The following is a 226,687-nucleotide window of genomic DNA, read 5'->3' as shown; positions in this document are numbered from 1 at the left end:
CCCTTGGCGGGCCAGCGGGAGGCGCTGACCGCGTTCCAGGAGTCGCAGGCGCAGAATGCGGAAGGCCCCGGCGATCCGACGGATCCCGGGGCCCCGACTCAGTCGCGCTGACTCAGCGCAGGCCGTCCATCTCGGCCGCGAGGTTGTCCGCCTCCGGCCCGACGATGACCTGGACGATCCGACCGGAGCGCACCACGCCGAAGGCGCCGGTCTCCTTGAGGGCGGACTCGTCGACGCGCTGCGGGTCGGTGACCTCCACCCGCAGCCGGGTGATGCAGGGCTCCAGGTCGACGATGTTGCCGTTGCCGCCCAGCGCCGCCAGGATCTGCTCTGCCTTGCTCAACTCGGAACCCCCGAACCTGTCGTTCTCGATGCGACCCCCGACCGGCGAACACCGGTCCCTGCCCTCAGCCTAAGCCCGGCCGCTGGCGGTCGCCCCACCGTCCGGGTGCGAGACTCGACACCATGACCTCGATCGACCCTGCCACCTTCTACGCACAGATCGGTGGGCACCCTACCTTCGAGCGACTGGTCGACCTGTTCTACCAGGGCGTCGCCGCCGACCCGGTGCTCGCGCCGATGTACCCGGAGGAGGACCTGGGACCGGCCAAGCAGCGGTTGACGATGTTCTTGGAGCAGTACTGGGGTGGGCCCACTACCTACTCCGAGCAGCGCGGGCACCCTCGGCTGCGGATGCGGCACGCACCCTTCCGGGTGGACGTCGATGCCCGGGACCGCTGGCTGCGCCATATGCGCACCGCCGTAGACGCCCTGGAGTTGGCACCGCTGCACGAGGCCACCCTGTGGGACTACCTCGAACGCGCCGCGCATTCGCTGGTCAACACCGCGTCCATGCCATCCTGAACCGGTGAACGACGCGACGACCTCCCCCACCCCCGACGACACCCTGGCCGCACTGTTGGCTGTGCTGGATCTGGCCCCGGCCGGGGACAGCGGGCTCGACTTCACCGCGCACAGCCTGCCCAAGCCCGACGGTCGGGTGTTCGGCGGGCAGGTGATCGCACAGGCGCTGATCGCGGCGGGGCGGACGGTGCCGGACGGTCGACTGCCGCATTCGTTGCACGGGTACTTCCTGCGACCCGGCGATGTCGCCACACCCATCGACCTGTCGGTTGAGCAACTGCGCGACGGTCGGTCCTTCTCCGCCCGACGGGTGCACGCCGCACAGGAGGGGGCGGCGATCCTGTCGATGATCGCGTCCTTCCAGGAGCGGCAGGACGGCATCGAACTGACCGAGCCGATGCCGTCGGTGCCGGACCCGGAGGATGTCGAGTCCGCGATGGACCGGATGGGTCACATGGACCACCCGGTGGCGCGGTTCTGGACACATGAGAGCGCCTTCGACGTCCGGCATGTCGGCGGGTCGATCTACCTGGGCCCGGGCGAGCCGAATGCCGACGGCGGTCAGCAGGTCTGGATGCGCACCCGCGCGCCGCTGCCGGATGACCAGCTGGTGCACCGCGCCCTGCTCGCGCACGCCTGCGACCAGATCATGTTGGAACCGATCCTGCGCCGGGCCGGACTGTCCTGGCTGACCCCGGGACTCTCGGTGTCCAGCCTGGATCACGCGATGTGGTGGCACCGGGACCTGCGGGTTGACGACTGGCTGCTCTTCGACCAGCGCAGCCCCAGCGCGCAGGGCGGACGGGGACTGGGCGCCACCCGGGTATTCGACCGCAACGGTGTGCTGGTGGCTTCCATCGCCCAGGAGGGCATGATCCGGGTCCCGCAGGACTGAACACCAACGACACGGGCCGCCCTCCGGAATGGAGGGCGGCCCGTGCGATCCCCGCCGACAGGGGCACCAGCGGGGAGCTTGGAGGGCGGTCAGTCGCCGAAGGTGACCGCCTTGAAGGCCTCGGTCTGCTGTCGAATGGCGACCTCGGTGGGCAATCGCTCAATGGACGAGGCACCGAAGAACCCGACCACACCGGTGGTGCGAGCCAGCACGTACTGCGCATCGGTGGGCTCGGCGATCGGTCCGCCGTGGCACAGCACCAGGATGTCCGGGTTGACCTTCACCGCGGCGTCGCGCATCTGCTGGATCCGGTCGACGCACTCGTCCAGGGTCAGCGCGGTGCTGGCACCGATCGAACCCTTGGTGGTCAGCCCCATGTGCGGGACCAGGACATCGGCACCGGCCTCGGCCATCGCCACGGCCTGCTCGACATCAAAGACGTACGGGCTGGTCAGCAGATCCCGCTCGTGGGCCGCGGCGATCATCTCCACCTCGAGGTCGAAGCCCATCCCGGTCTCCTCCAGGTTCTGCCGGAAGACCCCGTCGATCAGCCCCACCGTGGGGAAGTTCTGCACCCCGGTGAACCCGGCCCGCTTCACGTCGTCCAGGAACCGGCCCATCACCCGGAACGGGTCCGTGCCGTTCACCCCGGCCAGCACCGGAGTGTCCTTGACCACGGGCAGCACCTCGTCGGCCATCTCCATCACGATGGCGTTCGCATCGCCGTAGGCCAGCAGCCCGGCCAGGGAGCCACGCCCGGCCATCCGGTACCGACCGGAGTTGTAGATGATCAGCAGATCGATGCCACCGGCCTCCGCCGATTTGGCCGAGATGCCGGTCCCGGCGCCGCCGCCGATGATTGGCCGTCCGGCGGCCACGGTCGAGCGCAGCCGCTCCAGTGCGCGTGTGCGGTCCATCAGTCCTCCTGAGTGCTCGTGGCGATCAGCTCGTGTAGCAGCCGGGCCGCCGCACGGCCGAAGCCGGGGTCGTTGATGTGCTGGTCGGACTCGACCAGGCGGATGTCACTGCCGGACAACCCGGTGCGCACCGCGTCGAACAGCGCGGCATCGGCCTCGGCGTCCGCGAAGGGGCCACCCTCGATGTCGATCCCGCTGACGCCACGCAGCGGCAGCACCACGGCACGGGGACCGTGGCCGGCACGGACCTTCTCGGTCAGGCGCTCGCCCAGCGTGCGCATCTCCTCCGCGGTGGTGCGCATCAGGGTCACAGTGGGGTTGTGCACCAGGAACCGGCGTCCGGCGAACCGTTCCGGCACGCTCGCCTCGGGGCCGAAGTTCACCATGTCCAGCGCCCCCACCCCGACCACTTGCGGCACCCCGGCCGCGCCCGCAGCGGTGAGCCGGTCGGGCCCCGCGGTGAGCACACCGCCGACGAGGTCGTCGGCCAGCTCGGTGGTGGTCAGATCCAGCACACCGGCCAGGAACCCGTCCGCGGCCAGACGCTCCATCGCCCGACCACCGCTGCCGGTGGCGTGGAAGACCACCGGCTCGTAACCCAGCGCGGTCAACTCCTCACGGGCCTCATCGCAGGCGGGGGTAGTCAAGCCGAACATGGTCAACGCCACCATCGGCCGGTGCGCACTGTCCGCGGGCCGTTCCCGTCGAGCGTGCGCCGCGCGGGCCATCCCGGCGATCGCCGCCACCGCATTGCCCAGCACCTGCTCGGACAGCGAGTTGATCCCGGCGATGTCCACCACCGAGTACATCAGCGTGACATCGGACTCCCCGACGTAGGGCGACACGTCACCGGAGGCCATCGTCGACACCAGCAGCTTCGGAGCCCCCACGGGCAGGGCCTGCATCGCCTGCGCCGCCACCGACGAGCCACCGGAGCCACCGACCGACAGCACCGCGTCGACCTCGCCACGGCGGTACAGGTCAACCAACACCGCCGCCGCGCCCCGTGCCATGGTGGTCAGCGCCGCACCACGATCACCGGCCTCGCGCAGCGCGGTCAGCGAGCTACCACCGGCCTCGGCCACCTGTGCCGCCGGGATGTCGGCAGCGGCATCGGACAGCGGACCGACGTCGATGGTCAACGCCCGCACATCCTCGCGGGCCAGACCGTCGGCCAGCCAGCGGTACTCCTCGCCCTTGGTGTCCAGGGTCCCGATCAGGGCCACCGTTGTCATCTCATGGACCTCCTCGTCCGCCTCGTGCCTCCAGTCTGGGGGCAGCCGGAGCCCGCGCGGTGGGCCATTCAGCGAGCAATGGTCCATCGACGCTGGCAGCGGCTACCGTCGATCCATGCCCCCTCGCATCGATCCCGCCGAACTGGTGCGCCTGCTCGGTCACTGGCAGGACCCGGATGCCGGGCAAGCCGAGCCGCTGCGCGCGGGGCTGGCCGACCTGATCCGGGACGGTGCACTGCCCGCCGGTGCCCGGATGCCCGCCCAGCGCGCGGTGGCCTCCGCGCTCGGCATCGCCCGCGGCACCGTCGACCGGGTCTACCAGGCGCTGGCCGCCGAGGGACTGGTGACCGCGCAGCAGGGGTCCGGCACCTATGTGCAGCGCCCAGCCCGACGCCACCAACCCCACGACGGCGGGCGGCTCAGCTCTTTCACCGCCGCCCCGGAACCGGTCGACCTGTCCAGCGGTGCCCTGCCCGCCGCACCCGGTGTCACCGAGGTCTTCGCGGAGGTTGCCGAGCTGTTGGCGCGCGGGCACGCACACCGGGACGGGTACTTCCCCGCGGGGCTGCCGGAGCTGCGCACCACGCTGGCGGAGAGTCTGACAGCGGACGGTGTTCCCACCACCCCGGAGCAACTGCTCATCACCGCGGGTTCCCAGCAGGCTGTCTGGCTGGTGGGTCAGACCGTGCTGGGTGCCGGGGACACGGTGGTCACCGAGGACCCGACGTACCGCGGAGCACTCGGCGTCTTCAGCGCGACCGGTGCCCGCATTCGTGCGGTTCCCACCGGAGCAGGCGGGGTCGACCTCGGCCTGTTGGGCAGCGCCCTGGTCCAGGGCCCCCGGCTGCTCTATCTCCAGACCGCACTGCACAACCCCACCGGCGTGCACACGGGCCGCCAGCGACGCACCGCCATCGGACAGCTGCTCGCCGGGACGGACACCCTCGTGCTCGATGACCAGTCCTGCGCGGACCTGCCCCGGACCCGGTCCGGCCGGCTCGGTGGCATGGACGGCCGCGTCGACCCGACCCGACTGATCACCGTGGGCACCACCTCCAAACTGTTCTGGGGCGGACTACGCATCGGATGGATTCGCGCCGATCCGTCCTGGATTCGCCGCCTGACCGCCACCCGCAGCGCCGTCGACCTGGGCTCAGCGGTGGCCGACCAGCTCGCGGTGTCGCTGTTGCTGCCCCGCACCGCCGAGCTGCGTGCCGACCGCCGCGACCTGCTGGAGCAGCAGTACCGCCTCACCGCGCAGGTGTTGGCCGCCGAGGCCCCCGACTGGAGCTGGTCCCCGCCGGACGGGGGCAGCGGACTGTGGGTGGAGACCGGGCAGGACGCTGTGCTGCTGGCCAGCCGAGCACAGAGTGTCGGGGTGCGTCTGGCACCCGGCCCGGCGTTCTCCGCATATGAGGGGCACCGGACCCGACTGCGTCTACCGCTGTGGCATGAGCCGGGTTTGCTGGCCGGTGCACTGCGCAGGATCGGCGCGGTGGACGAGGGCTGAGGTCGCGGCCCGGCTCACAGATTCCGGTGGCGGCGAGCTGGGCGGCGATGCAGGGTGTCGCCCGTGGTCAGACTGCGACGGGTGAGGATCGACTCCCCTGGATGGACCCGGCGGCGTGCCGGGCGAGGCTTCCTCTATCTGGACCTGGACCGCGTCCGGATCACCGAGGCGGAGCACCTGGACCGGATCACCGCCCTGGCGATCCCACCCGCTTGGCGGGACGTCTGGATCAGCCCGTGGCCGAATGGGCACATCCAGGCCGCCGGGCTGGACGACGCCCGACGCCGCCAGTACCTCTACCACGTGCAGTGGCGGGCGCGCCGTGACCGGCTCAAACACGACCACGTGCTCGACGTGGCGCGGCGGCTGCCCGCGGCCCGCCGTTCGGTGCGCCGGGACCTAGCGCTCCCCGGTTTCCCCCGTGCCAAAGCGCTGGCACTGGCCTTCCGGCTGCTCGACCTGGCTTACTTCCGGGCGGGCGGTGAGGGCTATGCGCAACGCAACGGCTCCTACGGCCTGGCCACCCTGCGCCGGGAGCACGTCGAGGTGCTGGACGACCGCCGCGTGCACTTCTGCTACCCCGCCAAGTCCGGGCAGACCCGCGATGTGGTGGTCGAGGACGCGCAGGTCGCCGAGCTGATCGGTGTGTTGCTGCGTCGTCGCGGCGGCGGCCCGGAGCTGCTGGCCTGGCGAGATGAGGACGGCTGGCACGACATCGTCTCCGCCGAGGTCGGCGCGGATGTGAAACGGTGCCTGGGCGACGACGCCTCACCCAAAGACTTCCGGACTTGGCATGCGACCGTCCTGGCCGCCCGGGCGCTGGCCAACGTCGGACCCGCGCCCCGCGCCGAGCGGGCCCGCCGCCGGGTGATCACCGCGATGGTCAAAGACGTTGCCACCGAGCTGGGTAACACCCCCGCCGTGTGCCGCGCTTCCTACATCGACCCGCGAGTGATCGACCTGTGGGAGCACGGCACCGCGATCGCCCCGACCCGATCCCAGGCGGTGGCGGAGAAGCGGACCCTGGAGCTGCTGGGCTGAAGCGCGGCCCATCGCGGGGCACGGCACCCCGCAGGGCCCGTCCTCGCGTGCCCTGCCACACCCTGCGCCGCGGGTCGTCCGGTGCGGGTCACCCGGTGCGGCTCGCCAGGCAGGTCGCCAGGCAGGTTGCCGGGCAGGTTGCCCGGCAAGGTCGTCCCAGGTGCGGGCCGCCCGGTCCCCACGCAGACTGCCGGGATGGCAGACCGCCCGCACCCCTCCACCGGCCACGACCCCCATCCGCTCTCCGCCGACGACCTGCACCCCGCGCCGGTCGCCGACAGCCTGACCGGTCTGGTGCCCGGACCGGGGCCGGACGACCGTCCCCGACCCGACGCCCCGCTGGTCGCGGTGACCGGCGTGACCGGCTACGTCGGCGGGCGGCTGGTGCCGGAGCTGCTGTCCGCCGGATACCGGGTGCGGGCCCTCGCCCGGCATCCGGAGCGGCTGCGCGGTCGACCGTGGTACGACGACGTCGAGGTGGTGCAGGCCGACGCCGCCGATCCCGAGCAGGCCCGTGCGGGGCTTGAGGGCGCGGCGGTGGCGTACTACCTGATCCACTCCCTGGGCACCGGCCGACAGTTCGAGGAGCGGGACCGCAGCACCGCCCGCGCTTTCGGCAAGGCGGCACGGGACGCCGGGGTGGGCCGGTTGATCTATCTGGGCGGGCTGGCCCCGGAGCACGAGGAGCTCTCCCCGCATCTGGCCTCCCGCACCGAGGTCGGCGAGATCCTGCTGGACAGCGGGGTGCCCACTGCAGTGCTGCGGGCGGCGGTGATCCTCGGCTCTGGGTCGGCGTCCTTCGAGATGATGCGTTATCTGACCGAGCGGCTGCCCGCGATGACGGTGCCGCGCTGGGTGGACAACCGGATTCAACCGATCGCGATCCGCGATGTGCTGCGCTACCTGGTCGGTGCGGCATCGCTGCCGCCCGAGGTGAACCGCACCTTCGACATCGGTGGCCCGCAGGTGCTCACCTACCGCGACATGATGCAGGGCTATGCCGCCGCCGCAGGGCTGCCGCGGCGGATCATCGTCAAGGTCCCGGTGCTGACCCCGGGACTGTCCAGCCTGTGGGTCGGCCTGGTGACACCGGTGCCCTCGGGGATCGCACGGCCACTGGTGGAGTCACTGGTGCACGAGGTGGTGTGCAAGGAGCACGACATCGCGCAGTACGTGCCCGACCCGCCCCACGGACTGATCGACTTCGATCGGGCGGTACGGCTCGCACTCACCCGGATTCAGGAGGCGGCGGTGACGACCCGGTGGTCGTCGGCCGGGGTGCCGGGTGCGCCCAGCGAGCCGCTGCCGAGCGATCCGGACTGGGCCGGTGGTTCGCTCTACGTCGACGAGCGCAGCATTCAGGTCGACGCCTCACCGGCCGCGCTGTGGCGGGTGCTGGAGGCGGTCGGGGGCGAGCGCGGGTGGTACTCCTGGTCGCTGGCCTGGCGGGTGCGGGGGCTGGCAGATCGGCTGGTCGGCGGGCCCGGACTGCGCCGCGGCCGTCGCGACCCCAGCCGACTGGTGGTGGACGATGCCGTCGACTTCTGGCGGGTGGAGGAGGTCGTCCCCGGTGAGCTGATCCGGCTGCGCGCCGAGATGCGAGTGCCCGGCCTGGCCTGGTTGGAGCTGCGGGTGCAACCGGTGTCCGGCGGCGACCACGGCGAGTGGACCCAAGCCCCCACGGTCTACGCCCAACGGGCGGTCTTCCATCCGCATGGCTTGGCCGGGCAGCTGTACTGGTGGTCGGTCTACCCGTTCCACGGGGTGGTCTTCGGTGGGATGCAGCGCAACATCGCCCGGGCGGCGGAGACAGCGGAGCGGGCCCGCCGCGACCGCTGAGCACACCCGAGGCCATGCACGCGATGGCCCCCGCGTTCAGCGTCCCCGGTGCCGGAACTCGACCGGAGCCTCCACATAGGGGCTCCACGCCGCGCGTTCCACCTCACCCAAGCGGCGCGGCCGCCCGGTGGCGGCGTCCACCAGCACGACCGTGGTCTCCGCCCGGGCGTAAACGGTGCCGTCCTCCCCCGGGTCCTTGACCTCGTAACAGACGTCCATGCTTGCCCCGCCCAGGTGACCCAACCACATCTCCACCAGCACCGGTGTGCGGCGGTACGCCAGGGGAACCAGGTACTCGATCTGCTGGCGTGCGACCAGGGTGGCAGTCTCGGCACCGGGTCCGGCGTCGATCACGGCGGTCGGCCACGGTTGCCGATCGGTGTCGTCCACCGAGGGCGGGCTGGCCCAGAAGACCTCGATCCGGGACTCCTCCAGGATGGTCAGCATCGCCACGTTGTTCACGTGGGCGTAGCCGTCCACATCGGACCAGCGCAGCTGCACCGGCACCCGCAATCGGGCCATCGTCGTCCCCTCTCGGACATGCCACCGGGCGCGTCCCGTGGTGGAACGCGCCCGGTGCGGGTGGATCAGTCGCGGGTCAGCTTGCGGTAGGTGACCCGGTGCGGGCGGGCCGCGTCGGCACCCAGCCGAGCGACCTTGTTCTCCTCATAGGAGGCGAAGTTGCCCTCGAACCAGTACCAAGCCGACGGGTTCTCCTCGGTGCCCTCGTAGGCCAGGATGTGCGTGGCCACCCGGTCCAGGAACCACCGGTCGTGGGAGACCACGACAGCGCAGCCGGGGAACTCAAGCAGGGCGTTCTCCAGCGAGCCCAGGGTCTCGACATCCAGGTCGTTGGTGGGCTCGTCGAGCAGCAGCAGGTTGCCGCCCTGCTTGAGGGTCAGCGCCAGGTTCAGTCGGTTGCGCTCACCGCCGGAGAGCACCCCCGCGGGCTTCTGCTGGTCCGGGCCCTTGAAGCCGAAGGACGCGACATAGGCACGGGACGGCATCTCCACATTGCCGACCTTGATGAAGTCGAGCCCGTCGGACACCACCTCCCACAGGGTCTTCTTCGGGTCGATGCCGCCACGGGACTGGTCCACGTAGCTGATCTGCACCGTCTCGCCCACCTTGAGCTGCCCGCCGTCCAGCGGCTCCAGCCCGACGATGGTCTTGAACAGCGTGGTCTTACCCACACCGTTCGGACCGATCACACCGACGATGCCGTTGCGCGGCAGCGTGAAGCTCAGTCCGTCGATCAGCGTGCGGTCCCCGAATCCCTTCTGCAGGTCGGTGGCCTCCAGCACGACGCTGCCCAGACGCGGGCCCGGCGGGATCTGGATCTCCTCGAAGTCCAACTTGCGGGTCCGGTCCGCCTCGGCGGCCATCTCCTCGTAGCGCTCCAGACGCGCCTTGGACTTGGTCTGGCGGCCCTTGGCGCTGGAGCGGACCCACTCCAGCTCGTCCTTCAGGCGCTTGGCCAGCTTCGCGTCCTTCTTGCCCTGCACCTCCAGGCGGGCCTGCTTCTTCTCCAGGTAGGTGGAGTAGTTGCCCTCGTAGGGGTACAGCCGCCCGCGGTCGACCTCGCAGATCCACTCCGCCACGTGGTCCAAGAAGTAGCGGTCGTGGGTGACCGCCAGGACGGCGCCGGGGTAGTTCGCCAGGTGCTGCTCCAACCAGAGCACGCTCTCCGCGTCCAGGTGGTTGGTGGGCTCGTCGAGCAGCAGCAGATCGGGCTGCTCCAGCAGCAGCTTGCACAGGGCGACCCGGCGACGCTCACCACCGGAGAGCACCTTGACGTCGGCGTCCGGCGGCGGGCAGCGCAGCGCGTCCATCGCCTGCTCCAGCTGGGCGTCCAGATCCCAGGCGTCGGCGGCGTCGATGGCCTCCTGCAGCTCGCCCATCTCCGCCATCAGCGCGTCGAAGTCGGCATCCGGCTCCGCCATCAGCCCAGAGATCTCGTTGAAGCGGTCGATCTTGCCCTTGATCTCGGCGACGCCCTCCTGGACGTTGCCGAGCACGGTCTTGTCCTCGTTGAGCGGCGGCTCCTGCTGCAGGATGCCCACCGTGTAGCCCGGGCTCAGCCGCGCCTCACCGTTGGACGGCTGGTCCAGGCCGGCCATGATCTTGAGAATCGTGGACTTCCCGGCACCGTTCGGGCCGACGACGCCGATCTTCGCGCCGGGCAGGAAGTTCAGCGAGACGTCGTCCAGGATGACCTTGTCGCCGTGCGCCTTCCGCGCCTTGTACATGGTGTAGATGAACTCAGCCAACGCTCTTCGTCCGCCTCGGTGCTCGTGGGATGCCGGATCGCGCCCGGTCTCGATCCGGCCATCGTCCCGCCGCCAAGGCAGCATGGACGACGCCCCGATCCGGGCCGCGATGACCCAGCCTAGGCGATGGGGGCGGCTGGGTCATCGGGGCCGTGGGCGCAGGCGTTCAGGCGCTGACGGCGTAGGGCAGCCGGGCGACGTCCACTGCGTCCTGGTCGTCCTGCTCCGTCTGCTGATCGGATTGCTCGGCGTGCAGGGCCAGCGCCTCGGCCACTCCGGTGTCCTCCTCGCCGGTCTCCGGCGCGGACTGCCGGACGGTCCGCACGAATCGGCTGGTGCCCCAGCGCAGATCGGTCCCGACGGCGTCGGCGACCACCACCGGGGTGCGCATCACCTGCTGGTCGGCGTTGGTCCACTCCTCGATCCGCAGCCGGCCGTGCACCACCACCGGTTCGCCCTGACGGATGCTCTCCGAGACGTTCTGCGCCAGATCCCGGAAGACTTTCACGGTGTACCAGCTGGTCGGCCCATCGGTGAGTTCACCGGTGTCCCGGTTCAGCACCCGGGTGGTCTGGCCCAGTCGGAACTGCGCGAAGGCCACCGGATTCTCCCCCTGACCCGGGTAGAGCTTGGGGGTGCTGCCGGCCCACCCGACCAAGGTGAGCTGCGGATCGCGGACTGACATGGTTCCTCCTCCTGCCCGCCGATCCCGTACGGACCGGCTCGGAGGCCCAGTTCAGCCCGATCACGCCACCAGGTCGGCTGACGGGGCGGCCAGCTGGGGACCACTGTCATCCCCCTCACCTTGTGGACAGGCCGACGCTCAGTCCCGTAGCGCCGCGGCAACGGCCTCGCGCACCCTCCGGTGCTCAGCCAGCACCGCCCGAGTGGGATCGGCCAACTGCTCCCCCGCCACCCGGCCCAGTGCGGTCCGCCCGTCCTGCCGCACTCGATCCGCCCGGCGCAGCGCGGCCCGTCGACGTGCCCGCACCCCCGCCAGCAGCAGCACCACCGCGAGCACCACCAGCACCGCGGTGGCCACCCCCTCTGGCAGCACCAGATCGGCCCAGCGCCCGCCACCGAGCACCTGACCGACCCCGATGGCGGCCATCGCCACGGCAGCCACTCCGCACAGCGCGGCGAGGATCGAACACAGGGCGGCGGCCCGCGAGCGCCGGACCACCACCGCCACCTGCGCCAGCGCGTCATCCGCGGCCTGACGGATCGCCGTCACCGAGCCCACCCGTTCCCGGACGGCACCCGCCCAGCGGGTGGGCATGCTGCCGACGGCGCGTTCGATCCAGTCCGCCCGCGACTGTTCCACCGTGGCCGCCTGGACCCGCACGAAGCTCGGCACCGGCACCTGGCCACCCCGGACCGCCGCGGCCACCGCATCCGCGATCGCGGGCAGGCCCGCCGCCTCTGCCAGCCGGTCAGCCACCGGGGCGACCTCCAGCGCGGTGTCGTTCGGCTCCGCGGCCGCCAGCTGCGCACTGACCAGCCGGGCGGCGTCGACCACCTCGGCCGCGCCCCGGCGTGCCGCCAACGACTGCCCGCGCACCACCTCGGCCAGCAGGTCGCGCAGCTCCGCGATCCCGGTGCCGGTCCGGGCGGACACCGGACGCACCGGCACCCCGGTCAGACCGTCCTGCTCGATCAACCGCTGGACGTCGGCGACCAGGGCGTCCTGTTGCTCGACCGGCACCAGGTCCACCTGGTTGAGCAGCACCACCATCGCGCCCTCGTGCCCGACCAGTTGGCGCAAGTACCCCGAGTGCAGCGCGTCGTCGGCGTACTTCTGCGGGTCGACCACCCACACCAGCAGGTCGGCCATCGGCAGCAACCGGTCCACAGTCTCCCGGTGTCGCTCATCCACCGAGTCGTGGTCCGGCAGGTCCAACAGCACCAGTCCACGCAGGGGTGCCTCAGTATCGCCGTCCAGGGCACTCTCCCGCTCGATGCGCCGGTCCGCGTCGACCTGCAACCAGTCGAGCAGCGCCTCACCTCGGGTGCCCCAAACACAGGCCGCTGCCCGTGAGGTGGTGGGCCGTCGCACCCCGACCTCGGCGAAGTCGAAGCCTGCGATCGCGTTGAACACACTGGATTTGCCGGACCCGGTTCCGCCCAGCAGCGCCACCACCGTGTGGTCGACCCCCAGTGCCAGGCGGTCGCGGACCTGGCTGTCGATCCGGTGCACGTGGTCGACCACCGCCGGGTCGATCCGGTCTCCGGCCAGGGTCAGCGCCTGCTCCAGCCGGGCCAGTCGCGCGGTCAGCCGACCGCTCGCGTCCTCGCTCATGTCAGTCCCTTGATCACGGCCAGGCGCATCCGCAGCGTGGCGGAGGCGTCCTCGGCCAGGTCCGGCACGTCCAGCGCAGCCAGCGCCGCTGCGCGCTCGGCATCCACCGCGTCAGCTCCGCAGCGTCCGAGCCCGTCACGCAGCTGGGCGACACCGCGACGTCCGGCCTCGCCCAGCAGCGCCCCGACGATCCGCTCGGCGTCCTCCACCCCGGCTGCCCCCGCCACCAGCACCGCGTGCACACCGTCGCTGCCGAGCGCCCGATACGCGGCGGCAACCCGTCGCGATTCCTGTGCGGCTCGGCGTCGGGTGCGGCGATCGGCACCCGAGGCAGCGGGCTCGGCCCGCACGTGCAGGTTCCGACCCGACTCGATCCAGCGCTCGGCGGCGCTGCGAGCCTCGATCGCACGCTGCTCGGCGCGTCGCTGCCCGTCCCAGGTCTGCGCCAGCCATGACCCGCCCGAGGGGCCGGAACGCAGCCACCCGCGCAGGTCGCGCTCCGCTCCTTGTCCGATCGCGGTCAGCACACCACAGACCGAGGTGGTCAACTCCCGGACCAGCGGCTGCACCGCGATGGCACGGTCCCGGCCTCGCGCGCGTGAGCGATCTGGCCGGTCCCCGGAGCGCAGCAGATCGTGCAGCGCCGCACCCGGACTGGTCAGCTCCGCCCACCGTGCCTGTGGTCCGCCGTGACCGGCCGCACCGCCGAGCAGGGTGGCGCGCGCCTCGTCGCCGGCCTCCTGCCCCGCCGTCGCCAGCCCGGTGCGCAACTCACTCGCCGCCTCGGCCTGGGCCTGCACCGCCTCCGCCAGCTCATCGACCCAGGGCCGTAGCGCCGCCAACGATCCACGCAGGGTCCGGGCGATCACGCTGCGCGCCCGATCCGGTCCGGCCACCATCGTCAACCATCGGCGCACCGGAGCGACCGCGGCGGGCTCCAGTGGACCGTCCAACGGCCCGGCGTCGGCGACGACGAACAGCGGCGAGCCCGCCATCTGGTGCTCGCGCAGCCGCTGCATCAGATCAGCGCGCACCGTCGGCAAGGAATCGGCCGGCACCCGGTTCAGCACCATCGCCACCGAGGCACCCCGCGCCACCGCCCCGTCCAGCACCCGCCACGGCAGCGCGTCGCCGTAGCGTGCGGCGGTCGTGACGAACAGCCACAGATCCGCGGCCTCCAGCAACCGCCCGGCCGCCCGCCGGTTCGCCTCCTCCACCGAGTCCAGATCCGGTGCGTCCAGCAGCGCGACCCCGCGCGGCACCTGATCGCTGACCTCGACCTGCACGGCACCGGTCACCGGGTGACCGGCCAGCAGATCGGTGTCCAGTGGGTGGTGCACCAACACCGGTCGCCGGGTGGTCGGCCGCAACACTCCGGCCGGGCTGACCTGCGCGCCGACTAGGGCGTTCACCAGCGTCGACTTCCCGGCACCGGTCGACCCCGCGACCACCACCACCGCCGGTGCGGTCAGGGTGCGCAGCCGGGGCACCAGGTGATCGGCGAGCTGATCGATCAACCGGGTGCGCGACTCCCGCGCCGCACCCACACCTGGGATGTCCAGCGGCAGCGCGGTGGCCCGCACATCCCGCAGCAGCTCCTCCATCGCATCGGCCAGCGACGCGGCAGAGCGCGGGCGGTCCAGGACGTCCCCGGCGGAGCCCTCTGCCTGCGTGTTCACAGGGGCATCCTCACTCGTCGGGCCTGTGAGGGCCAACCATGCGGCGCCCCCGGCAGGACTCGAACCTGCAACCTACGGATTAGAAGGCCGGTGCTCTATCCATTGAGCTACGGAGGCATGCGCGCCCCTGGGAGCGCCGGACCAGCCTACGCGGCCGCCGGTCAGCGCCCTCGCCCATGCGCCGGCTCGACATACGCCGGCAGGGGGACGAATCCCGTGGCCATCCCGCCCTCGTCCAGCAACCGCCCCATGATCTTGACCGTCCGAAACACCAGCGCCCGGTCCTCGATCACCACATCCGGCAGCATCTCCTCGATGGACAGCTCCAGGTGTTGGACGTCGGTGAGGCTGCGCATCCAGACCACCACGGCCAGGTCGGCGGTGCCGAGTGTCTGCATCACGGCGCGGACCTCGCGGAGCTGACTGAGCTGGCGACCCACCGCGTCCCGACGGCTGGGTGTCGAGCGGATCAGGTACCAGGAGCACACCGGCCACCCGGACAGTGGCCGAGCGATCTCGGTGCGGAATCGCAGCCGCCCGGAGGCGACCAGCCCGGCGATGGCGGCGCGGGCGGTCCGGGTGCTCAGCCCCAGATTGGCGGCGACCTCCCCGGCGGTGGCGCGGCCGTCACGGGCCAGCTCGCGGGCGATGGCGGCGGCCAGAGCCGGGTTGGGCACCGGACCATGTCGGTCGTCGTGGGGTGAACGCGCGCGCTCAGCCGAATGCAGACGCCACCCGGAGGCGTCCATCAGGGTGCGCGGCGCTGGGTGGGTGCGCACATGGGTGACACCGGGCATCGATTCGAGGGTGTTCACCAGGAAGTCCGCGAGGTCGTCCCCGTCCCCGGCGATCACGGTGAGCATCAGCGACCGGCCACCGGAGGTCATCTCCAGCGTGGCGATCTCCGGGCACTGCGCCAGCTCGGCGGCGGTGGTGTGCAGGGTGCCGGTGCGGACCTGCACCTCGACCAGGGCCATGCCCATCGCCAGCGAGCCGTACCCGGTCGACAAGTCGGGGGCGACCGTCATCCAGGCGGCCCCGGCCTCGCGTAGGCGGTCCCACCGTCGCGCCAGGGTGACCGCGCTGCTGCCGAGCAACGACCCGAGCGACGTCCATGACGCCCGGGGCCGAGCCTGAAGTGCGTCGATCAGGCGCAGATCGAGCTCATCGATGTCCAGATCCTTCATAGGACGTGACTATAGACGCTCTTTTCATCGCATCCCGCGACGAGTCGCGCCAGATTCGTACTCTCACCGGATGTCTGGTTGCCGACCCCTGTCCGGCACCGGTCACCCACGAGGCGACGTCCAGTCCCGACAACTCGCGTATCGACGCGGCAGAAGTCGAGTCTAGGCCATCAGTCCCAGATGGGCACGACCGGTGGATGCGCACAGTGAGAGACACCCGATGCTCAACCCAGCCGCATTCTCCCTCCGGTCGGAGGCGACCGATGCAGGATTCGACCCCTGCGCGACCACCTGCCGACAGATTCGACCCAGGAAAGCGATGACGCCCATGACAGCGGTCACCGAGGTCCTCGCCCCGCTCGCGGACACGCGGCAGTGGCAGGAAGAGCTCTACGTCCACCTCCACCAGCACCCCGAGCTCAGCTCGCACGAGACTGAGACGGCCGCGGAGATCCAGCGCCGTCTGACCTCGTTCGGCTACGACGTCACCCCCGTGGGCGGCGGCGTGGTCGGCGTGCTCAAGAACGGTGAGGGCCCGACGGTCCTCATGCGTGCCGACATCGACGGCCTGCCCGTCACCGAGCAGACCGGCCTGCCCTACGCCTCCACCGCCACCACCGTGGACGATGACGGCAACACCGTCGGCTTGATGCACGCCTGCGGCCACGACGTGCACATCACCACCCTGCTCGGTGCCGCCGAGTTGATGGCCAAGACCCGCGCCCCGTGGAGCGGCACCTTCATCGCGCTGTTCCAGCCGGCAGAGGAGACCGCCGCCGGTGCGCAGGCCATGTTGGACGCCGGCCTGACCGACGTGATCCCCCGCCCGGATGTGGCCTTCGGTCAGCACGTGCTCGGCCACGAGGCCGGTCGGATCGGCATCACGCCGGGCCCGGTCATGTCCTGCGCCGACTCGATCAAGATCACCCTGTACGGCGCCGGGTCGCACGGGTCCATGCCGCAGCTCGGCGTGGACCCGATCGTGCTGGCCTCCGCCGTGGTGCAGCGCCTGCAGGGCATTGTGGCCCGTGAACTCACCCCCGGTGAGCGCGCGGTAGTCACCGTCGGGGCCCTGAACGCCGGCACCAAGAGCAACATCATCCCGGACCGGGCCACCCTGCTGGTCAACACCCGGGTCTACTCGGACGAGGTCCGCGCCAAGGTGCTGGGCGCCATCGAGCGGATCGTCAAGGCCGAGTGCGAGGCATCCGACTCGCCGAAGCCGCCCACATTCGAGTACTACGACCAGTTCCCGCTGACGAGCAACGATCAGGCGACCTCGGAGAAGGTCCGCGCCGCCTTCGACGCTCACTTCGGCACCGACCGCGTCTTCACCATGGAGGCGATCGCCGCCAGCGAGGACTTCAGCCGCGTTCCCGATGCCTTCGGCACTCCCTACACCTACTGGGGTCTGGGCGGTTTCCCCGCCGGTGCCAAGGCAGCCCCCAACCACTCCCCCTTCTTCGCCCCGGTGCAGCAGCCCACCCTGACCGCCGGCACCGAGGCGGTCGTCGTGGCCGCCCTGGCCTATCTCTCCAAGGACGCGTGATGAGCTCCGCAACCACCCCTGCCCCCACTACGACCGGGTACCGCGGCAGCGCCAAGCTGCTCACCGGCATCGTGCTCGGTGTGCTCACCTTCTGGCTGTTCGCCGGATCGATGGGCACCGTGGCCCCGAATGTCCTCGAGGACATCAACTCCGGCACCGAGCACATCTCCAGCTCGGCGATGAACCTGGCGGTGTCGATCACCGCGCTGTTCTCCGGCCTGTTCATCGTGCTGATCGGCGGTCTGGCCGACAAGGTCGGGCGTCTGCGGGTCGCACTGATCGGTAACGGCCTCGGCATCGTCGGCTCGATCTTCGTGCTGGTCTCCGCCGGTGACCTCGCACTGCCGCTGATGCTCACCGGCCGGGTGATCCAGGGCCTGTCCGCCGCGTGCATCATGCCGTCGACGATGGCCCTGCTGCGCGCCTACTGGGACGGTGCCGAGCGCCAGCGTGCGGTGTCGATGTGGTCCATCGGCTCCTGGGGTGGCTCCGGTCTGTCCGCGCTGTGCGGCGGCATCATCGCCACCACGATGAACTGGCGCTTCATCTTCGTGCTGTCCATCGTCGTCTCGGTCATCGCCATCGTGCTGATGCTCGGTGCGCCGGAGAGCAAGGTCGAGCAGACCACCCGCAAGAAGTTCGACGTCCCGGGCCTGATCTCCTTCATGGTGATGACCCTGGCGTTCATGATCGTGATCATCTTCGGCCGCCAGATCGGCTGGGGCTCCCCGGTCATCTGGGTGCTGGCCGTCGTGGCCGTGGTCGCCGCCGTCGTGTTCGTCATGCTGGAGAAGCGCAACGACGAGAACCCGTTCATCGACTTCAAGCTGTTCCGGAACAAGACCTTCACCGGCGCGACCCTGTCGAACTTCCTGCTGAACTGCACCATCGGCATCCTGATGGTCTCCCAGCAGCTGTTCCAGATGTCCGGCAAGGGCTACACCCCGCTGAAGGCCTCGGTGCTGACCATCGGCTACGCCGTGTTCATCATCGGTCTGATCCGCGTCGGTGAGAAGCTGCTGCGCTCCTACGGTCCGCGCAAGCCGATGATCTGGGGAACGCTGATCGTGGCCCTGTGCGCGATCCTGCTGATCCCGACCAACCTGCTGGTCGGCCAGTACCAGATCCTGGCGATCATCGCGTACTGCCTGTTCGGCATCGGTCTGGCGTTCTACGCCACTCCGTCCACCGACGCGGCGCTGTCCAACCTGCCGGCTGACCAGACCGGTGCCGGGTCCGGCATCTACAAGATGGCGTCCTCGCTGGGTTCGGCCGTCGGTGCCGCCCTGTCGCTGACGATCTTCTCCTCGATGTCCGGCTCCGGAGCGAGCTGGTTGGGCGATGTCCTGGCTACCCAGGGCACGCTGGACAACGAGGGCGTCCGTCAGGCGGCCTCCGTGGCGATGATCTTCAACCTGGTGCTGACCCTGATCGCCCTGGCCTCGATCCTGATCTCGGTGCCGAAGGGCAAGAAGTACAACGACGACTGAGTCGTGTCAGCTGTACCGCGAGGGCGTCGGATCACTGCGATCCGGCGCCCTCCGGCGTGTGTGGACGTCCGGGCGCGACGGCCTCCTGGGTCGCCGTGCACCGCGCTTCCAGTCGACCATCGGGGTCCAAGGCGGTGAGCACCGCCAGCGCGATCTGGTCCAGCTGATCCACCTGCTCGGCGCTGAGCCGGTCGAACACCAACCGCCGGACCTGGGCCACGTGACCGGGGGCGGTCGCCTGGACGGTCCGCCATCCGGACTCGGTCAATGTAGCCAGCGTGGTACGTCGGTCCTCAGGGCTGCGGCGACGACCGAGCAGGCCACGGTCCTCCAGGCGTGCGGCCACATGGGACAGCCGGGGCAGTGACGCGTTGGTTGCCGCGGCGAGCTGGCTCATCGCGAGGGTGCGCCCCGGAGCCTCGGACAGCTTGGCCAGCACCAGGTAGTCGTAGTGCGAGAGCGAGGCGTCACGCTGTAGCTGCTGGTCCAACGCGACGGGGAGGAGCTCGGCAACCGCCTCGAGCCGGGTCCAGGCGCGCAGCTCCCCCGGGCTGAGCCATCGCGGGTCCTCGGCAGTCATCCCGCGATGATAGTTGATCTTTCAACAATGAGTGCTCGCTGAGTAAATCGTGTGACCGATGTCGGCGGTCGGTGGTCTCCTAGAACCACACCGCGGTGCGTCCCCGGGGTCCGGCCAGACCCCACGTGAGAACCAGCACAGGGAGACCACCCACCATGCACCCCACCAGCACCTTCGATCTGATCCTGCTCGATCACGCCGACCGGCTCGACGCCGTGCGCGCCCGCCGCGACGCCACACGCCCCGGACGTGACCCGCACCCCGATCGCCCACCCGAACCTCGCCCGAACTGGGCATGGTCCGTCGCACTGCTCCCGGCCACCCTCGTGGGTGCCGTGGCACGGTGAACCGCCGGATCAGGCCGGGGACGTCACCCCTGAACCACCCGACGTCCCCGGCCTTTTCCACGCCCGCAGACGGCTGGGACGTAGGCTGACCCCCGTGAGCACCGTCAACAACCAGCAGGGCAGCGCCGACCGCATCGTCTGGATCGACTGCGAGATGACCGGCCTGGACTCCGTCAATGACGCCCTGGTCGAGGTCGCCGCCGTCGTCACCGACTCCGAGCTGAACGTGCTCGGCGAGGGCGCGGACGTCGTGATCGCCCCGCCCGCCGAGGCCCTGACCGGAATGGGCGACTTCGTCCGGACGATGCACACCACCTCCGGCCTACTGACCGCACTCGCCGACGGCACGACCTTGGCCGACGCCGAGCAGCACGTCCTCGACTACATCCGCACCTGGGTGCCCGAGCCCGGCAAGGCACCGCTGGCCGGCAACTCGGTCGGCACCGACAAGGTCTTCCTCGAGCGCGACATGCCCACGCTGATGGAGCACCTGCACTACCGGGTGATCGACGTGTCCTCCATCAAGGAGCTCGCCCGCCGCTGGTACCCGCGGGTCTACTTCAACTCCCCCAAGAAGAACGGCGGACACCGCGCCCTGGCCGACATCCTGGAGAGCATCGACGAGCTGCGGTACTACCGCGCCGCCCTCCTGGTCGCCCAGCCCGGACCGGACTCCAAGACCGCCAAGGCCATCGCCGCCGAGGTCACCGCCACCTCCGTGGCCGCAGCACATCTGGCCCCCACGCGGCCGCAGTGACCGGGGCGACAGCTCCGGATTCCTCAGCAGGGCTGAGTACCCGCTACACTCGTCCAGGCCCGTAAGGGCGATGGTGGCTATAGCTCAGTAGGTAGAGCACCTGGTTGTGGTCCAGGGGGTCGCGGGTTCAAGTCCCGTTAGCCACCCCGATGAGAGCCCCGCACCTCTGTGGTGCGGGGCTCTCCGCATCACCAGAGGCTCGAGCCCCGCACGATCAGCCCTCGGCAACTCGGGCAAATTGTCGGAGAATCGAGGCTTTTTGGCGTTTCGTAACGCCATTTACAGAGCCTCTCGGAAGCCCTAGTGTGGCCCCGTCATTTTCTCGCACCACAAGGGGACGCAATGAATCGCACTAGAAGGAGGGTTGTCGGATCGCTGGCCGCTGCCACGTTGATCCTGACCCTCGGCTCTATCTCCGGGGCTCAAGCCACCGACGAGCTCCCTATCGATGGCGACGTCATCGTCGGCGACTTCGACTCAGGGGAGATCGTCGGCAGCGGCGAGCCGGGATTGCAGGCGCTCCTGGCACCCACCACCGGAGCTGGCTACGCGTACACAGCTACTTCGCCCACCATTAGCCGAAGCTACGGAGATTTCACCGTGCAACTGGTGAGTTCTTCTCGGGTCGACTCCCTGCGGGCAGCGCTGCAGGCATCGGCCAACGACATCAACGCCAACGGCGGCGCGTCCTTGTCCGTGTCAACGACCACGGTGAGCACCTGGCCTGCACGCCCAGCAGCCGGAACAATCTACCTGCGAGTGGATGGCCGAGACTCCTGCGGCGCTGCCGCGCCCGGCACGTGGGCCGGATGCGCCACCACCTGGATCGGCCGGGACGACAGCGGCCTCGGTGTCGTCCAGGCCGGCCAAATCTGGATCGCCTCCGTGGCAGTGGACTACACACAGGCGCAGCAACAGCACGTACTCACCCACGAACTGGGGCACACCCTTGGACTGGCCCACTACGAGCCGGCCTTCAACGGTGAGTATCAGGTCATGCACCCGAGCAAGTATGATGCCACCACCCTGCGTTCTGGTGACATCAATGGACTTCGTCCGCTTTATCAGAACTCGGTTTCCGTGCGGAGTCAGGTCCAAGCCATGTACTCCGGCCTCCTTGGTCGTTCCGCAGACGACAGCGGGATGGGCACATGGTCGGCCCAGATCGCACAACATGGCACCGCTGCGACTGCGCGTTCCATGATGTCGTCGACCGAGTACCGAACCCGAGTCATCAACAACGCCTACCAGAAGGCGCTGGGGCGTAGCGCCGACTCCGGCGGTTTGTCCACGCATCTCAGATCCATGGCGAACGGCTTGACCGAGCAGGAGCTGCACGTGACGCTCTGGTCCTCTGACGAAGCATGGCAGCAGGCGGGCAAGAACACCTCCACCTGGGTAACGCGCCTCTACCAGGGCGTCCTGGGACGCACCCCGTCAGCCGCTGAAGTGAACAACTGGGTCCCTCAGGTCAACCAACAAGGACGAGCCGCAGTCGCTCGCAACGTCCTGCGGAGCGTCGAGCACGCCGACCAGTACATCAACGCTCAGTACCAGCTCTTGTTCGCCCGCAACGCCGACGCCTCAGGCAAGGCCACCTGGCGGGGGCTAGTTCAGACCGGACAGCAGGCCGAGGTCACGGTGAGCCTGATGAACAGCGCCGAGTTCCGTCAGCGGGCCATCACACAGTTCGGCTGACAGAACGGTCGAGCTCGACCGTTCCGATGTTGAAGGGCGTCGCACCTCGGTGCGGCGCCCTTCGCGCGCGTGGGGTGCAGCCGGTCAGGGGTGCACGATGGTGTGTACCGCACCCCAGGTGATAGGGCTGTTGTCCGCACGACCCTGCGCGCGCCACCGATTCAGGCATGCCCGCTGCCACCGGTTGACCGCGGCCACCGGGTCCTGGTTCTCGTGCGCCTGATCCACCGCGAGCGCGAGGGCGGTCAACGGGTCGATACCGCTGGATGGGTGCAGGTCGGCATCGCGGAACCACTGTCCGGTAGGCAACGGCCAACGCGTGCCGGTGACGAGCCCTGCGCCATGCGCCAGCATGGTGTGGGCTACGCCATAAGCGTCCCGGGTCCGGGCGTCGTCCGCGCTGGCACAGGCGATCAGCGCGACACGCGGCGGATAGATCGACCCGGAGCGGGCCATGTCGCGAGCAGTGAACGGTCGGTGTCGACCGATCACCGCTGCGGTGCCGGACAGCTCCTCGGTGCAGCACAGGTGCAGGGCAGGTTCGGTGCCGCCGCTGTCGGCGGCGCGAACTGCCCCGGCATGTCCCAGGTAGAACAGTCGGGCGGGCCGCTGCGCGAGGCCGGCCTCCCACCAGCAGCGGTCTTGGTCCGCGCGTCCCACAGGTCGGTCACCGCCGAACCGCTCGGCCAGTGCCTGCCGAGCGGGTCCGGGCGTCGTGACCGGTCCCCATACGGAGTCGGCGAGCATGCCGGGGATCTGTGGGTCCAGCACCGCCAGCACTCCCGCGCTGCCGGACTCGGTCGGCAGTACCGGCAGGCCGTAGGGCGCGAGGCTGACCACGTCGACCAGGTCCAGCACGCGGGTGCTCCCCGTGGGTTCCACGGCCAGTAGTCCCCAGGGCGCCACCGCGAGGTCACCGTCCGCTCGTACCCGCAGCAGACGCGCCTCCCGCAGGTCCGTCACGAGGGCGGCTGGCAGCAGGGCACCGAGGTCGGTCATCAGCCCTGTCTCTTTCCCTGGGGTCAGGAGGACGGCGTCGTCGGGAGCATGGCGGGCAGCCTCGCTGACAGAGATGACGACCGCGAGCGACGGGGCAACCTCCGCCTGCGGACGGCGCGCACTGTGCAAGCCGGTGGGGCCCCGCCAGCACAGATACGTGTCCTGGCGGGTGACCGCGATCAGATCGACCACACCAGGCTGTTCCGGCAGCGCCGCGATCGTTCGGGACTCGTCCCGCAGCGCGTGACCATAGCGTCGCCGCGCGAGTCGGACGATGTCGGCCAGAGGGTCGGAGCCGTCGACAGTTACCCGTGGCGGGAGCATCAAGGCTGTGGCCTCTGGCAGTGTCGCGGCCAGGTGTGCGCTGATGGCGGCGACCAGGTCGGGACGGCGATGGTCGTGTGCCAGGTCGAGGGCGGTCGCGATGGTCTGGGCCCGGCCGGACAGCTGCCAGGCCTGACGGGGCACACCCCACGGCAGATCGATCCGCCAGGCATCCATCACCAGTGCGGCAGCGATGACCTCGGCCAGCGCCTCCGGTCGTTCACCGGTGACCAGATCGTGCAGACCGGTCTGGTAGTCGATCACCGCCCGGGTCTGGGGCGAAGCCTCCTGTGCCAGTTGACGAGCCCGCTCCCGGTCGGCACGGGCCTGCGCCGGATCAGACTCGGTCCAGGTGGTGGCGATCAGGGCTGCGCAGGTCGCTCGGGTCGCGGGGTCGGCCATCGTGTCAGCGGCTTCGGCGTACCACCGTCGAGCGAGGTCGGACTGTCCGGTGGCGTGGGCCGCCCATCCGACGGCGATGGCCGCCACGGAGAACAGGGGCGCGTCCCGGGTCTGCTGCGCGTGCTGGATGACCTCACGCAGCGCCGGCGCTCCGAGGGTGACGTCCTCATCCAGGGCGATGCGGGCCAGACCCATCCGGGCCGCGCCCTCCTCGGCAGCAGTGCGGTCAGGGTGGGTCAGCACCTGCGTGAAGAGTCCGCGGGCGCGGGCCGGATCACCGATCCGGGCGCAGGCCTCGGCCAGGTTCACCAGTGCGGTGGTGGCACCAGGCCCACCGTGCTCCTGGGCTAGCCCTGCCGCGACCTGCGCCCAGCGGAACCCGTTCCCGGCGCGGTCGAGGCCCAGCTCGATGGCGGTGCGGGCATTGGCCAGGGCGAGCATCACCGTCGGGCCGAGCCCGGACTGCCCGCGAGCCTCGACCTGATCGAGCCTGGCCTGCGCTGCGGGGTAGGCACCCGACCGGAGCAGCAGCACCGCGGCGTCGATCCCCGCCACGGCGGTCAGGTCGGTCAGTGCGTCGCGGGCGTGCGGGTCGGCCACGTCGGTGAGCAGCTGACTGCCGAGTCTCGCCGCGTGATCGAATGCCGCCACCGCCGCGCTCTCATCCGACCCCAGAGCGAGGGCACTGGCCCGCAGACTGGCCAACCAGACCCGGGTGACCGCCAGGTCGTCGCCGGGTGTGAGCTGGTCGAGGCAGCGGTCGAGGGTCGTCAGCGCCGTGGTGAGCGTTGCCGGGTCGGCTGGTGGTCGACCGGACTGTTCAAGCCCTCGCAGCTGCACCTCGATCCGGGTGAGCTCGTCACGGATCTGAGCGAGCGAGTGCTCAGCCGAGGCCATGACCGTGCTCCCGCATGGGTTCCGCCCGCCAAAGTGCCGCCGGTGTGACGGGGGGTGGGGCACCGCGGTCGATCCGATCGCGCGCGAACCGGCGGATCTGATCACGCCAGTGTGCGGTCTCCGTCGCCGAGGGACCGGCGTCGGGCACAGCTGGAGCCGCCGGATCGACAGGGCCAGCGCTGCCCCCGTCGCCACCGAAGCCCGGCAGGAACACCCGGGTCTGTGCTCCATCCGGTGCCGGTCCGACCCCGGCGGACTCCCCCGCCCAGCATGCACCGAGCTCGTCCCGGCCGGGCCGAAGCAGCAGGGAGACGGTGTCGGTAGAGGCGGCCAGCCACCCGGTCGCGGGCGGCTGCGGACCGGCGCTCACGCGGACCCGCAACGACCACCCGCCGAGGTCGGACACCCGGTGCCAGGACACGGCGGACTCCGAGGCATCCACCCAACCGGGCGGACAGTCGGTCCAGTCGGTGCCCCGGATGCCGCTGCGGACCTGGGCACCCAGCGCATCGGCGGGTCCGGCAAATCCACTCGCGGCGAGGGCGTAGCGGTCCCGTCGCGCGGCGGAGGCGGTGATGGGCACGCCAGGCTGGTCGGTAGCGTCGAGCAGCGGATCGAGCCGCGTCGCCAGCGGGGCGAGTTCGGTGGTGAGTGCCGCCAGGTCCAGTGCGGGGATGCCATCCAGCGTGGAGGCGGGCCACCAGACCGCGAGCCAGTGTCCGAAGGCGAAGCGCGCGGCGGTGGCCGCCAGCCACTGCCACCGGGGCTGCCATGCCACAGCGTCCGACTCGGGGAATGCGTCGAGGGCCAGCGCCGCCTCGGAGCCGTAGCACGCCCAGATCCAGTCCTGGGCCTGCTCCAGGTCGTCCAGGACAGCCACCGGTGCGCGCGTCAGGGTGGCGTCGGCGTCGATCCCGGTCGCCGGATCCACCACCCAGGGCCAGACCAGCTGACCGCCGCGCACCACGAGCGTCACCGGCGGAAGTCCCCCGTCCAGGGTCAGCGCGTCCAGGCTGGGCTCCGGCCCCAGCGCCAGGGCACCGTGCCAGTCGCGCAGGAGCAGCTCGGTCATCCTCGACCCTCCTGTCGGCGCAGCAGGGCAGCGCGGACCCGCGAGCGGCCATCCATCAGCACCGAGCGCGCCACCCCGATCAGCAGAGTGCGACCCTCCTGGGGGTCGGCGGGCACGGTGCCGCGATGCTCGGAGCCGTGCAGGCGGGTCCACAATCGCCGCAGATACGGGGCAACGGGGTCGGTGACATCGTCGGTGACGGTGTGCCCGGCCGGGGTGTCCGGTTGCCGTTGGGCTCGGGCCAACCAGGATTCGCGTCGACGCATCCCGGCCACGATCCGGTGCGCCTGGGTATCCGCGGGGGCCGCGCCGTCCAGGCCGAGGGCGAGCACGGTGCCGAGCACCATGACGACGCGGGTCGGCTCCACCCCGAGCTGCCAGGCCCCGGACGCACGGTCCACCTCATCGGCGAGCAGATCGTGCGCCGCGGGCAGCCCACTGCGGTCACTGGTGTGCTGGAGCATGACCAGCACACGCTCGACAATGCTGCGGTCCCAGGGGCGGGGAGCCGTAGTGCGCTCCGGAGTGTCCAGCGTGGGACAGGCCACCCGGATCTGCTCGGTGAGCCCCAGGCGTCGGGGACGCGCCACGGGTGCGGCCTCCTGTGGCCAGGTGTCGGCCCGGAGCGCCGCGCCGGTGTGGGTGCCAACACCGCCGTCGATCAGCGCCGACCATGCCTGCTCCGCGCGTTTGGTGGCCTCGGGGCGGGGCCGAGCGCCCCCGGGCACCCAGCCCTCCAGCACTGCGGATGCCCAGGCCTGCACCGCCGACTCCTCGACCGGGTCGGGTGTCGGGTGGTCCGACCAGCGTCGGTCCAGCGTCGCCGACAGTCGCGCGGCCTGGCGCGGGTCGGCTGCGACGGCGCGGACCGCAGCGGTGCTCACCGCGCCGCGTTCGGCCAGCAGGTCCATCAGCGCCTCCTGTGCAACCGGCTCCGCGGTGCTCGGGCGTGGCTCGCCGTGGGTCGTCGCGAGCGCGTAGGCCGTCGGGTAGCAGCGATCCCGGCCGACCTGCTCGGACTCCGGGCGGGCCAGCAGGGCGTCCAACCACCCCGCGGTGTGGATCAGCCGCTCCCGGTCCTGGCCGATCAGTTGTTCGATCAGCGCGGCCTGTGCCGGTCCGATCACTGCGGCGGCCAACTCGCGGCGGGCCGAGGGACGCAGCACCAGGGGCACCACCACGAGTTTCACCGTTCGACTCAGCGGCCCGCCGTCCTGTGTCGACAGGGATTCCACCCCGGGACCGAGGCGTCGCCAGGCACCGTCGATCACCTCGGCCCGGACCATGCGTTGCACCCCGTGAGGGTACCCAGCGGTCCGACCGGATCAGGCCGAGGCGAGCCCCGCGTAGGCGTAGCTGCCCGGCTGGGCGGGGTTGTCGATCAGCGCAACGGTGTCGCCGACCCGCGGGACCTGGAGCTTGGACACCACGGTCTGGAGCTGGAGCTGCTGACCGTCGGCGAACTGGAGGGTCAGCATCACCATCGGGTCGAAGTTCACCAGCTGCCCGGTGTCGACGATGCCGAGCACCGTTGCCGGAACGGTGGCCACGCCGGAGGACATCGCCATCGCCGCGGTCTCCGCCGAGCGAGCCGCCTGTGCCGCCGCGCCCACCTGTCCGGCGACCTCCGCGCCCATCAGACCGCGCAGCAGCTTGCCCTGCAGACCGCGGCCCGCGCCGATGTCCTCGGCCGCCTGGTACGCGGCCTCTTTGTCACGCTTGCCGAACAGTCCCATGATGCGTCCTCTCCTGAAGTGTCAGTTGTCAGTGCGATGCGGTGGGGGTAGCTGCCGCCAGTCCGAAGGTGACCTTGGTGTGGTCGACGGGGTCGTAAAACACCACCACCGGTTGCCCGGCCTGCAGCTGCTGACCGGGCATCGCCGGTCGTTGCGTGGTGACGTGGCGGGTCATCCCGGTGTGGTCGGTGAAGTCGACGGAGACGGTGAGCAGGCTGCCCTGGACCTCGGCGGCACCGCTGACCTGCGTGATCCGTCCGCTGGCCCGCAGTCCGCCGGTCACCGGGCTGGTGCGGCGCCGGGTCGAGCGGGCCGAGGCGATCCCGTACCCGATCCGGATCACGGCGATGAGCCCCAGCACCACCGGTGCCGCAACGGGCAGGGAGTAGAAGGCCCATCCTGTGGCATCCCAGGCCTCCCGCTGGCCGAACACCGGGTCCTCATCCCAGCCGACGGTGGTCGGTGCCGTCATCATCGAGGCGGCGAACAGGCAGACCACCAGCGCGCCCAGCGTCCCGAACGGGGTGACCCGCAGCACGGTGCCGACTCGACCCTCGACCGTGGCGACGGATCGGCTGACCACCCACCGCAGCACGACTGCGGCGACCAGGGCGACGATCATCAGTAACGCAGCACCGCCGGTCGGCCCCGGCACATCCCGGCGCTCGTCGAACACACCCATGGTGCTCATCACCCGGAACCGGTTGGCCACCGGAATGAACGCGTATGCGATCAGGGCACCGACCACTGCGCTGACCAGGGACAGCAGCACCGCCTTGGTCGTTGATCCTGTGGTCTGCGCCATGCGGCTGCCGCCCTTGATTCCGGTCGGATCGACGTCGGTCCGAGCGTCGATGCCCGGGCGGGTCCGGCGTCGGAACCGGCCCCCACCCGAGCAGCTGCGAGCGTAGGGAGCCGTGGACGGTTACCGATCCCACGGGACCAATCCCGCCGGTTCAGCCCGTCAGGGTGGCGGCGAGCAGCGCGGCATAGCGCCGCCCACCGGCGGGCCCCGGGTGGATGCCGTCACCGGCCAGTTCCTCCGGGTGTGTGGACACCGCCCGCGCCCAGTCCATCAACCGGATGTGGTCATCAGCGGCGGCGACCTCACGAAGTGTCCGGTCCGCCCCGGCGATCCACGACCGGTCGGCGCTGGGGGTCACGAGCACCAGCTCCCGCTCCGAGCCCACCGCGTCCAGCAGCGCGCGCATGCTGGTGGAGCCGATCGTGCCATTCGTGCCCATCCCGACCACCACCACCCGGCGCAGCTGGCCCGAGTCGGCCAGCCGGCGCACCGTGTCGGCGATCACCTCCGGCTGGCGGGAGATCTCGGCGTCGATGTGAATCCCGGGAAATCGGTCCAGCAGAGCGGGGGCGGCGGCGAGCATCACGGAGTCACCGACTGCGGTGATCTGGTTGCCGTCCCATGGGATCGCGGGGCGGCGCGCCGGGGCCGTGTAGCCCGGGGCGGGCACCGGTGCGCCGGCGATCCGGATCGGGGGCGCGGAGACCTCGGGGGTGGCCGGGGCGGAGGCGTTCGGGTGCGCGAGTGCGTCAATGCCCGCCTGCACCTGCGCCTGTGCACGGGACATCCGCGGGGCGTCCACCACCGCCGCCGAGGTCAGAGACAACGCCGCAGCCGCACCGACCGCCACGGCCGGCCGAATCCAGCGCTGCCGGACGGCCCGGTACTCGGACAGTGACCCGAGGAACCCGGCACGCTGGATCGGCTGTTCCACCCACCGGTACGACGCCGCTGCTAGGGCAACGGTCGCGGCCACTGCGGCCAGGTCCCACCCGAGCCCGGTCAGCCCCCGCGAGCGCAGCAACACCAGCACCGGCCAGTGCCACAGATAGAGCCCGTACGACCGCCTGCCGATCCACCCCCACGGCGGCGCATCCAGCAGTCGCCCGCTCACGCCGCCGACCTGGGTCAGCGCCCACAGCATGACCGCCGTGATCAGGGCAACGGCGGGGAGCCCGAGGATGATCGCCAGTCGCGAGCCGCCCGACAGCACCGCTGCGAGCACGACCAGCGCCACCAATCCGGCCGGAACGACGCCCCGCCCGGACCGACCACCGTTCAACCGGAACGGGCTCACGTCCGCACAGTGCATCGCCACCAACGCCCCGATCACCAGCCCGAAGCCGTGGGAGTCCGTCCCGAAGTACCCCCGGTCGATCCCGGAGACCATGACCTGGACGGCCAATGTCAGGACGCTGATCGCCGCGAGGGCCACCACCCACCCCATCCGGGCTTCCCGGCTGCGCACCCGGCGCAGCACCACGATCACGACAGGCCACAGCAGATAGAACTGCTCCTCGACCGCCAGCGACCACAGGTGCTGGAACACCGGCTGCGCCTGCGTCGCGAAGTACCCGTGCCCGCTACCGATCAGCACCCAGTTGGTGCTGAACGTGACCGCGGACAGCAGCTGACGTCCGAAGTCCACCGCAGGGTCGCCGCCGAGCACACGAACCGCGGCCCCGCACACGAGGAGCATCGGGATCAGTGCGGACAGGATTCGCCGAGCACGACGGGACCAGAACTGGCCCAGGGCGCGCACCGAGGGGGGTTCGATCAGCAGCCCTCGGGTGATCAAGAACCCCGAGATCACAAAGAAGACATCCACGCCGATGAAGCCACCGGGGACCGTGGCCGGTGCGAGGTGAAACGCGATCACGGCGAGGACCGCCAGTGCACGCAGACCATCAACGCCGGCGACCCGGGGGATGGCCTTCTCACGGGCGCGCGAGGGCACAGGGGCGGCTGCTGGCATGAACTCCATGCTGTGGCGGTCGGATCACAGCTTTCTCACGATCCGACACCGTGTGAGAAGTGTGTGAGGCGTGGGGGTCACTATGGCGTTATGCCCCGTTCTCTGCCCTCTCGCGCACCCCGCGTGATTGGCGGCATCCTGGCGATGGTCGCAGCGGTGATCGTCGTCTTCGGCATCAGCGTCGTAGTGCATACCGTCGCCGAGGTCGATGCGGGGATCGGGTCCGGGGTGCGCGTCCAGCCTGCCAACCCCGACGGATCGACCTTTGTGATCTCGTGTGACGGTGCCGCCGTGATCCAGCCGCCCGGATTTGTCCTGACCTGCGCAGATGCCGGTGCGCACCTGACCGATCTGGTCTGGGAGGAATGGGGGCCGGATGCCGCCTCCGGGGAGGGGGTCCTGCACGTGCGCCGCTGTGATCCGACCTGCGCTGCCGACGGCGGTGAGACCGATTCCTACCCCGTCCAGGTGATCGCGGACCAACCGGTGCATCGTGGTGCGGTGAGCGCCTACGACCGTCTACGTCTGACCTTCCCTGGGGTTGCGCCGTGGTGGGCCGAGGACAGCGGCATGGCGGAGTTCGATCTGAGGACGATCTCGGGATTCGTGGAGGAGTCATGAGCGCACACGTACTGGTGGTCGAGGACGACCCGGATGTCCGGGAGACGACCGCCCTGTTGCTCACCCAGGCCGGGTTCCACGTGCGGACCGCTGTCGACGGCATCGACGGGTTGAGCGTCGCGGCGGTCTGGGACCCCGATGTCGCCGTGGTGGACGTGAACATGCCCGGCCGTGACGGACTCTCCCTGACCCGGCACCTGCGCCAGCACGGCATCTGTCCGGTGATCGTGCTGACCGCCCGTGACCGACGTGAGGATGAGCTGGCCGGGTTCGACGCCGGAGCGGACGACTACATCACCAAGCCCTTCGACGGTGCGGTGCTGGTCGCCCGGGTCCAGGCCGTGCTGCGCCGCGCCGGCGACGGTGCCCAGCACGAGGAGGAGTCCGCGCTCACCCCCGTGCCCGGTCTGCAGTTGGAGCCGCAGCTGCTCGGCGCGACGTGGCGCGGGGTGCACGCCCGCCTGACCCAGGTGGAGTACACCCTGCTCGCGTTGCTGGCTGAGAACCCCGGCATGGTCCTGGACCGGCGCCGCATCCTCACCTCGGTCTGGGGCGAGAGCGGCCAGGGTGATGGTCATGTGGTCGACGTGAACGTCGCCCGGGTCCGACGCAAGCTGGGACGTGACGTCATCCGCACCGAACACGGGCTGGGCTACCGAGTCGGTGCCCCGTGACGGTCGCGGCTCCGCGCTGGCGTTCGCTACGACTGCGGACCGCCGCGGCGATGGCGCTCGGTGCCGTGCTTGTGGTGAGCGTCTTCGGGGCGCTTGTGTCTGCCGGGACGCTGATCTCCGCCCGTGACCAGCAGCGCGAGGCGGCCACCGCGATCCTGCGCAGCGGAACCGCGACCTATCTGTTCACGGGGCAGACCTCCCCCGCGGTGGAGGTCAACCCGCTGGGGCTGCCCCCCACCCTGGCCGAGCGGATCACCGATCAGGAGATCGTCACCTACGCCGACGGTGAGTCCACCTACGCGGCCTGGGAGCCCGAGGAGGGCATCGTCCTGGCGACTCGGCTGCCGACGGTGGGGCTGCGCGAACGCTGGCTGATGCTCACCCGCAATCTCATCCTCACCGGCCTGGTCACCGCCGCCGCGGCCAGTGTGGTCGGCTGGTGGACCGCCGATCGGTTGACCGCCCGGCTGCGCCAGATCACCCGGGCGGTGGCCACTGACCCGCCGGAGATCCCCGCCGTTCTGCTCACCGGTCAGGACGAGATCGCCGTGCTGGCCGGCACCATCGAGCGCAGCACCACCGCTCTGCTGGAGCGGGCGCAGCGGGAGAAGGACCTCACCGCTGATGCCGCCCACGAGCTACGCACCCCGCTGACCGCGTTGGTCAGCGCCACCGAGCTGCTGGACGACTCCGCCGAGTCCGCCCGCGTCCGCCGCCTGGTGACCCGGGTGCGAACCCTGGTCGACGACCTGCTCCTGCTCGCCCGGCTCGACGCCGAGGAGGGCCAGACCACCGTGACCGAGCCGATAGCGCCGAGCCAGATCGTCGAACGCGCACTCGCGGTCGCCGATCTGGACTGCGTGGTCGACATCCGCTCCGATCAGCCGGTGCGCACTGAGCCGGAGGTGGTCGCCCGCGCCGTCCGGAACCTGATCGCCAACGCGCACCGGCACGGTCGCGGCCCGGTCACCGTCGTGGTGGACAGCCCGGAACTGCGGATCGAGGACCATGGAGACGGCTTCCCCGAGCGATTGCTCGAGGCCGGACCCCGCCGCTTCGACACCGCCGGTCGTCGTACCGCGGGCAGCGGACTGGGGCTGGTGATCGCCGAACGCGGGCTCACCCGCTCCGGTGCGGTACTCCGGCTCGCCAACCTGCCCGAGGGTGGGGCCCGCGCGACGGTGCGGTTCGAGGGCTGAGCCTCAGAGCCGTCCCTCGATCACGTCCGCGAAGCGGGTAACCGCATCCGGTGCCTGGCCGAAGAACAGCGACGGCTCGATCAGCTCCAACTCCAGGATCACCGGGTTGCCCTCATCATCGGGAACCAGGTCGACCCGGGTGTACGCCAGCGGACGGTCCAGGCCGCGCAGGACGGTGGGCAGGGCGTCGATCACGCGCTGACCGACCTCAAGTTCAGCGGCGGAGGCCTCGCGCGGGCTCATGACCTCCTCCTTGTAGAGGACGCCGGACATCGACTCCCGCTCGTAGGGGCCGGTCAGCAGCGGGGCCTTGCGGACCGCGTGGGACAGCTGCCCGTCAAAGTAGACCAGCGCGGTCTCGCCCACCTCGTCGACCTGGCGCAGGTAACGCTGGACCATCACGTGGCGACCGGCATCGAGCAAGCGCTTGGCGTGCATGATCCCCTGCGCACGGGAATTGGTGACTCCGGCCGCGTACCGACCGGTGTCCCGGGCACCGGCACTCACGGTCGGCTTGATCACGAAGTCCCCGAACGCCGGGAACCGGGTGTGGATCGCCCGGGCGTTGAAGTTGCGCTCCGGGTCCAGCCAAATGGTGGGGATGATGGGCAGTCCGGCGGTGTCGAGGGCGCGCTGGTACTGCTTGTCGATGTTCCAGGTGATCACCGAGGCCGGGTTCAGCAGCGTGGAGCTGGACGACACCCGCTCCGCCCACCACCGGAAGTCCCGGGGGTGATCGGTGTAGTCCCATGCCGAGCGCACCACGACCAGGTCGAAGTCCGACCAGGTCACGGTGGGGTCATTCCAGACCACCGGGCGGACGTCGTGGCCGCGTCGGGCCAGCTCGTCCCGCAGCGGGTGGTCGTCCGGGTCGAGCTCCGGCAGGGCGGCGCAGGTGGCAAGGCCGATCGTCGTGGTCACGCGGGTCAGGCTACCCACGCGATCCGCGATCTGCCGTGCATCAGACCGCTGCGGGCTCCTCCGCGGCACCGTCCACAACGATCCGGCGCAGCGCGCGGAGCACCCCGTCAGCGTCTAGCACACCGACGGTCCGCTCCCCCTCGACCACCGGGACCACACCGGAGCGGGAGGCCGCCACCGCGGTGAACGCCTCCGCCAACGAGCCGCCGAGTCGCACCGGCTCAGCGGCGTGGGTGGGCAGGTCCTCCCCCAGTCCGATCTCCCGTAGGTCGTCGCGTTCCACCGTGCCCAGTCCCAGCAGTCTGGTCGCCGCATCCCGTCCGACCAGACCCGCCACCGCGGCGCTGGCCGGGGCGGTCAACACCCGCACCGGGTCATCCAGCTGCTCGAGGTGCCCGCCCCGGCTGAACACGGCGATCCGGTCGGCCAGCTGCACCGCCTCGTCAACATCGTGGGTGACCAGCATGACAGTGGTGCCGATCTCGGCGTGGATCCGGCGGAACTCGGCCTGCAAGCGTCGGCGACCGACCGGGTCGACCGCACCGAAGGGCTCGTCCATCAGCAGCACCGGTGGGTCGGTGGCCAGGCCTCGGGCGACGCCGACCCGCTGCCGCTCACCGCCGGAGAGCTCATGTGGGTAGCGCTTGGCGTACCGGGCGGGGTCCAGGCCCATCAGCTCCAACAGCTCACCCACCCGCCGCCGGGTCCGGGTGCGGTCCCAGCCGAGCAGTCGGGGCACGGTGGCCACGTTCTGCTCGACGGTGCGGTGCGGGAAGAGTCCGACGTTCTGGATCACGTAGCCGATCCGACGACGCAGCTGCACGGCGTCGGCATGGGTGACGTCCTCCCCGCCGAGCAGGATCCGCCCCGAGGTCGGTTCGACCAGGCGATTGGCCATCCGCAGCGTGGTCGACTTCCCGCAGCCCGAGGGACCGACCAAGGCCAGTAGCTCGTGCTCGCGCACCTCCAGGGACAGGTCGGCCACGGCCACCGTTCCGTCGGGGTACTCCTTGCGGACGTGCTCGAACGCGATCGCCGTCATGGCCGAAGACGCTACCTGCGCCCTCCCACATCCGCTCACGTTCCGATCACGATCACCCCCGTTCGACCGGCACGTGTCGGTGCCCTTGGGTAGCGTCCCTGCGGTGATGGTCCTGACCAGCGCACTTCTGGTGCCGACAGCCACGACGACCGCCGCCGACAGTGGTGCCGCGGCCAACCCCTGGCTGTCCTGGCAGTACGTGCAACGCAACTGGGACGACCTGGTCCACGCGCTCGGGCAGCACACCAGTCTGACCGTGCAGGCGGTGCTGATCGCGGTGGTGATTGCGGTGCCGCTGGGCATGCTGGCCCATCTGCGGCCTCGCCTGTCCGCGCCCATCGTGGGCACCTCCTCGGTGCTGTACACGATCCCGTCGCTGGCGCTGTTCACGGTGCTGGTGCCGTTCACCGGCATCGGCCGCACGCCGGTGCTGATCGGGTTGGTGGTGTACGCGCTGCTGGTGCTGGTACGCAATGTCATCGTCGGGCTGGAGGGCGTGGACGACAGCATCCGGGATGCCGCGCGAGGGCTGGGCTATGGGCGGATGCGGATGCTGCTCACGGTGGAGCTGCCGAATGCGCTACCCGCGGTGATCGCCGGGATCCGGTTGGCGACCGTCACCACGGTGGCGCTGGTCACCGTCGGGGTGGCGGTCGGCTACGGCGGGTTGGGCGAGCTGATCTTCCGGGGATTCCGCAACAACAAGTACCACGCGGAGATCCTGACCTCGACGCTGCTGTGTCTGGCCCTGGCCCTGCTGCTCGATCTGTTCTGGTGGCTGCTCGGCCGGGCCGTCACGCCCTGGGCCCGACGTGGACGGGAGGCCTGAGATGGATGTGCTGCGCGAGGCCTTCACCTGGCTGAACGACCCGCTGAACTGGTCGGGGCGCGATGGGGTGATCGCCCTGGCTGGGGAGCATCTGCGACTCAGCGTCATCGCGGTGCTGTTGGCCGCGGTGGTCGCCCTGCCGCTCGGGGTGTGGCTCGGGCATCGCCGGTCCGGCGGTGTGCTGACCGTGGTGCTGGCCAACACCTCCCGGGCGCTGCCCACCTTTGCCCTGCTGACGATCTTCGCGTCCACCGGTCTGTTCGGGGCGCGGGCGACGATCCTGGCGGTCGCGATCTTCGCGGTGCCGCCGATCCTGACCAATGCCTTCACCGGGCTGATGGAGGTGGACCCGGATGTGCGCGATGCCGCCCGGGGAATGGGGATGAGCGGGACCCGATCCCTGTTCCAGGCCGAGCTGCCGTTGGCGATGCCGCTGATCGGCGCCGGGCTGCGCACCGCGACAACCCAGGTGATCGCAACCATCCCGCTCGCCGCACTGGTGGGGGGCACGAGTCTGGGTTCGATCATCGTCACCGGGATGGCGGTGCAGCGGTACGGCCAGGTGGTCGCCGGTGCCGTGCTGGTCGCGGCGCTCTGCCTGCTGATCGAGCTGGTGCTGGCCGTGGTGCAGCGTCTGCTCACCCCGGAACCGATGCGGACCCGCCGCCGTCGCTCCGGGCGCAGCAGCAGCCCCCAACCCGATGACACCCCGCCGATCCCGGACGACCGTGATCGGACTGTGACCCCGGCCGCCGCCTGAGCGGTTGCCGAGCCCCGGACGGGCCGGTCGAATGGTCGACGCCCGCCCCCTGACGCCCTGCCCCACCACGGAAGAGGACACATGAAGGCACGTCGCACCACCCTTGTCGCCAGCGCCGCGGGGGTGCTCCTGCTGGTCGCCGCCTGCGGTGACCCCGGCTCCGGCGGCGGCTCCGCCGACCCGACCACCGACACGAATGCCAGCGGTGCGGTCTGTGAGCCGGTCGCCGGTGACCAGCTGGTCGTGCTGGAGGACGACAAGGGCCTGCAGAACGCGGACAACGTCATTCCCGCGGTGAACGCCGAGGCCGCCACCGCGGACCCGAACCTGATCCCGCTGCTGGACGAGGTCTCCGCCGCGCTGGACACGGACACACTGATCCAGCTGAACAAGGCCGTCGACATCGACCGCCAGACCTCCTCCGAGACTGCCGCCGCCTTTGTCGAGGAGCAGGGCCTGGCCTCCGACGACAGCAGCCTGGGTGCCGGCAAGTCCGTCGTCATCGGGGCCGCCAACTTCTCCGAGAGCGCCACGCTGTCCGAGATCTACTCCGCGGTGCTGAAGTCCGCCGGGTACAGCACCGAGGTGCAGACCATCGGCAACCGGGAGACCTACCTGCCCGCGCTGCAGTCCGGGCAGATCACCGTGACCCCGGAGTACGCGGCCACGCTGACCGAGTTCCTCAACACCGCCGCGAATGGGGCCGACGCCGAGCCGGTGGCCTCCGGTGATGTGGACGCCACGGTCGAGGCGCTGACCACCCTGGGCGCGGACGCCGGTCTGGCCTTCGGGCAGGTGTCGCAGGCGCAGGACCAGAACGCCTTCGCGGTCACCCAGGCATTCGCCGATGAGCACGACGTCAGCACGCTGTCCGACCTGGCCACCGCCTGCGAGGGCGGTGTCGCCCTGGCCGGACCGGCCGAGTGCCCCGAGCGCCCGTTCTGCCAGCCCGGTCTGGAGGGCACCTACGGGATCAAGATCAGCGACTTCACCAGCTACGACTTCGGTCTGATCGGCGACGCCGTGCGCAACGGTGAGTCGGCGATCGGTCTGGTGCTGTCCTCGGACGGTTCGCTGGCCAGCTGACCCGGCACATGACGAGGGGCCCGGGAGTGTGTGCTCCCGGGCCCCTCGTGTGTCGTCACAGCCCGGCGGTCTCCAGCAGGCGCAACCACACCTCGCTGACCGTCGGATACGCCGGCACCGCATGCCACAACCGACTCAACGGGATTCCCGCGACCACCGCCACCGTCGCGGTCTGCAACAGCTCGGCGGCATCCGGGCCGGTGAAGGTCGCCCCGAGAATGACCTGGGAGTCCCGGTCGATCACCAACTGCGCGGTGCCCCGGTAGCCGTCGGCGCTCACCGACGCCCCCGCCACCGAGCCGATCGCGTAGCTCACCGTCCGCACCGCGCGACCGGCCTCGGCGGCCTGCTGCTCGGTCTGCCCCACCCAGGCCACCTCTGGGCGGGAGAACACCACCTGGGGCACCGCCGCGTGGTCGGCGCTCGCCCGGAACCGGGTCCAGTCCCCCGCGTTCTGCTCGTCCGCCCGCAGTTGCTCGTCCGAGCCGAACCGGGCCGCCACCACGTCACCGGCCACCCGGGCGTCGTACTTGCCCTGGTGGGTGGTGGCGGTGCGACCGGTGACGTCGCCGACCGCGAACAGCCAGTCGTGCCCCGGTACCTGCATCGCGTCGTCCACAGTCAACCGCTCCACCCCGATGGTCTCCAGACCCAGATCGGTGCGCGGACGGCGACCGGTCGCCACCACCAGCTCCTCCGCGTCGATGGTGTCCTCTCCCTGCGGGCCGGTGACGCTCAGATGCACCCCCGAGGAGTCCCGCCGCACCGCAGTGGTCTCCGTACTGAATCGCAGGTGCACGCCCAGCTCACGCAGCCCGGCGGCAACCTCCTCCGCGGCGAAGGGCTCCGCCCCGTTCAACAGCCGGTCACCCCGGACGATCAACGTCACCTCGGCGCCCAGATCCCGGTACGCGGTGGCCATCTCCACCCCGACCACGCCGCCGCCCAAGATCGCCAGCCGGCCAGGAATCTCCTCCACCGCGGTCGCCTCACGCGAGGTCCACGGCACGGATTCCACCAGCCCCGGGATGTTCGGCATCACCGGCTCGCTGCCGCTGGCCACGATCACCGCATGCCGGGCGATCACGCGGGTGCTGGTGCCATCCTCCTCGTTGTCGACCACCAGCTCCTTCTCCCCGGTGAACCGGGCCGACCCGCGCAACAGCGCCAACCCGGCTGACTCCAACCAGGCCACCTGGCCGTGGTCGTCCCAGTGCGAGGTGAACTCATCGCGCCGGGCCAGCACCCGCGCCGGGTCCAGCTCACCGGTCACCAGCTCCGCCGCACCGGGCACCGCCCGCGCCTGCGCCAGCACCGCACCGGGTCGCAGCAGCGCCTTGGACGGCATACACGCCCAGTACGAGCACTCACCGCCGACCAGCTCGCGCTCCACCACCAGCACGGACAACCCGGTCCGAGCGGCCCGGTCGGCGGCGTTCTCCCCCACCGCCCCGCCACCGATCACGACCACGTCGTAGCTGACTGTCTCCATCGCCATGCTCCATTCCTCGGGTGTGCCCATCGTGGTCCCCGAGGCGCGGAACGGCAGGTCGAGCGCCCCGGTCCAGGCGGCCTGCCTCGCCCTCAGCATGTGAAGTCGGCTCGACCGGGAACCAGCCCGCTCCCAGGACGTCAGCCCCGTCGCGCGGCAATCACCACCTGCGGGTAGGGCTCCGACCAGAACCGCTGTTCGACCTCGGGCACCAACCCCGCGGCCCGCAGCAGCTCGCACAGCTGCTCCGGTTGCCACAGATGCGTCGTCCAACGCACCGGCACCCCGCGGTACGCCTCGGTGCGATGCAGCTCGCCATCACCCACATGGAAGCCCACCAGTGCCAGCCCACCGGGTGCCAACGCCCGGGCGTACGCGCCGAACACGTCAGGCAGAACGGTCCGAGGCAAGTGGAACAGCGACCACCAGCCGAGGATCCCGGCCAATGACCCGTCCTCCACCGGCAGCTGCGTCGCCGATCCCACATCGAACCGCAGGCCCGGGAACCGCCTCCGCGCCAACTCGACCATCCGCGGCGACAGGTCGATCCCCCGCACATCTACCCCGAGGTCCGCCAGGAACGCGGTCACCTGCCCCGGCCCGCAGCCGACATCCCACACTGGCCCACGCCCACGCACCTGCTCGGCGAACGCGGTCAGCGCCGCACGCAACCACGGCTCATCCGCCAGCTCACCGACGCCGAGGTCGACATAGCGGTCCGCCACCCGGTCGTAGTCGTCTCGCAGGGAATCCAGATCCATGCTCGCGGACGATACCGACCATGACCCACAGACGACGATGGCCCCTCACCCGCAGGTGAGAGGCCGTCGTGCTGGTGCGCCATCAGGGACTCGAACCCCGAACCCGCTGGTTTGGAGCTTCCGCCCCCGTAGTGCCCCTGTTCACCGGGGAGCGTGCGGCATGAGCATCATGCGCGCGTGGGTAGCCGAGTGTGACGAGTGCGCCACCATCGCGTCACCTGCGGACTGCGCAGCCGACGCACGAGAGCTAGCGGCCCTTGACGGGTGGAGAGTGACCGAGCGCGAGACCCTGTGCCCCGGGTGCCGAGGCTGGGCAGGACCCGAAGCATGAGCGGCGATCACGCGGAGTTCATGGCGTTCGCGCGGCGCATCCTGCGCGCGGCGTCGCGGCGGATGAGTGACGCCGACCCGGAGGACCTGGCAGACCTGGTGGCACTGCGGGCGACGGTGGACGAGGCCATCGACACCGCCGCGCGGGCGGTGCACGCTGGCGGCGCGTCGTGGACCCAGATTGGTGACGCGTTGGGCATCACCCGGCAAGCTGCACGGCAGAAGTGGCACATACCGCCGTCCGACAAGGCGGAGTTGTCGGCGGATGTGGCATCTGATCTGCCATGACATCTACCTGGGACTCCCTGATCTCAGAATGGGCCACGGCCCTCCGTGCTGCGCGCCGTTCCCCGCAGACCATCGACCTCCGCACCTACCACCTCCGGCGACTGTCCGACTGGGCAGGCGACCGCGGTCCGTGGGAGCTCACGCTGAGCGACCTACTGAACTGGACCGGCGCGCACGACTGGCAACGCGAAACAGCGCGGTCCGTCCGCAGTTCTCTCCGCCAGTTCTGGGCCTGGGGGGTCGGCACAGGTCGGATCACGGTGAACGTGGCCGATCAATTGCCCGTCATCCCACCGGCGCTGCCCCGTCCGAAGCCCGCTGCACCTGAGCTGGTCGCGTTCGCACTGCGAGACCCTGACAAGCGGGTCCGGCTCATGGTCCGGCTCGGCAACGACGTTGGCCTACGCCGGGGCGAGGTGGCAGCAGGCCACTCAGACGATCTGTTCCAGGACCTCGACGGCTGGTCGCTACGCGTACACGGCAAGGGGTCGCGGGAAGGAACGGTGCCTCTGCCGGACGATCTGGCGCGCGCGCTGCGTGCCCTCGGTCCCGGGTACTTCTTTCCGGGGCGTGACAACGGCCACTTGTCGGCCCGCTGGGTTGGAAAGCTGGTGAAGCGTGCGTTGGGCGGAGAGGCGACGATGCACCAACTTCGGCACCTGTGCGCCACTCAGCTTCACCAAGACACCAAGGACCTCCGCATGGTGCAGGAACTCCTGCGTCATGCGTCGTTGACCACTACTCAGCGCTATGTGGCGGTCCCGAACGGCGCGCTTCGGGCGGCCGTGTCGGCTCGCTCCGCTGACTGGTCCCAGCCGGACCGAGCCGCGTAGGGCAAACTCGGCCGCATGAGAGCTGCCCCGTTTCTGCTGGTCACACTGCTAGCGCTCGCCGGGTGCGCGCCGACGATCCAGGCGACCGAGCCAGCGGAGAGCCCCACCCCGACAGAGGTGGCGCTCTCCGCTGACGACGAGGACCGCGCGATGTGGCAGTGCATCACGTTCGAGTGGGGCTATCAGATCTTCCCCACGGCGGACGAGGCACGAGAACACTGCGAGTGGCTACGGGACAACAACCCCCGTGCGTTCGCTGAGCACCTCGATAGATGGTTGGAGAGCTACGGACGGCACGACCCTGAGCAGGTGCCGGACCCGGACACGGTCGGAGCCGATCAGGGCTGACCAAGCAAGAACACGACCCCAAGACCGGCAACAATGATGACGCCGAACACCGTGCGCAGGAGCCAGGTGTGCCACGCCTCAAGCGTGGTGATGCGAGCGTCGTGGTTCTCCAGCGTCGCACGCGCAGCGACGAGCCCGACGTTCGGATCGTTCAACGTCTGGCGGACCTCGCTGAGCAGGTCCAGGGCGTTGTCCAGGCGCTCACCGACAACGTCGAGAGTCACCGGGGCGTCAGGCATCGGCGCGGGTGGGCCGGTAGCCGAACGCCAGGGCCGAGCAGCCACCCGCGACCGCCGAGGCAATCCCCGCCTCGGCGGTGAGCCCGTAGGCGAGCAGGGCGGGAGCCACTACGACGCCCGCCACGATGCCGACGACGTAGGCCCAGGTGCGGACCCGGGCGGGCACCGTCGGGGTCTCGCCGGTCACCGGACCCCGCCCAGCGTGGCGGCCATGCGGCCGATAGCTTCCCGGGTCAGACCAGCCGTGGCCGGGTCGCCGGGGTTCTTGACCCCGAACCCCGCCTTGGCCCAGTCGCTCCACTGCTCGGGGGTCAGGTGGCGGGCCTGGGTGGCCGCGTCCGTCAACATGTAGTAGTTGCCAGCGTTGTCCTGCACGAAGACCATGTCGGTGTCGTCCTTTCGGGGTGCCGTCGCCTGGGTGGCGGCGGTGGGGATGGTCGGCGCGCCGGGGATGGCCGCGCCGTTGATGTCCTCGGTCCAGCCGAGGATCGAGTAGCCCCACCCGAGCCACGTGCTGACGTGGTGGGTGTGGATGAGGCCGGTCGCGGAGTTGGTGGTGCGGATCAGGCCGCCGCCGAGGTGGATCACGACGTGGCCGTGCACCGACCGGGGGTGGGACATGAACACCGGGACACCGCGCGGGATCGCGTTGATGTCCGAGGTGTGGTGCCGGTAGCGGGCGTTCTCCCACGCCGCCTTGGCGGAGCCGTAGCGGGGGCCGATGTCGTAGGCGGTGCGCACGAACGCCAGGCACTTGCCCGCGTACCCGCGCTGCTGGGCCAGTGCCCAGTCGATGGCCTGGTCAGGCGTGCGGGTCATCGAGGCTCACCCCCCTGGGGCGCGTCGGCGTCCTGGGTGCCGTCCACGGCATCCAGTGCGGGGTCCTGCGGGATATCCCCGGGGTCACACACGTGCTGAGTCATTCCGGTCTCCTTACTTGGTGGTGGAGTAGGGGGTGCCGACCGCGATCCAGTTCACGCGGCAGGCTCCCGTGATCGCCGCCCCGGCCGCGTTGGTGACGCGGACGTTGACGCCGGTGGTGCCGAGCGTCGACTGGAGAACCACGACGGTGGCCGGGGAGCTGGTGGTGTCGCCCGGGCATGCGATGACCACCGGCGCGGTGGCGAAGACACCCGCCCCCCACGAGATGTTCCGGTCTCCGGCGGCGGTGCCCGTCGAGACCGACGACCCGGCCAGAACACGTTTGCCGCCGATGAGGGCGGACAGGGCGGTGGTGGTCTCGGTGACGTCGAGGTCGATGGCCTCGGCGAGCTGCTGCATGTCGTAGGGCACGTCGGGGGCGACGCCGCCGAGGGGGTAGGGGTAGCCGCGGGTGGTCTGGGGCATGTCAGGCTCCGGTGTCGGGGGTGCGGGTGGTCAGGACCATCGATCCGGACACCAGCAGGTGCCGGACCGATGCGAGGAGGCAGGTCTCGGGGGTGCGTCCGGGTGGGTGGACGGTGATGGTGTCGCCGGGCCGCAGCCACAGCGCTCCGATGGCGGTAATGCCCCAGGACCGACCCCGGGTGACCGCCCGGCTGGCGATGGCCAGCGCCACATTGGTGGCGTTGGCGGGGCGGGTCACAGTGGTCCGGTCGACGGTGAGCACGACCCGTGGTGCCTGGCCGGTGCCGTACCTCCCGGAGGTGACCTCCGCGTAGCCGGTCGCGCCGTCCGCGTACTGGACGATGACAGCGTTGGCGAAGTCGGCGCGGTCGACGTCGGAGGTCAGGGCAGTGATGGTGCCGCTAAGTCCGGTGCGCAGCACGGCTGCCGGGCGGGTGTCGAGGGTGGGGCGTGGGGCGATGACCCACCGCAGCCCGTCGTCATAGACCCAGGCGTCGATACGGTCGGCCAGGTCGCGGATCGTCGGCCACCAGGTGTCCCCGGCGGCGACCGTCAGGCCCTCACCGAGCGAGGCGGTGGACACCCCGGGCATGGTCACGACCTGACGGCCCGGGGAGACCCGGGTGAGGATCGCGGCCAGCACGGTCGGGATCGGCTGAGTCCAGGGCCAGGACGGCGACTGACCAGGCAGCGGCCCAGAGGTCTGGGCCGCCAGCTCATCCCCAGTCAGATCGAGCGTGCAGGTGCCGTCGCCCCAGTCCTCCGCGCCGGAGGCGATCATGAGGTCCGCGATCTGGTGCACGTCGGTCCGCCCGGAGGCGTACACATACCCAGCGCGCAGCACGATGCGGGCCGGGCCGCGCGAGTCGAGCAGGCGAGAGGTGTCCTCGTCTGGCAGGCGCACGGTGACCTGGGCGCGCACCGCCGGTGCCCAGGCCTCGGACATGTCCAGGGTCGGCTCACGGTCCGGGTCGAGGTCCAGGACCACCGGGGTGGGCAGGTCCGGGTGGGTCAGGGTCACGGTCAGCACCCGGTGGTGCGCTCCACCGGCCATGACGGTCACGGCCTCATCGGTCCACGGTGCGGTCACGGCGCTCATGCGACCGGTCCCGCCGACAGCGCGGCATAGGTCGCATAGCCCCCGCGCACCTGGGCGTAGGTGCCACCGGTCGCCGCGAGCCGGTCATAGGTCCAGCTGATCGCGCCGCGCAGGTCATCGATGGGGCGGCGCACCTCCGTGTAGGGCACCTCGACCATCCACCGCACACCCGCCTCCGTCGCCGGAGAGCAAGTCACCGCGCCGGTGGCCACGTGATACATGTCCATGCCTCGGTACCAGGGCTGACGCAGAAGTACGACCTCAGCGGCCGCGTACACGGCCACCACCTCCTGGGCGGCGTCCCAGCTCTTGCAGAAGATGCGCAGGGTGCCGGTGCGGGTGCGCAGCGGGCCGAGAACCGGCACCGGGTCAGCGCGCCCGATCACCTGATGCACCGACACCGCAGGCTGACGGCCCGACTCATACCCGGTGATGAGGTCGAGGTCGGCGCGGGCATTGGGCAGCACGACGGCGGCCAGCCGGGGCGCGGTCAGAGTGACCGTGACCTCGGCGGTCACCGCACCGGCAGCGGTCGCCGCAGAGTAGGCCACCAGGCCGTGTGCGGCCTCGTAGTCACGCACCGAGATGTCATCGGTGATCGGGAACGCGTCCTCCTGCAAACGGACAGCGGCCGACCCGTTGGCGTCGGTGCGGGTGATCGACAGGACGGGGCTGGTCGGGTCCACACGCAGCAGCACGGCCGCGCGCTCGGGCTCCCAGGTAGCGGTGATCGTCGTCATGTCACACCGCCCGCTCGCCCATAGTGGCGGTTACCAGCAGCTTGCGCGGCTTGCCCGCCCACTCGGAGTACTGCCGCTCGGCGGTCGCGGAGTCGAACTCGCTCTGCACCTTCACCACCGGGGCACTGAGTCTCTTGGCCAGGCCGTCGACCGCGCCCTGCACTGTGGCCTGCTCCCCGGTCACGCCGGTAGCGATGGAGGACCCCATCGCGGTGCCGGTCGCTCCCGCGTGTGCCTGGATCGCGGCCTGTTGGGTGGCCGGGTCCGCCTGGGCGATCGTCGCGGCGACCGCACCAGCCACCTCCGGACCCTGCGCCTCCAGCTCGGCCGCCAGCGCGGTACCACCGGCCGCACCGATGATCGCCAGGTTGTCCTTGAACGCGGTCGCCTGTGCGGCCTGCTCATTCCACCGGGCGATCAGATCCTCAGTGGTGACGGTGACGTTGGCGGCGTAGTCCTCCCAAGAGTCCGAGCTGCTGGAGGTAGCGGCGGCGGTGGCCTCGGCGGTCTTCCGCTCGGCCTCCTCCTTCTCGGCCAGCAGCTCCCCGTATACGCCCACCGGGTCGGCAGCCGACTCCAGTGCGGCGGCGTAAGACTCAGTGGCAGCAGCGGATGCTTCGGCCGCCTCGACCGATGCTCGGTACTGCTCGACCGTCATGTTCTTCGCGCGCGCCAGTGCCTCCTCGATCTCGACCGCCTGCTCCTGCACCGAGATTTCGTCCTCGATGATTCCAACGGCGTCACGGGCGGCGTCGCCCCGCCGCTGGGCGGCAAAGGTCGCTTCTGTATCGAGGGTGGACAGGTCGGTGGTGGCAGAGGCCAGTTCCTCGGACGCGGCCTCACCGGCTGCGATGGAGTCGTTCAGCTCGTCCTGAGCCCGGCGAAGCGCATCCATTCGCTCGGTCGGATCGGTCGAAGACAGTGCCGTGGCGAGGTTGTCGGCCGACAACGCCGAGTTGTCGAGCGCGCCAGTGAGCACCTGGGCGTTGGTGACCGCACTGTCCTGCCAGACCTCCCACCAGGACTTCGCGTTGGCGATCTCGGTACCGAGCTCGGACCACCGGTCGGCCAGCGCCGAGACGGCACCAGCGCCCTCGTAGTCCTTGAGAGAGGTTGCCAGCTCGGCGGCCTCCTCGGTGAGTTCGTTCGCCTTCTCCGCCGACGACTCTAGGGCGGTGTAGACGAGGCCGACCCCAGCGGCAGCCATACCCAGCGCGACGCCGAGCGGCCCGCCGATCCCGGACGCGAGCCCACCGAGGGTGCCCTGCACCAGGTCGACCGCACCGGCCATGTCCCCGGAGAAGCTAGACGTGACCTCACTGAAGTTCTGGGTGGCCTCGTCCTTGAACTCGGCCACGTTCTCGGATGCCTCGTCGGTGCCCTGCTTGGTGGACTCCCCGAGTCCGTCACCGACCTTCTTAGAGTCCTTGCGCACCTCGTCGAACGCGTCGGACCACTTCTTCTTGACCTCGCTCGCGGCGTCGGTCGACTCGTCGGCGGCCTTGTCCATCGACTTGGTGACCGAGCGTCCGGCGTCGGTTCCGGCCGCGTCCAGGTCGTCCAGGGCGTCCTTCACGTTCTCGAATCCGTCAGCCAGGTTGCCGACGGCCTTCACCGCCGGGCCGACCTCCGCGACGATGGGAATCTGGATTCCCTTACCCACAGCTCACCCCTTCCCTTCGGCGGCGTCGTAGACCTTCTTCATGAACAGCTGCACCCACAGCGAGACCGCGTCAGGCAGGAAGTCCGCCAGCGCGGGGTAGACGGTGTAGCCGGAGCGCTTGCGGGGCCGCAGGTGCCGGTTGGTGTGGCGGGTGACCTTGTGCGTGCCAGACCCAGAGCGGTTGCGGCGCGTGTAGGTCGCCACGTGGCCCCGGTCACCGCCGAACTCCCAGGCGGCCCAGTCCTGCTGCGGCACCAGACGCTTGGTGCGCCCGACCGCGCGACGGGACTGGGCAGCCAGCAGCATGGGCGGGTTGCCGCCCTTGGCCCGCACGCCGGTGGCGAGCATGAGCCCGTCCATCCGGCGTGCGGCGTTGACCTGCACCAGCGCCTTCCACTTCGGCCCGAGGGTCGCGGTGGTGGCTCGGTTGATGTCGTTGCGCACTTCCCGGGCCACCAGCTTCATGCCGACGACCACGGCCGTCAGGGCGCGAGAGTCGGCGGCCCGGATCATCACGCGGCCGTCGCGGGGATCAGCTCCGGCTTGGTCGACCCGAGAGACACCGAGGTGGTGGCCCAGGAGTTCACCTGACCACCGATTGCACCGGAGACCACCGAGACCTCCGCCTGGAACGACGGGCCGGTGCCCGATCGCGGACGGAACTCGATCACGAAGGTCTGGCCCTCGTTCTCGTACAGGAACCGCGACAGGCTGACCGGGCTGTCCCAGTCCTGCACGTAGTCGAGCTGGCACACCCAGGTGGGCACCGAGGTGTCGGTGTGGGTGTTGCCACCGAGGCCGGACCAGGAGTTCTGCGACGAGGACGGGGTGAACACCACCCCGGACAGGTGCTTGCGAAAGTCGTCACCGACTCCGCCGACGGCCGCCTTGATGATGGCCTCGGTCTCCTTGAGGATGAGCGGCTTCACGTCGTGAGGGGTCATGCGTCGTACTCCTTCTTGGTCTGCGCGGTCACGGTGATGTTGAATCCCGGCCAGGTCCCGGCCAGGGCGTCGCGGCTGGCGGTGGTCCACACCGTCCAGTCGATGTCCTCCAGTGCGCCGGTCACGGTGTCCGCGTGGTCGTCCAGCAGGGAGTCCTTCGCGTCGGGCGCGACCAGCACCCACACCGCGAACGTCTGCTCGTAGTGCCCGACCGGTGCGGCGGGGAGCGGGGCGTAGGACTGCCGGTAGATCACGACCGTCGGGCGGGTGATCACGTCGGGCACCTTGTCCAGGTCGAGCACCGACCACCCGTCAGGCAGCTCGGCGCGCAAGGCGGCGGCGAGCTGCTGACGGGCGGTCTGGGTCTGGGTCACCGCAGGTACCGCCGGGCGCGCTTGGGGCGCAGGAGATTCTTGACCGTCCAGTCCATCGGGAACACGGTCACCCCGTCCTCACCGCCGAGCTGGTCGCCGGACCCGGCAGCCAGCGACCGGTACAGGGCGCGGGCCTGCATGATCTGGGCCAACTTGTGGCGGTCCAGCACCGGGTCCGGCTCACGGTCGTTGAGGAACGCCACGCACTGCTGATGGGCGGAGTTCAGGTGCAGGGCCAGATCCTCGGGATCGAGGTCGAGCGCGGTCGTCCAGTGCCGCTCCACCTCCTCCAACGTCACCCACCCGAACACCTCCACCTCATCGGGCTCAGCGACCTCGGTGGCGGCCTCGTCGGGTGCAGTGGCCTTGGCGGCGGGCATCACTCGGCCTCGTCCTGAACCAGGATCAGGGACTCGGAGTCGTGGCTGATCAGCCCGTAGTACCCGAACAGCGCCTCCTCCAGGTTGCCGTGAGAGATGTCCTCAGCGGACACCCGAAGCGGGGACGCGCCGCCCAGCTCGTGCAGGGTGCCGGTGCCCTTGATCCCGACCAGGGCGGTCCCGGTCGGCAGCGACACCGAGCCCTGAATGCTCCCGGCTCCGAAGCCCGAGGAGGAGTCCAGGCCGAAGGTGGCGGCGATGTAGGCCAGCTGCTCGTCGTGGCGGGTGAACGCGAACTCCTCGTACAGGTCGGCCGACAGCACGGCCCAGTCCGGGGTACCCCGGTCGGTGTTGACCAGCTGCAACCCGCCCTTGACGATCTTGTAGGCCGCCTCGCTGACCCCGGCCGCGACCGCACCGGCCGGGTCGACCGACAAGGTGGTGTGGTTGGCGGCGGCGGTGAGGAACGCGAGGACCTTGGCGTCGAGCTTGCGGGCGTAGTCCTCGTTGGCGGCGCGGAAGAACGCGTTCCAGAACTCAGGGTTGGGGAAGTCGCGGTGGATGCGGTCCACGGCCCAGCCACCGGCCAGACGCGCGGCGGTCTCCTCCACCAGCTCGGTCTCGACCGGACCGGTGGGGACCTCGGCACCGTTGCCGGCGTAGTCGCCCACGGTGGGCTTCTTGTCCTTCTTGAACCGCCAGCCGATGATCTTGGCGCTGGTCAGGTCGGCGTGGTTGAGCAGCGGGGCGTAGCGCTGCTTGTAGGTGACGCCGTTCCACAGCTCACCGATGTACTGCGGGACGTTCACCACGTCGAAGACGTTCGCCTGGGTGACCTGGTTCAGCGCGGCCAGCAGGTCGCTGGACGAGCCCGTGCGGGCAGCCTCGGCCAGGGACGCGTACAGCTCGGTACCGGTCGGCCCGAGCTTGGCCCCAGCACGGCGCGGCGCGCCACTGCGCGGGGCACGGGCCACCTGGGTGGCCGTCAACAGGTCCTTGTCATCGTCCACGTCGTCCTGCTCCTTCTGCTCCGCGTCGGCGGGCTGCTCGGTGGTGTCCTCCGTGGTGCCCACGGCGGTGGTCTGGGTGTCGTAGGTGACGGTCGTGGTGCGCTCGTACTCGGTGCCGTCCACGGTGATCTGCTCGGTGGTGACGGACTCGGTGTGCTCGTCCTCCTCCCCCACGTCGGAGGCCATCAAGGTGGCCGACGGGAACGCCCCCGCCGCGCACCCAGCCGCGCCGAACAACTTCCCGGAGACGGCCTTCCCGGCGCGGATGACGACCCCGGCGACCTCGGCCGACAGGGAGCGGCGGCGGCCGGACTCGACCTCCGACAGGTACGCGTCCCCCTCGGGTGTGGCCGCGATTCGGAAGGACGCGACGACCCCCGCGTCGGTCGCGGTCAGGGTGGTGGCCCGGCCCACCGGGGACCGGCGGTCGTGCTCGACGTTGAGGGTCACCACGGATGGGTCGGCGGGCAAGGTGATCGCGCCGGGCGGGACGGAGAACCGCCCGAGGTTGGTGCGGCCGACCTCCCCGTAGGGCAGCAGCAGGCCGGAGACGATCCGGTCCTGGCGGGACGCGGTGAGCGTCCCTGCCTCGATCTGGACGTTGGTCATGGGGTCAGTCCTCCGTAGCGGGAGCGGTGCCCGTGGCGGGCACCACGGTCAGGTTCGACAGGTCGAAGGCGGCGCGCTGACCGGCGGGCATGACGTCGTCCATCGACAGCCGGGCCTCAATCGGGCCGAGCCAGAACGCGGCCGACATGTCCAGGTAGTCGGAGCGCTTGCCCTCGGTGGTGGAGTAGGTCAGCGACGCGGTCGACATCGACGCGTCCAGCAGCGTGCCGGGGATGTTGGCGAACCGACCCACGTCCAACGTGACCGCGTTGCGCCCCTCCACGAACAGCTCGTGGCGCACGTCGCCCTTGGCTTCCAGGTCGTACCCGTAGGGCGCGAACGCCGCCGCGCCGTTGGGGTCGCGGCGCGCGTCGACGTACGCGCGCACCACCTCCTGACCCTCGTCAATCTCCTCGCCGGTCTCAGGGTCGATCTGGACTTCACCCAGCTCGTCATCGGAGACGGTCTGCTTGATCACAACCAGCGGGATCGGGGACTGCACCCGCTTGGCCCACGCCTCCTCCAAGTTGCGGGCGGCGCGGATCGTGCGGACCCCGGCCTCTAGCAGGCCCTCGTACGGGCCGGAGAACAGCACCACCCGGTCTGCCGGGGCGGGAGCACCCTCGACGTGGACGCGGCCGTCCACGTCGAAGTCCCACAGCTCGGGGGGCACACGCACCGCGTCGGCCAGCGACCCGTCCGGGGCGTTCTCACGCCACCACAGCGACCAGCCGCCGAAGAACAGATCATCGAGCGTCCAGGACATCCGGGTCTGCGGGGGCGTCTCGGAGTCAGTGCGGACCATCCACTGCGGGGACGGCAGCCGCGTCGCGCCCTCGTACGCGCACAACGGCTGGCGGCCAAGGCCCGTGACCAGGTGCCGGGCCTTCGCCACCGCCGGGACGCTCATCGCTTCCGTCCGGGTCATCGGCGCGCGGCCCTCTCCGAACACATCGGCCAGCGCCACCGACTCCAACGTGCTCACCGACCACGGCGAACTCAACCGCTGCGACCGGCGACCCGGCACACGCGACGGCGACGCCGACGACGGACGCCGCCACCCCAGACCACTCAGAATTCCCACGCCGCAGAACGTAGCCGAACCACAATTCTTGCGCAACGCACAAGCTACGCTGCGCGTGTCACGGCGGTGGAGCTGGTGGCGCGGGAGCGGCGGCGGCCGGTGGGTGTGGCCTTGTCGTAGGACCACAGGGCGAGCCCGGCGGCGGTGAGCGGGACGATGGGCTGGGCGGATGCCTTGTGTCCGAAGGCTCGGCCGGACTCTCCGACGTTGCGCCAGTTCGCGCCCTCGGCGGCCAGGGTCAGGTCCTTCTGGTCGAAGTGCCGCAGGGCGTGGTCACCGAGCAGGGAGACCACGCGCTGGGCTGCGCCCTGCACGTCCTTGAGTCCCATCGGGGCGAGCTTGACCACGGGCCGCTTGCGGTGGATCGCGTCGGCGGGGTTGGTGTTCGCACCGATCACGTCGTACGCCAGCGCGGCGCGGGCCTCCCGGGCGACGCGGTGGGCTTCGCCGGGCAGCCAGGACACCCCGGCGCGGAAGGCCAGCAGCTCGATGTACGCGGTGCCGTCCTCGTCTCGCCACGCGGCGGCCAGCGCGGCGCACGACCCGTCGGGGGCGACGTCGAAGGCGAGCCCGACCCGCTTGGGGCGGGGCACCATGTCGGTCCCCGCTTCCTTCCAGTGGGCTGGGTCGATGGCCGAGACCGACGCATCGGCGGGCCACTGGCCCAGGTACTCGCGTTGGAAGTCCAGCAGGGACAGGTCCTCGTAGTTCTCCGCGATGACCTCCAGGGTGGTCAGCGTCCCGATGCCGGGGTGCGCGGCCAGCCAGGTCGCGTGATCGGCGGGGTCGGCGTGCTCGGGTGCGGCGAACTCCAAAATGCCCCACGCCCCGGCGCGGCCCTTCTCCAACGCGCGCCACAGCAGCCCGGTGCGCATCTTCCCGGCGGTCCCGGCCACGATGAGTTGCGCGGTCGGCACGGTGTCCATCGTCGGGTTGATGCCACCCAGCAGCTCGTCGGCCTGCTCGTCGTCGGCCATCTCCTGGCCCTCGTCCAGGACGATCAGGTGGTACTCATCGCCTCGGTAGGACTCGGGGTCGGGCGGGTTGATGTCCAGGGTCGAGCCGTTGTCCCACTCGATGCGCTCACCGCCGTTGGAGCGGTAGACCCGGTAGTGGGTGTGCTCGCGCTGGCAGCCGGGCGAGGACCGCGACGGGCGCGGGCACGGGTCGTAGCGTTCCAGTTTCACGGCCATCGCCAGGAACCGCTTGCGGCCCATCTTCCCGGACTGGGCGCTGAACGCCGCGTGGTAGTCCTCGCGGGCTGAGCACCGGCCGATGATCAGACCCCACAGCCCTTCGGTCTTGCCCGAGCGGCGCGGCTCGGTCTTGGCGATGCGCCGATGCACCGGGCGACCATCGGCGCGGGTGGCCGATGCGATCTTGCCGAACCGCTCTTGGTGAACAGACGGGACGAATCCAATGCGCGCACACCCGTCCACATATTCCGCGATATCAACATCACCCGAAACAGGAGATGCAAAGAGCGGCTTGCATTTGCGTCGACCGAACGGGGATTTCAACGCGGGGATCGCTGGGCTGGACTCGCGCTCTCCCCCGTGGGGAGAGGATGGGAGTGGACGGCAAGCGTGGGCTTCCCCGGACACTTCAAAGAGTGCGGCCATCGCCTCGTTGTGAATGTCGATGCCGCGCCTCACCATCCTCTGATTCCCCGTTCGCGTTCCGATTCCAACCTCACGGTCGCCTTCTTGTTGCGCGCATTGGTCCGGGCCGCGCCGAGCTTGCCGCCGTGCGATTCATTGCACCGCCCGTGCGATACCCATTCGTTGTCACGGCCGAGGCGACCGCCGAGGGAGCGGGGCGTGATGTGCTCGACCTGCCAGCGCTGGCCCAGGTGGACCGGGCGGCGGCAGCGGTAGCACGGCAGCGGCCCGGCACCGAGCCTGCGCGTCCAGTAGCGGCGGGCCTCGCTGACCTTGCGCCCGCCCCAGTCACCGGCGCTGGACACCCAGCACCTCCGCCACGGTGCGCTTGGCGCGCATGAGGCTGGCCCACGCGGCCGACACGTCGTCCATCGCGACACACAGGTCCTCGCGCGCGGCGTCGTGGACCTCGAAGCGTAGATCGTCCAGGTCGGTCGCCAACTGGTCCACGGCGGCGGCGTACTCGGCCAGCGTGGTGTGCAGCTCAGGCAGCGTGGGCAGTTCGGGATCAGTGAACACGTCGGTCCTAGGCAGTAGGTGTCTGGTCGATGAGCCGTGCCGCACGGCGGCACTGCGCACACTTCGGTTGTCCGTTGGCCATGTGGCCTGCAAGGCCACCGTGGTGGCATGTCTCGGGGATGTAGTCGGTACCGGGACGGGACGTCCCGGTGGGTCCCTCCCCCGTAGGGGTGTGGAGGCTGGCACTGAGTGCCGGATGGTCTGACCTGCGAGAACGCGGCCCCGGTCGCTTCGACGGGCGGCGCAGTCGCAGCGCCTCGGCCAACCGGGCGCGAGTCTCGGCACGTCGTGCGCGGTCGGCCGCTTCCCGCACCGGGCGGGCGGCGTCGATCAAGGCCAGCACAGCGGCCTTCACGACCCGGATCGCGGACGGCACCGGGGTGCCCGCGACGACGCCGCCACGGGTCCACACGATGAGTCCGGCGTCCTCCAGCAGGGCCAGGCAGCGAGCCGTCCATCGCTCGGACAGGCAGGCGCGCTGAGCCACCTGCGGGATCGTGGTCGACCCTTCGGCCGACCGGTCCGGCAGCGAGTCCGCCAGAGCCCGCAGCACCGTGCGGACACCCTGGAACTCCCGACCACCCAACTCACCCCACCCAGCCCGGGCCAGAGCCCGCAGCAGCGAGGGCAGCGGAGCGTGCGCCGTCAACGTCGCCGCGCTCACCGCTCACCCCCAAGATCAAGGCCCGGCTGCTCGTGGCGCGGTCCCGGCCGATTCGCTGCAACCTCGTCCCAGAACCACGACGGCAACGGGACTCCACGGCCCGGGCGCACAGGGCGGCGGCGAGACGGGTCGTGCTCGGCCAGCACCCGGGCACGACAGAGCCCGCAGTAGCGCGGGTGTGTGCCGTGCTCGCACTCCAACGCATGCCGCTGGCCGCTCACGGCGTGAGCCGATCATCATGGGCGGCGAACCAATGCCGTTCGTGCTCGCCCTGGGTCATCCGACCGGCACCGGCCAGGAACTCCAATAGCTCGGGCGTCCCGTACGCGCGCACCCGGACCATCGGACCGAGGAGCAGCGACTCGGCGGTGATGCCCTTGGCCTGACCGCGAGCGTTGACCAGGTGACCCCGGCACGTGCGCTCCGCGTCGTCCAGCAGCGCGTCCAGATACTCGGCATAGTCCTGACGGCACTCACGCCACAGCTCAGCGGCAGCGGCGAAGATCGCACTACGCATCCCGATCACCCCGCACCGCGCGACGCACCCACACCGCACCCGGCACCACGATCAGCACCAAGCCCAGGAGCGTCCCCCCGGACAACGGCGGACAGCTGACACCAACCGCCACACCCGCGCCGACCCCGACCAGCGGAGCCAGCTCACGCACCCACGCCCGGATCACTCGGCACACTCCAGCTCCGCCAGCGCGGCGGCGAGATTGCGCGTAATCCGAGCGCAACGCAGCTCATCGCACGACAGACACCAGAACCGGCTGCCCGGGTGGGTCGGCGCACTGCCGCACTCGATGCACACCGCGCCACGCCCGGTCACCGGGTACGCTCCGCCGCCAGCGCCTCAACCTCGGCGCGGTCGAACAGGTACGCGCCCGTGACACCGGGCAACTTGAACGCGGGCGTCAGCGATCCGCGGTCGACCAACCGCCGAACCGTCTTGCGGTCAGTCCCTAGGCGGGTGCACACCTCAGCAGTCGTGAGCATGTCTTGTGGCATGCCCAAACATTGGGGCACGCGGCCTTGCTTTGGCAAGCCACACGAAACGTGTCGTTGCGCGAAAGGTGTAGATGCGTCAAACTTGGGGCATGACGATGGACCCAGTTGCAGGTTCGATCCCGGAGTTCGGCCTGCCGGACCGCCTCCGCAAGGCGCGCGAGCACGCGGGCTTCGGCTCCGGCGAGTTCGCCGACATGCTCGGGGTGTCCCGGAACACGGTCGGCAACTATGAGTCGGGCCGCATCGCACCCAAGAAGGCGATGCTCAGCGCCTGGTCACTGGCGACGGGCGTCCCTGTCTCCTGGCTCCAGACAGGCGAAAGCCCCCGCCCGGCTGGACCGGACGGGGGCTCTGTGGTGCGCCATCAGGGACTCGAACCCCGAACCCGCTGATTAAGAGTCAGCTGCTCTGCCAATTGAGCTAATGGCGCGCGAGGAAGAAGGTAGCACCACCCCGAGGCCGGACGCGAATCCGATCCGGGTCGCAGCCGGGCCTCGTGATGCAGGTCACGCAGGGTGCGTCTCGGGTGCCCCGTCGGCCCACCACTCGTCCGCGGGCAGCCCTTCGGCACGCAGAATCTCCCCTGACCGCGGCTCCGTGGTGGCCAGGTCCGCAAGCAGGGTCAGCGGCACATGCTCCGCGAGCAGGTCCATCACCGAGTGCGCCTCCTGCGGCGCGGTCTGATCGTCGCCCACGATCGTCCCCCTTTGTTCGCGGGACATCGCAGCATCGGTCGCAGCGGTGCGCAAGAGCTACAGGTACAGCCCGGTGCTCTGACCGTCGTCGCCGGGCTCGGCCACGGCGTGCACATCCTTCTCGCGCAGCAACAAGTAGGTCGCCCCGGACAGCTCCACCTCGCCGCGCTCGTCCGGGTCGAAGAGCACCCGGTCCCCGACCGACACCTGGCGGACGTGCTGCCCGGCGGCGACGACCGCGCCCCAGGCCAGCCGCTTGCCGACCACGGCGGTGGCAGGGATGACGATTCCGGCGCTGGACCGGCGCTCGGCGGCGTCGGCGTCGAGTTCGACCAGCAGGCGGTCGTTCAGCATCCGGATCGGCAGCTCGGGGCGGGAGGTCGCAGTCACGGCACAGACCGTACCGGGCCGGGGCTGATTACCCTGGGGCCGGGCGCACGAGGCGTCCGCGTGACCCGAGGAGCTGCCATGCCGCGCCTGTCCGTGGGCGACACCGCCCCCGACTTCACCCTGCCGACCGCCGACGGTGGATCACTGACGCTGTCCGATCTGCGCGGCGAGCATGTGGTGGTCTACTTCTACCCCGCGGCGGGCACGCCGGGCTGCACCAAGCAGGCCTGTGACTTCCGGGACAATCTGGCGTCGTTGCAGTCGCACGGGTACCGGGTGGTGGGGGTGTCCCCCGATTCCCCGGCGAAGCTGCAGAAGTTCGCCGAGGCGGAGGAGCTGACCTTCCCGCTGGTCTCTGACCCGGAGCACGCGGTGATGGAGCAGTGGGGTGCCTGGGGTGAGAAGACGCTGTACGGCAAGGTCGTCACCGGTGTGATCCGGTCCACCGTGGTGCTCGGTGTGGACGGCACCGTGGAGCTGGCCCAGTACAACGTGAAGGCCACCGGTCACGTGGCCAAGCTGCGTCGCGACCTCGGGATCGACGCCGCCTGAGCCAACAACCTGGCATCATCGTCAGGTCCGCGGGAGTGGTGGAACGGCAGACACGCCAGGTTTAGGTCCTGGTGCTCGATGAGCGTGCGGGTTCAAATCCCGTCTCCCGCACTCAGACGAAGACCCCCGCATCCGGTCCGGATGCGGGGGTCTTCGCACTCGATCAGTTCTGCGCGGTGGAGGCGGCGGCGATCTGCGCCCGCACGTCGTCCATATCCAGGCTCTTGACCGCGTCGACGACCTGCTCCAGTGCCGGGCCGGGCAGGGCACCGGCCTGGTTGAAGACCAGGATGCCCTCACGGAACGCCATCAGCGTGGGGATCGAGGTGATCTGTAGCTGAGCGGCCAGCGCCTGCTCCGCCTCGGTGTCCACCTTCGCGTGGACGATGTCCGGGTGCGTCTCCGACGACTGCTCGAAGATCGGTCCGAACCGCTTGCACGGGCCACACCAGTCGGCCCAGAAGTCCACCAGGACGATGTCGTTCTCATCGATCGTCTTCTGGATGGTCTCGGCCGTCAGCTCGGTCGTTGCCATCGTTACGCCTCCTGTTGCCATCTGTGAACGCCGGTAGAGCGTTCCCGCCGGTTCCAGTATTCCCATCTGCGCGTCGAGGGCGCCCGCTGAGAGCCGTACGGGGTAGAACATCCGGGTGACCGATACCGCAGATCTGCCACCGGAGCCCCACGAGTCCGACCGCCCCGCCGGGTGGTTGAGTCCGCAGGACATCGCCGCCGTCCGCCGCCAGCTGCCCGTGCTCTACGTCGACGCCGTGCCGGTGCGGGTGGACGATTCTGGCGATGTGGTCGCCGTCGGGCTGCTGCTTCGGGTCACCCCGGAAGGCGTGATGAGTCGAGCTCTGGTCTCCGGGCGGGTGATGTATCACGAGCGGGTCCGTGACGCCCTGCTGCGGCATATCGAGAAGGACCTGGGTCCGATGGCCCTGCCGCAGGTTCCGCCGTCGCCGCAGCCGTTCACGGTCGCCGAGTACTTCCCCACTCCCGGGGTCACCCCGTACCACGACCCCCGCCAGCACGCCGTGTCCTTGGCCTACGTGGTCCCGGTCACCGGTGACTGCCGTCCGCAGCAGGACGCGCTGGACCTGGCCTGGCTCACCCCGGAGGAGGCGTGCGGCGAGCAGATCCAGGTGGAGATGAACGGCGGTCAGGGACTGCTGCTCCGGCAGGCGATGGCCCACGTCGGCCGGATGCCGTGATGACCCGGCCGGCCCTCACCCGACTGCTGTACGGGCTGGTCGGGGTCGCGGCATTGACCGGGGTGCTGCTGGAGCTCGGGCGGGCGCTGACCGAGCATGCGGATGCCGAACGGCTGATCCGCCTGTTCAGCTATTTCACCATCCAGTCGAACCTGCTGGTGGTGCTGTCCGCCGCGCTGCATCTGTGGCGACCAACCGGTGGTGGCCGGTTCCAGGCGGTGGTGCGGTTGGACGCGCTGCTGTGTATCGCGGTGACCGGGGTGGTCTATCACGCGGTGCTGGCTGGGCTGTCCGCCGAGCTGACTCCGAGCGGGATGATCGCCAACGCGCTGCTGCACACGGTGGCTCCCCTCGGCACCGTGCTGGTCTGGCTGCTGGTCGGTCCCCGTCCGCACTGGACGTGGGCGACCGTCGGATGGTCGGTGGTGTACCCGCTGGCGTGGGTGGCCTACACCTTCATCCGCGGCGCGGCCGCGGACTGGTACCCGTACCCGTTCCTCGATGTCGGGGAGTTGGGCCTGGCGCTCGCCCTGCGGAACACCGGGTTCGTGGCGGTGGGGTTCTTGGCACTGGCGGTGCTGTTGCGCTGGCTGGAACAGGCGCTGCCCTCGACCACGGACACGACCGTCGCGGGCTGACCCATGCCCCGGCCAGGACCACGCAACGTTCCCGGGACCGCACTCAACCACCGTGGGTCAGCACCCCCACGCCCCTAGCCTCAGCGCATGGACACCGCCCCCGCACCGCGCTCGCTCACCGTCTCAGCTGACCTGCGCCGTCAGCTCGAGCGCGACACCGTGCGTGCGCTGCTCCTGCGTCCGCGCATGCTCGTGCTCCCGGTGCTGGTGCTCATCGTGGTGCTGTCCATCGCCGTGGGTGCCGTCGCCACGGGCACGAATGTGGCGAGCAACATCGCCATCGCCGTCGTGGCGGTAGCCGCGTTCGCCCTCATGGCATGGCAGCAACAGCGGCGGCTGGCACGGGTGATCGACGCGGCATTCCCGGTCGGTGCCGTGGTGACCATGCGACTGCGCCCGGACGGCCTCCAGCTGGGCAGCGCCAGCGGCACCAACGTGATCGCCTATGGCGCACTGCGCGGGGTGGAGCGGCACGGTGCGGTCCTGCTGCTGCGCCAGCACTCCAGCGGAATCCGGCTGATGCACCCGGCGGCGCTGTTCACCGAGGACGACCTGGCCGCGCTCCGGCAGCGGATCGGCTAGAGCTCCACCGCGGCCCAGTCCGCCAGGTCGGCCCGCATCGCCCGGTCGTGGGTGGCCACCACCACCGCCGCCGAGGTGACCCGCAGCGCGTCGGTTAGCTCGTCCACCACCCCGATGGACAGGTGGTTGGTCGGCTCATCCAGGATCAGCACCTGCGGGGCGGGCACCAGCGCCATCGCCAGCGCGAACCGGCGGCGCTGCCCCACAGACAGTTCCCCCAGCGGACGGTCCAGATCCGCCTCGTCCAGCAGGCCCAGCGCGGCCACCGGCACGATGTGCTCGGGGTCGAGCGCCCCAGTGCGCAACAGGTCCAATGCTCGGGCCGCCGCCGCCTCGAATCCGGTCATCCGGAGCTGGTCCGGGGTCGACTCGTCCTGGGCCAGCACCCCGAGCCGGAGCGCCCGGGCCGCGCTGCGGTGTCCGCGGTCCAGTGGAATCCGCCCGGCCAACGCGGCAAGCAGCGTCGATTTGCCCGCACCGTTCGGGCCGGTGACCAGCAGCCGCCCGGCTGGGGGCAGCTCGATCCGCACCCCGGGCAGGTCCAGTCGCCCGGCCACCCGGGGCGCGCGCAGTTCCAGCAGTGGGCCACCCCGGTAGGCATCCTCGACCCGGGCGGAGGTGGGCAGACTGGGTAGGTCCGGGAAGGCCAGTTCCAGCGGCGGCACGGGCACATCCACGGCCTCGGCCTCCAGCTGCTGCACCATCCGGTCGGCGGCCTTGACGTGGATGCGGGCCCGGGTGCCGCGCCGGTGCTTCTGTGAGCCTTTGGGCGGACGCCACTCGTCAGACAGCCCCTCGTACGACCGGTCGAGCCGGTACGCGAGCTGGGCCGCGCGTTTGCGTTCCTGGGTGTACCGGACCCGCCAGCGGCGCAGCGCTTGGTCCTTGGCGAATCGGTAGTCGGCATAGCGCGTCGCGCCGTACAACACCGGTCGGCCATCCATCGACGGGTCCAGGTCGAGGATCGCGGTCATCACATCGTCGAGCAGTCGCCGGTCGTGGGTGACGATCAGCACCACCCCGGGCCACTGTTGCAGCTGCGCGGTGAGGTAGTCGATGCCCCCGGCGTCCAGGTGGTTGGTCGGCTCGTCCAACAGCAACAGGTCGGCGCGCTCGGCGATGTGGCAGGCCAGGCGCGCCCGGTAGGCCTCACCGACGCTCAGCGACCCGAGGGTTCGTGCCGGGTCACGGGGCGCACCGAACCGGGTCAGCGCCTCATCCACGCGGCGGTCAATGTCCCAGGCCGCGAGGTGGTCGGCGGCGGCGATGGCCGCACTCAGCGCGGTCAGGTCACCGCGGTCGTGGTCGAAGTCCGCCACCACCCGGTCCAGGCGCTCGGCAGCGGCGCGCACCTGCCCGGCTGTCCGCGCGATCAGGTCACCGATGGTCGAGGCGGGCGGCAAGTCGAGCTCCTGGTGCACCACGGAGACGCTGCCGACAGTGCGTACCTGCCCCGCGGTCGGCGTCAGATCACCAGCCAGCAGCCGCAGCAGCGTGGTCTTGCCCGCACCGTTCTCCCCCACCACACCGACCCGATCACCGGCGGAGGCGGTCAGCACCACCTCGTCCAGCACGGGCCGACCGGGGTAGCCGAAGCTCACCCGGTCGGCCACCAGGTGCGACTCAGCCACGCAGAACCTGGACCACCGCGGGCACCAGGGCACGGAAGGCCTGGCCGCGGTGCGAGATCGCGTTCTTCTGTTCCGGGTCCAGCTCGGCGGCGGTGAGATCGCCACCCTCGACGATCAGGATCGGGTCATAGCCGAAGCCGTGCTGGCCACGGGGCGCGTGGGCCAGCCGCCCCTCCAGATAGCCCAGCTCCACGTGCTCGGTACCCTCCGGGGTGACCAGCGCCGCCGCACAGGTGAACCGGGCCGCGCGGTGCTCATCAGCGATGTCGCCGAGCTGAGCCAGCAGCAGATCCAGGTTCGCGCGGTCGTCACCGTGGGTGCCGGACCAGCGGGCGGAGAAGATCCCGGGTGCGCCACCCAGAACGTCCACCGACAGCCCGGAATCGTCGGCCACCGCGGGCAACCCGGTGAAGGCCGCGAGTGCACGGGCCTTGATCAGGGCGTTCTCCGCGAAGGTCACCCCGTCCTCCACCGGCTCCGGCGCACCGACATCCCGTGCCCCGACGACAGCCGCCGGGTCCAAGTCGGGCAACGCCGGGGTAAGGATGGCGCGCAGCTCCTCGATCTTGTGCTGATTGTGGGTGGCCAGCACCAGCCGCGGGGCGGTCATCCGCGCACCGGGACTCCACCCGGACCGGCGAGCGCCTCGGCCTGCACCCGGGCCAGCTGAGCGGTGCCGCCCAGTGCCAGGTCCAGCAGCTGATCCAGCTCGGCGCGCTTGAACGGTGCCGCCTCGGCGGTGCCCTGCACCTCGACGAACTCGCCGGAGCCGGTCACCACCACGTTCATATCCGTCTCAGCACGCACGTCCTCGACATAGGGCAGGTCCAACACCGGACGGCCGTCGACGATGCCCACGCTCACCGCGGAGACCGAGTCCTTCAGCACGGTGGCCTTGCCGTCGATGGCCCCCCGCTCGATCCCCCACGCCACCGCGTCGGCCAGTGCCACGTACGCGCCGGTCACCGAGGCGGTGCGGGTGCCACCGTCGGCCTGCAACACGTCGCAGTCCAGCACGATCGTGTTCTCGCCCAGCGCGGAGACGTCGATGATCGCGCGCAGCGAGCGGCCGATCAGCCGGGAGATCTCATGGGTGCGCCCGCCGACCTTGCCCCGGATCGACTCACGGTCCGATCGGGTGGTGGTCGAGCGGGGCAGCATCGCGTACTCGGCGGTGACCCACCCCTGGCCGGAGCCCTTGCGCCAGCGCGGCACGCCCTCGGTGAAGGACGCCACGCACAGCACCTTGGTGCCGCCGAACTCCACCAGCACACTGCCCTCACCGGCGTCCAGGTACCGGCGGGTGATCGTGATGGGGCGCAGCTGGTCCAGGGCACGCCCGTCAGGGCGGGGGATATCGGTCATACCGGCACCCTAACGGCGGGGACCCTCAGAGCTCGATCCGCAAACCGGGCCGGGCCAGCTGGGTCGGGCCGTCGTACTCGGCCACCGCCTCCGCCAGGGTGGCGGCGGGGTCGTTCCAGGCCACCAGGTGGGTGAGCACCAGCGACCGGCTGTGTCCGCGGGCGGCGGCACGTCCGGCGCGGGCACCGGTCAGGTGGATGCCGCGCGGGGTATGCGGGGTGCCCTCCAGGTACGCAGCCTCGGCCAGCAGGAGGTCGGTGTCCGCGGCCAGCCGGTCCAGGCCCTCGCACTCGTCGGTGTCGCCGGTGTAGGACAGCGTGACCGTCTCCCCCGGCCGCAGGTCGGACGGCCCGGTGATCCGCAATCCGAAGGCCGGCACCGGGTGCAGCACCGGGATCGGCTCGATGGTGAGCGGCCCGACCGTGACCGGTTCGCCGTCCCGCCAGGTCCCGAGTGCGACATGGCCGCCGGTGTCGGTGGCCGGGTCGTGACCGGTCAACTGAGACAGGCGTTCGCCCAGACCCTCCGGGCCGTACATCGGAAGCGGCTCGGTGCGCGGGCAGCCGGTCGGGGCGTAGCGCAGCATCACGCCCAGCACCGGGATGTCGGCGACATGATCGGCGTGGGTGTGGCTGATCGCGATGGCGTCCAGGCAACTCGGGTCGAGGTGCGTCTGCAGCGGACCGAGTGCGCCATTGCCGAGGTCCATCAGCAGGTTCCAGGTCCGGCCGGTCGCATCCTCTGCCTGGACCAGGTAGCTGGACGCGGCCGATTCCGGGCTGGGGAACGACCCCGCGCAGCCCACCACCACGAGCCTCATCGGACCTCCTGTCCGGCGGACCGTGCCCCCGTCGGACGGCCGCTCTGGCGCCATGATGCCGTGCTGCGCCGCATCGTGGTCGGTCGATAGGCCTAGATCACGCGTGGCGCTCGTCACGCCTGATCTGGCTCACACCAGGCGCAGGGCGTCCCGAGGCTCGACGGCGGTGACCTCCGGGCCGAGGAACCGGCGGGCCAGGCGCTGGAAGGGTTCGGGGTCACCGGTGGCCAGGAACCGGTGCTCCGGCGGACTCGCGGCGGGGTCGCGCTCCAGGTCATGGGCGACCAGGGTGCGGTACACATCCTTGGCGGTCTCTTCCGCCGAGGACACCAGCGTCACCCCCTCGCCCATCACGTACGAGATCACCCCGGTGAGCAGTGGGTAGTGCGTGCAGCCGAGCACCAGGGTGTCCACCCCGGCGTCCTTGACCGGGCGCAGGTAATCGTCGGCCACCGAGAGCAGCTCGGGCCCCGAGGTGATCCCGGCCTCGACGAACTCCACGAACCGCGGGCAGGCCTGGGTGGTCAGCTCAACGCCGGGTGCCACCGCGAAGGCGTCGTCATAGGAGCGGGACTCCACCGTGGTCGTGGTGGCGATCACCCCGATCTTCCCGTTCCGAGTGGCAGCCACCGCGCGCCGAGCGGCGGGCAGGATCACCTCCACCACCGGCAGCCCGCGACGCAGGGTGTACCGCTCACGGGCGTCACGCAGCACCGCCGAGGAGGCCGAGTTGCAGGCGATCACCAGCATCTTGACCCCGGCATCCACCAGGTCGTCCATCACTGCCAGCGCGTGGGCCCGCACCGCCGCCAACGGCTTGGGACCATAGGGCGAGTTCAGGGTGTCCCCGATGTAGAGGACGGACTCCTGGGGCATCTGGTCGAGGATCGCGCGGGCGTTGGTCAGGCCGCCCACTCCGGAGTCGAAGATGCCGATGGGAGCGTTGTTCACGACTCCGAGGGTAGTCCGGCCAGCAGACAGCCCATCAACGTCTCCTGCCACCAGCCGATGGCCAGGTACAGCGAGCCGAGATAGTGCCGCATCCGCGCGAACTCATCGGCGGGGTCGAGCTCACCGGTGACGATCAGCTCCTCCAACTCCGCGCTGGACTCCTCATCGACGATCTGCAACCGCTGGGCGAGCACCAGGCGCAGATCGGTCAGTGTGGCTGCCAGACGGTGCGCCTGCGCGCGTGGAATCCGGAACGGACCGTCCTCGTGCAGCGCGCGGTGGAAGGCGATCAGCCGCTCGGTCTTCTCCTGGCGCAGGTCGTCCTCGGTCAACCGGCGAAACTCGGAGGTCAGCTCCGGGTCATCCCGCGAGGCATCCGGGAGCAGCCGGTGCACCGCCGGGTCCTCTGGGGTGGGGATCGGGTCCAGCCGCAGGCGGAAGCCCACCGGCTCCGCGGTGTCCGCGAGCTGCTCATCGATCCGCCCGGCACCGAGCAGCTCGGCCACATCGGCCACGGTGGCGGCGAGCACGGCACGCTCCTGCGCGTCGACTTCTGCCACCAGGTCCGCGCCCTCGATCCGGAAACCGCGCATCAGTCCTCGCTCCGCTGGAGGGTCGCCCACAGGCCGAAGGAGTGCATCGCCTGCACGTCGACCTCCATTTTCTCCCGGTTGCCGGAGGAGACGGCCGACCGGCCCTGCTCGTGCACCTCCAACATCAGCGTGGCGGCCTTCTGCTCGGAGTAGCCGAAGTACGACCGGAAGACGTAGGTCACGTAGGACATCAGGTTCACCGGGTCGTTCCAGACGATCGTCACCCAGACGTCATCGAGGTCGGAGCGCGACTCGGTCGACTGCTCGGGGAGGGCTTCGACGGACACGCCTCCATGCTAGGTGCCCGGTGGTCGGCCTACGGTGTCCCCCATGACCGGCAGCACGCACACGTCGACCGCCCTGCTCACCGACCGCTACGAGCTGACCATGCTCCAAGCCGCACTGGCCGACGGCACCGCCGACCGACGCTGCGTCTTTGAGGTCTTCACCCGCCGACTGCCCGCAGGGCGACGCTACGGCGTGCTGGCCGGGACCGGCCGGGTGTTGGAGGCGCTCGCGGACTTCCGGTTCGCCGCGGCAGAACTGGACTGGTTGGCGGACCACCACGTGGTGGACGACCGCACCGTGCAGTGGCTCGCGGACTACCGCTTCACCGGATCGATCAGCGGTTACGCCGAGGGTGAGATGTTCTTCCCGCACTCCCCGGTGCTCACGGTGGAGGGCAGCTTCGCGGAGGCGGTGCTGTTGGAGACGGTGATCCTGTCGATCCTGAACTACGACTCCGCCATCGCCTCGGCGGCTTCCCGGATGACCAGTGCCGCCATCGGTCGCCCCTGTCTGGAGATGGGTGCCCGCCGAGCGCATGAGCAGGCCGCGGTGGCTGCCGCCCGTGCCGCCGCAGTGGCCGGATTCGCCGGAACCAGCAACCTGGAGGCCGGTCGCCGCTACGGCCTGGCCACCATCGGCACCGCCGCCCACGCCTTCACCCTGCTGCACGACGACGAGGAGCAGGCCTTCGCCGCGCAGGTCGCCGCCTCCGGGCCGGGAACGACGCTGCTGGTCGACACCTACGACGTGCGCCGTGGCGTCGAGCGTGCGGTGGCCGCCGCCGGTCCGCAGCTGGGTGCCGTCCGGTTGGACTCGGGTGACCTGGGCGTGCTGGCCCAGGAGGTGCGCGCGCAGTTGGACGCTCTGGGCAACCAGGACACCCGGATCACCGTGACCTCCGACCTGGACGAGTACGCCATCGCCGCACTGGCCGTCGCCCCGGTGGACTCCTACGGGGTGGGCACCTCGCTGGTCACCGGATCGGGCGCGCCGACCTGCGGCATGGTCTACAAGCTGGTCGCCAGAGAGGGCCGCTCCGGTGCGTTGGAGCCGGTGGCCAAGGCGTCGACCGCGAAGGCCTCCGTGGGCGGTCGTAAGACGGCGGCTCGGCGGCTGGACGCCAGCGGCCGTGCGGTGCAGGAGGTCGTGATCACCGGGACGGACGAGGCTGTGCGCACCTGGTCCCCCATCGAATCGGAGCTGCGGCCTCTGGTGCACCCGTTGGTGGTGGACGGGCAGGTGCGCGACGGCTGGACCGGCGCGGAGGGTGTCCGCCGCGCCACCGCCCGGCATGCCGCATCCCGGGACGAGCTGCCCCGCGGTGCCCGACGACTGTCCGCGGACGAGGCCGCACTGCCCACGGTCACCGTGTCGCTCTGAACGCACCAGAGGGCGGCACCCCAGGATCGGGATGCCGCCCTCCGCGTCGTACAGGCGGGACGACTAGACCGAGTTCTTGCCCCGGCGCAGCAGCCCCAGGATCAGGCTCACGACCAGGATCGCGACTCCCACGTAGAGCAGGAACTTCGCGGCCTCGATCGCCACTCCGAGCACCAGCAGTACGACACCGATGATGATGAGGATCAGCCAAGCGGGCATGGTGGCCTCCTTCGTCCGTCCGCCGCCCCGGCCGGGTTCGACCGGGGCCTGTCAACGGGCACGACGATGACACGCTCCACGGTGCTCGGCACGCCGAGACGGTCACCTTGCGGAACCGGGCAAGCCTGATATCGCAGCGCTCTGACCTGCGGTTCTACCGTTTACCGACGAACCAACCGCGCAGCATCGAGATCCGGCTGGTGAGCTGATCGGGATCGGCCAACGGCACCTCCGGGCCACCGCACCGGCGACGCAACTCGGCATGCACCTGCGCATGCGGCTGACCGCTCTTGCGCGACCAGGCACCGACCAGTTGGGCGAGCTCCTTGCGCAGCTCGGCCTGACGGCGGTGGTCCATCTGTGCCCGCTCCTCGGCGATCTCCGCCTGTGACCGGGACTTCTTGCGGCCCTTGATCTGATCCGCCTGGCGCTGCCGGAGCAGCGTGGTGACCTGGTCGGCATCCAGCAGACCGGGCAGCCCGAGAAAGTCCAGCTCCTCCTCCGAGCCGACGTCCGCGCCGGTGCCGAACTCGCCCCCGTCAAAGAGCACCCGGTCGAAGGACGCCTGGGCCTCCAACATCTCGAAGGAGCCCTGCAAGGCATCCGAGGCCTTCTCCTCACGGTTGGCCGCCGCGAGCAGATTGTCCTCCGGGTTGTAGCCCTCGCCGTTCTCCTCCGCGGTCTTCGGGCGGTCCAGCGCGTGGTCGCGCTCGACCTCCATCGCGTTGGCCAGGGTCAGCAGTGGGGTGACCGACGGCAGGAACACCGAGGCGGTCTCGCCCCGCTTGCGGGCCCGCACAAACCGGCCGATCGCCTGGGCGAAGAACAGCGGGGTCGACGCGCTGGTCGCGTACACCCCGACCGCGAGCCGGGGCACGTCGACGCCCTCGGAGACCATGCGCACGGCCACCAGCCAGCGGGAGTCCGAGGCGGAGAACTCGTCGATCTTCGCGTTCGCGCCCTCATCGTCGGAGAGCACCACCGTGGGCGATACCCCGGTGATCCGGGCCAGGTGACCGGCGTAGGCGCGGGCGTCGGTCTGGTCAGTGGCGATCACCATCGCCCCGGCATCCGGCACGCTACGACGGACCTCGGTCAACCGCCGGTCGGCGGCGGCCAACACCGAGGGGATCCACTCGCCATTCGGGTCCAGTGCGGTGCGCCAGGCCTGGGCGGTCATGTCCTTGGTCAGCGGTTCGCCGAGGGTGGCGGAGACCTCGTCACCGGCCTTGGTCCGCCAGCGCATCGACCCCGAGTACGTGAGGAACAGCACCGGGCGGACCACGTGATCGCGCAGCGCCTCGGCGTAACCGTAGGTGTAGTCCGCTTTGGACCGGCGGATGCCGTCCGCGTCCCGCTCGTACTGCACGAAGGGGATCGCCGCGGTGTCACTGCGGAACGGGGTACCGGTCAGCGCCAGCCGCCGGGTCGCCCCGTCGAAGGCCTCGTAGACCGCATCACCCCAGGACAACGCGTCACCGCCGTGATGCACCTCGTCCAGGATGACCAGCGTCGGTGCGGCGGAGGTCCGGGCGGCGTGCAGGGCGGGCTTGCTGGCGACCTGGGCGTAGGTCAGCGCCACCCCGTCGAATCCGTGCCCGTGGCGGCCCTGCGCGTTCTTGAAGTTCGGGTCCAGCGTGATGCCGACCCGGGCAGCGGCGTCAGCCCACTGGTGCTTGAGGTGCTCGGTGGGGGCAACCACCGTCACCCGGCGCACCACCCGGGCGGCCAGCAGCTCGGTGGCGATCCGCAGCGCGAAGGTCGTCTTGCCCGCACCGGGGGTCGCCACCGCGAGAAAGTCCCGCGGCGAGGTCGCCAGGTACTGCTCCAGGGCCTCGGCCTGCCAGGCGCGCAGCTTGCCCGCGGTCCCCCAGGGCGCACGCCCCGGGAACGCCGGCGGCAGATTCGATGCCGCGGACGTCGAGGCGTGCGAGTTGGGGACCGGGGCGCGGTCGGGGCTCACTTGCCGCCGGAGCCGTCGCCGGAACCCTTGCCCCGGCCAAAGCCCCATCGTCGGCCGCCGCCGCCCTTGCCGGAGTCGTCGCCGTCCTGCGGCTCGCGCAGCCCGTCGTAGATCTCCTGGCAGATCGGGCAGACCGGGAACTTCTTCGGGTCACGACCCGGCACCCAGACTTTCCCGCAGAGCGCGATCACCGGGGCGCCGGAGATCGCGGACTCCATGATCTTCTCCTTGCGCACGTAGTGCGCGAAGCGCTCGTGGTCACCGGGCTCGACCTGCTCGTTGACCTCGGTGCGCTCCAGCAGACCGGTAGAGGTGCCCCCGTCGGGGTCGGACGCACGGTCCGGGCCGGTGCTGGGATCGCTCGGCGGCAGGGGCTCACTCATGTCCCCGAGTCTACGTCGCCACCCCGACACCCGACCCCGGCCCCCTCGCGCTCCCACCCCAGCCCGCGCCCCCGCGTCCCGGCCCTCGCCCCCGCCGTCCCGGCGCTCGCTCCCGCGCCCGGCCCTCGCCGCGGCCCCGACTCCGACCGCCGGGAGCTCCCGGCCCGGCGAGTTCGGTGCTCCGATCACGACGTCGGGGGCGGCACATCCGTCCTCGACACTCAACCACCGAACTCGCCCCGGAGCGCACGTACTGCCCGGGCTGCCAGCGTGGGCGGAGAGCGCAGGTCGTCCCAGGTGACGCGTAGGAGCCGCCAGCCCGCTTCGGTCAGTGCGTCGTGGCGCTGCTTCTCGCGGAAGAGCGCATCGACCGAGTCGCCCGCCATCGCGCTGGTGTATTTGACCTTGCCGTCGAACTCGATGCCCACGCGCCAGTCCGGCCACCCAAGATCGATCCGGAACGTCCCGCGCCGAGTCCGCACCGCAATCTGCGTGGTCACTGCGGGTAGACCGGCATCAAGCAGTGCGGCCCTGGTCAGCGTCTCGCCCGGCGACTCGGCACCACCGTCCGCGCGCTGCCAGACGAGCCGGGCCATCGCGATCCCCCTGCGCCCCTGCCGACGGTCCAACAGCGCAGCGATCACCTCCCAGTCCACGCCGGAACGCAGCGCGGCATCCGCGACGACCAATCCCGCGCGGGCCGACATCGAGCACACACAGTCGACGACGGTCCGCTCCAGTGTGGTGATCCGCACCCCGTGCAGCGTCGTCTGTTCATCCGCCTCCAACGCCATGCGATGACGCACCACCGTCGGATCACGGTGTCCGCCGGGGCGTGACCTCTGGATCACATGCGTCCGAGTCGGCACCCCGAGCAGCGGAAGTCCCCACAACAGCGCCGCGGAGTCGTGACTCACTGTGACGGCATCCGACAGCTGGGCCGCGACGGCGTGGATGCGCGCCGACGCCTGTGCGGTCTTCTGCTCCAGAGGAGACCCCCGCGGGATGCGCGCATAGGCACCGCGCCGTACCCGCACGAGCTCACCGCGTCGCTCCCGACGCTCCAGCTCACGAGCGGCATGGTCAGCGGGGAACAGGATCGGCCAGCCGGGAATCTCGGACATGCGCCCACCCTCGTCCGCGCCCTTTCCTCGAGCCACCCCACCCACCGCCCCTGGGGACGCCCCACCCCACACGCCACCTGTGCACAACCAAACACCCCCATTCCCGTCGGCCGCCTGCCGCGGCGAGTTCGGTGCTCCGGTCACGAGATCGGATGCGGGGCTCACGACTTCGTGACCGGAGCACCGAACTCGGCCTGGGACCCTCCCAGCGGGCGGGCGAGCTGGCGGGTGTGGCACAGATGCCGGGCACACCGGAGCCCCGCCGCACCGAGTGCGACGGGGCTCCGGGCAGGCAGCTCAGGACTGCCAGGCGGGCTTGCCGCTGTAGGCCTCGCGGTAGTAGCTGGCCAGCTGCAACCGGCCAGCGGCCGCGTCGTCGACCAGGACGGTGACATGCGGGTGGTGCTGCAGGATCGTGGCCGGCCACATGGCGCTGACCGGGCCCTCGGTCAGCTGGTGCACCGCCTCGGCCTTGCCCTTGCCGGTGGCCAGCAGCACCAGGTGTCGGGCGGACATGATGGTCGCCAGGCCCTGGGTCAGGCAGTGCTCGGGCACCTGGTCGATGTCCCCCCCGAAGAACCGGGCGTTGTCCTCCCGGGTCTGTCGGGTAAGGGTCTTGATCCGGGTGCGGGAGGCCAGCGACGAGCCGGGCTCGTTGAAGGCGATGTGCCCGTCCGTGCCGATCCCGAGGATCTGCACATCCACGCCACCAGCGTCCACGATCGCCTGCTCATAGGCGGCGCAGGCGGCCGGGATGTCCTCGGCGAGGCCATCCGGTCCGTGCACATCCGCCGGGTCGATGTCGATCCGGGAGGCGATCTCCTTCTCGATCACGTTCCGGTACCGCTCCGGGTGATCGGCGGGCAGACCGACGTACTCGTCCAGCATGAAGGCCTGCACCCCGAGGAAGGACAGGCCCTCCTCGGTGTGCCGACGCACCAGCTCGTCGTAGACCGCCAGCGGGCTGGACCCGGTGGCCAGGCCGATCACCGGGCGCTCAGCACCCCGGACCACCCGCTCCACCGCATCCGCCGCGATCCGCGCCAACTCGGGCGCGGGGGCGATGATGACCTCCATCAGGACTCCTTCCGTCCGACCAGCGCAGCGCCGACCGCACCCACCGGTACACCATGCGGAGCGAGGTCGACCCGCTCCGCCATCCGCATCGAGGCCAGGAAGCCGGACTCCCGGGCCGAATGATCCAACCGCTCGCGGACCACCTGGAGCAAGGGTGCCCCGAGTTCGCTCACACCACCGCCAATGACCACGTGAGCTACGTCGGCGGTCAGCAGCAGCACCCGCACCGCTGCGGCCACGGCGTCGGCGAACTCCCGCTGCACGGCCAGCGCGGCCTCATCCCCGGCGGCCACCGCCTCGAACAACGCCACCGGTGCCGGGCGGTCACCAGGTCCAGGCCAAGCGAGCCGGAGCGACGTGCCGGAGGCGTACTGCTCCAAGCAGCCTCGCTGTCCGCAGGGGCAGGGTCGACCACCCGGTTGGTACACCAGATGACCGATCTCCCCCGCTGCGCCGCCGACACCGCGGTGCAGCCGCCCGTCCAGCACCAGACCGGCCGCCAACCCGGTGCCGAGTGCCAGGAACGCCAGGTCCCCGCCTCCTTCACCGCGCAGGTGGGCGGCACCGAGCGCCGCGGCATTCAGGTCGTTCTCCAACCGGACCGGCACCGGGCGGGAGCCGCCACGACCGTTCAGCCGGGCGGCCAGCGCACCGGAGACCTCCTCGGCCAGCGGGACGCCGGACTCGATGCCGAGGTTCACCGCGTGCTCCACCCGGCCGCCCACCGGGTCGACGATCCCGGGTAGGCCGATGCCGATCCCGGTCAGGTCGTCCGCGGTGAGGTCAGCGCGGGTGAGCAGTTGCGCGGCGGCGGTGGCCGCGGTGTCGACCACCGCCTCGGCACCGCGTTCGGTGGGCAGCCGCACCTGGCCGCTGGGGGTGCCGGAGGGATCGAGCAGCACCGCGAGGGTCTTAGTCCCTCCGATGTCGAGCCCGACGGACCACCCGGATTCTTGATGTTGCACAATCAGCCCTTCACTGCCCCGGACACCATGCCCGAGGTCATCCTGCCCTGCACAAAGAGGAAGAAGATCACCACGGGGATGGAGATGAGGGTCGAGCCCGCCATCACCGTCCCCCAGTCGGTGCCCTTCGTGGCCTCCTGCAGCGACCGCAGCCAGATCGGCAGCGTCTTATTGCCCTCCATGACCACCAGCGCGAGCACGAACTCGTTCCAGGCCTGGATGAAGGCGAAAACACCGGTGGAGATCAGACCCGGGGCCACCAGCGGGAAGGTCACCCGGATGAACGCGCCGATCTTGGAGCAGCCGTCGATCTGTGCGGCCTCCTCCAGTTCGGCGGGCACTCCAGCGACGAATCCGCGCAGCGTCCAGATCGTGAACGGCAGCACCGAGGCGGTGTAGATCAGACCGAGGCCGACCAACTGATCGAGCAGGTTCCAGTCCCGCAGCATCGAGTACAGCGAGATGATCATGGCCTCGCCGGGGATCATCTGGATGGCCAGGATGACCACGATGAACACCTTGCGTCCGCGCCAGCGGAACCGGGTGGCAGCCAGTGCGGCCAGGAACCCGAAGACCAGCGCGCAGACCAGCACCATCGCGGTGACGATCAGGCTGACCCGCAGGGCGGGCATGAAGTCGTAGTTGGTCTGACCGGTGAAGATCTTCCGGTAGTTCTCCAGCGTGCCATCGACCGGGAAGAACGTCGGCGTGGTCGCCCGGATCCGGTTGGTCGGCAGGAAGGAGCTGTTGACCATCCAGTAGACCGGGAACACCGAGAACAGGAAGACCACGATGGCCGAGACGGTCAGGAACACGCCCGGGCGTTCCCGCCGGGACCGGGAGTTCCGGTTGGTGCGACCGGCCTTGCGTGCCGCACCGGCGTCGGTGGCGGTCGACTGGCGGGTGCTGAGGGGGGCGGTGGTGTCGACGGTGCTCATCACACGTCCTCGTTTCGCAGCAGCGAGCGGATGTAGAAGAACGCGAGCCCGAGCATGATCACGGCGAAGATCACCGCGATCGCGCTGGCCTCGGAGTAGTTCCCCTGCGCCACTCCGTAGCGGTAGATGTAGGTGCCGATCACGTCGGTGTTGGCCGCGGCCGACGACTGGCGCAGCGCGTAGACCTGGGTGAACAGCCGCAGATCCCAGATGACTTGCAGCATGAGCACCACGGCGATCACCGGTTTGATGAAGGGCACGATCACCTGGCGGAAGCGCTGCACCGGTCCGGCACCGTCCAGCTCCGCGGCTTCCAGCACCTCCCCGGGCACCTGGGTCAGTCCGGCGAACAGTGTGAAGGCCACGAAGGGCACCGACTGCCAGGTCACCAGGAACACGACCACCATGAAGAAGGTGAACGGCTGGCTCAGCCAGGCGTAGCGGTCAAAGTCCAACCCGATCTGGGTCAGCACGTAGTTCACGACGCCGTAGGAGGTGTCGAACATCCACTGGAACAGCACGGTGCTGGTCAGCGCGGGCATCGCCCAGGCCAGCAGCAGACCGACGCTGACCAGCAGCTTCATCCACTTGCCAAGCCGGTTCATCAGCAGCGCGATCAGCATGCCGAGGGTCATGGTCAGCGTGACCAGGACGATCATCAGAGCGAAGGAGCGGCCCATCAGGGACCAGAACTCACCGTCGGTGAGCACCTTCTGGTACTGGTCGAATCCGACCCAGTTGGGGGCCTTGCCGGAGAACAGGTTGTTCTGCCGGGAGAAGTCCTGCACGGAGAAGATCAGCATCCGGGCCAGCGGGTAGCCGACAAAGACGCCGAGCACGGCGACGACCGGGAGCAGCAGGGTGATGGCCGGCCAGGAGATGCCCCGGTCGCGGCCGTCGCGGATCTTGCGCTTGCGCGGTGGCGCAGGCGGCGGCGCCTGGGTGGGCGCGGTGGAGACAGACATGGCGGTTCCTCGCAGGCGTCAGGCGGAGGGGGTGCGGGGTGTCGCGGGGGCCACCGTGCGGTGGCCCCCGCGACTGGGACCGATCAGCGGTTCAGTGCAGCCGTGATCTTGTCGTTGGCGGCGTCAGCCGCCTCCTGAGCGTCCTTACCCTGCGCCAACTCGGTGAACAGGGTCTCCATCACCAGGTCGGACTCGACGTTCGACCAGCCCGGGGCGACCGGGGTCAGCTTCACGTTCTCCGCCGCCTTGGCAGCCGCCTGGGCCACCGGGGTGTCACCCATCTCCGAGGCGAGCGAGACCTTGGCCGGGGTCAGGCCGTTGTGCGCCAGGATGGTCTGGTACTCGTCAGAGAGCATGATCTGCATCGCCTTGTAGGCCAGGTCCTGGTTGGCGGCCTGGGCCGGGATCGCGATGTTGGAGCCACCGAGGAACACCGGTGCGGTCTCCCCCTCGGTCTCACCCGGCAGGGCGTAGACGCCGATGTCGCTCTCAGAGTCCGGGCAACCGCCGTTGTCCTCGCCGATCAGCGAGCCGTAGACCCAGCCCGGAGCGGACAGCGTGGCGAGCTCACCGGCGCACCACGGGATCTGCGGGTCGGTCTCCTTGGCGTCCGGTGCCGCACCGTTCGCGTTGAGCATGATGTCCTGGACCTTCTCCAGACCGGCCACCGCCTCCGGGGAGTTGATCGCGCCGACCCACTCGCCGTCGTCGTTCTGCTCGGCGAGCTCACCGCCCTCGGACCAGATGAACGGCAGGCCGTTGCGCCAGTCCTGACCCGGGTACCAGATACCGGAATAGTTCGCGGTGGCGGCGTTGGCCTCCTTGAGGGTCTTGCCGTCCTCGATGTACTGGTCCAGCGTGGTCGGGGCCTCCAGACCGGCGGCCTCGTAGGCGGCCTTCGAGTAGAAGACCAGGCGCGAACCGGCGTAGTACGGCACCGCGAACAGAGTGTCGTCGTAGGTGCCGATCTCCACGAAGCCGGACAGCAGGTCGTCGCCGCCCAGCTCCTCGTACTTGTCGTCCAGCGGCATGAACGCGCCGGCCGAGGTGAAGGTGGTCGACTGGGTGTTACCGACCTCGACGATCTGCGGCGAGGTCTTCGGGTCGGTCATCGCCTGCGACAGCTTGTCGACCAGGCCGTCCCACTGCTGCTCCTCGATCACCAGGTCGGAGCCGGGGTTCTGCTCCTCGAAGGTGGTCTCCAGGTACTCGCGGGCCTCGTCGGGGGTGTCTGAGCCGACCAGCCACACCTTGACGGTGGCGCCGTCGCCACCGGAGCTGCTGTTGTCGTCGCTGCCGGAACCGTTGGACGAGCAAGCGGTCAGCGCAAGCGCCGCCGCCGCACCGACGGCCGCCATACGTAGGATCTTCACGTTGGTGTTCCTCCCAGATGCGAGGCGAGCGCCGGTTGGCGTCGCCGGGTTGAAACCAGCACTGCAGGCCGGCTCGGGGTGGTCACGTCACCCCGAGTTGGCCGTTCAGGACCAGGGCCGCGGCGCCGGAGAGCGCCCCGTCCTCGTCCAGGGAGCCCGTCCGGATCACCAGGTCCTGCCCGATCAGGGGCATGGTCCGTTCCCGGACGGTGGCCAGTGCCGCCTCCCGCAGAGGTCCGTCGAGCAGCTCCGGGGGGCCGGAGAGCAGGACCTCGGACAGGTTGAGCGCACTGACGACGGGGGCCAGGGCCACGCCCAGCTTCCGTCCCACCGACGCCAGCACGGCGTCGGAATTCTCGGTTCCCGCTGCGGTCGCCCGGCGCAGTGCCGGTAGGGAGAGCAGCGTCTCCAGACAGCCGTGCCGCCCGCAGGCGCACAGCAGAGGTTCGGGGTCGCCGGCCCGCAGGTCGCGGTCGTCGACCACGGTCACGTGGCCAATCTCCCCCGCGGCGCTATTCGGGCCGCGCACCAGCATGCCGTCCAGCACGATCCCGGCACCGACACCCTGGCCGACGGTGACCACCATCAGGCCGTCGCCGACCGCACCGCCGTAGGTGAACTCGCCCAGCGCGTGAGTGTTGGCGTCGTTGGCCACGTACACCGGCACACCCAGCGTCGCGGTGAGCCGCTGCGCCAGCGGGAGGTCGTACCAGCCGCGGTTCGGTGCGGAGATCACGGTGCCCTGCGGGTCGATCACGCCCGGCGATCCGATGCCGATCCCGATCACCGGTCGGGTGGAGGCGGCGGTCAGCAGGTCAGCGCACAGTTCCTCGAGCACCGCGACCGCGGCGGCCCCGGTGCGACCGTCCAAGCTGGCGGAGCGACGAGCCACCACGGCGCCGGTCAGGGTCATCACCGCACCGCGCAGCCGGGCGTCGTCGGCCAGGTCGACCGCCAGCACGTGGAAGTCCTCGGTCCGCATCCCGACCAGCGTGGCGGGTTTGCCGACCTTCCCCTCCGGGCGGATGCCGAGCTCGGCGACCAGCCCCTCGGAGATCAGCACCGACACCAAGTCGGAGATGGTCACCCGGGTCAAACCGGTGCTGCGTGCCAGGTCCGCCCGCGAGGACGGTCCGTTGTGGAAGAGGTGCTGCAGGACCAGCGAGCGGTTGTGCGCGCGGCCGTGCTCCGGGAGGAGCTTGCCGGTGGGTCGCATCGTCCGCCCTACTCCCCGAGGAGCAGGGCGGCCGGCCGACCGCGTCGCTGTGGTCATGTTTGTTAGTGAAGCTTCCTTACAAACTCCGACGCAAGCACTCCGGGCAACCGTGACCTAGTCGTGACCGCCCGTTCACCCAGGCGATATATCGCCAGAACCGCCCTGGAACCTGCGCGTTTGCGCAGGTCACAGCCTCACCGCCGTTCCAGGCGATTCGGACCAATTTGTCCTTCTCTGCCTCAGCGCGTCCCCCGGCGCGGCAGCCGAATCGCGATTGTGCACTGCACGACGACCTGGGCGATACCGGCGCTCTGTCCCCCAAGGTCGTCGCCAGGCCAGGGCCACCCCCTCAGCCGTCGATCCACCCCCGCGCCCCGGCGAACCCGACCGACCGGGTCGCAATCTCCGTCCCCACCCGCAGCGCCTCGGCGATCCCTCGCCCACGGGCCAGCTCTGCCGCGAGCGCCCCGTGCAGCACATCACCCGCCCCCAGGGTGTCCACCACCGTAGCGGCCTCCTGCACCGGCAGCCACGCGACGCTCCTCCCCCGCTCCCGCAGCTCCACCGGGCCCGCGCCCGCGCTGCGCGCCACCGAGCGCAGTGGCCATCGATCGAGCATCCACGCGAGGGCGTCACCTCCGACGGCATCGTGCGGCAGTGCGAAGTCCGCCGACAGCACCGCGTGATCCACCTGGGCCAGCAGGGCCTCCAGACCGGGCTTCCACGATCCGCCGTCCAGCACCACCGGGATGTCCCGGCCCCGGGCACCCTCCGCCAGCGACACCGCCGCATCCCGATGGTGCCCGTCGACCAGCACCGCGGACGCCCCCTCAAGCACCCCGAGGTCCGGCGGCGAGAGCTGTGGCATTCCGGTCGCATTCACGGAGGCCACCGCCCGCTGCCCGGTGGCGCGGGTGATCAACACCGTGGACACCGGTGGGCGGGCATCTGTGCCCGCGGCCAGATCCACGACCTCGACCTCCGCGCCGTGCAACTCCGCCCGGATCAGATCCGCAACCGGGCCGGAGCCGAGTGCGGTGACCAACCGCGCCGGGACCCCGAGCGCCACCGCTGTCGCAGCCGCATTCGCCGCAGGCCCGCCGAAGGTCACTGACAGCCGCTCGGCCACCACCTTCTGGTCCGGGCCGGGCACCGCCTCGACCACCTGACTCACGTCCAGCGTGGTCAGGCCCACGCACACCAGCTTCGCGTCCACCGGACCACCCTCTCGCGTCCGCCCCCGACCCCGCGCCAGGACGACTTCGGCGCGCTCGGCGGAATCGGGTGCCGCAGGCTCCGGGGAACGCTGCGGGTCCTGGGTGCGCGGGTCGCACGCGCGACTACCGTTACCCCCAACGCACTGTGCACTCGAGAGGGACAACTGTGAGCACACCCATCGACGCGACCTCGACCGGCGCGTGGACCGCACTGACCGCGCATCGCGACGGGCTGACCCCGGACCTGCGCGCCTGGTTCGCCGCCGACCCCGAGCGGGCCGCCCAGCTGAGCCGTCAGGTCGGTGACCTGCATGTCGACCTGTCCAAGAACCTGATCACCGACGAGACGCTGGAGCTGCTAACCCGGCTCGCCGACGAGGTGGACCTCTCCGGTCGCCTGGCCGCGATGTTCGCCGGTGAGCACATCAACGTGACCGAGGACCGCGCGGTGCTGCACACCGCGCTGCGCCGCCCGGCGGGGGTCTCGCCGGAGCTGGTCGTCGACGGTCAGCACGTCGACTCGGACGTCCAGGAGGTGCTGGCCAAGGTCTACGCCTTCGCCGACAAGGTGCGCTCCGGGCAGTGGACCGGTGTCACCGGCCAGCGGGTCGCCACCGTGGTGAACATCGGCATCGGCGGCTCGGACCTCGGCCCGGTGATGGCCTACGAGGCGCTGAAGCCCTACGTGCAGGACGGCCTGGAGCTGCGGTTCGTGTCGAACATCGACCCGACCGACCTGGCGGAGAAGGTCAAGGACCTGGACCCGACCACCACGCTGTTCATCGTCGCCTCCAAGACTTTCGGCACGCTCGAGACCCTGACCAACGCCCGGCTGGCCCGGGACTGGCTGTGGCGCGAGCTGATCGCCGCCGGTGCGATCGAGGACACCGAGGACGCCCGCACCGGTGCGGTGGCCAAGCACTTTGTCGCAGTGTCGACCGCGCTGGACAAGGTGGCCGCGTTCGGGATCGACCCGGAGAACGCCTTCGGGTTCTGGGACTGGGTCGGCGGGCGTTACTCGGTGGATTCCGCCATCGGCACCTCGCTGGCCATCGCGATCGGGCCGGAGGGCTTCGCGGACTTCCTGGCCGGCTTCCACACCGTCGACGAGCATGTCCGCACCACCCCGTTCGCGCAGAACGTGCCGGTGCTGATGGGCCTGCTGAACGTCTGGTACGTGAACTTCCTGGACGCGCACACCCACGCGGTGCTGCCCTACGCCCAGTACCTGCACCGATTCCCGGCGTACCTGCAGCAGCTGACCATGGAGTCGAACGGCAAGTCGGTCCGCTGGGACGGCAGCCCGGTCACCACCGAGACCGGTGAGGTGTTCTGGGGCGAGCCGGGCACCAACGGTCAGCACGCCTTCTACCAGCTGATCCACCAGGGCACCCGGCTGATCCCGGCGGACTTCATCGCGGTGGCCAACCCGGCGCACCCGCTGAAGGACGGCGACACCGACGTGCACGCGCTGTTCCTGGCGAACTACTTCGCGCAGACCAAGGCGCTGGCCTTCGGCAAGACCGCCGACGAGGTCCGGGCCGAGGGCACCGCGGAGGAGATCGTCCCGGCGCGGGTGTTCTCCGGCAACCGGCCAACCACCTCGATCCTGGCCCCGGCGCTCACCCCGTCGGTGCTGGGCCAGCTGATCGCGCTGTACGAGCACATCACCTTCGTGCAGGGCATCGTCTGGGGCATCGACTCCTTCGACCAGTGGGGTGTCGAGCTGGGCAAGAAGCTCGCACTGGAGATCGCCCCGGCGGTCGAGGGCGACGCCGGTGCGCTGGCCGGACAGGACCCGTCCACTCAAGCACTGATCGCCAAGTACCTGGAGCTGCGCGGCTGAGTCACGCACGTCGACGAAGGGCCCGGTCATCAGACCGGGCCCTTCGTGTGTGTCCGTTCGCAGGTGGCGCCCCTGCGGTCACCCGCGAACGGTGCTCAGCGGCCGAACGCGAGGGCGGTGAAGGACACCGCGGGCAGGTCCAAGGTGACGACCCCGTCGGCCAGCTTCACGTCCTCACGGCCCACCGGCACCACCCGGTCCGGGTCGTCGGCGCTGTTGCGGGCGTAGGGGTCCTCGGCGTGCAGCGTGCTGGCCGAGGTGATTCGGACCTCGCCGAACCGGGACAGGTCCACGCTCAGCTCGGTGGCCTGTTCCGGGTGCCGGTTGACCACCAGCACCGATCCGGTGCCGGTGGCCTCGTCCCAGGTGGCCACCGCGTCCACGGCGGCGATATCGCCGTGCTGCGCGGTCGGGAAGGTGATCGAGGTCGGGCGGATGTCCAGCACGTCACCCTTCGCCAGTGCGGCGATCTGCGCGAAGGGGTGGAAGATCGTCTGCTTCCACACCCGGCCGCCGGGCTCGGTCACGATCGGGGCGATCACGTTGACCAGCTGGGCCTGGCAGGCGGCGTGCACCCGGTCGTTGTGCCGCAGCAGGCTGATCAGCAGGTTGGCGACCACCACGGCGTCGGCGGCGGTGTACTTGTCCTCCAGCAGCGGCGGTGCGATCGGCCAGTCGTCGCCGGAGGGCACGATGGACTCCGCGCGGGACTGGTACCAGACGTTCCACTCATCGAAGGACAGCTTGATCCGCTTCTCCCGCTTGAGGGCGGCGCGGACCCCGTCAGCGGTGGCGATCACGTCTTCGATGAACGCATCCATATCCACCGCGGAGCCGAGGAAGCTGGCCAGGTCGCCGTCGGCCTCCTCGTAGTAGCGGTGGATGGAGATGTAGTCGACCTGGTCATAGCACTCGGTGAGCACCTGGCGCTCCCACTCACCGAAGGTGTCCATCAACGGTCCGGAGGAGCCGCAGGCCACCAACTCCAGTGTGGGGTCGACCTGGCGCATCGCCCGACCTGCCTCGGCGGCGATCCGGCCATACTCCTGAGCGGTCTTGTGGCCGGTCTGCCAGGGGCCGTCCATCTCGTTCCCGAGGCACCACATCCGCACGCCGTAGGGCTGCTCACCCCCGTTGACCCGACGTTGGTCGGCCAGCGCGGTCGGGGCAGTGCCGTTGCAGTAGTCGAGCAGATCGACCGCCTCCAGCACGCCGCGGGTGCCGAGATTGACCGCCATCATCGGCTCGACGCCGGCCTTGGCGGCCCAGCGCATGAACTCGTCGGTGCCGACCTGGTTGGGCTCCAGGGAGTGCCACGCCAGGTCGAGCCGGGCCGGACGGTCGCTCTTCGGGCCGACGCCGTCCTCCCAGCGATACCCGGAGACGAAGTTGCCGCCCGGGTAGCGGACGGTGGTCACCCCCAGCTCGCGGACCAGGTCGATGACGTCCTGGCGGAAGCCGTCGGCGTCGGCGCTGGGGTGGGCGGGGTCGTGGATGCCGGTGTAAACGCATCGACCCAGGTGCTCCACGAAGGAGCCGAAGGTGCGCGGGCGGACCGGGGAGACGATCAGGGCGGGGTCGACGGTGACACGTGCGGTGGGTGCGGACACGCGGGGTCCTTCCGTGGGGATGCCGGAAGGGACGGGCCGACCGGCGGCTGCGGTGATCGGTGTGGCCGTCCGGTGACCGCGCCGCGTCGCTGCGGGGCCGCACCGGAGTGTGCCGACACCTCACTGTGCCGCAGCTCTACATCGATGTAAAGAGGCAACGGACCCGCATCCCGGGGACGAGGATGCGGGTCCGAGGGCCGGCCAACGGTGCGCAGTGCCCGCCATCGACCGTCCAGCTCAGTCGGCCGGACCCTCCACCAAGGTCACGGTGGCGGTCTGGCTGGCACCGGTCGCGGTGGTCCAGGTCAGCGCCACCTGGTCACCGGGCGCGTGCTCGGCCAGTGCAGCACTCAGCTCCTCGCCGGAGGTCACCGCGGTGCCGTCCACCGCAGTGATGGTGTCCCCGGTGGTCAGCCCGGCCTCGGCGGCAGGGGTCCCCTCGATCGCACCCGCGATGACCGCACCGGAGCCAGTCACCCCCGGCAGGCCGCTGCTCGCGCTGGACAGCTGCACCCCGAGAAACGCGGGGTAGCCCAGAGTGATGTCCTCGGTGTCCTGCCCGGAAGCGATCTGTCGAGCCACGGTCAGGGCGTCCTCGATCGGGATCGCGTACCCGGTGATATTCGCCGAGCCGGAGGAGGCCGCCGTGGTGATGCCGACCACCTCCCCCTCACCGTCGATCAGCGCACCCCCGGAGTCCCCGGAGACCACGTCGGCGTCCACTTGAATCAGGTCGCTCAGCTGCTCCCCCGCGGCGGCTCCCTCGGCCTGCGTGGTGATCGACTGCGCCAGTGCGGTCACGGTGCCGGTGGCGGCCATCAGCGTGCCCCCGCCCTCCGCGTTACCGACTGCGGTCACCGTGTCGCCCACCGCGGGGTCCCCGTCGTCATCGACGGTGGCGGTGGTCAGCCCGGAGGCACCCTGGAGCTGGAGGACGGCGATGTCGGAGGTGGCGTCCGTGCCGACGACGGTGGCGGTGTAGGTCTCCCCCGTCGACGGGATGGTCACGGTGATCGCGGTGGAGCCCTCGATCACGTGGTTGTTGGTGAGGATCAGCCCGTCCGAGGTCAGCACCACACCGGAGCCGGCGGCCCGTGCCGACTGGTACTCCAGCACGGTGTTGATCAGCACCACACCGGCGGATTGCTCGGCGGTGGCCTCGGTGGTGTCCAGCACACCGGAGGACGACCGGTCCTGGGACTGCGTGCCCGCACCAGGCAGCTGACCGAAGGATCCGAACCCGCCCTGGGTCGGCGGCTGAACCCGACCCTGGCTGCTCGAACCGGCTTCGGGGTCGGCACCGTCCTGGGTGGGGGCGACCGCCAGGTCGGTGTTCTGCTGCCCGAGTGCCACACCCAGACCCAGACCACCGCCGATCAGGCCGAACGACAGCACCCCGGAGGCGACCAGCGCGGCGGCGGTGCGGCGGTGGTAGTGGGCGCGTGCGGGGATCGGCCCGACCTCCGGGCCATCGTGCTGAGTGTGCTGCGGCTGCTGCTCCATCGTTCCTACCTCCTGCGCGCGGCACCACGGTGGCGTCCACGGCATTCAGGAGACGACTGTCACCCGAAGGTGCGCTGGGGCTTGCCTGGGAGTCAGCCGTGAACACGAACGCCGACGGCACCGGTGTGCCCCGGTGCCGTCGGCGTCACAGCGCAGCTCAGTCGGTGAAGCGCTCGCCACGCTCCACGGTCCGGGCGCCCTCCGCCTGCGACCAGGTGAACACCGTGCGGCCCTCGATCAGCACGTGCTCGGCGCGGGCGTGCACATCCAGCGGGTCGGTGGACCACACCACCACGTCACCGTCCCGGCCCGGCTCCAGCGCACCGATCCGCTGCTCCAACCCCAGGAACGACGCCGGGTTCACGGTCAGCGCCTCGATGGCCACCTGCGGGTCCAGTCCGTCCTTGACCGCCAACGTCGCCTGGTGGATCAAGAAGTTGATCGGCACCACCGGGTGATCGGTGGTGAGCGCCACCCGCACTCCGGCCTTGGCCATGTCGACCAGGTTGGTCACCGCGCGGTCCTTCAACTCCACCTTGGAGCGGGAGGTGAAGGTCGGCCCGTAGATCACCGGGATGTCCTTCTCCGCCAGCACATCGGCGATCTTGTGACCCTCGGTGCCGTGGTTCACCACCAACTTGTAGCCGAACTCCTCGGACAGCCGGATCGCGGTGGCGATGTCATCGTGCCGGTGGGTGTGCTGATCCCAGACCAGCTCGCCGTCCAGCACCCGGGCCAGGGTGTCCAGCGTCAGGTCCTGCTTGAACGGCTCGCCCTTCGCCTCCGCCGCGGCCTTGGCGGCCCGGTAGTGCTGCGCCTCGGTGAAAGCCTGCCGGATGATGTACGCCACGCCCAGCCGGGTCGACGGGGTCTGCTTCTTCTCTCCGTAGACCCGCTTGGGGTTCTCGCCCAGCGCCGCCTTCACACTGACCGCCGTGGAGATCACCTGCTCGTCGACCGTCCGGCCGCCCCAGGTCTTGATCGCGACGGTCTGCCCGCCGATCGGATTGCCGGACCCGGGCTTGACCACGACCGAGGTGATGCCGCCGGACAGCGCGTCCCGGAAACCCTCGTCCTCGATGTTGATCGCGTCCAGCGCCCGCACCCCAGCCATATTCGGGCCGGTCATCTCATTCGTGTCGTCTCCGGCCCAGCCCAGGCCCTCCTCGTCGATGCCGACATGGCCGTGCGCCTCGATGAAGCCGGGCAGCACCCACTTGCCGGTGGCGTCGATCACCCGCGCCTCGGCAGGCACCGAGACGTCAGCACCGACGGCCTCGATCTTGCCGTCGCGGATGAGGACGGTGCCGCCCTCGATGACGGGGGCGGACACGGGCACAACGCGGCCGCCGGTGAGGGCGACCAGGGAGGAAGTAGTCATGGGGCCACCGTAGAACGTCGCATTCGCGCACGTCAGGACGTTCCTACAATCGAGCATGCCCCGATTCGTCTGGCCTGTGGGCCTGTGCGCAGTGACCGCCCTGGCCGGGTGCACCGACCCCCAGCCGTCGACCGACACAGGCCCAGTCACCGGCATCGTCACCTACCACCCCGGGTACCACTTCGGCCCGGCGACTGAACTGCGGATGGAGTTGGACTCAGACACTGCCACTCTCACCGTGGTCAGCGACGGCCTCACACCGCTGCGGCAGCACATCGACCAGGCCAACGACGCCGCGATGATCCGCGCGCTACGCGAGCACGACGCGCTGGACGGCCGGGAGGGTGAGGGCGACACGGGGTGCGTGGACGGCGACGGGGGTTCCCTGCACCTGACGATCGCCGACCAAAAGATCACCGAGTGGTTCGGCTGCGGGCAGCCCGGGGTCACCGCGGACGCGATCACCGCCGCCGGATTCGACGTGGACGAGATCCTGGACGAGGTCCGCGCCCAGTTCTGAGCAGCGGCTGTCACCCCCGCCCGCCATGTGGCACCGTTCCCCGGGTGCGATACGTGATCATCGGTGCCGGCGCGGTCGGCGGGACCATCGGCGGGCTGCTGCACGAGGCGGGGCGGGAGGTGGTCCTGGTCGCCCGGGGCGCGCACCTGGCCGCGATGCGCGAGCACGGTCTGCGACTGACCACCCCGGCCGGCACCCGGGTACTGCACGCTGCGACGGCAGACGGCCCGGACCAGGTCGAGCTGCGCAGCGGGGATGTGCTGGTGCTGGCGGTCAAGAGTCAGGACACGGCGGCGGCTCTGGCGGCCTGGGCGGAGCAGCCGGTGGACGGCGACCCCGATCGGACGGCCGCTGACGAGTTGCTGTTGGTGCTGGCGCAGAACGGCGTGGACAACGAGCGCACCGCGCTGCGCCGCTACCGCCGTGTCGCGGGAATGTGCGTGTGGCTGCCCGCGACGTTCCTGGAGCCGGGCCGGGTGTCCGCAGCGGGGTCGCCGGTCACCGGGGTGCTGACCCTGGGGACGGTGCCGACTGCGGACCCGACCGATCCCGACCTGCCCCGGGTGTCGAAGGATCTGGTCGCCGCCGGGTTCCGGGCGCCGGTGGTTCCGGATGTGCTGGCCTGGAAGTACGCCAAGCTGCTGTCGAACCTGGGCAATGCGGTCGAGGCGCTGTGCGGCCCCTTGCGCGGCAACGCCGCCGCCCGTCACCTGCTGGACGCCGCGGTGCAGGAGGCGGAGCGCGCCCTGGCCGCTGCCGGGATCGTGCGGGTGTCGGATGCGGAGCAGGCTGCGGCCCGGGCGGACTTCACCCTGGTGGATCTGCCCGGTGAGCCGCGCGGCGGCGGGTCGACCTGGCAGTCGTTGCAGCGCGGGGCGGGGTCGGTGGAGGCCACCTGGTTGAACGGTGAGGTGGTGCTGCTCGGCCGGTTGCACGGGGTGCCGACCCCGGTGAACGCGGTGCTGCTGCGTCGGGTGGAGCAGCTGGCGGCGGCGGGTTCCGGTGCCGGTGGGCACGACGCGGCCGCACTGCTCGCCGAGGCCCGATGACCACCCCGACGGCCCCGTCCGCCCCGGCTCCCCCGCCCGGTCCGCCCAGCACCCGGGTGGACCGGTGGGTGTGGGCGGTGCGCCTGACCAAGACCCGGGCGGCCGCCGCGAGCGCCTGCCGGGCCGGACACGTGCGGGTGAACGGCGAACGCGCCAAACCCGCCACCAGCATCAAGGTCGGCGACGAGGTGCGGGTGCGCGGCGACGGCCCGGAGCGGATCGTCACGGTGCGGGCCGTGATCGAGCGCCGGGTGGGGGCGGCCGTCGCGGCGGTGTGCTTCCGGGACGACACCCCGCCACCCCCGCCGAAGGAGCACGTGGCCCTGGCCGCACAGCGGGATCGCGGTGCGGGCCGTCCGACCAAGCGGGAACGGCGGGAGATCGACCGGCTGCGCGGCCGCGAGCGCTAACGCCCGACCCGCTCGATCAGCGCCATCGCATCGCGTGGCGCCCGCACCTTGGTGTCGTTGTCGAAGAACACCCACACCTCCCGCTCCTGGGGCACCGCCGGACCACCCAACCGGTGCGCATCCGCCGGTTCGCCACCACTGGCCCACGTCCTGACCCGGCGCGCCCAGCGGTCCAGCGCGGCCTCGTCGTAGCCGGAGGTGTACAGCTCGCTGTCCCCGTGCAGCCGGAGGTAGACCAGGTCGGCGGTGACGTCCTCCAGGTAGGGCCAACGCCCGGCGGTGTCGGCCACCACCAGCCCGAGGCCGAGCTCGCGCAGCAGAGCCGGGAACTCCGGTGTACGGAAACTGTCGTGCCGCACCTCGAGCACGTGCCGGATCGGTAGGTCCGCCTCGGCCTCGGTCAGCGCCCGGCCCTCGCCGTCCAGTCGACTGTCGTGTTCCCGGGCCAAGGCGGCGGCGTCCACGGTGCTGCGCGGGAGGTCGGCGGCGAAGCGACGCAGGCGGTCGGGGTCGAAGCCAAGGGTCGGCGGCAGCTGCCAGAGCACCGGACCCAGCGCGGGTCCGAGCGCCAGCACTCCGGAGGCGAAGAAGTTGGCCAGCGGGGTCCGGGCGTCGGCGAGCTTCTTCATATGCGTGATGAAGCGCGGACCCTTGACGCTGAACCGGAAGCCCGACGGCACCTGGGACGCCCACTGGCGGTACGAGGTGGGACGTTGCAGCGCGTAGAACGAGCCGTTGATCTCGATGGCGGTCATCCGCTCGGCGGCATAGGCCAGCTCCGCGCGCTGGGGCAGCCCGGGCGGGTAGAACACCCCACGCCAGGGGGCATAGCGCCACCCGGAGATGCCGACCCGGATGTCCGCTGCCATGATCGCCGACGCTAGGCAGCGTGGCCTGGCCCAGCAACCGCACCGGTCGGCCACCCGCCATTCACCGGTCGGACGGATGAAGGCGGTACACCATGGCCGTGTCTCCCACTACCGCCGTCGTCGACGCACCCTCGATCCCCCGCCGCCGCGTGCTCGCCTGGGCGGCCTGGGACTGGGGATCGGCGGCCTTCAACGCGGTGGTCACCACCTTCGTCTTCACCCGGTGGCTGACCAGCGACGCCTTCGTCACGCCGGGGGCCGTCGGGGACGCGCTGGACCGGGAGCTGGCCCGGCACTCGTCCTGGTTGGGCTGGGGGCTGACCGCAGCGGGCATCCTGGTGGCGGTGCTGGCCCCGGCGCTGGGTCGACGGGCGGATGGCAGCGGGCATCGACGCCGCGCCCTGGCCTGGCACACCGGGCTGACGGTGCTGGCCTGTGCGGCAATGGCGCTGATCCGTCCCGACCCGGACGTGCTGACCGCGAACCTGCTGGCCGGGATCGCGCTGCTGGCGGTCGGCACGGTCACCTTCGAGCTGGCCTCGGTGCACTACAACGCGCTGCTGTCGACCGTCTCCACCCCCGCGACGGTGGGCCGGGTGAGCGGGCTCGGCTGGGGTGCTGGGTATCTGGGCGGGATCGTGCTGTTGGCGGTGCTGCTGGTCGGCTTCGTACAGCCGGAGGTGGGCTGGTTTGGAGTGACCGCCGAGGGTGGCGCGAATATCCGCGCGGCGGTGCTGGCTAGCGCGGTGTGGTTCGGGGTGTTCGCGGTGCCGGTGCTGCTCGCGGTTCCGGAACCAGCGGTGGTCGCCGGGACGCCCAGAGTCGGGCTGCTGGACAGCTACCGCCGGGTGTTCACCGACCTGCGCCGACTGTGGCGGGAGGCGGGTGGGCTGCGCGGGACGGTGGGCTTCCTGCTGGCCAGCGCGGTGTACCGGGACGGGCTGACTGGGGTGTTCACCTTCGGGGCGGTGATCGCCTCGGGGACCTTCGGGTTCAGCGCCTCCCAGGTGCTGGTGTTCGCGGTGGGTGCCAATGTCGTCGCCGGGGTGTCCACCCTGGTCTGCGGGCGCTGGGACGACGTGTGGGGTTCGCGCCGGATCGTGTTGGTCGCGCTGGTCGGACTGGTGGTCACCGGGATCGCCACCTTCGCACTGGCGGATGCCGGACAGTCCGCGTTCTGGGTGTGCGGGCTGCTGCTGTGCTTGTTCGTCGGACCGGCGCAGTCGGCGAGTCGGAGCCTGCTGATGCGGGTCACACCTGCGGGGCAGGAGAGCGCGATGTTCGGCCTGTACGCGACCACCGGCCGCGCGGCGAGCTTCCTGTCCCCGCTGGCGTTCTCGGTGGCGGTGGGGGTGTCCGGGAGCCAACGGTGGGGCATCCTGGGCATCGTGCTGGTGATCGCGATCGGGTGTGGGCTGCTGCTCGCGGTGCGTCCTCGGGCGACCGCATGAGCCTGGACTGGCGGCCCGATCCGCTGGGGCCGGGGTGGGAGCAGGCCACCGTGCCGGTGTCGGTGCACGACCCGGAGCTGGTCGCCACCCTGGTGCGCCGGGGTGCGCAGCACGGCGAGGCCGCGATGCTGCACGTGCACGGCTTCAACGACTACTTCTTCCAGACCCATCTGGCCGAGGCCGCCGCCGCACAGGGCCTGGCCTTCTACGCCCTCGATCTGCGCCGCTGCGGGCGGTCCTGGCGGCCGGGCCAGGTGCCCCACTGGGTGGACGACCTGGCCGAGTACCGGGTGGATCTGGCCCTGGCCGCCCGCTGGCTGCGCGGGCTGGGGCACGAGCGTCTGGTGCTGCACGCCCACTCGACCGGAGGGCTGACCGCGGCGCTGTGGGCGCACAGCCCGGCCGGACGGGAGGCCGTGGATGCGCTGGTGCTGAACAGCCCGTGGTTCGACCTGAACGCCCGCTGGTTCGACCGGGTGGTGTCCACCTGGGTGCTGGACACCCTCGGGCCGCTGGACCCGCAGCGGGTGATCACCGACGGCCCCTCGGCGTACTCCTACCACCTGCATCGCGAACACGGTGGGCGTTGGGACTACGACCTGCGCCTCAAACCCCCCGGCGGGTTCGCGGTGCGGGCGGGCTGGTTGCGGGCAGTGCGTCGCGGGCAGGCCCGGCTGGCCCGGGGGCTGCGGATCGAGGCACCGGTGCTGGTAGCCACGGCCGCCGAGTCCGGCCCGAACGCGCTGGACAATCCCCTGCTGGACGCGCAGGACACCGTGCTGGACGTCCGACAGATCTGGGCCCGGGCACCCCAGCTCGGACCGGATGTCACCGAACTGCGGGTGCCCGGTGGCATCCATGACCTCACCCTGTCCGCCGACGGCCCTCGGGAGCTGTACCTGTCTCGGATGTTCGACTGGGTGTGGCAGAGCTTGGATGCCCGGGCGGCCTGACCTGCGTGATGTCAGGGCTGTGGGTGGCCTGCGGCATCCTGATCGGGTGCCCGTGACCCGCACCCACCGCCCGGACGGGCCCCTCGACGTCCGGCTCACCCTGCTCGCCCTCCGGCGCGGCGGCGGCGACCCGACGTTGCGGATCGGTGCAGAGGGGGCGGTCTGGCGGACGGTGCGCACCGCGGACGGCCCAGCCACCCTGCATCTGACCGTTCGACCGGGCGAGGTCACCGGCACCGCCTGGGGGCCGGGCGCGGAGCGGGTGATCGCCGGCATGCCCGACCTGCTGGGCGCGCGGGACGATCCGCGCGCCTTCGACCCGGCCGGCCACCTCGGCCTGCACCGCGCCGCCCGAGCGATGCCCGGGTTACGCCTGCCCCGCACCGAGGACCTGGTGGGTGCGCTGGTCCCGGCGGTGCTCGAACAGCGCGTCCTCACCATTGACGCGCACCGTGCCTGGCGTTCCCTGGTGTTGCGGCACGGGTCCTCCGCACCGGGGCCCGCCCCGGAGGGGATGCGGGTCGTCCCGGATGCGGCGACCTGGCGCGACGTGCCGGTCTGGGACTGGCGGCGGGCCGGTGTCGACGACGCCCGCACCAGAGCCATCAGGCGGGCGATGTCCGTGGCACGTGCGCTCGAGCAGGCGGTGGACCTCGATTCCACCGCCGAGCTGACTCGGCGGATGTGTGCGGTGCCCGGTATCGGCGTGTGGACGGCCGCCGAGGTCTGCCGCAGGGTGCTGGGCGATGCGGACGCTGTGTCCGTGGGCGATCTGCACCTACCGCGCCTGGTCGGTACTGCCCTCGGACGACGGGTCGCCCAGGATGAGGTGATGGACGCGCTGTCCCCGTGGGCACCGCATCGCGCACGGGTGGTGCGGCTGCTGGAGTTGGTCGAGCATCGCACGGGCCGACGCGACCGCCCTCGCCCCCGACGGGCCGCGCGCTTCGGGTAAGGAATGCCGCAGGGGCCACCGACGCTGCACAATGGCCTGGCACCAGATCCGAGCAGAGGAAGCCACTGTGAACCAGCCCCGCATGAACGTCGAGTCGTTCAACCTGGACCACCGCACCGTCGTCGCGCCGTACATCCGGTTGGCCGACAAGAAGGTGCTCCCGGCCGGTGACGTGATCAGTAAGTACGACGTGCGCTTCGCCCAGCCGAATAAGGCGCACCTGGAGATGCCGGTGATCCACTCGCTGGAGCACATGTTCGCCGAGCACTCCCGCAACCACTCCGACCGGGTGATCGACTTCTCCCCGATGGGCTGCCAGACCGGTTTCTACCTGATCCTGCAGGGCGAGTGGGCCGACGAGGAGGTGCAGGACCTGGTCGCCGCCACCCTGACCGACATCACCACCGCCACCGAGGTGCCCGCCGCCAACGAGGTGCAGTGCGGCTGGGGTGCCAACCACACCCTGACCGGTGCGCAGGAGGCCGCGACGACCTTCCTCGCCCACCGCGCCGAGTGGAGCCAGGTCACCGCATGAGCCTGACGCATGTGCGCGCGGTGATCGCCGTCGCGATGCCGGACGAGGCCGCGCCGTTCCTGGAGCGGGCCGACCACATCGCCGATCCGGTGACCGTCGGTGGTGCCGAGCACCACGAGATCGAGCTGTCGGGGCAGCCGGTGCTGCTGGTCCGGGGCGGGATCGGTCTGGCGAATGCGGCCTCCGCCGCCTCGGCCGCGCTGGTGCTGGTCGCCGCAGCGGGTGGGCAGCCCGCTGCGCTCATCTCCGCCGGGTCCGCCGGTGGGGTGCAGGCCGGGGTGCATGTCGGTGAGGTGGTGGTCGGCACCGAGCACCTGTACACCGGCGCGGATGCCCGGGCCTTTGGCTACGCCCTGGGCCAGGTGCCGGGGATGCCCGCGGTGTACTCCGGCGACCCGGAGCTGCGCCGGGCTGCCCTGGCCGCGGAGGTCGGCGATCTGACCCTGCGGACCGGGCTGATGCTCTCCGGTGACCAGTTCGTGGACGCGGCGCTGGTCGCCCCGGTGCGCGAACAGTTCCCCGGTGGCCTGTCCACGGATATGGAGACCACCGCACTGGCCCAGGTCGCGCACGTCTACGGTGTGCCGTTCCTGGCTGTGCGTGGCATCTCCGACCTGTGTGGCCCGGCGGGTGCCGACGACTTCCGCACCCACGTCGACGACGCCGCCGACCGCTCCGCGGTGGTGGTGACCGGGATGCTGGCCCGCCTCACCGAGCAGGAGCCGGCCGCGAGCTGATCACACGACGACTGCCCCGGGTTGCCGCGCTGGCATCCGGGGCAGCCGCGTGTGCGGGGTCCGGCTATTGCTCGCCGCCCGCCATCGACGCCACCGCCTGCCGCACCGCCTCCGGGTCGCGGGTGACCAGCACCGGGCAGCGCGCCCGATGCACCACCGCCCGACTCACCGACCCGAGCACCAGGCTGACGAACCCGCCCCGCCCCCGGGTCCCCACCACCACCAGGGCCGCATCTGCGGTGCGCCGGATCAGCACATCCCGGGCCCGGCCCTCGACCAGCCGCACCTCGGTGGCCAACTCCGGCCGGGTCTGGCACCAGCTGCGTGCCCGATCCGCCACCAGCTCCGCGGACTGGCGGGCACCATCGGCCGTGGACGGTGCCCGCAGCGCACGCAGTTGGGGTGTGGTCGCCTGCACGGTCGGTGTCCAGGCCACCAGGACCTGCAACTCCACGCCCAACAGCTCCGCTGCGGCCCGGCCCTCCTCCACCGCCACGAAGGACGCCGGCGACCCGTCGAATCCGACCACCACCGGTCCACGACCGGGCCGGGCGCTCTGCGGCACCACCGCCACTGCCGTCGGCACCTGGTGCAGCACCCCTGAGGTCACCGAACCGAGCAGCGGGTTGCGTCCTGACCCGTGTCGACCGACCACCACCAGCGGGGCGGCCACCCCGCGCCGGGCCAGCACCGACACCGGCGACCCGTGATCCAGCACCGGGCGCACCTCGATCCCCGGCTCAGCCGCCAGGGCGATCCGGACACCCTCCTCGGGCACCTCCCGCACCTGTGCCAGCACGCGTTCGCCCAACCAACTCGTCCCCGCGCCGCCCCCCGGTTCCGCGAAGCCCCAGGCGTGCACCACATCCAGTGGCCGACGCCGTTCCTTGGCCCGCGCCGCCGCCCATCGCACCGCCGCACCGGCCTGCGGCGACCCGTCGTACCCGACCACGATCGCGCTGTGCATCACGTCCTCCTCGACGTCGCTGTGCTTCACGATGCGTCGTCCGTGGCCGCCGTTCCAGGGCCATCGGTCCCGGATCAGCGCCCGGTGGTGGAGAAGTGCTGCAGGTCCACCGGCGAGGACCAGTTCCCGCCCCACTGCCAGCCCCGTGCGGCGAACGCCTCCACCTGGGCGTCCTGCACCACACCGGGCTCCTCCGGCCGATCGACGTAGGCCGCGCCCTCAGGCGGGAGCACCACTGAACCGCGCAGAAAGGGATTCTCCCGCGGGTTCAGGTCGATCGCCCGGCCGTAGGCGTGCTCGGACCACCCGCGGCCACCGGATACCGGGCGGCAGTTGAAGGCTGAGGTGTTGTCCGCGGCCATCGACGCGTCGTCATCACCGCCGAACTCGTCCACCAGCCGGATCGACCGGATCGGGAAATGCTGGGCATGCAGGGTCTCGAACACCGCGAGCGCACTGTCGGCCACCTGCGCGTGCAGCACCAGCTCGCCCTGGGCCTCGGTCCCCTCGAACGTCCAGTACGTCACCGTCACCAACCGCAGATCCTCCGGCCCGACCGGGCACCCCTCCCGCCAGGAGGCGGTCAGGCGCGCGGGGTCGAGTGGCTTCACCGAGCCTCGGAACCCGGTGATCACCAGGGCACCCTCCACTGCGTTCCGGTCCGACCAGATCACATCCTCCGGGTCGACCGGCACCGTGAACGCGTCTGGGTCCTGTGTCGGCGACGGTCCCGGTGCCGGCAGCGCCCCGTGGGGCACCGGCCGGACCCGGCCCGCCGTCGAGGGCGGCAGACATCCGCTCAGCAGCGCCACCAGGGCGAGCAGGCCCAGCAGGAGCGCCACCGTCCCGACGTGCGCCCTGTCCGTGCCCCGTTCCCCCGCTGGCGTGCCCCCGCGCATGCTCCCCACGCTAGGCCTCGGACAGGACGGCCGCGCGGCGTCGCCCTATCGTGGGGCGGACCGTCAACTCGTGCGGCGGACCCGTCGACCGACAGGAGCCACGTGCGCCGACCGGGACTCATCCTCGGTGTCCTCGCCCTGGCTGCCGCCGCGCTCGCGCTGCTCCTCCTGCTGCGCGACCCGGCCCCGCCCGCACCAACTCCGGCCCCGCCGACCCCGACCGCCCCCACCGAGGCGCTCACCGGCGTGCTGTCCACCGGCTTCGACGACCCCGATCAGGGCACCACCGGGTGGGAACCGTTGGGCGAGGGCGTCGGTGTGGAACGCTCCGGCCAGGTGCCCGCGGTGGGCACCGGGTCCCTGCTCGTCACCGGCCGCACCGAGACCTGGCACGGTGCGCAGGTCGACGTCACCGGCGTGGTCTCCCCCGGTGTCCGGCACACCGTCACCGCCGCGGTCCGGTTGGGGCAGGGCGGTGGCGACGACCCCGGCGAGCAGCGTCACGGTCAGGTGCAACTCACCCTGCAGCGCACCGGCGGAGACGAGCAGTTCTGGCACATCGCCAGCGCCGAGGTCACCGCCGACGCGTGGGCCACGGTGACCGGTGCGGTCGAGCTGCCCGCCGACGCCACCGACGGTCAGTGGCGGCTCTACCTGGAGTCCACCGACACCCTCGCCGACCTCCGCCTGGACGAGGTGCAGATGGCCCGCCCCACCCCGCCCGTCCAGAAGGACATTCCCGCCCTGTCCGCCGCCACCGACACCCCGCTCGGCGTCGCCGTCGCCGGGCAGGACCTCAGCGGACGCCCCGCCGAACTCCTGCTGCGGCACTTCGACCAGCTCACCGCCGAGAACGCGATGAAGCCCGCGGTCGTCCAACCCGTGGAGGGTGAGTTCGACTTCGAGCCGATGGACCAGATCCTCGACTTCGCCGTGGCGCACGACCTGACCGTGCACGGGCACACCCTGGTCTGGCACAAGTCCACACCGGACTGGTTCTTCACCAGCCCGGACGGGCGACCGCTCACCGACGACCCGGCCGATCAACAGCTGCTCCGCGACCGGATGCGCGCCCACCTGCAGGCCGTCGCCGACCACCTGACCACCCGCTACGGCGCGGACAATCCGGTCGACTCCTGGGATGTCGTCAACGAGCCGCTCGACCCCACCCAGCCCGACGGCCTGCGCCACTCCCGCTGGTACGACATCCTCGGCCCCGACTACATCGCCGAAGCCTTCGCCATCGCGCGTGGCGTCTTCGGCCCGGAGGTGACGCTCTACCTCAACGACTACGACACCGACGCCCCCGATCGCCGCCGCGCGCTGCTTTCCCTGCTCGACGACCTGCGCACCGCCGGAGCCCCCGTCGATGCTGTCGGCCACCAGATGCACCTGCGACTCGGCTCCTCCGTCGACCGGGTGAACGACACCCTCGACGCCGTGGCAGCCGCCGGATTCCGGCAGGCGATCACCGAACTCGATGTCGCCCTCACGCCCGCTGACCAGCAGCTCAGCGCGGTCACCGCCGAGCAGCTCGACGCGCAGGGCGACCTGGTCGAGGACTTGGTGGACGTCTTCATGGCGCACGACCCGGAGTTCGTCAGCGTGTGGGGGCTTTACGACACCCGATCCTGGCTGCGCACCTGGCCCCGGGACCGGCCGTTGGAGGCCCCGCTGCTCTTTGACGACGAGCTCCAGGCCAAACCGGCCTACCGCGGGTTTCTCGCCGGACTGACCGGCTGACTTCGCCCCTGCGATGCGCCAGAGCCCCCAGCCGAACGTCCCGCTCGGCCACCGGGACGCGCTCCGGTCCACGTCGCCGATGCTGGTCACCGGCGGTTCTTCTCATCCGCGTAACGTCGACGCCGTGACCGTGAACTTGCTGTTCCGTGCGATCTGCCGAGTGGGCCCCACGATGCTCTGCAACCGCGGCCGGTAGCCCAGCCCGGAGTTCCACACCGACCACAGCTCACCGCCAGGCCGCAGCACCCGCGCCGCCGCCGCGAACAGCTCCGGTGCCACCCGGTCCTCCACCGCCGCACCGACGTGGAACGGCGGGTTCAGCACCACGAGGTCCACACTGCCGTCCGCGATCCCATCGGTGCCCCGTGCACGTTGCACGGTGATGTCGAGTCCGTTGGCCGCCGCGGTCGCCCGCGCCGACTCCACCGCCGCCCAGGACTCATCGGTCGCCACCACGGACAGCTCGGGCCGAGCCAGGGCCAAGGAGGCGGCCAGGATGCCGGTGCCGCAGCCCAGGTCCACCGCCACGCGAGCGTCCGGCACCGCCACGATCAGCTGCTCGGCCAGGAACCGCGTGCCGATGTCCACCTTGTTCCCCGCGAAGGCCGCGCCGTGCGCACACACCGTCAGCCCCAGATCCGGGTGTCGCACGCTCCGCGGCCAGGCGCGGGTCCGGTCGGCCTCGCCCTGAGCACCTTGAGCGCCCGCGGCATGCAGCACCCGCGACTTCTGCCGCCCACGGCTGGCCCGCACCTCAGTGAAGTACCCGCCGAGCACGTCGTTCATCGCCCGGGACAGGTGCTTCTCCCGGCCACCGGCGACCACCGCCACCTCCGGTGCCGCGTGGTGGGCGATCATCCCGGCGATCTCGTCGAGCGCGTCCAGCGACCGCGGCAGCTGCATCAGCACCACCGTCGCTCCGGCCAGCAGCTCCGCGTCCAGCCCGTGCACCTGGAACCGGTCGGTCAGACCCAACCGCTCGGCGTTGGCGGCCAGCGCCTGCTCGCCGGTCAACCGGTCGGTGTGCACCCGAACGCCCGCGGAGCCGAACCGGTCCACGGCGCCCAGGGTCAGCGCCCCGTAGCGGTCGCCGATGACCACCACGGTGCCCGGTGTGCACTCGCGCACCAGCGGCTCCGCCTCGTCCAGGATCAGCCGGTCCGCTGCGTCCACCGCCACCAGGTCCGGGGAGTCGAGCTCCGGCTCCGTGCGCAGGTCGGCGAGCAGGTCGGCGGTCATGGATCTCGCTTTCGCATGAAGGTGGGCAGGGCTGGGCGAACTGAGAAGGGTCGGTGAGCGCACCAGTATCGCAGCGGCTCACTCACCGGTCCCCGCATCAGGTCGGCCTCAGCAGGCAACCACGCAGCCGGGAAGGGCGCGACAGTCTGCAGGCAGCCGCGCACCGGGACCACCCGGCTGTCAGCAGCGATCAGCCTCAGAACGGGACCGCGGCGCATTCGCCTTCGAGCGACCCGCGCGTCGAGGTCTCCGTCGACGCGCCCCGCGGCGGTGCCGCCCCGGTCGTCATGTGGTGCTCTCCGTCCCGCCCGGGCACCGACCGGTACCGCCGGGTGGGTGTCGTCCAGGTGATCTCTCCGGGTGCGACCTGCTCGATCCGATGCCCGGCGTGCGTGCGCAACAGATGGTCCCGTCGGCACAGTGGTGCCAGCTTGTCGGCTGAGGTCGATCCGCCCTGGCTGTAGGGCACCGTATGGTCGAGGTCGCAGCGACCCGCGGGCACCGTGCAGCCAGGTCGGGCACAGGTGCGGTCCCTTGCGATCACGTGTTCGGCGAGTTCCGCAGGTGGTCGGTACCGGGTTCGCCCGACGTCGAGCACCGCCCCGGACATCGGATCGGTGACGATCCGCCGCCAGGTCCCGCCCGCGGCCAAGGCCCGGGCGGTGGCCGCGTCGATGGGTCCGTAGCCGTCCAACTCACCCGGTGCGTCATCGACCCCGATGAGGGCGGACAGGGGCACGGTCACCCGGACCTCGGCCCGAGCACGGCGGCTGGACTCCCCGTCGTGCGCACCACCGCCACCGTGCCCGTGGTCGCCGTCGTGTGCTCCACAGCCGGCGTGCCGGTCGCCAACGTCAGACGCAGCACTGCCAGCGTGCCCGTGGTCGACGCCATGTGCTGCACCACCACTGCGGGCGTGCCCGCAGTGGCACGCGTTCTCGCCACCATGCCCCGGCACCAGCGGCGCCCACCCCGGCCCGACCAATGCCGCGTCCAGCAGCGCGTCGGCCCGCAGTTGCCCGAGTGTGCGCCCATCCCCACGTCGCCGCAGCTCCCGGGCCGAGGCGTCCAGCGCCTGGTTCAGCCGCTCCGCCCCGTCGGCGGGCAGCACCGCCCAGATCCCCGCCATCCCGTCCGGCAGCGCCCTCGGCCGGGACACATGCCGATCCACCCGGGCCTGCCGCCGCCGGAGCTCACCACCGTCGGGGTCGACTCGCAGCAGCGCCCGGTCGATGTCCCGACCCAGCTGCTGCACGGTCCGATCCCCGGCACCGGGCAGCACGGCCGCCTCGACCTGCGCGACCGTCACCGCGTCCACCCCGGCCAACCGCCGCACCATCGTGCGGGCGCGCGGCACGTCGATGACTCCATCGGCGAGCGCCTGACCGGTCGCGGGCAACCACCGCTCATAGGCTCGGCCCTCGTCGACGAGCATCTGGGCCGACCGCCGCCCGATGTTCAACCGCATCGACAGCTCGTCGGCAGCGATGTTCGGCTGAGTGATCCGCCCCACCTGGGCGGGCCAGATCGGGTTCATCTCCGGCCGGGACGCCAGCTCCGCCGCGACCCGGGCACTGACCGCATGCGCCCAGGCCTCCAACCGAGCAGCACCCACGGCCACCGCAGGGAGGTCGTCCAGAGCCACGGTGCCGAGGTCGAGGTTGCCGAGCAGCGCCGCCAAGCCCGGCCCAGTCTGCGCAGCCAGCACCGCATCGACCTGCGCCTCCGGCGTCATCGTGGGGTCGGCAGCCCCCTGCTCCGCCGCCACCCGAGCGGCCAGCACCGGATCCTCCACCCAGTCGGGTACGACGTCGGTCACCCAGTCCCCGGCGTCCTGTGGATGGTCGTGCGCGTCCAGCACAGCCAGGTCACCACCGACCTCCCAAGGGTCGCTCAGCACCCGTGCACGCGACCGCGCCGGAACCACCCGGGAGTCGTATTCGTGCAGGTCAAGCGCCATGAACAGACGCTATCGCGCACCACTGACACTCATCCGAGGATCGCCTTGGTCACCGCCACCTGCTCGGTCAGCACCCCACCAATGGTCTGCTGCGTCTCGTGGATCCGCTCCACCACCCCGCCGATCTTGGCCAACGAGTCGATCACCCCGTCCACCTGGCGCTGGATGGTGCGCACCTTGTCGCTGACCTGGGTGGTGGCCTGCGCGGTCTCGGTGGCCAGCTCCTTCACCTCGTGCGCGACCACCGCGAACCCCCGTCCGGCCTCCCCGGCACGGGCGGCCTCGATGGTGGCGTTCAGTGCGAGCAGGTTGGTCTGGGCCGCGATGCCCTGGATGACGGTGACCACCTGACCGATCTGCGCGCTCGACTCCCCGAGGCCCGCCACGTCACGGTTGGCGTCGTCGGCCAGGCGCTGACCGTCACCGGCGACCGTGGTGGCAGCCAGCACGTTGCGCTCCACCTCCTGGATGGAGGTGACCAGCTCCTCCCCCGCCGTACGCAGCCGACCCGCCGCTTCATGCCGTTCCAATGCCTGCCCGACCAGGAATGCCGTGTTACGCAGCGCCTCACGACGGCTGTCGGCAAGAGTCAACGTGCGGGTGGCGAAGAAATCCATCGTCCCGATCACCTCACCGTCGACCAGGATCGGCAGACACACCCCGGACTTCACCCCGACCCGCTGCGCCGCCGGGGCACGCACACAGTCGGTCAGCTCACCCAGATCCTCGACGAACACCAGATCCCGGGCCCGCCATGCCCGCCCGGCCAGGCCGACCCCCTCGGCAAAGGTCGCGGTGCGCGTGACCGCCCGGAACTCCTCCCCGGCATCCCCGGACTCCTGCGCGAATCGCAACACCCGGTGCTGCGGGTCGACCCGCCAGAACGACGAGTACGCCCAGTCGAATCCCTCCCGGATGGCGATCAAGGCCAGGTCCAACGCCCGCTCGGCGGAGGGTGCTCCGGTCACCTCATGGATGACCCGGTTGACCGCCTCGATGTCCTGGGCGGCGTCGGCCTGCCGCTCGGCGGTGGCGATCCGCTCGATGGCCTGTGAGACCAGCACGCCGATGCTGCGCAGCGTCTCCCACCGTTGCGCGGTCAACTCGAGGGTCTCGGTGGTGAAGAAGTCCATCGTGCCGGTGATCCGGCCATCCTCGACCAGCGGGAAGCAGATCCCCGAGCGCACCCCGGCACGCTGGGCAGCCGGGGCCCGCACGCAGTCGGTCAGCTCACCGAGGTCGGCGACGAATACCAGGTCCCGGCTGCGCCACGCGCGCCCCGACAGGCCGACCCCCTCGGTGAACGACGCCGCCCGGGTCACGGCACGGAACTCCTCCCCAGCATCCCCCGACTCCTGGACACAGTGCAGCGCCTCATCCGCGCCGACCCGCCAGTAGGAGCCGTAGGCCCACCCGAAGCGCTCACGCACCTCGTCCAACGCGATCCGCACCGCGGCCTCTGAGCTGTCTGCCCCGGCCAGCGCCAACACCACGGCGGTGACGGCGTCGACATTGGCCCGGGACTCGGACAACTCGACGGCCGCGACCGATGCGGTGACCCGCGATCGAGACAGCATGGTTCCTCCAGTCGATGCGCACACCCCCGCCGTCGGGTTCGATCGACGCGCTCCGTCCCGGGTTGAGGCAGGGCGACTGGTTTCACCCGCTGTTCAGGGCAGCGGCTGCACCGTCCAGGACCCCGCGGTGTCCAGGGCGATCACGCCGGGTGTGACCAGCGGATAGCTCTGGTCGAAGGCGCTGTCCGCTCCGAAGCTCATCGACAGGGGCTCCCCGTCCGAGCCGGTCTGCGCCCACGACATCATGCGGGCGGTGAGCTCGTCCTGCGCATCGGCCGGGGTGTAGGCGACCCGCAGAGTCGTGCCCGGCTGGTCGATGCGGAGCACGGTCGATCCGGTTCCCTGCTGGACCCCGGTGACGGCGGGCAGGTCGTCGACGCTGGACAGGTCGATCCGCCAGTCACCCTCGGCATCCACCACGAGCTGCCGCATCGGCTCCGGCCCGGCGATCTGGACCAGGTACTGCGCGCTGACCGGGCCCTCGCCGCTCCCCCACGCTGTTCCCTGCCCGGGGCTACTGACCTCCACCGGTCCATGGCACCCACCGCAGTCCAGCGCGGCGACCAGGGCGAACTCGTCGACCGCATCGAACGCGATCACAGCGGGCCCGTTGCCCGTGGCCTGCGCCGCACGACCGTCCACGACCGCACCGACGTCGATCACCTGCTCGGGCAGCTCGACCGCCACCGGGGTCGGCACCAACGCGGGATCGGTGCTGGCCGCGTCGCTGACATCAGAGTCGCCACAACCGGTCAGCACGAGGGAGAGGACCGAGATGACAAGGGGCGCTGCACAGCGGGCGACACCCGGAGGGCGGAGGGTCACCGGATCATTGTCACCGACCCGGCCCCGAACGGGATCTCAGGCCGGCAGCTCACCCGCGATCAGCACACCCCGGGACACCACCGCAACGATGTTCTCCACCCGCAGTGCGTCGATGCTCTCCCACGGCCGACCGCGCAGCACCACAAAGTCACTGCCCAGCCCCGGGTTCAGCCGACCGGTCACGCCGCCCAGACCGATGGCGTCCGCGGCGTCGGAGGTGGCGGAGGCGAGGGTGCGCTCGGCGGACCAGCCGAACATCGCCGCCATCACCCGCACCTCCTCCATCTGGTCGCCGAACTCGACGAACTGCCCGGAGGCGTCGGTGCCGAGCACGAACCGGACCCCGGCCTCGGCGGCGGCGGCGAAGCCGGCATCCCGGATCGCCACCACCTCCTGCGCCTTCGCCTGGGCCTCGGCGGACACCGGACGACGACCCTCGGCGATGATGTCGTTGATCAGCAGGGTCGGGGCCACCGGCAGGTTCCGCTCCACCAGGGTGGCCAGGTGCCGCTCCTCGATGGCGGTGCCGTGCTCGATGGAGTCGACCCCCTCAGCCAGCGCGATGTCGAGCCCCTCCGCGGAGTGGGTGTGCGCGGCGACCAGCAGGTTCAGGGCGTGCGCCTCGTCGACGGTGGTGGCGATCTCCTCGCGGGTCTGGTTGCGCCAGCCCACCTTGTCGCCCATCGACAGCACGCCGCCGGAGGTGTAGATCTTCACGCCGCTCGCCCCGGACCGGGCCCAGGTGCGCACCAGCTTGCGGCACTCGTCCGGGCTGTCCGCGGTCGGCGGGCGGTGCGGGTAGTGCGGCGGGACAAAGAGGTCGCCGTGTCCGGCGGTCATCCCGACCTGCCCATGCGACAGCAGCCGCGGACCGGTGAGGATGCCCGCGTCGAATGCCCGGCCGACCGCGAGCTGGATCGAGTCCGCGGCCAGGTCGCGCAGCGTGGTCACGCCCGCCCGCGCGCAACGGATCGCGTTGGCGGCCAGGTGCAGCGAGCGCTCCTCGGCCGGGGTGATCAGCGGCCAGGTCGACGCATCCTTGGCGGGCTCACCGGCGGGGTAGCCCAGGTGCACGTGGGTGTCGATCAACCCGGGGATGATCGACAGCTCGGTGTCCCGCCCGGCGGACTCCTCCACCGCGAGGATCCGGTCACCGGACCAGGTCAGACGGCTGGGTCCGTGCAGGCGCTCGCCGTCCCACAGCGGGAGGCCGTCCAGGTGCTGCTCGATGCTCATGCGGGAAGTCTCTCCTGCGAGGGGTAGAGGGTGGCGGGGCGGCGGGTCAGGACAGCTGACCCATCCGCTCCAGCACCAGGGTGTCCGCGACCGAGACGATCGCGTAGGCGATCATCGTCACCGCGGCGATCACGATGGCCGAGGCCCACATCTGGTCGTAGCCGAAGGAACCGGCAGCACGGGAGATCGCCCCGCCCAGGCCCTCGCCGGTGGACAGCCACTCGGCGATCATCGCGCCGGTCACCGCCGACGGCACCGACACCCGGGCGGAGGCCAGGGTCGCGGGGATCGCCGCCGGAAGCGCCACCTTGCGCAGCACCGTCCAGGACGATCCGCCGTAGGCCAGCACCAGGTCCCGGTGCTCGCCGGTGACCGAGCGCAGCCCGAACAGGATGTTGGCCAGTGCCGGCAGGAAGACCACGATGATCACGATCACGGTGACACCGACCAGGTCCCGGCCGAAGATCAGCGTGATCAGCGGGGTCATCACCACCAGCGGGATGGACCGCAGCACCATGGCGGTGGGCATCACGATCCGCTCCGCCACCGGGGAGATGCAGAAGATCACCGCGAGCAGGAAAGCCGCAACCAGTCCCACCAGGTAGCCGATCCCGGCATCCCGCAGGGTCACCAGCAGGTTGGAGCCGATCAGCTCACGGTTCTCCGCGGCCCCATCGGCGGTCACCAACCAGTCGAAGACCTGCCAGGGCTGGCGGCCGATCAGCGGGTTCACATCGAAGACGACCAGGACCAGCGACCAGATCGCCAGGGCGATCACCACTGCGGCCAGCAGGGTGCCGATCCGCTTGAGCAGGAAGGTGGTCATCCGCGGCGCTCCTTCGCCCAGGGGGTGGCCCATCGACCGAGCAGGCCGATCAGTGCGTACCCCGCCAGGGAGATCAGACCGGTGAGGATGCTCAGCGCCCACACCCGGTCCGGCATGATCTGCCGCTGCGCCGCGTTCAGCGCCACGCCGATGCCGGAGTCGATGCCGCCCAGGTACTCCCCGACGATGGCACCGAGCAGCGCACCGGGGACGGCGACCTGCAGTGCGGTGGCCAAGGCGGGCAGGGCGGAGATCAGCTGCACCTTGCGGATTTGGGTCCACCGGCTGCCGCCGTAGGCCGCCACCAGGTCCAGTGAGCTACGTGAGGCCGACTTCATGCCCAGCAGCGCACCGACCAGCGTGGTGAAGAACACCAGCAGGGCGCCCAGGAAGATCGCCGAGGCCTTACCACCGAACATCGCCATGATGATCGGGCCGATGGCGGTCAGCGGCAGGCAGGAGCTGATCACTCCGACCTGGGTGACCACGCCCTCCAGCTTCGGGACGATCAGCACCAGCGCCGCCACCAGCAGCGCGGCCAGATTGCCCCACAGGTAGCCCTGGATGGACCGGCTCAGCGTCGGGGTGATGTTCGCCTGGTAGAAGCCCCACCCGTCCCGGGCCACCGAGCGCGCCACGGCATCCGGCGAGGGGAAGCTGGTCGAGTTGGTCAGCCCGGCGGTCATCGCCCACCACAGGGCGATCAGCAGCACGATGCCGACGGTGCCGCCGACCCAGGGGCGGGCCAGGGCGGTGCGGAAGCTCGTCACGCAGCGCTCCCATGTCCCCCGAACAGCAGCCCGGACAGGTGGTCGACCACCTCGTGGAACTCCGGGGTGCGCATGAGTTCCGGGGTGCGTGGCCGCTCGAAGGGGATCTCGACGATCTCCACGATCCGACCGGGCCGGGCGGACATCACCGCAACGTAGTCGGACAGCAGCGCCGCCTCGGAGATGCCGTGCGTGACCATCAGCGTCGTCGCCGAACGCTCGGTCCAGATCCGCTGCAGCTCAAAGTTCAACCGCTGCCGAGTCATGTCGTCCAGCGCGCCGAAGGGCTCGTCCAACAGCAGGAAGTCCGGGTGCACCGCGAGCGCCCGGGCGATCGACGCGCGCTGGCGCATGCCGCCGGACAGGTGCGCGGGCCGGGCGTTCTCGAATCCGGTCAGCCCGACCAGCGCGATCAGCTCATCCACCGTGCGGTCGATCCCGCGGCCCTGGATCTCCAACGGCAGCTGGATGTTCTTGCGCACCGAACGCCAGGGCAGCAGTGCCGGGTCCTGGAACGCGATGCCCATCCCGGGCGCGCGCTTGCCGGAGGCGACCGGGGTGCCGTTGACCGCGACGGTCCCAGCGGTGGCGGTCTCCAGACCGGCGAGGATGCGCAGCACCGTCGACTTGCCACAGCCCGAGGGGCCGAGCAGCGACAGGAAAGACCCGCGCGGGGTGCTCAGGCTGACGTTCTCCAGTGCCTGGACCTCACGGCGGCCGGTGCGGAACACCTTGTCCAGGCCGGAGATCTCGATGCCCGGCGCATTCGCCGGGCCACTCACAGGGGCAATCACAGGGTCATTCTCCGCGGGAACGGGCGCACCCGCCCCCATGTCCACCGAGGGGGGCGGGGACACGGGAGCGGGTGCGGTCTGGGGGTCGTCCGTCACTTGAGGTCGGGGTTCTCGCTGAGCACCTCGTCCAGCAGGCTGAGGTCGAAGAGCTCGTCGGCGGTGATGTCGATCCCGGCGTAGGCCAGCGAGTCGATCGTGCCCTGCTGCAGCTCATCGGTGATGGTCAGCAGACCGTTCTCCATGGTGTCCTCGGTGACGACCAGCTCGGCCTGACGCTCGATGGCCAGGGCCATGGCGTCGCGGTCGTACTCCTGGTCCTTGCCGAAGGTGTCGACGGTCAGCGAGGTGGCACGCTCGGGGTTCGCGAGCGCACCCTGCCAGCCCTGCACGGTGGCGAGCAGGAAGGCCTTGAGCTCCTCGGGGCGCTCGTCGATGTCCTTCTGCGCGGCGACCAGCACCTCACCGACGATCGGCAGGCCCTCGTCCGCGAGCAGGAACTCGGTCGCCTCGAACCCGGCCTGGGTCAGCGCGGCCGCACCGGAGGTGGTGTACCCGATGTAGCCGTCGACCTGGCCGGTGGTCAGCATCGAGGTGTCGGACAGCGGCACCGTGCTCACGTCGGCGGAGTCCAGGTCGTTCGCGGCCAGGAACGCGTTCCACACCAGGGTGTTGGAGTCGGAGACGGCGATGGTCTTGCCGCTCAGGTCGTCCGGGCCGGCGATGGGGGCGTCCGCAGCGGAGACCAGCGCGAACGGGTTGCGCTGGTAGGTGGCACCGATGATCTTGACCTCGGCACCGCTCTGGATCGCCGGGGCGGTGATCAGCGGGGAGGACAGACCGACCAGGGCCTGACCACCGGCGACGGCAGCCTCGGCGGAGGTCGCGGACGAGCCGCCCGCGGTCAGCGTGACGTCCTCGAAGCCCGCGGCGGTGTAGAGCCCGTCCTCGACGGCCACGTACTCCCCGACGAACTGGGAGTTCTTCAGCCAGGACAGCTGCACGCTGGCCGGTGCGAAGTTGCCGTCGGTGCCAGTGGTGGTCTCGGAGCCGGCGTCGTCGGAGCTCGAGCACGCCGTCAGCAGCATGCCGACGGCGGCGGCCGCGGCGACCAGACCGGAGAACCGGCGGGCACGGGAGGTGCGGGTCACGTCTACCTCGGATCAGTTCGGGTGGCCCTGGGTCGGGCCACGGATCGACGGCATTCATGCAACCCTCCAGCCCCGGCGCGCCGCCATGTGGGATCGTCCGAAGTCCGACCCCGGTGATGGTGCGATCTGTTGTGCATCCCACCGAGGCGGGTCACATGCCGGACATCTCCTGGCGTCCGAGTGACGGGGTGCTGGCCGATCCTCCACAGCCCGGTGCCGCAGGTCGCGCAGTCGTTGGGCGATCGTCCGAAGATGCCTCGCGGGCGGCTGTGGTGGACTCACCACCAGCCCGATCCCGCCGAGTCGAGAGGACCCGCACCACCGTGTGGCCGACCGCTGAACTGCACGTGCACATCGAGGGCACGCTCGAAGCGCCCTTGATCCGCACCCTCGCGCAGCGTCACGGCCTGCCCGTCCCGGCCGGGATCGACGACCGTGCGCCCTACCCCGATCTGCAGTCCTTCTTGGACGTGTACTACGCGAACCTGGACGTGCTGCGCACCGAGCGTGACTTCTACGACCTGACCGCTGCCTACCTGGATCGGGCGGCGCTGGCCGGAGTGCGGCATGCGGAGGTGTTCGTCGACCCGCAGTCGCACACCGCCCGAGGTGTGCCGCTGGCCGACGTCCTGAACGGAGTGCTCGCCGCGCTGGACGACGCGCAGCGGATCGGCATCAGCACCGGGCTGATCGTGTGCTTCTTGCGCCACTTGGGCCCGGAGGCCGCCGCCGAGACGTTGGAGGCGGTGCTGCCCTGGCGCGACCGGCTGCTGGGTGTCGGGCTGGACTCCTCCGAGGTCGGCTTCCCGCCGTCACTGTTCCGGGAGGTCTTCGCCCGCGCCGCGGAGCTGGGCCTGCACCGGGTCGCGCATGCCGGCGAGGAAGGTGGCCCGGACTATGTCTGGGAGGCCGTCGACGTGCTCGGTGTCGAGCGGGTCGACCACGGCAACCGCGCACTGGAGGACGCCGAGCTCGTCGCCGTGCTGCGCGAACGCCAGATCCCGCTGACCGTCTGCCCGCTGTCCAACCTGGCGCTACGCACCGCTGGACCCGACCTGGCCGACCACCCGCTGTCCGTGATGCTGGACGAGGGGTTGCTGGCCTCCGTGCACTCGGACGATCCCGCGTACTTCGGCGGCTACCTGGACGACAACATCCGGGCGCTGGTCGCAGCCGGGGCGGTCTCCGAGGCGCTGCGCGGTCGGCTCGCGGTCAACGCGATCCGCTCGGCGTTCCTGGACGAGACCCGACGCGCTGAGCTGCTGGACGCGGTCAGCGCGCACGCTCTCGCCATCGGGGCACCCGATCCGGTCCGGGTCGACGCCTGATGCGCGCCGCCGAACTCACCGTCGGCCGCCGGTTCGCCGTCGCACTGGAGCCCGGTGACGAGGTGCTCACCTGCCTGGCCGCGCTGTGCGCCGAGCAGGGCATCCGTCAGGCCACCATCCCGGTGTTCTCCGGGGCGTTCCGCAGCGCCCGGTTCATCGCCGCGCACACCCCGGTCGACGACGAGGAGCCGCCGCTGCCCCAGGAGGTCACCGTGACCTACACCGAGGGCATCGGCTCCGGCACCGTCCTGTGGGATGAGCAGACCCAGACCGCGACCCCGCACCTGCACGTGGCCCTGGGGGTGAAGAACACCGGGGCGACCGGGTACGCCGGGCACCTGCTCGGCGGCGAGGTGCACTACACCGCCGAGGTCGTGGTGGAGGAGGTCCTGTCCCCCACGCTGCTCCGGGTGCCGGACGCGGCGGCCTTCGGCATCCCGACGTTGCACTTCGGCTGACCCGCCCGCGTACCCCCGCCCCGGCGGTCGGCCCGACCCGTCCCTGCATCCAGGCACACACCCGCCCGAGTTCGGTGCTCCGGTCACGAGGTCGGATGCGGCGCCCCCGAACTCGATACGGGAACGACGACCTCGTGCCCGGCGCGGGGACCTCGGCGTGCTGGGGTGCGAGGCGCCGGAGCACGCCGAGGATGGGGGCTGGGCGGTGTTACGGATCAGCGCACAGTCAGCGCATTCGCCTTCGCCTGCGCGCCGAGCCACGCCAGGCTGGGCTTCGGCTGGCGCTCGAAGGTCTCACGGTCCCAGCCGACCAACCCGAAGGTCGGTCGGAAGCCGCTGGCCCACTCGTAGTTGTCCAGCAGCGACCAGTGCAGGTAGCCCTCCACGGTGATCCCGTCGGTGATGGCCGCGTGCAACTCGGCCAGAGCGGCCTCGGTGTAGTCGATCCGACGGTCGTCATCCGCGGTGGCGATGCCGTTCTCGGTGACGAACACCGGCACCCCACCGGACAGTTCCCAGGCGGAACGCACACCCTCGGCCATGGCGGAGGGGTAGTACTCCCAGCCGGTCAGCGTGGTCTCGATGCCGTCCGGCACCTGGCGCGGACCGTCGGGGCCGATGATCGTGCGGGTGTACGCCTGGACACCCACCCAGTCGTCGCCCTTCGACATCTCCAGGTACCAGTCGTCGCGCGGGTAACCGTAGGCGTGCTTGGCGTCCTCGTAGCCGGGCTCGGCCTGGAACGCCTGGGTGGCGATGGTCCACCCGGAGCGGATACCGCCGACACCGGAGAGAATCTCCTGCGCGCGGTGGTGGCAGTCGAGCAGGGTGTCGGCCACCGCAAGGTCCGGGGCGGGCAGACCGTAGGCGACCAGGTTGGCCGGGTCCTCGCCACCGGCGATCATCGCGGCGATATTCGGCTCGTTGACGGTGCAGACCCAGGTCACGTCATTCCCGAGCACCGGCAGGGCGGCCTCCACGTAGCGGGCGAACCGGTCGGCGGCATCGGTGGCCCGCCACATCCCGGCGTCGGCGAACCAGCGCGGCACGGTGAAGTGCATCAGGGTGACCATCGGGGTGATGCCCAGCTCCAGGCAGGTGTCGACCATCCGCCGGTAGTGGTCGATCTCCGCCCGGGAGATGAAGTCGCGCTCCGGCTCGATGCGCGCCCACTCGATGCTGAACCGGTAGGTGTCCAGCCCGGCGTCCTTGAGCAGCCGCATGTCCTCGCGGTAGCGGTGGTAGGAGTCGGCGGCGTCCCCGGAGGGCTCGACGATGCTGGTCCCGGCGGCGTGCTCGCGCGGCCACCAGTCACTGTTGATGTTGTTGCCCTCGATCTGGTGGGCGGCGGTGGCGGCTCCCCAGTGGAAGCCGTCGGGGAACTGCAGCGTGTGGGTCACAGGTCTTTCCTTCAGTCGGTGACGGAGGTCCAGAAGCCGGCCAGCAGGTCAGCGGTGGCCTCGGGGGTCTCGAGGTTGGGCGAGTGCGCGGCACCGGGCAGCACGGCGTACTGCCCGCTCACCTGCTCGGCGGTGCGGCGCTGCCAGGACTGCGGCCAGGCGATGTCGTCGTGTTCGCCGTGCGCCACCAGCACCGGCAGCCCGGTGGCGGCCAGTGCCGCGGTGACGTCGGTGGGGTCGGCGAGGATGTCGATGGCGGCGATCAGCTGGGCGGTGGAGGTGGCGGCCGAGCGCAGCCGGTGGAACTGCGCCTCGGGATCAAGGCCGGGGTCCTCCCCCTGCGCCAGCGCCCAGGCCAGCTCCGGGTTGTCCAGGCTCCACAGATCGGCGGTGCCGCCGGTGGCCAGCAGCCGGGCCCGGATGTCCGCTTTGCGCCCGGGCCACCCGTGCGGTCCGGAGCACAGCAGGGTGAGCGACCGGAACCGCGCGGGGTCGGCGATGGCAGCGGCGCAAGCCACGGTCCCCCCGAAGGAGTGCCCGAGCAGGTGCACCGGTCCGCCGATCAGGTCGACCACCTCCTGCACGTCACCGGCCAGCAGGTCCAGCGCGTAGTCCGACACCCGGGGCAACGACTGCGAGTCGCCCTGTCCGCGCTGGGAGATCGCCCAGGCGTCGATGCCCCGCTCGGCAAGCAGCGGCAGCAGCACCCGGTGGTCCTCCTTGGAGCCGGTGAAGCCGGGAACCAGCAGCGCGGTCGCTCGGGAGTCACCAGTGGGCCGCGCCCGCAAGGCAGTCAGCTCGACCTCCGGCAGCCGCAGTCGGAGCACGTCGACCCCCGCGGCCAGCGGCAACTCACCGAAGGGCACGCCATCGGTAATCGCCCCGGTCATGACGCCTGGAACCGTCGACTGGGCTGCGGCACCGCGGCCAACAGCTCGGTGGTGTACTCGTCCTCCGGGAAGCGCAGCACCTGCACGGTCTCGCCGCGCTCCACCACCCGACCGTGGTGCAGCACCATGATCTGGTCGGCGATCACCCGGGCGGACAGCAGGTCGTGGGTGATGTACAGCAGCGAGACACCGGTCTCCCGGCGCAGCTCCTGCAACAGCGCGAGCACCCCGGCCCGCAGCGACACGTCCAGCATCGACACCGGCTCGTCGGCGACGAGTACCTGCGGGTTGGAGGCCAGCGCCCGGGCGATCACCACCCGCTGCCGCTGCCCGCCGGAGAGCTGGTGCGGCAGCTTGGCCGCGAACTGCTCCACCGGGGTCAGCCCCACGGTCTCCAGCAGCTCCAGCACCCGGGCCCGGGCCGCCTCCCCGCGCAGGTCGGTGAAGTTCTCCACCGGACGGGTCAGCGTGTACTCCACGGTATTCAGCGGGTTCAGCGCCGAGTACGGGTCCTGGAACACCATCTGCATGTCGGCGTGCAGCCCGCGCAGCTGCCGGCGGCTGAGCGTGTCCACTCGCCGGTCGCCAAAGCTGACCGTCCCACTCGTGGGCTTCTCCACCCCGGTCAGCATCTTGGCGATGGTCGACTTGCCCGAACCGGACTGCCCGACCAGTGCCAGGGCACCGCCCGGTTCCAGGGTGAAGGACACGTCGTCGACCGCGGTCACCGGCTGCTCCCCACGCCGGGGTGCGGGGTAGACCTTGCTGACGTGGTCGACCACCACCGCGTCGTGGGCGGCCTTATCGTCGGTGACCTCCGGGGCGTCCACCGTCCGTGAGCTCAGCCCAGGCAGCTCGACCACCTCGGCGCGCGGGTCGGCGTAGTGCGACAGCAGCATCCGGGTGTACTCGTGCTGCGGGTGCTGGAACAGCTGCCGGGATGGGGCGTCCTCCACGATCCGACCGTCGTGCATCACCGCGACCCGCTCCGCTGATTCCAGAACCACGCCCAGGTCGTGCGAGATGAGCATCGCGGTGAAGCCCTCGGCCTTCTGCAGCTCCCGGATGGTGTCCATCACGGCGTGCTGCACCAGGACGTCCAGCGCGGTGGTCGGCTCGTCGAAGACCATCAGCCGCGGTTCCAGCGACAGGGCCAGCGCGATGGACACCCGCTGCCGCATGCCGCCGGAGAGCTCCCCGGGGTAGCGGTCCAGCACGGTGGCGGGCAGCTGCACCTTGTCCAGCAGCTCCACCGCCCGGGCCCGACGCTTCGGCTTCGGCACGTGGCCGTGCGCCGCGAAGATGTCGCCGAAGTGGTGGGCGATGGACCGCACCGGGTTCAGCGCGTTCATCCCGGACTGCAACACCATGGCGAAGCCACCCCGGCGCTGCTCGCGCAGTTCCTCGGCACCCATCCCCGCGATGTCGGTCCCGTCGAAGACGATCCGACCGGAGGCGATTCGGGCCGGGGCCTTGGCCAGGCGGGTGACCGCGAAGCCGAGGGTGGACTTGCCGGAGCCGGACTCCCCCACCAGCCCGATGAACTCGCCCTGCTCCAGGCTCAGGCTCACCCGGTCCACCGCGGTGGTCGGGGTGGCGCCCCGGGGCTCGTAGACGACGGTCAGGTCCTCGATCTCAAGCAGGCTCATCGGCCGGTCCCTTCCCGTAGGCGCGGATTGGACAGGCCATCCACGCCGAAGTTCACCAGGGTCATGGAGGTGGCGAGCAGCGCGATGCACAGACCGGGGGCGAACAGCAGCACCCACTGGCCGGTCAGGATCGCCATCGAGTTCTGGGCCCAGAAGATCATCGAGCCCCAGCTCACGGTCGCCATGTCGCCGAGGCCCAGGAACGACAGCCCGGACTCGGCCAGGATCGCGGAGGTGGCCGCCCCGAAGAACGACCCCGCGATCATCGAGGTCATATTCGGCAGGATCTCCCGGAACACCACCCGGGCCGGTCGCTCACCGGAGAACACCGCCGCGGTGACGAAGTCCCGGCTGCGCAGCGACTGGGTCTGCGACCGCAGCACCCGAGCACCCCAGGCCCAGCCGGTGATGACCACCACCAGGATGATCATCGGCAGCCCGCCGTTCTGGAGGTAGGCGGCGATGATGATCATCAGCGGCAGACCCGGCACCACCAGGAACAGGTTCACCAAGAAGTTGACGACGTCGTTGCCCCAGCCGCGCAGGTAGCCCCAGGACAGGCCGATCACCACGGCGACGACGGTGGACAGCCCACCGGCGATGAAGCCGACCAGCAGCGAGATCCGGGAACCGTAGATCACCTGGGAGAGCACGTCCTCGCCGTTGCCGGTGGTGCCCAGCCAGTGCGCGGAGGACCCGGCCTCGTTGCGCCCGAAGGAGTCGTCGTGCGGACCGTAGGGCGCCAGCACCGGCGCGAAGATCGCCATCAGCACGAACAGTCCGAGCAGCACCAGGCCGACCCGGGCCTTGGGGTTCGACCACACCGTGGCCACCCCCCGTCCGAACACCTGGAACGCGCGCCCGGCCTTGCTCCGACTCGGTCGCCGGGGAGGCTTGGGCACGACCACGCGGTCGGGCATCGTTGTGGATTCAGTCATGTTCACTCACCGCCTCGTCCGCGGGTCGAGGACGCCGTAGAGGATCTCGACCAGGAAGTTCGCCACCAGCACGCTGACCGTGATCATCAGGAACAGCGCCTGCATCAGCGGGAAGTCCTGGTTGGTGACGGCGTTGTAGAGCAGGTAGCCGACGCCCGGGTAGGCGAAGACCTGCTCCACCAGCAGCGAGCCACCGACCACGCCACCCAGGGCCATGCCGAAGCCGGTCAGGTTCGGCAGGATCGCGTTCCGGGCGGCGTAGCGAATCGCCACCGTCCGCCCGCGCAGACCGTTCGCCTCCGCGAAGGTCACGTAGTCCTCGCCCAGGGTGTTGATCATCGTGTTGCGCATCCCGAGGATCCAGCCGCCGAGCGAGGTGATCAGGATCGTGATCGCCGGCAGCGCCGCGTGGTAGAGCGCGTCACCGATGAACTCGAGGGAGAAGTTCGGCACCGCGGTGGCCGAGTAGGCACCGGAGGTCGGGAACCAGCCCGCCACATATCCGGCGAAGAACACGATCAGCAGCGCGGTCCAGAAGTACGGGAAGGCGGACAGGAAGCTGCCGGTCATGGTCGGCAGCGAGTCCATCCAGGTCCCGCGCTTCCACGCCGCACCGATCCCGATCAGGGTGCCGAGCACAAAGGCGATGATCGTGACCAGGCCGACCATGATCAGCGTCCAGGGCAGCGCGTTCGCCACCAGGTCGGAGACCTTCTGCGGGAAGAACGTGTAGGAGACCCCGAAGTCCAGGGTGACCACGTTGTGCAGGTAGCTGACGTACTGGTCCCAGATGTTGCCATCGGGCAGTCCGAGCTGGACCTCGATGGCCCGCTGCACCGCCGGGGACACCGGTCCGTTCTGGGCCAGCTTGGCGATGGCGGCATCCGCCGGGGAACCGGGCATCAGGCGGGGCAGGATGAAGTTCAGCGTCACCGCCGCCCACAGGGTCAGCAGGAGCAGACCGAGTTTGCGCAGGGCATAGCGCACCGGAGCCTCCTTCGGGGTGAGGGGGTCCGCCCGGGCCGGTATCGGCCCGGGCGGAGGCGGATCAGGACGCGACCTTCAGGCTGGTCAGGATGAGCAGCGGGGTCTGGTCCCAGGTCTTGGGCGACGCGTAGGGGTCGTCCGCGCTGGGCCATCCGGTGAAGGACTTAGTCGAGAACAGGCCCCACGAGCCGCCGTAGAACAGCGAGATCATCGGCATCTGCTCGTAGGCGATCTGCTGCAGCTCCTGCGCGATCTCGGTCTGCCGGTCCTCGTCGACGGTGGTCTTCAGCTCCGCCAGCAGTGCATCGGCCTCCGGGGACTGGAACCGTCCGAAGTTGCCGGAGGCGGTGGTGCCGATCTCGGCGTAGAACTGCTCGCCCATCATCCCGCCGAAGTCCTGGTACGGCTGGCCGGAGCCGCCGACGGTGCCCATCACCATGTCGAAGTCACCGGAGCGCATCTGCTGCTGGTACGCGGCGGGCTGGGGCTGGACGACCTCGACGTTGATCCCGATGGCGGACAGCTGGTTCTTCACCTGCTGCACGCCCTGGAGCCAGTCGGACCAACCGTTCGGGGTGGTGATGTTGATGGTCAGCTGCTGACCGTTCGCATCCACCAGCTTGTCGCCGGACTGGGTGTACCCGGCTGCCGCGAAGTGCTCCAGCGCCGCGTCGGTGTCCTGCTCGACGATGCCCTGGTTCGGCAGGTCGGTGTTGAGGATCGCCTCCTGCGAGGGGAGCATCAGACCGCTCTGGCTGGCCTGGTCGACGTAGCCCTGCTCGGCCTTGTCCGCGATGGCCTGCTTGTCCAGCGCGGCGGCGATGCCCTGGCGGAAGTCCAGGTTGTTGTACGGCGCCTTGGTCATGTTCGGGATCAGCGCGATGGTGGCACCGGCCGGGTACCAATAGGTGTTGGCGTCCGGGTTGGCGGCGACCCAGGTGTCCTCCACGTCGCTCATGAACGCGTAGGCCCAGTCGTAGCCGTTGTTGACGATGTCCAGCTCGGAGTTGGCCGCGGGCTGCACCAGCTCGTCGGCGGCGACCTTGTCGGCCTGCCAGTAGTCCTCGTTCTTCACCAGCGTGTACTGGTTCGGGGTGAAGTCGCCGAGGGTGTACGGGCCGGTGCCGATCGGGTCCTCGTTGGTGAAGGTGACCGGGTCGTCGACGTCCGCCCAGATGTGCTCCGGGACGACCATGGTCTGGGCGATGATCACCGCGGCCGGCACGTCCTCGCTGGACAGGTGCACGATCACATCACTGCCCTCGGCCTCGGTGGAGGCGATGTGCTCGCCGATCCCCTTGAGGTCGAGCTGGGGGTTGGCCATCAGCAAGTCGAAGGTGAAGACCACGTCCTCGGCGGTGAAGTCCTCGCCGTCGGACCAGGTCACTCCGTCCCGCAGGTGGAAGACGATGGTGCTGGCGTCCGGCTGCTCGTAGGACTCGGCGAGCCAGGGGGTCTCCTCGCCGGACATCTCGTTCACGATCACCAGCGGCTCGTAGATGTAGCTCGCGGTGTTGCGCTTGCCCGAGGAGTACGGGTTGAAGTTGCGATCGAAGGTCGGGGAGCCGTTGTCCGCAGCGATCAGCATCGAGGTGGTGCCGTCGGCGGCATTCGAGCCACCGGAGGTCTGGACCGGGGCCGCACAGGCCGAGGTCACCAGCACTGCCGCCGTCATCGCCGCACCGACGGCGAGGGACCAGCGCGTCATGGGTTCTTCTCCTCCACGTTGAGGGCGGCCCGTCCGGGCCGTGCGCCGCCGGATTCCCGCGAGCGCTGACGGCGACTGTATGCGCATACATCGACCCGCGCAATGCGGGCGGTTCAGGCGAATCCCGTCACGACTCTAGGTCGACTGAGCGAGCGTCGCCGTGGGAGCGCACCCACATGACCTGCGCAGCAACACCCGCACCGGCAGGTTGATCGTCGCCGGTGGCAGCGCCGGATCGGCCATCCGCAGGCGCAGCCGCTCCACCGCCGCCCGACCCAGCTCCAGCATCGGCTGGCGCACAGTCGTCAGTGTCGGCACCGAGGTCAGACCCGCGTCGATGCCGTCGAATCCGGTCAACGCCACCCGTTCCGGCACCTCGATCCCCGCGGCAGTCAGCTCATCCAAGAACCCCAGCGCCGTCTGGTCGTTCGAGCACACCAGTGCCCGCGGCAGGTCGCCATCCGCCAGCAACTGCCGTGCCAGGCTGCGCGCGGTGTCTCGGGTGAAGTCACCACGCATCGCCGGTGCGGTCGGCACCGTGAGCCCGGCCTCCGCCAGCGCCGCGCAGTACCCCAGGAATCGCTCCGCGTCATCGGGTGCATCCGCCGGCCCGCCGATGAACCGCAGCTCCCGCAGGCCGTGGTCGGCAATCAGGTGCGCCGTCAGCGCCCGCATCCCCGCCGCGTTGTCCACGCTGATGTGGTCGTGGGCGTCATCCTCGGTCCGCGGACCGGCCATCACCACCACCGGGATGCGCCGGGCGATGTGCCTGAGCACGTCATCCGGCACTGTCGCCGACAGCACCGCCAACCCGTCGACCCGTCCGGCTAGATCCGACACCAGCGCCGACGGCTCCGCACCCCGGGCCACCGCAATCATCACCGCCAGGCCGGTGCGCCACGCCTCCAATTCCGCGCCGCGCATCACCTCGCCCATGTACAGATTCCCCGGATGCACCGCAGGCTGCCCGGCGTCCGTGACCACCTCCACCGTCTGCCCGACCCGCACCGGGGCCGGAAGATCCGCCGGGTCGTCGATCCCGTCGACGTCCGGGAAGCACAGGCCCAGCACCCCGGTCTGCCGCGCTGCCAACCCGCGCGCCGCACCCGAGGGCACGTAGCCCAGCTCCTGGATCGCCGCATGCACCAATGCCCGGGTCTCCGCCCGCACCTCATCCGGCCGCCGCAACACCCGCGACACCGTGGCAATGGACGTGCCCGCCCGCTCCGCCACGTCATACACCGTGGGCGTCTTCGCCACCGGTCCTCCCTCGCCGCGCTGACCTCAGCCGCCGAGACTACTGAAACCGACGCATCACAGCCTCCGGCGCGTCGGTTTCCGTCGTCTCAATGCCGACTCGGCGCGGTTCAGGCTTCGGGGTCGTCCTCGTCGAGACAGACCATGGCGAGGAAGAGGTCCACGCGGTCGGCCATGGTGCTCATGTCGCGGTTGGTGAGCTCCTCGATCCGGGCGATCCGGTACCGGAGCGTGTTGGTGTGCAGGTGCAGCTGACGCGCCGTCTCCTGCCAGGCACCGCCCCCGTCCAGGAACGCCCGCAGCGTGCCGACCAGATCCGCGTTGTGCCGCTGGTCATAGCTCAGCAGCGGGGCGAGCACCTCGTGGGCGTAGCCGTGCCGGGTGCTCTCCCCCAGCATCCGCAGCAGCGCCCGGTGCCCCTGCACATGCAGCGCCGTCGACACCAGCACCGGCTCAGTCCCGGTAGCGTTCTGCACCCGCTCCAGCGCCGTCGCCAGCGCGGAGTTCAGCCGACTCACCCCGGAGACCGGGTCACTGATCCCGACCCGCAGCTGCCGCCCTGCCAGCAACGCCCCATGCTCGGCGGCCAACTGGTCCGCCAGCGGGAGCTCCGCCTCATCCGCACCATTGACCAGCAGGAACACCGTGTCCTCGATCGGAGCGCCCATCACCCGGTGCCCGCGGGCCGACAGCGTGCGCTGCACCATGTCCAGCACCGCCGCCACCGGGAACCGCGGGTCGTCGACCCTGGCCACCAGCACGGTCTTCTCGTCCTGCGGGGCCAGGCCCTCCAGTCGCATCCGGGCCGAGATCGCCCCCGGCGACGCCTCCTGATCACGGATGGACCGCACCAGCTCCGCCACCTGCGCATTCCGGGTCTGCCGCCAGCGACTGGTCAGCTCCATCTCCACCCGGAGCGCGCCGACCAGCGCGTCCACCGCTAGGCCCATCTCCTCGGAGAAGCCCCGGTGATCGCCCCAGCAGCCGAAGAACCCGGTGCGGTCGCGCCCGCCGATCCGGGTGATCGTCGCCGGACCGCGCTCGCCCACCACGATCAGCCGTTGCTCATCTTCGCGGCGCAGCATCGTGTTCCACTGCTCGGCCACCTGAGCCCGTTCGGGGGCCTGGCCCGAGGAGGCCAGCATTGACCCGGTCTCGTCGATCACCCAGCAGCCCACCGAGAACTCCGCGCTGAACAGCGCCAGCAGCTCGTTCACCCCGCCACCCCGGGACACGGTGTCCGCCAGGCGGCGGCTGAACTTCATCGAACGTTCGGCCATCCCGCTCGCCGACCCGGGCTGCCGCCCGGCCACCACCTCGGCGATCCGCCGGAAGGACACCCCAGGCTGCACCGTCAACAGGGTCAAGCCCAGTTCCCGGCATCGGGTGATCACCTCATCCGGGATCACCCCGATCTCGATCAGACCGAGCACCACACCGGCCACCTGCTGACGGGCCAACGCCGTCAGGAACGTCTCCGCCCCGTCCTCCCGGTCCAACCACAGGCCACTGGTCAGCACCAGATCCCCGGTGGACAGGAACCGCGACGGGTCCGGCAGGTCCGTGATGTACGCCGCCGTCACCGGGTGATCCAACGCCTGCGACTCAGCCGTCACCAGACTCAGGCCGAGCTCGGGAGTTGCCAGGAGTTCACGGACGTCCAAGGGTCACCACCGTCCGCGAGCGCATCGGACCAGTCTAAGTGGCCGAGATGACCGGGCGGTCGGATCAGCCGGTCGCTCCCGCGATGTTGACCATCCAGGTCACCCCGAACCGGTCGGTGAGCATCCCGAACGCATCGCCCCACGGCGCGACCGTCAGCGGCTCGATCACCGTCGCCCCGTCCGCGAGCCCCTCCCAGTACCCCCGCAGCTCGGCATCCGCGTCACTGTCCCCGCTCAGCGAGACCGAGATCGACCCGCCCGGGGTGTAGTCCATCGAGTTCGGCGTGTCCGCGCCCATCAGCACCAGACCGTTCGACCCGATCAGCTGCGAGTGCATGATCTTGTCCTGCTCAGCCGGGTCCTGGCTCACGCCGAACTCCCCGAAGGTGCTGCGGGTCAGCTCTCCGCCGAACACCGACTGATAGAAGTCCATCGCCTCCCGAGCGTTGTCGCGGAAGCTGAGATACGGGTTCAGACGACTCGGCATGACAGCTCCAGACGACGATGGCGAACTGTGACACCGGTCACTGTGCGGCCGCACCCCAGGCACGTCAAGCCCTCAGACCAGATCCAACCCGGACGCCGCGGCCAGCAGCTCATCGACCACCGCCGCCACCGCCGGACCCGGTTCACGGCGGGTCGCCCGATGCCGTGCCACCAATCGCCGCGACCCCAGCCCCGGCACCGTCGCCACCGTCACCTGCTCCGGCAACTCGCCCTGCAACGCCAGGGCCGGCAGCATCCCGATCCCCTGACCCGCCGCCACCAGCGCCAACGCCACATCGAAGTCGTAGGACACATGCCGCACCGTCAGCGGCCCCAGCGCCCCGGCGATCCGCCCCAGCGCACGCGCCGCTGCCGTCCCCGGCTCCGCACCCAACCAGGTCGCCCCCGCCAGATCGGACAGCTGCGTCGGCATCGCCACCGTCGGCGGCAGCACCACCCGCCAGGGCTCCTCCAACAGCACCACGTCCCGCTGCCCGCGCGGCACATGGCTGTCGCCCTCCTCATCGCGTTCCAACAGCACGATGTCCGCGTCGCCCTCACGCAGCCGCCGCAACGACTCCGCTGGTTCGCGCTCCTCGATCACCAGATCGATGCCCGGATGGTGCTCGGCGATCACCCCCAGCGCCGGTGCGATCACCGCCCGGATCGCGGTCTGGAACCCCGCCACCGTCACCCGACCGGACAGCTCGCCCTCCATCGCCGCCAACGACTTGCGCGCCTCGACCAGCTCCGCCTCGATCCGCTCGGCCGCCTCCGCCAGGACCCGTCCGGCCGCGGTCAACGTCGCCCCACGGGGTCCGCGGTCCAACACCGCGACACCTTCTTCAGCTTCCAGTCGCTGAATCTGCTGTGACACGGCCGAGGGGGTCACATGAAGCAGATCCGCCGCCGCCAGCACCCCACCTGCCCGGTGCACGGCCAGGAGCACAGCAAGTCTTCGCGGGTCCGTTGCCAACGCTTTACCCCTTCAGTTCTGCTACATCCCTGGTCCAACTCTGTTCGATTGTGCTGAAGAGCGCAACGACCCAGACTTGGGGTGTCGCACCGGCGGCACCATCCCCTCGCTCCACGCCACTTCGTCATGCCCGGAGACGCCCATGTCCGCAGTCATCACCGCCCTCGGTTGGGTCGGCGCGGTCACCTGCCTCATCGCCTACGTCTTCGTGTCCCGCGGCACCTGGGCACCCACCTCCGGGCGCTACCAGCTGGCCAACGTGATCAGCGGGCTTTTCATGGGACTGGTGGCCGCATCCTCCGGGGTGTGGCCGTCGGTGGTGACCAATCTGGTGTGGATGGTCGTGGGGGCGCATGCGGTGGCGGTGGTACTGCGGGCGCGGCGGCAGCGGGCGCGGGAGCGGGCTGCGGCGGTGGCCTCGCAGTCGACGGTCGAGCTAGCCGCCACGGGCGATGATGCTGCCACGGCACAGATGCACGCACCGCTGGCGGAGCCCGCCGTGACAAGGGTGGGCCTGGCTGCCTGAAGCAGCGACCTGCTCACCCCCGCACCACAGTGGCACGATAGGGGGCACCCGCGTAGGCGGGAGTCGACCTTTGTGGTTGGACTGCATCATGCGCGATCACGACAGTCACCCGCGTAGGCGGGAGCGATGCCCATGGCAGGAAGCGCGAGGACCGCAACTTGTGGTTGGAATTGATGATGCGGCGAGGGCCGGACCAAAGTCCCACTGCGCGATCGCTAGTGGTCGATAACGTGCACAGACCGACCCGGAAGCCCCGGGCACCGACAGCAGGGAGGCAGTCATGACGACGAACCAGGAAGCCCGCGCCTTCGTGGATCGCCTGGCCAAGGCCATTGCGGACCACCAGGTGGCCGCTGTGGTCATCGAGAGCGAACTGGAACCGGTCACCGGCCCTGGTGCAGTGATCCAGCCACCGACCTACTTGGCGTCGTCCTCGGACCCCGCCTCCAAGTACGCGCGCTTCGAGGGCTTCATGCCACAGGCCGATGACGACGGCTGGTTCCGCCACACCCAGCGGGATGAGCACGGGCGGCCGGTCGCGGTCCCGGCGGTCGTGATCGACTCGCTCGGATCCCAGGCAAACCGCTGCGAGGAGGCACTTTGGGGCGCTCGGGAACTCGTGGGGGGCCTCCCGGGAGTCGAGATCTCCGCCACCCCCGTCACTGTGGAGCAGGTCGAGGACATCCTCCGCAAGAAGAAGCTCCCGACCAGCAGCGCCGCGGACATCCAGCAGCTGGTCGCCACCGCGCAGATCAGCTCGTGGCAGACCTCTCACCGACACGTCGACGCGCACATCCGCTACGCGCAAGAGCCTGGTGCCGATCGGGCGGCATGGGTATCCGAGGGTGGACTGCGTGACCTGATCGCTGGGGCCAACTCCACGCGCGACGCCAGCAGCGCGTTCGGGAACTTCCCTAACAGCCTCCTGTTCGGGTTCTGGCTCTCGTCCGGCACGGTGGAACGCCACCGACAGGCCAGGGTCTATTCGAGCGAGGTCATCGGCTACAACGCCCAGGCCGCCAGAAGCGGCGCGAGCAAGTACGACGACCTCCCGGTGTCGAACAAGGTGGCGCTGGCGGCTTCCGAGGACGGGTTCACCGCGACGCCGAAGGCCTCGGTCGCGAAGAAAGACCGCCCATCGGCTTGGGGATTCGGCATGGTCCCGGGCGAGGTCGAGGTGCACGGCTTCTCCTGCGAGCTCATCCTGCGCCGCGCGTCCGTGTCCTTCGCTGCTCTGCGCGCGATGCGGTACGGCGAACACGGTCAACCGAAGACCCACGCGGCAGGTGTCGTACTGACCTGCCTCGCTCTGCTCGGCCATCACCTCTCCGCTCTCGACTCCCACCTGCGGTCAGGTTGCGAACTGATCACCGTCGAGACCCGACTCGGACTCCGTCGCTTGGGGCACCGCGCTCCGGAAGGTCTCAGCATCTCGATGACCACTGACACGCTGGTGGACGCAGTGCGGGTTGCGCTGGCGGACGCCGCTCAGGTGGGGCTCACCTTCGCGTCGCCGATCCTGGCGACGATGTCAACCTCCGAGGTGCATCAGCTCGTGCTCTCAGCCGCTCAGGCGCTTGCCTCTGGAGCGGAGGGTGCCGAGGAATGATCCGGATCACCGTGACCTGGTGGCAAGGGGTCTACTCGGGATCGGATGGGGACTCCCGACCCGAGTGGCCCCCGAGCCCGTATCGCGTCTTTGCCGCGCTCCTCGCCGGCGCGCACGCAGGCGAGGACGAACAGACCGACCGTGAGCGGACTGCCCTGCGACGCCTGTCCCGGTGCAGCGCCATCCGAATATGGGTGCCCGAGCACCGCTCGGCGGTCCTGCCCGCGCGGTTCGTCCCGTCCACCTCGATGCCCGCGTGGACGACGGGGACAACCGAACCGAAGCTGGACAAGGTGCTGGACAGCTCACTCGTGTTCGCCAACCACGACACCCGGAGCAAGGCGCAGGTCGCCGATATCCGAACGACGTTGGCGGCACCGGATGTTCATCTGGATGTGGAGGAGGAACCCTTTCCCCTGTCCGATGAGGACCTGTCGGCCCTTCGCAACGCTGCCGCACGTGTGCCGTACGTGGGTCGGGCCACGCACATCGCCGACATCACTATCGGGCGAACCGATGGCACGCGTCCCTCACCTGACCACCAGCGTTGGGGCACTCAACGAGCACCGAACGAGCCGCTGCGAGTCTGGGACGACCACACCATCGATCTGCTCGACCAGATGCATGAGGACGTCTTCACCACCCACACCCTTCCTCTGAACCGCGCGAGTGTCGCTCCCCGGGCTCTTCCACCGGCCACGTCACCTGCAGCGCGGGGCGACACCTGGGTCGCGGTCCGCGCGCGTCGTCGCCTATCGCCCACTCGTACTCCAGCCGTCCTGCGGGCGGCGCACCAAGCAATCCACGCAGCATGGCCACACGATGAACCGTCCGCCCTGATTGCTCTGCCTGATGTCGGGCACCAGCGCGCGAGTGGCGCCATCCTCGGCGTCGGCCTGATCGGCGCAAATGAGGAGACCGTCCAGCGCCATGCTGGCGCGCTGGACATTGACGTATTCGACCCTGCCGCCCCTGGACGGACGGTCGCGCTCCAGCAGTGGCGGTGGACACGCCGGTCGGCTGCATGGGCGTCCGCAACCCCGTACGTCGCCCACGCCGATGAGCGAGTGGCCCGCCTTGAGCTTGCCCGCGACCTCGAAGCTCACTACGGCGATGACCTGGAGTTCGAGGCTCAGTTCTCCAGACGTCCGCGCCTGCCCGGTGAGGCGCGGTGGCCGGAACCGCCCGGGGGCAGACAGCAGTGGTGGGTCGCTATCAGCACCCGCTCCCCTGTGCCCGGTCCGCTCGTCCTCGGCGCATGTAGGGACGACGGCTACGGCCTCTTCCTGGGAGGTGCATCATGACGGAGTTCCCCGACTTTGCGGCGTTCTTCTCCGACGTCCACGGATTCGACCCCTATCCCTGGCAACGAGCACTTGCCGACCGCGTGCAGGCAGACCGGCGGTGGCCGGACACGGTCCAGATCCCCACCGGACTCGGGAAGACCGCCTGCATCGACGTCGCGATCTGGGACCTGGCACGTCAGCTCGACGAGCGGGCCCACTTGGGCATGCGACGCACCGCGCCCTTGCGCATCATCCACGTCGTTGATCGGCGCTCCATCATCGACCAGACCGGCGGGCACTTGCAGACCCTGGCTCGGGCGGTGGGCGCTGATCCGCAGCCAGGCAGCCCATCGCATCGTGTGGGACACGCCTTGCGTGGCTCGGCCGATCCCACCTCCTGGTCCGTCAGCTTCGAGACGCAGCATGCTCTCTCACCGGACGGCGATGCCTGGCTGCGCGGCCACCACCCCGCCGTCGTGTCCACCACCCCGCACCAGTTCGTCTCGCGCCTGCTGTTCCGCGGCTTCGGCGTGTCAGCCGGCATGGCGCCGGTGCACGCCGCACTCACCGGTGTCGACCGGCTGGTGCTCTTTGACGAGCCGCACCTGTCCGAAGCCGCAATTCAGACGATCCAGTCGCAGCAGGATCATCAGCAGTCATTCGGGACACCGTTGGGAGACGTCCCGGTCGGTCAGCTTGTCCTTCTGGGCGCGTCGTTGCCCCCTCATCTGCGCGACCTCGGCCAGGCTCACGGGCTCTCGGAGGCGGATCACCACGACCCGCGCGAACGCATCGTGATTCGGGCTCGGCGTGACGTGGAGCTGTGCCCTTCTGTCAACACGGACGCCTCGGTACGAGGAGCGCTCGTGAAGGCCGCGCAGCACTCCACCTCCGACAAAGTCCTCGTCTTCTGCAATACCGTCGCGATGGCGCAGGAGGTCGAGCACCATCTCAACGTCGCTGAACCCGGCTGCGCGATAGTGCTCACCTCGCGGTTCCGTCCGCACGACCGAGCCCGACTCGACGCAGCCCTGTCCGATTGGGCGCAGACGGCGATGCCCAGCCCGCGAATCGTCGTGGCCACCCAGACGCTCGAGGCAGGAATCGATGTCTCAGCCGGTGCGGTCATCACGGAAGCCTGCCCATGGCCTGCCCTGCAACAACGTGTCGGGCGACTGAACCGGCGAGGTGAGTACGGGTCCGCCACCGTCACCGTGGTCACCGGGATCCGACCGGGCACTCAAGCGATCTACGACCGCGAGGCCACCCAGGCGACACTCGATCTGCTGAAGACGCTGCCCGGATTGGATCTGGCCAGCCAACGAGACGTGGACACCGCAGGCACATGGGGACCGCGCACCTTCGCGCCCACCCTGCACGCCGGAATCCTGCCGGTGCTCGCGCATACCCGGCCACGGCCGGTCGCTGACATCGATCCGGTGCCGTTCATCGTGGGGAGGCACTCTGACCAGCCGGCTGCCGATGTTCGCGTGGCATGGCGAACCGTCGTCGATGGCGAGGCACTGACCCTCGCCCATCCGCGGCCCGACGAAATCATCGAGGTACCCGTGTCGGCAGCGCGTTCGCTTGCGCGACACGCCATCACCGGTACCGACTCGGACGCAGACTTCGGCGACGCCTCATTGTCCGCCGACGGATCGAGCAGCGACGGAAGTCCCCTCGGTGACCGTCCCGCACCGTGGTGGTACGACGGGGAACAGTGGAGGCCGGTCACGCATCTTCGAGAAATCTCGCCCGACAGCGTGGTGGTCTTTCCCGTGAATTACGGCGGCTACTCCGACACTCGCGGGTGGGATCCGCACAGTCGACAGCCCGTCACGGATCTCGCTGGGCTGGGACTCGAGTCTGGTGCTCCGTTCTTCCTGTCCCGAGACAGCGTCCCCGCCCTCAAGCCCACAGCCGATCCCGCGGACCTCCGTGGCGTGCTGCGCGCACTCGATCTGATCGACCTGGAGATCGCCGACGAGCCCGGTGCCGTACCGGACCTCGACGAGCTGGGCACCGAGGTGGCAGCGCTGCTCGGACTCGATCCGGCAATGATCGAGATTGACAGCGCAAGCGGTGACGCCTACGTCGTCCGCGTCGCCCACACCACCGGGTCCCCTCGCTCCGCCGGTGCACCCGTGTCTCTGGTGGCTCACAGCCGCGACGTGGCCCAGCACGCGCGTCGCACCGCCGAGGCCGTAGGTCTTCCGCCGCACCTGCATATGGCGGTGGAACAGGCCGCATACCACCACGACGACGGTAAGAGCTGGCCAGCCTTCCAGCGGTTTCTCCATTCGACCGTGCGGCAGCCCGCGGGGCAGGAACTCCTCGCCAAGTCCGGTGCGGAGGACCTGTCGTGGACCGAACTCCGGCAAGCCCAATTGCGCGCAGGTGTGCCCCCGTACTGGCGGCACGAGGCGAGATCAGCCCAACGGCTCATCACCGAGTGCAACGCCGACGACCTCGTCGTTCATCTCGTTGCCTCACATCACGGGTGGTCCCGGCCACTGATCCCTCCGGTCGTCGATCCGGCAGACCCCGGTGTTGATGCCAACCAGGTCGACGGCAGCCCGGAGAGGTTCGACACGCTGAATCGACGCTTCGGGCCCTGGGGGCTGGCGTTCCTCGAGTCCATCGTGAGACTCGCTGACCATGCAGCGTCCGCAGCACCGACTCTTGACGCCTCCGAGCCGGCGAGCGCACTTCCCACCAACGACCATGATGACGCGACACCGCCCGCACGGGCCGACAGCGCCTTGACAGGGTTGCCGCTCGATACGCCCCTGGCATGGTGGGCGGCTTTCGGGACTCTCGTCGCTGCCCACAGGCTCGACGCCGAGTCCACGCTGCGATGGGAGTGGCGCTCAGGTGTGCGGATTCCGGTCGTGCGCTCGGCCGCCTCACTCGGCAGCATCGCCCACGAGCTGGCCCAGGTCACGGACTACCTCGCAGATGCGAGTGCACTAGTGCCGTCGCTGAGGCGCAAGAATCAGAAAATTCCCATGTGCGAGGCCACGCGCGCCCTCGCACAGCTCGATCTGACCCGACCTGGGCATCGAATCGTCGCCGCCGTGGTGTCGGATTCGATCATCGATGCCATCGACAAAAAGAAGGACGGGCCGGCGCAGGAGCTAGCGATCCACCGTTCACTGTTCATCCCCAATAACTCCAACGGATTCGCTAGCGCCTTGAGTGCACTAGACGCGTGGCGAAACGAGTCACCAGCTGACGCTCTGTTCAGCCTGCTGACCAATCGCCACGACCCGCGGCAGTACGGCGGCACGCAAATCCATGGATTGGCGGAAAATCAGGTCAACCAAGCGATGCGCGATGGTCTCAGCGATGATCAAAAGGTCGCGGTCAGGAGTCTCGCGCTGCTGCCGGTCGCCTACGGAATGCAGTCGCTGACCGCCGGAGCCCACTCGATCCTTGGCATCGACGGTCGGGATATGAGCCTTCCGGTCATCTCGAAACCGACCACCCTCCCGCACTTGATCGCACTCCTACGGACGGTCCCTCGGATCGAGTCACGACCGTGGAACCTGGACGGTGTTGAGGAACTCACTACCTACCACCGCACGACCACGAGCTACTTCTCGACCTATGCACACCGCAGGGGGACCAGCTATGCATGACAGCTTTGACACCATCCTCACCACCTCAGACGCCGTCGCCGCGACGATGCTGAATGACCGGCGAGCCGGCCACCGCATGACGATGTCGCTCTGGGGAAACATCGAGCTGCCCGCGCATCAGGGCGCGCGGTCTCGTGTCGGTTGTCTCTGGTCCGTCCTGGCAGTCGACCCAGTACAAGGCACTGGCACCGTTCTGGTTCGCTCCACTGTGGCCCCGGAGAACCATGCGACGTGGGCGGCATCCCAGACCACCTCCCCCACACAGTGCCCGGAGCCGGGCGAGACGGTTCGATTCCACGCTCATATCGCAGCCATGTACACACCTCGCTCCGACGTTCCACTCGAATGGCGCGCGCAACTCAAAGAAGGTGCCAACGGCACGCCCCGAGCCCCCGGGCAAGGCCTGAGCTACCGAAGCCGTCAAGTGCCCGTACCCATCGAGCGCCTTGACGCCTGGGCAGCCGCGAGGCTCCAACGGCTGGGCATCGACGCTGAGGTGGCGGCGAGCCCGCGGAGCCCAGTCGATCTCAAGGGAACACGGACACACACCGCCCACATCGACGCCACCGCGACCGAGGTGGACGGGCGGGTCTCGGAGCTGCTGCGCACCGGGTTGGGGAAGGGTCGCGCGTACGGGCTGGGGGCCGTGGTCTGGGGGTAGGCCGGGGCAGAAGTGAAGGCAGATCGGGGTTTGGCCGGGTAAAGTCGCAGGTCAGGAAGTGTCGTTCCCGCGTACGCGGGGGTGGACCGGAGGCCCTGGCCGAGTTCGACCAGGCGATGGCGTCGTTCCCGCGTACGCGGGGGTGGACCTCGTCAGCGCGTCTGGCAACCCGTCTTCCTTCTGTCGTTCCCGCGTACGCGGGGGTGGACCCTCGATCGTCCGCGCGACGATCTGCTGAGCCAGGTCGTTCCCGCGTACGCGGGGGTGGACCTCACCGATCAGCGCCTGGCCGGGCTCGATGGCCGTCGTTCCCGCGTACGCGGGGGTGGACCCAGAGCCGTATCTGGACGCGACGCGACCTACAGCGTCGTTCCCGCGTACGCGGGGGTGGACCGTAGTTGTTCGTCCGGACCGTCTGCCCGTCCACGTCGTTCCCGCGTACGCGGGGGTGGACCCAGCTCACCACCCTGCGCGAGCGCCCGGTCCACGTCGTTCCCGCGTACGCGGGGGTGGACCTCGGCCGACCCCACGTCATGAGCAGCCGGGCCTGTCGTTCCCGCGTACGCGGGGGTGGACCCCTGCCCGGCCTTGGCGGATTCCTCGGCAGTCAGTCGTTCCCGCGTACGCGGGGGTGGACCGGCATCGCAGACTGGACCAGCGAGGCCGCTGATGTCGTTCCCGCGTACGCGGGGGTGGACCGCGGCGGCGGAGCATGTCAATGGTGCGGACCGGGTCGTTCCCGCGTACGCGGGGGTGGACCCGCCGACAGCGGGGTGCCCGGCTCAGGGTCGTCGTCGTTCCCGCGTACGCGGGGGTGGACCGGTCCTGCGCGCCACCCGCCGCCGCCCCACCTTGTCGTTCCCGCGTACGCGGGGGTGGACCGACGCTGGCCAAGCAGGTCGACCGGGTCGGTCCGTCGTTCCCGCGTACGCGGGGGTGGACCGCCGTCAAACTCGTCCTGCGAGTTGATCGTGACGTCGTTCCCGCGTACGCGGGGGTGGACCCACCGTCTACCGGGACGTGTTCGCCGCCGCGGTGTCGTTCCCGCGTACGCGGGGGTGGACCTGGATCGCCGTAGGTGGACGGGTTCTTGGCAGGCGTCGTTCCCGCGTACGCGGGGGTGGACCGACACCGCCTCGCTCCTGCGGTCCGTCGCCGACGTCGTTCCCGCGTACGCGGGGGTGGACCCATCGCCTATTTCGGCGGGGCGAACGGCGGTGGGTCGTTCCCGCGTACGCGGGGGTGGACCGGCGACTTCCCGCACTTTTGCGGCCCCACGATCGTCGTTCCCGCGTACGCGGGGGTGGACCCAGATCGCGGGTGTCGATCAAGCACCCATCGAGGTCGTTCCCGCGTACGCGGGGGTGGACCCATCGCGCCCTCACGTGGGCGGTAGGGGCCGGTGTCGTTCCCGCGTACGCGGGGGTGGACCCAACGGCCCGGAGGCATTGAGGGACGTCTGGGTGTCGTTCCCGCGTACGCGGGGGTGGACCCCCCGGCGACGCCCGCCACATTGCCGTCAGCATGTCGTTCCCGCGTACGCGGGGGTGGACCGGTTCTGGGCGACCTGTCAGATGCAACGCCCGGGTCGTTCCCGCGTACGCGGGGGTGGACCGATGCAGCTAGCTCAGTTCGAGATGGAGTACCTGTCGTTCCCGCGTACGCGGGGGTGGACCCGTATACGCCGAACCGCGAGACTGAATGTGCCCGTCGTCCCCGCGTACGCGGGGGTGGACCCCAGAAGATCGGGTCGGCGCACACCGGTGCCCCGGTCGTTCCCGCGTACGCGGGGGTGGACCGTGACGGTTCGAGATCGGGGTTTCGGTAGAACCGTCGTTCCCGCGTATGCGGGGGTGGACCGGTCATCTTCCATTCGGGTGTGACAGGGCTGAGGCCGTTCCCGCGTAGGTGGGGTAAACCCGCTGGCAGATAAAGTCGACGCAGGCGCTGTCGCTGTCCCGCGCGAAGCAACGTCGCAGACAGGGAACCCGGGAGGCCTAAAGGTCCACCAACACCAGCGACACCCGCGCGTTCCCGTCGAGCACCAGTCCCTCCGCCTCGCGCACCTTCCGCTTGATCGGCAGCCAGTACCCCGAGTCCCCCGGGAAGATCGACGTCCGCCAGGTTGTCCCGCCGATCGTCGCCTCCACCCGCACCGACCCGAAGCCGTGCGTGTACCCGGCGGTGCGGTCCAGGATCTCGTCCGACAGCTCCTCCGGCACGGTCACGAAGGTCCACAGACCCGGCCGGGCGTCCCAGCGCCAGAGCACTGCCTCAAAGTCCACGCGCATGCGGCCATGCTCCCGCACGGGTCCGACAGTGACCTACCGGCGCCGTCGACCGGAGAGCATCACGTGCAGCAGCGGCAGCACCGACAGCGCCATCAGCCCGGTCCCCAGACCGTCCGGTCGGAGTAGCGCCCCGGCGATCAGCAGCCCGGCGAACAGCACCGCCGACACCACTCGACCCACGGCACGCTCCACCGCCTGCAACCGGCGCTCGGTCCCCGGTGAGGCCACCGACAGTCGCCCGTGTTCCGCATCGGCCAGCAGCCGGTCGATCCGGCCCGGCAGTGCCGCCACCATCCCAGCGGTGGACACCAGCTGTCGGCCGAGATCCTGCACGCGACGACTGCCCTGGGACCGCACCAGCGACGCCGCGTAGGGCTCGACGGCCTGCCACATGTTGAAGGTCGGGTTGAGCGCACTGCACACCCCGGAGACCAAGGAGATCGCCCGGACGATCAGCAGGAAGTTCTCCGGCAGCTGCACCGGCAGCCCGCGCAGCGTGTCCCCGAACTCGTCGGCGAAATCCGCCATCTCCCGACGGTCCACCGCGGCCAGCTCGGAGACACCCATCCCACCGAACCGATCGAAGAGCTGAGCCATCGCCTGTTCCAGGCCCGCGGTATCCGCGCTCGGCAGCAGCACCCCGACCCGCTGGATCCCGGCCACCATCCCCCGGGCATCCCGACCGACAACCGCGATGATCACATCGCGCAGCCCCGCGCGGAGCGCCTCGGGGATCTCCCCCATCATCCCGAAGTCGACGAAGGTCAGCGTCCAGCCGTCACCGGTCGGCGTCACGAAGATGTTCCCCGGGTGCGGATCGGCGTGGAAGAACCCATGCCCGAACAACTGCTCGAAGGTCACCCGCGCCAGCGTGTCCGCCACCTCATCGGGGTCGATCCCGGCCGCGCGCAGGGCGTCAACATCAGTGATCTTGATCGCGCTGACGTCCTCCAAGGCCAACACCCGGCCGCGCGTGCGCTCCCAAGCCACCCGTGGCGTGGCAACCCGGTCGTCACCCGCGAAGTCCTCTGCGAACCGCTCGGCATTCGCCGCCTCGTGCAGGTAGTCGATCTCCTGCAAGCTCGTCGTGGCGAACTCCTCGACCAGCGCAGGCGCGTCCACCCGCGAGGACACGAACCGGACCCGGCTGAGCCACCCGGCGATCCGGCGCAGCGCGGCCAGGTCGACCCGGACGATGGTCTCGATGCCCGGACGCTGCACCTTGACCACCACATCCGCGAACCCCGCGTCAGCCGCCAACGACTCGGACAGCCGCGCCCGGTGCGCCTGGCCGAGTGACGCCGCCGCCACCGGCACCGGGTCGAAGGACACGAAGGCCTCGTCCAATCGCATGCCAAGCTCCGGCTCCGCCACCGCCCGGATGCCCTGGATGGGCACCGCCGGGACCTCGTCTTGCAACCCGTCTAGCTCCGCGGTGATCTCCGGCGGCAACACGTCCAGCCGGGTCGACAGGAACTGGCCGACCTTGATCATCAGCCCGCCGAGCTCCAGGGCCAGCCCGTGGAACCGCCGCGCGAACCGCCGCAGCCGCTCGGTCCGTCCCCGATCCGACAGCGCCGACAGCCCGAACCGTGGCAGCACCAGCTCGAACCACCACGCCACCACCATGAACCGCGCGGCGAACCACACGATCCGGCGATACCGCGCGCGCTCGCGTCCCCCCGACAGCTCCGCCACCCGTCAGCCTTCGGCGAGGATCGTGTAGATCTTCCGGCGGGCGTCGTTCACCACCTGCACCGCCTGGTCGATCTGCTCCGGCGTCGCATCGTGCCCGAACTGCGCCAACGCCTGCGCCAGCTTCATCCCCGCCTTCGGGAGCGCCGTGACCCGCGGATCACCAGCGGCCGCCGACGACGCCGACTCCCACGGCAGCCCCTCCACCGCCTCAGCCGCCTGCACCCCGGCCTCGGTCAGCGCATAGGTCTTCTTCTCCCCCACCGCCTCGACCCGGACCAGCCCCTCATCCGCAAGCAGCTGCAACGTGGGATACACCGACCCCGGGCTCGGCCGCCAGGTCCCGCCACTGCGCTTCTCGATCTCACTGATCAGCTGATACCCGTGCATCGGCTCCTCGGCGAGCAGCGCGAGGATCGCCGCGCGCACGTCACCGCGTGGGCGACGCTGCGGGCTCGGACGCTGCTCGAACAGCTCCCGAGCACCCTCGGCCATCTCGCGGAGCCCTGCTCCGATGCGGTCAGTCGTGAACGATCCATGCATGTCGGCCACCTCCGTCAGCGATAGGTACCGATATATCGTCCAACAGTCGACCGCGCAGCGCAAGCACGACAACGCCCCGGCCCGCACAAGGCGGACCGGGGCGCGATCACGAGTGGAGGTGGCGGGAATCGAACCCGCGTCCGATGACGTGGAACCAGGGCTTCTCCGGGCGCAGTCCGCTGCTGCTTTTCTCGGCCCCCACCCTCACACGGACAAGTGGTGGACAGGCCCAGTCATCTGAAAGTCCCCGCAGCCCCGATGACGAAGGCTACGAGCAGTGGCTCCCTAGATGACGCCAGGATCTGAGTCGGAAGCTAGCTCAGGCTGACGGACTTCGAGGCTCGCTCAGGCGGCGAGGGCGAAGTCGGTGCGCTTGGAATCGGCACCTATAGGTTTGCATGGAGCGTTGACGAGATGACCATGCATCCTCGGCCCGCTTCCCCTGGATCGACGATCACCGTCGAAACCGATCACCCCCTGTGAAGTTGTCAACCACCGCGCGAACGCGGCACCGACCAGTCTACTGGTCCAACCGCAGTGCCCGCACCGTGATTCCCGTGGACGGCACCGGGCTGCGCCGCGCACCCTGACGGCATGCACCTGCGCCCCGCGACCGCCGAGGACTGCCCGCTGCTGGCCACGCTGATCCTGGCGGCGGTGAACTGGACCGGTGAGCCACGGGTGACGGAGCTGGACGCGCATCTGGCGCGGTACGTCGACGGGTTCGGTACGGCCCCGGGCGATGCGGGGGTGGTGGCGCTGGACGCGGACGGTCCGCTGGGTGCGGCGTGGCTGCGACTGGTGCCGGGCGGGTGGGGGTACGTGGCCGACAAGGTGCCGGAGCTGAGCATGGCGGTGCTGCCGGGTGCGCGCGGGCGCGGCGTGGGGACGGCGTTGTTGGCTGCGGTGCTGGAGGGGCCGGAGCGGGTGAGCCTGTCGGTCGAGGACGGGAACGACCGGGCGCGTGGGATGTACGAGCGGGCGGGGTTCGTGGTGGTGGGCCGGGTCGGCGGATCGGACACGATGCTGCGGGTGCGGGCGGATGCGGTGGGCGGGACGATGTCGACGCCGTCGTCGTGACAGCGCGCGGCATTGCCGGCAGGAGGACCGATGGACGCCGACCCGACCGACGGGCGCGATGAGACCGTCGATGAGCGGATGGACCGGAACTGGAACGAGTTGCTCCAGGAGCTCCGGGTCGCCCAGACCGGGGTGCAGATCCTGACCGGGTTCCTGTTGACGGTGCCGTTCCAGTCCCGGTTCACCGAGCTGGATGACTATCAACGGACGGTGTACCTGGTTCTGGTGGTGCTGGCGATCACCGCGACCGGTCTGATCGTGGCACCGGTGTCGCTGCATCGGGTGTTGTTCCGTCGGCACCGCAAGGCGTCGTTGGTGGCGCGGGCTGACCGGTTGGCGCAGATCGGGTTGGCGGCGTTGGCCTTGGTGCTCACGGGCTCAGCGTCACTGCTTTTCGACATCGTCGTGGGTCGCACTGCGGGGATTGTTGCCGGGTCAGCGGTGCTGGTGTTGCTGACCGCGGTGTGGGTGGTGCTGCCGGTGCGGTTGGCGCGTTCGGCCCGTTAGTTCTCGCTGGCGAGCAGGCGCGCGACCTGCCGGGCGGCACCGCGCGCACTGATCTGGGGCTCGTCGACCAGCCCGCCGTAGAGCACCGCATTGTCAAGCACGGCGGCGGCGGCCGCAGCGACTTCTCTGGCACCGTCCGGGCCGCGGAGCTCGGCGACCCGGCGGGTCAAACGGTCCAGGTTCCTGCGGTAGCGCTCGACGATGGCTGACCCACCTTCGGGATGCCGCATGGCATACAGGTAGACCTCGACGACCAGGAGAGTGCGCGAGTCCTGACGCAAGGCGAGGACTTCTGCCACGAGCGCGTCCTCGTCGACACCCTGCTCGGTGAACCAGGGGAACACCGGGTTGTCGTCTTCGCAGTCGAGCTCAGCAACTAAAGCATGCAACATCTCCTCTTTGGAGCCGAAGTGCGCGTAGACCGCGCCCTTGGTGTAGCCGGCTTGAGCGGCAATCTCCCCCACCGAGGCACCCTCGTAGCCGCGCTCGGCGAACGCACTGGCGGCCGCAGCCAGCAGCTCCGCTCGGGTCTGCTCAACCCTCTCGGCGCGCCGACCTCGGGAGCGTCGAGCTCGGGCGGTTCCGCTCAGTCGGTCGGAGGCGGAGGTCAAACCCTGCGAGGCCTCCCTCAGCGACGCAGCGATCGACTCGGTGACCTGCGGACCAACGGAGTGCACCTCGTCACCGAGCGCACGGGTGAGTGCGGCGGTGGCGTCAGCGAGGGCGCGGGCGGCCGCGCCGATGGACTCCTGGGAACGCTGCGGCTCGGACATGGGCCACAGCGTAACCCTCACGTACCGACCCGAACGGATTTGAGTACCGAACGGTATCTGATACGTTCCGGTTCGTACCGGTCGGTATCTGAGGAGGTTTCATGGGGTCCCCCGAGGTTCTTGAGGTCCGCGGACTGCGTAAGCGGTACCGCGGGCGCAACGGCGCGCAGGCCAACGACGGCATCGACCTCGATGTCGCCGCCGGTGAAGTGGTCGGGCTGCTCGGTCACAACGGCGCGGGCAAAACGACGCTGGTCAACCAGATCGCCGGGCTGGTCCGTCCGGACGAGGGCACGATCAGCCTCGACGGCATCGACGCGATCGCCCACCCGGACCAGGCGCGGCACCGCGTTTCGGTGCAGGCGCAGGCCAATGTGCCGATCAGCGGCCTGACCCCGCGCCAGGCCATCGAGCTAGTCGGCCGGATCCGCGGAGGCTCCCCCGCTGACGTGCGGCCTCGGACCGAGCTGCTGATCGATGCCCTCGATCTGGGTCAGTGGGCGCACACCCCGGCGCAGAAAATCTCCGGCGGCATCGCCCGACTGACCGCCTTCGCGATGACCGCGGTCCGACCCGGACGCCTGGTGATCCTGGATGAGCCGACCAATGACGTCGACCCGGTCCGCCGCCGCCTGCTGTGGGAGCAGATCCGCGTGCTTGCGGACGCCGGGCACGGCGTGCTGCTGGTGACGCACAACGTGCGCGAGGCCGAGCGTGTGGTCGACCACCTCGCCATCCTCGACCGCGGGGTGGTGCTGGCCGCCGGCACCCCCGCGGAGATGACCGCGAGCCTGCGGGACCGACTGGTGTTGGAGGTCGACTCCCGCGACCCGGTCAACTGGCCCAGCACCGTCACCCCCGGCACCACTCAGAGCGGCCAGCGCGCCACCGCCACCGTGCCCACCGACCACGCCGCCGCGGTCGTCGACTGGGCGCAGGGTCAGGTCGAGGACGGCCGCATCGAGCGGTACTCCCTGACCCCCGCCTCCCTGGAGGACGTCTACATCCAGCTGGTCGGCCACGAGGCGACCGCGACCGCGCAGGAGCCCGCAGCGTGAGCACCTCGATCCGTCAGACCCTCCTGCTGGCCCAGTGGCAGTTCCGCCGCCAGGCCGCGTTCCTGCCGTTGACGGTGCTGGTGCAGGTGCTGCTGGCCGTTACCACCGTGATCGGTTACGGGCTGCTGGTCGGCGATCCTGACCCGTCCTCGGCGCTGATTTTGGCCACCGGCGCACCCACGGTGAACCTGGTGATGGTCGGTCTGGTGCTGGCGCCACAGCTGCTGTCCTCGTCCCGCACCGAGGGCAGCTTGGACTGGATGCGCACCCTGCCGGTGCCGCGAATGTCCTTCCTGTTCAGTGACCTGCTGGTCTACACCCTGATCGCTCTGCCCGGTCTGGTGCTGGGTGTGCTGGTCGGTGCGCTGCGCTTCGACATCGGTCTGGTGCTGTCCTGGTGGCTGGTGCCCGGTGCGCTGCTGGTGGCGCTGACCTCCGCGGCGATCGGCTACGCGATGGCGATGCTGCTGGCCCCGCAGATCGCGATGCTGATGACCCAGGCGCTGCTGTTCGTCGTGCTGTTGTTCTCCCCGGTGAGCTACCCGGCCGAGCGGATGCCGCAGTGGTTGCAGTCCGTGCACGAGTGGCTGCCGATCGAGCCGATGGCCCAGGTGGTCCGCGCCGGGTTGGTGCACACCGAGTTCGACGTGCCGACCCGGTCGGTGGTGCTGCTCCTGGTTTGGTGCGCGGTTGCCGTCGCCGGTGCCGGGCTGGCGCTGCGACGCCGGGACTGAGTCTTCCGCGAGCGCGGCCTCGTTGCCCGGAGCACGATGTGCGGCATGGACCTGCCCGTGATGCCCCCGATCAAGCCGATGCTGGCCAAGTCGGTTGCCACCATCCCGCCCGGCCACGTCGAGCCGAAGTGGGACGGGTTCCGCACCATCGTGTTCCGGGACGGCGACGAGGTGGTGCTCGGCAGCCGGAACGAGAAGCCGATGACCCGGTACTTCCCGGAGCTGGTGGAGTCGATCAAGGCGAATACCCCGGAACGCTGCGTGCTGGACGGGGAGATCGTGCTGATCAACGGCGACCGGCTGGACTTCGATGCGTTGCAGCAGCGGATCCATCCGGCGGCGAGTCGGGTGAAGTTGTTGAGCGAGCAAACACCAGCGTCCTTCGTGGGCTTCGACCTGCTGGCGCTCGGCGACGACGACCTGATGCGCACCCCCTTCGCCGACCGTCGGGCCCGGTTGCTGGACGCGTTGCAGCCCGCCGAGGACCCGATCTTCGTCACCCCGGCGACGACCGATCCGGATCAGGCGCAGGACTGGTTCACCCGGTTCGAGGGGGCCGGTCTGGACGGGGTGGTGGCCAAGCCGCTGGACGGGATTTACCAGCCGGACAAGCGAGCGATGTTCAAGATCAAGCACCTGCGCACCGCGGATTGTGTGGTGGCGGGGTTCCGGTTCCACAAGAGCGGTGACGTGCTCGGCTCGCTGTTACTCGGGTTGTGGACCGACGACGGCCGGCTCCAGCACGTCGGGGTGGCGGCCTCATTCCCGATGGCCCGGCGCAGGGAGCTGGTGGAAGAGCTCGCACCGCTGCGGACCGATGTCCAGGACCATCCCTGGGCGCACTGGGCGGAGCAGTCGGCGCACGAGGGCCAGCGGATGCCCGGCGCGGTGAGCCGCTGGTCGGGCGGGAAGGACCTGTCCTTCGTCCCGCTGCGCCCGGAGCTGGTGGTCGAGGTCTCTTACGACCACATGGAGGGCGACCGGTTCCGGCACACGGCCCAGTTCCAGCGCTGGCGTCCGGACCGCGACCCCGCGACCTGCACCTATGAGCAGTTGGACGAGCCGGTGCGCTTCGACCTGGCGGAGGTTCTGGGCCAGCATTGAGGGATGCGCATCCGCTCGATCACTCCCGATGACGCCGACGCGGTCCGGGACATCTTCGCCGCCGGGATCGCGTCGGGGAACGCCACCTTCGAGGTGGAACCGCCGACCTGGGCCGACTGGGACGCCAAGCACCACCCAGAGCTGCGCTACCTGGCGGTGGACGACGACGGCACCGCACTGGGCTGGGTCTCCGGCGCCGCGATCTCCGCCCGTCAGGTCTACGCCGGGGTCCAGGAGCTAGGCCTCTACGTCGCCGAACACGCCCGCGGTCGGGGTATCGGCACCGCCCTGCTCCGCACCGCCGTCGATCGCGCTCCCGGGCTCGGGCTGTGGACCCTGCAATCCACGATCTTCCCGGAGAACACCGCCAGCCTGACCGTGCACCGCCGCTTGGGTTTCCGGGAGATCGGCCGCCGGGAGCGGATCGCGCTGATGACCGTCGGCCCGCTGGCCGGGCAGTGGCGGGACACGGTGCTGGTGGAGAAGAGACTGTGAGATGCGGGCCGTGCGGGCCGCTCCTACTGTCGACAGATGACTGCTCCCCGCCCGCACGACGTGGTCGTCATCGGTTCAGGCTTCGGTGGACTGTTCGCCACCAAGGCGCTGGATGGTGAACCGAATCTCCGGGTGACGGTGATCGACGGCACCGCCCAGCACCTGTTCCAGCCGCTGCTGTACCAGGTGGCGACCGGGGTGCTGTCGATGGGCGAGGTCTCCCCCGCCACCCGCGAGGTGCTCAAGCGGCAGCGCAATGCGCGGGTGCTGATGGGCACGGTGACCGACATCGACGTCGACGCCCGCGAGGTGGTGTCATCCAGCCCGATCGGTGAGCGCCGCACCCACTACGACAGTCTGATCGTGGCGGCGGGTGCCGGGCAGTCGTACTTCGGCAACGACCAGTTCGCCGATCACGCGCCGGGGCTGAAGAGTATCGATGACGCGTTGGAGCTGCGCGGGCGGATCTTCGGGGCGTTCGAATTGGCCGAGCTGTCCACCGACCCGGCCGAGCGCGCGATGCTGACCACCTTCGTGGTGGTGGGGGCCGGGCCGACCGGGGTGGAGATGGCCGGGCAACTCGCCGAGCTGGCGCACCGGTCGTTGCGGGACAACTTCCGTGGGCTCGACCCTGCGCAGGCGCGCATTCTGCTGGTCGATCCGGTGCCCGCAGTGCTGCCGGGGTACCCGCGTCAGCTCCAACAGGCCGCCGCCCGCACCCTGGAGGGTCTGGGCGTGGAGCTGTTGATGGGCCACAAGGTGGTCGACGTGACCGAGGACGCGGTCGAGGTCGAGGCCGGTGACGGCACCCGCAGTCGGATCGGCAGCCGGGCCAAGGTCTGGGCGGCTGGAGTGGCCGCGTCACCGTTGGGCAGGGTCCTGGGCGAGCGCACCGGTGCCGAGGTGGACCGCGCGGGTCGGGTGATCGTCGAGCCGAACGGGTCACTGCCCGGGCACCCGGAGGTGTTCGTGGTCGGGGACATGGCCTCGCACCAGGGTGTGCCCGGGGTGGCACCGGCGGCGATGCAGACCGGTCGCTACGCGGCGGAGGAGATCATCCGGGCGCACCGGGGCGAACCCAGTGCCGGACCCTTCGAGTACCACGACAAGGGCAGCCTGGCCACGGTCTCCCGGTTCCAGGCGGTGGCGCAGATCGGGCCGGTGCGGACCTCCGGTTTTGCTGCCTGGCTGCTGTGGCTCGGCGTGCACCTGTTCTACCTGGTCGGCTTCAAGAACCGACTGACCACCCTGCTGCACTGGGCGGTGAGCTTCATCGGCAGCGGGCGGTCGGAACGCACCTCCACCTGGCAGCAGGTGGTGGGACGCACGGCGCTGCGCCAACGCCAGGCCGATCAGCCGACGGCGGAGGCGGCGGACCGCACCACGACCTAGAGGTCGCGCTTCTCCCGCATCGCCCGCTGCGCCTCCAGGTTGTCCTGGCGCTCGCGCAGGGTCTGGCGCTTGTCCCAGTCCTTCTTGCCTCGGGCCAGCGCGATCTCGACCTTGGCCCGCCCGTCCAGAAAGTACAGCGACAGCGGGACGATGGTGTGACCCTTCTCCCTGGTCTTCGACTCCCAGCGGTCGATCTCCTGGCGGTGCAGCAGCAGCTTGCGCTTGCGGCGGGGCGCGTGGTTGGTCCAGGTGCCCTGCGAGTACTCCGGGATGTGCACGCCCTCGAGCCACATCTCGCCGCCGTCGATGGCGCACCAGCCGTCGACCAGCGAGGCACGGCCCGCGCGGAGCGCCTTGACCTCGGTGCCGGTCAGCACGACACCAGCCTCCATCACGTCCTCGATGAAGTAGTCGTGCCGTGCCTTCTTGTTGGAGGCGACCAGCGCCCGCCCTGTCTGCTTGGCCATCGGCCCCTCCTCCCGCGTGTGCGTTATCCCGGCCCGACAGCCTAACCGGGTCCGGGGGACCCGCCCCAGCGAATTCGCTACAGGCCGAGCAGCGGGCGCGGGTTCACCGTCGCGCCGTTGACGTACACCTCAAAGTGCAGGTGGCAGGCCGCGGAGGTCCCGGTGTTGCCGGAGTAGCCGAGCAGCTGCCCCTGGGACACCGACTGCCCGCCGCCCACCACGAAGGACGTCATGTGGTTGTAGGAGGTCATCAAGGACGACCCGTTGTACAGCCCGTGGTCGACCATCACCTGGTTGCCGAAGCCATTGCGGTACTGCGCCCACTGCACAGTGCCCGCCTTGGCGGCATAGATCGGCGTACCGCAGTAGGTGCGCAGATCGATGCCCGCGTGCAGTCGGTAGTAGCCCAGGATCGGGTGCAGTCGCATCCCGTACTCACTGGTGACGTGGATCGGGTTGATCGAGGTCGGGTTGCCGAAGATCGCCCCATTCACCGGACCCGCGGCGGGGGCGGGCTGTCCGGCGGCCGCAGCGGCATCGGCGGCACGCTTCTGCTGCTCGGCGGCGATGGCGGCCAGCTGGTTCTCGATCTTCTTGGCTTCGGCGTCGATAGCGGCGATCTGCGCCTCCACCGCGGACTTCTGCGAGGCCAGCTGCTCCTGCTTCTCCTGCTCCTGCGCGATCAGATCCTCGACCTCGGCCTGGCGGTCGGCTGCGGCCTGGCGTGCGGTCTCGGCCTCGGCGACCTTCGCATCTGCCTCGGCCTTGAGCTCACTGATCCGGTCCTGCACCGCAGTGAGCCGGGCCTGGCTGTTGCGGTTGTTCGCCTCCACCGCGGTCAGCTCGTCCAGCACCTGGCTCTGCGCCCGCTGCGCGGTGCTGGCGGCGCTGTAGCTCTCAGTCAGTTCCTCGACGCTCTGCGCGCCCATCACCAGACCGAGGGTGTTGCTGGAGGTATCGCCGCCCTGGTACGCCTGCCGGGCCATCAGCCCCGCCTGGCTGCGGATCTCGTCCGAGCGAGCGGCGTCCTCCTCGATGGTGGCACTGATCGAGGCTTCCTGGTCCTCCGCATCCTGGAGCTGGCTGGCGATCAAGGCCTGTTCCCGCTCGTACCCGGCGAGCGTCGACTCCGCCTCGGTGAGCGCCTGCTGCGCGGCCGGGAGCTGCGCCTGCACCTCTTGCAGGGCGATCGCGGTGTCCGCGTACTCCTTGTTCAGGCCCTCCAGGGCGGCCTCGGCGTCGGCCCGCTTCTGCTCGGTCGCCGCCTGCTGGCTCTCCGCCGTCGACTTCTGGTCGTCCAGGTCGTCACCCACGGCGGGTCCGGCCAGCGCCACCCCGGCGAGCAGGGCGAGCGTGGCCCCCAGCGCAGCCGAGACAGACCGACGCGAGCGGGTGATCCGGGGACGCGAGCTGCGGAACAGACGGGTGTCGATCATGACTCAGACCTTCGTGTAACGACTCAGGGTGACCAGGGAGGAGACGGCGGCCAACAGGATCGCCACTCCCACCAGCAAGGGCGCGATCAGCCAGACCTCGTGCGTCGAGACGTAGGGCACCCACTGCAGCGTGCCGCCGAGCCAGTCGCCGATCACGAACTTCACCGTCGCCCACAGCCCCGCCACCGACAGTGCGGCACCGATGAACGCGGCGATCGCGCCCTCCAACATGAAGGGCAGCTGGATGAACAGGTTGGAGGCGCCGACCATCCGCATGATCCCGGTCTCCCGCTTCCGGCTCATCGCGGACAAGCGGATCGTGGTGGTGATCAGCAGCACCGCCGCGAGCAGCATCACCGCCGCCAACCCCACCGACAGCAGGGTCGCCCGGTTCAACACCAGGAACAGGGTGTCGTAGAGCTCGCGCTGGTCCTGGACCTTCTCCACACCCTGTCGACCGGCGAGCGCGTCGGCGACCACCTGGTACTGCTCGGGGTCGGTGAGCTTGATCCGCAACGACTCGTTCATGTCGTTCGGGGTGACGATCTGCGACCAGAAGTCACCGTCGAACCGCTGCGCGAAGGAGTCGTAGGCCTGCTCCTTGGTCTCCTCGTAGATCTGCTCGATGTACGGGGCGATGTCCGGGGCCTCGAGTGCGTCGTAGATGGCGTCCTTCTGCTCGTCGGTGACTTCGCCACCGGCGCAGGTCGGCTCGGGCGACTCCCCCGCCGGGCAGAGGAAGACCGACACCTCGACCTTGTCGTACCAGTCGTCCTTCATCTTGCCGATCTGCATCTGCAGCAGCGCCGCAGACCCGACGAAGGTCAGGGACACGAAGGTCACCAGCACCACGGAGATGGCCATCGACAGGTTCCGGCGCAGGCCGATGCCGATCTCGGAGAGGATGAATTGCAGTCTCATGGTCGTCCCCTCACCGATCCGAGCCGTAGACGCCACGGGACTGGTCACGGACCAGCTCACCGCCGGACAGCTCGATCACACGCTTGCGCATCTGGTCCACGATCTCGTCGTCGTGGGTGGCCATCAGCACCGTGGTGCCCGTCCGGTTGATCCGGTCGAGCAGCCGCATGATGCCCAGCGACGTGGTCGGGTCCAGGTTTCCGGTCGGCTCATCCGCCAGCAGGATCGCCGGGCGGTTCACGAACGCCCGGGCGATGGCCACGCGCTGCTGCTCACCACCGGACAGCTCATGCGGCAGGCGCTTCTCCTTGCCGGCCAGGCCGACCATCTCCAGCACATCCGGCACGGTGGACAGGATGTGGTGGCGCGGCTTGCCGATCACCTGCAACGCGAAGGCCACGTTCTCGAACACGGTCTTGTTGTGCAGCAGGCGGAAGTCCTGGAACACCGCGCCGATCTGGCGACGCAGCTGCGGGACCTTCCAGTTGGATAGCGTGGTCAGGTCCTTACCCGCGACGAAGACCTTCCCCCCGGTCGGCCGTTCCTCACGCAGCACGAGGCGCAGGAATGTCGACTTGCCGGAGCCGGAGGCACCGACCAAGAAGACGAACTCTCCGCGTTCGACCTCGAGGGAGATCTCGTCCAGCGCGGGGCGAGCACCCCGGGCGTAGACCTTGGTGACGTTCTCGAATCTGATCACAGCGTGGGGGCCAGGGCTGGGGGACGGGAGGGTGTGGTGCGGGTTCTGGCCTCACGCACCGTACGCAGCCCGGCGGCGTGACCCGACCGTGACACGCCGCTCGCACCCTGTGAGTGGACGACTTGCGCCGGTTTTGCTGGATTGCTGCGGGCCGACCGTCAGTCCTGCTGAGCCGATCGCCGCCAGCGGATACCGGCCTCGATGAACCCGTCGATGTCCCCGTCGAACACGGCCGAGGTGTTCCCGACCTCGTGCTCGGTGCGCAGGTCCTTGACCATCTGGTACGGGTGCAGCACATAGGACCGCATCTGGTCGCCCCAGGAGGCCTTGATGTCCCCCGCGAGCTCCTTCTTCTTCGCGTCCTCCTCGGCCTTGCGGACCAGGAGCAGCCGGGACTGGAGCACGCGCAGCGCCGCCGCACGGTTCTGGATCTGCGACTTCTCGTTCTGCATCGAGACCACGATGCCGGTCGGGATGTGCGTCATACGGACCGCGGAGTCGGTGGTGTTCACCGACTGCCCACCCGGACCCGAGGAGCGGAAGACGTCCACCTTGATCTCGTTCTCCGGGATCTCGATGTTGTCATCGCCCGACTCGATCAGCGGGATGACCTCCACCGCCGCGAAGGACGTCTGACGCCGACCCTGGTTGTCATACGGCGAGATCCGCACCAGGCGGTGGGTTCCGGCCTCGACCGACAGGTGTCCGAACGCGTACGGCGCCTTCACCTCGAAGGTGGCCGACTTCAGCCCGGCCTCCTCCGCGTAGGAGGTGTCCAGCACGGCGGTCGGGTACCCGTGCCGCTCCGCCCAGCGCAGATACATCCGCATCAGCATCTCGGCGAAGTCCGCCGCATCCACGCCACCGGCACCCGCGCGGATGGTCACCACAGCCTCGCGCTGGTCGTACTCGCCGTTCAGCAGCGTGCGGACCTCCAGCTCGCCGAGGTCCTTGCGGATCGTCTCGAGCTCGGACTCGGCCTCCGCCAAGGTCTCCGCGTCGCCACCGTCCTCGGTGGCCATCTCGACCAACGTCTCCAGATCGTCGATCCGGGCGGCGAGCTTATCCACTCGGTCCAGCTCAGCCTGGGTCGCGGACAGGGCGCTGGTGACCTTCTGCGCTGCCTCCGGGTCGTCCCAGAGGTCGGGGGCCGAGGCCTGCTCGGTCAGCACAGCGATCTTGGCTTGGAGGGCGGTGGGGTCGGAGACCGCCTGGATCGTGCCCAGCGTGGAACGCAGGTCGCGGATCTCGGCGGGAAAGTCAGTGGCTGCCACGACGAGCCAGGCTACCGTCCCGGAGCCCGCCGTGGTGACGCACTACCGTGTGCGCGTGAACATTCCCTTCCCCTCCGGCCGCCAGTACGCCCTGGTCCTGGGCGATCAGCGGGCCGTCATCACCGAGGTCGGTGCCAGCGTGCGGGAGTACGCCGTGGGCGGCCGCGACGTGGTGCTGCCCTTCGCCCCCGAGCTGATCCCGCCCGCGTTCTCCGGCGCGGTGCTCGCTCCCTGGCCCAACCGCCTGGCCGACGGCCAGTACACCTGGCTCGGCGTCGAGCACCAGGTCGCCGTCACCGAACCGGACCGGCATAACGCCCTGCACGGCCTGGTCGCCCAGGTGCGCTGGGAGGCCATCGAGGTCAGCGAGTCTGCCCTCACTCTGCGGCACGACCTGGTGCCCACCCCGGGCTACCCCTTCCCGCTGCGGATCGAGGCGGCATACACCCTCACCGAGGACCGCGGCCTGACCCTGCGCGTGACCGCCACCAACCTCGGCGACCAGCCCGCGCCCTATGGTGTCGGCTTCCACCCGTGGCTCTCCCCCGGTGCCGCCACCGTGGACGAATGCACGCTGCGCGTGGACGCCGCCACCGTCGTCACCGTCGATGACCGGCTGCTGCCCACCGGCACCGCCCCCCTGACCGGCGTCGACGACCGTCGCACCCCGCAGCCGCTGGCCGGTGTCGCCTTGGACGACGCGTTCCTCGACGTGAACCGCGACGCCGACGGGCTGGCCTGGATCGTGCTCGGCTCCCCCGACGGCCACGGCGCGGCGGTGTGGATGGACGGGTCGATGGACACCTGGCAGGTCTGCACCGGCAATGGCATCCCGTCGATTAACCGCCGCGGGGTCGCCGCGGAACCGATGAGCTGCATCGCCGACGCCTTCCGCACCGGGGAGCGGCTGGTCCGCATCGAACCGGGGGCGTCCCATGCGGTGACCTGGGGTATGACGCTGGTCTGACCACAGCGCGAAGGCCCCCGAGCTGATCAGCTCGGGGGCCTTCGTCATGAGGTCGTCGGGGTCACTCGCCGTAATAGAACCCGTCGGTCTGCACCTTGGTGTACTCCCAGTGCCAGCGCTCATAGGGGCCGGAGCCGCCGGGCTGGGCCCAGGCCGGGTTCTCCCAGCCGAAGGTCGGGGCGTTCTCATTCAGCCACTCCCACTGCGCGCCGCTGGTCAGACCGGAGCAGAAGTCGACCGCGAGGCCGAAGCCGTGGTTGGACTTGCCGGTGGCGGCGGCCAGGCTGCCACGGGAGGCCTTCACGGCACTCTGCTGTGCCAGGGTCCGGTACCCCGACGACAGGCACATGTCCGAGCCGAAGCGTGCGGCGTACATCGCGTTGAGCTGGGCGAGCGCCTCGGCGGCGTCGGCGCGCAGCTGGGTGCCGCCGTCCCACATGGTGCACAGGTCACCGGTGGGCAGCTGACCGTTGGGGGCGTCCGGGGTGGAGACCTGACCCGTGCAGCCGGGCAGGATCTGCCGGTCCTGGCTGCGGCTGGCCGCGATCTCGTTGCGGACGGCCGCGGCATCGGTGGACAGCAGGGACGACGGCGGCACCAGGGTGGAGCTCGGGGTGCCGGTCAGCGCCTCGACAGTGCTGGGCAGCGTGGCGGCCTCGGCCGTGGACTCGCCCGTGGCGGCGACCGAGCGGTCCTCGTGCTGGCTGAGCGGCACCGCGACGGTGACCGCGGCCAGGGTCATCAGAACGCCGGTCCGCACGCCCCAGCGGGCAGCCGGGTGTCCGTGTCGGGCGGCGACGGCGGTGCTGTCACCGGCCGGTGCGGGGGTCGGGGTCGGTCGGCGGCGGGAGCGATGGTGTGCTGCCTGCTCTGCCTCTCGCAGCTGCCGACGGGTCGCCGGTGCGGCGATGTCGGCGGGCGCGATCTGCGACGCCACGGGACCTCCGTTGTGGTGCGGACAGGGGGCTCCCCGGGCGCCCGGACACAGGACTGCCTGTGGGAGGGTTCCGGGGGAACGATCACGGAACCATAACGGCTCCGGGTGGCCCGTTCCAAGACCCCAGCTCAGATCGGTGGCCGCGGATACGTGACTCGTCCGGAATCGCGGGGCGGGTTCAGCGCCGCGGGAGGCGGATGTGACCGCGCTGCATGGCGTCCCTGACCTCCCCGACCAACTCCTCGAGGATGTCCTCCAGGAACACGGCACCGAGAATCTCGCTGTGACCCGATTCACCCGTCTGTACCACCCGGGCGACGTGCACACCGGAGCGCTGCATGGCGGCCAGCGCCTCCTCCACCTCGTCGTCCGGAGCGACGACGACGGTGGCGCGCACCCGCCAGGTCGGCACGGGCAGGCGTCGGGACTCGCCGTCGGCGTACAGCACGTCCTTCACGTGCAGGTACCCGGTCGGTTCGCCCGAGCGGTCGACCACCGGGAACCGGCTGTACCCGGTGCGGGCGACCAGCCGTTCCACCTCCTCGGGGGTGACGTCCTGCGGCACCGTCACCAGCTCGTCCCGCGGGACCATCACCTCGGCGGCAGTGCGGTCGGAGAACTCCAGTGCACCGGAGAGCAGGCCCTGCTCGTCCTCCAACAGCCCCTCCGCCTGGGACTGCTCGACGATGGACTGCACCTCCTGCGCGGTGAACGCCGAGGCGACCTCATCGCGCGGATCGACCCGGAACAGCCGCAACACATGGTTGGCGAGCCAGTTCAGCGCCGTGATGATCGGCTTGACCACCCGGCCCAGCCAGACCAGCGGCGGTCCGAAGACCAACACCGCCCGGTCCGGACCGGAGACGGACAGGTTCTTGGGGACCATCTCGCCCAGCACCACGTGCAGGTAGACGACCAGCAGCAGCGCCACCACGAATCCGATCGGGTGCGTCCATTCACTGCCCACCCCGAGCGCGTGCAGCGGGGCCTCGATCAAGTGCGCGATGGCCGGCTCGGCGACCACACCCAGGGTGGTCGAGCAGATCGTCACCCCGAGCTGCGCGCAGGCCAACATCAACGAGACGTGCTCCATCGCCCACAGCACTGTCTGCGCCCGGCGGTCACCGGCGGCGGCCAGTGGCTCGATGGCAGAACGACGGGCGGAGATGATGGCGAACTCGGCCGCCACGAAGAACGCATTGCCGGCCAGCAGCAGCACAGCCAGCACCAGGGCCAGGGTGGGGTTCACTCGTCGGCCTCCTCGGGCAGCGGGGCGACGATCAACCGGTCCACCCGGCGGCGCTGCATCGACTCCACGGTGAGCTCGATGCCGGGCATCCGGATCACGTCACCGACCTCCGGCACCCGACCCAGCTCGGCCATCACCAGACCGCCCAGCGTCTCGTAGCGGGCGTCCTCGGGCACGACCAGACCGGTCTGCTCGGTCAGCTCGTCCGGGCGGAGCAAACCGGAGACCACCCAGGTACCGTCCGCCCGCGGTGAGGCGGCGGTCCGTCGACGGTCGTGCTCATCGGCCACGTCGCCGACCAGCTCCTCGACCACATCCTCCAGCGTCACCACCCCGGCGGTGCCGCCGTACTCGTCCACGACCACGGCCATCTGCAGGCCCTGTTCACGCAGCTCGACCAGCAGCGGCCCCAGGTGCACCGTCTCCGGCACCCGTGGCGCCTCCACCATCAACGCGGCGGCAGGGACCTCACCTCGACGCTCATAGGGCACCGCGATGGCCCGGCGCAGATGCACCAGGCCAACAATGTCGTCGGAGTCCTCGCCCAACACCGGGAAGCGGGAGTGCCCGGTCTCCCGAGCCAGTCGGATCACCTCAGTGGCCGGGTCTTCCCGGTCGACCGTCACCATCCGCTGCCGGTCGGTCATCACATCGACCGCGGACAGCTCGGAGAACTCGATGGAGTTGGTGAGCAGGGTCGCTGTCGACTCGTCCAACGTGCCGACCTGAGCGGAGCGCTTCACCAGCGCCGCCAGCTCTTGAGGGGACCGCGCACCGGACAGTTCCTCACGCGGCTCGACTCCGAATCGACGCAGGATCGCGTTCGCCGAGGAATTGAACAGGGTGATCAGCGGGTGCAGTGCGGTGGTGAAGCCGTGCTGCAACGGTGCCACTGCGCGGGCGGTGCCCAGCGGACGACTGATCGCGAAGTTCTTGGGCACCAGCTCGCCGAAGAGCATCGAGAAGCCGTTGACCAGGATCACGGTGATCACACCGGCCACCGCCACCCCGGCGGCCCGGCCAAGCCCGTCAGTCAGCGCCCCGCCCAACAGGCGGTTCACCGCGGGCTGCGTGGTGTACCCGAGCAGCACCGTGGTCAGTGTGATGCCGACCTGAGCACCGGACAGCTCGGTGGACAGCCGGCGCAGCGCCTTGAGCACGGTGCCCCCGCGCTTGTCGTCCTCGCGGGTCTCCTTGGCGACCACGCCGGGGTCGAGCGTCACCAGGGAGAACTCACTGGCGACGAAGAGCGCCGTGCCCGCGGTGAGGACGACCCCGAACAGGATCAGCAACCAGTCGGTCAGCACCGGTCACCACCGGTCGTAAGGCGGGACGGGACAGATCTGAGGGGGCCGGCAGAACGCCGGCCACGACTTGAGCTGGGCATGGTCGCAGCATCATACGAAAACCTCCACACCCGTGTGCCACGCTGGGATCATGACCTTTGCCACTCGTCCCGGTTCCGCTGCTGGCCCCGTCAACCCGGCCGGGGGCGCGACCCCCACGGTGCTCGTCGTCGAGGACGAGCCCGCCATCGCCACCGCCGTGGCTCGGCGACTGTCCGCCGAGGGTTATCAGGTCGAGACGGTCGGCGACGGGCTCGCCGCTGTGGACACTGCCGCCCGGGTCCGACCGGATGCCGTGGTGCTGGACGTGATGCTGCCCGGCATTGACGGACTGGAAGTCTGCCGCCGGATCCAGGCCGACCGTCCGGTGCCGGTCCTCATGCTCACCGCCCGCGACGACGAGACCGACATGCTGATCGGCCTCGGGGTCGGGGCGGATGACTACATGACCAAGCCGTTCTCCATGCGGGAGCTGGTGGCCCGGGTCAAGGCACTGCTGCGCCGCCAGCAGCGTGCCGCCCTCGCCGCCGAGCAGGCCAGCACCTCCGGCGGAGCAGAGCCGCCGGTGACCGTCGGCGACCTGGTCATCGACCGGGCACAGCGTCGGGTGCACCGGGCGGGCACCGAGGTGCACCTGACCCCGACCGAGTTCGACCTGCTGCTGGCACTGGCCGCGAGCCCCCGCACCGTGCTGACCCGTGAGCGGTTGCTCGCCGAGGTGTGGGACTGGGTGGACGCCTCCGGAACCCGGACCGTCGACTCCCACGTCAAGGCCCTGCGTCGCAAGCTGGGCGCCGACCTGATCCGCACCGTGCACGGCGTCGGCTACGCGCTGGAACCCGCGACCGGGGCGGATGCCGGGGAGGCGAGCCCGGCGTGACCGGCTCCGGCTCGCCGCGCCGGGACCGCCCGATCGCCGCTGCCACGTCACTGCCTCGACTGCCGGACGTCCGGCCGCTCGACCGGTTCAAGTCGCTCAAGATCAAGCTCGGCCTGCTGATCACGGCCTCCTCCGCCGTGGCGGCGCTGCTGACCTGGTTCGGGTTGAACAACTCCCTCGGTCCGACCCGGACGTTCCCCTTCGTCCTGGTCATCGTGCTGGTCTTCACCCAGCTGCTGGCCCGAGGTATGACCTCCCCGCTGCGCGAGATGACCGCAGCGGTACGGGCGATGGCGGCCGGTGACTACACGCGTCGGGTCCGGGCCACCTCCCGCGACGAGGTCGGTCAACTGGCCGAGGCCTTCAACCGGATGGCTGACGAGCTGGAACAGACCGACACCATCCGGCGCGAGCTGGTCGCCAATGTCTCGCACGAGCTGCGCACCCCGGTCACCGCCCTCCAGGCCTCGCTGGAGAACATCGTCGACGGCGTAGACGACCCGGACCCGGAGACGATGAAGGCCGCGCTCGCCCAGACCCAGCGCCTGAGCCGCCTGGTCTCCACCCTGCTAGACCTGTCCCGGCTGGAGGCCGGCGCGGTGGAGCTGGACCTCACCGACGTGCCGCTCCAGGAGTTCCTGGAGGAGGCCGCCAGCGAGGGCCGGTTGGTCGGCGCGTCCAAAGGCCTGACCTTCCCGGTGGTGGTCGAGCCGGAAAACCTGGTCATCCCCGCTGACCGCGAACGCCTGCACCAGATCCTGGCCAACCTGGTCCAGAACGCGGTCCGGCACTCCCCCGTCGGTGCCCCGGTGCGGCTGGAGGCGCACCGTTCCGGTGGATGGGTGCGGATCGATGTGGTCGACCAGGGCCCGGGCATCCAACCCGATCAGCGCGAGCGGGTGTTCGAGCGCTTCGCCCGCGGGAACACCCCGGCCATCACCGGGCAGATCTCCACCGGCGGCACCGGACTGGGGCTGTCCATCGTGCGCTGGGCGGTGAACCTGCACGGCGGGACGGTGGGGGTGGCGGACACGCCGGTGGGGTGCACGATGCGAGTGATGCTGCCGTCGCGGCGGCAGAGCCGGAAGACCTCGACCAGCTGATTGCTTGTTCTACTAGTACTAGAACAGCTACGGTCACCTCATGACGTCCCCACCGATCGAGATCCGACACCTCACCAAGACCTTCGGAGCCGTGCGCGCCGTGGACGACCTCACCTTCACGGTCGCCCCCGGTCGGGTCACCGGCTTCCTCGGCCCGAACGGGGCCGGCAAGACCACCACGCTGCGCATGCTGCTCGGTCTGATCCGTCCGACCGCGGGCAGCGCCACCATCGGTGGACAGCGGTACACCGAGCTGGAGCGCCCGCTGCGGACCGTGGGCGCGGCGCTGGAAGCCGCTGACTTTCACCCGGGCCGTACTGCCCGCGATCATCTGCGGGTCTCCGCGCCGAAGGCCGGCGCATCGGGCAGTCGGGTGGACGAGCTGCTGGAACTGGTGGGGCTGGGCAGCGCCGCGGATCGTCGGGTCGGCGGTTTCTCGCTGGGCATGCGGCAGCGCCTGGGCCTGGCGGCAACGTTGCTCGGCGATCCACCGGTGCTACTGCTGGACGAGCCGGCGAACGGTCTGGATCCGGAGGGGATCCGCTGGCTGCGCGATCTGCTGCGTCGACTGGCCAGCGAGGGGCGCACGGTGCTGGTGTCGAGCCACGTGCTGTCCGAGGTGCAGCAGACCGTCGATGACATCGTGGTGATCGCTCACGGGCGACTGGTGCACGCCTCCCCGCTGCACGAGCTGGTGGCGATGGCCGAGCACCGGGTGCGGGTGCGTACACCGGATGTGGCCGGGTTGGCGACGCTAGCAGAGCGCGCGGGGTGGCAGCTGCGCCCCGGACCGGAGGGGTCGACCGAGATCGGCGGTGTCGATCCGCAGACGGTGGGTCACGCGGCATTCGCCGCGGGGGTGGAGTTGCACGAGCTGAGCACCCAGGGCGCCTCCCTAGAGGACGTGTTCCTGGGCATGACCGCATCCACCGAGGGGGCGACCCGATGATCGACACCCTGCGCGCCGAATACCGCAAACTCGTCACCACCCGACTCTGGTGGGTGCTGCTGCTGACCATGGCCGGCTACATGCTGTTCATTGCGGCGGTGATGGGATTCGCGCTCACTGTGGACCCGTCCGCCGGGGTGGAGTCCGGACTACCCGCCGGGCTGGACGACCGCACCGTGGCGGTGACCATCTACACCCTGTCCGCCTCGCTGGGATTCGTGTTCCCGCTGCTGGTGGGCGTGATGTCCGTGACCGGGGAGTTCCGGCACCACACGATCACGCCGACCCTGCTGGCCGAGCCGAATCGCACCCGCCTGATCGCCGCCAAGCTGCTGGCCAGCATCCCCTTGGGCGCGGTCTTCGGCGTGGTCGGGGCGGCGGTCACCACCGGTGGCGGAGCTGCGGTGCTGGCCATCGGTGGACATCCGACGCTGCTGGGCGATCCGGGTGTGCTCGCGGTCGTCGCCCGGACCGCACTGGCTCTGGCGGTGTGGTGTGTGCTCGGTGTCGGACTCGGTTGCGCGCTGACCAATCAGGTGCTGGCCATCGTGGTCGTGTTGGCCTTCACGCAGTTCATCGAGCCGATCGCCCGGATGCTCTTCGGTCAGATCGACGCCCTGAGCTCGGTGGGCGCATACCTGCCCGGCGCGGCCGGTGAGGCGATCAGCGGCGGGTCGTTCTACTCCACCGCCGGGCTGGGCGATGTGCTGCCCGGCTGGGCCGGTGCGCTGGTTCTGGTGGGCTACGCCCTGCTGTTCGCGCTGATCGGCCGCCTGACTACCTTCCGGCGGGACATCAGCTGATCTGATGGGTGGGGCGGTGTCGTCATCGCCCCACCCCGTGGTCAGTCGAGGGCAGCGACCAACCGCTCCAAGGGGGCGATAGCGCGGCGGACTGCCGCAGCGTCGTCGTCCCCGAGCTCGGCCAGTGCCCGTTCCAAGGTGTCGCCCCAGCTCGCCTCGACCGGAGCCCGTCGACCCGCACTCAGCGGGGTGGTGGTGAGCCGCACCACGCGGCGGTCGTCGTCATCAGGCCGCTTGTCGACCAGTCCGCGATCGATCAGTCCACGCACGGCAGTGCTGGCGTTGCTCTGCTGCAAGCCGAGCCCCCGGGCCACCTCCCCCACCGACGACTCGGGATGCCGGTCCAGGAACCGCATGATCTGGAACTCGGTCGGCGGCAGCTGGTCATAACCCTCGGTGGGCGGTTCGGCGTGCCGTAGCGCCCAGGACAGATCGTGGACGACGGAACCGAGCCGACGCAGCGATGCGGAAGACATAGGTACAGCGTAGTCGATACCTATGGGTTGATATATATGACTTCACATAGGTAACCTCTCCGTCCATGTCTGTCACCAGCCCCACCAGCACCCGGCCCACCGGCGTCGATCCGGCAGGTGCCGGTCTCCCCCTGGCCGTCACCATCGTGCTGGCCTTCCTGACCGCGGTGGCCCCGCTTGCCACCGACATGTACCTGCCGGCCTTCCCGCAGATGGCCACCGAGCTGGGCACTAGTGCGTCGGCGGTGCAGCTGACCCTGACCACCTTCATGATCGGCCTGGCGGTCGGTCAGCTGGTGATCGGGCCGCTGTCCGACCAGCGCGGCCGCCGCGGACTGCTGATCGTCGGCACCGCCGTCTACACCGTCGCGGGTGCGGCCTGCGCCCTGGCCCCGAGCATCGGCGTCCTGATCGGCGCACGCTTCGTGCACGGCTTTGCCGGGGCGGCCGGGATCGTCCTGGCCCGTGCAGTCGTCGCAGACCGAGCCACAGGGGCCGCCGCCGCCAAGCTCTTCGGGCTGATGATGATGATCCAGGGCATCGCTCCGGTGGCCGCACCGCTGCTCGGCGGCGGACTGTCCGGTGCCATCGGCTGGCGGGGGATCTTCTGGGTGCTCACCGCGGTCAGCGCGCTGATGCTGGTGTCGGTCGTGGTCTTGGTGCCGGAGACGCTGCCGGTGGACAAACGCACCACTGGCGGGCTCGCCGCCACCGCCCGCGATGCCCGCCGCGTGCTCGGCAATCGTCGCTACCTGGGCTACACCGGCGCGATGGTCTTCGCCTTCGCCGGGATGTTCGCGTACATCTCTGCCTCGCCCTTTGTCCTGCAGAACGTGCTCGGGCTCTCGGTGGGCTGGTACTCGGTGGCCTTCGCGGTGAACGCGCTGGGGATCGCCGCCGCGAGCGCCGTCAACGCTCAGCTGGTCGGGCGGTTCTCCCCCGCCGCGCTGCTGCGCACCGGAATCGTCGCGTTGGTCGCGATCGGGCTGCTGCTGGTGCTCGATGCCACCGTGCTGGGGCTGCCACTGTGGCCCACCCTGGTGTTGCTGTTCGCCTCCACCTCCAGCCTCGGGCTGATCGCCGGGAACGCCACCGGTCTGGCCACCGATCAGGCAGCGGGGGCGGCAGGGACCGGGTCGGCCGTGATGGGTGCACTGCAGTTCGCGCTCGGAGCCGCGGTGTCACCGGTGGTCGGGTTGGCCGGTGAGTACACGGCGGTACCGATGGCGATCACGATGGCCGTGGTGGCCGTCCTCGCCGCGGGGTCGCTGCTGCTGGCCCGTCCGCGGAACTGACCGAACGCCCTGCCCGGGGCTGCTCTTGACCTCTCTTGACGTCAAGACGACCCGGGGCAGGGCGGAGGATGGGACCGTCATTGACCTGCACAGAAGCGGCACCGGAACCACCCGGCGCGTTCCCCCGTTCAGCGGGATCCGAGCGGCAGACAGGACGTAGGGTGGCCGGGACAGATCCGGCAATGACGCGGTCGTCTGACCGCGGAGGAAGTGGGCGATCCTCGCGTGTCCCAGCAGGCGGAGCCAGACGTGAACCGAGCCGACTTCGGCGCGAACGCGTGGCTGGTGGATGAGCTGTACGAGCAGTACCTCCAGGACAAGACCGCGGTGGACCCCGCGTGGTGGGAGTTCTTCGAGGGGTACCGCCCCTCGGCTCCGGAGCCCACCAGTTCGGGCGCGCCGGACGGCACCACCCCCGTCGCGCCCAGCGGTCCGGCCGACGCGGCACCGAATCCGGACCTATCCGCCCCGGCTACTCCGACGGCGAAGCACCCGCAGACCCCGGCGCGTACCGCCGACCCGGAGACCGCATCGCCGGGCACGCCGAGCAGCGCGGCCGCGCAGCCCACCGCTTCGGCTGGGGACCTCGCCAACCCGCCGACCGCCCCTATCGCCACCGCGCAGCCCGCCACCGCGGCCTATGCAGCCCAGGCGCGCTCCGATCAGCCCGAGCCGGAGCCGGAGCCGAGCGATGAGGTCGCCAAACTCCGCGGCCCGGCGGCCCGGGTGGTCACCAATATGGAGGCCAGTCTGGAGGTCCCGACCGCGACCTCGGTGCGCGCGATCCCGGCCAAGTTGCTGGTCGACAACCGGATCGTGATCAACAATCACCTGGCCCGTGGCCGCGGCGGGAAGGTGTCCTTCACCCACCTGATCGGCTTCGCGCTGGTCGAGGCCGTGGGCGAGATGCCCTCGATGAACGCCTCCTACACGCTGGTCGACGGCAAGCCCGGGGTGATGAGCCCCGCGCACATCAACCTGGGCCTGGCCATCGACCTGGCCAAGCCGGACGGCACCCGCCAGCTCCTGGTGCCGAGCATCAAGAAGGCGGAGACCCTCGACTTCGCCCAGTTCTGGTCCGCCTACGAGGACGTGGTGCGTCGGGCGCGTGGCGGCAAGCTCGGGGTGGACGACTTTGCCGGGACGACGATCTCGCTGACCAACCCGGGCACCATCGGCACCGTGCACTCGGTGCCGCGGCTGATGGCCGGGCAGGGAGCGATCATCGGCGTCGGGGCGATGGACTACCCGGCCGAGTTCGCCGGGACCAGCGATGAGCAGCTGAACAAGATGGGCGTCTCCAAGGTGCTCACCGTGACCAGCACCTACGACCACCGGATCATCCAGGGTGCCCAGTCCGGTGATTTCCTGCGCATCCTGGCGCGCAAACTGCTCGGCGAGGACGGCTTCTACGATCGGGTCTTCACCTCCCTGCGGGTGCCCTATGAGCCGATGCGCTGGGTCCGCGACGCCGCACACGACCCGGATGCCGAGGCGATCAAGCCGGCCCGGATTGCCGAGCTGATCCACGCCTATCGCTCCCGTGGACACCTGATGGCGGATACCGACCCGCTGGCCTACCGGCTGCGCAAGCACCCGGACCTGGACATCCAGACCCACGGATTGAGCGTGTGGGATCTGGACCGGTCCTTCCCGACCGGTGGTTTCACCGGTAAGCCGCGAGCCACCCTGCGTCAGGTGCTCGCTCTGCTGCGCGACTCCTACTGCCGCACCACCGGCATCGAGTACATGCACCTGCAGGACCCGCGGCAGCGCAAGTGGTTGCAGGAGCGATTGGAGTCCGGATACGCCCCCACCCCGCGTGAGGACCAGCTGCGCATCCTGCGTCGGCTCAACGGTGCGGAAGCCTTCGAGACCTTCCTACAGACCAAGTACGTCGGCCAGAAGCGGTTCTCGCTGGAGGGTGGCGAGTCGCTGATCCCGCTGCTGGACGCGGTGCTGTCCCGGGCCGCCGAGGGCGGGTTGGACGAGGTCGCCATCGGCATGGCGCACCGCGGCAGGCTCAACGTGCTGGCCAATATCGCGGGCAAGTCCTACGGCCAGATCTTCAGCGAGTTCGAGGGCAACCAGGACCCCAAGTCGGTGCAGGGCTCCGGCGATGTGAAGTACCACCTAGGCACCGAGGGCCAGTTCACCGCAGAATCCGGTGCCACCACCCGGGTGTACCTCGCGGCGAACCCCTCCCACCTGGAGGCGGTGGACCCGGTGCTCGAGGGCATTGTCCGGGCCAAGCAGGACCGGATCGACCTGGGCGGCGACGGCTTCTCCGTGCTGCCGATCCTGATCCACGGCGATGCGGCATTCGCCGGGCAGGGCGTGGTCTTCGAGACCCTGAACCTCTCCCAGCTGCGCGGCTACCGCACCGGCGGCACCGTCCACGTGATCATCAACAACCAGGTCGGCTTCACCACCGGACCGAGCTCCTCACGGTCCTCGCAGTACGCCACTGACGTGGCCAAGGGTCTACAGGTGCCGATCTTCCACGTGAACGGCGACGACCCGGAGGCCTGTGTCCGCGCCGCGGAGCTGGCCTTCGAGTACCGCGAGCAGTTCGACCGGGACGTCATCATCGACCTGGTCTGCTACCGCCGACGCGGCCACAACGAGGGCGACGACCCCTCGATGACCCAGCCGCTGATGTACAACCTGATCGAGGCCAAGCGCTCGGTGCGCAAGCTCTACACCGAGGCCCTGGTCGCCCGTGGGGACATCACCCTGGAGGAGGCGGAGCACGTGCTCCGCGACTACCAGACCCAGCTGGAGCGGGTGTTCGCCGAGACCCGCGAGGACGGCTGGACCCCCCCACCCGCCGACGCGGAGCCGGTGGCCGGCCTGGAACGCCCGGAGTCCCAGCGCGAGGACGCCGGTGTCATCATCGGCTGGCAGACCGCCGTGCCTGCCAAGGCCCTGGAGCGGATCGGTGCGGCCCATGTGCGCGCACCGGAGGGCTTCACTATCCACCCCAAGCTGGCTCAGCTGCTGGCCAAGCGGGAGCAGATGTCCCGCGAGGGCGGCGTGGACTGGGGCTTCGGCGAGCTCCTGGCCTTCGGCACCCTGCTGATCGAGGGCACCCCGGTCCGACTGGCCGGACAGGACTCCCGCCGGGGCACCTTCGTGCAGCGGCATGCGGTGCTGCACGACCGGAACACCGGTGCCGAGTGGACCCCGCTGCTGTACCTGTCCGGGGACCAGGCCAAATTCTGGGTCTACGACTCCTCACTGTCGGAGTACGCGGCGCTCGGCTTCGAGTACGGCTACTCGGTGGAGCGGCCGGATGCGCTGGTGCTCTGGGAGGCGCAGTTCGGTGACTTCGTCAACGGGGCGCAGACCGTCATTGACGAGTTCATCAGCTCCGCCGAGCAGAAGTGGGGCCAGCATTCCAGCGTTGTCCTGCTGCTGCCGCACGGCTACGAGGGTCAGGGCCCGGATCACTCCTCGGCCCGGATCGAACGCTTCCTGCAGTTGTGCGCGGAGGGCAACATGGTGGTCGCCCAGCCGACCACCCCGGCGTCCTACTTCCACCTGCTGCGTCGCCAGGCCTACGCCCGGCCCCGTCGTCCGTTGGTGGTCTTCACCCCCAAGTCGATGCTCCGGCGCAAGGAGGCGGCCTCGCCGATCGCCGACTTCACCTCGGGCACCTTCCGGCCGGTGATCGGCGACGAGCAGGTGCCTGCCGAGCAGGTGGACCGGGTCCTGCTCTGCTCCGGCAAGATCTACTGGGATCTCGTGGCGCAGCGGGAGAAGCTCGGCGACGAGCGGACCGCGATCCTGCGGGTGGAGCAGCTCTACCCACTGGACATCGAGTCGATGCGTGCAGCGCTGGCTCCCTTCGACGGGGCCGAACTGGTGTGGGTGCAGGATGAGCCGCGCAATCAGGGTGCTTGGGGTTACCTGTCGCTGGCCCTGCCGCAGCTGGTGGGGGCCCCGGTGCGGGCGGTCAGCCGTCCGGCGTCGGCCTCCACTGCGGCTGGCACCGCCAAGGCGCACCAGGCGGAGCAGGCCGATCTGCTGAGCGAGGCCTTCGCCCGCTGACCCACATGACCGAGGCCGCCTGACTCCATGAGCGGGCGGCCTCCGTCGTGTGGAGGCTCGGGTGGCCATCTGAACCACGCGGCGACCGGCACCGTCGGCCCGGGTCACCTGTCTGCGGTCGCCTCCGGGGTACTGGCGAACTGGCGGCGGTAGGCCTGCGGTGTGGTGTCCAACACCCGCGCGAAGTGGTGGCGCAGCACCCCCGCTGTGCCGAAGCCACTCGCGCGGGCGACCTCCTCCACGCCCGCATCGGTCCGCTCCAGCAGCTCCCGTGCGCGGAGCAGACGCTGCCGGGTGAGCCAGGCAGCGGGAGTGGTCCCGGTCTCCGCGCGGAACCGCCGGGCGAAGGTGCGCTCGCTCATCGATGCCCGGGCGGCCAGCTCGGGCACGCTCAGCTCCTGCGCCAGGTGCTCGGACATCCAGCCGAGCAGTTCTGCCAACGTGTCCGCCTCGTGGGGTGTCGGGGCGTCGACGTACTGCAGTTGGTTGCCGCTGCGGTGCGGAGGCACCACCAGGTGCCGGGCGACCGTGGCGGCCGCCCGCTCCCCGTGCTCGGCGCGGATCAGGTGCAGGCAGGCGTCGATCCCCGCGGCGGCCCCGGCACTGGTGAGCACCGCGGAGTCCTCGAGGTGCAGTGCGGCCGGATCGACCCGGGCCGCCGGGAACTGGGCGGCGAGCTCGGCGGTGTGCCGCCAGTGCGTGGTGCACCGGCGCCCGTCCAACAACCCGGCCCGGCCCAGCGCGAACGCACCGGTACCGATGCCCAACACCCGGGCACCCCGCTCATGGGCGGTGCGCAGGCTGGTCGACATCGGGTCCGGCAGCGTCTGACCTGGCAGAACGGGTGGGACCAGGACTCGCGGGATCAGGCCTGATGGGATCGGACCTGGTGGGGTCAGGTCGGAGGGGATCGAGCTGGACGCGATCGGGCTGGGCAGCGCCGAGTCGGGCGGCACGATTAGGTCGCCGGAGGGCAGCACGATCACCAGGTCCGCGTCGACGGTGGCGGACAGATCCGGCTCGATCCGCACACTCGGCCCGGTCGAGAACGGCACGTCCCCGGGCTCCGGTGTGCACAGGGTCAGGTCGACAGCGGGTCCTGCGGTGTCACCGAGGCCGAAGACCTCGCACACCACACCGAAGTCGACGGGCGAGACACCCGGGATCGCGATGGCCGCCACGCGCTGCAGCATGGCGGAAGTCTGCCACCGGATCACCGATGTGCGGCCCTCGCCCCGCGATGACGCCTGTCGGGCACAGCCATCGATCCGCGCGTCGGAGTCGACTCCCGCGGCGCGCCTGCGAGACTGACCCGGTCGGCGGGCACCGGGCCCGCCAGGAACGGAAGGGTGGGACCGTGGGCGAGCTGCCGCTGCGCCTCCTGGTGATCGGCGACGAGTTGACCGCCGGAGCAGGGGATCCACGCGCGCTGGGCTGGGTCGGCCGGGTCGTCGCCCGCACCACTGCGCCGCAGCCCCCGACCGTCCTGCCGCTGTCCGTCCCCGGTGAGAGCACCAACGATCTGGCTGCCCGGTGGGAGCAGGAGGTCGACCGGCGGCTGTCACCCGAGGCGGACAACCGCCTGGTGATCGCCCTCGGTCGGGCCGACCTGCAGCAGGGCATCTCCCTGGCCCGCAGCCGACTCAACCTGGCGAACATCCTGGACGCCGCCGATCAGCGCCGCGTCCCGGCCTTCGTGGTCGGTCCGCCGCCCGGGGGCGGGATCGACGGCACCGCGCTGGCTGATCTGTCCGCGGCCTTCGCCGATGTCGCCGGACGACGCCGAGTGCCCTATGTCGACACCTACACGCCGTTGGCCAACCACGAGCAGTGGTTGGCGGATCTCGCGGCCGGCGACGGTGCGCTGCCCGGGCAGGCGGGCTACGGCCTGATCGCCTGGTTGGTGCTGCACTCGCACTGGAACACCTGGCTGGGGCTGCCCGAGGACCTGGGCTGACCCCTCAGCGCCCCAGCGCCGCCTCGACTGCCGTGGTGGCGCCGTTCAGCATGGTGCGCAGCGTGTCCGCCCCCAGCTGACCCAACCGCCCCTGCGCCTCGGCGGTGCGCAGCATGCCCCGCATCTGCTCACGGAACCGGGTCAGCTCCGCCTCGCACTCGATCCGACGCTGCTTCTGTTGCCGGCGCTGCTCCGCCGCTGCCTCGGCATCGTCCTGCGAGCGACCCCGGGCCGCGGTGCGCGCCTGGGCAGCGGCCGCGGCCAGCTCCGCCCGGACACCCGCCATGGCACTGGTGACCTCGGCCCGCACCTGGGAAGCCAGCGTGCGCACCGTCTCGGTCAGTTCCCGCTCCAGAGCGGCGAGCTCCTCGGCGTGTGCCGCGAGCTCGGCCCGACCGGTGTCGGTGAGCTCGTACTGCGCCCGGCGGCCGAGCTCGGTACGCCGCACTAGCCCCTCCTCCTCCAGGCGGGCCAGACGGGGGTAGACCGTACCGGGGCTCGGCCGGTAGGTGCCGCCGAACCGCTCGGACAGCGCCGTGATCACCTGGTACCCGTGCAGCGGCCCCTCGGCCAGCATCGCGAGCAAGTAGAGCCGCAACTGACCATGGGCGAAGACTGGGGGCATCAGTGCTCCACCGGCTCCGCCCGCACCACGGTCAGGTCACCGGAGACCGACCGCGTGGTGACAAAGCAGGTCGCGTCCGGATCGCGCAGATCCACCTGGATCCGACCGGGCATCCGGTCACCGCGCTGCACCCCGTCCACCCGCACCCGACCGCTGACCGAAGTGGCTTCAACGTTGACGCCGTGGCCACCGGGCAGTCGAACGGTGACATCGCCGGAGACCGACTTCACCTGGCACAGCGAGGACGCGGACCGGGTGTCGACGGCCACATCGCCGGAGACGGTGTTGACGTGCACCCGGGTGAGCTCGCCGCTGGCGGTCAACGCGCCGGAGACGGTGTTGAGCCCGAGGTCGCCGTTGTGTTCGCGCACCGCGATGTCGCCGGAGACGGTCCGCACGGTCAACGCGCCGCGGGTGCCGTCGGTGACGAGCCCGCCGGAGACGCCGGTCAAGGTGGCATCTTGCTCCACGCCTGCCAGGAGGATGTCGGCCTCCACGGCGGAGATCGACGCCAGCACCGAGCGCGGCACGGCCAGCTGCAGGTCGATCCGGTCCCGGCGCCACCCGCCCATCACACGGCTGAGGAATCCGTCCACCCCACCGCCGTCGCGCACCCCGGCCCACAGGGCGCCGTCGGCGTAGGTCACCTCCAGCGGGTGCCCCTCCACGGAGTGCACCTCCAGCCGGACGTCGGTGCGCGCCGGGTCCTCGTGCGCCACCACATCCACCCGTCCGCCCGAGATCCGCACCCGCAGCGAGTGCACCTGCTCGACCTCGATCACCTGCGGCCCGGCCACCACCCAGGACTCTGTCGCCATCCCCATCACCTTTCACGATATATCGCGTCTGTGGCGAACACGTTATATCGCGTTACTACGTGAGACAACCCCTACGACAGGCTCAGCCGATCAGCCCCGCAGCGCGCAGCTCGACCGTCAGATCCTGGGGGTTGGACGCCGTGGCACACGCCTCGTCGTAGCTCACCTCACCGGCCGCGACCAGCCGGACCAGGTGGTCGTCGAAGGTCTGCATGTTGTAGTACCCGCCCGCCCGGATCAGATCACCGAGCGGCTCGGCGCTGGTCGGATCGAGGATCGCCTCCGCGGTGCGGCCGGTATTGACCAGCACCTCGATCACCGCGACACGGCCATGACCATCCGCCCTGCGGGCCAACCGCTGCGACACGATCCCGCGCAGCGATTGGGACAGCGCCACCCGGATCTGCTGCTGCTCATGCGGCGGGAAGAAGTCCACGATGCGGTTGACCGACTCCGCGGCGTCAATGGTGTGCAGCGTGCTCAACACCAGGTGACCGGTCTCCGCTGCGGACAGTGCAGCCCGCACCGTCTCCACATCGCGCATCTCCCCCACCAGGATCACATCCGGGTCCTGTCGCATCGCCGCGCGCAGCGCCACGGTGAAGTCGGCGGTGTCCTGCCGGATCTCGCGTTGGGAGACGATGCTGCGCTTATCAGGGTGCAGCACCTCGATCGGGTCCTCGATGGTGACGATGTTGGCCTCGCGCACTGTGTTGATCAGGTCGATCATCGACGCGAGCGTGGTGGTCTTGCCCGACCCAGTCGGTCCTGTGACCAGCACCAGCCCACGTGGTTCCAGAGCCAACTCACCAACCACCTCGGGCAGGCCCAGCTCCTGCAGAGACTGTGCTCCGACCCCGACCAGACGAAAGACCATGCCGTAGGTGCCACGGGCCTGGTACGCGTTCACCCGGAACCGCCCGACCCCGGACAGCGAGAACGCGAAGTCCGCCTCGTGCTGCTGCGCGAAGGACTCCGTCAGGTCCGCCGGCAGCACCTCGTCCAGCATCGCGGCGGTGTCCCGCGGGCTGAGCGAGGGCACCTGGAGCCGACGCAACCGCCCATCCACCCGGACCCGCGGTTCGGAGCCGACCTTCACATGCAGATCGGACCCCCCGGCCTGGACCAAGGCGTGCAGCAGCGGGACGACGGACTGGGGCTGATCGCTCACGTCCTGTCTATCGGCCGACGACGACCCGGGGATGAGCCCGATGACACCGGCGGTGCCATGAATGTGGGACGATGGCCGACGACAACCGGCGCGCCAGCGCCAGGAGCCGAGGAGATTCCGATGAGCAAGCGTGGTCGCAAGCGTCGTTCCCGTGCGGGGAGCTCCGCCAACCACGGTAAGCGCCCCAACGCCTGAGCGCTGCCACAACGGACGAGGGCCCGGTACCGATCGGTACCGGGCCCTCCGTCGTCTCAGAGCGCGCGTTCCACCCGGACGGTGGTGAGCTGCGCGCGGATCCGCAACCGCAGATCAGCCGGCGCCTGCTCCTGGCAGCAACGCTTGACCAGATCCTTCATCACCTGGTCCACCACGACCTCGTCCAAGCAGGGACGGCACTCCTCGATGTGCGCCTTCACCTCAGCCGCGTCCGCGGTGCCGAGCTCACGGTCGAGGTAGGCGAACAGCCGGTCCACCTTCTCGTCGCAGTCCGGTCCTCCGCAGCCCTCGGCTGCCGTGGCCGCGTCGTCGCCGCTCATCGTCCCCTCCTCGAACCCGTCGCGTCGGCCTCCGACGTGTCGTCCGTGCTGTCACTGGCACCGACCAGCCCACGATCACGGGCGTAGTCGGCCAACATCTCGCGCAGCTGACCACGGCCACGGTGCAACCGGGACATCACGGTCCCGATCGGCGTGCCCATGATCTCGGCGATCTCCTTGTAGGCGAATCCCTCGACGTCGGCCAGGTACACCGCCATCCGGAAGTCCTCCGGCAGTCGGGCCAGCGCCGTCTTCACATCGGAGTCCGGCAAGTGGTCCAACGCCTCGGCCTCGGCCGAACGCAACCCGGCCGAGGTGTGCGACGCCGCCCGCGCGATCTGCCAGTCCTCGATGTCTTCGGCCTGCGACTGCTGCGGCTCGCGCTGCTTCTTGCGGTAGGTGTTGATGAAGGTGTTGGTCAGGATTCGGTACAGCCAGGCCTTGAGATTGGTGCCCGGGCGGTACTGGTGGAACGCTGCGAATGCCTTCGCGAACGTCTCCTGCACCAGGTCCTCGGCGTCGGAGGGGTTGCGGGTCATGCGCAGGGCGGCACCGTAGAGCTGGTCCAGGTAGACCAGCGCCTCGGCCTCGAACCGCTCGCTGCGTGCCGCCTGGTCCTCGGACTCGGGGGCGCGTGTGGTGTCCTCGCTCATCACCGCCGAGCCTAGCCGCGTCCGGGTGCCGGTGAGCACCGGGGGCCGCTCCAGGGTCGTCGTCATCATGATCGGCACAACATGTCGGGCACCACCGGGCATTCCCGGACTAGCGTGTGAGGTGGACGGTCGCACCCGGGCCGTCGAGTCGAGGAGGACCCCATGCTGTTGCGCCGGATCGCCCGCCCGCTGTTCGCGTCCTGGTTCTTGGCCGAGGGCGTCGACGCCCTGCGCCACCCGCAGGGCCATGTCGCTACCGCCCGCACCGCACTGGACCGCTTGGACGCGACGGTGCCCGCGGATCTCGACCTGGATGACGCGACGCTGACCACCGTGGTGCGTGCGCACGGTGCCGCCACCGCCGTGGCCGCTGGACTGCTTACCCTCGGTAAGCTCCCCCGCTTGTCCGGTGCCGCGCTGGCGCTGCTGACCCTCCCCTTGGCGTTGGCGGAGTTGGCGGTGGACAAGGAGCACCGCGGCCCCAAGCGGGAGCGCCGTCAGCGGCTGCTGCGTCCGCTCGCGCTGACCGGCGGGGCGCTGATCGTCGCTGCGGACACCCACGGCAAGCCGAGTGTGCGCTGGCGGGTGGAGCACGCCAAGGCGGTGCGTGCCGCCGCTGCCAAGACCGCGCAGGCCCGGGAGGCGCTCACCCGGGGCTGAAGGTCTGGGCCACGCAGACGGCCCCGCAGTCGGCGCACCGGACACGCCGGAGCCGACCGCAGCTCGGCCGATAGCCTGGTGCCCATGACCGGCACCGACTCCCCCACCCCCGGCCACGACGGCACCCTGCCGCTGTGGCCCGCCCCGCAGCCCAGCGGGCCGCTGGACGCCACGGTGGAGGTCCCCGGCTCCAAGTCACTGACCAACCGTTATCTGGTTCTCGCCGCGCTGGCGGACGGCCCGGGTCGGTTGCGTGCCCCCCTCCGGTCCCGGGACAGCCTGCTGATGGTCGCCGCGCTGCGTCAGCTCGGCGCGCGGGTCGACGACGACCCGAACCAGCCGGGCGACTGGGTGGTCACCCCCGGGCCGGTGCGCGGTGGGGCGCAGGTGGACTGCGGGTTGGCGGGCACGGTGATGCGCTTCCTGCCGGCGGTGGCCGCGCTCGGGGACGGCCCGGTCACCTTTGACGGCGACCCCGGGGCACGGGTACGGCCGATGGGACCGGTGCTGCATGCGCTGCGCGATCTGGGTGCCGACGTGGTGGAGACCGGTGAACCCGGCTTCCTGCCGTTCCGGGTCACCGGAGGCCCTGCCGTACACGGCGGCCAGGTGTCCGTGGACGCCTCCGGCTCCTCGCAGTTCGTCTCCGGCCTGTTGCTCACCGGGGCGCGGTTGCCGGAAGGGCTGACCGTGCAGCACGTGGGCGCGACGCTGCCCAGCCTGCCGCACATCGAGATGACTGTCGCCGCGCTGCGCGCCGCGGGTGTGCGGGTGGACGACACGACACCGGGCACCTGGCGGGTGGAGCCCGGTCCGATCGCCGCACGCGACGTCCGGGTCGAGCCGGACCTGTCGAATGCCGCGCCCTTCCTGTGCGCCGCCGTGGTCGCCGGTGGGACCGTGCGGGTGCCCGGCTGGCCGACGCACACCACCCAGCCCGGCGGGTTGCTGCCCGGCATCCTGGAGCGGATGGGCGCGAGATGCTCCCTGGACGGGGATGTGCTGAGCGTGACCGGGGACGGTCGGCCTCGGGGCATCGACCTGGATCTGAGCGCCGCCGGGGAGATTGCCCCGACCATCGCCGCCGTCGCCACCGTCGCCGAGGGCCGGACCGTGCTGCGGGGCATTGCCCACCTGCGCGGACACGAGACCGACCGGTTGGCGGCGCTGCGCACCGAGATCACCCGGCTGGGGGCCCGTGCCGAGGAGACCGCCGATGGTCTGATCATCGACCCCGCTCCGCTGCGACCGGCAGTGGTCCGCTCCTACGCCGACCACCGGATGGCCACCTTCGGGGCGCTGATCGGGTTGGCCGTCCCCGGGGTGCAGGTTGAGGACGTCGCCACCACCAGCAAGACGATCCCGGACTTCACCGGCCTGTGGAACGCCATGCTGGTGCGAGGCTGAGCACGATGGCCAAGCGCGACTACGACGAGCGCGACGTCCGGGTGCGTCCCAGCCGCAAGGGCTCACGGCCTCGCACCAAGACCCGCCCGGAGCACGCCGACGCCGAGCGCGCCCTGGTCACCGGCGTCGACCGCGGCCGCTACACCGTGCTGGTCGACCCCGACGGGCCCGACGAGCGTCCGGCCACCGCGATGAAGGCCCGCGAGCTCGGCCGCGACCGTGTGGTGCCCGGGGACCGGGTCGATCTGGTCGGTGACACCTCCGGAGCGGAGGGGTCGCTGTCCAGGATCGTGCGGATCGCCGAGCGTTCCACCGTGCTGCGGCGCACTGCGGACGACACCGACCCCTACGAGCGGGTGATCGTCGCGAATGCCGACCAACTGGTGATCGTCACCGCCCTGGCCGACCCGGAGCCGCGCACCCGGATGATCGACCGCTGCGTGGTCGCCGCCTACGACGCCGGGATGGATGCACTGCTGGCGTTGACCAAGGCCGACCTGGCCGACCCGGCACCCCTGCGCGAACTGTACGAACCGATCGGGGTGCGGGTGGTGGTCACCCGGGTCACAGCGGACGGCATCGACGGGTTGGAGGAGCTGACCGCCGCGCTGGACGGTCGGACCTCGGTGCTGGTCGGGCATTCCGGGGTCGGCAAGTCCACCCTGGTCAACGCCCTGGTACCGCAGGCGCAGCGGGCGACCGGCCGAGTGAATGACGTGACCGGGCGCGGGCGGCACACCTCCACCAGCGCGGTGGCGTTGCGGGTTCCTCGGGCGCAGGCCGGAACGTGGGTGATCGACACCCCCGGTGTGCGCTCCTTCGGGCTGGCCCATGTGGAGCCGGACCGACTGATCGGTGCCTTCGCGGATCTGGCCGAGGTCGCCGCCGACTGCCCCCGTGGCTGCACCCACCTGGCGAACAGCCCGGACTGCGCATTGGACGACTGGGTCGCAGGCGCGGGCGAGGGCAGTGCACTGCGGCAGGCCCGGGCCGATCGGGTCGATTCCTTCCGTCGGCTCCTGGTCAGCCGCACCGCCGACTGAGTCAGTGCTCCGGGTTCAACGGGTCCAGGTACTGCAACGCGGCATTGTGCAGATGCCCGTTGGACACCAGCGCTGACCCTCCGAAGGGCCCGTCCTGCCCGGTGATCGACGTGAAGCGCCCACCGGCCTCGGTCACGATTGGCACCAGTGCAGCCATGTCGTGCAGGGCGAGTTCGGGCTCGCAGGACAGGTCCACTGCACCCTCTGCCACCAGCACATGGGACCAGAAGTCGCCGTAGGCCCGGGTCCGCCAGACATTCCGAGTCAGGGACAGGAACCCGTCCAGACGGCCGTCCTCCTCCCAACCGGACAGGCTGGAGTAGGACAGCGACGCATCCCGCATCCGCTGCACCTCGGAAACCCGCATCCGGGTGGCCGAGGCCAGCGAACGCCCGGTCCACGCCCCCGATCCGACAGCCGCCCACCAGCGCCGGTTCAGCGCCGGCGCGCTGACCAGTCCGAGCACCACCTGGTCACCGTCCAACAGCGCGATCAGTGTCGCCCAGACCGGCACCCCGCGGACAAAGTTCTTGGTGCCGTCGATCGGGTCCACCACCCACACCCGCGGACCGTGACCGGTGTCCGGCATCTCCTCACCGTGTACGGCGTCCCGTGGGCGGGTCCGACCGAGCTGGGCGCGGATCAACTCCTCCGCGGCCCGATCGGCATCCGACACCGGGGTCAGATCAGGCTTGGTCTCGACCCGGAGGTCCTGCGCCTTGAACCGCGACATGGTCAGGCCGTCCACCTGATCAGCGATCACATGGGCCAGACGGAGGTCGTCGTCGTACCGGGTCATGCGGTCAACCTACCGGGGCGGGGTCGCTCAGCGCGGGATGCGTCCCAGCTCGCTCACGTCGTACCAGAGCAGGTCGCGCTCGGCCAGGTCCTCCAGCGCCGCGTCGTCGCCGTCCAGCGCCTGCGCCACCCGGGCGGCAGCCTCGGGCTCGTCAACGTGCACGCAGACCACCCCATCCGCGGTGACCTCGCCGGTGAGGGCCACCAGGCTGACCGGCTCGTCGCCGCCCGCCGGGGTGACATCGACCAGGTCGTCGGCGACCTCGGCGGTGACCACCAGACGCAGCGTCGGAGCGGACGGCGTGCCCGCCAGCAGGACCAGCGCGTCGTCGGCGGCCATCAACTGCGCAGCGAACTCCACGCCCTCCTCGTCCTCCTCCGGCAGCAGTCCGGTCAGCGCGGGGGTCACCGCGTGGGCACGGCGCGGGACCGGCAGGGTCAGGACCCCGTCGCGCAGGTCATCGAGGGTGGCAGGAATGTAGAGGCGCACGGGACCAGTGTGCCGTGTGCTCAGCTGTGGCGCGTCACCTCGCTGTCCACGGCGTGCCAGCACTCCCCCGAGCGGCATCGACTCACGTGGTCCACAGGCCTCACCACTCTCATGGCGTGGAGCGCCTCCGAATCGGTAGAACCGGGGTCCGGGCGTAGACAGGGGATGACGATGACCATGACGGTCGAGACGCTGACGGGCACGGACCTCGGTACCAGAGCCGAGATCGACGGCGATGCCACCGAGGTACGGCCACCGGCCCAGCACAGCGGACCACCCGGCCGGGTGCGGGACAGCCCCACGCTGGCCCGCGCCGTGGTGGTCGAGCTGCGGATGGCCCCGACACCTCGTCCGCTGCGTCGGGAGCCCCTCACACCAATGCCCGCACGCACGGCTGCCGCCGACCCCGCGCCATCGGCCGAGGTGCCGCCAACCGAGGTGCCGCCGGAGCGCGCCGTACAGGAGTCAACCGGAGCCGGGACCGAGGCCTCGACTGAGACCGCAGCTGTGATCGGGCACCGCGGCGCCGTGCTGCCCACGGTTGAGCGCCTGGGGTCGTGGTCGATGCCCACGTACCGGCATGGGATCGGTCCGTCCCTGCCGGGCGAACATGACGAGGTGGCCCTGCGCGCACGCACCGTGGGGATGCCGCGCACACCGGAGCAGCCCGGCACTCGGTCGGGAGCGGTCCGCGGTGGTCCTCCGGAAGCGCGGACCGACAGCCGGGCATCAGGACGCGATGTCCGGGTGGCCGCGGGAACGGGAGGCGGTGATCGAGCGACGGCAGCGCGGGACGGCCGGGCAGTCGGCAGCGGCGACGATCGGTCGCCGAGTGAGCTGGACCCGGGGCGGCTGTGCTGTCTGATCGCCATGGCAGCCGTGGAGGTACTCACCGGCAGCCGTCCGCTGGCACAGCTGGCTCGCTGGGTGACGCCCGCGATCTACCTGGCCCTCGAGCAGCGTCGACGGCTCAGTCGCTTCCGGGAGGGCACCGCCGCCGAGCCGGTGCTGCCGCGTGCCCAGACGTCGCCGACCGGTCGGCCGACGGTGCGACGACTGCGCGCCATGCGGTTGGCGGCGGATGTAGTCGAGTCGACCGTGGTACTGGGGCACGCCGACCGGGTACGAGCCGTTGCCGTGCGGTTGGTGGAACGCGAGGGTGTGTGGCGGGCGGAGGCGCTCGTGGTCGGCTGACCCCTCAGACCCGACGAGGGCCGGTTTCCCAGGGGAAACCGGCCCTCGTCGTAGAACTCGCTTAGCTCAGCCGCGGCGACGCTGCTGCTTGGCGGCCTTCCGGCGGGCCTCGCGGTTGGTGCTGTCCGCTGCGGGGGCGGCACCCTCCGGACCCGGGGCGGTCTCAGCCTGGGCGGCGCGCGCCGCCGGGCCGCCGGCAGCACGCCGACCCCCACCGGTCACCGTGGTCCCGGAGTCACCGTCCACACTGGGTGCGGAGTACTGCAACGGCACCTGGCGCTCCGGACCGTCGATGCCCTTGGCGACCAGCTTCGGACCGTTGAGCGCGGCCTGTGCCCCGACAGCGGGGGCACCCTCGGCACCCTCGGCACCGGGCTCGGCGACCTTGACCTCCAGGTTGAACAGGAAGCCGACCGCCTCGTCCTTGATCCCGTCAGTCATGGCCTGGAACAGCTGGTAGCCCTCGCGCTGGTACTCGACCAGCGGATCACGCTGGGCCATCGCGCGCAGGCCGATGCCCTCCTTGAGGTAGTCCATCTCGTAGAGGTGCTCGCGCCACTTGCGGTCCAACACCGAGAGGATCACCCGGCGCTCCAGCTGGCGCATGTTGCTCTCGCCGAGCTGGGCCTCGCGCTCGTCGTAGGCGATCCGGGCGTCGGAGAGCAGCTCGGCGGTGAGGGAGTCGGTAGTCAACCGGCCGATGCCGCCCACCGACTCGATCACCTCGTCGGCCTCGATGGACACCGGGTAGACCGCCTTGAGCGACGCCCACAGCGCATCCAGATCCCAGTCCTCGGGGTGGCCCTCACCGGTGACCTCGGCGACGTAGTCGGTGACGACGTCCTCGATGAAGTGCTGCACCTGCTCCTGCAGGTCCTCACCCTCCAACACCCGGCGGCGCTGCTCGTAGATGACCTCGCGCTGACGGGACAGCACGTCGTCGTACTTGAGCACGTTCTTGCGGATCTCGAAGTTGCGGGACTCCACCTGCGACTGCGCCGACCGGATACCGCGGGTGACGATCTTGGACTCCAGCGGCATGTCGTCCGGGAAGCCAGCGCGGGTCATCATCGACTCGGCCATGCCGGAGTTGAACAGGCGCATCAGGTCGTCCTGCAACGACAGGTAGAACCGGGACTCCCCCGGGTCGCCCTGACGGCCGGAACGTCCGCGCAGCTGGTTGTCGATCCGGCGGGACTCGTGGCGCTCGGTGCCGAGCACGTACAGTCCGCCCAGCTCGGTGACCTCGTCGTGCTCGGCGGCGACGGCCTCCTTGGCGGCCTCCAGCACGGCGGGCCAGGCTGCCTCGTACTCCTCCGCGTTCTCCGCCGGGTCCAGGCCCTTCTCCGCCATGGTGGCCACGGCCATGAACTCGGCGTTGCCACCGAGCATGATGTCGGTGCCTCGACCGGCCATGTTGGTAGCGACGGTGACGGCACCCTTGCGACCGGCCTGCGCGATGATCGAGGCCTCACGGGCGTGCTGCTTGGCGTTCAGCACCTCGTGCGGGACGCCGGCCTTGCGGAGCTTGCGGGAGAGCAGCTCGCTCTTCTCCACCGAGGTGGTGCCGACCAGCACCGGCTGACCGGCGGCGTGCCGCTCCACGATGTCCGCGACCACGGCGTCGAACTTGCCGTCCTCGCTCTTGTAGACCAGGTCGGCCTGGTCGACGCGCTGCATCCCACGGTTGGTCGGGATCGGCACCACGCCGAGCTTGTAGGTGCCCTGGAACTCCGCCGCCTCGGTCTCAGCGGTACCGGTCATCCCGGAGAGCTTGTCGTACAGCCGGAAGTAGTTCTGCAGGGTGATGGTCGCCAGCGTCTGGTTCTCCGCCTTGATCGTCACCCCCTCCTTGGCCTCGATCGCCTGGTGCATGCCCTCGTTGTAGCGACGGCCCGGCAGAACACGACCGGTGTGCTCGTCGACGATCAGGACCTCGCCCTTGTCGACGATGTAGTCCTTGTCGCGCTTGAACAGCTCCTTGGCCTTGATCGCGTTGTTGAGGAACCCAATCAGCGGAGTGTTCAGCGACTCGTAGAGGTTCTCGATGCCGAGGTAGTCCTCGATCCGCTCGATGCCCGGCTCCAGGACACCGACGGTGCGCTTCTTCTCGTCCACCTCGTAGTCGCGCTCGGGCTGGAGGCGACGGACGGCCTTGGCGAATTCGGCGTACCAGCGGTTGGCGTCACCGGAGGCCGGGCCGGAGATGATCAGCGGCGTGCGAGCCTCATCGATCAGGATGGAGTCGACCTCGTCCACGATGGCGAAGTGGTGGCCGCGCTGCACCAACTCGTCCACGCTCCACGCCATGTTGTCGCGCAGGAAGTCGAAGCCGAACTCGTTGTTGGTGCCGTAGGTGATGTCCGCGGCGTACTGGACCCGGCGCTCCTTGGGGTTCTGCCCGCTGAGGATCACCCCGGTGGTCAGCCCGAGGAACCGGTACACCCGGCCCATCAGATCCGCCTGGTAGTTGGCCAGGTAGTCGTTGACGGTGACCACGTGCACGCCCTTGCCGGTCAGGGCGTTCAGGTAGGCGGGGGCGGTGGCGACCAGGGTCTTGCCCTCACCGGTCTTCATCTCCGCGATGTTGCCCAGGTGCAGGGCGGCCCCGCCCATCAGCTGCACATCGAAGTGCCGCTGACCCAGAGTGCGACGGGCGGCCTCACGCACCACGGCGAAGGCCTCGGGGAGCAGGTCGTCCAGGGTCTCGCCGTCCTCCAGGCGCGCCTTGAACCGGTCGGTCTCCTCACGCAGCTCGGCGTCGGACAGCGAGGTGAAGCTGTCCTCCAAGGCGTTGACCTGCTGGGCGATGCCCGACAGCTTCTTGAGGACACGGCCCTCACCGAGTCGAAGGACCTTGTCGAGGATCGCCACTAGCACTCCCGGATTCCGCGCCCCGTGCCTGCAGTGCCGGGACGTCCCTGCGAGCCGACCACACTGGCCGGACCGCTCTCCATCGTAGGTGAGCAGCCCGGACCGCGGACAACCCCGGCCGCGTGACGGTGTTCGCTCTCAGCGTCGCCCCGGTGCTCAGGACACCAACGCCCCTACCAGGGCGGGCGCGAGGCCACCACGCGTCGGGTCGGCCACCGTGACCTCTGCCAGGCCGAGCCACTGCGCCATCAACCGGAGCTCGACGGCAAGATCTGTCGCCACCTCCTCGCCGGAGGGCGCTGTGGGGCGGCGCACCACCTCACCCGCGACCGGTGGGACCGGATGCGCGGCCAGGACGCGTAGCTCTCCCCTGGCCCGGTCCGCTTTCAGGTCGACCAGAGCGGCGGGTCGTTCCCCGTGCAGGAAGGGCAGCACGTAGTAGCCGTGCACGCGCTGGGCCGCCGGCACGTAGATCTCGATCCGGTACCGCAGACCGAAGAGCTCCTCCAACCGTCGTCGCTCGAAGACCAGCGGGTCGAAAGGGCTGAGCAGCGCCCGTCCGGTCGCCCGTCGGGGAAGGTCGGCGTCGACGTGCCGGAGCACCGGCCGGTCCCACCCCTCGACGGTCACCGGGGTCAGCTCCCCCGCGTCCACCAGGTCGATCACCGCCTGGTGTCCGTCCGTGGCCTTGATCCGGAAGTAGTCGAGCAGACACCGTTCGGTGGCCACGCCGTGCGCGCGGGCGGCGATCCTCACCAGCTCCCGGATGGCATCGGCGTCACTCGGCTCGGGTGCGGCGAGCACCGGGGCGGGCAGCACTCGTTCGGTCAGGTCGTAGCAGCGCTCGAACTGGGCGTTCCGGCGGGCTGAGGTGACCTCACCGGTGAAGAACAGGTACTCCAGCGCATGTTTGGCGGCGGTCCAGTTCCAGCCCCACTCGCTGCGATCCCGGGGCCGGTCGCCCTCGATCCGGGTGTGCACCTCGCGGGCGGTCATCGGACCCTCCGCAGCGATCAAGGCACGCACCTGCGCCAGCAGCGGGGAGTGCCGCACCGGCACCTCACGGATCGATCCCCAGGCGTAGTCCCGGTAAGCCCGGCGTCGCCACCCGAGTAGGGCATAGGTCGACGGCGGGACGTAGGAGGCCTCATGCGCCCAGGTCTCGACCAGCCGGCGGGGCGCACGGCCCGACGCACGGTCGATCAGCGCGGGGTCATAGGGACCGACCCGGGAGAACACCGGCATCAGGTGGGCGCGGGCCAGCACATTCACCGAGTCGATCTGCAGCAGACCGAGGCGATCGATCACCTGCTGGAAGTGCCGCATCGTGGCCGGCCCGCTCCGGGGAGGACGCGGACGGTCCAGCCCCTGGGCGCGCAGCGCGATCCGGCGAGCCTGGGACAGGCTGAGGCTCTCGGCCGGGCGCAACGATCCACGGGACGCAGGAAGCGAGGTCACCCACCCATCGTGCCGGTCGGCACCGACATCCAGTCCGACACACGCATCGCGCCCCGCCGGAGGACCCGACGGGGCGCGATGACCAGGCCACGGCTCAGACGGTGACCTCCTGGGGCACCGCCGTGGTGGACACGTCGAGTTTGATCACGCCGTAGCTCCACCCACGACGCCGGTAGGCCACCGATGGCTGCCCGGTGTCCGCGTCGACGAAGAGGAAGAAGTCGTGCCCGACCAACTCCATCTCGTACAGCGCGTCGTCCACGGACATTGGCCGGGCCTCGTGCGTCTTCTCCCGGATGATGACCGGCGAGTCACCGAGCTGGATCTCGACCGCCCCGTCCGCGGTGCGGGTCACCGGCTCCGGCTCGGGCTGCGGCACCGGAGTCAGGTCGGCAGTGTTCGGCGGTGGCGGGGCCACGGTGTTCCGGCGGTGGTTCTTGGTCCGGTCGCGGGCCCGACGGAGACGTTCGGTGAGCTTGTCGATGGCCAGATCGAGAGCTCCGTACCGGTCGTCCGCGCACGCCTCGGCCCGGATCACGGGGCCCTTGCCGATCACGGTCAGCTCCACACGCTCAGCTGCGGCAGCCTGCCGGGGATTCGGCTCGTGCGTCACCTCGACGTCGATCCGCTGCGCCCGAGGAGCCAGCGAATCGAGCTTGGCGAGCTTGTCCACGACGTGCTCGCGGAAGCGCTCGGGGATGTCGGTGTGACGACCTGCAACGGTGATCTCCATGGGGACTCCTCCTGGAGTTCCGGGGGACGGATCTGCGGACCCGTCCGGTGACCTGCTCGGGAACGTACCCCCCGAAGGGGCCTGTACCGGCACCACCTCCTCGCGCGGCGCACCGCGGAGAACCTCTATCGCCAGCCTCTGCGCCGGTCGATATCCGAGACACCACGCTATCCCGGAGCGGCATCCGATTCCACTCGCGCGCACCTGTGAGTTCTGGCCGGGGTCGCCGCCAGCACCAGCGCGCCGCAGACGGTGTGACCTGCGGCGTCGAGAACCGCTCGGCACGCGGCCAGCGTCGCGCCGGTGGTGAGCACGTCGTCGATCAGGAGGATGCGGTGTGGGGCGGCGGGCAGCGTGCCGGTGCGGATCCGCAGCCGTCCGGCCAGGTTGGCCCCGCGCCCTCGACGGCCCAGCCCCACTTGGTGTCGACGGCTCGCTCGGGCACGCAGCACCATGTGGGTCACGGCGGGGTGGTGTGCAGCGGTCAACCCCTCGGCGGCGGCCCGGGCCAGGGGCAGCAGCAGATCCTCACCTCGGCGACGACGTCCCGCGGCGGAGGGCGGCACCGGGATGACCAACGTCGGACCGGAGCCCTCACCGGTCCCACTCCCCGCATGGGCGAGCGCACCGGCTGCGGCGCGGGTGCGGGCGGCGAACCAGGCGGACAGCTCCGCACGCCCCTGGTCCTTCCACGCCAACACGGTGCGGCGGACCGCGCCCTGATAGATCGCCTGCGCCCACACCGGCAGGGGTGGCCGCCCGTCCATCAAGTCCAGGCGTCCGGCGTCCTGCTCGCAGCGCTCCGGCCAGGGCCGCCAGCCACGAGCGCAGTCGGCGCACAGCACCGATCCGGGGTCCTGGCAGGCCGCGCAGCACGCGGGCAGCAGCAGATCGAGGACATCCGCGATGGGGCCGCGACGGCGTGGCACAGCAGGACGCGGGCACCGGAGCACCGGGTCCAGCACGGGGACCGGGCCGTCTCCAGGTGAGTGATCTCGCGCGAGCATGCCCGCAGCTTTCGCTCAGCGCACCGGTCCGTCCCGGTCGACCGCCCGGCCCTGGGGACGCCCCGGGCCCACCTTCCCCTGTGGGCAGCCGAGATCCGCCTCACCCAGCGAAGGACGGGTACTGCACGTCGTCGGCCACCGCGACCCAGCTCGGCCCAGAACGGGAGTAGATCTGGTCGTCGGCGTTGCTCAGGTACACCACGCTGTCCCCCTTGCCGCCGGCGATGTCCACCGGGTCGGAGATCGCGCCGCGGGCCTCCGCTGTCCCGGCGAGCGGCACCAGGTGGTACACCGCGCTGGTCACCGAACCGGAGACGCCCAGCACCCCGAGCGAGGACTCATCGACCCACACCACCCGGGTGGCATCGACCAGCGTCGCGCCCACCCGCTGCGCCGGGCCGACCGACTGAGGCGTCCCGGAGTCGTCACGCAGGATGGCGGCCACGTCAATGCGAATCCCGTCAGCACCGTCGGAGACCACCGCGATCCGGCTGGCGTCCCGAGCGACCCGTAGCGAGCGGATCTCCCGGTCACGCAACCAGTCCACATCCATCCGCAGCACATCGCCGCCGTCATCCACCGCGATCAGCTCGTCACCGTCACCGCGTGCGGTCCATACCCACCCCCACCGATCGACCGAGGGCGGCAGCAGCGCTGCGGTGTCCGTGTACAGGGTGCGCGTGTTGACGCCCTCCACCGGCAGAGTGGTGAGCCGTGCCGGGCCGGACAGTCCCACCCGGAGCTCACCGCCGGGCTGGCGAGCGGGCGAGCGCAGGTCCAGTCCGGCGAGCGAATCGACGCCCTCCACCGGCACGAACTCGCCGTGACTCAGCTGAACCAGGGTGTTGCCTTGGACCGCCTCCAGCGCCCCACCGGGGTCCTGGCCGCGTTCCAGGGTGGCGGCCTGTCCGCCCATCGGCACGCCGTCGGCGGAGACCTCGACCGAACGGACCCGGGCCGGACGCAGCGAGGCCTCCAGCTGAGCCTGCATCAGATCGCGGTCCTCGGGCTCGGCGGGCAGGCCACCGGCAGCGAGGCTCACCGCGGCCACCCCGTCGCCGTCGACCGACACCGCATCGGGTTGCAGGGTCGCTCCCTCGGGAATGGCGGTGCGCACCGCATCCCGCAGCCAGGTCGAGGGCCCGGCGATCAGCGCCCGGACGATCGACGTGGCCAGGTTCCGCAGCGGGAACCATCGGGTCTCCGGCACCAGGAAGCTGCCGTCCTGGGACAGGAAGTACAGCGTGGACGACCGGTAGATCGCCTCGAAGTTCGGCTCGGAGAGCACCACCCCGTCGTCCAGGGCGGAGATGCGCCACTGCCCGTCCGAGTCTTGCACCATCCCGAAGGTCAGGGTCTCCTCCGCGGCGGGACCGGCCTGGGAGTAACGACCGTCCGCATCGATCCGGGCCGCCACCCGGACGGTGACCTGCACCTGGGAGCCATCCAGCCGTAGTTGAGGGCTGGAGGCGGTGGGATAGACCACCACGCGTTCGCGCGGGGTCCAGGAGGTGCGGATCTCTCCGGACAGGTACTCCCGGGCGTTACGGAAGTCGTCGTTCTCGGTTCCTGAGCTGCGCGAGAATCCGGCGGCACTGGCACCGAGGAACCCGCGCACGATGTCCTCCGGGCTGCCGTCCTGGGGCGGCGGGTCACCCAGCGGCTCCACCGACTCCTGCTCGGTCTGCGACTCGACCCCGACCCCGACCGGCCCGGAGGTGGGGATGGCCGCGCAGCCGGCCAGGGCCAGCAGCAGAGCGAGCACCACGGCCAGGCGTCGGGTCATCGGTCCGATCCCTTCTGGTGGGCGGCGCGCTCGGCGGCGGCCTCGGCGCGGATCTGGGCGTCGCGCACGGCCTGGGCAGCTCGGGCGCGTTCGACGATCTCCAGCGAACCGGTCACCGCGGGCAGGTCGGGAAGCGCAGCGGGGTCGGAGCCGTCCGGGGGGAGGGCCTCCAGGGGGCCCTCCTCGGACAGGTCGTCCTCCGGTTGCAGCGGCAGCGGCGATCCGGTCAGCGCGATCCCGGCGCGCAACGGCAGCGTCAGTCGGAAGCAAGCACCGTGACCCGGTCGACCCCAGGCCTCCAACCACCCGCCGTGCAGGTGCGCGTCCTCCAGGGAGATGGCCAGGCCGAGTCCGGTGCCGCCGGTGGTGCGGGCTCGGGCCGGGTCGGCACGCCAGAAGCGGTCGAAGACATGGTCGGCCTCATCGCGGGTCATGCCGATCCCGTGGTCGCGGACGGTCACCGCCACCGCCCTGCCGTCCATCGCCACAGTCACCTGCACATCGGTGCCGTCGGCGTGTTCGATCGCGTTCACCAGCAGATTGCGCAGCACCCGCTCGACCCGGCGCGGGTCGATGTCAGCCACCGTCGGTTTCTCGGGCTGCACCACGCTGAGCCAGGAGCCCTTGCGCTCGGCCAGGGGTACGGCCTGGTCCACCGCGGCGGAGACCACATCGCGCAGGTCCCGGGCCTCGACGTCCAACATGGCCGCCCCGGCGTCGAACCGGCTGATCTCCAACAGATCGGCCAGCAAGTCCTCGAACCGGTCCAGCTGGGTCTGCATCAGCTCAGCGGAGCGCCGCAGCACCGGGTCCAGCTCGTCCCGGGAGTCGTAGAGCATCGTGCCGGCCATCCGCACGGTGGTCAGCGGGGTGCGCAGCTCGTGGGAGACATCGGAGACAAAGCGCCGCTGCATCGCCGACAGGTGCTCCATCCGCAGGATCTGCTCCTGGAGGGTGTCGGTCATCGCGTTGAAGGAGCGACCCAGGCGGGCCATCTCGTCCTCGCCCCGGACCTGCATCCGTCGGGTGAGGTCGCCGTCGGCGATCTGCTCGGCGGTCTCGGCCGCCTGTTGCACCGGTCGCACCGCCTGCCGGGTGACGAACCACGTCATGCCGACCAGGATCGCCACCAGCACCGTGGCCCCGATGGCCAGCACACCCTGCAGGAAGGACAGCTGCTCCTGTTCGGCCTGCAAGCTGTACAGCAGGTAGAGCTCATAGGACCCGGCAGCGGGCACCGTCACCGCCTGGCCGACCATAACGGCGGGTTCGATGCCGTCCTCTGTCGGCCACCCGACGGACTGCCAGCGCTGCCCATCCGCCTCGGCGGTGTCGGCCCGCAGCTCGGTGGAGACCAGCTCAACCATGGCGGAGTCGGTGGAGTTGCCGGTGACCAAAATCGCCTGGCGCTGACCGGGGGTGCGCAGCACGGCGACCTCCCGCTCGCCGGAACCGCCCGCCCGCAGGCCGCGCACCGTGTCATTCAGCAGCTGCTGCACCTCGGGTGAGGTGGTCGCAGTCGAGGCGTCAAAGGTCTCCTGCGCCTGCGCGGCCGCGCGGGAACTCTCCGCCAGCACCTGGTCGATCCGCTGGGTGAACAGCCCGTCGCGCACCGACACCGACAGGTAGCCGCCCAGCACCGCGAGCGCCGCCAACCCTCCGGCGAGGGTCAGCGTGAGCATCCGCAGCTGGAGGGAGGCCCGCCAGGCGTGGGTGAGCCGTCGCCAGCGCCGCCGGAGTCGAACGCCGAACAGCCGCCAGGTCCGCACGACCCGGTGCATGGTCCGCGGCGCGGCGGGCTGGTCGCCGCTCATGAGGTCGTGGTCGGCCCCGCCTTGTAGCCGACACCGCGCACGGTCACCACGATCTCCGGGCGCTCCGGGTCCGCCTCGATCTTGGACCGCAGCCGCTGCACGTGGACGTTCACCAGCCGGGTGTCCGCCGCATGCCGGTACCCCCACACCTGCTCCAGCAGCACCTCACGGGTGAACACCTGCCAGGGCTTCCGGGCGAGGGCGACCAGCAGGTCGAACTCCAGCGGCGTCAGCGCGATCACCGCACCATCGCGGGTGACCCGGTGTCCGGTGACGTCGATGGACAGGTCACCGATCCGCAGGTGCTCCGGGGCGGGCTCATCGGTGCGGCGCAGCCGGGCGCGGACCCGGGCGATCAGTTCCTTGGGTTTGAACGGCTTGGAGATGTAGTCGTCGGCCCCCGATTCCAGGCCCAGCACCACGTCCACGGTGTCGGCCTTGGCGGTGAGCATGACGATCGGCACCCCCGACTCCGCGCGGATCAGGCGGCAGACCTCGGTGCCGTCCCGGCCGGGCAGCATGAGATCCAGCAGCACCAGATCCGGTGCGGAAGCTCGGAAAGCGTCCAGTGCGCCGTCACCGTCGGCGCAGAACACCGGTTCGAATCCCTCCGACCGCAGCACGATGCCGATCATCTCGGCCAGAGCCGTGTCGTCGTCGACCACCAGGACGCGTCCCTTCATGCCGCCATGATGGCATCCGCGCACCCGATCGGGGTGCAGGACGTCGACGTGGCACGATGTCCGCCAGCAGCGACACCGACAGCCAGGAGCCCCGATGACCGGCCCTTCGGAGCAGGACCAGCCCACGCCCGAGCCGCGGTACGGGCAGTACGCGCCCCCGGGATGGCAGGCGCCGGGCAGCAGCACACCCGAGCCCCCGTCGGCAGCGGGGTGGGGCGGAGCTCCGGGCTGGAGTCAGGAGCAGCCGCTGGGGTACCAGCAGCGGCCCACAACGGGCCCAGCGGGCCCAACAGGCTCAGCGGGCCACCCGACGATGCCACCGATGCAGCAGTTCCGGCCGATGGCGGTCCAGCCGGGCATCGTGCCGCTGCGCCCGCTGAGCGTGTGGGAGATCATCGACGGTGCCTTCCGCGCGGTCCGGCACAACCCGAAGGTGATGTTCGGAGTCACGGTGGTCGGGGTGGCGATCTCGGTGCTGATCTCCGCCGTGATCACTTGGTATGCCACGCCGTACACCACGGATCTGCTCCGCGGCATCGATGAGGGGCTGAGCCCGGCAGAGTCGGACCAGTTCGCGTCCCTCTTCGGATCGGCGTACGCCACCGCGTTCTCCCTGCCGGTGAGCTTGGTGTTCACCCAGATCATCACCGGTGTGCTGATCCGTTCGGTCAGTCAGTCGGTGCTCGGCAAGACCATCGCCCCCGGCGAGGTGATGCGCGGTCAGGGCGGACGGTTGGCCCGGGTGGTCGGCTTCACCTTCCTGTCGGTGGTGGCCAGCCTGGCGGCAGGTGCGGCGCTGATCGGCCTGGTGTGGTGGGTCGGGATGGCGAGCCTGGGCGGTGCCATCGCGCTGACGCTCGTCGGTGGCCTGCTGTACCTGCTGGCCGCTCTGTGGTTCTCGGTCCGCACCCTGTTGGTGCCCGCCGGGCTGATGTTGGAGGGCGGTGCGTTCTGGACCACGGTCGCGCGCGGCTGGCGGCTGACCCGTGGCGGATTCTGGCGGTTGACCGGCCTGTACCTGCTGGTCGCCGTCGCCACCGCTGTGGTCGGCGGGATCATCGCGGTGCCCGTCCAGCTGATCGCCACCTTCGCGACCCAGGACCCCACGCTGACCACGCTGCCCGCGGTGGTGATCGCCAGCATCGGCGAGGTGATCGCGACCACGCTGACCACCGTGTTCGCCGCCGGGGCCTATGCGCTCGCCTACATCGACGCCCGGATGCGCAAGGAGGGCCTGGACGTGGAGTTGGCCCGGGCAGCGGCTCAGGACTGACCTGTGCGCCTCGACGTCCCGGTCGACCCCGACGCCGATCAGGCCCGGCAGTGGCTGGAGCGCGAGCTGGCCGACCCGGTCTACCGCGAGCGCCGGAGCCTGTTGCAGCGGTTCTGGGACTGGCTGTCCGATCTGTTCGGCTCCGTGCCGACCGGTGGGCAGGGTGGGCCGTGGTGGTTGCTGCTGGTGGTGGCGCTGGTCGTCGTTGTGGCGCTGGTGGCGTTCCGGGTGGCCGGGCCGGTGCGCCGTGGTGGGTCGGGCGCTGGTCGTTCGGCCCGGGTGATCGACGCGGACGACCGCCGGGACGCCGAGGACCTCCGGGCGGCGGCGAACGCGGCTGCGGCGGCCGGAGACTGGGTGACCGCGGTCGCTGAGCGGTTCCGCGCCCTGGTGCGCGCGCTGGAGGACCGGGCGGTGCTGGACGAACGGCCCGGACGGACCGCCCGGGAGGCCACGGACACTGTGGCGCAGCGGTTGCCCGCCCACGCCGAGGAGCTGCGTTGGGCCAGCCACCTGTTCGACGGTGTGGTCTACGGGCATCACGATGCGTCACCGGCGGACGACGAACGGCTGCGGGAACTGGACCGTGTGGTCGACCGGGCCCGGGTGAGCGTCCGATGACCGCCGTGCTGGGCGACGGCACCACTGCGGCGACGCGGGCTGCCGGACGCTGGCAACGGTGGCGGTGGGTGCTGGTCGCGGTGCTCGTGGCTGCGGTGGCCGGGGTGGCCGCGCTGCTGCCCGAACCACGGACCTCGGCCACCCCGTTGGCACCGGACAACCCCACCGACTCCGGTGGTCGAGCGCTGGCCCAGGTGCTCGGCGACCAGGGCGTCGAGGTCGAGTACGTGCGGACCAGTGCCGCGGCGGTGGCGGCGGCGCGGCCCGGCAGCACGCTGATGGTCACCTCTGACCTCGCACTGAGCCGTGACCAGGTGGAGGCGCTGGCCGGGACCGCCGCCGACCTGGTGTTGCTCGACTCCCCCGCGCTCGCCTCGGCTGCCACCGATGGGCGGATGTCCTTCACCACCACCGGACCGGCTCTGGCCCGGCATACCGCCCAGTGCGCGGACCCGGACGCCCGGGCGGCGGGTGCGGTGCGCGCCGGTGGCGCCGCGAGCACGGGGGTCACCGGTCCGTGGTCGAGCACCCTGTGCTTCCCGTTGGACGACGGGAGCCACGTCTACGGGTCCTGGTCCCAGGATGACCGCCGGATCGATCTGATCGGTGACGCGCTGCTGTTCAGCAACTCCCGGGTCACAGAGGAGGGCAATGCCGCCCTGGCGTTGCGAGTGCTCGGCCGCCATGACCACCTGGTCTGGTACATCCCGGCGCTGGATGATCTGGGCGCGCAGCCCGAGCCGGGGGCTTCGACGGTGACCTCCCTGTTGCCGCCACAGGCGCTGCCGCTGGGGCTGCTCAGCCTGGTGGTGCTGCTCACCGCGGCGATCTGGCGGGGTCGCCGGCTCGGACCAGTGGTGGCCGAACGCCTGCCGGTGGTGGTCCGCGCCGCTGAGACCACCCGGGGGCGGGCCCGTCTGTACCGCCGCGGCCGCGCGCATGGCCACGCCGCCGCCGCCCTGCGTGCCGGTGCCGCCGACCGCTGCGCCCGCCGCCTGGGTGTGCCCAGCTCCGCAGCACCGGAACACCTGATCGACGCCCTGGTCCGGGCCACCGGACGGGATGCCACCACCCTCGGCGCGCTGCTGTACGGCCCGCCACCCACCGACGACGCGGGCCTGCGCACCCTGGCCCGGCAGCTGGACGATCTGGAGAGCGAGGTCCACCACCCGTGAGCGAACCGCATGCCACCACCCCCGACCTGCGCGAGGCGCTGACCGCCCTGCGCACCGAGGTCGGCCGCGCCGTCGTCGGACAGGACGCTGCGGTCACCGGCCTGGTGATCGCCCTGCTGTGCCGCGGACACGTGCTGCTGGAGGGGGTGCCCGGCGTCGCCAAGACCCTGCTGGTGCGCACGCTGTCCACCGCACTAGACCTGCGCACCGCCCGGGTGCAGTTCACCCCAGATCTGATGCCCGGCGACATCACCGGCTCCCTGGTCTACGACGCCCGCACCGCCGAGTTCTCCTTCCGGGAGGGTCCGGTGTTCACCCATCTGATGCTCGCGGACGAGATCAACCGCACCCCGCCCAAGACTCAGGCGGCGCTGTTGGAGGCGATGGAGGAGCGGCAGGTGTCGGTGGACGGCACACCCCGACCGCTGCCGGACCCCTTCGTAGTGATCGCCACCCAGAACCCGGTGGAGTACGAGGGCACCTACCCGCTGCCGGAGGCGCAGCTGGACCGGTTCCTGCTGAAGCTGACCCTGCCGTTGCCGCAGCGCGCGGAGGAGATCGAGGTGCTGTCCCGGCACGCCCGCGGCTTCGACCCGCGCGACCTGACGGCGGCCGGGGTGCGACCGGTGGCCGACGCGGCCCTGCTTGGCCGTGCCCGCGCGGAGGTGGCCCGGGTGCAGGTGGCCCCGGAGGTGCTGGGCTATCTGGTGGACGTCGTGCGGGCGACCCGGCAGTCGCCCTCGCTGTCGCTGGGTGTCTCCCCCCGTGGTGCGACCGCGCTGCTGGCCACTGCCCGGGCCGGGGCCTGGCTGTCCGGCCGGGAGTTCGTCACGCCGGATGACGTGAAGGCGCTGGCGCATCCGACCCTGCGGCACCGGGTGCAGCTGCGCCCGGAGGCCGAGCTGGAGGGGGTCACCGCCGAGTCGGTGCTGGACGGCGTGCTGGCCTCGGTGCCGGTGCCCCGCTGAGACGACCTGGCTGAGATATGACCCTGACCTGGCGCGCGGTCGTGCTGACCGCCCTCGGTGTGGTGCCGGTGCTGCTGTTCCCGGCATCGGGCACCGTGCTGGTCTGGGCGCTGCTGGTGCTGGCCCTGTGCGTGCTGGACGCCGCGTTGGCGGCCTCGCCGCGTCTGGTGGCGATGCTGCGCGAGGCCCCGGATGCCAGTGTGCGGTTGCACCAGCCCGCTCAGTCGCGGTTGCTGCTGACCCACACTGGGCGTCGACGGCTGCGCGGGCTGGTCCGTGATGCCTGGCCGCCCTCGGCGGGTGCGGTGGCGAACCGGCATCTGGTGTCGCTGCCGCCGGGGGAATCGGTGCGGGTGCGCACGGCACTGTTGCCGAGCCGTCGGGGCACGCTGCGCGCGGACCGGGTGACCGTGCGCACCGCGGGGCCGCTGGGGTTGGCGGGTCGGCAGGCCTCACTTGTGGTGCCCGGGCAGCTACGGGTGCTGCCAGAGTTCGCCTCCCGTCGGCATCTGCCCAGTCGGTTGGCCCGGCTGCGCGAGATGGATGGCCGTGCGGCGGTGCAGGTGCGTGGACAGGGCACCGAGTTCGATTCGCTGCGTGAGTACGTGGTGGGCGATGACGTGCGGTCCATCGACTGGCGGGCCAGCGCGCGGCGGGCCGATGTGGTGGTCCGCACCTGGCGTCCGGAGCGGGACCGCCGGGTGCTGCTGGTGTTGGACACCTCCCGCACCAGTGCTGCCCGGGTCGGCGACGCGCCCCGGCTGGATGCGCAGATCGAGGCGGCGCTGTTGCTGGCCGCGCTGGCCGGGCGCGCCGGTGACCGGGTGGAGCTGGTCGCCTACGACCGCGCGGTGCGCGCCCGGGTCACCGGCGCGGCCGGAGCACGGCTGATGCCCGCCCTGGCTGAGGCTCTCTCCGACGTCGAACCCGCCCTGGTGGAGACCGAGTGGTCCGGGGTGGTCGGGCAGGTCTCACAGCGGCTGAGTCAGCGGGCGCTGGTGGTGCTGCTGTCCGCCCTGGAACCCGCTGCCGTGGAGGCCGGTCTGCTAGGGGTGATCACGCAGCTGACCTCCCGCCACCAGGTCGTGCTGGCCAGCGTCCGAGACCCGGAGGTGGAGCAGCTGCGCACTGACCGCGACGACCTGATGGCCGCGGCCGCCGCCGAACGCACCGAGCTGGAACGGTCGGCGGTGGCCGGACTCCTGCGCGGCCGCGGAGTGGAGGTGGTGGACGCGCTGCCGGACGACCTGGCACCGCGACTGGCGGACACCTACCTGGCGCTCAAGGCCGCGGGGCGGCTGTAGCGGCGTACTGAGTGCGATACAGCTCGGCGTACAGGCCGTCCGCGGCGAGCAGATCGGTGTGGCTGCCCTGCTCGACCACCCGACCCTGATCGAGCACCACGATGCTGTCCGCATCGCGCACCGTGGACAGCCGGTGGGCGATCACGATGGCGGTGCGGCCAACCAGCGCCTCGGTCAGAGCGCGCTGCACGGCGGCCTCGGACTCGGAGTCCAGGTGTGCGGTGGCCTCGTCGAGGATCACGATCGGGGGTGCCTTGAGCAGCAACCTGGCGATAGCCAAGCGCTGCCGTTCCCCACCGGACAGCCGGTACCCGCGGTCCCCCACCACGGTGTCAACGCCATCGGGCAGCCGGCTGACCAGGTCCCAGATCTGAGCCCGGCGCAGCGCCTGCTCCAACTCCTCGTCGCTGGCACCCGGCTTGGCGTACTCCAAGTTGGCCCGGATGGTGTCGTGGAACATGTGGGCGTCCTGGCTGACCACCCCGATCGCGTCGCGCAGGCTGTCCTGGGTAACGGCGCGCACATCGTGCCCAGCGACCCGGATGGCACCGGAGCTGACGTCGTACATCCGGGAGATCAGCTGGGTGATCGTGGTCTTGCCAGCACCAGAAGGGCCGACCAGGGCGACCAGGTGGCCGTGCGGCACGGTGAAACTCACGTCGTGCAGGGTCTGGCCGGGCGTCTCGGTTTGCAGCCGTGCCACCGACTCCAACGACGCCAGGGAGACCTCTGAGGCCGCCGGGTAGTGGAAGTCGACATGCTCCACCTCCACGGTGGCGGTCGCCGTGATGTCGCCGAGCGGGCGGGCGTCCGGGGCGTCGGCCACGGAGGGCTGGAGGTCCAGCACCTCGATCACCCGCTCGAAGCTGACCAGGGTGGTCATGATGTCCACCTGCACATTGCTCAGGGCGGTGATCGGCCCGTAAAGCCGGGTCAGGTAGCTGGTCAGCGCCACCACGACGCCCACGGTGAGCGAGCCGCGGATCGCCAGCACCCCACCAAGGCCGTAGACGATGGCCACCGCCACCGCCGCCACCAGGGTCAGGCCGATCCGGAACACCGCGGAGTACAGGGCACTGGTGATCCCGATGTCCCGCACCCGCGAGGCACGCTGGTGGAAGACCCGGGTCTCGTCCGCGGTGCGGCCGTACAGCTTGACCAGCTGGGCACCGGCCACGTTGAAGCGTTCGGTCATGGTCTGGCCCATCACCGCGTTGAGCTGGTAGCTCTCCTGGGTGACCGCGGCCAATCGGCGGCCCATCGCCCGCACCGGCAGCACGAACACCGGCAGCAGCACCAGCGAGACCAGGGTGATCTGCCAGGACAGCGACAGCATGGCCGCGATCACCAGCACCACGGTCAGCAGATTGGAGACCACATTGGACAGCGTGGAGGTGAAGGCCTGCTGCGCGCCGAGCACGTCACCGTTCAACCGTTGGACCAGTGCGCCGGTCTGGGTCCGGGAGAAGAACGCCAGGGGCATCCGCTGCACCTGGTCGAAGACTTGGGTGCGCAGATCGAGGATCAGGCCCTCGCCGATCTTCGCCGACAGCCACCGGGAGGCCAGGGTCAGTCCGGCCGAGACGATCGCCAGCACCGCCACCACCCCGGCCAGTGCCAGCACCACACCGGTCCGCCCGGTGGCGATGCCCTGGTCGATGATCCGCTGGTAGAGCAACGGGGTGGCGGCACCGATCCCGGCGTCGACGGCCACCAACGCCAGGAAGATCGCGATGGTGCCGCGGTAGGGGCGGGCGAAGGTGAGGATGCGGCGCAGGACGTCGCGGGTGAGCTTCTTCTGCGTGACGGTGGGATCGAGGCGGAAGGATCGGAACATCGCCGGCCCGCCCGGGGAGTGCATCGACATGGCGGCCTCTCGGAACGTTTTTAGTGAGTCTACCTCTCAATGTTCTGCACTCGCTATTCTGTTCCCATGCGTGAGCACGACCACACCACCGACGGCGACGAACTCTTCTGGCTGCTGCGCACCACCCTGCGCCGGATGCGCCGCGAGGTCCGCGAGAACCTCAGCCCGGTAGAGCTGACCCCTGCCCGGCACCGGATGCTGCGTGTCCTCGCCCGGGCCGGCGAACCACAACGCCAGACCACCCTGGCTGGCTGGCTGGACGTGGTGCCCCGCTCCATCACCTCACTGGTGGACGATCTGGAACATGCCGGCCTGGTCGACCGCTCCCCCGACCCCACCGACCGGCGCGCCACCCTGGTGTCCCTGACCGACCGCGGCCGCGAGGTGCTCGCCACCGCCGATGCCGAACGCCGTCGGCGCGCGGAGGAACTCCTGTCCCGGCTGGACCAGGCGGAACGCGCCGAGCTGCTGCGCCTCCTGCACCGCCTGGCGGACGACTGAGTCAGTTCTCCGGGTCGGGCACCCCGAAGGGCAACCGCCGCAGACGCGCCCCGTCCTGCTGCTCGCCCGTCTCAGCCCGCCGCAGGGCGCGATAGTCCCGGTCCCGGCGACTGGCCACGACCGCGGCCAACACCTGCTCCGGATGCGCCCAGGCCGGTGGGGGCGGCGACACGTGCGCCAGCACCTCGGTCGCCAACCGCCCACCCAGATCCGCGCGCGAGGTCGGATGCAGACCCGGCGCGCGGACCAGGAACTGCCGCACCGAGAGCGCCAGACCGTCCGGCAACCGCCCCACATCGGCCACCGCCGCCCAGCCCGCCAGCGCAGGGGGCATCGGCACCACGGCGCGCGCCGTCACCGTGGACCGCACCCGGATCGCGTAGGTCCCGGCCAACAGATCACCCACCCGCTTGCCCTGCGGATGGACCAGCGAACAGATCAGCGCCACCGACCCCACGGTCAACCAGAGTTCCAGCACCCCGACCAACGCCCGGACCAGCGCCTGCCGGAATCGCACCGGACCGCCGTCGTCCCGCACGATCCGGATCCCCACCGCCAGCTTGCCCAGCGACCGCCCCCGGGTCAGGGTCTCCACCGTGGTCGGCACCACGACAAAGAACAGCACGATCAGCACCACGCTCAGGATCCGGGTCCCGTCCTCCCCGATCCCGCCCCCGATGGCGAGGAAGCCCAGCAGGACCAGCACATACGCCAGCGCGGTGACGACCACGTCGATCACCCCGCCCAGCGCCCGGGTGACGAAGGACGTGGGCTGGTTCTCCAGCAGCACACCCTCACCGATCACCACGCCGTCGCGCGTGTCGAGTGACATCGCCCGTCTCCTGCCGTCCGGTCCGTCGTGGCCGGGCCTAGGGTATCCAGGGTGGACATCGACGCCTTCCTCGCCGTGCGCCGGCCCACCTGGGAACGGCTGGACCAACTGGCCCGCCGCTCACGTCTGACCGGTGCGCAGGCCGACGAGCTGATCCGGCTCTACCAGTCCGCCGCCACCGACCTGTCCACCGTGCGCTCAGCCGCCCCCGACCCGGACACCGTGACCCGCCTGTCCCAGAGTCTGGCCCGGGCGCGGGCCACCATCGCCGGTCGGCACGAGCCCGCGTGGCGGGATGTCACCGGGTTCCTGGCGGTGTCACTGCCCGCCGCGCTGTACCGGATCCGCTGGTGGTCGATCACGGTGACCCTGGTGTTCCTCGCCCTGGCCACGCTGAGCGGGTGGTGGGTGGCCACGCAGCCCGGCGTGCTGGACGCGATGATGACGCCGGAGCAACAGCAGGAGTACGTCGAGACGGCCTTTGCCGAGTACTACGACCCGGGGGCCGGATTCGCCGGGGTGGTGTGGACCAACAACGCCTGGATCGCTGCGGTGTGCATCGGGATCGGTATCACCGGGATCGGCCCGGCGTACATCCTGCTCACCAACGCGGTCAGCGTCGGGTCGATGGGCGGGCTGATGGCCGCCCACGGCAGCCTGGACACCTTCTTCACGCTGATCGCCCCGCACGGCCTGCTCGAGCTGACCAGCATCTTCGTCGCCGGGGCGGCGGGCTTGCGACTGTTCTGGGCCTGGATCTCCCCAGGCGGCCGTCCCCGGTCGCGGGCCCTGGCCGAGGAGGGCCGGGCATTGATCACCGTGGCGATCGGGCTGGTGCTGACGCTGTTCATCTCCGGGCTGATCGAGGGATTCGTCACCGGGTCATCGCTGCTGTGGTGGGTGAAGATCGCCATCGGCGCGCTCGCCCTGGCGGCATTCTGGGCCTACACCCTGGTGCTCGGCGGGCGGGCGGCCCGGGCCGGGCACACCGGGGACCTGAGCGAGGACGAGGCCGGCTACACCGTCGCGGTCGCGGGCTGAGGTGGCAGCGGCGGACGCAGCGCGGGATGCACCGCCCCCAGCCACAGCTCGGCGGCACCCAGCGGTGCAGTGAGCACCGGCCGGAAGCCCAGGGCGGTCAGATCCGCCACCTGTGCCGGGTCGACGGTCACGGCGAAGGTCTCCCTGCCCGCGGCCAGCTCCGTGGTGATCACCGGCGACAGCAGCTCGGCCAGCACGTCGAGCCGTTCCGGGCCGTCCCGGTTGTCGGCCAGCATGATCAGCACACGCTGGGCGCTCGACCCGCGCAGCACCGCGATCAGCTCCGAGGTGGCCGCGATGATGGACCGCAGCGGTGCCTCGGCGGGAATGTCGGTCGCCGGTGCCGGGACACCCAGTTCACGGGCGACCACCCGGTGCAGGTCCAGCGCCAGTCCGTGGGCGTCCGGCGGCATCCACACCGCGGCCGCCGCCACCTCGGAGGGTTGATCATCATCGGCCCGGGCATACCAGACCTCGCCGTGTTCCAGACCACCGTGGCTGAGGATCAGCCGGGTGGCCGGTGCGGCCTGGGTGGGATCGCCGGGCTCATCGCGTCGGCCATCGCCGTCCAGGTCGATGAACGGGCGATGCTCCTGCATCAGGCGGGCGATCGGGTTCACATCCACCAGACCGGCACGGGACACGGTCCAGCCGGTCGCCGGGACGTCGGCGTCGGGGGTCAGTCGGTGGTGCAGCACGGCACCAGGCCACCATTCCCGACTGGGAGAACGCTGGACGTCGAGGCAGATCACCTCCATGCCTCCACCGCACGACGCACCACCGGCAGCAGCAGCTTCTCCAGCCGCAACAACCCGTACAGGATCGCCCCGGCCGCCAGCGCGACCACGGGTCGGGTCAGCCACCACACCGCGGTCCACGGCTCCGGGACGGCCACCCCGAGGGCGAAGATCATCACCCCGGTGAGCAGGAACATCGCGGTCAGGTGCCACAGGTAGAGCCCCATTGAATGCGTGTTCGCCCACCTCACCAGTCGGGAGCGCGCAGCTCGCTCGGTCAGCAGCGGCCGCAGTGCCAATGCCCCGGCGACCTGGGCCACCGCGAAGGTCAGCACCGGCGCGGTGGGCGGGGCCAGATTGGAGACCGCGTCCCCGGGCATCCCAATCAGCGACATCGGATAGGGGCCGACCGCGATCAGCAGCACCGTGGCGATCAGCGCACCGAGGGCGAGCACCGCGGCACGGGTCGGAGCCGGACGACGACCACGGGTGTCCAGCAGACCGATCAGGTACGGCACCACCCAGACCAGCACCAGGTTGGCGTACCCAGCCCCGTCGATCCCGGCACCGAAGCGAAGCATGTCCACCGCGAGCGCCCCGGCACCGAGCACCATCGGCACCCGCCAACCCCACCGGTCCCCCGCCCGGGCCAGAGCCGGGGTCAACGCCAGCAGCACGACCTGGACACCGAGGAACCACAGTGGCTGTGGGGCGATCCGCGCCGCCTGGTGCACCGCCGCCGAGGGCACCCCGATCTCCGGCAGCAGCGCGATGAGTCCGGCCCACACCACCGCGAAGCACCCCACTGCCGGCAGCATCGCCTGCACCCGGCCGGTGACGAATCGACGGGCACCGGAGGCTTTGCGCCAGCTGTGTCCGGCGGCGACCCCTGCGGCGTAGAACAGCACCGGCAACGGTTGCAGCCAGGTCAACACCCAGGCCCCGCCGTGACCGAGCGCATTACCGATCACCAGGCGGTCCCCGGTCCAGGCCGCCTCGACCATCAGCCAGTGCAGCGCGACCACGGCCAGGATGCCCACCGCGCGGATGCCGTCGGTGTAGTGGTCCCGGCCGACGCGGGCGGGTGCCGGTCGGGTCAGGGTGTTCGACCGGTCCAGGACCGGTGGCGTGAGGGTGGCGGTCATGACGCTCCTCCTGCGGAGCCGCGTGGGGCGCGGGCACCCGACTTTCGGGTACCTGACCAGCCTGTTCGCCCGCACCGATCCCGGACATGGAGAAGCCCGCCGGACCTCCGGCGGGCTTCTCCCGAATCGGTGTGGGGTTATCCCCCGGTCGCGCTCAGATGCCGAGGTTGAGATAGCGGAGCACGGCCAGCACCCGCCGGTTGTCACCGGAGTCCGGTGGCAGGTCGAGCTTGCCGAAGATGGAGGTGACGTGCTTCTCCACCGCCCCGGCAGACAGGTAGAGCTTCTCCGCGATGGCGGCGTTCGACCGCCCCTCGGCCATCATCTCCAGCACCTCGGTCTCCCGAGGGCTGAGCCGGGCCAGGCCCGGATCGATCCGAGCCGCACCCATCAACTGACCCACCACCTCCGGGTCCAAAACGGTCTGACCGGCGGCGATCCGCTCCAACGCGTCCAGGAAGTCCCGAACCTCGGCCACCCGATCCTTGAGCAAGTAGCCGGTGCCACGGGCGTCGGCACCGAAGAGTTCGGTGGCGTAGCTGGTCTCCACGTACTGGGAGAACAGCAGCACCCCCACCCCGGGATGGTCCCGACGTATCGCGAGCGCGGCACGTAGGCCCTCGTCGGTGAAGGTCGGCGGCATCCGCACGTCCAGCACCGCCACATCCGGCGGTTCGGGCAGGGCCGGGATCTCAGCCAGCAGCGCCTCGGCATCCGGTCGCGCGGCCAGCACCTGGTGGCCACGTCGGGTCAGCAGGGAGACCAGGCCGTCGCGCAGCACCGCCGAGTCCTCGGCGATCACCACCTTCAACGGGGTCATCGGGCACTCATCGGCAGGTTCACGGTGATCACCGTAGGCCCACCGGCGGGGCTGTCGATCTCCAGCGTGCCGTCCACCGCAGCGGCGCGGTCGCCGAGTCCGGCCAGCCCGGAGCCGCCGGAGGCACCGGGCAGCCCCAGCGCCGCGCCACCGCGACCGTTGTCCGTCACCTGCACCACCAGGCGTCGCCGCCCACCGGAGACGTCCACTGCGGCCCGATCAGCCGCAGCGTGCTTGACCGCATTGCTCAGCAGCTCCGCCACCGCGTAGTAGGCGATGGCCTGGATCTCCGGGTCGGGCTCGCGGCGCAGTTCGGTCCGCACGGCCACGGTCAGCGGGCAGCGGGCGGCCAAGGTGGTCAGCGCCACCGCCAGTCCGTCGTCCAGTGCGGGCGGGTGGATACCCCGGGCGATCTCCCGCAGCTCGGTGAGCGTCTCCTTCAGTCCGGCATGCGCGGCCCCCAGCAGAGCAGCGGACTCCGGGTCAGGTCCTTCGGACAGCCGGTCCTTCACATCACCGATCTGCATCGCCACCGCCACCAGACGGGCCTGCGTGCCGTCGTGCAGGTCGCGCTCGATCCGACGCAGCCGAGCATCGGCATCCTGCACCGCAGCACTGCGGGTCCGCTCCAGGTGCGCGACGCGCAGGCTGTTCTCGGTCGGCCCGAGCAGTCCGCGACTGAGCCCACGGAACATCGCGGCGAAACCGCGGGTGAGGTACCACCCGGCCACCAACACCAGCACGCCGACGCCCACCATCAGCCACTGCCGGGGAGCGGTGTCGATGAAGTAGCTGTCACCGAAGGACGCCCCGCGGTGCATCGTGCCGTCCGGGGCCTGTTGCTCGGGCAGGAACCGGGACCAGACCCAGTGCGTGATCCCGCCCAGCCCGACAGCCAGGAAGGTCGTGGACACGATGCTCGCCAGCATCGACAGCGGCCAGGCCACCAGCCCGAACAGCAGCGCGCGCCACCCGGCCGGGTCGCTCCACCACCCGACCAACCGACGCCAGAAGCCGTGCACCTCGCGGGGCGCCGGCGGAGCCGGGACGTCGATTCCCAGCATCGACCGCCCCAGCGAGCGGAACGCACCCCCGAATCCACGGGCACCCACCACCATCGCCGCGGGGACGATCAGTCCGACCACCGTCACCAGCAGCCCTGCCGACACCGACACGATCGCGATCAGATACGCGAACACGACCGAACTGAGCACCAGCGTCACAAGGAAGTAGGCGAGCTCGCGCCACACCCGACCGGGCAGTGTGACCCGGTCGGTCGGGGGCACGCTCGGAACGGCACGGGTCGCGGGCTCGACGGGCGACGGGGCGCTCTGCTCCGCCGCGCCGGAGTCGGCGGATGTGGTCGGCAGCGGCTCGGTGGGCTGCGAACCGGTGGTGCTGGTCATCATGTGCTCCTCAGGGTGGATCGTGACCATCATCGTCGCGTCCGGCAACGGGGGCGGAACACCCGGCCATCCGGTCGGATCTAGTGGGGTTATCCCCCGCAGCGACGGCCCCGGCACACCCCTAGGGCCGCCACCTCTGGCCACCACGGACCAAGGTCCCGCGTCACGAAACGGTAACGATCCAAGACTAGGTAAAGTCGCAGGTCATTCGGCCTTTACCTGGGTAAAATCGCCCGAACCTGCGCCCGATTTTCGGCTACCTCATTCGCCATACGGCACGAACTGGTGAATGGTGGTTGCTGACCAGATCAACGAGTTGGTCGGCACAGAACGCCAGATCTCGGCCCTCGCGGCGCCCCGGACGGGGCTGCGAAGCGGGGGCCGATCCGCGTTCGAGGGCCGGGCCGGCGCGCGACACCCGTCGCACGTCGCGACCGCCCGCTGGGGGTTGCCGACCGCAGATGCGCGACTGGTGCGGGTTGTCCTGAGCTCCGCCCGGAGTTCCGGCCCCCGGTCCGCGCGTCACGGACGTGACGAGGTGAATGAGTGACGGGACTGCGCGTCGAAGGCGTGTACAAGGTGTTCGGGCGACGACCGGAGCAGGCGGTGCGCCGCCTGCGTGAGGGTGCCGGACGTGGGGACGTCAAGCAGTGGGGTACCGCTGCGGTGATCGACGCCAACCTGGAGATCGCCTCCGGGGAGACCTTCGTGGTGATGGGCCTGTCCGGCTCCGGCAAGTCGACCCTGATCCGGATGCTGAACGGACTGTGGAAGCCGACCGCCGGGCGAGTCCTGCTCGGCGACGACGACCTCAGTGCGGTCAGCCCGGCCCAGCTGCGCGAGATCCGCCAGCGCAAGGTGTCGATGGTGTTCCAGCACTTCGCCCTGCTCCCGCACCGCACAGTGCTGGACAACGCCGCCTACCCGCTGGCGCTGCAGGGCATGGCCAAGGATCAGCGCAATGCCAAGGCCCGCGAGGCGCTGGGCATGGTCGGGCTGGACCAGTGGACCGACCACCTGCCGCACGAGCTGTCCGGCGGGATGCGCCAGCGCGTCGGCCTGGCCCGCGCCCTGGCCGCGGACACCGACATTCTGCTGATGGACGAGGCGTTCTCCGCCCTGGACCCGCTGATCCGACGCGAAATGCAGGATCAGCTCCTGGAGCTCCAGCAGACCCTGGGCAAGACCATCGTCTTCATCACCCACGACCTGAACGAGGCGATGTACCTCGGCGACCGGATCGCAGTCATGCGGGATGGCCGAGTGGTCCAGGTTGGCACCAGTGAGCAGATCCTCTCCGACCCCGCCGATGAGTACGTGGCGCAGTTCGTCGCCGACGTCGACCGCACCCGGGTGCTCACCGCCAGCTCGGTAATGCGTCGCCCGGCCGCGGTGGCCAGCCTGAACGCGGGGCCCCGTCTGGCGCTGCGCACCATGCGCGAGCAGCAGGTCGCCGCCGCCTATGTGGTCGACCGAGCACGCCGGCTCCAGGGCATCATCCGCGACGAGGACGCCGTCAAGGCCACCCGGGATGGTGCCGAGACCCTGGTCGGCCGGGTCGACACCAGCCTCAGCTCGGTCTCTGCGGACACCCCGCTGTCCGATGTCTTCGCCCCCGCCGCCGAGTCCCCGCTGCCGGTGCCGGTCACCGACGAGCAGGGCCGTCTGGTCGGTGTGATCCCGCGCGTGACCCTGTTGGAGGCGATGGTGCCGCCGGAGAGCAGCACCCCGCCCGAGGGCACCCCGGTGGTCGATGCCGTCGCCCCGCAGGCCACCGAGATCGAGGAGGTGCGCGCATGAACTCCGCCGACATCGCCTCCTGGCTGCCCCGGCTCCCGCTCGGCGAGTGGGTCGACACCATCGTCACCTGGGTCACCACCACGTTCAGCGGCCTATTCAAGGTGATCCGGTCCTTCCTGACCGGTGCCTACGACGGCCTGGACACCGTGCTCAGCGCCCCGCCGTTCTGGCTGATCATCCTGGCGCTGGCTCTCATCGCGCTCTTCGCCAAGGGCTGGAAGCTCGCCGTCGGCACCCTGATCGGCTTCGTGGTGATCGCCGCGGTCGACCAGTGGAGCAATGCGATGGACTCCCTGGCCCTGGTGATCCTGGCCAGCGTCGTCGCGCTGGTGCTGGCTATCCCGCTGGGCATCTGGGCCGCCCGGAACGACCGGGTGTCCCGGGCGATGCGGCCGGTGCTCGACTTCATGCAGACCATGCCCGCCTTCGTGTACCTGATCCCCACCGTGGTGATCTTCCGGGTCGGGGTGGTGCCGGGCATCGTCGCCACCGTGATCTTCGCGATGGCACCGGGTGTGCGGTTCACCGAGCTCGGCCTGCGCCAGGTCGACCGTGAGGTGGTGGAGGCCGGTCAGGCCTTCGGGTCCACCGACGGGCGCATCCTGCGCCAGATCCAGCTCCCGCTGGCAATGCCCACCATCATGGCGGGCGTGAACCAGGTGATCATGCTGGCCCTGTCGATGGTGGTCATCTCCGGCATGGTCGGTGCCGGTGGTCTGGGTGGCGACGTGGTCGCCGCACTGAACCGGGTCAACATCTCCCTCGGCTTCGAGGCCGGTCTGGCCGTGGTCATCCTCGCGATGTTCCTGGACCGGGTCACCTCCGCTTTCGGCACGAAGTCGAAGGTCGCCCAGGCGGTCGCCGCCTCCTCCGCCTCGCGTTGATCGCGCAGGCCCCACAGCTACTCCGACATCCCCCACCACGGGGCGGCCCGATGCTGCCCCACGGAAAGGACGACATGCGCACGCGCTCCACCCTGTTCGCCGCCACGGCCCTGGGCACCACTCTGGCCCTGGCCGCCTGCTCCTCCGGCTCGGGCAACTCCGACGCCGACCGCTTGGACAACGGCGACCTGCCCGAGGTCGCGATCGGCATCCACTCCGGATGGGACGAGGGCATCGCGGTCTCGCACCTGTTCGCCACGATCCTGGAGGACGAGGGCTACACGGTCACCTCGGAGGAGGCCGACCCGGGTGTGGTCTACACCGGGATCACCGGCGGCGACTTCGATGTGAACTTCGACATGTGGCTGCCCACCACCCACGCCGACTACTGGGAGCAGTACGGCGACCAGATGGAGGACCTGGGCACCTGGTACGACGACGCCAAGCTCACCATCGCGGTGAATGAGGACGCCCCGGTTGACTCCCTGGCCGACCTCGCCGACAACGCCGACCTGTTCGACAACCGCCTGGTCGGCATCGAAGCCGGCGCGGGTCTGACCCGGATCACCCAGGACGAGGCCATCCCGACCTACGGTCTGGACGACATGGAGTTCGTCGTGTCCTCCACCCCGGCGATGCTGGCCGAGCTCAAGGGCGCCACCGACGCGGGCGAGAACATCGCCGTCACCCTGTGGCGGCCGCACTGGGCCTACGACGAGTACCCGATCAAGGACCTTGAGGACCCCGAGGGCGCGATGGGCGAGGCCGAGGAGATCCACACCGTCGGCCGTGAGGGCTTCGCTGAGGACTACCCGACCCTGTCGTCGATGATCGAGGCCTTCACCCTCACCGATGAGCAGCTGTTCTCCCTGGAGAACCAGATGTTCAACGAGGACGGCGGCTCCGACCCGGCCGAGTCCGCCCGGACCTGGTTGGACGCCAACCCGGAGTTCGTGACCGAGCTGAAGGACGCTGCGGGCGTCTGACACCCACAGCAACGGCCCCGGTGGAGCGATCCACCGGGGCCGTTGCTGTGTTCGCGAAGGGCCGTGCTCAGGGCTGCGCGGCCTCAACCGCCCGCCGCAGATCCGGCTCCAGGTAGATCACCCGGGCGATGGGCACCGCGGCCCGCACCCGCTGCTCTGCGGCATCGATGGCCTGGGCCACCTCCACCGCGGACTCCTGCGCCGAGACCTCGATCTTGGCGGCCACCAGCAGCTCCTCCGGCCCCAGGTGCAGGGTGCGCAGGTGGATCACCGAGGGCACGCCCTGGCCCACCAGCGCGGCCTTGATCGCGTCGACGTCCTTGCGGGTGGCCGATTCACCGAGCAGCAGCGACTTGGTCTCGATGGCCAGCACCACCGCGATCACCACCAGCAGCAGACCAATCGCCGCCGAGCCGATGGCGTCCCAGCGTCCGTCGCCGGTACCCAGGGTCATCCCCACCCCGAAGAGCGCGAACACCAGACCCAGCAGCGCACCGAAGTCCTCCAGCAACACCACCGGCAGCTCCGGGGCCTTCGCGGTGCGGATGTACTGCCACCAGGACTGCGAGCCACGGGTGTGGTTCGCCTCCTTGATCGCGGTCCGGAAGGAGAAGCCCTCCATCACGATGCCCGCCAGCAACACCGCTACCGGCACCCAGTGCCAGGAGTCGATCCCGTGCGGGTCGGCGAATTTGTGCCAGGCCTCGTAGAGCGCGAACAGGCCACCGAGGCTGAACAGCACGATGGACACCACGAAGGCGTACAGGTACCGCGCGCGGCCGTAGCCGAAGGGGTGCTCCTCATCCGCGGCGCGCTTGGCCCGCTTGCCGCCGACCAACAGCAGCAACTGATTGCCCGAATCGGCCAAGGAGTGCACCGACTCGGCCAACATCGAGCTGGAGTGGGTCAGCAGGTACGCGATGAACTTGGTGACCGCGATACCGAGATTGGCGGACAGCGCGGCGATGATCGCCTTGTTCCCCCCACCGTGTGCCATGAGAAACCTCCGAGTCGTCACTCGTCCCGGGGATACCCGGGACGGGAGCACGCGGCCGGCCGCTCCGGGGGGTGATGCTAAACGAGAAGCGCCCCGGACACGGGTCCAGGGCGTTCTCGGTGTTTCAGCGGTTTCAGGCGACCGAGCGCGCCTCAGCCTGGATCAACACCGGGATGCCGTCGCGCACCGGGTAGGCCAGCGGGCGCTGCGGATCGGTGGAGACCAGCTCGGGCTGACCGCCGGGGCCCACGCCGTCGACCAGGGTGGCACCAGTGACCGGGCAGCGCAGCAACTCACGCAGCCAGTCGACGACGCCGGTGGTGTTCTCGCTCATCGTCAGTTCTCCTGCCGGACCAGCGCGAGCACGTCGTCGCGCACCTTCTCCATGATGTCCTCATCCGCGGCCTCGACGTTCAGGCGCAGCAGCGGCTCGGTGTTGGACGCGCGCAGGTTGAACCACCACTGCGGGTGGCCGTCCCAGTGCGAGACCGTCAGCCCGTCCAGCTCATCGGTGGTGACCGGACCGGCGCCCTGCTCGGTGACATAGGCCTGGATCACCCGCGCGCGGGCCGCCGCGACGTCCTCGACCCGGGAGTTGATCTCACCGGAGGCCACATAGGGCTGGTACTGCTCGGCCAGCGCCGACAGCGGGTGCGGCTGACCGCCGAGCGCCGCCAGCACATGCAGCGCCGCCAGCATCCCGGTGTCCGCGAAGAAGAAGTCCCGGAAGTAGTAGTGCGCCGAGTGCTCACCGCCGAACACCGCCTGCGACTGCGCCATCTGCGCCTTGATGAAGGAGTGCCCGACCCGGGTGCGGACCGGCGTGGCACCCGCGGCGCTCACCAGGTCCGGCACCACCTGTGAGGTGATCAGGTTGTGGATGATCGTCGGGTTCGACCGGCCGGCGGCCTGCTCCTTGGCGATCTCCCGCAGACCGACCAGCGCGGTGATCGCCGACGGGGACACCGGGTCGCCGTTCTCGTCCACCACGAAGCAGCGGTCCGCGTCACCGTCGAAGGCGAGGCCAATATCCGCGCCGTGCTCGACCACGGCCTTCTGCAGGTCGACCAGGTTCTTCGGCTCCAGCGGGTTGGCCTCGTGGTTCGGGAAGGTGCCGTCCAGCTCGAAGTACAGCGGCACCACCTCCAGCGGCAGCTCCGGCAGACCGGCACCGGTGCCCAGCACGGCGGGGGCGGTGTATCCACCCATACCGTTCCCGGCGTCGACGACCACCTTCAACGGACGGATGCCGGACAGGTCGACCAGCCCGCGCAGGAAGGCGGCGTAGTCGGCGAGCATGTCCTGCTCGGTCACGGTGCCCGGCTCGGACACCGCGGCGGGCACGCCCTCACCCAGGTAGCGGGCGGCCAGGTCGCGCACGTCGGAGAGCCCGGAGTCCTGACCGACCGGACGCGCACCGGCGCGGCACAGCTTGATCCCGTTATACTCGGCCGGGTTGTGCGAGGCGGTGAACATCGCACCCGGGATACCCAGCTTCCCGGAAGCGAAGTACAGCCCGTCGGTGGAGCACAGACCGATCCGGATCACGTCCACGCCCCGACCGGCCAGGCCCTCGGCGAAGGCCCCGACCAGCTCCGGACCGGAGGGTCGCATGTCATTGCCGATCACCACACGCGCGGGCTGCCCGGCAGTGACCTCCGGCAGCACCACCACCTCAGCGAAGGCGGCACCGATCGCGCGGGCCACCTCGGCGTTCAGCTGGTCGGGCACGGTTCCCCGCACGTCATAGGCCTTAATCAGGCCGGTGAGGTCGGGCAGCTCATCACGGTTCGTCTCGGACACGCCCGCCACTCTAGCCGTGTGGCCTGCCGGCTCAGCGCTTCGCGGAGCGCTCCATCACCTGCTCGCGGGTCAGCGGTGTGCCGTCACCGTCCACCGGCACCCACGCCCGGTGCTCACAGGCATGGCAGGACACGAAGGTCACCTCAGTGCCGTCCGCCAGCGTCAGCCGCAGCCGGGTCAGCCGGGTCGCCCCGCAAGCGGTGCAGGCCTGGGTGCCCACCGGCACCTGCTGGTCCTGACGGGTCAGCGACCCCAGAGGTTCGACCGGTGCTGGTCGTCGCCCCCGTCGTCGTGCGCCCTCGGTCGCCCCCGCGCCCATTGGCTCAGTCCTCGTCCCCGCGCAGCACGCGCAGGTGACCGCGTCGTCGTTCGCCGGCCAGCTGGTCCGCCGACGGCAGCGGTTCAGGCACCGCGGCCTGCACCGGGCGTCCGGCCTCCCGCACGGCCTCGGCGAGCGCCACCAGATCGTCGTGGCTCGGGCCGGTCTCAACGAACTCGGGGGCCAACCGCACGATGTCCCACCCACGCGGCGCGGTCAGCCGGGAGGCGTGCTCGGCGCACAGATCGTAGGAATGCGGCTCAGCGGTGGTCGCCAACGGGCCGAGCACCGCCGTCGAGTCGGCGTACACATAGGTGAGGGTGGCCACCGCAGAACGACCGCACGCGGTGCGGGAGCACTGACGGACGGATCTCACGGGGAAGACCGTACCCCTCGCCGCCCGTGCTCGTCGGTGACCACGCGGGGACCGGCCCAGGATCACCCGCCAGAGACCGCAGCGATAGAGTGCGCCGATGGCCTCCAGCCGGTATCTGCCCGACTTCTCCGTGCCCCGCCAGATCGGGCCGGTGCGCCGCCGCGACCGTCGGGGCCGGGGCCTGCGAGGACCGCTGCTGCCCGCCGGTCTGCCGGCTGCACGCACCCGAGCAGAGCGCTTCGACGAGGTCGTGCTGGCCTCGGTGGAACGGCTGGAGCTGCGCTGGGGTCGCCAGCTGGACGGTGTGGAGTTCGCGGTGGAGGACGTGCCACCCGCCGATCCCGCGCCCTGGGAACACGGCGGGGTGCCGCTCGGCCGTTGCTTCCCCAGCGAACCCGGGCTGCCGCCGCGGATCGTGATCTACCGGCGACCCACCGAGAGCCGCGCCAACGGCCCCGACGATCTGGCCGACCTGGTGCACGAGGTCGTGGTCGACCAGGTGGCGCACCTGCTGGGCCGCGCCCCGGAGGAGATCGACCCTCAGCTCGGGGACGGACGCTAGTCTGACCCGGCCATGACGACCTCCCCCGCCCCTGCCCTGCCCGCCGTACGCGTGGTGACCATCGTCTTCAACCCGGGTACGGAGCTGGACGGTTTTGTCGACAGCCTGGCCACTGCCACCACGGCCCCGGTCGAGCTGGTCATCGTGGACAACGGCTCCGAGACCGAGGTCACCGACCGGGTGGCCGCGCGGGTCGGTGCTCGGGTGATCCGTGATGGCCGCAACCGGGGGTACGGCGGCGGGGCCAACCTCGGTGCCGCTGACGCGCGGCAAGACTGGGTGGTGGTGGCGAACCCGGATGTGATCTGGGAACCCGGATCGCTGGACATCCTGCTGACCGCCGCGCAGCGACTCCCCCGGGCGGGGTCGCTCGGCCCGGCGCTGCTGAATGAGGATCGCAGCGTGTACCCCTCGGCGCGGGAGCTGCCCTCCCTGACCCAGGGGGCCGGTCACGCGGTGCTGGGCAAGGTCTGGCCGGGCAACCCGTGGACCCGGGCCTACCATCGCCGTCAGGAGTCGACCGGCACCGAGCGCCCCGCCGGGTGGCTGTCCGGGGCGTGCCTGTTGCTGCGCCGAACCGCATTCGAGGCGGTCGGCGGATTCGACACCAGCTACTTCATGTTCTTTGAGGATGTGGACCTGGGCGAACGGCTCGGCCGCGCGGGGTGGGCGAATGTCTACGTGCCGTCGGCCGCGGTGGTGCACGTCGGCGGGGTCTCCTGGAAGGCGCGTCCCGCCCGGATGATCTCTGCCCATCACACTAGCGCGAAGCAGTACCTGCACCGGCGCTACCACCGCTGGTACCAGTGGCCGGTCCGGGTGGCGATCAGCGTCGGGCTGGGGCTGCGCGAGAAGGTCGAGCTGCGCGCGGCACGCTGAGTCGGGGCGGGGCCGCAGCCTGGCACTCCCTGGCCGTCTGGCCGTCTGGCCGTCTGGCCGTCTGGCCGTCTGGCCGTCTGGCCGTCTGGCCGTCTGAGGTCAGTCGAGCCCGGCGCGGTCGGCTGCGCGCACCCGCACCGTGGAGTCGGTGTCGGTGTCCAGCAGCGGTTCGACCACGGTCACCAGTGTCCCGTCGGCTGCCCGGTTCCAGGCGAACATCGACCAGACCAGCTCCACACCCTCGGGGGCGCTGACCTCGACCAGCCTGGTGTCCGGGTTCAGATCGGCCACGTCGATCCGGCCCGTGGTGCCGACCTCGACGGTGACCTCCTCCTCGGTCAGCTCACCGCGCTCGCCGTAGGCCCGGACGGTCACCTCGACCTTCGGACCCTGCGGGGTGTCCTCCTCGACCTCGGCACGCTGTCCCTGGGTCGGGGTCGGAGTGGGTGCGGTGTCCGGCGTCGAGACCGCGGAGTCCTCGGCCGCGAGCACGGTCAGGAGCAGGCGTCCATCCGCTCCAGCCGGTCGAGCCACCAGGCCGCCACCGGTCTGGGTCGCGGCGGCCCACCCCCGGTCCATCCGCGGCACCGAGTCCTGCTCCCCGACATCGCCCTCGCGGGCGACCATCGCACCGGCAACCACCGGATGATCGGAGTCCACCACCGCGGTGTACGCACCGGTGGGCACGCCGCCGAGCGACAGGTCGGTCACCACCCCGGCCTCCAGCACCAGGTCCTGCGCACCGGACAGCGGCACTTGACCGTCCGGGCCCACCAGGGTCACCGAGACGGTGGCGTCCTGGTCGCCCGGGGCCAACAACCGCAGTTGCGCGGCGGCGGGGTCGTCCACCTCGGCGGTCTGGAGCATCAGTCCGGGCACCAGCTGCTCGGTGGCCGGAGCCTGACCCGCGGTGACCAGATCCGTGCCCTGCGGCGTCAGGCCCTCCAACAGCGAATCCTGGAGATAGGCGGAGATCTGCCCCCCGGAGGCTTGGGCGTGCACCACGATCCGGCGTTCCTCTGCGGCAACCCCGGGCAGCACTACGGTGCGACTGGACTGCGGAGCGACCAACACCTCCGTGGAGGTCGACAGATCCACCTGCCCGGCCGGACCCCACATGCTCAGGGACACCTGCGCGGTGGTGACGCCGGGGTTGACCAACACCAGATCCGCCGTGCTCTCCAACGCCGTGCTGCCGCCGACCAGCCAGACATCGGATGCCGGGGTCACGCAGCCACCGGCGGACAGCCCGCGCAGGTCACCGTCGGTGGTCACCGCGCTGGTGGTGCCCGCCACCCGGGCCGCCTCACCGCTCACCGCCGGAGCGGTCAGCACCGCGGGTCCGGCCGGGTCGCGCAGGGTCAGCGCACCCCCGGACACGTCCTGGGTGGCTCCGTCCAGCACGGACAGGGTGGCCGAGCTCGCGCCGGAGGTGTCCAGCACGCTGATCCGCTGCACCGGATCCACCGGCACCCGGCTGAAGTCGGCACCCCCGGCATCCTGGTCCTCGGGCACGGTCAGCGGACCCGGGCAGACCAGGCTGGTGGTCCCTGCGGGCACCTTCACCTCGGTGGTGCCGCTGGCGGAGGTCGACCCGGTGTCCGGCAGCGCGATCCCGAGTGCGGTCGCTCCCCCGGTCAACCCGAGCACGACCAGGCCGCTCAGCCAGCGAGCGGCCCGCCCCCCGGTCGGCTTCTCCTGGGACATGTCATCGCCTCCCGGCACGACGGCGGCGCACCGGCACCGCGAGCAGCACGGTCAGCAGCCCGATCACACCCTGTGCGATCAGCCACGGCATCCGGTCGGCGGGGCGGTACTCGACCACCAGGTGACCGCCCTCGGCCCCGACCTCGAAGGTCTGCCGCCACCCCTCGGTGACGCTGCGCAGCGGACGGCCGTCCAGGGTGGCGCTCCACCCGGAGTCGGCCCGCTCGGCCAGCACCAACAGCCGTCCGGAGTCCCCGGAGGGGATGGTGGTGTCCACCGCGGTGCCCTGCGCCGGGACCGGCACAGCATTCGCCCCGGTCAAGCCTTCAGCGGTGGTCGCGGCGGAGGCATCCGGCAGCAGCCGTGCCCAGGCGGTCACCACCTGATCGACGCCGCCGTCCACGGCAGTGGGCTGTACCCGCCAGATCACGCCGGACTCGACCTCGGTGATCCGTTCCAGACCCGGGGTGGCATCGAGTCGGCCGATCAGAGCGGTGCGCTGCTGACCGCGCACGGAGGTGTCGTCCTCCGCCACCGTCGGCACCAGCACGTCGGCGACCGCCAGCGCGGCCAGCTCCGCGGCGACGTCCTCACTCGATCCCGCCGACAACCGTGCCACCAGATCGACCAGCTCAGCCGTGGCGTCATCACCCTCGGCAGTCCGGGGGTCGGCCAGCGCGCCGGTCAACGTTCGGGTGCGCACCGCAGCCGACTCCTCGACCAGTCGAGGCCCGTCACCGCGCAGCAACTGCCACGCGGTCACCCCCTCGGTGTCGACGGTCAGCGCGAGCACCCGGGGCGCGTCCGGCCCCTGCTGCGTCTGTTGGCCGATGGCCGGCACCACCGCCCGGTCCAGGGAGCTCAGCGCGCCGACCTCACCCTGACGGCTCTGCCATGACCAGCTGCCCCAGGCCGCCACCGGCAGCAGCACCGCCACCAGCGTGACAATCCCGGCGGTCAACTGGCGCCAGCCGAAGTTCGCCTCGGCCAGCCTGGCCTGCACCCCACGGGTCCCCAGCACGGCGGCAGCCACCAGCCCGGCGTAGGCAAAGGACAGCCCCGTGCCCGTCCACCCGGTGACGGCCACACCCTCCTGCTGACCGACCACCACCCGACCGGACACTGCCGCCACGGTCAGCCCGAGCGCGGCCATCAGCCAGCCCAGGCGCACCCCGCGCGCCACGGACCGGCCACGGCACAGCGCCACCAGGGCGGGCAGCAGGATCGCCGCCCCCGCCAACGCTGGCCACCAGGTGACCAGATCCACGCCGAGCAGCTCGGTCAACCAGTCGGGTGCCAGCGACGTGGCCTCGGCGGGAACCCCGAGCAGCTGGTGGATCGCGTCCACCGGCACGGCGGACTGCGGCGACCCGGGATCGGCGAACAGCAGCCGCCATCCCGCCGTGCCACGCGAGGCGGCCTCCGCCAGAGTCGGCCCCAGGAGCGCCAGCGCCGGAAGCCCCGCCAGCACCAGACGCAGGCGTCGGCCTCGCGGCGCACAGCAGGCAGCCACGATCAGCAGAAGCAGGCCAGGCAGCAGCAGCACCGGCGCACCGGCGACCACCACGGCCAGAGCCAGGGCCGCACCGGCCGCCGCGGCGATGGAACCGGTCGGGGTCGGGTCCTGCGCGGGCGCGGCCTCGCCGGTGGTGTCCGGGTCGCCCGGACGGTCAGGAACCGGCAGCGTGATCGAGGTGGTCACCGGTGAGCTGGACTCGGCCGCAGGGCTCGGCACGGAGGTGGCGTCGGCGCGCGACGGCAGGGGGCGGGGGGTCAGCGGGGTGGGCTCTTCCTGCGGGTCGGCGGCACCGGACGCGGGGATGCCGCTGCCCTCGGTCGAGTCCTCGCCCTGTGATCCGCGCGGCTTGCGGCGGCCGCCCCGGCGCATCTCACGGAACCCGGCGCGCGCCCACGCCTCCGGGTCCGGCCACTGCTCGGCGGACAGATCAGGCGCGACTTCGTCAGTTTCCCGACTCACCGTGTCCAGACCGGAGCGCACCCGATCCACCTGCTGGACACCGGCCGCCCGGGCCAGACCCAACAGGAACCACGGCAGGGCGACATGCACCAGCACAGCACCGACCCGGCCGGAGTCCGACGCGAGCAACAGACTGGGCAAGGCCGCCCAGGCCACTGCGGCCCACAGCCTGACCCCCACCGAGCGGGTCGCGGCACCCGCGGCGAACCACGCTCCCACCCCCGCCAGCAGCACCGAGCCGAGAGTCAGCGCGGTCAGAGCAGCGTCCAGGCTGCCGCCGAACAGCGCGGTCCCCGGGATCAACACGGTCGCCAGCGCATCCACCGGACCACGGTCGCCCAAGTCGCCCGGCACCCACCCGGTGCTGATCGTCCGCCACAGGTCGGAGACTCCCGAGCCGGCCGGCATGAGATCACCACCGGCCAACCGATCGCCGCCGAGCACCGACACCAGTGGTCGACCGAAGGCCACCAGCGTCACCCCGAGCAGGAGCACCACCAGCGCCCCGAGCCCGTACCGGCGACGACGAGCCAGCGCGGCCAGCTCGCGCAGCTCCAACTCCGAGGGTGCCTGCCGCACTCGTCGTGCCTCGGCGCGCGTCAGTCGTCGATCACGCCACTGCCGCCACACGGTGCGCGGATCGGCCTGCAAGGGGCGCAATGCCCGCCGGGGAAGTCGCCGGGTGCGAGCGGCGCGACGACGGGCGCGGATCACCGCCGCGGGCCGGGTCAGCACCCGCAGCGTGGCCGACATCTCCGCCGCGGCCAGCCCCGGTTCCTTGCTCGCGATCCGCACCAGCATCCGGATCAACCCGGTCAGAATCGCCAACAGACCGACCACCGGCACCGCCAGAGCGGGCACCCCGGTCAACCGCTGGTGCAGCATCGCCACCCGGCGCGCCTGGTACGACCGCCGCGGGTCGGCCCCATCCGGCTCGCCGTCGGCGTCCAGATCGACGAAGGCCGCCGCGGAGGCCTGCTCGCCGCGCAGCCCATGGAATGAGGCCTGGGCGTGCCGGATCACCGCGGAGGGCACCACCACGACGCGGTGCCCGGCCAAGCGGGCACGACGGCACAGATCCAGCCCGTCGCCGAAAGGTCCCAGCGCCGGATCGGGGCCGTCCAGCTCAGCCCAGACATCCCGACGGATCAGCATCCCGGCGGTGCCGACGGCGAGCACATCGTCCCGACCGTCGTGCTGCCCCTGATCGACCTCGCCCGGCTCCACATCGAGGGTGCGATGTCCGCCCCGGGAGGTGCGGATGCCGACCTCCAACAGCCGGACCGGGCGGGTCCAGGTGCGCTGCTTGGGACCGGCGATCGTCACCGACGGCGCCGCCTCCACCGCACGCAGCAGCTCGGCCAGCGCCGTGGGGTCGGGGGCACTGTCGTCATGCAACAGCCACAACCAGCCCTCACCCGAGCCGGCACCCACGGCGGTGCGCACCGCCGCACCGAAGGTGCTCGCCCGTGGGTCGTGCAACACCGTGCCGGTCAGTCCCGCCGCATCCAGCGTCGCGGACACCCGTGGATCGGCGTCAGCGCCGACATCCACCAGCACCAGGCGGCCGCCGGGGCGGGTCTGGGCGGCCAGCGCACGCAGCGTGGCTGGAAGAAAGGGGGTCCGTCCGCGGGTGACGACGACCGTGGTCACCTCAGGGGTGATAGCCGACGCCTCGCCCTCAGACCACACGCCGCTTGAGCTTGCGGCGCTCTCGCTCGGACAAGCCGCCCCAGATGCCGAAGCGCTCGTCGTTCTCCAGCGCGTACTCCAGACACTCGGACTTGACCTCGCAGCTCTGGCAGACCTTCTTGGCCTCGCGCGTGGAGCCGCCCTTCTCCGGGAAGAACGCCTCCGGGTCGGTCTGGGCGCACAGTGCGCGCTCCTGCCAGCCCATCACACCGTCGTCCTCCGGGCTGCCGAACATCGGCAGCACCGTGGCCTCAGGGGTGGACGGAGAAGTGAGCGCGTCGGACGGGAAACCCCCGTCGTCGTCGAGCAGACTCCACATGTGTGCCTCCGCGCTCGATCGTGGTGAGTTGCTGTCGGTGGTGCCCCCTGGGACGGTGCCCGCCGAGCTCCCCGTTGACGGGGGCGCACAGCGGATGCACGCCGCATGTTGACTGAAATTACACGGGTGTCGTTCCCATCCGTCAAGCCGAGACGTGTTATTACGGCGACCCCGAGCGGAATGTCCGGTCCCGACCCTTCGGACCGAGCGCACTCTCTTCACCAGCCCTCCGCAACCGCGTCCTCCGGCCCATGGCGTCCCACCTGCTCGGACATCCGCCCCGCCGCCTACCCTGGCCCCCATGACCACCCCGCCGCGCACCATCGCCGATCTGCTCACCCGACTCCTGCGCGAACCGGGCCGGCCACGCCTCACCTGGTACGGACCGGACGGCGAACGGGTCGAACTCTCCGGCGCGGTGCTCGACAACTGGGTCGCCAAGACCGTCAACCTGCTCGTGGAGGAGTTCGACTCCGGGCCGGGCACCGTGGTGCGGATCGACCTGCCCCCGCACTGGCGCAGTGTGGTGTGGGCGCTGGCGGTGTGGCGGTGTGGGGCGACGGTGAGCGTGGACGACGGACCGGCTGACGTGGTGGTGACCGACCGGCCCGAGGCGGTCGGTGGCGATGCGGCGGTGGTGGCCGTGGCACTGCCCGCGCTGGCCCGGGCCTGGGACGGGGCGGCGCTGCCGGCAGGGGCGATCGATGCGGCGTCGGCGGTGATGACCTACGGGGATGTGATCGGGTGGGTGCCGGAGGTGGACCCGGCGGCGGTAGCGCTGCAGACACCCGTCCAGCAGGTCCGACACGAGGGACTGTTCACGTTGGCGGCCAACGAGGAACGCGCTCTTGTCGGAACGGGAGATTTCATCGAGGCCATGCGCGGGGCAATTGCCGTTCTCGGTGGAGGCGGCTCCCTAGTGCTGGTGTCAGGTCGCGAGCCTGAGGAACTCGCCCGGCTCGCGGAGATGGAGCGGGTCACCCATCTACTCTGACTCCTAGCGGATCCACCATTCCGTCGGCGCGGAGCAGACCGATCCACACCTCGCTCTCGACTGTGTCGACCCCGTGGGGCGGACCGATCAGCGTCCGCTCCATCGTGGTGCTCGACGTCCGACCAACAGCGCTCGCCTGGGGCGAGGCCCACGGCACGTCCGCGGCGTCGAAGCTCGCCACCGCGACGCTGTCACCCCACGCGTCGGCCAAGGCAGTCCACTGCGCCCGATCCGGGGTCTGAACGAACTCCACCACCTCGACATCACACATCACCCTGAGCGTGGCGAGGTAGCGGAAGGGGCTCGAGTGCACCCACGCAATCCGCTCGACCCCGGCCGAGTCCAAGGCTCCGCAGACGGCCCGGGCTTGGTCGTAGCGACCGGAGAGCTCGACTGTGCCGATCACACCAGGCCAGGTCGACACCGGAACGGCGATGACCGCAACCGCGGCGGCCGCCACGAGTGCGCGTCCGCTCGCCTGCCAGACCACGCCTCTGGCCCGCAGCCACTCCACGATCACGTGCATGGTGACGGCAGCACCGACGAGGAGAGCCGGGAAGGTGGCCGGGAGCAGACGCCGAACCGCCCAGATCTGGTCCGGGGTGATGTTCACCAGTACCAGCGGGAACACCCCGGCAACCATCAGACTCACCACGGCCACCGCGGCTCCTGGGTCCGGTCGGCGGAACGCCCGATGGGCGAGGACTGCCCACCCGACAAAGCCACAAACCACTGCGGCCGCTCCGAGGTACCAGATCGCCCATGCCACGCTGAGTTCGTCGTAAGACCGCGTGCCGTCGAGTACCTGCCCGGCTGAGGACTGCAACACCTGGACAGCGAGGGCCGCACCGGAGTCCGGATCGATCCGATGCGCCTGGTACCACCACGGTCGGGTGACGAGTGCCAATGCCAGGAGCGCCACTCCCCCACACGCCCACCGCGCCACGGTCGTGCGGGTGCCTCCGAGTCGGCCCCACACGGATGACGGAGCCATCAGCATGCCGAGACATGCTGCGACCAGCAGCACCGTGGCAAGTCCGAGCGCCCCGAGCTGACTGCGGTGTGTCTCGAGATAGTCCGGGCTGAGCCGAGCAACGTCTACCCATCCCACCAGCCCGATGGCGCATGCCGCCACGATGCCGCCTGCGACCTGACGGCGGATGCCCGAACGCGGACCGGTGAAGAGCGCGACCGCCAGCGTGGTACCCACGGCGAACCCGGATACGGCGACCGCGCCGTCGATCCTGGCCGCGGCAACGGCGCCGACCATCGCGCCTGCGAGCACATGCGGGAACTCTCCGCCGCGACGCGACGCAGCACCTCGGTGCCAGGCACCGACCGCGATCGCGAGCCCACCGGTCAGGAATGCCAGGGTGAGAGGTTCGGTGTAGGCCGCCCGTGCAAACATCACGAAGGGCAGGCATACCCCGAGAGCCGCCGTCGGCAGTAGGGCCCACCACGGCCCGGTCAGACGACGGGCAAGCGCATAGGTACCGAACAACGCAACTGCCACGATCAGGAGGTTGCCGGCCATGACCAGAGCGGGACCACCGAACCAGCCCTCGACGGCGAGCAGGGTCGGCAGCATGGTGTTGCCCTGGGCGTAGAGCAGGCCGTCATCCAACCAGAACGCCTCGGTGCCGGCAGAAGCACCGGCCACAGCAGCAGCTGCGTCCGCGGCGCTACCCACGGGGATCAGGGCGCTGGGGTGCTCGCTCAACCACAGAGCCCGTAGCGTCAAAAAGCCTGGATCGCGATTGACGACGACGTACTGCGCGACTGAGGTCCAGTTCCATCCGATCCACGCACCGACGCCGAGCACGAGGACGACCGCGGCGAGGACGGCACGCCGATCCACGCGGTCCGGTGTCGGGACCGAACGCCAGCCGACGACGACGATCACGGCGGCGAGGGGGAACACGACCTGCGGCCGCACGGCACTGAACTGGGCCGCAGTGGTGCCCGCGAGGCCCAGGGCCAGCAGAACCAGGACCGCGCGTTCGGGTACAGCGACCAGGGCCCGGCCCAGGAGCACACGCGCCGGTGCGTTCACCGGACCGCCCAGCGTCGTCAGCTCCCGACGACCGCGACGATATTGACGCTCGGACTAGCAGCGGGGGCCACGACGACATCCTCCGGACCGAAATCGAACGTGCGTGCCGTGCCCGCGGTGCTGGCCGCACGCCCCGCTGCACGCCCACCGAGCAACCGCTTGATCAACCGCACCCCGGTCAGGCGCCAGCGATCTGGGATGCCAGGGAAGGTCACCGGGTAGGTCAGGAGCCGTGAGCGACGGTAGCGGCGCAGTTCAGCGCTGAGCACCCGGGGCCCCGCGGTCATGCCGAGGAGTTCGACCCGGGGGAAGGCACGCTGGAGGACTGCTTCCAGCTGACGGGGGCTGTACTCGGTGACATGGAACTCGTTCCAGGGCCGCTGGCCCGGGAAGAGCCGCAAACGTCGATCGGGTGTGACACACAGGAACTGCCCGCCCGGGCGCAGCACCCGCTTGATCTCGTGGAGGTAGCGCTCGACGTCATCCACGTGTTCGATCACCTGGAAGGAGACGACGACGTCGAAGGAATCGGCGTCGAAGGGCAGGTCATCGGTCTGGACCGGTCCGATGCGATGGAATGCGAGGTTGTCGCGGCCGTAGTGCGTCGTCGCGTAGTCCACGGCCTCCGCGGCGATGTCGACGCCCACGACCTCGGTGGCCAGCTTGGCGAGCTCCGCGGTCCCGTAGCCGGTACCGCACCCGAAGTCGAGCACTCGCTTGCCCTCGACATACGACCGGGCGAAGGCGTAGGTGGCCGCATGCAGGACATAGATCAGGTAGTCCGCTTCGGAGGACTGGTACTCCCCGACGGTGATGCGTTCGGTGGTGGACGACTCCGCATCGCCGTGCTCGGACGAGCGCTCTGCCCCGGGTTTGCTCATGTCACCCACCCTAAGGTGAGACGTCACTTGCCGGGTGCATCAGGGCACATCGGCCTGGATGGCCGTGCCGGTGCCAGACAGGTCGAGGGCCCCGTCGCCGGCCGGGATGAAGCAGGCCTGCCCGCGCTCCAGCTCGAGGGTCGCACCCCTCTCGTTGTGCAGGCGCACTCGGCCCTCCAAACACAGCACGATGCGTGGACCCCGTCCTGGCAAGGGATGGCTCGCGCTGCCGTCGACATGGGTCACGGAGAGTTCGAAGTCGTCCACCGGCGCGTAGTACATCCGGGTCGCACCATGGAAGCGCTCCGGAGCGATGCGGATCGGCGGGGCCGCCACATAGTCGACATTGCGCAGCAACTCATCCACATCGACGTGCTTGGGCGTCAGTCCAGCCCGCAAGACGTTGTCCGAGGAGGCCATGATCTCGATCCCGACCCCCGTGAGATACGCGTGCACACCACCGGCGGGGACGAACAGCGCCTCTCCGGGGAACAAGCTCACCGGGTTCAGGAGCAAGGACGTGACCACTCCCGGGTCGCCCGGGTAAGCGTGGTTCAGCTTCATCACGATGCGGTCGGCACGGGGCGAGGGTGATCCCTGCGCCAGCCGGGCCTCGCACGCCTGCGCCACCGCCGCGACCTGGTCGGCCTCCGGGCGCGAACCCGGCCGCAAGAGACAGGTGAAAGCTTCCTCGATACCGGCCGCGGTCGGATGCGCCGCGAGAATGGCGCGCAGCCGACGCGCGAGCGGGGCGTCCAGGCCCGTCAGGAGCTCAGCCGCACGCCGCGGTGCGCGGAAGCCGCACAGGGCCTCGAACTTGGTCACCGCATAGACAAGTTCGGGCTTGTGATTGCGGTCCCGGTAGTTGCGATGCGGTGCGTCGAGCGGCACCCCGCGCATCTCTTCGTCGTCGAAGCCTTCCCGAGCCGACTCGAGTTGGGGGTGAACTTGGAGCGACAGCGGGGAGTCCGCCGCGATGACCTTCATCAGGTAGGGCAGCGTCGCGCCGAAGCGTGCTTCGACGTCCGCGCCCAAGGTGAAGGCAGCGCCCTCGGCGATCAGGGAATCGAGAGGACGGGTCCCGTGCTCCCCTAGACAGTGGGACGGCGCACTCGGATGCGCTCCGAACCACGCCTCGGCGATGGGCTCCCCGGTGGTCTCGATGCCCAAGAGGGAGGGGATGGCGGTCGGCGACCCCCAGGAGTAGTGCTGAATGGCGTGCGTCAATCGGTACACGGACGGTCCTCGGGGATCGGCATCGGTCGGTCCTTCACCAGCGGGAAGGACCGATGCTACGGGCGTGCTCCTGCTATCGGTCCAGACCGAGCACCGCGCGCAGTGCAGCACCCATCCGTTCGCGGGAGTACAGCTCCCGTGTTCGCTGGGCAAAAGATCTCGCCAGGTCCTCTGTTCGGTCCGGATCGGACCGGAGGTCGGCGATCACTGCTCGCCAGGATTCCACCTGCGCGGAAGGCACCAGCAAACCGGTCTCCCCGTCCACCACCGCGTCCCGCAGCCCTTCGAGGTCAGCCGCGACGACCAGTGACCCGCGCATCGCCGCCTCGACGGCGACCAGCCCGAAGCCCTCCATATCCCCCGCCACGCGCACGTTCGGCTGGATGAACACGTCCGCGCCAGCCATCAGGAGTTCGCGGTCGTCGTCCGACACAGAGCCGAGCAGCCGCACCCGGTCAGCCACACCATGACGCTCGGCAGCGGCGGCGATGGCGTCCGACTCCGGTCCGGAACCGGCGACGAGGTAGACCACCGCGGGAAGCTCGGCCAGGACCCGGTCCACGAACCACGGGACGCCTTTGCGCCGGACCAGTCTGCCCAGGGTGAGACAGGTCAGCGCGTCAGCAGGCACCGCAAACCGCTCTCGCAGCTCCGAACGGGCCTGTGCCCGATCCCGCAGCTCAGGCACGCGGACCCCTAGTCGGACGACGTGCACCCGCTCCGCTGCCACTCCGGCAGCGCGCACAGTGTCGGCGGTTGCCGAGCTGATCGCCAACACTTGCGGGGCTTTCGGCAGAACCGCGCGAACCCAGTGCTGGTAGGGCTTCGGGGTCCAGACCACGTCCTTCCCCATCGCCATGACCGCGTGGCTCACCCGGGTCAGAGCCAATACCGGCCGCAGCAGCAAGTAGAGCAGCACGTCCCCGACCAGTACATGGCGCACCCGCCCGGTGAGCACCAGCCAGAGCAGACGGGCCGTGGCCCCGGGCAGCCACAACGGCATCCACCGGTTAGTGCCGCCATAGGCGATGAGTCGATCGGTACCGACCTCGCCGTCTGCTTCGAGTGTGGCCCAGACATCGGCGGCCAGCGTCTCCATCCCACCGACGGATGGCGGGAATTTGCGAGTGATGAACAGGGTGGCGGTGCTCACGACCGACCACCCTAGGCGACCGGGCTGTCCCGACCCTCACCGCCACTAGGATGGTCTGATGCCTTCCACGCCACACTCGTCCGGCCGAGCCGTGCTCGGCCGGGTCCTGCGGGTGGTCGCTCTGCTGGTCGTCGCTGTGTTCGCGATCGTGTTCCTCGCCCGCGAGTGGGACGGCTTCGTGGCCGGACTGCGTCAGCTGGAACCGTGGGCCGTGGTGTCCGCCGTGGCCGCGATCATGGCCGGGCTGATCTGCGCGATGCTCAGTTGGCGTGCGGTGCTCCAGGGCATGGGATCGACCCTGCCAGTGCGCGCCTCTGCACGGGTCTACTTCCTGGGCCAACTCGGCAAGTACGTTCCGGGCTCGGTGTGGCCGATCGTCGCACAAGCAGAACTGTCCAAGGAGTACCAGGTGCCGCGCGCCCGGGCTGCGGTCGGTGCCCTGACCCAGACTGTCATCGGCCTGGTGGTCGGTGTCTGCGTCGCCGGCATCACGCTGGCGGTCTCCTCACCCGACGTCTTCGCCACCTATTGGTGGCTCCTCCTGGTGGCGGTGGTCGGGGTGATCACTCTGCTCCCGCCGGTGCTGAACCGCCTGATGGCGTTGGCACTCAAGCTGACCCGACGTGGCACGTCGGAGCGGATGACGGCCGCCTCCATCGGGAAGGCCGCCGCATGGTGCTTGGGCATGTGGTTCTTCTTCGGTGTCCATCTCTGGTTGCTCGCCACCGGAGTGAGCGCCCCCGGTGAGCACCATCTGTTCCTGCTCGCCACCGGTGCCTACGCGCTGGCCTGGGTGGTCGGCTTCGTGATCGTCATCCTGCCCGCGGGTGCGGGGGCCCGAGAGGCGGCACTGGTGCTCGCCCTGGGATCGGCGCTGTCGCGTGAGAATGCCCTGATGCTGGCTGTGGTGAGCCGGGTGCTCATGCTGATCGGCGACGCTGTCGGTGCTGGGGTCGCGGTCGTGGTGGAGCGCCAGCGGCTCCGCCGACACCCTGAGCTCGCGGACGTCGTCGCAGACGCTCCTCAGGATTGATCCCGACAGCACCAACAGCGCGCCGTTGTGCTGTCGGCGGGCCGTTCAGTCGGCCAGCACACCGGCCCCCGCGACCGCCCACCGCTCGGCCCAGTCACCGATCGGCTCGACCCCCGCTGCGCTCAGGGCGTCGTGCCCGAGCACGGAGTACGCCGGACGCGGCGCGGGCCGCACGAAGGCGTCGGAGGTGGTCGGCCGCACGATCTGCGGGTCGAGCCCGGCGGTGGCGACAGCAGCCTGCGCGAAGCCGTACCAGGAGGTCTGCCCCGCGGAGGTGCCGTGATAGGTGCCGGCCGGGGCACCGGCTGCGACCAGTCGCTCGACCAGGTCGGCCAGGTCCACGGTCCAGGTCGGCTGTCCGACCTGGTCCGCCACCACGTCCAGACCGCCCTTCTCGGCGGCGACCCGGGCGATCGTCTTCGGGAAGCAACCGCCCTGAGCGCCGTAGAGCCAGGCGGTGCGCACGATCAGGTGGTCCGGGTTCTCCGCCCGCACCGCCCACTCGCCAGCGGCCTTGGTCCGGCCGTAGGCGGAACGCGGAGCGATGGGGGCGTCCTCGGCGTAGGGGGCGGTGGCCACCCCGTCGAAGACGTAGTCGGTGGAGATCTGCACGATCCGCGCACCGGCGTGCCGGGCCGCGCGGGCCAGCAGCTGCGGGCCGACGGCGTTCACCGTGAAGGCCGCGCCCTCCTGCTCCTCGGCCGCGTCGACGGCGGTGAACGCCGCGACGTTGGCCACGACGTCGTAGCCCGACACTGCACCGTCGACAGCGGCGGGGTCGGTGATGTCCAGCACGTCACGGTCAACCGCTGTCACCTCATGACCGCGCTCACCGAGCAGGGCCACCAGGTCCTGTCCGAGCATGCCGTTCGCACCCGTCACCAACCAGCGCACATCCACTCCCTGTCGTCGTCGGACCGCCGGAAGCCTACCCGCCCGCGCGGCCACTACCCTGGGTGCGCTGAACGACGTTCGCCGTCCCCTCGAAAGGAAACATCGCATGACCTACCGCGAACTGTCCGTGCCCGGAGCCTGGGAGATCACCCCCGTCCAGCACGGCGACCCCCGTGGTGTGTTCCTGGAGGCGTTCCAAGGCGGACCTTTCGCGGAGAACGTCGGCCACCGCTTTGATCTGCAGCAGGCGAATCTGTCGGTGTCGGCGGCCGGTGTGCTGCGCGGGATCCACTTCGCGGACGTCCCGCCCGGCCAGGCCAAGTACGTGACCTGCCCGAAGGGCGCCGTCCTGGACATCGTGGTCGACATCCGGGTCGGTTCGCCGACCTTCGGACAGTGGGACAGCGTGCTGCTCGATGACGTGGACCGTCGGGCGATCTACCTGAGCGAGGGCCTGGGCCACGCGTTCTTCGCCCTGGAGGACGGCTCGACGGTGATGTACCTGTGCTCCACCGGGTACAGCCCGGGCCGTGAGCACGGCATCCACCCCTTGGACCCCACCATCGGCATCGAGTGGCCCACCACTGACCGGCAGGGCAACCCGGTGACGCCGCAGCTGTCGGAGAAGGACACCGCCGCACCGACCCTCGCCGAGGCTGCCGAGCAGGGTCTGCTGCCGCGGTACGAGGACGTGCGGGCCTATGTGGAGTCGCTGCGCGCGCGATGAATGAGCCCACAGCGGCGACCCCCGGAGCCACCATCGGCGGTGCCGACGCCCGGCGGGTGGCGATCGGCGCGGCGGTCGCCGCGGTGTCCTCGACGCTGGTCGTGCTGGCCTCCCCGCGGCTGAGCGCCTCGGCGGCCGACAACACGGTGTTCCTCACCTACTGGTCTGCATTGTTCGCGGGATTCGGGGTGCTCACCGGGGTGTCGGTGGAGACCACCCGCGCGGTGACGTCCGCTCGGGGCACCGGACGCGAGATCGGGCCACGGGTCGGTGTGGCGGGGCTGGCCTTCGGGCTGGGCTTCGCCGCTCTGCTGGCGGTCGGCGCTCCCTGGTGGAGCGGCGCGGTGTTCAAGGCCGAGGGCATCCGGCCCGCCCTGCTGGTCGCCCTGGGCTGCGCCGGTTGCGCCGTTCACGCGGCGACCACCGGGGCCCTGGCCGGAGCCGGACGCTGGCGGGTGTACTCCCGACTGGTGGGCGGCGAGTCCGCGATGCGGCTGCTTCTGGTGGTCGGTGCCGGACTGGCTGGGGTCGCGCTGGTCGGTTGGGAGATCGGCGCGGCGCTTGCCGCCTCCACGGCGGTGGGCTTCCTCCTGTTCTCCCGGGATGCGCGCGGTGCGGTGGTGGTCCGCGCCGACGTGCCCACCGGCAGCTATCTGCGCCGCCTGCTCGCCGCTTCGGTGTCCAGCGGAGCCAGCGCCGTGCTGGTGATCGGATTTCCCGTGTTGTTGGCGGCGACCAGCAACGACGAGGCCTACGCGCTGGCCGCTCCCCTGCTGTTGGCGCTCACCCTGACCCGGGCACCGCTGATGATCCCGCTCAACGCGTTCCAAGGAGTGGCGGTCAGCCACTTCGTGCAGCACCGTGATCGTGGACCGGCGGCGCTGCTGCCGATCGCCCGGATCGTGTTGCCCGTGGGCGTGACCGGAGGGCTCGCGGCCTGGTTGATCGGGCCGACTCTGCTGCGGTGGATCGGCGGCCCGGACTACCACGTCGGCGGAGTGACTCTGGGGTTGTTGACCCTCGCCGCGACCGGTCTGGCCATGGTGACTCTCACCGGTGCTGTCTGCCAGGCGCTCGCCCGACATGGCGTGTTCGTCGCCGGATGGCTGGCCGCCGTCGCCGTGGCGGTCGGAGTGCTCTTGCTGCCCTACGGGCTCGAGGCCCGCACGGTGGCCGCACTGCTCGCGGGCCCGCTGGTGGGCATCGCCGTCCACCTCACTGCCCTGCGACCCCGCGGAGGAAGCGCATGAACCCGCATGTCAGCGTGTGTATGGCCACGTACCGGGGTGCGCCCTGGATCGCCGAGCAACTGCAATCGATCCTGGATCAGCTCGGGCCCGAGGACGAGGTGGTCATCGTTGACGATGCCTCACCGGATGACACCGTCGAGCGGATTCGAGCCATGGACGACCCGCGGATCCGACTGATCGCCCGCGATCACAACCTCGGCTATGTGCAGACCTTCCAGGAGGCACTGCGCGCGGCGCGCGGTGATCTCCTGCTCCTGGCGGACCAGGACGACGTGTGGTCGCCGGAACGGGTCGTCGCGATGACCCGGGCGCTACACGACGTCGAGGTGGTCGCTACCAACCTCGCCACCCTCGGCGGCCCCGATCGGATCCGTGGACCCTACGGTCAGCAGGACTGGCACCTGCGCCCCGGGTCCTCCGATCATCGGCTGCGCAATGTGCTCGGGGTGCTGATCGGCAACATGCCCTACTACGGCTGCGCGATGGGGCTGCGACGCTCCGCGCTCGACACCGTGCTGCCATTCCCGGGCCTGCTCACCGAATCGCACGATCTGTGGATCGCGCTGTATGGCAACCTGCACCGGTCGATGCGGCATCTGGACATCCGCTCGGTGCGCCGCCGGTTCCACGATGACAACGCCAGCCCGGACCGGCCCCGTGGCCCACTGATGGTGCTGAGATCCCGCTGGATGCTGGTCCGGGCCTGCGTCGAGCTGCTGCGCCGCCGCTGACCTCAGCTCACCTGGTACACGTAACGGTCCAGGGCGCCCCACCGGAACGTTTCCACCGGGGACAGGCACGGCGCGCTGATCCGTGAACTGGACACCACCCGGTCGAGCTCCGGCATCCGCTCGGCCACCGCACAGGGCGAACCACTGATCACGATCCGGTCCTCGCCGACGTTGGCGAAGGACAGTTCGTCCTCGGCGGTCCAGTCAAACTCCACATAGGACCCGCCGCGATTCCACACTCGCTCAGCATCGTCGTTCGGGTCCAGCCGATGCCACACATCGAGGTCCGGACCTGCCATCTGACGGCTGCTGAGCGAGGGCACGCCGGTCGCGGACAGCAGCGCATCCACCGTCATGTCGTCGGTCGCCCAGACGACCCCTGCGTCGCGGGCGCGCTCTCCCTCGGCGATCATCGCGTCGGCGGTGGCGGTCCCGCGCAGATCGCCCAGCCCGACCAGCACCGGGTTGACCTGCCAGACCAGCAGGAAGGCCGCGAGGCTGCCCGCCGCGTACCCGCCCCACCACCGCGGCCGCGAGACGATCACGGCGACCACCAGACCCAGCACCGCCAGTGACAGCCAGATCTGCTTGGTGCTCAGGTCGGGCAGGGTGGTCTCCACCAGCACGGAGGAGGCGTAGCCCGCCGCGAGGATCACCGCCGCGGTGATGGCAACCGTCACCCGCCAGGGAGCGTCCTGTCGCCACCCGGGCAGCACCAGGGCCAACAACAGCACCGCGAGGAATCCGATCATCGTCCCGGCGCGTTCCGGCGGCACCAGATTGGCCAGCGGGATTCTTCCCCCGAGCTCACCGAAGTTCACCGTCGTCCAGAGGACCCAGGGCAGCGCGGCGATCAACAACGCCCAGACAGCCGCCCGATGCTGAGCGGAACGGAACCGCACACCGACCGCGAGCAGAGCCAACGCGATGATGCCGGCGACCGTGAATCCGGACGAGATCTCCGACGGGTTGTGGTCGGTGAGGACCAGTTGACGCAGATCCGCCAGGGCGGTCGCCCCGAAGACCTGCTCGACCATCACCGGCGCACCGGTGCTCACCCGGGCGCCCGGGTAGACGGTGCCGCTGGTGGCGGCAATCGAGGCCCGGTTCTCCCAGAACACCGCCCCGGCCAGCGCCAATGAGGCCACCCCGACGGACACCACGGCGACGATCCGGCGACGTCGCCCCTCGCGGCCGACCATCAACGGCACGATGCCGACCGCCAGGATCGCCGGAGCGACCACCAGCATCCACGGCTGATAGTGCAGCGGCGTCCGGGCCAGCAGCCAGGCAGCTGCCATCCCCCACAGCACTGTCCGCCACCAGGGCCTGCGCTCGGATGCCGACGTCGCACACCGGTAGAGCGCGGCGGCACCGGCCGCGGTGAACCCCCACAGCTGCAACGGGGACAGCGACCACCACGCGGTGGCCGGTGCGAAGGCGATCAGTCCGGCGGCGAACAGCCCGGGCCACCGACTGCCGACCAGCGGGCGCAGCAGGGCGGGCAGGCCGAGCACCAGCAGGAGCACCGGCAGCCACCAACGCGCCGCGAACAACATCTGGTCGGGCAGCCACGGACCGAGCCTGAGCATGGCACTGTCGGCCAGGACCACGGAGGAGACCGGCGAGGAGGGCAGCATGGTGGTGAAGCCCTGCGGCGCGGTCAGCGGGTTGAGGTCCTCGGACTGCCCGGTGGCCGACACTCCCAGCGCGAGGGGCGTGGACGTGAGGTACTCGTCGGAGCGGGTCAGGGCCGGGTTGAACAGCTGGTCACCGGGCGGGTTGCCCGGGTCTTCCCGCAGCGTGGGCGCACCGATCGAGGACAGGGTGATCCCGAACAGGGTCAGCAGCAGGTAGCAGAGAACCGGGATTCCAATCCAGGGTGAGGGCAGGAACCGCCGCCAGGTCGGGGTCGAGACCTCGGTGGTCGGGTCGGTGCTCATGCGGTCCTTTCGGTCCGGTACGGACCTGCTCGTCCGCGCCGCCGAACAAGGTACCGCGCCGGGGTCGGCCGACCCGTGAGCGCCTGGTTCGACCCGCGCTGGGAGTGTTCCCTAGGCTGGCCGATGGCCCGGATCCTCCCGGTCCGCCATGGAAGGACATCTCCCCCGTGCACGCCAGCGCCTCCGATACTGCCGTCGAACCTCGCTCCTCGTCCTCGAGGTGGGCTCGGATCGTGCATCTGCTGCGCACCCGCGCGATGCCGCTGTCGATCCTGATGCTGGTCCTGGGCGCGGTCTCCATGACGGCTCTGCACGTCGGTGCGCACCCCGAGCTGTCGCCGGTGGACGAGCTGCAACACATCGACTACCTGTACAAGGCACCGGCGGTGGTGCACAGCGGTGAGACGGTGGGCCAGGACGCGATGCGGGAACAGGCCTGCCGAGGGCTCGCCACCTGGCCGCAGACCGCGGCCTGCTCGACCTCCGCCACCTACGACCCGGCCGACTTCCAGGAGGGCGGGAACAACACCGCGGCGATCTACACCCCGCTGTACTACTCCGTCACCAAGGCGCTGGCTCTGCCGATCAAGGCCGTGACCGGCCTCGACTCCCTCGTGACCGCGGGTCGACTGGTCGGTGGTCTGTGGTTGGCCGGGGGCCTGGTGATGGCGCTGCTGGCCGCCCGACGGCTCGGGGCGCACCCCTATGTGGCCACCGCTGTGCTGCTCGCCGCTGCCAGCACCCCGGCCGTGCTACTACCCGCGGCCACGATCACCCCCGATGCGGCGGCGCTCCTGGGCGGTGCCGCGCTGCTGTGGTCGATTCTCTGGTGGCAGGACTCCCCCGGCCGTCGCTGGTGGCTGCCGATGGTGCTGGCCGCCGCTGTAGTGGCGCTGAAGGCGTTGAACATCCTGATCGTCGTGGTCGTCGCGCTCTACGTGCTGCTGCGTGCTGTCGTGGATCAAGTGCAACGTCGGCGGGATGCCGGGGCCGTGGTCACCGGTCCCCGTCCGGCGCAGGCGGCCGGGTTGATCGGTGCGATGTCGGTGCTCGCTCTGGGCATGGCGATCGGGTACATCGCGTACACCGGGGTCTCGGCCGTTGCCGACACCAGCGCGGTGGCGATGACCGAGCGGACGACGGTGGATTCCTTCCCGCTGCGAGCAACGGTCGAGCACCTGGGGGTGTTCGTGAACGTGTTCTTCGATGCGGGCAGTTGGAACACGATGGACTTCGTCGGTGCGCTCTCCCAGCGACTGCTCGGGCTGATGACGGTGGGCGGCGTGTTCGGCGCGATCTTCGTCCTGCGGGATGCCTCTCGGACGCTCCGCCTGACCGCGATCAGCCTGCTGGTGGTGGGCACGCTGGGGGCGCCGATGATCATGGCGTTCAGCTACCTGTCCCAGGGCATCGCGGTGCCGATCCCCGGGCGGTACGCCCTCAGCCTGATCCCGGCCGGGGTCGCCGTCACCGCCGCGGCGATCCGCGGTCGCACGGCATCGTGGGCCATCGCCGCCATCGGGTTCGGCTGTTGGGCCCTGTCGATGGCCTTTCTGATCGACTCCTGAGCCGCGTCAGCGGCCCAGTGCGTGCCGGGTGAGCGTGCGCACCGCGGCCAGGCTCCGAGTCCGGAGGGCCGTCGGCACCAGCGTCAGGGCGTACAGCCGCGAGGTGACATGCCACCGGGCGGCCCGCGCCGCGCGGTGCCACCCGTGCCCGCGCATCAGCGTCGCGGCCAGCTCGAAGTACTCCCGCTCCCCGGCGAACCGGCTCCCGTCGAGCAGCTTCACCGACGACGCGCTCTGGCTGTGTCTGCGGTAGGCGAAGCACTCGGTGGGTTCGATCACCATCTCGCTGCCGGTCACCAGCATGTCCAGCACCAGGGCCAGGTCCAGGATGATCGGCAGACCGGGACGGAACGGCACCGCCTGGACGGCCTCGCGACGGAACACCAGCGACGGCCAGTACAGCCAGTCACCGTGCAGCAGGCTCACCGCGAGCGCCTCACCGGACACCACCCGGGCTCCGGTGCCCCGCGGACGGATCAGCTGCTGCTTCACCCGGTCGGCCAGCGGGCTCGACGGGTGGCCGTGCTCGTCGATCACCCGCACGCCCGGCTGGATGATGTCGGCATCCGGGAACCGCGCGTGGGCTGCGAGCACCACCTCGACGTAGTTCGGGTCGAGCAGATCGTCCGACCCGGGCACCGCCAGCAGGTCTGCCTCGGCCAGTGCCACACACTGCCGGAACACCTCGGCGATTCCCCGGTTCTCCGGGTTGCGGTGGTAGACGATCCGGTCGTCGCCCAGGGACTCGAGCCAGGGTCCGGCCCACGGATCGGGGTTGGCGTCGTCGACCACGACCAGCCGCCACCGGTCGTCGGCCTGCGCGAGGACGCTGTGCACGGTGGCGCGGAAGAACTCCGGATCCCCGTAGTACGGGACTAGCAGATCGATCACGGGGTCTCGTCCCGCACCGGCTTCGGCACGATCGGCGTCTGCCCGGTCACCGGCGCCCGGGACTCGACGGTGCCACGGGGTGCACCCGCCGCCAGCCGTTCCAGGTCGAAGCGCAACAGCGCGACTTCCTCGGTGAGCGTGCGGGACTCCTCCTCCATGGTCGTCATCTCCACCGAGAGCTGGATGCAGACCAGCAGGAGGAGGATCAACGCGAAGGCGAACAGCAGATTGCTCGGTGTCTGCACGCCGACCACACCGGCCAGCCAGGTGACCGCGGACGGGAAGGCCCCGACCACGCAGACACCGGCCGCCAGGGCCACCCAGATCAGGGCGTACTTCTCGCGGATACGCCGCGTGCGCATCAGCACCACCAGGAACGCCAGGAGCAGCACGCAGCCGCCGAGGGCGAACCAGTATCCGGTCATCATCGGTGCACCCCCGCCGGAGCCTGGCCGAGCGGGCGAGTCAACGCGATCAACAACGCGAACACCGCACGTCCGAGGAAGACCGCCGCCTTGAGCGGGTTGTGCGAGGGCGTTCCGCCCGCGCGGGGGCGCATCTGCACGCCGACCTGCCGCACCACCAGTCCGGAGCGGCAGGCGATCACCAACGACTCGACGGTGTCGCCCAGGTACTCGGCCGGGTACTCGTTGGCGAACAGCGCGATCGCCCGGCGGTTGGAGGCCCGGAAGCCGGAGGTGGTGTCCGTGAGGCGGGTGCCGGCGATCCGGGACAGCACACCGGAGAGCACCGACATCGCCCACCGGCGCGGGCCGCGCACGCGATAGCTCCCGACCCCGGCGAACCGGGCGCCGATTACCACGTCGGCGGATTCGGCCCGCAGCGCCTCCACCACCCGTCGGACATCGGCCGGATCGTGCTGACCATCGGCGTCGACCTGGACCGCGGCGCCGTAGCCCTGCCGGGCCGCGAACCGGTAACCGGCCCGCATCGCGCCACCGACCCCGAGATTCAAGGGGAGGTCGAGCACCATCGCGGTGCCACTGGCGCGGGCGACCTCAGCGGTGCCGTCGGTCGATCCGTCGTTCACCACCAGGACGTCCGCCTCAGGCAGCTCCCGCGCTAACTCGGCCAGCACCCCAGGCAGCGCCTCCCGCTCATTCCATGCCGGGACGATGACCAGGAGCCTGGATCGCAGCTCCTCACTCACGGGCCACTACCTTAGCCGGGACACACGTCGGTCATGGACGATGGACCGCGAATCGCCGAATGAGGAGGACACCGCCGATGCGGGTGCTGTTGGACTGCACGGCCGTGCCGATCGACCGGGGCGGGGTCGGCCGCTACGTGGACGAGCTGATCCCGGAGCTGGATCGGCTCGAGGTCGACCTGGTGCTGGCGGTGCAGCCCCGCGATCTGCGGCACTACCGCGCCCTCGCCCCCGGCGCCCGGGTGATCGCCGCCCCGGCGTGGGTGTCCAGGCGACCGGCCCGGATGGTCTGGGAGCAGACCGGGCTCCCCCTGCTCGCCGCTCATGTCCGGGCCGATGTGGTCCATTCCCCGCACTACACCCTGCCGATCCTGATCGCCCGGCGGGTAGTGGACACCCTGCACGACGCGACGTTCTTCTCCGATCCCGAGCTCCATCTGCGGTCCAAGCGGGGTTTCTTCCAGACCTGGATCCGCCTGGCCACTCGTCTGGCCGCCGGCCTGGTCGTCCCCTCGTCCGCCACCCGCGGTGAGGTCGCCCGTGCGACCGGATGTGCCGAGCAGCGGATGACCGTCGCCTATCACGGCGTCGACCATGCCCGGTTCCACCCGGTGGATCCGGGCGAGCGCCGTCGGGTGCGGGACACCCTGGACATCGGGGATCTCGAGTACGTCGGATTCCTCGGCACCCTGGAGCCGCGCAAGAACGTTCCCGCGCTGATCCGCGCATGGATCCAGGCTTGCGACGGGCTGGCGCAGCCGCCCGCACTGGTCCTGGCGGGGGCCAAGGGGTGGGACGACCAGGTCGAGGCGGCACTGTCCGAGGTGCCGGCGCACCTCACTGTGCGGGTGCCCGGCTATCTCCCCCTCGCCGACCTGCCGGGCTTCCTCGCGGGGGCGACCGTCCTTGCGTATCCCAGCTTGGGTGAGGGCTTCGGGCTCCCGGTGCTGGAGGCGATGGCCTGTGGCGCGACCGTTTTGACCACGCGCGAACTCTCGTTGCCCGAGGTCGGCGGCGACGCCGTGGCCTACTGCGGCACCACCACCGGCGACATCGCCACTGCACTGCGCGCACTGATCGACGATCCTGATCGGCGATCCCAGTTGGGTGCGGCGGCGGTGGAGCGCGCCGCCTCGTTCACCTGGGCGCGCGCTGCACACACTCACCTGGATGTCTATCGACGGGTCGCCACCGGTCGACAGTGACCCCGGCGCGTCGGCGCGACAGATCCGCACCGGGGATGGTGCGCTGTGCTCCGACTGTCCGCCATCTGAGGAGCTCCCCATGCGGTCGCGCCGACTCATCACCACCATTCTGAGCACAGCGCTGACTGCCACGCTGCTCGCTGCGGTCCCCGGTACCACCCCGGCGCGGGCTGCTCCCGGCACGGAGGAGCCCTCGGTCACCGAGCTCGACCTGGACGGTGTCGAACCGGCGGATCTCGCGGCCTTGCCCGACCCCGCCACCGTGCCCACCGAGGAGGGTGCGCAAGCCCCCGAGCCCAGCGCGGAGCGCGTCGCAGAACCGCAGACCACTGCCGACCCGACAGCCGAGCCCACCGCCGCACCGTCACCGACTCCCGTCCCGGAGCCCAGCGCGGCACCGGATGTCAACCCCGATGTGCTCACCACCGAGCTGGACACCGACGACTTCAGCGTCCTGGGTGTCACCTGGGACCGCACCGAAGGGCTGGACGGGGTCCAGATCCGCTACCGGGTCCGAATCGACGGCGAGTGGACCGACTGGTCAGGGTTGGAGTCCTCGGACATCGGGCCCGACGACGGCACCGACGACGCGGACACCTCGGGCGCACGTGACGGCACCGACCCCATCGTCGCGGTCGGCGCGGACGGCGTGCAGATCTGGGCGCAGGCCGAGTCCGGCACCGTCACCGGCCTGAAGGCCGTCCTGATCGATCCCGGCAGCGACCCCGCCGACGTCGGCGCGACCGTCGACGGCACTGGGAGCACCACCGCCTCCACCGCTGGCGCCTCCGACGCGGTCTTCCAGAACCTCGGCACCGCCAGCGACACCGGCACCCTCCGGACCGCCGCCCTCGCCCAGCCCGGCATCATCAGCCGCGCGGGCTGGGGCGCCGATGAGAGCCTGCGCGGCTGCACCCCGGACTACTCCCGGAGCGTCGTGTCCGCCGCCGTCCACCACACCGCCTCCGCCAACGGCTACAGCGCCGCCGCGGTGCCCGGGATCATTCGTGGCTTCTACACGTACCACACCCGCCCCGAGGCAGCCGGCGGCCGCGGCTGGTGCGACATCGGCTACAACTTCCTGGTCGACCAGTACGGCCGGATCTTCGAGGGCCGCGCCGGCGGCGTCACCTCCACCGTGGTCGGCGTGCACACCGGCGGCTTCAACAGTCGCACCATCGGCGTCGCCGCCATCGGTGACTACTCCAGCTACGGCCCCTCCGGCGCCCTGGCCGAGAGCATCAGCCAGCTGATCGCATGGAAATTCGCCGTGCACCGCATCCAGGCCAACACCAACGTCACCATGACCTCGGGCGGCGGCGCATCCAAGTACCCCGCCGGAACCGTGGTGACCTTCCCGACCATCTACGCCCACCGCGATGCGGCCTTCACCTCCTGCCCCGGGCAGGCGCTGTACAACCTGCTGCCGGACATCCGGAACCGGGTGGCACAGTTGGCGAACTCCACGGTGGCCGCGTCGCCGCGGTGGAGTCTGGACTCGATGACCGCGGCCCCTTCTGGGATCGCGGTCCGAGGCTGGGCCTTTGACCCGAACTCGGATGCCGCACTGCCCGTCCGGGTGAGCGTGGATGGAGCGGTGCAGCAGCTGACCGCGAATCAACCCCGGGCCGATGTCGCGGCAGCATTCGGCGTGGGCCCGGACCACGGTTTTTCTGGCACGGTGAGCGCCGGTGGAGGCCGTCATCTGGTGTGCGTGACGATCGGGAACATCGGAGCAGGACAGGACGTGGTGGTCGCGTGCGACTGGTTCACCGTCCAGAACGCGACACCGATCGGGCACCTGGATGCCGCCAGCGCCACCACCACGTCGATCTCGGTCCGGGGGTGGGTCCTGGACCCTGACACCACCGCGCCGGTCCAGGTCCACATCTACGTGGACGGCACGTTCGTCCAGGCGGTCCAGGCCGATCAGTCGCGGCCCGATGTCGGTGCCGCCTACGGCAAGGGCGACAACCACGGCTTCAGCGCCACCGTCCCTGCCGTCGGTGGCACGCGGCAGGTGTGCATC

Annotated in this window: 219 protein-coding genes, 4 tRNA genes, 1 other RNA gene and 1 CRISPR repeat array (2 of these 225 cut by a window edge); of the genes, 84 read left to right on the top strand and 140 right to left on the bottom strand. The window is 70.5% G+C overall.

Features of this window, described 5'->3' with window-relative positions; translation table 11 throughout:
- Positions 1–111: the final stretch of a mechanosensitive ion channel domain-containing protein gene (locus AB0N78_RS06970; protein WP_363387536.1), read on the top strand. The gene continues 933 nt to the left of window position 1, outside the view; the window shows 111 of its 1,044 coding nt (coding positions 934–1,044); its start codon lies off the left edge, out of view; its stop codon occupies positions 109–111.
- A gap of 1 nt (position 112) precedes the next feature.
- Here the strand turns inward: AB0N78_RS06970 and AB0N78_RS06965 are convergent, their stop codons facing one another.
- The gene (locus tag AB0N78_RS06965) at positions 113–343 is read right to left on the bottom strand and encodes a PTS glucose/sucrose transporter subunit IIB (protein WP_363387533.1); all 231 of its coding nucleotides are present in this window, start codon (positions 341–343) and stop codon (positions 113–115) included.
- A 122-nt stretch (positions 344–465) separates the two neighbouring features.
- Between AB0N78_RS06965 and AB0N78_RS06960 the strand changes: the two genes are divergently transcribed.
- Both AB0N78_RS06960 and AB0N78_RS06955 read left to right on the top strand, forming a co-directional pair.
- Complete coding sequence (locus AB0N78_RS06960; protein ID WP_363387530.1) at positions 466–864, top strand: globin; 399 nt, start codon at positions 466–468, stop codon at positions 862–864.
- A gap of 4 nt (positions 865–868) precedes the next feature.
- Complete coding sequence (locus AB0N78_RS06955; RefSeq protein ID WP_363387528.1) at positions 869–1,759, top strand: acyl-CoA thioesterase II; 891 nt, start codon at positions 869–871, stop codon at positions 1,757–1,759.
- Positions 1,760–1,848: 89 nt separating this feature from the next.
- On the opposite strand, the gene AB0N78_RS06950 is transcribed toward AB0N78_RS06955, so the two are convergent.
- Entirely contained in the window at positions 1,849–2,676 is an 828-nt protein-coding gene (locus tag AB0N78_RS06950) for a phosphoenolpyruvate hydrolase family protein (protein ID WP_363387525.1), read from the bottom strand.
- Positions 2,676–3,911, bottom strand: a complete 1,236-nt coding sequence (locus AB0N78_RS06945) for a Tm-1-like ATP-binding domain-containing protein (protein ID WP_363387522.1) — start codon at positions 3,909–3,911, stop codon at positions 2,676–2,678. Before AB0N78_RS06945 ends, AB0N78_RS06950 begins: the two co-directional genes overlap by 1 nt.
- A gap of 115 nt (positions 3,912–4,026) precedes the next feature.
- Between AB0N78_RS06945 and AB0N78_RS06940 the strand changes: the two genes are divergently transcribed.
- The 3 genes from AB0N78_RS06940 (at position 4,027) to AB0N78_RS06930 (ending at position 8,301) form a co-directional block, all read left to right on the top strand.
- Entirely contained in the window at positions 4,027–5,421 is a 1,395-nt protein-coding gene (locus tag AB0N78_RS06940) for a PLP-dependent aminotransferase family protein (protein ID WP_363387519.1), read from the top strand.
- Between the two features lie 81 nt (positions 5,422–5,502).
- On the top strand, positions 5,503–6,462 hold the full coding sequence (locus AB0N78_RS06935; protein WP_363387516.1) for a DNA topoisomerase IB: 960 nt from the start codon (positions 5,503–5,505) through the stop codon (positions 6,460–6,462).
- 195 nt (positions 6,463–6,657) lie between these two features.
- Positions 6,658–8,301 (top strand): SDR family oxidoreductase, encoded by a 1,644-nt coding sequence (locus AB0N78_RS06930; protein WP_363387513.1) that lies wholly within the window; start codon positions 6,658–6,660, stop codon positions 8,299–8,301.
- 36 nt (positions 8,302–8,337) lie between these two features.
- Here AB0N78_RS06930 and AB0N78_RS06925 read toward each other — a convergent pair whose 3' ends face one another.
- From AB0N78_RS06925 to AB0N78_RS06895, 7 genes are all read right to left on the bottom strand, one after another.
- Entirely contained in the window at positions 8,338–8,823 is a 486-nt protein-coding gene (locus tag AB0N78_RS06925; RefSeq protein ID WP_363387510.1) for a thioesterase family protein, read from the bottom strand.
- A gap of 65 nt (positions 8,824–8,888) precedes the next feature.
- Complete coding sequence (gene ettA, locus AB0N78_RS06920; RefSeq protein ID WP_363387508.1) at positions 8,889–10,571, bottom strand: energy-dependent translational throttle protein EttA; 1,683 nt, start codon at positions 10,569–10,571, stop codon at positions 8,889–8,891.
- Between the two features lie 166 nt (positions 10,572–10,737).
- Positions 10,738–11,256, bottom strand: a complete 519-nt coding sequence (locus tag AB0N78_RS06915) for a single-stranded DNA-binding protein (RefSeq protein WP_363387505.1) — start codon at positions 11,254–11,256, stop codon at positions 10,738–10,740.
- 138 nt (positions 11,257–11,394) lie between these two features.
- A complete protein-coding gene (locus AB0N78_RS06910) occupies positions 11,395–12,870 on the bottom strand; it encodes a GTP-binding protein (RefSeq protein WP_363387502.1) in 1,476 nt (491 codons plus the stop codon).
- Positions 12,867–14,549 carry a dynamin family protein gene (locus AB0N78_RS06905; RefSeq protein WP_363387500.1) on the bottom strand — a complete coding sequence of 561 codons (1,683 nt, stop codon included), beginning with the start codon at positions 14,547–14,549 and terminating at the stop codon, positions 12,867–12,869. Before AB0N78_RS06905 ends, AB0N78_RS06910 begins: the two co-directional genes overlap by 4 nt.
- A 44-nt stretch (positions 14,550–14,593) precedes the next feature.
- Positions 14,594–14,666 (bottom strand) — tRNA-Arg (locus AB0N78_RS06900).
- 44 nt (positions 14,667–14,710) lie between these two features.
- On the bottom strand, positions 14,711–15,736 hold the full coding sequence (locus AB0N78_RS06895) for an Lrp/AsnC family transcriptional regulator (RefSeq protein ID WP_363387497.1): 1,026 nt from the start codon (positions 15,734–15,736) through the stop codon (positions 14,711–14,713).
- A gap of 328 nt (positions 15,737–16,064) precedes the next feature.
- On the opposite strand from AB0N78_RS06895, the gene AB0N78_RS06890 reads away from it, so the two are divergent.
- Positions 16,065–17,285, top strand: coding sequence for an amidohydrolase (locus AB0N78_RS06890; RefSeq protein ID WP_363387494.1), 1,221 nt, complete (start codon positions 16,065–16,067; stop codon positions 17,283–17,285).
- Positions 17,285–18,775 carry an MFS transporter gene (locus tag AB0N78_RS06885; protein ID WP_363387492.1) on the top strand — a complete coding sequence of 497 codons (1,491 nt, stop codon included), beginning with the start codon at positions 17,285–17,287 and terminating at the stop codon, positions 18,773–18,775. The genes AB0N78_RS06890 and AB0N78_RS06885 overlap by 1 nt, the downstream gene beginning before the upstream one ends.
- 31 nt (positions 18,776–18,806) lie before the next feature.
- Here AB0N78_RS06885 and AB0N78_RS06880 read toward each other — a convergent pair whose 3' ends face one another.
- On the bottom strand, positions 18,807–19,355 hold the full coding sequence (locus AB0N78_RS06880) for a MarR family transcriptional regulator (protein ID WP_363387489.1): 549 nt from the start codon (positions 19,353–19,355) through the stop codon (positions 18,807–18,809).
- 155 nt (positions 19,356–19,510) lie between these two features.
- On the opposite strand from AB0N78_RS06880, the gene AB0N78_RS06875 reads away from it, so the two are divergent.
- The 4 genes from AB0N78_RS06875 (at position 19,511) to AB0N78_RS06860 (ending at position 22,157) form a co-directional block, all read left to right on the top strand.
- The gene (locus tag AB0N78_RS06875; RefSeq protein WP_363387486.1) at positions 19,511–19,702 is read left to right on the top strand and encodes a hypothetical protein; all 192 of its coding nucleotides are present in this window, start codon (positions 19,511–19,513) and stop codon (positions 19,700–19,702) included.
- Positions 19,703–19,796: 94 nt separating this feature from the next.
- Entirely contained in the window at positions 19,797–20,459 is a 663-nt protein-coding gene (gene orn / locus AB0N78_RS06870) for an oligoribonuclease (protein ID WP_363387483.1), read from the top strand.
- A 73-nt stretch (positions 20,460–20,532) separates the two neighbouring features.
- Positions 20,533–20,605 (top strand) — tRNA-His (locus AB0N78_RS06865).
- Between the two features lie 196 nt (positions 20,606–20,801).
- Positions 20,802–22,157 carry a DUF4214 domain-containing protein gene (locus tag AB0N78_RS06860; RefSeq protein ID WP_363387480.1) on the top strand — a complete coding sequence of 452 codons (1,356 nt, stop codon included), beginning with the start codon at positions 20,802–20,804 and terminating at the stop codon, positions 22,155–22,157.
- Between the two features lie 84 nt (positions 22,158–22,241).
- Here AB0N78_RS06860 and AB0N78_RS06855 read toward each other — a convergent pair whose 3' ends face one another.
- The 6 genes from AB0N78_RS06855 to AB0N78_RS06830 all read right to left on the bottom strand — a co-directional run bounded on the left by AB0N78_RS06855 (position 22,242) and on the right by AB0N78_RS06830 (position 30,367).
- Positions 22,242–24,779: a hypothetical protein gene (locus tag AB0N78_RS06855; protein ID WP_363387477.1), complete on the bottom strand. Its 2,538-nt coding sequence runs from the start codon at positions 24,777–24,779 to the stop codon at positions 22,242–22,244.
- Positions 24,766–25,851 carry a hypothetical protein gene (locus AB0N78_RS06850; RefSeq protein ID WP_363387474.1) on the bottom strand — a complete coding sequence of 362 codons (1,086 nt, stop codon included), beginning with the start codon at positions 25,849–25,851 and terminating at the stop codon, positions 24,766–24,768. Before AB0N78_RS06850 ends, AB0N78_RS06855 begins: the two co-directional genes overlap by 14 nt.
- Entirely contained in the window at positions 25,848–27,146 is a 1,299-nt protein-coding gene (locus AB0N78_RS06845) for a hypothetical protein (RefSeq protein WP_363387471.1), read from the bottom strand. The genes AB0N78_RS06850 and AB0N78_RS06845 overlap by 4 nt, the downstream gene beginning before the upstream one ends.
- Before the next feature lie 30 nt (positions 27,147–27,176).
- Complete coding sequence (locus AB0N78_RS06840; RefSeq protein ID WP_363387468.1) at positions 27,177–27,587, bottom strand: hypothetical protein; 411 nt, start codon at positions 27,585–27,587, stop codon at positions 27,177–27,179.
- A gap of 28 nt (positions 27,588–27,615) precedes the next feature.
- The gene (locus AB0N78_RS06835; protein ID WP_363387465.1) at positions 27,616–28,392 is read right to left on the bottom strand and encodes a DUF3592 domain-containing protein; all 777 of its coding nucleotides are present in this window, start codon (positions 28,390–28,392) and stop codon (positions 27,616–27,618) included.
- Between the two features lie 151 nt (positions 28,393–28,543).
- The gene (locus AB0N78_RS06830; RefSeq protein WP_363387462.1) at positions 28,544–30,367 is read right to left on the bottom strand and encodes an acyltransferase family protein; all 1,824 of its coding nucleotides are present in this window, start codon (positions 30,365–30,367) and stop codon (positions 28,544–28,546) included.
- Between the two features lie 90 nt (positions 30,368–30,457).
- On the opposite strand from AB0N78_RS06830, the gene AB0N78_RS06825 reads away from it, so the two are divergent.
- From AB0N78_RS06825 to AB0N78_RS06815, 3 genes are read left to right on the top strand one after another with little or no spacing between them, the layout of a single operon-like run.
- Positions 30,458–30,988, top strand: a complete 531-nt coding sequence (locus AB0N78_RS06825) for a hypothetical protein (protein WP_363387459.1) — start codon at positions 30,458–30,460, stop codon at positions 30,986–30,988.
- A complete protein-coding gene (locus AB0N78_RS06820; protein WP_363387456.1) occupies positions 30,985–31,662 on the top strand; it encodes a response regulator transcription factor in 678 nt (225 codons plus the stop codon). The genes AB0N78_RS06825 and AB0N78_RS06820 overlap by 4 nt, the downstream gene beginning before the upstream one ends.
- On the top strand, positions 31,659–32,861 hold the full coding sequence (locus tag AB0N78_RS06815) for a HAMP domain-containing sensor histidine kinase (RefSeq protein ID WP_363387454.1): 1,203 nt from the start codon (positions 31,659–31,661) through the stop codon (positions 32,859–32,861). The genes AB0N78_RS06820 and AB0N78_RS06815 overlap by 4 nt, the downstream gene beginning before the upstream one ends.
- Positions 32,862–32,864: 3 nt before the next feature.
- Here the strand turns inward: AB0N78_RS06815 and AB0N78_RS06810 are convergent, their stop codons facing one another.
- Positions 32,865–33,782 (bottom strand): hypothetical protein, encoded by a 918-nt coding sequence (locus AB0N78_RS06810; protein WP_363387451.1) that lies wholly within the window; start codon positions 33,780–33,782, stop codon positions 32,865–32,867.
- A 40-nt stretch (positions 33,783–33,822) separates the two neighbouring features.
- Positions 33,823–34,824: an ABC transporter ATP-binding protein gene (locus AB0N78_RS06805; RefSeq protein ID WP_363387448.1), complete on the bottom strand. Its 1,002-nt coding sequence runs from the start codon at positions 34,822–34,824 to the stop codon at positions 33,823–33,825.
- 106 nt (positions 34,825–34,930) lie between these two features.
- Here AB0N78_RS06805 and AB0N78_RS06800 point away from each other — a divergent pair, with 106 nt between their 5' ends.
- From AB0N78_RS06800 to AB0N78_RS06790, 3 genes are all read left to right on the top strand, one after another.
- Positions 34,931–35,653, top strand: a complete 723-nt coding sequence (locus tag AB0N78_RS06800; protein ID WP_363388236.1) for an ABC transporter permease — start codon at positions 34,931–34,933, stop codon at positions 35,651–35,653.
- Position 35,654: 1 nt separating this feature from the next.
- Complete coding sequence (locus AB0N78_RS06795) at positions 35,655–36,413, top strand: ABC transporter permease subunit (RefSeq protein WP_363387445.1); 759 nt, start codon at positions 35,655–35,657, stop codon at positions 36,411–36,413.
- Positions 36,414–36,494: 81 nt separating this feature from the next.
- Positions 36,495–37,499 (top strand): glycine betaine ABC transporter substrate-binding protein, encoded by a 1,005-nt coding sequence (locus AB0N78_RS06790; RefSeq protein WP_363387442.1) that lies wholly within the window; start codon positions 36,495–36,497, stop codon positions 37,497–37,499.
- A gap of 55 nt (positions 37,500–37,554) precedes the next feature.
- Here AB0N78_RS06790 and AB0N78_RS06785 read toward each other — a convergent pair whose 3' ends face one another.
- Together AB0N78_RS06785 and AB0N78_RS06780 are read right to left on the bottom strand one after the other, a co-directional pair.
- A complete protein-coding gene (locus AB0N78_RS06785) occupies positions 37,555–38,991 on the bottom strand; it encodes an NAD(P)/FAD-dependent oxidoreductase (RefSeq protein WP_363388233.1) in 1,437 nt (478 codons plus the stop codon).
- A gap of 140 nt (positions 38,992–39,131) precedes the next feature.
- Positions 39,132–39,752 (bottom strand): class I SAM-dependent methyltransferase, encoded by a 621-nt coding sequence (locus AB0N78_RS06780; RefSeq protein ID WP_363387439.1) that lies wholly within the window; start codon positions 39,750–39,752, stop codon positions 39,132–39,134.
- Positions 39,753–40,079: 327 nt separating this feature from the next.
- Here AB0N78_RS06780 and AB0N78_RS06775 point away from each other — a divergent pair, with 327 nt between their 5' ends.
- From AB0N78_RS06775 to AB0N78_RS06765, 3 genes are all read left to right on the top strand, one after another.
- On the top strand, positions 40,080–40,370 hold the full coding sequence (locus tag AB0N78_RS06775) for a hypothetical protein (RefSeq protein ID WP_363387436.1): 291 nt from the start codon (positions 40,080–40,082) through the stop codon (positions 40,368–40,370).
- A 260-nt stretch (positions 40,371–40,630) separates the two neighbouring features.
- Positions 40,631–41,203: a site-specific integrase gene (locus AB0N78_RS06770; RefSeq protein ID WP_363387433.1), complete on the top strand. Its 573-nt coding sequence runs from the start codon at positions 40,631–40,633 to the stop codon at positions 41,201–41,203.
- Positions 41,204–41,218: 15 nt separating this feature from the next.
- Complete coding sequence (locus AB0N78_RS06765; protein ID WP_363387430.1) at positions 41,219–41,551, top strand: hypothetical protein; 333 nt, start codon at positions 41,219–41,221, stop codon at positions 41,549–41,551.
- Here AB0N78_RS06765 and AB0N78_RS06760 read toward each other — a convergent pair.
- From AB0N78_RS06760 to AB0N78_RS06665, 20 genes are all read right to left on the bottom strand, one after another.
- The gene (locus tag AB0N78_RS06760; RefSeq protein WP_363387427.1) at positions 41,542–41,775 is read right to left on the bottom strand and encodes a hypothetical protein; all 234 of its coding nucleotides are present in this window, start codon (positions 41,773–41,775) and stop codon (positions 41,542–41,544) included. The genes AB0N78_RS06765 and AB0N78_RS06760 overlap by 10 nt on opposite strands.
- 7 nt (positions 41,776–41,782) lie before the next feature.
- Positions 41,783–41,977 (bottom strand): hypothetical protein, encoded by a 195-nt coding sequence (locus AB0N78_RS06755; protein WP_363387425.1) that lies wholly within the window; start codon positions 41,975–41,977, stop codon positions 41,783–41,785.
- Positions 41,974–42,609, bottom strand: coding sequence for a hypothetical protein (locus tag AB0N78_RS06750; RefSeq protein ID WP_363387422.1), 636 nt, complete (start codon positions 42,607–42,609; stop codon positions 41,974–41,976). The genes AB0N78_RS06755 and AB0N78_RS06750 overlap by 4 nt, the downstream gene beginning before the upstream one ends.
- A 114-nt stretch (positions 42,610–42,723) precedes the next feature.
- A complete protein-coding gene (locus tag AB0N78_RS06745) occupies positions 42,724–43,137 on the bottom strand; it encodes a hypothetical protein (protein WP_363387419.1) in 414 nt (137 codons plus the stop codon).
- Between the two features lies 1 nt (position 43,138).
- Entirely contained in the window at positions 43,139–44,236 is a 1,098-nt protein-coding gene (locus tag AB0N78_RS06740; protein WP_363387416.1) for a phage tail protein, read from the bottom strand.
- A complete protein-coding gene (locus AB0N78_RS06735) occupies positions 44,233–44,976 on the bottom strand; it encodes a hypothetical protein (RefSeq protein WP_363387414.1) in 744 nt (247 codons plus the stop codon). The genes AB0N78_RS06740 and AB0N78_RS06735 overlap by 4 nt, the downstream gene beginning before the upstream one ends.
- A 1-nt stretch (position 44,977) precedes the next feature.
- Positions 44,978–46,639, bottom strand: a complete 1,662-nt coding sequence (locus AB0N78_RS06730) for a hypothetical protein (RefSeq protein WP_363387411.1) — start codon at positions 46,637–46,639, stop codon at positions 44,978–44,980.
- A gap of 3 nt (positions 46,640–46,642) precedes the next feature.
- Complete coding sequence (locus tag AB0N78_RS06725; RefSeq protein WP_363387409.1) at positions 46,643–47,152, bottom strand: hypothetical protein; 510 nt, start codon at positions 47,150–47,152, stop codon at positions 46,643–46,645.
- Positions 47,152–47,583: a hypothetical protein gene (locus tag AB0N78_RS06720; RefSeq protein WP_363387406.1), complete on the bottom strand. Its 432-nt coding sequence runs from the start codon at positions 47,581–47,583 to the stop codon at positions 47,152–47,154. The genes AB0N78_RS06725 and AB0N78_RS06720 overlap by 1 nt, the downstream gene beginning before the upstream one ends.
- On the bottom strand, positions 47,580–47,957 hold the full coding sequence (locus AB0N78_RS06715) for a hypothetical protein (RefSeq protein ID WP_363387403.1): 378 nt from the start codon (positions 47,955–47,957) through the stop codon (positions 47,580–47,582). The genes AB0N78_RS06720 and AB0N78_RS06715 overlap by 4 nt, the downstream gene beginning before the upstream one ends.
- Entirely contained in the window at positions 47,954–48,337 is a 384-nt protein-coding gene (locus AB0N78_RS06710; RefSeq protein WP_363387400.1) for a hypothetical protein, read from the bottom strand. Before AB0N78_RS06710 ends, AB0N78_RS06715 begins: the two co-directional genes overlap by 4 nt.
- The gene (locus tag AB0N78_RS06705) at positions 48,337–49,956 is read right to left on the bottom strand and encodes a hypothetical protein (RefSeq protein WP_363387397.1); all 1,620 of its coding nucleotides are present in this window, start codon (positions 49,954–49,956) and stop codon (positions 48,337–48,339) included. Before AB0N78_RS06705 ends, AB0N78_RS06710 begins: the two co-directional genes overlap by 1 nt.
- Before the next feature lie 4 nt (positions 49,957–49,960).
- On the bottom strand, positions 49,961–50,941 hold the full coding sequence (locus AB0N78_RS06700; RefSeq protein WP_363387394.1) for a hypothetical protein: 981 nt from the start codon (positions 50,939–50,941) through the stop codon (positions 49,961–49,963).
- Between the two features lie 143 nt (positions 50,942–51,084).
- The gene (locus AB0N78_RS06695) at positions 51,085–52,386 is read right to left on the bottom strand and encodes a hypothetical protein (protein ID WP_363387391.1); all 1,302 of its coding nucleotides are present in this window, start codon (positions 52,384–52,386) and stop codon (positions 51,085–51,087) included.
- Positions 52,387–52,691: 305 nt separating this feature from the next.
- The gene (locus AB0N78_RS06690) at positions 52,692–53,006 is read right to left on the bottom strand and encodes an HNH endonuclease (RefSeq protein ID WP_363387388.1); all 315 of its coding nucleotides are present in this window, start codon (positions 53,004–53,006) and stop codon (positions 52,692–52,694) included.
- A complete protein-coding gene (locus tag AB0N78_RS06685; RefSeq protein ID WP_363387386.1) occupies positions 52,990–53,220 on the bottom strand; it encodes a hypothetical protein in 231 nt (76 codons plus the stop codon). Before AB0N78_RS06685 ends, AB0N78_RS06690 begins: the two co-directional genes overlap by 17 nt.
- A 7-nt stretch (positions 53,221–53,227) precedes the next feature.
- Positions 53,228–53,884 carry a hypothetical protein gene (locus AB0N78_RS06680; protein WP_363387383.1) on the bottom strand — a complete coding sequence of 219 codons (657 nt, stop codon included), beginning with the start codon at positions 53,882–53,884 and terminating at the stop codon, positions 53,228–53,230.
- 217 nt (positions 53,885–54,101) lie between these two features.
- Positions 54,102–54,401, bottom strand: coding sequence for a hypothetical protein (locus AB0N78_RS06675; RefSeq protein WP_363387380.1), 300 nt, complete (start codon positions 54,399–54,401; stop codon positions 54,102–54,104).
- Positions 54,394–54,576, bottom strand: coding sequence for a hypothetical protein (locus AB0N78_RS06670; RefSeq protein WP_363387377.1), 183 nt, complete (start codon positions 54,574–54,576; stop codon positions 54,394–54,396). Before AB0N78_RS06670 ends, AB0N78_RS06675 begins: the two co-directional genes overlap by 8 nt.
- Before the next feature lie 136 nt (positions 54,577–54,712).
- Entirely contained in the window at positions 54,713–54,883 is a 171-nt protein-coding gene (locus AB0N78_RS06665) for a helix-turn-helix domain-containing protein (RefSeq protein ID WP_363387374.1), read from the bottom strand.
- Positions 54,884–54,966: 83 nt separating this feature from the next.
- On the opposite strand from AB0N78_RS06665, the gene AB0N78_RS06660 reads away from it, so the two are divergent.
- On the top strand, positions 54,967–55,287 hold the full coding sequence (locus AB0N78_RS06660) for a helix-turn-helix transcriptional regulator (protein WP_363388230.1): 321 nt from the start codon (positions 54,967–54,969) through the stop codon (positions 55,285–55,287).
- Here the strand turns inward: AB0N78_RS06660 and AB0N78_RS06655 are convergent.
- The 3 genes from AB0N78_RS06655 to AB0N78_RS06645 all read right to left on the bottom strand — a co-directional run bounded on the left by AB0N78_RS06655 (position 55,250) and on the right by AB0N78_RS06645 (position 55,944).
- Positions 55,250–55,325: transfer RNA gene (locus tag AB0N78_RS06655), tRNA-Lys, on the bottom strand. The genes AB0N78_RS06660 and AB0N78_RS06655 overlap by 38 nt on opposite strands.
- A gap of 76 nt (positions 55,326–55,401) precedes the next feature.
- Positions 55,402–55,590, bottom strand: coding sequence for a hypothetical protein (locus AB0N78_RS06650; RefSeq protein WP_363387371.1), 189 nt, complete (start codon positions 55,588–55,590; stop codon positions 55,402–55,404).
- Between the two features lie 57 nt (positions 55,591–55,647).
- Positions 55,648–55,944 carry a co-chaperone GroES gene (locus AB0N78_RS06645; protein ID WP_363388227.1) on the bottom strand — a complete coding sequence of 99 codons (297 nt, stop codon included), beginning with the start codon at positions 55,942–55,944 and terminating at the stop codon, positions 55,648–55,650.
- A 114-nt stretch (positions 55,945–56,058) separates the two neighbouring features.
- On the opposite strand from AB0N78_RS06645, the gene bcp reads away from it, so the two are divergent.
- Positions 56,059–56,532, top strand: a complete 474-nt coding sequence (bcp, locus tag AB0N78_RS06640; RefSeq protein ID WP_363387369.1) for a thioredoxin-dependent thiol peroxidase — start codon at positions 56,059–56,061, stop codon at positions 56,530–56,532.
- A gap of 29 nt (positions 56,533–56,561) precedes the next feature.
- Positions 56,562–56,643: transfer RNA gene (locus tag AB0N78_RS06635), tRNA-Leu, on the top strand.
- A 52-nt stretch (positions 56,644–56,695) separates the two neighbouring features.
- Here AB0N78_RS06635 and trxA read toward each other — a convergent pair.
- Positions 56,696–57,067, bottom strand: a complete 372-nt coding sequence (gene trxA, locus AB0N78_RS06630) for a thioredoxin (RefSeq protein ID WP_363387366.1) — start codon at positions 57,065–57,067, stop codon at positions 56,696–56,698.
- A 115-nt stretch (positions 57,068–57,182) separates the two neighbouring features.
- Here trxA and AB0N78_RS06625 point away from each other — a divergent pair, with 115 nt between their 5' ends.
- From AB0N78_RS06625 to AB0N78_RS06615, 3 genes are all read left to right on the top strand, one after another.
- Positions 57,183–57,746 (top strand): NUDIX hydrolase family protein, encoded by a 564-nt coding sequence (locus AB0N78_RS06625; RefSeq protein WP_363387363.1) that lies wholly within the window; start codon positions 57,183–57,185, stop codon positions 57,744–57,746.
- Entirely contained in the window at positions 57,746–58,384 is a 639-nt protein-coding gene (locus AB0N78_RS06620) for a Pr6Pr family membrane protein (RefSeq protein WP_363387360.1), read from the top strand. The genes AB0N78_RS06625 and AB0N78_RS06620 overlap by 1 nt, the downstream gene beginning before the upstream one ends.
- 87 nt (positions 58,385–58,471) lie before the next feature.
- The gene (locus AB0N78_RS06615; RefSeq protein WP_363387357.1) at positions 58,472–58,966 is read left to right on the top strand and encodes a hypothetical protein; all 495 of its coding nucleotides are present in this window, start codon (positions 58,472–58,474) and stop codon (positions 58,964–58,966) included.
- Here the strand turns inward: AB0N78_RS06615 and AB0N78_RS06610 are convergent.
- The 7 genes from AB0N78_RS06610 to clpS all read right to left on the bottom strand — a co-directional run bounded on the left by AB0N78_RS06610 (position 58,963) and on the right by clpS (position 64,613).
- The gene (locus AB0N78_RS06610) at positions 58,963–60,597 is read right to left on the bottom strand and encodes an ATP-binding cassette domain-containing protein (protein ID WP_363387354.1); all 1,635 of its coding nucleotides are present in this window, start codon (positions 60,595–60,597) and stop codon (positions 58,963–58,965) included. The genes AB0N78_RS06615 and AB0N78_RS06610 overlap by 4 nt on opposite strands.
- Entirely contained in the window at positions 60,590–61,207 is a 618-nt protein-coding gene (rdgB, locus tag AB0N78_RS06605) for an RdgB/HAM1 family non-canonical purine NTP pyrophosphatase (RefSeq protein ID WP_363387351.1), read from the bottom strand. Before rdgB ends, AB0N78_RS06610 begins: the two co-directional genes overlap by 8 nt.
- Complete coding sequence (gene rph / locus AB0N78_RS06600; protein ID WP_363387349.1) at positions 61,204–61,962, bottom strand: ribonuclease PH; 759 nt, start codon at positions 61,960–61,962, stop codon at positions 61,204–61,206. The genes rdgB and rph overlap by 4 nt, the downstream gene beginning before the upstream one ends.
- Before the next feature lie 25 nt (positions 61,963–61,987).
- Positions 61,988–62,782, bottom strand: coding sequence for an MBL fold metallo-hydrolase (locus AB0N78_RS06595; RefSeq protein ID WP_363387346.1), 795 nt, complete (start codon positions 62,780–62,782; stop codon positions 61,988–61,990).
- A 129-nt stretch (positions 62,783–62,911) separates the two neighbouring features.
- Positions 62,912–63,733 carry a glutamate racemase gene (gene murI, locus AB0N78_RS06590; protein WP_363387343.1) on the bottom strand — a complete coding sequence of 274 codons (822 nt, stop codon included), beginning with the start codon at positions 63,731–63,733 and terminating at the stop codon, positions 62,912–62,914.
- Positions 63,730–64,326, bottom strand: a complete 597-nt coding sequence (locus tag AB0N78_RS06585) for a DUF2017 family protein (protein WP_363387340.1) — start codon at positions 64,324–64,326, stop codon at positions 63,730–63,732. Before AB0N78_RS06585 ends, murI begins: the two co-directional genes overlap by 4 nt.
- Positions 64,326–64,613, bottom strand: coding sequence for an ATP-dependent Clp protease adapter ClpS (clpS, locus tag AB0N78_RS06580; protein ID WP_363387337.1), 288 nt, complete (start codon positions 64,611–64,613; stop codon positions 64,326–64,328). Before clpS ends, AB0N78_RS06585 begins: the two co-directional genes overlap by 1 nt.
- A gap of 43 nt (positions 64,614–64,656) precedes the next feature.
- On the opposite strand from clpS, the gene AB0N78_RS06575 reads away from it, so the two are divergent.
- Positions 64,657–65,994: a nicotinate phosphoribosyltransferase gene (locus AB0N78_RS06575; protein ID WP_363387334.1), complete on the top strand. Its 1,338-nt coding sequence runs from the start codon at positions 64,657–64,659 to the stop codon at positions 65,992–65,994.
- 63 nt (positions 65,995–66,057) lie between these two features.
- Here AB0N78_RS06575 and AB0N78_RS06570 read toward each other — a convergent pair whose 3' ends face one another.
- The 11 genes from AB0N78_RS06570 to AB0N78_RS06520 form a co-directional block, all read right to left on the bottom strand.
- Complete coding sequence (locus AB0N78_RS06570) at positions 66,058–66,213, bottom strand: hypothetical protein (protein ID WP_363387331.1); 156 nt, start codon at positions 66,211–66,213, stop codon at positions 66,058–66,060.
- Positions 66,214–66,367: 154 nt separating this feature from the next.
- On the bottom strand, positions 66,368–68,176 hold the full coding sequence (locus AB0N78_RS06565) for a DEAD/DEAH box helicase (RefSeq protein ID WP_363387328.1): 1,809 nt from the start codon (positions 68,174–68,176) through the stop codon (positions 66,368–66,370).
- Positions 68,173–68,559: a DUF3039 domain-containing protein gene (locus AB0N78_RS06560; RefSeq protein ID WP_363387325.1), complete on the bottom strand. Its 387-nt coding sequence runs from the start codon at positions 68,557–68,559 to the stop codon at positions 68,173–68,175. Before AB0N78_RS06560 ends, AB0N78_RS06565 begins: the two co-directional genes overlap by 4 nt.
- A 221-nt stretch (positions 68,560–68,780) precedes the next feature.
- On the bottom strand, positions 68,781–69,683 hold the full coding sequence (locus AB0N78_RS06555; protein WP_363387322.1) for a hypothetical protein: 903 nt from the start codon (positions 69,681–69,683) through the stop codon (positions 68,781–68,783).
- 297 nt (positions 69,684–69,980) lie between these two features.
- Positions 69,981–70,760, bottom strand: coding sequence for a glucosamine-6-phosphate deaminase (gene nagB, locus AB0N78_RS06550; RefSeq protein ID WP_363387319.1), 780 nt, complete (start codon positions 70,758–70,760; stop codon positions 69,981–69,983).
- Positions 70,760–71,725, bottom strand: coding sequence for an ROK family protein (locus tag AB0N78_RS06545; protein WP_363387317.1), 966 nt, complete (start codon positions 71,723–71,725; stop codon positions 70,760–70,762). Before AB0N78_RS06545 ends, nagB begins: the two co-directional genes overlap by 1 nt.
- Before the next feature lie 2 nt (positions 71,726–71,727).
- Positions 71,728–72,663: a carbohydrate ABC transporter permease gene (locus AB0N78_RS06540; protein WP_363387314.1), complete on the bottom strand. Its 936-nt coding sequence runs from the start codon at positions 72,661–72,663 to the stop codon at positions 71,728–71,730.
- Positions 72,663–73,628 carry a sugar ABC transporter permease gene (locus tag AB0N78_RS06535; RefSeq protein WP_363387311.1) on the bottom strand — a complete coding sequence of 322 codons (966 nt, stop codon included), beginning with the start codon at positions 73,626–73,628 and terminating at the stop codon, positions 72,663–72,665. Before AB0N78_RS06535 ends, AB0N78_RS06540 begins: the two co-directional genes overlap by 1 nt.
- Positions 73,629–73,711: 83 nt before the next feature.
- Complete coding sequence (locus tag AB0N78_RS06530) at positions 73,712–75,001, bottom strand: extracellular solute-binding protein (RefSeq protein WP_363387308.1); 1,290 nt, start codon at positions 74,999–75,001, stop codon at positions 73,712–73,714.
- Between the two features lie 82 nt (positions 75,002–75,083).
- Positions 75,084–76,217 carry an ROK family transcriptional regulator gene (locus tag AB0N78_RS06525; RefSeq protein ID WP_363387305.1) on the bottom strand — a complete coding sequence of 378 codons (1,134 nt, stop codon included), beginning with the start codon at positions 76,215–76,217 and terminating at the stop codon, positions 75,084–75,086.
- Positions 76,218–76,566: 349 nt separating this feature from the next.
- Positions 76,567–77,433 (bottom strand): PfkB family carbohydrate kinase, encoded by an 867-nt coding sequence (locus tag AB0N78_RS06520; RefSeq protein ID WP_363387302.1) that lies wholly within the window; start codon positions 77,431–77,433, stop codon positions 76,567–76,569.
- A gap of 167 nt (positions 77,434–77,600) precedes the next feature.
- Here AB0N78_RS06520 and pgi point away from each other — a divergent pair, with 167 nt between their 5' ends.
- Positions 77,601–79,280 carry a glucose-6-phosphate isomerase gene (gene pgi / locus AB0N78_RS06515; protein ID WP_363387299.1) on the top strand — a complete coding sequence of 560 codons (1,680 nt, stop codon included), beginning with the start codon at positions 77,601–77,603 and terminating at the stop codon, positions 79,278–79,280.
- A gap of 95 nt (positions 79,281–79,375) precedes the next feature.
- On the opposite strand, the gene AB0N78_RS06510 is transcribed toward pgi, so the two are convergent.
- The 3 genes from AB0N78_RS06510 to AB0N78_RS06500 form a co-directional block, all read right to left on the bottom strand.
- Positions 79,376–80,890: an alpha-N-arabinofuranosidase gene (locus AB0N78_RS06510; protein ID WP_363387297.1), complete on the bottom strand. Its 1,515-nt coding sequence runs from the start codon at positions 80,888–80,890 to the stop codon at positions 79,376–79,378.
- A gap of 237 nt (positions 80,891–81,127) precedes the next feature.
- Positions 81,128–82,393 carry a trypsin-like peptidase domain-containing protein gene (locus AB0N78_RS06505; RefSeq protein ID WP_363387294.1) on the bottom strand — a complete coding sequence of 422 codons (1,266 nt, stop codon included), beginning with the start codon at positions 82,391–82,393 and terminating at the stop codon, positions 81,128–81,130.
- 157 nt (positions 82,394–82,550) lie between these two features.
- On the bottom strand, positions 82,551–83,774 hold the full coding sequence (locus AB0N78_RS06500; RefSeq protein WP_363387292.1) for an amidohydrolase: 1,224 nt from the start codon (positions 83,772–83,774) through the stop codon (positions 82,551–82,553).
- 55 nt (positions 83,775–83,829) lie between these two features.
- Between AB0N78_RS06500 and AB0N78_RS06495 the strand changes: the two genes are divergently transcribed.
- Genes AB0N78_RS06495 through AB0N78_RS06485 form a run of 3 tightly spaced genes read left to right on the top strand, consistent with a single transcriptional unit; the run spans position 83,830 to position 85,753 of the window.
- Positions 83,830–84,294: a hypothetical protein gene (locus AB0N78_RS06495; RefSeq protein WP_363387289.1), complete on the top strand. Its 465-nt coding sequence runs from the start codon at positions 83,830–83,832 to the stop codon at positions 84,292–84,294.
- Positions 84,295–84,338: 44 nt separating this feature from the next.
- Entirely contained in the window at positions 84,339–85,343 is a 1,005-nt protein-coding gene (locus AB0N78_RS06490) for a 2-dehydropantoate 2-reductase N-terminal domain-containing protein (RefSeq protein ID WP_363387286.1), read from the top strand.
- A complete protein-coding gene (locus AB0N78_RS06485; protein WP_363387283.1) occupies positions 85,340–85,753 on the top strand; it encodes a S4 domain-containing protein in 414 nt (137 codons plus the stop codon). The genes AB0N78_RS06490 and AB0N78_RS06485 overlap by 4 nt, the downstream gene beginning before the upstream one ends.
- Here the strand turns inward: AB0N78_RS06485 and AB0N78_RS06480 are convergent.
- Entirely contained in the window at positions 85,750–86,622 is an 873-nt protein-coding gene (locus tag AB0N78_RS06480) for a DUF72 domain-containing protein (RefSeq protein WP_363387281.1), read from the bottom strand. The two genes, AB0N78_RS06485 and AB0N78_RS06480, sit on opposite strands and share 4 nt — an antisense overlap.
- 92 nt (positions 86,623–86,714) lie before the next feature.
- Here AB0N78_RS06480 and AB0N78_RS06475 point away from each other — a divergent pair, with 92 nt between their 5' ends.
- From AB0N78_RS06475 to mtnN, 5 genes are all read left to right on the top strand, one after another.
- Entirely contained in the window at positions 86,715–88,073 is a 1,359-nt protein-coding gene (locus tag AB0N78_RS06475; protein WP_363387278.1) for an MFS transporter, read from the top strand.
- The gene (locus AB0N78_RS06470; RefSeq protein ID WP_363387275.1) at positions 88,070–89,026 is read left to right on the top strand and encodes an alpha/beta hydrolase; all 957 of its coding nucleotides are present in this window, start codon (positions 88,070–88,072) and stop codon (positions 89,024–89,026) included. Before AB0N78_RS06475 ends, AB0N78_RS06470 begins: the two co-directional genes overlap by 4 nt.
- A 46-nt stretch (positions 89,027–89,072) precedes the next feature.
- A complete protein-coding gene (locus tag AB0N78_RS06465; RefSeq protein WP_363387273.1) occupies positions 89,073–89,981 on the top strand; it encodes a DNA-3-methyladenine glycosylase 2 family protein in 909 nt (302 codons plus the stop codon).
- 82 nt (positions 89,982–90,063) lie between these two features.
- On the top strand, positions 90,064–90,516 hold the full coding sequence (locus AB0N78_RS06460) for an S-ribosylhomocysteine lyase (RefSeq protein WP_363388224.1): 453 nt from the start codon (positions 90,064–90,066) through the stop codon (positions 90,514–90,516).
- A complete protein-coding gene (mtnN, locus tag AB0N78_RS06455) occupies positions 90,513–91,253 on the top strand; it encodes a 5'-methylthioadenosine/S-adenosylhomocysteine nucleosidase (protein WP_363387270.1) in 741 nt (246 codons plus the stop codon). The genes AB0N78_RS06460 and mtnN overlap by 4 nt, the downstream gene beginning before the upstream one ends.
- A 64-nt stretch (positions 91,254–91,317) precedes the next feature.
- Here mtnN and AB0N78_RS06450 read toward each other — a convergent pair whose 3' ends face one another.
- Positions 91,318–92,250 (bottom strand): universal stress protein, encoded by a 933-nt coding sequence (locus tag AB0N78_RS06450; protein WP_363387267.1) that lies wholly within the window; start codon positions 92,248–92,250, stop codon positions 91,318–91,320.
- A gap of 44 nt (positions 92,251–92,294) precedes the next feature.
- Complete coding sequence (locus AB0N78_RS06445; protein WP_363387264.1) at positions 92,295–93,119, bottom strand: M15 family metallopeptidase; 825 nt, start codon at positions 93,117–93,119, stop codon at positions 92,295–92,297.
- Positions 93,120–93,221: 102 nt separating this feature from the next.
- On the opposite strand from AB0N78_RS06445, the gene AB0N78_RS06440 reads away from it, so the two are divergent.
- Positions 93,222–94,862 carry an endo-1,4-beta-xylanase gene (locus AB0N78_RS06440; RefSeq protein WP_363387261.1) on the top strand — a complete coding sequence of 547 codons (1,641 nt, stop codon included), beginning with the start codon at positions 93,222–93,224 and terminating at the stop codon, positions 94,860–94,862.
- A 102-nt stretch (positions 94,863–94,964) separates the two neighbouring features.
- Here AB0N78_RS06440 and AB0N78_RS06435 read toward each other — a convergent pair whose 3' ends face one another.
- The 9 genes from AB0N78_RS06435 to AB0N78_RS06395 form a co-directional block, all read right to left on the bottom strand.
- Positions 94,965–96,101 carry a methyltransferase gene (locus tag AB0N78_RS06435; protein WP_363387258.1) on the bottom strand — a complete coding sequence of 379 codons (1,137 nt, stop codon included), beginning with the start codon at positions 96,099–96,101 and terminating at the stop codon, positions 94,965–94,967.
- A 196-nt stretch (positions 96,102–96,297) separates the two neighbouring features.
- Entirely contained in the window at positions 96,298–98,061 is a 1,764-nt protein-coding gene (locus AB0N78_RS06430) for a DUF222 domain-containing protein (protein WP_363387255.1), read from the bottom strand.
- Between the two features lie 29 nt (positions 98,062–98,090).
- The gene (locus tag AB0N78_RS06425; RefSeq protein ID WP_363387252.1) at positions 98,091–99,638 is read right to left on the bottom strand and encodes a GAF domain-containing protein; all 1,548 of its coding nucleotides are present in this window, start codon (positions 99,636–99,638) and stop codon (positions 98,091–98,093) included.
- Positions 99,639–99,731: 93 nt separating this feature from the next.
- Positions 99,732–100,463: a hypothetical protein gene (locus AB0N78_RS06420; protein WP_363387249.1), complete on the bottom strand. Its 732-nt coding sequence runs from the start codon at positions 100,461–100,463 to the stop codon at positions 99,732–99,734.
- Between the two features lie 36 nt (positions 100,464–100,499).
- Entirely contained in the window at positions 100,500–101,699 is a 1,200-nt protein-coding gene (locus AB0N78_RS06415; RefSeq protein ID WP_363387246.1) for an amidohydrolase family protein, read from the bottom strand.
- A 46-nt stretch (positions 101,700–101,745) separates the two neighbouring features.
- Positions 101,746–102,525, bottom strand: a complete 780-nt coding sequence (locus AB0N78_RS06410; protein WP_363387243.1) for an ABC transporter permease subunit — start codon at positions 102,523–102,525, stop codon at positions 101,746–101,748.
- Positions 102,522–103,295 (bottom strand): ABC transporter permease subunit, encoded by a 774-nt coding sequence (locus AB0N78_RS06405; protein ID WP_363387241.1) that lies wholly within the window; start codon positions 103,293–103,295, stop codon positions 102,522–102,524. The genes AB0N78_RS06410 and AB0N78_RS06405 overlap by 4 nt, the downstream gene beginning before the upstream one ends.
- On the bottom strand, positions 103,292–104,089 hold the full coding sequence (locus tag AB0N78_RS06400; protein ID WP_363387238.1) for an ABC transporter ATP-binding protein: 798 nt from the start codon (positions 104,087–104,089) through the stop codon (positions 103,292–103,294). Before AB0N78_RS06400 ends, AB0N78_RS06405 begins: the two co-directional genes overlap by 4 nt.
- A gap of 92 nt (positions 104,090–104,181) precedes the next feature.
- Positions 104,182–105,237: an ABC transporter substrate-binding protein gene (locus tag AB0N78_RS06395; RefSeq protein ID WP_363387235.1), complete on the bottom strand. Its 1,056-nt coding sequence runs from the start codon at positions 105,235–105,237 to the stop codon at positions 104,182–104,184.
- A 323-nt stretch (positions 105,238–105,560) separates the two neighbouring features.
- Between AB0N78_RS06395 and add the strand changes: the two genes are divergently transcribed.
- A complete protein-coding gene (add, locus tag AB0N78_RS06390; RefSeq protein ID WP_363387232.1) occupies positions 105,561–106,565 on the top strand; it encodes an adenosine deaminase in 1,005 nt (334 codons plus the stop codon).
- On the top strand, positions 106,565–107,023 hold the full coding sequence (locus tag AB0N78_RS06385) for a DUF296 domain-containing protein (protein ID WP_363387229.1): 459 nt from the start codon (positions 106,565–106,567) through the stop codon (positions 107,021–107,023). Before add ends, AB0N78_RS06385 begins: the two co-directional genes overlap by 1 nt.
- Before the next feature lie 215 nt (positions 107,024–107,238).
- Here AB0N78_RS06385 and AB0N78_RS06380 read toward each other — a convergent pair whose 3' ends face one another.
- From AB0N78_RS06380 to AB0N78_RS06335, 10 genes are all read right to left on the bottom strand, one after another.
- Positions 107,239–108,423, bottom strand: coding sequence for a family 1 glycosylhydrolase (locus tag AB0N78_RS06380; protein WP_363387226.1), 1,185 nt, complete (start codon positions 108,421–108,423; stop codon positions 107,239–107,241).
- Between the two features lie 11 nt (positions 108,424–108,434).
- Positions 108,435–109,313 carry an alpha/beta hydrolase gene (locus AB0N78_RS06375; protein WP_363387223.1) on the bottom strand — a complete coding sequence of 293 codons (879 nt, stop codon included), beginning with the start codon at positions 109,311–109,313 and terminating at the stop codon, positions 108,435–108,437.
- Entirely contained in the window at positions 109,310–110,962 is a 1,653-nt protein-coding gene (locus AB0N78_RS06370; protein WP_363387220.1) for an ABC transporter ATP-binding protein, read from the bottom strand. The genes AB0N78_RS06375 and AB0N78_RS06370 overlap by 4 nt, the downstream gene beginning before the upstream one ends.
- The gene (locus AB0N78_RS06365) at positions 110,959–111,900 is read right to left on the bottom strand and encodes an ABC transporter permease (protein ID WP_363387218.1); all 942 of its coding nucleotides are present in this window, start codon (positions 111,898–111,900) and stop codon (positions 110,959–110,961) included. Before AB0N78_RS06365 ends, AB0N78_RS06370 begins: the two co-directional genes overlap by 4 nt.
- 6 nt (positions 111,901–111,906) lie before the next feature.
- Positions 111,907–112,887, bottom strand: coding sequence for an ABC transporter permease (locus AB0N78_RS06360; RefSeq protein ID WP_363387215.1), 981 nt, complete (start codon positions 112,885–112,887; stop codon positions 111,907–111,909).
- Between the two features lie 61 nt (positions 112,888–112,948).
- On the bottom strand, positions 112,949–114,595 hold the full coding sequence (locus tag AB0N78_RS06355; protein ID WP_363387212.1) for an ABC transporter substrate-binding protein: 1,647 nt from the start codon (positions 114,593–114,595) through the stop codon (positions 112,949–112,951).
- Positions 114,596–114,730: 135 nt separating this feature from the next.
- The gene (locus AB0N78_RS06350; RefSeq protein ID WP_363387209.1) at positions 114,731–115,855 is read right to left on the bottom strand and encodes a LacI family DNA-binding transcriptional regulator; all 1,125 of its coding nucleotides are present in this window, start codon (positions 115,853–115,855) and stop codon (positions 114,731–114,733) included.
- Between the two features lie 107 nt (positions 115,856–115,962).
- The gene (locus AB0N78_RS06345) at positions 115,963–117,516 is read right to left on the bottom strand and encodes a PucR family transcriptional regulator ligand-binding domain-containing protein (protein ID WP_363387206.1); all 1,554 of its coding nucleotides are present in this window, start codon (positions 117,514–117,516) and stop codon (positions 115,963–115,965) included.
- Positions 117,517–117,580: 64 nt separating this feature from the next.
- On the bottom strand, positions 117,581–118,003 hold the full coding sequence (locus AB0N78_RS06340; RefSeq protein ID WP_363387203.1) for a VOC family protein: 423 nt from the start codon (positions 118,001–118,003) through the stop codon (positions 117,581–117,583).
- Positions 118,004–118,075: 72 nt separating this feature from the next.
- Positions 118,076–118,951 carry a LysR family transcriptional regulator gene (locus AB0N78_RS06335; RefSeq protein ID WP_363387201.1) on the bottom strand — a complete coding sequence of 292 codons (876 nt, stop codon included), beginning with the start codon at positions 118,949–118,951 and terminating at the stop codon, positions 118,076–118,078.
- A gap of 169 nt (positions 118,952–119,120) precedes the next feature.
- On the opposite strand from AB0N78_RS06335, the gene AB0N78_RS06330 reads away from it, so the two are divergent.
- The 5 genes from AB0N78_RS06330 (at position 119,121) to AB0N78_RS06310 (ending at position 126,701) form a co-directional block, all read left to right on the top strand.
- Positions 119,121–119,504: a hypothetical protein gene (locus tag AB0N78_RS06330; RefSeq protein WP_363387199.1), complete on the top strand. Its 384-nt coding sequence runs from the start codon at positions 119,121–119,123 to the stop codon at positions 119,502–119,504.
- 280 nt (positions 119,505–119,784) lie between these two features.
- A complete protein-coding gene (locus AB0N78_RS06325; RefSeq protein WP_363387196.1) occupies positions 119,785–121,113 on the top strand; it encodes a type I-U CRISPR-associated protein Cas7 in 1,329 nt (442 codons plus the stop codon).
- Positions 121,110–122,417, top strand: coding sequence for a type I-U CRISPR-associated protein Csb2 (csb2, locus tag AB0N78_RS06320; protein WP_363387194.1), 1,308 nt, complete (start codon positions 121,110–121,112; stop codon positions 122,415–122,417). Before AB0N78_RS06325 ends, csb2 begins: the two co-directional genes overlap by 4 nt.
- On the top strand, positions 122,414–126,040 hold the full coding sequence (locus AB0N78_RS06315) for a helicase-related protein (RefSeq protein ID WP_363387191.1): 3,627 nt from the start codon (positions 122,414–122,416) through the stop codon (positions 126,038–126,040). Before csb2 ends, AB0N78_RS06315 begins: the two co-directional genes overlap by 4 nt.
- Complete coding sequence (locus AB0N78_RS06310) at positions 126,009–126,701, top strand: type I-E CRISPR-associated protein Cas6/Cse3/CasE (protein ID WP_363387188.1); 693 nt, start codon at positions 126,009–126,011, stop codon at positions 126,699–126,701. The genes AB0N78_RS06315 and AB0N78_RS06310 overlap by 32 nt, the downstream gene beginning before the upstream one ends.
- 60 nt (positions 126,702–126,761) lie before the next feature.
- Positions 126,762–128,622: a CRISPR direct-repeat array (repeat unit 28 nt; unit sequence GTCGTTCCCGCGTACGCGGGGGTGGACC).
- Between the two features lie 76 nt (positions 128,623–128,698).
- Here AB0N78_RS06310 and AB0N78_RS06305 read toward each other — a convergent pair.
- From AB0N78_RS06305 to ssrA, 4 genes are all read right to left on the bottom strand, one after another.
- Positions 128,699–128,992: a DUF1905 domain-containing protein gene (locus AB0N78_RS06305; protein ID WP_363387186.1), complete on the bottom strand. Its 294-nt coding sequence runs from the start codon at positions 128,990–128,992 to the stop codon at positions 128,699–128,701.
- 33 nt (positions 128,993–129,025) lie between these two features.
- Positions 129,026–130,690 carry an AarF/UbiB family protein gene (locus AB0N78_RS06300; RefSeq protein WP_363387183.1) on the bottom strand — a complete coding sequence of 555 codons (1,665 nt, stop codon included), beginning with the start codon at positions 130,688–130,690 and terminating at the stop codon, positions 129,026–129,028.
- A 3-nt stretch (positions 130,691–130,693) separates the two neighbouring features.
- A complete protein-coding gene (locus AB0N78_RS06295) occupies positions 130,694–131,230 on the bottom strand; it encodes a PadR family transcriptional regulator (RefSeq protein WP_363387181.1) in 537 nt (178 codons plus the stop codon).
- Between the two features lie 110 nt (positions 131,231–131,340).
- Positions 131,341–131,708, bottom strand: a transfer-messenger RNA (tmRNA) gene (gene ssrA, locus AB0N78_RS06290).
- 116 nt (positions 131,709–131,824) lie between these two features.
- On the opposite strand from ssrA, the gene AB0N78_RS06285 reads away from it, so the two are divergent.
- Both AB0N78_RS06285 and AB0N78_RS06280 read left to right on the top strand, forming a co-directional pair.
- Positions 131,825–132,310 carry a GNAT family N-acetyltransferase gene (locus AB0N78_RS06285; RefSeq protein WP_363387178.1) on the top strand — a complete coding sequence of 162 codons (486 nt, stop codon included), beginning with the start codon at positions 131,825–131,827 and terminating at the stop codon, positions 132,308–132,310.
- Positions 132,311–132,340: 30 nt separating this feature from the next.
- The gene (locus AB0N78_RS06280; protein ID WP_363387175.1) at positions 132,341–132,817 is read left to right on the top strand and encodes a DUF6328 family protein; all 477 of its coding nucleotides are present in this window, start codon (positions 132,341–132,343) and stop codon (positions 132,815–132,817) included.
- Here AB0N78_RS06280 and AB0N78_RS06275 read toward each other — a convergent pair.
- The gene (locus AB0N78_RS06275; RefSeq protein ID WP_363387173.1) at positions 132,814–133,590 is read right to left on the bottom strand and encodes a helix-turn-helix domain-containing protein; all 777 of its coding nucleotides are present in this window, start codon (positions 133,588–133,590) and stop codon (positions 132,814–132,816) included. The two genes, AB0N78_RS06280 and AB0N78_RS06275, sit on opposite strands and share 4 nt — an antisense overlap.
- Positions 133,591–133,691: 101 nt before the next feature.
- On the opposite strand from AB0N78_RS06275, the gene AB0N78_RS06270 reads away from it, so the two are divergent.
- The 5 genes from AB0N78_RS06270 to AB0N78_RS06250 are packed head-to-tail and all read left to right on the top strand — an operon-like array spanning position 133,692 to position 138,373.
- Positions 133,692–134,648 (top strand): ABC transporter ATP-binding protein, encoded by a 957-nt coding sequence (locus AB0N78_RS06270; protein WP_363387170.1) that lies wholly within the window; start codon positions 133,692–133,694, stop codon positions 134,646–134,648.
- Positions 134,645–135,382 carry an ABC transporter permease gene (locus AB0N78_RS06265; RefSeq protein WP_363387167.1) on the top strand — a complete coding sequence of 246 codons (738 nt, stop codon included), beginning with the start codon at positions 134,645–134,647 and terminating at the stop codon, positions 135,380–135,382. The genes AB0N78_RS06270 and AB0N78_RS06265 overlap by 4 nt, the downstream gene beginning before the upstream one ends.
- 45 nt (positions 135,383–135,427) lie before the next feature.
- Positions 135,428–136,486, top strand: coding sequence for an ATP-dependent DNA ligase (locus AB0N78_RS06260; protein WP_363387164.1), 1,059 nt, complete (start codon positions 135,428–135,430; stop codon positions 136,484–136,486).
- A 3-nt stretch (positions 136,487–136,489) separates the two neighbouring features.
- A complete protein-coding gene (locus tag AB0N78_RS06255; protein WP_363387161.1) occupies positions 136,490–136,981 on the top strand; it encodes an N-acetyltransferase family protein in 492 nt (163 codons plus the stop codon).
- A 36-nt stretch (positions 136,982–137,017) separates the two neighbouring features.
- Positions 137,018–138,373, top strand: a complete 1,356-nt coding sequence (locus tag AB0N78_RS06250) for an NAD(P)/FAD-dependent oxidoreductase (protein ID WP_363387158.1) — start codon at positions 137,018–137,020, stop codon at positions 138,371–138,373.
- Here AB0N78_RS06250 and smpB read toward each other — a convergent pair.
- The 5 genes from smpB to prfB form a co-directional block, all read right to left on the bottom strand.
- Positions 138,370–138,840 carry an SsrA-binding protein SmpB gene (smpB, locus tag AB0N78_RS06245; RefSeq protein WP_363387155.1) on the bottom strand — a complete coding sequence of 157 codons (471 nt, stop codon included), beginning with the start codon at positions 138,838–138,840 and terminating at the stop codon, positions 138,370–138,372. The genes AB0N78_RS06250 and smpB overlap by 4 nt on opposite strands.
- Positions 138,841–138,917: 77 nt before the next feature.
- Positions 138,918–140,276 (bottom strand): peptidoglycan DD-metalloendopeptidase family protein, encoded by a 1,359-nt coding sequence (locus tag AB0N78_RS06240; protein WP_363387153.1) that lies wholly within the window; start codon positions 140,274–140,276, stop codon positions 138,918–138,920.
- Positions 140,277–140,279: 3 nt separating this feature from the next.
- Entirely contained in the window at positions 140,280–141,197 is a 918-nt protein-coding gene (gene ftsX, locus AB0N78_RS06235) for a permease-like cell division protein FtsX (RefSeq protein WP_363387150.1), read from the bottom strand.
- 10 nt (positions 141,198–141,207) lie between these two features.
- On the bottom strand, positions 141,208–141,897 hold the full coding sequence (gene ftsE, locus AB0N78_RS06230) for a cell division ATP-binding protein FtsE (RefSeq protein ID WP_363387147.1): 690 nt from the start codon (positions 141,895–141,897) through the stop codon (positions 141,208–141,210).
- A 158-nt stretch (positions 141,898–142,055) separates the two neighbouring features.
- Positions 142,056–143,171: a peptide chain release factor 2 gene (gene prfB / locus AB0N78_RS06225; RefSeq protein ID WP_363387144.1), complete on the bottom strand. Its 1,116-nt coding sequence runs from the start codon at positions 143,169–143,171 to the stop codon at positions 142,056–142,058.
- A 55-nt stretch (positions 143,172–143,226) separates the two neighbouring features.
- Between prfB and AB0N78_RS06220 the strand changes: the two genes are divergently transcribed.
- Positions 143,227–144,138 (top strand): aldose 1-epimerase family protein, encoded by a 912-nt coding sequence (locus AB0N78_RS06220; protein ID WP_363387141.1) that lies wholly within the window; start codon positions 143,227–143,229, stop codon positions 144,136–144,138.
- A 61-nt stretch (positions 144,139–144,199) separates the two neighbouring features.
- Here AB0N78_RS06220 and AB0N78_RS06215 read toward each other — a convergent pair whose 3' ends face one another.
- From AB0N78_RS06215 to AB0N78_RS06205, 3 genes are all read right to left on the bottom strand, one after another.
- Positions 144,200–145,075, bottom strand: a complete 876-nt coding sequence (locus AB0N78_RS06215; protein WP_363387138.1) for a D-alanyl-D-alanine carboxypeptidase family protein — start codon at positions 145,073–145,075, stop codon at positions 144,200–144,202.
- A 178-nt stretch (positions 145,076–145,253) separates the two neighbouring features.
- A complete protein-coding gene (locus AB0N78_RS06210; RefSeq protein ID WP_363387135.1) occupies positions 145,254–146,324 on the bottom strand; it encodes a hemolysin family protein in 1,071 nt (356 codons plus the stop codon).
- Positions 146,321–147,631, bottom strand: a complete 1,311-nt coding sequence (locus AB0N78_RS06205; protein ID WP_363387132.1) for a hemolysin family protein — start codon at positions 147,629–147,631, stop codon at positions 146,321–146,323. Before AB0N78_RS06205 ends, AB0N78_RS06210 begins: the two co-directional genes overlap by 4 nt.
- 130 nt (positions 147,632–147,761) lie before the next feature.
- On the opposite strand from AB0N78_RS06205, the gene AB0N78_RS06200 reads away from it, so the two are divergent.
- Genes AB0N78_RS06200 through AB0N78_RS06185 form a run of 4 tightly spaced genes read left to right on the top strand, consistent with a single transcriptional unit; the run spans position 147,762 to position 151,405 of the window.
- Positions 147,762–148,550 (top strand): response regulator transcription factor, encoded by a 789-nt coding sequence (locus AB0N78_RS06200; RefSeq protein ID WP_363387129.1) that lies wholly within the window; start codon positions 147,762–147,764, stop codon positions 148,548–148,550.
- Positions 148,547–149,653 carry an ATP-binding protein gene (locus tag AB0N78_RS06195; RefSeq protein ID WP_363387126.1) on the top strand — a complete coding sequence of 369 codons (1,107 nt, stop codon included), beginning with the start codon at positions 148,547–148,549 and terminating at the stop codon, positions 149,651–149,653. Before AB0N78_RS06200 ends, AB0N78_RS06195 begins: the two co-directional genes overlap by 4 nt.
- 40 nt (positions 149,654–149,693) lie before the next feature.
- On the top strand, positions 149,694–150,602 hold the full coding sequence (locus AB0N78_RS06190; protein WP_363387124.1) for an ATP-binding cassette domain-containing protein: 909 nt from the start codon (positions 149,694–149,696) through the stop codon (positions 150,600–150,602).
- Positions 150,599–151,405, top strand: coding sequence for an ABC transporter permease (locus AB0N78_RS06185; protein WP_363387121.1), 807 nt, complete (start codon positions 150,599–150,601; stop codon positions 151,403–151,405). The genes AB0N78_RS06190 and AB0N78_RS06185 overlap by 4 nt, the downstream gene beginning before the upstream one ends.
- A gap of 41 nt (positions 151,406–151,446) precedes the next feature.
- Here AB0N78_RS06185 and AB0N78_RS06180 read toward each other — a convergent pair whose 3' ends face one another.
- Entirely contained in the window at positions 151,447–151,881 is a 435-nt protein-coding gene (locus AB0N78_RS06180; protein ID WP_363387118.1) for a MarR family transcriptional regulator, read from the bottom strand.
- Between the two features lie 65 nt (positions 151,882–151,946).
- Here AB0N78_RS06180 and AB0N78_RS06175 point away from each other — a divergent pair, with 65 nt between their 5' ends.
- Together AB0N78_RS06175 and AB0N78_RS06170 are read left to right on the top strand one after the other, a co-directional pair.
- Complete coding sequence (locus AB0N78_RS06175; RefSeq protein WP_363387115.1) at positions 151,947–153,176, top strand: multidrug effflux MFS transporter; 1,230 nt, start codon at positions 151,947–151,949, stop codon at positions 153,174–153,176.
- Positions 153,177–153,401: 225 nt separating this feature from the next.
- Positions 153,402–157,229, top strand: coding sequence for a multifunctional oxoglutarate decarboxylase/oxoglutarate dehydrogenase thiamine pyrophosphate-binding subunit/dihydrolipoyllysine-residue succinyltransferase subunit (locus AB0N78_RS06170; protein WP_363387112.1), 3,828 nt, complete (start codon positions 153,402–153,404; stop codon positions 157,227–157,229).
- A gap of 104 nt (positions 157,230–157,333) precedes the next feature.
- Here the strand turns inward: AB0N78_RS06170 and AB0N78_RS06165 are convergent, their stop codons facing one another.
- Positions 157,334–158,422, bottom strand: coding sequence for a helix-turn-helix domain-containing protein (locus AB0N78_RS06165; RefSeq protein ID WP_363387109.1), 1,089 nt, complete (start codon positions 158,420–158,422; stop codon positions 157,334–157,336).
- Between the two features lie 164 nt (positions 158,423–158,586).
- On the opposite strand from AB0N78_RS06165, the gene AB0N78_RS06160 reads away from it, so the two are divergent.
- The gene (locus AB0N78_RS06160; protein ID WP_363387107.1) at positions 158,587–159,186 is read left to right on the top strand and encodes a GDSL-type esterase/lipase family protein; all 600 of its coding nucleotides are present in this window, start codon (positions 158,587–158,589) and stop codon (positions 159,184–159,186) included.
- A gap of 4 nt (positions 159,187–159,190) precedes the next feature.
- On the opposite strand, the gene AB0N78_RS06155 is transcribed toward AB0N78_RS06160, so the two are convergent.
- The 5 genes from AB0N78_RS06155 to AB0N78_RS06135 all read right to left on the bottom strand — a co-directional run bounded on the left by AB0N78_RS06155 (position 159,191) and on the right by AB0N78_RS06135 (position 163,058).
- On the bottom strand, positions 159,191–159,811 hold the full coding sequence (locus tag AB0N78_RS06155) for a PadR family transcriptional regulator (protein ID WP_363387104.1): 621 nt from the start codon (positions 159,809–159,811) through the stop codon (positions 159,191–159,193).
- Positions 159,811–160,629, bottom strand: a complete 819-nt coding sequence (locus tag AB0N78_RS06150; RefSeq protein ID WP_363387102.1) for a DUF4097 family beta strand repeat-containing protein — start codon at positions 160,627–160,629, stop codon at positions 159,811–159,813. Before AB0N78_RS06150 ends, AB0N78_RS06155 begins: the two co-directional genes overlap by 1 nt.
- Positions 160,630–160,711: 82 nt before the next feature.
- Entirely contained in the window at positions 160,712–161,800 is a 1,089-nt protein-coding gene (locus tag AB0N78_RS06145) for a type IV pilus twitching motility protein PilT (RefSeq protein ID WP_363387099.1), read from the bottom strand.
- Between the two features lie 251 nt (positions 161,801–162,051).
- Positions 162,052–162,336: a mycothiol system anti-sigma-R factor gene (gene rsrA, locus AB0N78_RS06140; RefSeq protein WP_363387096.1), complete on the bottom strand. Its 285-nt coding sequence runs from the start codon at positions 162,334–162,336 to the stop codon at positions 162,052–162,054.
- Positions 162,333–163,058 (bottom strand): sigma-70 family RNA polymerase sigma factor, encoded by a 726-nt coding sequence (locus tag AB0N78_RS06135; RefSeq protein WP_363387093.1) that lies wholly within the window; start codon positions 163,056–163,058, stop codon positions 162,333–162,335. The genes rsrA and AB0N78_RS06135 overlap by 4 nt, the downstream gene beginning before the upstream one ends.
- A 93-nt stretch (positions 163,059–163,151) precedes the next feature.
- On the opposite strand from AB0N78_RS06135, the gene AB0N78_RS06130 reads away from it, so the two are divergent.
- From AB0N78_RS06130 to rsgA, 3 genes are all read left to right on the top strand, one after another.
- Positions 163,152–163,649 (top strand): DoxX family protein, encoded by a 498-nt coding sequence (locus AB0N78_RS06130; protein WP_363387090.1) that lies wholly within the window; start codon positions 163,152–163,154, stop codon positions 163,647–163,649.
- A gap of 84 nt (positions 163,650–163,733) precedes the next feature.
- Positions 163,734–165,056, top strand: a complete 1,323-nt coding sequence (gene aroA / locus AB0N78_RS06125) for a 3-phosphoshikimate 1-carboxyvinyltransferase (protein WP_363387087.1) — start codon at positions 163,734–163,736, stop codon at positions 165,054–165,056.
- Between the two features lie 5 nt (positions 165,057–165,061).
- Positions 165,062–166,099: a ribosome small subunit-dependent GTPase A gene (gene rsgA, locus AB0N78_RS06120; RefSeq protein ID WP_363387084.1), complete on the top strand. Its 1,038-nt coding sequence runs from the start codon at positions 165,062–165,064 to the stop codon at positions 166,097–166,099.
- A gap of 1 nt (position 166,100) precedes the next feature.
- Here the strand turns inward: rsgA and AB0N78_RS06115 are convergent, their stop codons facing one another.
- Both AB0N78_RS06115 and AB0N78_RS06110 read right to left on the bottom strand, forming a co-directional pair.
- A complete protein-coding gene (locus AB0N78_RS06115) occupies positions 166,101–166,898 on the bottom strand; it encodes an inositol monophosphatase family protein (RefSeq protein ID WP_363387082.1) in 798 nt (265 codons plus the stop codon).
- 27 nt (positions 166,899–166,925) lie between these two features.
- Entirely contained in the window at positions 166,926–167,387 is a 462-nt protein-coding gene (locus tag AB0N78_RS06110; RefSeq protein ID WP_363387080.1) for a hypothetical protein, read from the bottom strand.
- A gap of 111 nt (positions 167,388–167,498) precedes the next feature.
- On the opposite strand from AB0N78_RS06110, the gene AB0N78_RS06105 reads away from it, so the two are divergent.
- Positions 167,499–168,581, top strand: a complete 1,083-nt coding sequence (locus AB0N78_RS06105; RefSeq protein WP_363387077.1) for an Rv3235 family protein — start codon at positions 167,499–167,501, stop codon at positions 168,579–168,581.
- Between the two features lie 66 nt (positions 168,582–168,647).
- Here AB0N78_RS06105 and secA read toward each other — a convergent pair whose 3' ends face one another.
- From secA to mtrA, 7 genes are all read right to left on the bottom strand, one after another.
- On the bottom strand, positions 168,648–171,461 hold the full coding sequence (gene secA / locus AB0N78_RS06100; protein WP_363387074.1) for a preprotein translocase subunit SecA: 2,814 nt from the start codon (positions 171,459–171,461) through the stop codon (positions 168,648–168,650).
- 150 nt (positions 171,462–171,611) lie between these two features.
- A complete protein-coding gene (locus AB0N78_RS06095; RefSeq protein ID WP_363387071.1) occupies positions 171,612–172,913 on the bottom strand; it encodes a crosslink repair DNA glycosylase YcaQ family protein in 1,302 nt (433 codons plus the stop codon).
- Between the two features lie 94 nt (positions 172,914–173,007).
- Entirely contained in the window at positions 173,008–173,646 is a 639-nt protein-coding gene (gene raiA / locus AB0N78_RS06090; RefSeq protein ID WP_363387068.1) for a ribosome-associated translation inhibitor RaiA, read from the bottom strand.
- Positions 173,647–173,813: 167 nt separating this feature from the next.
- Positions 173,814–174,575, bottom strand: coding sequence for a ComF family protein (locus AB0N78_RS06085; protein WP_363387065.1), 762 nt, complete (start codon positions 174,573–174,575; stop codon positions 173,814–173,816).
- Positions 174,576–174,753: 178 nt separating this feature from the next.
- Positions 174,754–176,439, bottom strand: coding sequence for an LpqB family beta-propeller domain-containing protein (locus tag AB0N78_RS06080; protein WP_363387062.1), 1,686 nt, complete (start codon positions 176,437–176,439; stop codon positions 174,754–174,756).
- A complete protein-coding gene (gene mtrB / locus AB0N78_RS06075) occupies positions 176,436–178,253 on the bottom strand; it encodes an MtrAB system histidine kinase MtrB (RefSeq protein WP_363387060.1) in 1,818 nt (605 codons plus the stop codon). Before mtrB ends, AB0N78_RS06080 begins: the two co-directional genes overlap by 4 nt.
- Positions 178,250–178,936, bottom strand: a complete 687-nt coding sequence (mtrA, locus tag AB0N78_RS06070) for an MtrAB system response regulator MtrA (RefSeq protein WP_363387058.1) — start codon at positions 178,934–178,936, stop codon at positions 178,250–178,252. Before mtrA ends, mtrB begins: the two co-directional genes overlap by 4 nt.
- 322 nt (positions 178,937–179,258) lie before the next feature.
- Here mtrA and AB0N78_RS06065 point away from each other — a divergent pair, with 322 nt between their 5' ends.
- From AB0N78_RS06065 to AB0N78_RS06045, 5 genes are read left to right on the top strand one after another with little or no spacing between them, the layout of a single operon-like run.
- Positions 179,259–180,209 carry a hypothetical protein gene (locus AB0N78_RS06065; RefSeq protein WP_363387056.1) on the top strand — a complete coding sequence of 317 codons (951 nt, stop codon included), beginning with the start codon at positions 179,259–179,261 and terminating at the stop codon, positions 180,207–180,209.
- A gap of 3 nt (positions 180,210–180,212) precedes the next feature.
- A complete protein-coding gene (locus AB0N78_RS06060; RefSeq protein WP_363387054.1) occupies positions 180,213–180,830 on the top strand; it encodes a DUF4129 domain-containing protein in 618 nt (205 codons plus the stop codon).
- Positions 180,827–182,005 carry a DUF4350 domain-containing protein gene (locus AB0N78_RS06055; RefSeq protein WP_363387052.1) on the top strand — a complete coding sequence of 393 codons (1,179 nt, stop codon included), beginning with the start codon at positions 180,827–180,829 and terminating at the stop codon, positions 182,003–182,005. Before AB0N78_RS06060 ends, AB0N78_RS06055 begins: the two co-directional genes overlap by 4 nt.
- Positions 182,002–182,973: a MoxR family ATPase gene (locus AB0N78_RS06050; RefSeq protein ID WP_363387049.1), complete on the top strand. Its 972-nt coding sequence runs from the start codon at positions 182,002–182,004 to the stop codon at positions 182,971–182,973. Before AB0N78_RS06055 ends, AB0N78_RS06050 begins: the two co-directional genes overlap by 4 nt.
- Positions 182,974–182,990: 17 nt before the next feature.
- Entirely contained in the window at positions 182,991–184,277 is a 1,287-nt protein-coding gene (locus AB0N78_RS06045; RefSeq protein ID WP_363387047.1) for a DUF58 domain-containing protein, read from the top strand.
- Here the strand turns inward: AB0N78_RS06045 and AB0N78_RS06040 are convergent.
- Positions 184,255–186,144, bottom strand: a complete 1,890-nt coding sequence (locus AB0N78_RS06040) for an ABC transporter ATP-binding protein (RefSeq protein ID WP_363387044.1) — start codon at positions 186,142–186,144, stop codon at positions 184,255–184,257. The genes AB0N78_RS06045 and AB0N78_RS06040 overlap by 23 nt on opposite strands.
- Before the next feature lie 66 nt (positions 186,145–186,210).
- On the opposite strand from AB0N78_RS06040, the gene AB0N78_RS06035 reads away from it, so the two are divergent.
- Entirely contained in the window at positions 186,211–186,645 is a 435-nt protein-coding gene (locus AB0N78_RS06035) for a MarR family transcriptional regulator (protein WP_363387042.1), read from the top strand.
- Position 186,646: 1 nt separating this feature from the next.
- Here AB0N78_RS06035 and AB0N78_RS06030 read toward each other — a convergent pair whose 3' ends face one another.
- Entirely contained in the window at positions 186,647–187,477 is an 831-nt protein-coding gene (locus AB0N78_RS06030) for an RDD family protein (protein WP_363387039.1), read from the bottom strand.
- A 51-nt stretch (positions 187,478–187,528) separates the two neighbouring features.
- On the opposite strand from AB0N78_RS06030, the gene AB0N78_RS06025 reads away from it, so the two are divergent.
- A complete protein-coding gene (locus AB0N78_RS06025; RefSeq protein ID WP_363387036.1) occupies positions 187,529–188,518 on the top strand; it encodes a stage II sporulation protein M in 990 nt (329 codons plus the stop codon).
- Here AB0N78_RS06025 and AB0N78_RS06020 read toward each other — a convergent pair.
- The 4 genes from AB0N78_RS06020 to AB0N78_RS06005 form a co-directional block, all read right to left on the bottom strand.
- Complete coding sequence (locus AB0N78_RS06020; protein ID WP_363387033.1) at positions 188,494–189,276, bottom strand: hypothetical protein; 783 nt, start codon at positions 189,274–189,276, stop codon at positions 188,494–188,496. The genes AB0N78_RS06025 and AB0N78_RS06020 overlap by 25 nt on opposite strands.
- Positions 189,267–190,400: an acyltransferase gene (locus tag AB0N78_RS06015; RefSeq protein WP_363387030.1), complete on the bottom strand. Its 1,134-nt coding sequence runs from the start codon at positions 190,398–190,400 to the stop codon at positions 189,267–189,269. Before AB0N78_RS06015 ends, AB0N78_RS06020 begins: the two co-directional genes overlap by 10 nt.
- A gap of 154 nt (positions 190,401–190,554) precedes the next feature.
- Positions 190,555–191,211: a response regulator transcription factor gene (locus tag AB0N78_RS06010; protein ID WP_363388221.1), complete on the bottom strand. Its 657-nt coding sequence runs from the start codon at positions 191,209–191,211 to the stop codon at positions 190,555–190,557.
- 5 nt (positions 191,212–191,216) lie between these two features.
- A complete protein-coding gene (locus AB0N78_RS06005; protein WP_363387027.1) occupies positions 191,217–192,626 on the bottom strand; it encodes a sensor domain-containing protein in 1,410 nt (469 codons plus the stop codon).
- A gap of 546 nt (positions 192,627–193,172) precedes the next feature.
- Here AB0N78_RS06005 and AB0N78_RS06000 point away from each other — a divergent pair.
- From AB0N78_RS06000 to AB0N78_RS05990, 3 genes are all read left to right on the top strand, one after another.
- Positions 193,173–194,426, top strand: a complete 1,254-nt coding sequence (locus AB0N78_RS06000; protein WP_363387025.1) for a glycine betaine/L-proline ABC transporter ATP-binding protein — start codon at positions 193,173–193,175, stop codon at positions 194,424–194,426.
- Complete coding sequence (locus AB0N78_RS05995; protein WP_363387022.1) at positions 194,423–195,310, top strand: ABC transporter permease subunit; 888 nt, start codon at positions 194,423–194,425, stop codon at positions 195,308–195,310. Before AB0N78_RS06000 ends, AB0N78_RS05995 begins: the two co-directional genes overlap by 4 nt.
- A gap of 74 nt (positions 195,311–195,384) precedes the next feature.
- On the top strand, positions 195,385–196,296 hold the full coding sequence (locus tag AB0N78_RS05990) for a glycine betaine ABC transporter substrate-binding protein (RefSeq protein WP_363387019.1): 912 nt from the start codon (positions 195,385–195,387) through the stop codon (positions 196,294–196,296).
- 67 nt (positions 196,297–196,363) lie between these two features.
- On the opposite strand, the gene AB0N78_RS05985 is transcribed toward AB0N78_RS05990, so the two are convergent.
- From AB0N78_RS05985 to AB0N78_RS05965, 5 genes are all read right to left on the bottom strand, one after another.
- Positions 196,364–197,293, bottom strand: coding sequence for a cation diffusion facilitator family transporter (locus tag AB0N78_RS05985; protein ID WP_363387016.1), 930 nt, complete (start codon positions 197,291–197,293; stop codon positions 196,364–196,366).
- A gap of 133 nt (positions 197,294–197,426) precedes the next feature.
- The gene (locus AB0N78_RS05980) at positions 197,427–197,627 is read right to left on the bottom strand and encodes a hypothetical protein (protein WP_363387013.1); all 201 of its coding nucleotides are present in this window, start codon (positions 197,625–197,627) and stop codon (positions 197,427–197,429) included.
- A gap of 2 nt (positions 197,628–197,629) precedes the next feature.
- On the bottom strand, positions 197,630–199,096 hold the full coding sequence (locus AB0N78_RS05975; protein ID WP_363387011.1) for a phosphomannomutase/phosphoglucomutase: 1,467 nt from the start codon (positions 199,094–199,096) through the stop codon (positions 197,630–197,632).
- Positions 199,097–199,127: 31 nt separating this feature from the next.
- Positions 199,128–199,415, bottom strand: coding sequence for a hypothetical protein (locus AB0N78_RS05970; RefSeq protein ID WP_363387009.1), 288 nt, complete (start codon positions 199,413–199,415; stop codon positions 199,128–199,130).
- A 4-nt stretch (positions 199,416–199,419) separates the two neighbouring features.
- Positions 199,420–199,791, bottom strand: a complete 372-nt coding sequence (locus AB0N78_RS05965) for a DUF3499 domain-containing protein (protein WP_363387006.1) — start codon at positions 199,789–199,791, stop codon at positions 199,420–199,422.
- Positions 199,792–199,888: 97 nt separating this feature from the next.
- On the opposite strand from AB0N78_RS05965, the gene AB0N78_RS05960 reads away from it, so the two are divergent.
- Both AB0N78_RS05960 and AB0N78_RS05955 read left to right on the top strand, forming a co-directional pair.
- Positions 199,889–200,353: a metallopeptidase family protein gene (locus AB0N78_RS05960; protein WP_363387003.1), complete on the top strand. Its 465-nt coding sequence runs from the start codon at positions 199,889–199,891 to the stop codon at positions 200,351–200,353.
- A gap of 12 nt (positions 200,354–200,365) precedes the next feature.
- A complete protein-coding gene (locus tag AB0N78_RS05955; RefSeq protein ID WP_363387000.1) occupies positions 200,366–201,232 on the top strand; it encodes a glycosyltransferase family 2 protein in 867 nt (288 codons plus the stop codon).
- A 99-nt stretch (positions 201,233–201,331) separates the two neighbouring features.
- On the opposite strand, the gene AB0N78_RS05950 is transcribed toward AB0N78_RS05955, so the two are convergent.
- The 3 genes from AB0N78_RS05950 to AB0N78_RS05940 are packed head-to-tail and all read right to left on the bottom strand — an operon-like array spanning position 201,332 to position 206,928.
- Positions 201,332–202,939 (bottom strand): DUF5719 family protein, encoded by a 1,608-nt coding sequence (locus AB0N78_RS05950; RefSeq protein WP_363386998.1) that lies wholly within the window; start codon positions 202,937–202,939, stop codon positions 201,332–201,334.
- A 1-nt stretch (position 202,940) separates the two neighbouring features.
- Positions 202,941–206,570: a glycosyltransferase family 2 protein gene (locus tag AB0N78_RS05945; protein WP_363386995.1), complete on the bottom strand. Its 3,630-nt coding sequence runs from the start codon at positions 206,568–206,570 to the stop codon at positions 202,941–202,943.
- Positions 206,571–206,598: 28 nt separating this feature from the next.
- On the bottom strand, positions 206,599–206,928 hold the full coding sequence (locus AB0N78_RS05940; RefSeq protein WP_363386992.1) for a WhiB family transcriptional regulator: 330 nt from the start codon (positions 206,926–206,928) through the stop codon (positions 206,599–206,601).
- A gap of 301 nt (positions 206,929–207,229) precedes the next feature.
- Here AB0N78_RS05940 and AB0N78_RS05935 point away from each other — a divergent pair, with 301 nt between their 5' ends.
- A complete protein-coding gene (locus tag AB0N78_RS05935) occupies positions 207,230–207,922 on the top strand; it encodes a TIGR03089 family protein (protein WP_363386989.1) in 693 nt (230 codons plus the stop codon).
- Here AB0N78_RS05935 and AB0N78_RS05930 read toward each other — a convergent pair.
- From AB0N78_RS05930 to AB0N78_RS05915, 4 genes are all read right to left on the bottom strand, one after another.
- A complete protein-coding gene (locus AB0N78_RS05930; protein WP_363386986.1) occupies positions 207,906–209,975 on the bottom strand; it encodes a hypothetical protein in 2,070 nt (689 codons plus the stop codon). The two genes, AB0N78_RS05935 and AB0N78_RS05930, sit on opposite strands and share 17 nt — an antisense overlap.
- Positions 209,976–209,992: 17 nt before the next feature.
- Positions 209,993–210,856 (bottom strand): class I SAM-dependent methyltransferase, encoded by an 864-nt coding sequence (locus tag AB0N78_RS05925; protein WP_363386983.1) that lies wholly within the window; start codon positions 210,854–210,856, stop codon positions 209,993–209,995.
- A gap of 39 nt (positions 210,857–210,895) precedes the next feature.
- Positions 210,896–212,092: a mannose-6-phosphate isomerase, class I gene (gene manA / locus AB0N78_RS05920; RefSeq protein ID WP_363386980.1), complete on the bottom strand. Its 1,197-nt coding sequence runs from the start codon at positions 212,090–212,092 to the stop codon at positions 210,896–210,898.
- Between the two features lie 73 nt (positions 212,093–212,165).
- Positions 212,166–213,245: a glycosyltransferase family 4 protein gene (locus tag AB0N78_RS05915; RefSeq protein WP_363386977.1), complete on the bottom strand. Its 1,080-nt coding sequence runs from the start codon at positions 213,243–213,245 to the stop codon at positions 212,166–212,168.
- Between the two features lie 58 nt (positions 213,246–213,303).
- Here AB0N78_RS05915 and AB0N78_RS05910 point away from each other — a divergent pair, with 58 nt between their 5' ends.
- Positions 213,304–214,278 carry a lysylphosphatidylglycerol synthase transmembrane domain-containing protein gene (locus AB0N78_RS05910; protein WP_363386974.1) on the top strand — a complete coding sequence of 325 codons (975 nt, stop codon included), beginning with the start codon at positions 213,304–213,306 and terminating at the stop codon, positions 214,276–214,278.
- A gap of 45 nt (positions 214,279–214,323) precedes the next feature.
- On the opposite strand, the gene rfbD is transcribed toward AB0N78_RS05910, so the two are convergent.
- On the bottom strand, positions 214,324–215,172 hold the full coding sequence (gene rfbD, locus AB0N78_RS05905; RefSeq protein ID WP_363386971.1) for a dTDP-4-dehydrorhamnose reductase: 849 nt from the start codon (positions 215,170–215,172) through the stop codon (positions 214,324–214,326).
- Between the two features lie 106 nt (positions 215,173–215,278).
- Here rfbD and rfbC point away from each other — a divergent pair, with 106 nt between their 5' ends.
- From rfbC to AB0N78_RS05890, 3 genes are read left to right on the top strand one after another with little or no spacing between them, the layout of a single operon-like run.
- Positions 215,279–215,899 carry a dTDP-4-dehydrorhamnose 3,5-epimerase gene (rfbC, locus tag AB0N78_RS05900; protein ID WP_363386968.1) on the top strand — a complete coding sequence of 207 codons (621 nt, stop codon included), beginning with the start codon at positions 215,279–215,281 and terminating at the stop codon, positions 215,897–215,899.
- Positions 215,896–217,149: a hypothetical protein gene (locus AB0N78_RS05895; RefSeq protein ID WP_363386965.1), complete on the top strand. Its 1,254-nt coding sequence runs from the start codon at positions 215,896–215,898 to the stop codon at positions 217,147–217,149. Before rfbC ends, AB0N78_RS05895 begins: the two co-directional genes overlap by 4 nt.
- Positions 217,146–217,880 (top strand): glycosyltransferase, encoded by a 735-nt coding sequence (locus AB0N78_RS05890; RefSeq protein ID WP_363386962.1) that lies wholly within the window; start codon positions 217,146–217,148, stop codon positions 217,878–217,880. Before AB0N78_RS05895 ends, AB0N78_RS05890 begins: the two co-directional genes overlap by 4 nt.
- 2 nt (positions 217,881–217,882) lie before the next feature.
- Here the strand turns inward: AB0N78_RS05890 and AB0N78_RS05885 are convergent, their stop codons facing one another.
- Positions 217,883–219,823 carry a hypothetical protein gene (locus AB0N78_RS05885; RefSeq protein ID WP_363386959.1) on the bottom strand — a complete coding sequence of 647 codons (1,941 nt, stop codon included), beginning with the start codon at positions 219,821–219,823 and terminating at the stop codon, positions 217,883–217,885.
- Between the two features lie 233 nt (positions 219,824–220,056).
- Here AB0N78_RS05885 and AB0N78_RS05880 point away from each other — a divergent pair, with 233 nt between their 5' ends.
- The gene (locus AB0N78_RS05880) at positions 220,057–221,391 is read left to right on the top strand and encodes a hypothetical protein (protein WP_363386957.1); all 1,335 of its coding nucleotides are present in this window, start codon (positions 220,057–220,059) and stop codon (positions 221,389–221,391) included.
- A 6-nt stretch (positions 221,392–221,397) separates the two neighbouring features.
- Here the strand turns inward: AB0N78_RS05880 and AB0N78_RS05875 are convergent, their stop codons facing one another.
- From AB0N78_RS05875 to AB0N78_RS05865, 3 genes are read right to left on the bottom strand one after another with little or no spacing between them, the layout of a single operon-like run.
- The gene (locus AB0N78_RS05875) at positions 221,398–222,282 is read right to left on the bottom strand and encodes a glycosyltransferase (protein ID WP_363386954.1); all 885 of its coding nucleotides are present in this window, start codon (positions 222,280–222,282) and stop codon (positions 221,398–221,400) included.
- Complete coding sequence (locus AB0N78_RS05870) at positions 222,279–222,710, bottom strand: DUF2304 domain-containing protein (protein ID WP_363386951.1); 432 nt, start codon at positions 222,708–222,710, stop codon at positions 222,279–222,281. Before AB0N78_RS05870 ends, AB0N78_RS05875 begins: the two co-directional genes overlap by 4 nt.
- Positions 222,707–223,453, bottom strand: coding sequence for a glycosyltransferase family 2 protein (locus AB0N78_RS05865; protein WP_363386948.1), 747 nt, complete (start codon positions 223,451–223,453; stop codon positions 222,707–222,709). The genes AB0N78_RS05870 and AB0N78_RS05865 overlap by 4 nt, the downstream gene beginning before the upstream one ends.
- Positions 223,454–223,530: 77 nt before the next feature.
- Here AB0N78_RS05865 and AB0N78_RS05860 point away from each other — a divergent pair, with 77 nt between their 5' ends.
- Together AB0N78_RS05860 and AB0N78_RS05855 are read left to right on the top strand one after the other, a co-directional pair.
- Positions 223,531–224,658: a glycosyltransferase family 1 protein gene (locus AB0N78_RS05860; protein WP_363386945.1), complete on the top strand. Its 1,128-nt coding sequence runs from the start codon at positions 223,531–223,533 to the stop codon at positions 224,656–224,658.
- A gap of 79 nt (positions 224,659–224,737) precedes the next feature.
- On the top strand, positions 224,738–226,687 hold the 5' portion of the coding sequence (locus AB0N78_RS05855; RefSeq protein ID WP_363386942.1) for an N-acetylmuramoyl-L-alanine amidase. Its footprint extends 999 nt past the window's final position; 1,950 of the gene's 2,949 nt are visible here — the first part of the coding sequence; it begins with the start codon at positions 224,738–224,740; the stop codon falls past the right edge of the window.

It is taken from the genome of Cellulomonas sp. NPDC089187 (genome assembly GCF_040685135.1).
In the GTDB taxonomy this organism is placed as follows: Bacteria; Actinomycetota; Actinomycetes; order Actinomycetales; family Cellulomonadaceae; genus Cellulomonas.
This window is presented reverse-complemented; position numbering and strand designations above follow the sequence as displayed.

Bases quoted from the DNA above. Each gene is read 5' to 3' on its own strand.
- AB0N78_RS06080 (WP_363387062.1), bottom strand. From the start codon at position 176,439: ATGACCCGACGCCTGGCCGTGGTGCTCGCTCTGCTGCTGGCCCTGGCC.
- rfbC (WP_363386968.1), top strand. From the start codon at position 215,279: ATGACCTACCGCGAACTGTCCGTGCCCGGAGCCTGGGAGATCACCCCC.
- bcp (WP_363387369.1), top strand. From the start codon at position 56,059: ATGCCGCGCCTGTCCGTGGGCGACACCGCCCCCGACTTCACCCTGCCG.
- AB0N78_RS06855 (WP_363387477.1), bottom strand. From the start codon at position 24,779: ATGGCCTCGGCTGAGCACTCGCTCGCTCAGATCCGTGACGAGCTCACC.
- AB0N78_RS06045 (WP_363387047.1), top strand. From the start codon at position 182,991: ATGACCCTGACCTGGCGCGCGGTCGTGCTGACCGCCCTCGGTGTGGTG.
- AB0N78_RS06480 (WP_363387281.1), bottom strand. From the start codon at position 86,622: ATGGCAGCGGACATCCGGGTCGGCATCTCCGGGTGGCGCTATGCCCCC.
- AB0N78_RS06540 (WP_363387314.1), bottom strand. From the start codon at position 72,663: ATGAGCACCGTCGACACCACCGCCCCCCTCAGCACCCGCCAGTCGACC.
- AB0N78_RS06735 (WP_363387414.1), bottom strand. From the start codon at position 44,976: ATGACGACGATCACCGCTACCTGGGAGCCCGAGCGCGCGGCCGTGCTG.
- AB0N78_RS06620 (WP_363387360.1), top strand. From the start codon at position 57,746: ATGACCCGGCCGGCCCTCACCCGACTGCTGTACGGGCTGGTCGGGGTC.
- AB0N78_RS06665 (WP_363387374.1), bottom strand. From the start codon at position 54,883: ATGCTCACGACTGCTGAGGTGTGCACCCGCCTAGGGACTGACCGCAAG.
- AB0N78_RS06470 (WP_363387275.1), top strand. From the start codon at position 88,070: ATGAGCCTGGACTGGCGGCCCGATCCGCTGGGGCCGGGGTGGGAGCAG.
- AB0N78_RS06270 (WP_363387170.1), top strand. From the start codon at position 133,692: ATGGGGTCCCCCGAGGTTCTTGAGGTCCGCGGACTGCGTAAGCGGTAC.
- AB0N78_RS06155 (WP_363387104.1), bottom strand. From the start codon at position 159,811: ATGCCCCCAGTCTTCGCCCATGGTCAGTTGCGGCTCTACTTGCTCGCG.
- AB0N78_RS06940 (WP_363387519.1), top strand. From the start codon at position 4,027: ATGCCCCCTCGCATCGATCCCGCCGAACTGGTGCGCCTGCTCGGTCAC.
- AB0N78_RS06895 (WP_363387497.1), bottom strand. From the start codon at position 15,736: ATGAAGGATCTGGACATCGATGAGCTCGATCTGCGCCTGATCGACGCA.
- AB0N78_RS06065 (WP_363387056.1), top strand. From the start codon at position 179,259: ATGCAGCAGTTCCGGCCGATGGCGGTCCAGCCGGGCATCGTGCCGCTG.
- AB0N78_RS06555 (WP_363387322.1), bottom strand. From the start codon at position 69,683: ATGTCCGAGATTCCCGGCTGGCCGATCCTGTTCCCCGCTGACCATGCC.
- AB0N78_RS05935 (WP_363386989.1), top strand. From the start codon at position 207,230: ATGACCACCCCGCCGCGCACCATCGCCGATCTGCTCACCCGACTCCTG.
- AB0N78_RS06330 (WP_363387199.1), top strand. From the start codon at position 119,121: ATGTCCGCAGTCATCACCGCCCTCGGTTGGGTCGGCGCGGTCACCTGC.
- AB0N78_RS06485 (WP_363387283.1), top strand. From the start codon at position 85,340: ATGACCACCCCGACGGCCCCGTCCGCCCCGGCTCCCCCGCCCGGTCCG.
- AB0N78_RS06950 (WP_363387525.1), bottom strand. From the start codon at position 2,676: ATGGACCGCACACGCGCACTGGAGCGGCTGCGCTCGACCGTGGCCGCC.
- AB0N78_RS06830 (WP_363387462.1), bottom strand. From the start codon at position 30,367: ATGCCAGCAGCCGCCCCTGTGCCCTCGCGCGCCCGTGAGAAGGCCATC.
- AB0N78_RS06445 (WP_363387264.1), bottom strand. From the start codon at position 93,119: ATGCGCGGGGGCACGCCAGCGGGGGAACGGGGCACGGACAGGGCGCAC.
- csb2 (WP_363387194.1), top strand. From the start codon at position 121,110: ATGATCCGGATCACCGTGACCTGGTGGCAAGGGGTCTACTCGGGATCG.
- AB0N78_RS06930 (WP_363387513.1), top strand. From the start codon at position 6,658: ATGGCAGACCGCCCGCACCCCTCCACCGGCCACGACCCCCATCCGCTC.
- AB0N78_RS06725 (WP_363387409.1), bottom strand. From the start codon at position 47,152: ATGATCCGGGCCGCCGACTCTCGCGCCCTGACGGCCGTGGTCGTCGGC.
- AB0N78_RS06835 (WP_363387465.1), bottom strand. From the start codon at position 28,392: ATGGCGCAGACCACAGGATCAACGACCAAGGCGGTGCTGCTGTCCCTG.
- AB0N78_RS06375 (WP_363387223.1), bottom strand. From the start codon at position 109,313: ATGACCGGGGCGATTACCGATGGCGTGCCCTTCGGTGAGTTGCCGCTG.
- AB0N78_RS05895 (WP_363386965.1), top strand. From the start codon at position 215,896: ATGAATGAGCCCACAGCGGCGACCCCCGGAGCCACCATCGGCGGTGCC.
- AB0N78_RS06675 (WP_363387380.1), bottom strand. From the start codon at position 54,401: ATGCGTAGTGCGATCTTCGCCGCTGCCGCTGAGCTGTGGCGTGAGTGC.
- AB0N78_RS06275 (WP_363387173.1), bottom strand. From the start codon at position 133,590: ATGTCCGAGCCGCAGCGTTCCCAGGAGTCCATCGGCGCGGCCGCCCGC.
- AB0N78_RS06535 (WP_363387311.1), bottom strand. From the start codon at position 73,628: ATGTCTGTCTCCACCGCGCCCACCCAGGCGCCGCCGCCTGCGCCACCG.
- AB0N78_RS06560 (WP_363387325.1), bottom strand. From the start codon at position 68,559: ATGAGTGAGCCCCTGCCGCCGAGCGATCCCAGCACCGGCCCGGACCGT.
- AB0N78_RS05870 (WP_363386951.1), bottom strand. From the start codon at position 222,710: ATGATGACCGGATACTGGTTCGCCCTCGGCGGCTGCGTGCTGCTCCTG.
- AB0N78_RS06945 (WP_363387522.1), bottom strand. From the start codon at position 3,911: ATGACAACGGTGGCCCTGATCGGGACCCTGGACACCAAGGGCGAGGAG.
- aroA (WP_363387087.1), top strand. From the start codon at position 163,734: ATGACCGGCACCGACTCCCCCACCCCCGGCCACGACGGCACCCTGCCG.
- AB0N78_RS05990 (WP_363387019.1), top strand. From the start codon at position 195,385: ATGCGCACGCGCTCCACCCTGTTCGCCGCCACGGCCCTGGGCACCACT.
- AB0N78_RS06820 (WP_363387456.1), top strand. From the start codon at position 30,985: ATGAGCGCACACGTACTGGTGGTCGAGGACGACCCGGATGTCCGGGAG.
- rdgB (WP_363387351.1), bottom strand. From the start codon at position 61,207: ATGACCGCCCCGCGGCTGGTGCTGGCCACCCACAATCAGCACAAGATC.
- AB0N78_RS06915 (WP_363387505.1), bottom strand. From the start codon at position 11,256: ATGTCAGTCCGCGATCCGCAGCTCACCTTGGTCGGGTGGGCCGGCAGC.
- AB0N78_RS06890 (WP_363387494.1), top strand. From the start codon at position 16,065: ATGACAGCGGTCACCGAGGTCCTCGCCCCGCTCGCGGACACGCGGCAG.
- AB0N78_RS06795 (WP_363387445.1), top strand. From the start codon at position 35,655: ATGGATGTGCTGCGCGAGGCCTTCACCTGGCTGAACGACCCGCTGAAC.
- AB0N78_RS05885 (WP_363386959.1), bottom strand. From the start codon at position 219,823: ATGAGCACCGACCCGACCACCGAGGTCTCGACCCCGACCTGGCGGCGG.
- AB0N78_RS06310 (WP_363387188.1), top strand. From the start codon at position 126,009: ATGCACACCGCAGGGGGACCAGCTATGCATGACAGCTTTGACACCATC.
- AB0N78_RS06595 (WP_363387346.1), bottom strand. From the start codon at position 62,782: ATGAGGCTCGTGGTGGTGGGCTGCGCGGGGTCGTTCCCCAGCCCGGAA.
- mtrA (WP_363387058.1), bottom strand. From the start codon at position 178,936: ATGAAGGGACGCGTCCTGGTGGTCGACGACGACACGGCTCTGGCCGAG.
- AB0N78_RS05950 (WP_363386998.1), bottom strand. From the start codon at position 202,939: ATGTCCCAGGAGAAGCCGACCGGGGGGCGGGCCGCTCGCTGGCTGAGC.
- AB0N78_RS06615 (WP_363387357.1), top strand. From the start codon at position 58,472: ATGGACACCGCCCCCGCACCGCGCTCGCTCACCGTCTCAGCTGACCTG.
- AB0N78_RS06825 (WP_363387459.1), top strand. From the start codon at position 30,458: ATGCCCCGTTCTCTGCCCTCTCGCGCACCCCGCGTGATTGGCGGCATC.
- AB0N78_RS06585 (WP_363387340.1), bottom strand. From the start codon at position 64,326: ATGCGCGGTTTCCGGATCGAGGGCGCGGACCTGGTGGCAGAAGTCGAC.
- AB0N78_RS06030 (WP_363387039.1), bottom strand. From the start codon at position 187,477: ATGTCACTCGACACGCGCGACGGCGTGGTGATCGGTGAGGGTGTGCTG.
- AB0N78_RS05860 (WP_363386945.1), top strand. From the start codon at position 223,531: ATGCGGGTGCTGTTGGACTGCACGGCCGTGCCGATCGACCGGGGCGGG.
- rph (WP_363387349.1), bottom strand. From the start codon at position 61,962: ATGACCGATATCCCCCGCCCTGACGGGCGTGCCCTGGACCAGCTGCGC.
- AB0N78_RS06495 (WP_363387289.1), top strand. From the start codon at position 83,830: ATGCCCCGATTCGTCTGGCCTGTGGGCCTGTGCGCAGTGACCGCCCTG.
- AB0N78_RS06645 (WP_363388227.1), bottom strand. From the start codon at position 55,944: ATGCTGAACGACCGCCTGCTGGTCGAACTCGACGCCGACGCCGCCGAG.
- AB0N78_RS06745 (WP_363387419.1), bottom strand. From the start codon at position 43,137: ATGCCCCAGACCACCCGCGGCTACCCCTACCCCCTCGGCGGCGTCGCC.
- AB0N78_RS06765 (WP_363387430.1), top strand. From the start codon at position 41,219: ATGAGAGCTGCCCCGTTTCTGCTGGTCACACTGCTAGCGCTCGCCGGG.
- AB0N78_RS06315 (WP_363387191.1), top strand. From the start codon at position 122,414: ATGACGGAGTTCCCCGACTTTGCGGCGTTCTTCTCCGACGTCCACGGA.
- AB0N78_RS06800 (WP_363388236.1), top strand. From the start codon at position 34,931: ATGGTCCTGACCAGCGCACTTCTGGTGCCGACAGCCACGACGACCGCC.
- AB0N78_RS06430 (WP_363387255.1), bottom strand. From the start codon at position 98,061: ATGGCGCTTGACCTGCACGAATACGACTCCCGGGTGGTTCCGGCGCGG.
- AB0N78_RS06475 (WP_363387278.1), top strand. From the start codon at position 86,715: ATGGCCGTGTCTCCCACTACCGCCGTCGTCGACGCACCCTCGATCCCC.
- AB0N78_RS06280 (WP_363387175.1), top strand. From the start codon at position 132,341: ATGGACGCCGACCCGACCGACGGGCGCGATGAGACCGTCGATGAGCGG.
- AB0N78_RS06305 (WP_363387186.1), bottom strand. From the start codon at position 128,992: ATGCGCGTGGACTTTGAGGCAGTGCTCTGGCGCTGGGACGCCCGGCCG.
- AB0N78_RS05955 (WP_363387000.1), top strand. From the start codon at position 200,366: ATGACGACCTCCCCCGCCCCTGCCCTGCCCGCCGTACGCGTGGTGACC.
- AB0N78_RS06115 (WP_363387082.1), bottom strand. From the start codon at position 166,898: ATGACCCGGTACGACGACGACCTCCGTCTGGCCCATGTGATCGCTGAT.
- AB0N78_RS06150 (WP_363387102.1), bottom strand. From the start codon at position 160,629: ATGGCGACAGAGTCCTGGGTGGTGGCCGGGCCGCAGGTGATCGAGGTC.
- AB0N78_RS06750 (WP_363387422.1), bottom strand. From the start codon at position 42,609: ATGACCCGCACGCCTGACCAGGCCATCGACTGGGCACTGGCCCAGCAG.
- AB0N78_RS06775 (WP_363387436.1), top strand. From the start codon at position 40,080: ATGAGCGGCGATCACGCGGAGTTCATGGCGTTCGCGCGGCGCATCCTG.
- AB0N78_RS06385 (WP_363387229.1), top strand. From the start codon at position 106,565: ATGCGCGCCGCCGAACTCACCGTCGGCCGCCGGTTCGCCGTCGCACTG.
- AB0N78_RS06960 (WP_363387530.1), top strand. From the start codon at position 466: ATGACCTCGATCGACCCTGCCACCTTCTACGCACAGATCGGTGGGCAC.
- AB0N78_RS06500 (WP_363387292.1), bottom strand. From the start codon at position 83,774: ATGACTACTTCCTCCCTGGTCGCCCTCACCGGCGGCCGCGTTGTGCCC.
- AB0N78_RS06250 (WP_363387158.1), top strand. From the start codon at position 137,018: ATGACTGCTCCCCGCCCGCACGACGTGGTCGTCATCGGTTCAGGCTTC.
- AB0N78_RS06415 (WP_363387246.1), bottom strand. From the start codon at position 101,699: ATGAGCATCGAGCAGCACCTGGACGGCCTCCCGCTGTGGGACGGCGAG.
- mtrB (WP_363387060.1), bottom strand. From the start codon at position 178,253: ATGAGCGGCGACCAGCCCGCCGCGCCGCGGACCATGCACCGGGTCGTG.
- AB0N78_RS05890 (WP_363386962.1), top strand. From the start codon at position 217,146: ATGAACCCGCATGTCAGCGTGTGTATGGCCACGTACCGGGGTGCGCCC.
- AB0N78_RS06005 (WP_363387027.1), bottom strand. From the start codon at position 192,626: ATGACCAGCACCACCGGTTCGCAGCCCACCGAGCCGCTGCCGACCACA.
- AB0N78_RS06365 (WP_363387218.1), bottom strand. From the start codon at position 111,900: ATGACTGAATCCACAACGATGCCCGACCGCGTGGTCGTGCCCAAGCCT.
- AB0N78_RS06570 (WP_363387331.1), bottom strand. From the start codon at position 66,213: ATGCCCGCTTGGCTGATCCTCATCATCATCGGTGTCGTACTGCTGGTG.
- AB0N78_RS06190 (WP_363387124.1), top strand. From the start codon at position 149,694: ATGACGTCCCCACCGATCGAGATCCGACACCTCACCAAGACCTTCGGA.
- AB0N78_RS06105 (WP_363387077.1), top strand. From the start codon at position 167,499: ATGGCGTGGAGCGCCTCCGAATCGGTAGAACCGGGGTCCGGGCGTAGA.
- AB0N78_RS06790 (WP_363387442.1), top strand. From the start codon at position 36,495: ATGAAGGCACGTCGCACCACCCTTGTCGCCAGCGCCGCGGGGGTGCTC.
- AB0N78_RS06130 (WP_363387090.1), top strand. From the start codon at position 163,152: ATGCTGTTGCGCCGGATCGCCCGCCCGCTGTTCGCGTCCTGGTTCTTG.
- AB0N78_RS06505 (WP_363387294.1), bottom strand. From the start codon at position 82,393: ATGGAGCAGCAGCCGCAGCACACTCAGCACGATGGCCCGGAGGTCGGG.
- AB0N78_RS06860 (WP_363387480.1), top strand. From the start codon at position 20,802: ATGAATCGCACTAGAAGGAGGGTTGTCGGATCGCTGGCCGCTGCCACG.
- trxA (WP_363387366.1), bottom strand. From the start codon at position 57,067: ATGGCAACGACCGAGCTGACGGCCGAGACCATCCAGAAGACGATCGAT.
- AB0N78_RS06410 (WP_363387243.1), bottom strand. From the start codon at position 102,525: ATGACCACCTTCCTGCTCAAGCGGATCGGCACCCTGCTGGCCGCAGTG.
- AB0N78_RS06660 (WP_363388230.1), top strand. From the start codon at position 54,967: ATGCGTCAAACTTGGGGCATGACGATGGACCCAGTTGCAGGTTCGATC.
- AB0N78_RS06875 (WP_363387486.1), top strand. From the start codon at position 19,511: ATGCACCCCACCAGCACCTTCGATCTGATCCTGCTCGATCACGCCGAC.
- AB0N78_RS06055 (WP_363387052.1), top strand. From the start codon at position 180,827: ATGACCGCCGTGCTGGGCGACGGCACCACTGCGGCGACGCGGGCTGCC.
- AB0N78_RS05970 (WP_363387009.1), bottom strand. From the start codon at position 199,415: ATGGGCGCGGGGGCGACCGAGGGCGCACGACGACGGGGGCGACGACCA.
- AB0N78_RS06925 (WP_363387510.1), bottom strand. From the start codon at position 8,823: ATGGCCCGATTGCGGGTGCCGGTGCAGCTGCGCTGGTCCGATGTGGAC.
- AB0N78_RS05960 (WP_363387003.1), top strand. From the start codon at position 199,889: ATGGCCTCCAGCCGGTATCTGCCCGACTTCTCCGTGCCCCGCCAGATC.
- AB0N78_RS06525 (WP_363387305.1), bottom strand. From the start codon at position 76,217: ATGCGACCCACCGGCAAGCTCCTCCCGGAGCACGGCCGCGCGCACAAC.
- raiA (WP_363387068.1), bottom strand. From the start codon at position 173,646: ATGGAGATCACCGTTGCAGGTCGTCACACCGACATCCCCGAGCGCTTC.
- AB0N78_RS06425 (WP_363387252.1), bottom strand. From the start codon at position 99,638: ATGCTGTCTCGATCGCGGGTCACCGCATCGGTCGCGGCCGTCGAGTTG.
- AB0N78_RS06340 (WP_363387203.1), bottom strand. From the start codon at position 118,003: ATGCCGAGTCGTCTGAACCCGTATCTCAGCTTCCGCGACAACGCTCGG.
- AB0N78_RS06040 (WP_363387044.1), bottom strand. From the start codon at position 186,144: ATGTCGATGCACTCCCCGGGCGGGCCGGCGATGTTCCGATCCTTCCGC.
- AB0N78_RS06805 (WP_363387448.1), bottom strand. From the start codon at position 34,824: ATGACGGCGATCGCGTTCGAGCACGTCCGCAAGGAGTACCCCGACGGA.
- AB0N78_RS05925 (WP_363386983.1), bottom strand. From the start codon at position 210,856: ATGAGCAAACCCGGGGCAGAGCGCTCGTCCGAGCACGGCGATGCGGAG.
- AB0N78_RS06135 (WP_363387093.1), bottom strand. From the start codon at position 163,058: ATGATGACGACGACCCTGGAGCGGCCCCCGGTGCTCACCGGCACCCGG.
- AB0N78_RS05940 (WP_363386992.1), bottom strand. From the start codon at position 206,928: ATGTGGAGTCTGCTCGACGACGACGGGGGTTTCCCGTCCGACGCGCTC.
- AB0N78_RS06460 (WP_363388224.1), top strand. From the start codon at position 90,064: ATGAACGTCGAGTCGTTCAACCTGGACCACCGCACCGTCGTCGCGCCG.
- AB0N78_RS06295 (WP_363387181.1), bottom strand. From the start codon at position 131,230: ATGCATGGATCGTTCACGACTGACCGCATCGGAGCAGGGCTCCGCGAG.
- AB0N78_RS06355 (WP_363387212.1), bottom strand. From the start codon at position 114,595: ATGACGCGCTGGTCCCTCGCCGTCGGTGCGGCGATGACGGCGGCAGTG.
- AB0N78_RS06285 (WP_363387178.1), top strand. From the start codon at position 131,825: ATGCACCTGCGCCCCGCGACCGCCGAGGACTGCCCGCTGCTGGCCACG.
- AB0N78_RS06785 (WP_363388233.1), bottom strand. From the start codon at position 38,991: ATGGAGACAGTCAGCTACGACGTGGTCGTGATCGGTGGCGGGGCGGTG.
- AB0N78_RS06575 (WP_363387334.1), top strand. From the start codon at position 64,657: ATGACCGGCAGCACGCACACGTCGACCGCCCTGCTCACCGACCGCTAC.
- AB0N78_RS06850 (WP_363387474.1), bottom strand. From the start codon at position 25,851: ATGACCGAGCTGCTCCTGCGCGACTGGCACGGTGCCCTGGCGCTGGGG.
- AB0N78_RS06370 (WP_363387220.1), bottom strand. From the start codon at position 110,962: ATGAGCCTGCTTGAGATCGAGGACCTGACCGTCGTCTACGAGCCCCGG.
- nagB (WP_363387319.1), bottom strand. From the start codon at position 70,760: ATGGAGGTCATCATCGCCCCCGCGCCCGAGTTGGCGCGGATCGCGGCG.
- AB0N78_RS05980 (WP_363387013.1), bottom strand. From the start codon at position 197,627: ATGAGCGAGAACACCACCGGCGTCGTCGACTGGCTGCGTGAGTTGCTG.
- AB0N78_RS06240 (WP_363387153.1), bottom strand. From the start codon at position 140,276: ATGATCGACACCCGTCTGTTCCGCAGCTCGCGTCCCCGGATCACCCGC.
- mtnN (WP_363387270.1), top strand. From the start codon at position 90,513: ATGAGCCTGACGCATGTGCGCGCGGTGATCGCCGTCGCGATGCCGGAC.
- AB0N78_RS06780 (WP_363387439.1), bottom strand. From the start codon at position 39,752: ATGGATCTGGATTCCCTGCGAGACGACTACGACCGGGTGGCGGACCGC.
- AB0N78_RS06910 (WP_363387502.1), bottom strand. From the start codon at position 12,870: ATGAGCGAGGACGCGAGCGGTCGGCTGACCGCGCGACTGGCCCGGCTG.
- AB0N78_RS06020 (WP_363387033.1), bottom strand. From the start codon at position 189,276: ATGGAGGTGATCTGCCTCGACGTCCAGCGTTCTCCCAGTCGGGAATGG.
- smpB (WP_363387155.1), bottom strand. From the start codon at position 138,840: ATGGCCAAGCAGACAGGGCGGGCGCTGGTCGCCTCCAACAAGAAGGCA.
- AB0N78_RS06260 (WP_363387164.1), top strand. From the start codon at position 135,428: ATGGACCTGCCCGTGATGCCCCCGATCAAGCCGATGCTGGCCAAGTCG.
- AB0N78_RS06035 (WP_363387042.1), top strand. From the start codon at position 186,211: ATGCGTGAGCACGACCACACCACCGACGGCGACGAACTCTTCTGGCTG.
- AB0N78_RS05995 (WP_363387022.1), top strand. From the start codon at position 194,423: ATGAACTCCGCCGACATCGCCTCCTGGCTGCCCCGGCTCCCGCTCGGC.
- AB0N78_RS05985 (WP_363387016.1), bottom strand. From the start codon at position 197,293: ATGGCACACGGTGGGGGGAACAAGGCGATCATCGCCGCGCTGTCCGCC.
- AB0N78_RS06165 (WP_363387109.1), bottom strand. From the start codon at position 158,422: ATGCTGCAGCGCGTGGCGGCCATCGCGATCCCGGGTGTCTCGCCCGTC.
- AB0N78_RS06175 (WP_363387115.1), top strand. From the start codon at position 151,947: ATGTCTGTCACCAGCCCCACCAGCACCCGGCCCACCGGCGTCGATCCG.
- AB0N78_RS06720 (WP_363387406.1), bottom strand. From the start codon at position 47,583: ATGACCCCTCACGACGTGAAGCCGCTCATCCTCAAGGAGACCGAGGCC.
- AB0N78_RS06325 (WP_363387196.1), top strand. From the start codon at position 119,785: ATGACGACGAACCAGGAAGCCCGCGCCTTCGTGGATCGCCTGGCCAAG.
- AB0N78_RS06740 (WP_363387416.1), bottom strand. From the start codon at position 44,236: ATGAGCGCCGTGACCGCACCGTGGACCGATGAGGCCGTGACCGTCATG.
- AB0N78_RS06705 (WP_363387397.1), bottom strand. From the start codon at position 49,956: ATGACCAACGTCCAGATCGAGGCAGGGACGCTCACCGCGTCCCGCCAG.
- rsgA (WP_363387084.1), top strand. From the start codon at position 165,062: ATGGCCAAGCGCGACTACGACGAGCGCGACGTCCGGGTGCGTCCCAGC.
- AB0N78_RS06435 (WP_363387258.1), bottom strand. From the start codon at position 96,101: ATGACCGCCGACCTGCTCGCCGACCTGCGCACGGAGCCGGAGCTCGAC.
- ftsX (WP_363387150.1), bottom strand. From the start codon at position 141,197: ATGAGACTGCAATTCATCCTCTCCGAGATCGGCATCGGCCTGCGCCGG.
- AB0N78_RS06200 (WP_363387129.1), top strand. From the start codon at position 147,762: ATGACCTTTGCCACTCGTCCCGGTTCCGCTGCTGGCCCCGTCAACCCG.
- AB0N78_RS06840 (WP_363387468.1), bottom strand. From the start codon at position 27,587: ATGGGACTGTTCGGCAAGCGTGACAAAGAGGCCGCGTACCAGGCGGCC.
- AB0N78_RS06255 (WP_363387161.1), top strand. From the start codon at position 136,490: ATGCGCATCCGCTCGATCACTCCCGATGACGCCGACGCGGTCCGGGAC.
- AB0N78_RS06710 (WP_363387400.1), bottom strand. From the start codon at position 48,337: ATGCCCGCCGCCAAGGCCACTGCACCCGACGAGGCCGCCACCGAGGTC.
- AB0N78_RS06880 (WP_363387489.1), bottom strand. From the start codon at position 19,355: ATGACTGCCGAGGACCCGCGATGGCTCAGCCCGGGGGAGCTGCGCGCC.
- AB0N78_RS06185 (WP_363387121.1), top strand. From the start codon at position 150,599: ATGATCGACACCCTGCGCGCCGAATACCGCAAACTCGTCACCACCCGA.
- AB0N78_RS05910 (WP_363386974.1), top strand. From the start codon at position 213,304: ATGCCTTCCACGCCACACTCGTCCGGCCGAGCCGTGCTCGGCCGGGTC.
- AB0N78_RS06885 (WP_363387492.1), top strand. From the start codon at position 17,285: ATGAGCTCCGCAACCACCCCTGCCCCCACTACGACCGGGTACCGCGGC.
- AB0N78_RS06015 (WP_363387030.1), bottom strand. From the start codon at position 190,400: ATGACCGCCACCCTCACGCCACCGGTCCTGGACCGGTCGAACACCCTG.
- rsrA (WP_363387096.1), bottom strand. From the start codon at position 162,336: ATGAGCGGCGACGACGCGGCCACGGCAGCCGAGGGCTGCGGAGGACCG.
- AB0N78_RS06180 (WP_363387118.1), bottom strand. From the start codon at position 151,881: ATGTCTTCCGCATCGCTGCGTCGGCTCGGTTCCGTCGTCCACGATCTG.